The sequence below is a fragment of the Aeromonas sp. QDB34 genome (genome assembly GCF_027705405.1).
Lineage (GTDB): Bacteria > Pseudomonadota > Gammaproteobacteria > Enterobacterales > Aeromonadaceae > Aeromonas > Aeromonas hydrophila.
Window position 1 is genome coordinate 225,415 of record NZ_JAPDBT010000002.1, and the last position, 223,940, is coordinate 449,354.

At 63.0% G+C, this 223,940-nt stretch carries 212 protein-coding genes, 1 tRNA gene, 1 rRNA gene, 1 pseudogene and 2 riboswitches; of the genes and pseudogenes, 95 read left to right on the plus strand and 120 right to left on the minus strand.

Translation table 11 applies throughout. The features are described from left to right. Window positions 1–31: 31 nt before the first annotated feature. Together OKC29_RS04890 and zntB are read right to left on the minus strand one after the other, a co-directional pair. Complete coding sequence (locus OKC29_RS04890) at window positions 32–550, minus strand: mechanosensitive ion channel domain-containing protein (protein ID WP_043162330.1); 519 nt, start codon at window positions 548–550, stop codon at window positions 32–34. A gap of 9 nt (window positions 551–559) precedes the next feature. Beyond that, window positions 560–1,552, minus strand: a complete 993-nt coding sequence (gene zntB, locus OKC29_RS04895; protein WP_017408928.1) for a zinc transporter ZntB — start codon at window positions 1,550–1,552, stop codon at window positions 560–562. Between the two features lie 105 nt (window positions 1,553–1,657). On the opposite strand from zntB, the gene OKC29_RS04900 reads away from it, so the two are divergent. The 4 genes from OKC29_RS04900 (at window position 1,658) to OKC29_RS04915 (ending at window position 3,697) form a co-directional block, all read left to right on the plus strand. Continuing rightward, the gene (locus tag OKC29_RS04900; protein WP_011704516.1) at window positions 1,658–2,110 is read left to right on the plus strand and encodes a YaiI/YqxD family protein; all 453 of its coding nucleotides are present in this window, start codon (window positions 1,658–1,660) and stop codon (window positions 2,108–2,110) included. A gap of 121 nt (window positions 2,111–2,231) precedes the next feature. Continuing rightward, a complete protein-coding gene (locus tag OKC29_RS04905) occupies window positions 2,232–2,501 on the plus strand; it encodes a PepSY domain-containing protein (protein WP_011704515.1) in 270 nt (89 codons plus the stop codon). A 48-nt stretch (window positions 2,502–2,549) separates the two neighbouring features. Continuing rightward, window positions 2,550–3,104 (plus strand): cytochrome b/b6 domain-containing protein, encoded by a 555-nt coding sequence (locus tag OKC29_RS04910; protein ID WP_043125554.1) that lies wholly within the window; start codon window positions 2,550–2,552, stop codon window positions 3,102–3,104. A gap of 92 nt (window positions 3,105–3,196) precedes the next feature. After that, entirely contained in the window at window positions 3,197–3,697 is a 501-nt protein-coding gene (locus tag OKC29_RS04915; RefSeq protein WP_043127941.1) for a metal-dependent hydrolase, read from the plus strand. Window positions 3,698–3,788: 91 nt separating this feature from the next. On the opposite strand, the gene OKC29_RS04920 is transcribed toward OKC29_RS04915, so the two are convergent. Further along, on the minus strand, window positions 3,789–4,994 hold the full coding sequence (locus OKC29_RS04920) for a NupC/NupG family nucleoside CNT transporter (RefSeq protein ID WP_016349310.1): 1,206 nt from the start codon (window positions 4,992–4,994) through the stop codon (window positions 3,789–3,791). A gap of 168 nt (window positions 4,995–5,162) precedes the next feature. On the opposite strand from OKC29_RS04920, the gene OKC29_RS04925 reads away from it, so the two are divergent. The 3 genes from OKC29_RS04925 (at window position 5,163) to OKC29_RS04935 (ending at window position 7,298) form a co-directional block, all read left to right on the plus strand. Next, window positions 5,163–5,501: a hypothetical protein gene (locus tag OKC29_RS04925; protein WP_123784999.1), complete on the plus strand. Its 339-nt coding sequence runs from the start codon at window positions 5,163–5,165 to the stop codon at window positions 5,499–5,501. A gap of 57 nt (window positions 5,502–5,558) precedes the next feature. Further along, window positions 5,559–6,935, plus strand: coding sequence for an ATP-dependent RNA helicase DbpA (gene dbpA / locus OKC29_RS04930; RefSeq protein WP_073348791.1), 1,377 nt, complete (start codon window positions 5,559–5,561; stop codon window positions 6,933–6,935). 72 nt (window positions 6,936–7,007) lie between these two features. Next, window positions 7,008–7,298, plus strand: coding sequence for a YkgJ family cysteine cluster protein (locus tag OKC29_RS04935; protein ID WP_011704510.1), 291 nt, complete (start codon window positions 7,008–7,010; stop codon window positions 7,296–7,298). Between the two features lie 30 nt (window positions 7,299–7,328). Here the strand turns inward: OKC29_RS04935 and OKC29_RS04940 are convergent, their stop codons facing one another. Beyond that, window positions 7,329–7,724, minus strand: a complete 396-nt coding sequence (locus OKC29_RS04940; RefSeq protein ID WP_024943653.1) for a hypothetical protein — start codon at window positions 7,722–7,724, stop codon at window positions 7,329–7,331. Between the two features lie 273 nt (window positions 7,725–7,997). Between OKC29_RS04940 and OKC29_RS04945 the strand changes: the two genes are divergently transcribed. Then, window positions 7,998–9,395: a PepSY-associated TM helix domain-containing protein gene (locus tag OKC29_RS04945; protein ID WP_073348790.1), complete on the plus strand. Its 1,398-nt coding sequence runs from the start codon at window positions 7,998–8,000 to the stop codon at window positions 9,393–9,395. A gap of 78 nt (window positions 9,396–9,473) precedes the next feature. On the opposite strand, the gene OKC29_RS04950 is transcribed toward OKC29_RS04945, so the two are convergent. Together OKC29_RS04950 and OKC29_RS04955 are read right to left on the minus strand one after the other, a co-directional pair. Beyond that, window positions 9,474–9,689, minus strand: a complete 216-nt coding sequence (locus tag OKC29_RS04950; protein ID WP_162275592.1) for a DUF6500 family protein — start codon at window positions 9,687–9,689, stop codon at window positions 9,474–9,476. 106 nt (window positions 9,690–9,795) lie between these two features. Beyond that, window positions 9,796–10,701 (minus strand): 1,4-dihydroxy-2-naphthoate polyprenyltransferase, encoded by a 906-nt coding sequence (locus OKC29_RS04955; protein ID WP_024943656.1) that lies wholly within the window; start codon window positions 10,699–10,701, stop codon window positions 9,796–9,798. A gap of 207 nt (window positions 10,702–10,908) precedes the next feature. Here OKC29_RS04955 and OKC29_RS04960 point away from each other — a divergent pair, with 207 nt between their 5' ends. The 7 genes from OKC29_RS04960 (at window position 10,909) to OKC29_RS04990 (ending at window position 19,516) form a co-directional block, all read left to right on the plus strand. Further along, on the plus strand, window positions 10,909–12,255 hold the full coding sequence (locus OKC29_RS04960) for an isochorismate synthase (RefSeq protein ID WP_073348787.1): 1,347 nt from the start codon (window positions 10,909–10,911) through the stop codon (window positions 12,253–12,255). A 34-nt stretch (window positions 12,256–12,289) separates the two neighbouring features. Further along, window positions 12,290–14,020, plus strand: coding sequence for a 2-succinyl-5-enolpyruvyl-6-hydroxy-3-cyclohexene-1-carboxylic-acid synthase (gene menD / locus OKC29_RS04965; protein WP_073348786.1), 1,731 nt, complete (start codon window positions 12,290–12,292; stop codon window positions 14,018–14,020). Further along, window positions 14,010–14,780 carry a 2-succinyl-6-hydroxy-2,4-cyclohexadiene-1-carboxylate synthase gene (gene menH, locus OKC29_RS04970; RefSeq protein ID WP_073348785.1) on the plus strand — a complete coding sequence of 257 codons (771 nt, stop codon included), beginning with the start codon at window positions 14,010–14,012 and terminating at the stop codon, window positions 14,778–14,780. The genes menD and menH overlap by 11 nt, the downstream gene beginning before the upstream one ends. After that, window positions 14,773–15,633: a 1,4-dihydroxy-2-naphthoyl-CoA synthase gene (gene menB, locus OKC29_RS04975; protein ID WP_073348784.1), complete on the plus strand. Its 861-nt coding sequence runs from the start codon at window positions 14,773–14,775 to the stop codon at window positions 15,631–15,633. The genes menH and menB overlap by 8 nt, the downstream gene beginning before the upstream one ends. Next, the gene (gene menC, locus OKC29_RS04980) at window positions 15,633–16,562 is read left to right on the plus strand and encodes an o-succinylbenzoate synthase (protein WP_073348783.1); all 930 of its coding nucleotides are present in this window, start codon (window positions 15,633–15,635) and stop codon (window positions 16,560–16,562) included. Before menB ends, menC begins: the two co-directional genes overlap by 1 nt. Before the next feature lie 10 nt (window positions 16,563–16,572). Beyond that, window positions 16,573–17,979: a 2-succinylbenzoate--CoA ligase gene (locus tag OKC29_RS04985; protein WP_073348782.1), complete on the plus strand. Its 1,407-nt coding sequence runs from the start codon at window positions 16,573–16,575 to the stop codon at window positions 17,977–17,979. Window positions 17,980–18,280: 301 nt separating this feature from the next. Further along, window positions 18,281–19,516 carry a winged helix-turn-helix domain-containing protein gene (locus OKC29_RS04990; protein ID WP_073348781.1) on the plus strand — a complete coding sequence of 412 codons (1,236 nt, stop codon included), beginning with the start codon at window positions 18,281–18,283 and terminating at the stop codon, window positions 19,514–19,516. Between the two features lie 2 nt (window positions 19,517–19,518). Here the strand turns inward: OKC29_RS04990 and OKC29_RS04995 are convergent, their stop codons facing one another. From OKC29_RS04995 to OKC29_RS05020, 6 genes are all read right to left on the minus strand, one after another. After that, a complete protein-coding gene (locus OKC29_RS04995) occupies window positions 19,519–20,058 on the minus strand; it encodes a fimbrial protein (protein ID WP_073348780.1) in 540 nt (179 codons plus the stop codon). Window positions 20,059–20,066: 8 nt separating this feature from the next. Beyond that, window positions 20,067–21,092 (minus strand): fimbrial protein, encoded by a 1,026-nt coding sequence (locus OKC29_RS05000; protein ID WP_073348779.1) that lies wholly within the window; start codon window positions 21,090–21,092, stop codon window positions 20,067–20,069. A 2-nt stretch (window positions 21,093–21,094) separates the two neighbouring features. Then, window positions 21,095–21,826 carry a fimbrial biogenesis chaperone gene (locus OKC29_RS05005; RefSeq protein WP_073348778.1) on the minus strand — a complete coding sequence of 244 codons (732 nt, stop codon included), beginning with the start codon at window positions 21,824–21,826 and terminating at the stop codon, window positions 21,095–21,097. A 10-nt stretch (window positions 21,827–21,836) separates the two neighbouring features. After that, complete coding sequence (locus OKC29_RS05010; protein WP_044799058.1) at window positions 21,837–24,371, minus strand: fimbria/pilus outer membrane usher protein; 2,535 nt, start codon at window positions 24,369–24,371, stop codon at window positions 21,837–21,839. A gap of 67 nt (window positions 24,372–24,438) precedes the next feature. Then, window positions 24,439–24,828, minus strand: coding sequence for a hypothetical protein (locus OKC29_RS05015; protein ID WP_024943668.1), 390 nt, complete (start codon window positions 24,826–24,828; stop codon window positions 24,439–24,441). 99 nt (window positions 24,829–24,927) lie between these two features. Beyond that, window positions 24,928–25,470, minus strand: coding sequence for a fimbrial protein (locus tag OKC29_RS05020; RefSeq protein ID WP_011704492.1), 543 nt, complete (start codon window positions 25,468–25,470; stop codon window positions 24,928–24,930). 923 nt (window positions 25,471–26,393) lie between these two features. Beyond that, window positions 26,394–26,479, plus strand: a riboswitch (cyclic di-GMP riboswitch). Between the two features lie 93 nt (window positions 26,480–26,572). Here OKC29_RS05020 and OKC29_RS05025 point away from each other — a divergent pair. The 3 genes from OKC29_RS05025 (at window position 26,573) to OKC29_RS05035 (ending at window position 31,325) form a co-directional block, all read left to right on the plus strand. Beyond that, window positions 26,573–26,896: a hypothetical protein gene (locus OKC29_RS05025; protein WP_042066122.1), complete on the plus strand. Its 324-nt coding sequence runs from the start codon at window positions 26,573–26,575 to the stop codon at window positions 26,894–26,896. 492 nt (window positions 26,897–27,388) lie between these two features. After that, window positions 27,389–30,136: a collagenase gene (locus OKC29_RS05030; RefSeq protein WP_073348775.1), complete on the plus strand. Its 2,748-nt coding sequence runs from the start codon at window positions 27,389–27,391 to the stop codon at window positions 30,134–30,136. A 211-nt stretch (window positions 30,137–30,347) separates the two neighbouring features. Next, window positions 30,348–31,325 carry a SanA/YdcF family protein gene (locus OKC29_RS05035; RefSeq protein WP_162275591.1) on the plus strand — a complete coding sequence of 326 codons (978 nt, stop codon included), beginning with the start codon at window positions 30,348–30,350 and terminating at the stop codon, window positions 31,323–31,325. A gap of 53 nt (window positions 31,326–31,378) precedes the next feature. On the opposite strand, the gene OKC29_RS05040 is transcribed toward OKC29_RS05035, so the two are convergent. Continuing rightward, window positions 31,379–31,993 carry a superoxide dismutase gene (locus OKC29_RS05040; RefSeq protein ID WP_073348773.1) on the minus strand — a complete coding sequence of 205 codons (615 nt, stop codon included), beginning with the start codon at window positions 31,991–31,993 and terminating at the stop codon, window positions 31,379–31,381. 21 nt (window positions 31,994–32,014) lie between these two features. Further along, the gene (locus tag OKC29_RS05045; RefSeq protein ID WP_043125593.1) at window positions 32,015–32,440 is read right to left on the minus strand and encodes a hypothetical protein; all 426 of its coding nucleotides are present in this window, start codon (window positions 32,438–32,440) and stop codon (window positions 32,015–32,017) included. 290 nt (window positions 32,441–32,730) lie between these two features. On the opposite strand from OKC29_RS05045, the gene OKC29_RS05050 reads away from it, so the two are divergent. Next, on the plus strand, window positions 32,731–33,642 hold the full coding sequence (locus tag OKC29_RS05050) for a lipase family alpha/beta hydrolase (RefSeq protein ID WP_162275590.1): 912 nt from the start codon (window positions 32,731–32,733) through the stop codon (window positions 33,640–33,642). After that, window positions 33,639–34,394, plus strand: a complete 756-nt coding sequence (locus OKC29_RS05055) for a lipase secretion chaperone (protein WP_073348771.1) — start codon at window positions 33,639–33,641, stop codon at window positions 34,392–34,394. Before OKC29_RS05050 ends, OKC29_RS05055 begins: the two co-directional genes overlap by 4 nt. 45 nt (window positions 34,395–34,439) lie before the next feature. Here the strand turns inward: OKC29_RS05055 and OKC29_RS05060 are convergent, their stop codons facing one another. Genes OKC29_RS05060 through sgrR form a run of 3 tightly spaced genes read right to left on the minus strand, consistent with a single transcriptional unit; the run spans window position 34,440 to window position 37,349 of the window. Then, window positions 34,440–35,153, minus strand: coding sequence for a hypothetical protein (locus OKC29_RS05060; RefSeq protein ID WP_073348770.1), 714 nt, complete (start codon window positions 35,151–35,153; stop codon window positions 34,440–34,442). Window positions 35,154–35,184: 31 nt separating this feature from the next. After that, complete coding sequence (locus OKC29_RS05065) at window positions 35,185–35,580, minus strand: acyl-CoA thioesterase (RefSeq protein WP_011704482.1); 396 nt, start codon at window positions 35,578–35,580, stop codon at window positions 35,185–35,187. A 35-nt stretch (window positions 35,581–35,615) separates the two neighbouring features. Beyond that, window positions 35,616–37,349 carry an HTH-type transcriptional regulator SgrR gene (gene sgrR / locus OKC29_RS05070; protein ID WP_162275589.1) on the minus strand — a complete coding sequence of 578 codons (1,734 nt, stop codon included), beginning with the start codon at window positions 37,347–37,349 and terminating at the stop codon, window positions 35,616–35,618. A 100-nt stretch (window positions 37,350–37,449) separates the two neighbouring features. Here sgrR and OKC29_RS05075 point away from each other — a divergent pair, with 100 nt between their 5' ends. The 3 genes from OKC29_RS05075 (at window position 37,450) to OKC29_RS05085 (ending at window position 39,792) form a co-directional block, all read left to right on the plus strand. Continuing rightward, entirely contained in the window at window positions 37,450–37,626 is a 177-nt protein-coding gene (locus OKC29_RS05075) for a hypothetical protein (protein WP_073348768.1), read from the plus strand. Window positions 37,627–37,785: 159 nt separating this feature from the next. After that, a complete protein-coding gene (locus tag OKC29_RS05080; RefSeq protein ID WP_073348767.1) occupies window positions 37,786–39,054 on the plus strand; it encodes an O-acetylhomoserine aminocarboxypropyltransferase/cysteine synthase family protein in 1,269 nt (422 codons plus the stop codon). A 108-nt stretch (window positions 39,055–39,162) separates the two neighbouring features. After that, entirely contained in the window at window positions 39,163–39,792 is a 630-nt protein-coding gene (locus OKC29_RS05085; RefSeq protein ID WP_162275588.1) for a glutathione S-transferase family protein, read from the plus strand. Between the two features lie 133 nt (window positions 39,793–39,925). Here OKC29_RS05085 and OKC29_RS05090 read toward each other — a convergent pair whose 3' ends face one another. Further along, on the minus strand, window positions 39,926–41,101 hold the full coding sequence (locus OKC29_RS05090) for an iron-containing alcohol dehydrogenase (RefSeq protein ID WP_073348765.1): 1,176 nt from the start codon (window positions 41,099–41,101) through the stop codon (window positions 39,926–39,928). Window positions 41,102–41,310: 209 nt separating this feature from the next. Here OKC29_RS05090 and OKC29_RS05095 point away from each other — a divergent pair, with 209 nt between their 5' ends. Then, entirely contained in the window at window positions 41,311–41,892 is a 582-nt protein-coding gene (locus tag OKC29_RS05095) for a hypothetical protein (RefSeq protein WP_011704476.1), read from the plus strand. Window positions 41,893–42,090: 198 nt separating this feature from the next. On the opposite strand, the gene OKC29_RS05100 is transcribed toward OKC29_RS05095, so the two are convergent. After that, complete coding sequence (locus OKC29_RS05100; protein ID WP_073348764.1) at window positions 42,091–42,543, minus strand: hypothetical protein; 453 nt, start codon at window positions 42,541–42,543, stop codon at window positions 42,091–42,093. A 465-nt stretch (window positions 42,544–43,008) separates the two neighbouring features. Here OKC29_RS05100 and OKC29_RS05105 point away from each other — a divergent pair, with 465 nt between their 5' ends. Beyond that, a complete protein-coding gene (locus OKC29_RS05105) occupies window positions 43,009–44,481 on the plus strand; it encodes a C69 family dipeptidase (RefSeq protein ID WP_123784998.1) in 1,473 nt (490 codons plus the stop codon). Window positions 44,482–44,542: 61 nt separating this feature from the next. On the opposite strand, the gene OKC29_RS05110 is transcribed toward OKC29_RS05105, so the two are convergent. The 3 genes from OKC29_RS05110 to OKC29_RS05120 are packed head-to-tail and all read right to left on the minus strand — an operon-like array spanning window position 44,543 to window position 46,064. Further along, a complete protein-coding gene (locus OKC29_RS05110; protein WP_073348762.1) occupies window positions 44,543–45,289 on the minus strand; it encodes an SDR family oxidoreductase in 747 nt (248 codons plus the stop codon). Window positions 45,290–45,345: 56 nt separating this feature from the next. Further along, complete coding sequence (locus OKC29_RS05115; protein ID WP_011704472.1) at window positions 45,346–45,591, minus strand: DUF3624 domain-containing protein; 246 nt, start codon at window positions 45,589–45,591, stop codon at window positions 45,346–45,348. 14 nt (window positions 45,592–45,605) lie between these two features. Then, window positions 45,606–46,064 carry a GNAT family N-acetyltransferase gene (locus tag OKC29_RS05120; RefSeq protein WP_073348761.1) on the minus strand — a complete coding sequence of 153 codons (459 nt, stop codon included), beginning with the start codon at window positions 46,062–46,064 and terminating at the stop codon, window positions 45,606–45,608. A 186-nt stretch (window positions 46,065–46,250) separates the two neighbouring features. Between OKC29_RS05120 and OKC29_RS05125 the strand changes: the two genes are divergently transcribed. Both OKC29_RS05125 and OKC29_RS05130 read left to right on the plus strand, forming a co-directional pair. Beyond that, window positions 46,251–47,693, plus strand: coding sequence for a RimK family protein (locus OKC29_RS05125; protein ID WP_073348760.1), 1,443 nt, complete (start codon window positions 46,251–46,253; stop codon window positions 47,691–47,693). Window positions 47,694–47,717: 24 nt separating this feature from the next. After that, window positions 47,718–48,251 (plus strand): MgtC/SapB family protein, encoded by a 534-nt coding sequence (locus OKC29_RS05130; RefSeq protein WP_024946077.1) that lies wholly within the window; start codon window positions 47,718–47,720, stop codon window positions 48,249–48,251. Window positions 48,252–48,306: 55 nt separating this feature from the next. Here the strand turns inward: OKC29_RS05130 and OKC29_RS05135 are convergent, their stop codons facing one another. The 3 genes from OKC29_RS05135 to OKC29_RS05145 all read right to left on the minus strand — a co-directional run bounded on the left by OKC29_RS05135 (window position 48,307) and on the right by OKC29_RS05145 (window position 52,521). Continuing rightward, window positions 48,307–49,926: an alpha-amylase family protein gene (locus OKC29_RS05135; RefSeq protein WP_182859678.1), complete on the minus strand. Its 1,620-nt coding sequence runs from the start codon at window positions 49,924–49,926 to the stop codon at window positions 48,307–48,309. 123 nt (window positions 49,927–50,049) lie between these two features. Continuing rightward, window positions 50,050–52,017: a TonB-dependent copper receptor gene (locus OKC29_RS05140; protein WP_073348757.1), complete on the minus strand. Its 1,968-nt coding sequence runs from the start codon at window positions 52,015–52,017 to the stop codon at window positions 50,050–50,052. A gap of 246 nt (window positions 52,018–52,263) precedes the next feature. Then, complete coding sequence (locus OKC29_RS05145; RefSeq protein WP_011704466.1) at window positions 52,264–52,521, minus strand: DUF2442 domain-containing protein; 258 nt, start codon at window positions 52,519–52,521, stop codon at window positions 52,264–52,266. Between the two features lie 259 nt (window positions 52,522–52,780). Here OKC29_RS05145 and OKC29_RS05150 point away from each other — a divergent pair, with 259 nt between their 5' ends. Then, window positions 52,781–54,745, plus strand: a complete 1,965-nt coding sequence (locus OKC29_RS05150; protein ID WP_073348756.1) for an LTA synthase family protein — start codon at window positions 52,781–52,783, stop codon at window positions 54,743–54,745. Window positions 54,746–54,802: 57 nt separating this feature from the next. Here the strand turns inward: OKC29_RS05150 and OKC29_RS05155 are convergent, their stop codons facing one another. Then, window positions 54,803–55,273, minus strand: coding sequence for an Lrp/AsnC family transcriptional regulator (locus OKC29_RS05155; RefSeq protein WP_011704464.1), 471 nt, complete (start codon window positions 55,271–55,273; stop codon window positions 54,803–54,805). A gap of 158 nt (window positions 55,274–55,431) precedes the next feature. On the opposite strand from OKC29_RS05155, the gene OKC29_RS05160 reads away from it, so the two are divergent. Next, window positions 55,432–55,950: a cyclin-dependent kinase inhibitor 3 family protein gene (locus tag OKC29_RS05160; protein WP_162275586.1), complete on the plus strand. Its 519-nt coding sequence runs from the start codon at window positions 55,432–55,434 to the stop codon at window positions 55,948–55,950. Between the two features lie 8 nt (window positions 55,951–55,958). Here the strand turns inward: OKC29_RS05160 and metA are convergent, their stop codons facing one another. Then, a complete protein-coding gene (gene metA / locus OKC29_RS05165; RefSeq protein ID WP_073348754.1) occupies window positions 55,959–56,912 on the minus strand; it encodes a homoserine O-acetyltransferase MetA in 954 nt (317 codons plus the stop codon). 144 nt (window positions 56,913–57,056) lie between these two features. Between metA and OKC29_RS05170 the strand changes: the two genes are divergently transcribed. After that, complete coding sequence (locus OKC29_RS05170) at window positions 57,057–58,295, plus strand: HD-GYP domain-containing protein (RefSeq protein WP_162275585.1); 1,239 nt, start codon at window positions 57,057–57,059, stop codon at window positions 58,293–58,295. Window positions 58,296–58,353: 58 nt separating this feature from the next. Beyond that, the gene (locus tag OKC29_RS05175) at window positions 58,354–59,511 is read left to right on the plus strand and encodes a competence/damage-inducible protein A (RefSeq protein WP_073348752.1); all 1,158 of its coding nucleotides are present in this window, start codon (window positions 58,354–58,356) and stop codon (window positions 59,509–59,511) included. Between the two features lie 38 nt (window positions 59,512–59,549). On the opposite strand, the gene OKC29_RS05180 is transcribed toward OKC29_RS05175, so the two are convergent. From OKC29_RS05180 to OKC29_RS05190, 3 genes are read right to left on the minus strand one after another with little or no spacing between them, the layout of a single operon-like run. Beyond that, complete coding sequence (locus tag OKC29_RS05180; protein WP_043167247.1) at window positions 59,550–60,644, minus strand: ABC transporter permease; 1,095 nt, start codon at window positions 60,642–60,644, stop codon at window positions 59,550–59,552. Then, window positions 60,641–61,570, minus strand: coding sequence for an ABC transporter ATP-binding protein (locus tag OKC29_RS05185; RefSeq protein WP_073348751.1), 930 nt, complete (start codon window positions 61,568–61,570; stop codon window positions 60,641–60,643). The genes OKC29_RS05180 and OKC29_RS05185 overlap by 4 nt, the downstream gene beginning before the upstream one ends. Further along, the gene (locus tag OKC29_RS05190) at window positions 61,563–62,537 is read right to left on the minus strand and encodes an HlyD family secretion protein (protein WP_073348750.1); all 975 of its coding nucleotides are present in this window, start codon (window positions 62,535–62,537) and stop codon (window positions 61,563–61,565) included. The genes OKC29_RS05185 and OKC29_RS05190 overlap by 8 nt, the downstream gene beginning before the upstream one ends. Window positions 62,538–62,822: 285 nt before the next feature. Between OKC29_RS05190 and OKC29_RS05195 the strand changes: the two genes are divergently transcribed. From OKC29_RS05195 to OKC29_RS05205, 3 genes are all read left to right on the plus strand, one after another. Continuing rightward, the gene (locus tag OKC29_RS05195) at window positions 62,823–64,493 is read left to right on the plus strand and encodes a DUF342 domain-containing protein (RefSeq protein WP_316248872.1); all 1,671 of its coding nucleotides are present in this window, start codon (window positions 62,823–62,825) and stop codon (window positions 64,491–64,493) included. Window positions 64,494–64,597: 104 nt separating this feature from the next. After that, entirely contained in the window at window positions 64,598–65,407 is an 810-nt protein-coding gene (gene yidA / locus OKC29_RS05200; RefSeq protein WP_045528922.1) for a sugar-phosphatase, read from the plus strand. Between the two features lie 361 nt (window positions 65,408–65,768). Further along, a complete protein-coding gene (locus OKC29_RS05205) occupies window positions 65,769–66,539 on the plus strand; it encodes a gamma-glutamyl-gamma-aminobutyrate hydrolase family protein (protein ID WP_073348748.1) in 771 nt (256 codons plus the stop codon). Window positions 66,540–66,546: 7 nt separating this feature from the next. On the opposite strand, the gene OKC29_RS05210 is transcribed toward OKC29_RS05205, so the two are convergent. Further along, window positions 66,547–66,942, minus strand: a complete 396-nt coding sequence (locus OKC29_RS05210; protein WP_161772480.1) for a hypothetical protein — start codon at window positions 66,940–66,942, stop codon at window positions 66,547–66,549. Between the two features lie 133 nt (window positions 66,943–67,075). Here OKC29_RS05210 and OKC29_RS05215 point away from each other — a divergent pair, with 133 nt between their 5' ends. Together OKC29_RS05215 and OKC29_RS05220 are read left to right on the plus strand one after the other, a co-directional pair. Next, window positions 67,076–68,602 carry a mechanosensitive ion channel family protein gene (locus tag OKC29_RS05215; protein WP_039212899.1) on the plus strand — a complete coding sequence of 509 codons (1,527 nt, stop codon included), beginning with the start codon at window positions 67,076–67,078 and terminating at the stop codon, window positions 68,600–68,602. A gap of 41 nt (window positions 68,603–68,643) precedes the next feature. After that, a complete protein-coding gene (locus tag OKC29_RS05220; RefSeq protein ID WP_041217702.1) occupies window positions 68,644–69,045 on the plus strand; it encodes an STY0301 family protein in 402 nt (133 codons plus the stop codon). Between the two features lie 98 nt (window positions 69,046–69,143). On the opposite strand, the gene OKC29_RS05225 is transcribed toward OKC29_RS05220, so the two are convergent. The 6 genes from OKC29_RS05225 to lptM form a co-directional block, all read right to left on the minus strand. Then, window positions 69,144–69,854: an HAD-IA family hydrolase gene (locus tag OKC29_RS05225; RefSeq protein ID WP_073348746.1), complete on the minus strand. Its 711-nt coding sequence runs from the start codon at window positions 69,852–69,854 to the stop codon at window positions 69,144–69,146. A gap of 40 nt (window positions 69,855–69,894) precedes the next feature. Further along, the gene (gene xerC, locus OKC29_RS05230) at window positions 69,895–70,872 is read right to left on the minus strand and encodes a tyrosine recombinase XerC (RefSeq protein ID WP_073348745.1); all 978 of its coding nucleotides are present in this window, start codon (window positions 70,870–70,872) and stop codon (window positions 69,895–69,897) included. Then, entirely contained in the window at window positions 70,865–71,545 is a 681-nt protein-coding gene (locus OKC29_RS05235) for a DUF484 family protein (RefSeq protein WP_016349251.1), read from the minus strand. The genes xerC and OKC29_RS05235 overlap by 8 nt, the downstream gene beginning before the upstream one ends. An 80-nt stretch (window positions 71,546–71,625) precedes the next feature. After that, complete coding sequence (gene dapF, locus OKC29_RS05240; RefSeq protein ID WP_011704447.1) at window positions 71,626–72,456, minus strand: diaminopimelate epimerase; 831 nt, start codon at window positions 72,454–72,456, stop codon at window positions 71,626–71,628. Between the two features lie 65 nt (window positions 72,457–72,521). After that, complete coding sequence (lysA, locus tag OKC29_RS05245; protein ID WP_016349249.1) at window positions 72,522–73,772, minus strand: diaminopimelate decarboxylase; 1,251 nt, start codon at window positions 73,770–73,772, stop codon at window positions 72,522–72,524. A gap of 20 nt (window positions 73,773–73,792) precedes the next feature. Beyond that, the gene (lptM, locus tag OKC29_RS05250; RefSeq protein WP_017408874.1) at window positions 73,793–73,969 is read right to left on the minus strand and encodes an LPS translocon maturation chaperone LptM; all 177 of its coding nucleotides are present in this window, start codon (window positions 73,967–73,969) and stop codon (window positions 73,793–73,795) included. A 73-nt stretch (window positions 73,970–74,042) separates the two neighbouring features. On the opposite strand from lptM, the gene cyaY reads away from it, so the two are divergent. Together cyaY and OKC29_RS05260 are read left to right on the plus strand one after the other, a co-directional pair. Then, window positions 74,043–74,357, plus strand: coding sequence for an iron donor protein CyaY (gene cyaY, locus OKC29_RS05255; RefSeq protein WP_011704445.1), 315 nt, complete (start codon window positions 74,043–74,045; stop codon window positions 74,355–74,357). Between the two features lie 14 nt (window positions 74,358–74,371). Further along, entirely contained in the window at window positions 74,372–75,025 is a 654-nt protein-coding gene (locus OKC29_RS05260) for an alpha/beta hydrolase (RefSeq protein WP_162275583.1), read from the plus strand. 123 nt (window positions 75,026–75,148) lie between these two features. Here OKC29_RS05260 and OKC29_RS05265 read toward each other — a convergent pair whose 3' ends face one another. Further along, the gene (locus tag OKC29_RS05265; RefSeq protein ID WP_065479953.1) at window positions 75,149–77,683 is read right to left on the minus strand and encodes a class I adenylate cyclase; all 2,535 of its coding nucleotides are present in this window, start codon (window positions 77,681–77,683) and stop codon (window positions 75,149–75,151) included. A 323-nt stretch (window positions 77,684–78,006) separates the two neighbouring features. Between OKC29_RS05265 and hemC the strand changes: the two genes are divergently transcribed. From hemC to OKC29_RS05285, 4 genes are read left to right on the plus strand one after another with little or no spacing between them, the layout of a single operon-like run. Further along, window positions 78,007–78,936, plus strand: coding sequence for a hydroxymethylbilane synthase (gene hemC / locus OKC29_RS05270; protein ID WP_016349245.1), 930 nt, complete (start codon window positions 78,007–78,009; stop codon window positions 78,934–78,936). After that, on the plus strand, window positions 78,933–79,667 hold the full coding sequence (locus OKC29_RS05275) for a uroporphyrinogen-III synthase (protein ID WP_073348743.1): 735 nt from the start codon (window positions 78,933–78,935) through the stop codon (window positions 79,665–79,667). Before hemC ends, OKC29_RS05275 begins: the two co-directional genes overlap by 4 nt. Continuing rightward, window positions 79,664–80,737, plus strand: coding sequence for a uroporphyrinogen-III C-methyltransferase (locus OKC29_RS05280; protein ID WP_049046903.1), 1,074 nt, complete (start codon window positions 79,664–79,666; stop codon window positions 80,735–80,737). Before OKC29_RS05275 ends, OKC29_RS05280 begins: the two co-directional genes overlap by 4 nt. Before the next feature lie 10 nt (window positions 80,738–80,747). Further along, the gene (locus OKC29_RS05285; RefSeq protein ID WP_073348742.1) at window positions 80,748–81,911 is read left to right on the plus strand and encodes a heme biosynthesis HemY N-terminal domain-containing protein; all 1,164 of its coding nucleotides are present in this window, start codon (window positions 80,748–80,750) and stop codon (window positions 81,909–81,911) included. A gap of 157 nt (window positions 81,912–82,068) precedes the next feature. On the opposite strand, the gene OKC29_RS05290 is transcribed toward OKC29_RS05285, so the two are convergent. Both OKC29_RS05290 and glpX read right to left on the minus strand, forming a co-directional pair. Further along, complete coding sequence (locus OKC29_RS05290; RefSeq protein WP_060390510.1) at window positions 82,069–82,320, minus strand: YkgJ family cysteine cluster protein; 252 nt, start codon at window positions 82,318–82,320, stop codon at window positions 82,069–82,071. A gap of 157 nt (window positions 82,321–82,477) precedes the next feature. Next, window positions 82,478–83,488 carry a class II fructose-bisphosphatase gene (gene glpX, locus OKC29_RS05295; protein WP_016349240.1) on the minus strand — a complete coding sequence of 337 codons (1,011 nt, stop codon included), beginning with the start codon at window positions 83,486–83,488 and terminating at the stop codon, window positions 82,478–82,480. 219 nt (window positions 83,489–83,707) lie between these two features. Between glpX and OKC29_RS05300 the strand changes: the two genes are divergently transcribed. The 7 genes from OKC29_RS05300 (at window position 83,708) to OKC29_RS05330 (ending at window position 91,233) form a co-directional block, all read left to right on the plus strand. Next, window positions 83,708–84,772, plus strand: coding sequence for a porin (locus OKC29_RS05300; protein ID WP_016349239.1), 1,065 nt, complete (start codon window positions 83,708–83,710; stop codon window positions 84,770–84,772). Window positions 84,773–84,889: 117 nt separating this feature from the next. Next, window positions 84,890–85,765, plus strand: a complete 876-nt coding sequence (locus tag OKC29_RS05305) for an ABC transporter substrate-binding protein (RefSeq protein WP_073348741.1) — start codon at window positions 84,890–84,892, stop codon at window positions 85,763–85,765. Window positions 85,766–86,029: 264 nt separating this feature from the next. Beyond that, window positions 86,030–88,072, plus strand: coding sequence for a TonB-dependent receptor (locus OKC29_RS05310; protein WP_073348740.1), 2,043 nt, complete (start codon window positions 86,030–86,032; stop codon window positions 88,070–88,072). A gap of 65 nt (window positions 88,073–88,137) precedes the next feature. Beyond that, a complete protein-coding gene (locus OKC29_RS05315) occupies window positions 88,138–88,758 on the plus strand; it encodes a PepSY-associated TM helix domain-containing protein (RefSeq protein ID WP_162275582.1) in 621 nt (206 codons plus the stop codon). 175 nt (window positions 88,759–88,933) lie between these two features. Continuing rightward, complete coding sequence (locus tag OKC29_RS05320) at window positions 88,934–89,971, plus strand: acyltransferase (protein ID WP_073348738.1); 1,038 nt, start codon at window positions 88,934–88,936, stop codon at window positions 89,969–89,971. A 129-nt stretch (window positions 89,972–90,100) separates the two neighbouring features. After that, entirely contained in the window at window positions 90,101–90,673 is a 573-nt protein-coding gene (locus OKC29_RS05325) for a hypothetical protein (protein WP_029301822.1), read from the plus strand. Window positions 90,674–90,798: 125 nt separating this feature from the next. Continuing rightward, window positions 90,799–91,233: an N-acetyltransferase gene (locus OKC29_RS05330; RefSeq protein ID WP_049046912.1), complete on the plus strand. Its 435-nt coding sequence runs from the start codon at window positions 90,799–90,801 to the stop codon at window positions 91,231–91,233. On the opposite strand, the gene OKC29_RS05335 is transcribed toward OKC29_RS05330, so the two are convergent. Then, entirely contained in the window at window positions 91,230–91,595 is a 366-nt protein-coding gene (locus OKC29_RS05335; RefSeq protein WP_073348736.1) for a winged helix-turn-helix transcriptional regulator, read from the minus strand. The genes OKC29_RS05330 and OKC29_RS05335 overlap by 4 nt on opposite strands. A gap of 121 nt (window positions 91,596–91,716) precedes the next feature. Between OKC29_RS05335 and OKC29_RS05340 the strand changes: the two genes are divergently transcribed. Continuing rightward, window positions 91,717–92,022, plus strand: a complete 306-nt coding sequence (locus OKC29_RS05340) for a monooxygenase (RefSeq protein ID WP_073352310.1) — start codon at window positions 91,717–91,719, stop codon at window positions 92,020–92,022. On the opposite strand, the gene OKC29_RS05345 is transcribed toward OKC29_RS05340, so the two are convergent. Both OKC29_RS05345 and OKC29_RS05350 read right to left on the minus strand, forming a co-directional pair. Then, a complete protein-coding gene (locus tag OKC29_RS05345) occupies window positions 92,003–92,545 on the minus strand; it encodes a GNAT family N-acetyltransferase (protein WP_049046979.1) in 543 nt (180 codons plus the stop codon). The genes OKC29_RS05340 and OKC29_RS05345 overlap by 20 nt on opposite strands. 5 nt (window positions 92,546–92,550) lie before the next feature. After that, the gene (locus OKC29_RS05350; RefSeq protein WP_049046916.1) at window positions 92,551–93,171 is read right to left on the minus strand and encodes an outer membrane beta-barrel protein; all 621 of its coding nucleotides are present in this window, start codon (window positions 93,169–93,171) and stop codon (window positions 92,551–92,553) included. Window positions 93,172–93,421: 250 nt separating this feature from the next. On the opposite strand from OKC29_RS05350, the gene OKC29_RS05355 reads away from it, so the two are divergent. Next, window positions 93,422–94,060, plus strand: a complete 639-nt coding sequence (locus OKC29_RS05355) for an exopolysaccharide biosynthesis protein (protein WP_016349228.1) — start codon at window positions 93,422–93,424, stop codon at window positions 94,058–94,060. Window positions 94,061–94,123: 63 nt separating this feature from the next. Here the strand turns inward: OKC29_RS05355 and OKC29_RS05360 are convergent, their stop codons facing one another. Beyond that, window positions 94,124–95,398 (minus strand): amino acid permease, encoded by a 1,275-nt coding sequence (locus OKC29_RS05360; protein WP_073348733.1) that lies wholly within the window; start codon window positions 95,396–95,398, stop codon window positions 94,124–94,126. Between the two features lie 458 nt (window positions 95,399–95,856). Beyond that, window positions 95,857–96,762: a GGDEF domain-containing protein gene (locus OKC29_RS05365; protein ID WP_073348732.1), complete on the minus strand. Its 906-nt coding sequence runs from the start codon at window positions 96,760–96,762 to the stop codon at window positions 95,857–95,859. Window positions 96,763–97,096: 334 nt separating this feature from the next. On the opposite strand from OKC29_RS05365, the gene OKC29_RS05370 reads away from it, so the two are divergent. From OKC29_RS05370 to OKC29_RS05380, 3 genes are all read left to right on the plus strand, one after another. Further along, a complete protein-coding gene (locus tag OKC29_RS05370) occupies window positions 97,097–97,414 on the plus strand; it encodes a DUF6968 family protein (RefSeq protein WP_011704422.1) in 318 nt (105 codons plus the stop codon). Window positions 97,415–97,526: 112 nt separating this feature from the next. Beyond that, the gene (locus OKC29_RS05375; protein WP_073348731.1) at window positions 97,527–97,940 is read left to right on the plus strand and encodes a GNAT family N-acetyltransferase; all 414 of its coding nucleotides are present in this window, start codon (window positions 97,527–97,529) and stop codon (window positions 97,938–97,940) included. Beyond that, complete coding sequence (locus OKC29_RS05380; protein ID WP_073348730.1) at window positions 97,937–98,446, plus strand: hypothetical protein; 510 nt, start codon at window positions 97,937–97,939, stop codon at window positions 98,444–98,446. The genes OKC29_RS05375 and OKC29_RS05380 overlap by 4 nt, the downstream gene beginning before the upstream one ends. A 33-nt stretch (window positions 98,447–98,479) precedes the next feature. Here the strand turns inward: OKC29_RS05380 and OKC29_RS05385 are convergent, their stop codons facing one another. Then, window positions 98,480–99,061, minus strand: coding sequence for a penicillin-binding protein activator LpoB (locus tag OKC29_RS05385; protein ID WP_073348729.1), 582 nt, complete (start codon window positions 99,059–99,061; stop codon window positions 98,480–98,482). Window positions 99,062–99,397: 336 nt separating this feature from the next. Between OKC29_RS05385 and OKC29_RS05390 the strand changes: the two genes are divergently transcribed. Together OKC29_RS05390 and OKC29_RS05395 are read left to right on the plus strand one after the other, a co-directional pair. Then, on the plus strand, window positions 99,398–99,958 hold the full coding sequence (locus tag OKC29_RS05390; protein WP_162275581.1) for a GNAT family N-acetyltransferase: 561 nt from the start codon (window positions 99,398–99,400) through the stop codon (window positions 99,956–99,958). 72 nt (window positions 99,959–100,030) lie between these two features. Next, window positions 100,031–101,527, plus strand: a complete 1,497-nt coding sequence (locus OKC29_RS05395; RefSeq protein ID WP_123784997.1) for a P-loop ATPase, Sll1717 family — start codon at window positions 100,031–100,033, stop codon at window positions 101,525–101,527. A 450-nt stretch (window positions 101,528–101,977) separates the two neighbouring features. Here OKC29_RS05395 and thiH read toward each other — a convergent pair whose 3' ends face one another. The 7 genes from thiH to aerA all read right to left on the minus strand — a co-directional run bounded on the left by thiH (window position 101,978) and on the right by aerA (window position 110,647). Further along, window positions 101,978–103,234: a 2-iminoacetate synthase ThiH gene (thiH, locus tag OKC29_RS05400; RefSeq protein WP_162275580.1), complete on the minus strand. Its 1,257-nt coding sequence runs from the start codon at window positions 103,232–103,234 to the stop codon at window positions 101,978–101,980. A gap of 8 nt (window positions 103,235–103,242) precedes the next feature. Beyond that, window positions 103,243–104,010: a thiazole synthase gene (locus OKC29_RS05405; protein ID WP_073348727.1), complete on the minus strand. Its 768-nt coding sequence runs from the start codon at window positions 104,008–104,010 to the stop codon at window positions 103,243–103,245. 85 nt (window positions 104,011–104,095) lie between these two features. Then, window positions 104,096–104,302, minus strand: coding sequence for a sulfur carrier protein ThiS (gene thiS / locus OKC29_RS05410; RefSeq protein ID WP_064337452.1), 207 nt, complete (start codon window positions 104,300–104,302; stop codon window positions 104,096–104,098). After that, the gene (locus OKC29_RS05415) at window positions 104,299–105,075 is read right to left on the minus strand and encodes a HesA/MoeB/ThiF family protein (RefSeq protein ID WP_073348726.1); all 777 of its coding nucleotides are present in this window, start codon (window positions 105,073–105,075) and stop codon (window positions 104,299–104,301) included. The genes thiS and OKC29_RS05415 overlap by 4 nt, the downstream gene beginning before the upstream one ends. Then, a complete protein-coding gene (gene thiE / locus OKC29_RS05420) occupies window positions 105,065–106,681 on the minus strand; it encodes a thiamine phosphate synthase (protein WP_073348725.1) in 1,617 nt (538 codons plus the stop codon). The genes OKC29_RS05415 and thiE overlap by 11 nt, the downstream gene beginning before the upstream one ends. Next, entirely contained in the window at window positions 106,678–108,669 is a 1,992-nt protein-coding gene (thiC, locus tag OKC29_RS05425) for a phosphomethylpyrimidine synthase ThiC (RefSeq protein WP_073348724.1), read from the minus strand. Before thiC ends, thiE begins: the two co-directional genes overlap by 4 nt. A gap of 277 nt (window positions 108,670–108,946) precedes the next feature. Beyond that, window positions 108,947–109,060, minus strand: a riboswitch (TPP riboswitch). A gap of 105 nt (window positions 109,061–109,165) precedes the next feature. Then, window positions 109,166–110,647, minus strand: a complete 1,482-nt coding sequence (aerA, locus tag OKC29_RS05430; RefSeq protein ID WP_073348723.1) for a beta-barrel pore-forming toxin aerolysin — start codon at window positions 110,645–110,647, stop codon at window positions 109,166–109,168. 630 nt (window positions 110,648–111,277) lie between these two features. Between aerA and OKC29_RS05435 the strand changes: the two genes are divergently transcribed. Continuing rightward, entirely contained in the window at window positions 111,278–112,807 is a 1,530-nt protein-coding gene (locus OKC29_RS05435) for an aryl-sulfate sulfotransferase (protein ID WP_162275579.1), read from the plus strand. A gap of 32 nt (window positions 112,808–112,839) precedes the next feature. On the opposite strand, the gene OKC29_RS05440 is transcribed toward OKC29_RS05435, so the two are convergent. Both OKC29_RS05440 and OKC29_RS05445 read right to left on the minus strand, forming a co-directional pair. Further along, the gene (locus OKC29_RS05440; protein WP_073348722.1) at window positions 112,840–113,313 is read right to left on the minus strand and encodes a hypothetical protein; all 474 of its coding nucleotides are present in this window, start codon (window positions 113,311–113,313) and stop codon (window positions 112,840–112,842) included. Between the two features lie 85 nt (window positions 113,314–113,398). Further along, window positions 113,399–113,815: a hypothetical protein gene (locus tag OKC29_RS05445; RefSeq protein WP_010635345.1), complete on the minus strand. Its 417-nt coding sequence runs from the start codon at window positions 113,813–113,815 to the stop codon at window positions 113,399–113,401. Window positions 113,816–113,905: 90 nt separating this feature from the next. Here OKC29_RS05445 and OKC29_RS05450 point away from each other — a divergent pair, with 90 nt between their 5' ends. Together OKC29_RS05450 and OKC29_RS05455 are read left to right on the plus strand one after the other, a co-directional pair. Continuing rightward, a complete protein-coding gene (locus tag OKC29_RS05450) occupies window positions 113,906–114,574 on the plus strand; it encodes a response regulator transcription factor (RefSeq protein WP_016349215.1) in 669 nt (222 codons plus the stop codon). 43 nt (window positions 114,575–114,617) lie between these two features. Further along, the gene (locus OKC29_RS05455) at window positions 114,618–115,829 is read left to right on the plus strand and encodes a sensor histidine kinase (RefSeq protein ID WP_073348721.1); all 1,212 of its coding nucleotides are present in this window, start codon (window positions 114,618–114,620) and stop codon (window positions 115,827–115,829) included. Window positions 115,830–115,903: 74 nt separating this feature from the next. On the opposite strand, the gene brnQ is transcribed toward OKC29_RS05455, so the two are convergent. The 3 genes from brnQ to metH all read right to left on the minus strand — a co-directional run bounded on the left by brnQ (window position 115,904) and on the right by metH (window position 122,457). After that, a complete protein-coding gene (brnQ, locus tag OKC29_RS05460; protein ID WP_073348720.1) occupies window positions 115,904–117,238 on the minus strand; it encodes a branched-chain amino acid transport system II carrier protein in 1,335 nt (444 codons plus the stop codon). A 399-nt stretch (window positions 117,239–117,637) separates the two neighbouring features. Then, complete coding sequence (gene rimK / locus OKC29_RS05465; protein WP_016349212.1) at window positions 117,638–118,534, minus strand: 30S ribosomal protein S6--L-glutamate ligase; 897 nt, start codon at window positions 118,532–118,534, stop codon at window positions 117,638–117,640. Window positions 118,535–118,773: 239 nt separating this feature from the next. Continuing rightward, a complete protein-coding gene (gene metH / locus OKC29_RS05470; protein ID WP_073348719.1) occupies window positions 118,774–122,457 on the minus strand; it encodes a methionine synthase in 3,684 nt (1,227 codons plus the stop codon). A gap of 203 nt (window positions 122,458–122,660) precedes the next feature. Here metH and OKC29_RS05475 point away from each other — a divergent pair, with 203 nt between their 5' ends. Both OKC29_RS05475 and OKC29_RS05480 read left to right on the plus strand, forming a co-directional pair. Next, complete coding sequence (locus OKC29_RS05475) at window positions 122,661–123,938, plus strand: cation:proton antiporter (RefSeq protein ID WP_024945658.1); 1,278 nt, start codon at window positions 122,661–122,663, stop codon at window positions 123,936–123,938. Window positions 123,939–124,410: 472 nt separating this feature from the next. Next, complete coding sequence (locus tag OKC29_RS05480) at window positions 124,411–124,587, plus strand: hypothetical protein (protein ID WP_017408838.1); 177 nt, start codon at window positions 124,411–124,413, stop codon at window positions 124,585–124,587. 123 nt (window positions 124,588–124,710) lie between these two features. Here OKC29_RS05480 and OKC29_RS05485 read toward each other — a convergent pair whose 3' ends face one another. After that, window positions 124,711–125,232, minus strand: coding sequence for a GNAT family N-acetyltransferase (locus OKC29_RS05485; protein ID WP_073348718.1), 522 nt, complete (start codon window positions 125,230–125,232; stop codon window positions 124,711–124,713). Between the two features lie 117 nt (window positions 125,233–125,349). Further along, window positions 125,350–126,171: an HDOD domain-containing protein gene (locus OKC29_RS05490; RefSeq protein WP_162275578.1), complete on the minus strand. Its 822-nt coding sequence runs from the start codon at window positions 126,169–126,171 to the stop codon at window positions 125,350–125,352. Window positions 126,172–126,344: 173 nt separating this feature from the next. Here OKC29_RS05490 and OKC29_RS05495 point away from each other — a divergent pair, with 173 nt between their 5' ends. Both OKC29_RS05495 and ypfJ read left to right on the plus strand, forming a co-directional pair. Further along, complete coding sequence (locus OKC29_RS05495) at window positions 126,345–126,608, plus strand: hypothetical protein (protein WP_005308154.1); 264 nt, start codon at window positions 126,345–126,347, stop codon at window positions 126,606–126,608. A 107-nt stretch (window positions 126,609–126,715) separates the two neighbouring features. After that, entirely contained in the window at window positions 126,716–127,561 is an 846-nt protein-coding gene (gene ypfJ / locus OKC29_RS05500; protein WP_029301797.1) for a KPN_02809 family neutral zinc metallopeptidase, read from the plus strand. 62 nt (window positions 127,562–127,623) lie between these two features. On the opposite strand, the gene aphA is transcribed toward ypfJ, so the two are convergent. Further along, a complete protein-coding gene (gene aphA / locus OKC29_RS05505) occupies window positions 127,624–128,334 on the minus strand; it encodes an acid phosphatase AphA (RefSeq protein ID WP_162275577.1) in 711 nt (236 codons plus the stop codon). A gap of 216 nt (window positions 128,335–128,550) precedes the next feature. On the opposite strand from aphA, the gene OKC29_RS05510 reads away from it, so the two are divergent. Continuing rightward, a complete protein-coding gene (locus OKC29_RS05510) occupies window positions 128,551–128,970 on the plus strand; it encodes a hypothetical protein (RefSeq protein WP_073348716.1) in 420 nt (139 codons plus the stop codon). On the opposite strand, the gene OKC29_RS05515 is transcribed toward OKC29_RS05510, so the two are convergent. Next, the gene (locus OKC29_RS05515) at window positions 128,936–129,628 is read right to left on the minus strand and encodes an AraC family transcriptional regulator (RefSeq protein WP_073348715.1); all 693 of its coding nucleotides are present in this window, start codon (window positions 129,626–129,628) and stop codon (window positions 128,936–128,938) included. The two genes, OKC29_RS05510 and OKC29_RS05515, sit on opposite strands and share 35 nt — an antisense overlap. 141 nt (window positions 129,629–129,769) lie before the next feature. Here OKC29_RS05515 and OKC29_RS05520 point away from each other — a divergent pair, with 141 nt between their 5' ends. Genes OKC29_RS05520 through OKC29_RS05540 form a run of 5 tightly spaced genes read left to right on the plus strand, consistent with a single transcriptional unit; the run spans window position 129,770 to window position 136,259 of the window. Next, entirely contained in the window at window positions 129,770–130,990 is a 1,221-nt protein-coding gene (locus OKC29_RS05520; RefSeq protein WP_162275576.1) for a PAS domain S-box protein, read from the plus strand. Window positions 130,991–130,999: 9 nt separating this feature from the next. Continuing rightward, window positions 131,000–131,374, plus strand: a complete 375-nt coding sequence (locus OKC29_RS05525; RefSeq protein ID WP_073348713.1) for an anti-anti-sigma factor — start codon at window positions 131,000–131,002, stop codon at window positions 131,372–131,374. 6 nt (window positions 131,375–131,380) lie between these two features. Then, window positions 131,381–132,451, plus strand: a complete 1,071-nt coding sequence (locus OKC29_RS05530) for an ATP-binding SpoIIE family protein phosphatase (protein WP_073348712.1) — start codon at window positions 131,381–131,383, stop codon at window positions 132,449–132,451. Then, entirely contained in the window at window positions 132,452–135,118 is a 2,667-nt protein-coding gene (locus OKC29_RS05535; RefSeq protein WP_073348711.1) for a response regulator, read from the plus strand. It abuts the gene before it with no gap. Then, on the plus strand, window positions 135,057–136,259 hold the full coding sequence (locus OKC29_RS05540; protein ID WP_073348710.1) for an HD-GYP domain-containing protein: 1,203 nt from the start codon (window positions 135,057–135,059) through the stop codon (window positions 136,257–136,259). Before OKC29_RS05535 ends, OKC29_RS05540 begins: the two co-directional genes overlap by 62 nt. On the opposite strand, the gene OKC29_RS05545 is transcribed toward OKC29_RS05540, so the two are convergent. Next, on the minus strand, window positions 136,256–136,930 hold the full coding sequence (locus OKC29_RS05545; protein ID WP_162275574.1) for an adenine nucleotide alpha hydrolase: 675 nt from the start codon (window positions 136,928–136,930) through the stop codon (window positions 136,256–136,258). The genes OKC29_RS05540 and OKC29_RS05545 overlap by 4 nt on opposite strands. Window positions 136,931–137,175: 245 nt before the next feature. On the opposite strand from OKC29_RS05545, the gene OKC29_RS05550 reads away from it, so the two are divergent. The 7 genes from OKC29_RS05550 to OKC29_RS05580 all read left to right on the plus strand — a co-directional run bounded on the left by OKC29_RS05550 (window position 137,176) and on the right by OKC29_RS05580 (window position 144,257). Next, on the plus strand, window positions 137,176–138,492 hold the full coding sequence (locus OKC29_RS05550; protein WP_045790820.1) for an MFS transporter: 1,317 nt from the start codon (window positions 137,176–137,178) through the stop codon (window positions 138,490–138,492). Window positions 138,493–138,627: 135 nt separating this feature from the next. Continuing rightward, window positions 138,628–139,344 (plus strand): MarC family NAAT transporter, encoded by a 717-nt coding sequence (locus OKC29_RS05555; protein WP_162275809.1) that lies wholly within the window; start codon window positions 138,628–138,630, stop codon window positions 139,342–139,344. Between the two features lie 160 nt (window positions 139,345–139,504). Further along, the gene (locus tag OKC29_RS05560; protein ID WP_005308127.1) at window positions 139,505–139,708 is read left to right on the plus strand and encodes a hypothetical protein; all 204 of its coding nucleotides are present in this window, start codon (window positions 139,505–139,507) and stop codon (window positions 139,706–139,708) included. Window positions 139,709–139,979: 271 nt separating this feature from the next. Beyond that, the gene (murQ, locus tag OKC29_RS05565; protein ID WP_073348708.1) at window positions 139,980–140,876 is read left to right on the plus strand and encodes an N-acetylmuramic acid 6-phosphate etherase; all 897 of its coding nucleotides are present in this window, start codon (window positions 139,980–139,982) and stop codon (window positions 140,874–140,876) included. A 99-nt stretch (window positions 140,877–140,975) separates the two neighbouring features. After that, the gene (gene murP, locus OKC29_RS05570) at window positions 140,976–142,430 is read left to right on the plus strand and encodes a PTS N-acetylmuramic acid transporter subunit IIBC (RefSeq protein WP_011704386.1); all 1,455 of its coding nucleotides are present in this window, start codon (window positions 140,976–140,978) and stop codon (window positions 142,428–142,430) included. A gap of 101 nt (window positions 142,431–142,531) precedes the next feature. Beyond that, the gene (locus tag OKC29_RS05575) at window positions 142,532–143,605 is read left to right on the plus strand and encodes a porin (protein WP_011704385.1); all 1,074 of its coding nucleotides are present in this window, start codon (window positions 142,532–142,534) and stop codon (window positions 143,603–143,605) included. Window positions 143,606–143,654: 49 nt separating this feature from the next. Further along, window positions 143,655–144,257 carry a DUF2057 family protein gene (locus OKC29_RS05580; RefSeq protein WP_073348707.1) on the plus strand — a complete coding sequence of 201 codons (603 nt, stop codon included), beginning with the start codon at window positions 143,655–143,657 and terminating at the stop codon, window positions 144,255–144,257. An 87-nt stretch (window positions 144,258–144,344) separates the two neighbouring features. On the opposite strand, the gene OKC29_RS05585 is transcribed toward OKC29_RS05580, so the two are convergent. The 27 genes from OKC29_RS05585 to mshI all read right to left on the minus strand — a co-directional run bounded on the left by OKC29_RS05585 (window position 144,345) and on the right by mshI (window position 173,814). After that, window positions 144,345–145,205, minus strand: coding sequence for an SIS domain-containing protein (locus tag OKC29_RS05585; protein WP_011704383.1), 861 nt, complete (start codon window positions 145,203–145,205; stop codon window positions 144,345–144,347). A 32-nt stretch (window positions 145,206–145,237) separates the two neighbouring features. Next, on the minus strand, window positions 145,238–146,686 hold the full coding sequence (gene tldD / locus OKC29_RS05590) for a metalloprotease TldD (RefSeq protein ID WP_162275573.1): 1,449 nt from the start codon (window positions 146,684–146,686) through the stop codon (window positions 145,238–145,240). A 150-nt stretch (window positions 146,687–146,836) separates the two neighbouring features. After that, complete coding sequence (locus tag OKC29_RS05595) at window positions 146,837–147,643, minus strand: carbon-nitrogen hydrolase family protein (protein ID WP_073348705.1); 807 nt, start codon at window positions 147,641–147,643, stop codon at window positions 146,837–146,839. Window positions 147,644–147,671: 28 nt separating this feature from the next. Continuing rightward, window positions 147,672–147,992 (minus strand): Dabb family protein, encoded by a 321-nt coding sequence (locus OKC29_RS05600; protein ID WP_073348704.1) that lies wholly within the window; start codon window positions 147,990–147,992, stop codon window positions 147,672–147,674. Between the two features lie 34 nt (window positions 147,993–148,026). Continuing rightward, the gene (locus OKC29_RS05605) at window positions 148,027–151,926 is read right to left on the minus strand and encodes a YhdP family protein (RefSeq protein WP_162275572.1); all 3,900 of its coding nucleotides are present in this window, start codon (window positions 151,924–151,926) and stop codon (window positions 148,027–148,029) included. Further along, window positions 151,927–153,396, minus strand: coding sequence for a ribonuclease G (rng, locus tag OKC29_RS05610; protein WP_011704378.1), 1,470 nt, complete (start codon window positions 153,394–153,396; stop codon window positions 151,927–151,929). 186 nt (window positions 153,397–153,582) lie between these two features. Then, window positions 153,583–154,170, minus strand: a complete 588-nt coding sequence (locus tag OKC29_RS05615; RefSeq protein WP_043160924.1) for a Maf family protein — start codon at window positions 154,168–154,170, stop codon at window positions 153,583–153,585. Between the two features lie 51 nt (window positions 154,171–154,221). After that, the gene (gene mreD / locus OKC29_RS05620; RefSeq protein WP_005308115.1) at window positions 154,222–154,707 is read right to left on the minus strand and encodes a rod shape-determining protein MreD; all 486 of its coding nucleotides are present in this window, start codon (window positions 154,705–154,707) and stop codon (window positions 154,222–154,224) included. After that, complete coding sequence (gene mreC / locus OKC29_RS05625; RefSeq protein ID WP_011704376.1) at window positions 154,707–155,612, minus strand: rod shape-determining protein MreC; 906 nt, start codon at window positions 155,610–155,612, stop codon at window positions 154,707–154,709. Before mreC ends, mreD begins: the two co-directional genes overlap by 1 nt. Before the next feature lie 42 nt (window positions 155,613–155,654). Next, entirely contained in the window at window positions 155,655–156,695 is a 1,041-nt protein-coding gene (locus OKC29_RS05630) for a rod shape-determining protein (RefSeq protein ID WP_005308111.1), read from the minus strand. A gap of 204 nt (window positions 156,696–156,899) precedes the next feature. After that, window positions 156,900–160,577, minus strand: coding sequence for a DUF6701 domain-containing protein (locus tag OKC29_RS05635; protein ID WP_073348703.1), 3,678 nt, complete (start codon window positions 160,575–160,577; stop codon window positions 156,900–156,902). 2 nt (window positions 160,578–160,579) lie between these two features. Continuing rightward, window positions 160,580–161,047 (minus strand): MSHA biogenesis protein MshP, encoded by a 468-nt coding sequence (locus OKC29_RS05640; protein ID WP_073348702.1) that lies wholly within the window; start codon window positions 161,045–161,047, stop codon window positions 160,580–160,582. Further along, the gene (mshO, locus tag OKC29_RS05645; RefSeq protein ID WP_073348701.1) at window positions 161,037–161,858 is read right to left on the minus strand and encodes an MSHA fimbrial biogenesis protein MshO; all 822 of its coding nucleotides are present in this window, start codon (window positions 161,856–161,858) and stop codon (window positions 161,037–161,039) included. Before mshO ends, OKC29_RS05640 begins: the two co-directional genes overlap by 11 nt. Further along, window positions 161,858–162,418, minus strand: a complete 561-nt coding sequence (locus tag OKC29_RS05650) for a type IV pilus modification PilV family protein (protein ID WP_073348700.1) — start codon at window positions 162,416–162,418, stop codon at window positions 161,858–161,860. The genes mshO and OKC29_RS05650 overlap by 1 nt, the downstream gene beginning before the upstream one ends. Further along, window positions 162,405–162,896 carry a type II secretion system protein gene (locus OKC29_RS05655; protein WP_073348699.1) on the minus strand — a complete coding sequence of 164 codons (492 nt, stop codon included), beginning with the start codon at window positions 162,894–162,896 and terminating at the stop codon, window positions 162,405–162,407. Before OKC29_RS05655 ends, OKC29_RS05650 begins: the two co-directional genes overlap by 14 nt. Before the next feature lie 66 nt (window positions 162,897–162,962). Then, window positions 162,963–163,394 carry a prepilin-type N-terminal cleavage/methylation domain-containing protein gene (locus OKC29_RS05660; RefSeq protein WP_073348698.1) on the minus strand — a complete coding sequence of 144 codons (432 nt, stop codon included), beginning with the start codon at window positions 163,392–163,394 and terminating at the stop codon, window positions 162,963–162,965. 14 nt (window positions 163,395–163,408) lie between these two features. Beyond that, a complete protein-coding gene (mshB, locus tag OKC29_RS05665) occupies window positions 163,409–164,080 on the minus strand; it encodes an MSHA fimbrial major subunit MshB (protein WP_017408812.1) in 672 nt (223 codons plus the stop codon). Between the two features lie 77 nt (window positions 164,081–164,157). After that, window positions 164,158–164,619, minus strand: a complete 462-nt coding sequence (locus OKC29_RS05670) for a hypothetical protein (protein ID WP_073348697.1) — start codon at window positions 164,617–164,619, stop codon at window positions 164,158–164,160. Between the two features lie 64 nt (window positions 164,620–164,683). After that, on the minus strand, window positions 164,684–165,790 hold the full coding sequence (locus OKC29_RS05675) for a type II secretion system F family protein (RefSeq protein ID WP_270668990.1): 1,107 nt from the start codon (window positions 165,788–165,790) through the stop codon (window positions 164,684–164,686). Window positions 165,791–165,843: 53 nt separating this feature from the next. Then, window positions 165,844–167,553, minus strand: coding sequence for an MSHA fimbrial ATPase MshE (gene mshE / locus OKC29_RS05680; RefSeq protein WP_011704368.1), 1,710 nt, complete (start codon window positions 167,551–167,553; stop codon window positions 165,844–165,846). Window positions 167,554–167,585: 32 nt separating this feature from the next. Continuing rightward, window positions 167,586–168,683 carry an MSHA fimbrial biogenesis protein MshN gene (gene mshN / locus OKC29_RS05685; protein ID WP_162275570.1) on the minus strand — a complete coding sequence of 366 codons (1,098 nt, stop codon included), beginning with the start codon at window positions 168,681–168,683 and terminating at the stop codon, window positions 167,586–167,588. Further along, window positions 168,680–169,570 carry an MSHA fimbrial biogenesis protein MshM gene (gene mshM / locus OKC29_RS05690; protein WP_073348695.1) on the minus strand — a complete coding sequence of 297 codons (891 nt, stop codon included), beginning with the start codon at window positions 169,568–169,570 and terminating at the stop codon, window positions 168,680–168,682. Before mshM ends, mshN begins: the two co-directional genes overlap by 4 nt. Window positions 169,571–169,647: 77 nt before the next feature. Beyond that, window positions 169,648–171,321, minus strand: coding sequence for a pilus (MSHA type) biogenesis protein MshL (gene mshL, locus OKC29_RS05695; protein WP_073348694.1), 1,674 nt, complete (start codon window positions 171,319–171,321; stop codon window positions 169,648–169,650). Between the two features lie 70 nt (window positions 171,322–171,391). Further along, the gene (gene mshK / locus OKC29_RS05700) at window positions 171,392–171,718 is read right to left on the minus strand and encodes an MSHA fimbrial biogenesis protein MshK (RefSeq protein WP_073348693.1); all 327 of its coding nucleotides are present in this window, start codon (window positions 171,716–171,718) and stop codon (window positions 171,392–171,394) included. After that, window positions 171,711–172,358 (minus strand): MSHA fimbrial biogenesis protein MshJ, encoded by a 648-nt coding sequence (gene mshJ / locus OKC29_RS05705; protein WP_073348692.1) that lies wholly within the window; start codon window positions 172,356–172,358, stop codon window positions 171,711–171,713. The genes mshK and mshJ overlap by 8 nt, the downstream gene beginning before the upstream one ends. After that, a complete protein-coding gene (gene mshI1 / locus OKC29_RS05710) occupies window positions 172,358–172,951 on the minus strand; it encodes an MSHA fimbrial biogenesis protein MshI1 (RefSeq protein WP_045528781.1) in 594 nt (197 codons plus the stop codon). The genes mshJ and mshI1 overlap by 1 nt, the downstream gene beginning before the upstream one ends. Next, entirely contained in the window at window positions 172,951–173,814 is an 864-nt protein-coding gene (gene mshI / locus OKC29_RS05715; protein ID WP_073348691.1) for an MSHA fimbrial biogenesis protein MshI, read from the minus strand. The genes mshI1 and mshI overlap by 1 nt, the downstream gene beginning before the upstream one ends. 69 nt (window positions 173,815–173,883) lie before the next feature. Here mshI and OKC29_RS05720 point away from each other — a divergent pair, with 69 nt between their 5' ends. Next, entirely contained in the window at window positions 173,884–174,831 is a 948-nt protein-coding gene (locus tag OKC29_RS05720; RefSeq protein WP_073348690.1) for a 1-aminocyclopropane-1-carboxylate deaminase/D-cysteine desulfhydrase, read from the plus strand. A 74-nt stretch (window positions 174,832–174,905) separates the two neighbouring features. Here OKC29_RS05720 and OKC29_RS05725 read toward each other — a convergent pair whose 3' ends face one another. Continuing rightward, window positions 174,906–176,834: an RNase E specificity factor CsrD gene (locus OKC29_RS05725; protein ID WP_039212856.1), complete on the minus strand. Its 1,929-nt coding sequence runs from the start codon at window positions 176,832–176,834 to the stop codon at window positions 174,906–174,908. Window positions 176,835–177,379: 545 nt separating this feature from the next. Between OKC29_RS05725 and OKC29_RS05730 the strand changes: the two genes are divergently transcribed. Then, entirely contained in the window at window positions 177,380–178,915 is a 1,536-nt protein-coding gene (locus OKC29_RS05730) for an EAL domain-containing protein (RefSeq protein WP_162275569.1), read from the plus strand. 173 nt (window positions 178,916–179,088) lie between these two features. Next, on the plus strand, window positions 179,089–180,186 hold the full coding sequence (locus tag OKC29_RS05735; protein ID WP_017408799.1) for a calcium:proton antiporter: 1,098 nt from the start codon (window positions 179,089–179,091) through the stop codon (window positions 180,184–180,186). A 141-nt stretch (window positions 180,187–180,327) separates the two neighbouring features. On the opposite strand, the gene hutH is transcribed toward OKC29_RS05735, so the two are convergent. The 10 genes from hutH to ftsY all read right to left on the minus strand — a co-directional run bounded on the left by hutH (window position 180,328) and on the right by ftsY (window position 192,452). Further along, entirely contained in the window at window positions 180,328–181,860 is a 1,533-nt protein-coding gene (gene hutH, locus OKC29_RS05740; protein ID WP_041216117.1) for a histidine ammonia-lyase, read from the minus strand. Between the two features lie 4 nt (window positions 181,861–181,864). Further along, the gene (gene hutU / locus OKC29_RS05745; RefSeq protein WP_073348689.1) at window positions 181,865–183,574 is read right to left on the minus strand and encodes a urocanate hydratase; all 1,710 of its coding nucleotides are present in this window, start codon (window positions 183,572–183,574) and stop codon (window positions 181,865–181,867) included. Window positions 183,575–183,628: 54 nt separating this feature from the next. After that, window positions 183,629–184,573, minus strand: coding sequence for a formimidoylglutamase (gene hutG, locus OKC29_RS05750; RefSeq protein ID WP_073348688.1), 945 nt, complete (start codon window positions 184,571–184,573; stop codon window positions 183,629–183,631). Beyond that, complete coding sequence (gene hutI / locus OKC29_RS05755; RefSeq protein ID WP_162275568.1) at window positions 184,566–185,801, minus strand: imidazolonepropionase; 1,236 nt, start codon at window positions 185,799–185,801, stop codon at window positions 184,566–184,568. Before hutI ends, hutG begins: the two co-directional genes overlap by 8 nt. Before the next feature lie 156 nt (window positions 185,802–185,957). Next, entirely contained in the window at window positions 185,958–186,662 is a 705-nt protein-coding gene (gene hutC / locus OKC29_RS05760) for a histidine utilization repressor (protein WP_024945621.1), read from the minus strand. Window positions 186,663–186,673: 11 nt separating this feature from the next. Further along, window positions 186,674–187,333 carry a carbonate dehydratase gene (can, locus tag OKC29_RS05765; protein WP_005308055.1) on the minus strand — a complete coding sequence of 220 codons (660 nt, stop codon included), beginning with the start codon at window positions 187,331–187,333 and terminating at the stop codon, window positions 186,674–186,676. Window positions 187,334–187,459: 126 nt separating this feature from the next. Beyond that, window positions 187,460–188,314, minus strand: coding sequence for an RNA polymerase sigma factor RpoH (rpoH, locus tag OKC29_RS05770; RefSeq protein ID WP_016349143.1), 855 nt, complete (start codon window positions 188,312–188,314; stop codon window positions 187,460–187,462). A 452-nt stretch (window positions 188,315–188,766) separates the two neighbouring features. After that, window positions 188,767–189,720 carry a permease-like cell division protein FtsX gene (ftsX, locus tag OKC29_RS05775; RefSeq protein WP_073348686.1) on the minus strand — a complete coding sequence of 318 codons (954 nt, stop codon included), beginning with the start codon at window positions 189,718–189,720 and terminating at the stop codon, window positions 188,767–188,769. Continuing rightward, a complete protein-coding gene (ftsE, locus tag OKC29_RS05780; protein WP_011704349.1) occupies window positions 189,720–190,388 on the minus strand; it encodes a cell division ATP-binding protein FtsE in 669 nt (222 codons plus the stop codon). Before ftsE ends, ftsX begins: the two co-directional genes overlap by 1 nt. 90 nt (window positions 190,389–190,478) lie before the next feature. After that, entirely contained in the window at window positions 190,479–192,452 is a 1,974-nt protein-coding gene (ftsY, locus tag OKC29_RS05785; RefSeq protein ID WP_226031225.1) for a signal recognition particle-docking protein FtsY, read from the minus strand. Between the two features lie 110 nt (window positions 192,453–192,562). Here ftsY and rsmD point away from each other — a divergent pair, with 110 nt between their 5' ends. Together rsmD and OKC29_RS05795 are read left to right on the plus strand one after the other, a co-directional pair. After that, window positions 192,563–193,192: a 16S rRNA (guanine(966)-N(2))-methyltransferase RsmD gene (rsmD, locus tag OKC29_RS05790; RefSeq protein WP_016349138.1), complete on the plus strand. Its 630-nt coding sequence runs from the start codon at window positions 192,563–192,565 to the stop codon at window positions 193,190–193,192. Beyond that, window positions 193,176–193,487, plus strand: coding sequence for a DUF1145 domain-containing protein (locus OKC29_RS05795; RefSeq protein ID WP_073348684.1), 312 nt, complete (start codon window positions 193,176–193,178; stop codon window positions 193,485–193,487). The genes rsmD and OKC29_RS05795 overlap by 17 nt, the downstream gene beginning before the upstream one ends. Before the next feature lie 38 nt (window positions 193,488–193,525). Here the strand turns inward: OKC29_RS05795 and OKC29_RS05800 are convergent, their stop codons facing one another. Together OKC29_RS05800 and fabR are read right to left on the minus strand one after the other, a co-directional pair. Further along, on the minus strand, window positions 193,526–193,891 hold the full coding sequence (locus OKC29_RS05800; protein ID WP_113995426.1) for a YijD family membrane protein: 366 nt from the start codon (window positions 193,889–193,891) through the stop codon (window positions 193,526–193,528). A gap of 20 nt (window positions 193,892–193,911) precedes the next feature. Beyond that, complete coding sequence (fabR, locus tag OKC29_RS05805) at window positions 193,912–194,532, minus strand: HTH-type transcriptional repressor FabR (RefSeq protein ID WP_005308043.1); 621 nt, start codon at window positions 194,530–194,532, stop codon at window positions 193,912–193,914. Window positions 194,533–194,681: 149 nt separating this feature from the next. Here fabR and OKC29_RS05810 point away from each other — a divergent pair, with 149 nt between their 5' ends. Further along, window positions 194,682–195,800, plus strand: coding sequence for a fatty acid desaturase (locus OKC29_RS05810; protein ID WP_045790850.1), 1,119 nt, complete (start codon window positions 194,682–194,684; stop codon window positions 195,798–195,800). Window positions 195,801–196,279: 479 nt separating this feature from the next. Here the strand turns inward: OKC29_RS05810 and OKC29_RS05815 are convergent, their stop codons facing one another. Continuing rightward, a complete protein-coding gene (locus OKC29_RS05815; protein ID WP_073348683.1) occupies window positions 196,280–197,533 on the minus strand; it encodes a phospholipase D family protein in 1,254 nt (417 codons plus the stop codon). 77 nt (window positions 197,534–197,610) lie between these two features. Here OKC29_RS05815 and OKC29_RS05820 point away from each other — a divergent pair, with 77 nt between their 5' ends. Beyond that, window positions 197,611–197,757, plus strand: a complete 147-nt coding sequence (locus OKC29_RS05820; RefSeq protein WP_162847499.1) for a hypothetical protein — start codon at window positions 197,611–197,613, stop codon at window positions 197,755–197,757. Between the two features lie 7 nt (window positions 197,758–197,764). Here OKC29_RS05820 and OKC29_RS05825 read toward each other — a convergent pair whose 3' ends face one another. From OKC29_RS05825 to tatA, 3 genes are all read right to left on the minus strand, one after another. Next, on the minus strand, window positions 197,765–199,189 hold the full coding sequence (locus OKC29_RS05825) for a lytic transglycosylase F (RefSeq protein WP_039212845.1): 1,425 nt from the start codon (window positions 199,187–199,189) through the stop codon (window positions 197,765–197,767). A gap of 225 nt (window positions 199,190–199,414) precedes the next feature. Beyond that, window positions 199,415–199,717 (minus strand): DUF406 family protein, encoded by a 303-nt coding sequence (locus OKC29_RS05830; protein WP_011704341.1) that lies wholly within the window; start codon window positions 199,715–199,717, stop codon window positions 199,415–199,417. A gap of 14 nt (window positions 199,718–199,731) precedes the next feature. Further along, on the minus strand, window positions 199,732–199,893 hold the full coding sequence (tatA, locus tag OKC29_RS05835) for a twin-arginine translocase TatA/TatE family subunit (protein WP_073348682.1): 162 nt from the start codon (window positions 199,891–199,893) through the stop codon (window positions 199,732–199,734). Between the two features lie 274 nt (window positions 199,894–200,167). Here tatA and OKC29_RS05840 point away from each other — a divergent pair, with 274 nt between their 5' ends. After that, the gene (locus OKC29_RS05840; RefSeq protein WP_043125838.1) at window positions 200,168–201,136 is read left to right on the plus strand and encodes a LysR substrate-binding domain-containing protein; all 969 of its coding nucleotides are present in this window, start codon (window positions 200,168–200,170) and stop codon (window positions 201,134–201,136) included. A 105-nt stretch (window positions 201,137–201,241) separates the two neighbouring features. On the opposite strand, the gene OKC29_RS05845 is transcribed toward OKC29_RS05840, so the two are convergent. Continuing rightward, window positions 201,242–201,841: a YhgN family NAAT transporter gene (locus tag OKC29_RS05845; RefSeq protein ID WP_010635400.1), complete on the minus strand. Its 600-nt coding sequence runs from the start codon at window positions 201,839–201,841 to the stop codon at window positions 201,242–201,244. A 103-nt stretch (window positions 201,842–201,944) separates the two neighbouring features. Further along, the gene (locus OKC29_RS05850; RefSeq protein ID WP_016349130.1) at window positions 201,945–202,190 is read right to left on the minus strand and encodes a YecH family metal-binding protein; all 246 of its coding nucleotides are present in this window, start codon (window positions 202,188–202,190) and stop codon (window positions 201,945–201,947) included. Between the two features lie 208 nt (window positions 202,191–202,398). On the opposite strand from OKC29_RS05850, the gene OKC29_RS05855 reads away from it, so the two are divergent. Continuing rightward, the gene (locus tag OKC29_RS05855) at window positions 202,399–203,682 is read left to right on the plus strand and encodes a dicarboxylate/amino acid:cation symporter (RefSeq protein WP_026080178.1); all 1,284 of its coding nucleotides are present in this window, start codon (window positions 202,399–202,401) and stop codon (window positions 203,680–203,682) included. 14 nt (window positions 203,683–203,696) lie between these two features. Here the strand turns inward: OKC29_RS05855 and OKC29_RS05860 are convergent, their stop codons facing one another. Next, window positions 203,697–204,011, minus strand: a complete 315-nt coding sequence (locus tag OKC29_RS05860) for a putative signal transducing protein (protein WP_073348681.1) — start codon at window positions 204,009–204,011, stop codon at window positions 203,697–203,699. Between the two features lie 56 nt (window positions 204,012–204,067). Then, window positions 204,068–204,970, minus strand: a complete 903-nt coding sequence (locus OKC29_RS05865) for a LysR family transcriptional regulator (protein WP_024946229.1) — start codon at window positions 204,968–204,970, stop codon at window positions 204,068–204,070. A 96-nt stretch (window positions 204,971–205,066) separates the two neighbouring features. Here OKC29_RS05865 and OKC29_RS05870 point away from each other — a divergent pair, with 96 nt between their 5' ends. Beyond that, on the plus strand, window positions 205,067–206,119 hold the full coding sequence (locus tag OKC29_RS05870; protein WP_073348680.1) for an HlyD family secretion protein: 1,053 nt from the start codon (window positions 205,067–205,069) through the stop codon (window positions 206,117–206,119). After that, entirely contained in the window at window positions 206,119–207,672 is a 1,554-nt protein-coding gene (locus tag OKC29_RS05875) for a DHA2 family efflux MFS transporter permease subunit (RefSeq protein ID WP_011704334.1), read from the plus strand. Before OKC29_RS05870 ends, OKC29_RS05875 begins: the two co-directional genes overlap by 1 nt. A gap of 90 nt (window positions 207,673–207,762) precedes the next feature. Here OKC29_RS05875 and OKC29_RS05880 read toward each other — a convergent pair whose 3' ends face one another. Next, complete coding sequence (locus OKC29_RS05880; RefSeq protein ID WP_011704333.1) at window positions 207,763–208,389, minus strand: lysoplasmalogenase; 627 nt, start codon at window positions 208,387–208,389, stop codon at window positions 207,763–207,765. 186 nt (window positions 208,390–208,575) lie between these two features. On the opposite strand from OKC29_RS05880, the gene OKC29_RS05885 reads away from it, so the two are divergent. Next, window positions 208,576–208,716 (plus strand): hypothetical protein, encoded by a 141-nt coding sequence (locus tag OKC29_RS05885; protein ID WP_016349126.1) that lies wholly within the window; start codon window positions 208,576–208,578, stop codon window positions 208,714–208,716. A gap of 9 nt (window positions 208,717–208,725) precedes the next feature. Then, entirely contained in the window at window positions 208,726–208,848 is a 123-nt protein-coding gene (locus OKC29_RS05890; RefSeq protein ID WP_257620107.1) for a hypothetical protein, read from the plus strand. A 59-nt stretch (window positions 208,849–208,907) separates the two neighbouring features. On the opposite strand, the gene OKC29_RS05895 is transcribed toward OKC29_RS05890, so the two are convergent. From OKC29_RS05895 to OKC29_RS05920, 6 genes are all read right to left on the minus strand, one after another. Further along, window positions 208,908–211,460, minus strand: a complete 2,553-nt coding sequence (locus tag OKC29_RS05895; protein WP_270669007.1) for a TRAP transporter permease — start codon at window positions 211,458–211,460, stop codon at window positions 208,908–208,910. A gap of 102 nt (window positions 211,461–211,562) precedes the next feature. Beyond that, entirely contained in the window at window positions 211,563–212,534 is a 972-nt protein-coding gene (locus tag OKC29_RS05900; protein WP_162275567.1) for a TAXI family TRAP transporter solute-binding subunit, read from the minus strand. 415 nt (window positions 212,535–212,949) lie between these two features. Continuing rightward, a complete protein-coding gene (locus tag OKC29_RS05905; protein WP_162275566.1) occupies window positions 212,950–215,097 on the minus strand; it encodes a S9 family peptidase in 2,148 nt (715 codons plus the stop codon). 224 nt (window positions 215,098–215,321) lie between these two features. Beyond that, complete coding sequence (locus OKC29_RS05910; RefSeq protein WP_011704327.1) at window positions 215,322–215,753, minus strand: DUF411 domain-containing protein; 432 nt, start codon at window positions 215,751–215,753, stop codon at window positions 215,322–215,324. Between the two features lie 49 nt (window positions 215,754–215,802). Further along, the gene (locus OKC29_RS05915) at window positions 215,803–216,126 is read right to left on the minus strand and encodes a hypothetical protein (RefSeq protein ID WP_073348676.1); all 324 of its coding nucleotides are present in this window, start codon (window positions 216,124–216,126) and stop codon (window positions 215,803–215,805) included. A gap of 87 nt (window positions 216,127–216,213) precedes the next feature. After that, window positions 216,214–216,936 carry an SDR family oxidoreductase gene (locus tag OKC29_RS05920; protein WP_162275565.1) on the minus strand — a complete coding sequence of 241 codons (723 nt, stop codon included), beginning with the start codon at window positions 216,934–216,936 and terminating at the stop codon, window positions 216,214–216,216. Window positions 216,937–217,079: 143 nt separating this feature from the next. Here OKC29_RS05920 and OKC29_RS05925 point away from each other — a divergent pair, with 143 nt between their 5' ends. The 6 genes and pseudogenes from OKC29_RS05925 to OKC29_RS23025 form a co-directional block, all read left to right on the plus strand. After that, window positions 217,080–217,922, plus strand: a complete 843-nt coding sequence (locus OKC29_RS05925; RefSeq protein WP_043160986.1) for a LysR family transcriptional regulator — start codon at window positions 217,080–217,082, stop codon at window positions 217,920–217,922. Between the two features lie 79 nt (window positions 217,923–218,001). Next, complete coding sequence (gene kefF / locus OKC29_RS05930) at window positions 218,002–218,601, plus strand: glutathione-regulated potassium-efflux system oxidoreductase KefF (protein WP_073348673.1); 600 nt, start codon at window positions 218,002–218,004, stop codon at window positions 218,599–218,601. 70 nt (window positions 218,602–218,671) lie between these two features. Then, window positions 218,672–220,528, plus strand: a complete 1,857-nt coding sequence (locus OKC29_RS05935) for a monovalent cation:proton antiporter-2 (CPA2) family protein (protein ID WP_073348672.1) — start codon at window positions 218,672–218,674, stop codon at window positions 220,526–220,528. Then, window positions 220,525–220,911: a SirB2 family protein gene (locus tag OKC29_RS05940; protein ID WP_016349116.1), complete on the plus strand. Its 387-nt coding sequence runs from the start codon at window positions 220,525–220,527 to the stop codon at window positions 220,909–220,911. The genes OKC29_RS05935 and OKC29_RS05940 overlap by 4 nt, the downstream gene beginning before the upstream one ends. A 303-nt stretch (window positions 220,912–221,214) precedes the next feature. Then, complete coding sequence (locus tag OKC29_RS05945) at window positions 221,215–222,201, plus strand: helix-turn-helix transcriptional regulator (RefSeq protein ID WP_005308002.1); 987 nt, start codon at window positions 221,215–221,217, stop codon at window positions 222,199–222,201. A gap of 1,080 nt (window positions 222,202–223,281) precedes the next feature. After that, a pseudogene (locus OKC29_RS23025) lies at window positions 223,282–223,395 on the plus strand (cupin domain-containing protein); the annotation flags it as partial. Between the two features lie 92 nt (window positions 223,396–223,487). Here the strand turns inward: OKC29_RS23025 and OKC29_RS05950 are convergent. Together OKC29_RS05950 and rrf are read right to left on the minus strand one after the other, a co-directional pair. Next, a tRNA-Asp gene (locus tag OKC29_RS05950) sits at window positions 223,488–223,564 on the minus strand. A 98-nt stretch (window positions 223,565–223,662) separates the two neighbouring features. Beyond that, a 5S ribosomal RNA gene (gene rrf / locus OKC29_RS05955) occupies window positions 223,663–223,777 on the minus strand. Between the last annotated feature and the right edge of the window lie 163 nt (window positions 223,778–223,940).

Here is a 223,940-nt window from a genome sequence, read left to right on the forward strand (position 1 = left end):
GCTCAAAAAAGGCTCCCGCGGGAGCCTTTTCTCATTCCGGTTGCAGGGGTTCAGCCCCCTTTCCCTCCAGCCTCCTGACCGGCTTTTGCAGGATCAGGTTGGCCGGATAGGTGACCAGATCGCCGTTGTCATCGCGCACCCGCACGTAGAAGAGGCCGATCTCGGTGATGACCCCGGTGACCGAATCATCCTTGTCGAGGATCCGGATCCGGTCGCCAATCTTGTAGGGGAAGGCGAAGAAGATGGTGATGCTGGCGGTGATGTTGGAGAGGATCGACCACTGCGCCACCATGGCGACGCCCAGCACCGCGAAGAAGGAGGAGGCCAGCACCACCAGCCGCGAGAAGTCGAGCCCCCACACCCCGGCCAGGATCAGCAGGGTGGCGCAGCCGAGCAGGAAGTGGAACACGTGCTCCACGTAGAGCACCCGGTTCTCGCTCACCTGCCGGGTCTGCGCCAGCGCCAGCAGGCTCTTGTGAATGAGCCCGCGAATGAGGGTGTGGCCCAGCAGCAACAGCAGGGTCACGCCAAAAGATTCCCATGTCGTCATGTCTGCTCCCTACCACCAGCGCCGATGTTTGAGCCAGACCGCCAGCCCGGTCGCCAGCGCCACCAGGGAGCCGCAGAAGATCCAGAAGGCGGTCGGGCTCTCGGCCCCGGGAATGCCCCCCAGGTTGATGCCGAACAGGCCGGTCAGGAAGCTGGCGGGCAGGAACAGCAGCGCCATCACCGACATCTGGTAGGCGCGGCGGTTGGTCGCCTCCGCCATCAGGTTGTTGATCTCGTCCGCCAGCACGGCGGTACGCGCCACCCCGGCATCCAGATCGTCCAGCCAGCGTCTCAGCCGGTCGGCGATGTCCAGCAGGCGCCGCCGGTCATCTTCATCCAGCCAGCTGATCTTCTCGTTGGCGAGGCGCGCCACCAGATCCCGCTGCGGCGAGAGGTAGCGGCGGATCATGATGAGCTGCTTGCGGATCAGCGCCAGCCGGCCGTTGGCGGGCAGGTCGCGCATCAGCACCATCTCCTCCAGATCCAGGATCTGGTCGTGCAGCTCCTCGACGAACTCCCCGGCCCGGTCGGTCAGGGCATCGCAGATCTCCACCAGCCAGTCGGCCGGGGTATCGGCGCCGCCCCCCAGCTTGAGCTGGTTGAACACGTCCTGCTCCGACAGCAGCGGCCGGCGCCGGCTGCTGATGATGAGATCCGGGGTGATGTAGATGCGCAGCGCCACCATCTCTTCCGGTCGGTGGTCCTTGTTGTGGTTGATGCCGCGCAGGATCAGCAGCACCGTCTCCCCCATCCGGACCAGCTTGGGGCGATTGCTCTGACCGAGCAGCGACTCGCGCGCCGCATCATTGAGCAACGGGGTCTGCAGCAGCCAGCGCGCCGCCTCCGGATTGCCGTAGTCCAAATGCAGCCAGCCCGGCTGCTTGGCCGGTATCTCGCTGCCCGCCACCAGTGGCTGCATGCCACCCCTGCCATCCAGGGTCAGGCCATAAATTACGTCACTGGGCACCCGATCCATCTGCTCGTCCTTTTCGCTCATGTTCATCGGCCCAGCTTACACCAAAGCCGGGCCCGACTCAGCCCCGGGGCAGCCGCCCCGCGCCGGCCGTGTTAAGATGCGTCACTCGTTTCAGACACAGGAAGCCCTGCCATGCCCATCTGGGTCGATGCCGATGCCTGCCCCATTCCGGTCAAGGAGATCCTTTACCGCGCCGCCCACCGTGCCCAGGTGGTGACCACGCTAGTGGCCAATCAGGGGCTGCGGGTGCCCCCTTCCCCCTTCATCAAGACCCAGCAGGTGGAGAAGGGCTTCGATGTGGCAGATCATGTCATCGCCCAGCAGGTCAAACCCGGCGATCTGGTGATCACCGGCGACATCCCGCTCGCCTCCTGGGTGATCGATGCCGGCGGCGAGGCACTCAATCCTCGCGGCGAGATCTACACCCGCGAGACCATCAAGGCGCGGCTCGGCATGCGCAACTTCATGGAGGAGCTGCGCTCGGCCGGGGTGCAGACCGGCGGCCCGGCCCCCCTCAACGCGGCCGACAAGCAGCGCTTCGCCAACGCCCTCGACAAGTGGCTCATCCGGGGCAAGCTGAGTTGATTGCCCCCTCCCCGGCCGGCCGCCGGGGAGACCCATTCATTTCCCTTTTCGCTTAATTCTTTCTTAAGGCTGCTGAACTAACCTTGTGGCTGTTGACCCAACCACCCGCAAGGAGCAAGCAATGAAACTGACCCCCCTGTTGTTACTGATCCCCCTGTTGAGCGGCGCCGCCCTGGCCGATCCCCAATGTACCCAGGCCGACAAGAGCAAGTGGATGAGCGAAGCCGACGCCCAGCAGCAGATCAAGGCGATGGGCTACGACATCAAGAAGTTCAAGGTCACCAAGACCAACTGCTACGAGATTTACGGTTGGGACAAGGAGAAGCGCAAGGTCGAGATCTACTTCGACCCGACCGACCTGAAGAAAGTGAAAGAAGAGATCGACGAATAATCCGGCCATGGGCCGGTCTCCTGCCGGCCCTTTCTATGGAGCCACGCCATGACAACCTCTGAAGTGAAAGTCTGGGATCCCCTCATCCGGGTGTTTCACTGGGCCACCGTCACCCTCTGCCTGCTCAACTTCTTCGTGCTGGAAGAGGGCAGCAAGCCCCACAAATATGCCGGCTACGCAGTGGGCATCCTGTTGATCATCCGCCTGCTGTGGGGGCTGGTCGGACCCCATTACGCCCGCTTCGGCCAGTGGTGGCCGACCCCGGCCCGGGTTCGCTACTACCTGCGCCAGCTGGCCCAGGGCCGCCACCCCTACTACCTCGGCCACAACCCGGTCGGCGCCCTGATGATCTGGCTGCTGCTGCTGTCGCTGGTCGGCACCGTGGTCACCGGCTGGCTCACCACCTGGGATGCCTTCTGGGGCGAAGACTGGCTGGAGGAGTTGCACGGCATCATTGCCAACACCTTGATGGCTGCCGTCGGCGTCCATGCGGCCGTGGTGATCCTGACCGATCGCCTCACCCGCAGCGACCTGGTGCGCGCCATGGTGCTGGGCAAAAAACGGGTACCCGCCGACGCCAAGGTGGAAGATCCGCGCAGTTAATGACCGGGCGGCCCCTCGGTCCCCGGTTTTTTGCTGCAATGGCCCGCGACACTGGTAAGATGCGCCGCCATTTTCCCCATGTCGTAACCATCATGACCGCCCAAGGGCACCTGCTCTTCTCCGTTACCTGCACCCTGCTCGCCCACAAACTCCAGCTGACGCCGGCCCTGGCCGACGCCAGCCTGTGGCACACCATTCCTGCCGCACTGGCCAGCGCCCTGCTGCCGGACCTTGACCACCCCAGGTCGGTGCTGGGGCAACGCCTGCCCTGGATCTCCAAACCCTTGTCGCGGCTGTTCGGCCATCGCGGCTTCACCCACAGCCTGCTGGCGGTGGCCGCCGCCATCTGGGGGCTGGATCAGAGCCAAGCTCCCACCCTGCTGCCCACCGGCGTCAAGGATGCCCTTATCATCGGCTACCTCAGCCACCTGCTGGGAGACTGGCTCACCCCGGCCGGCATTCCGCTGCTGTGGCCCAGCAAGCGCCGCTACCGGCTGCCGGGCTGGCCGCTCAAAAGCGGCGGCGCCGTCGAGACCGGCTTTTGCACTCTCACCCTGCTGGCCGCCGGTTACTGGGCCCACTGGCCAGGCTAGCGGTCCGTCAGGCCAGCTAGCACCTGCTGTTGCCAAAAAAACAAACCCCTGCCGAGGCAGGGGTTTGTCATGGTGAGAGCGGGTGGCGCTATTACAGCATCACACCGGCAATCACGGCGGAGAGCAGGCTCACCAGGGTGGAGCCGTACACCAGCTTCAGACCGAAGCGGGAGACCATGTTGCCCTTCTCTTCGTTCAGCGCCTTCACCGCACCGGCGATGATGCCGATGGAGCTGAAGTTGGCGAACGACACCATGAAGATGGAGAGGATGCCGATGGTGCGCGGAGAGAGCTGGGCAGCGATCTTGCCCAGATCCATCATGGCCACGAACTCGTTGGTCACCAGCTTGGTCGCCATGATGGAGCCGGCTTGCAGCGCTTCACCACTCGGGATGCCCAGGATCCAGGCGATCGGGTAGAAGAGGTAGCCCATGACGAACTGGAAGTTGACGCCGAATGCCATCTCGAACAGGTAGTTGATGAGGGCAATCAGGGCGATGAAGCCGACCAGCATGGCACCCACGATGACCGCCACGGTGAAACCGGCCATGATGTACTCGCCCAGCATCTCGAAGAAGTTCTCTTTCTTCGGGCTGTGGTGCTCGTCACCTTCGGCCAGCGCCTTGGCGTCGGTCACGGTATTGTCCGGCTCGTAGGGGTTGATCAGCGACAGCACGATGAAGGTGCTGAACATGTTGAGCACCAGCGCGGCCACCACGTAACGGGGCTCGATCAGCTGCATGTAGGCACCGACGATGGACATGGAGACGGTGGACATGGCAGTGGCGGCCAGGGTGTACATCTGCTTCTCGTTCAGGTGCGGCAGGATGTTCTTGAGCGCGATGAAGTTCTCGGACTGGCCGACGATCATGGAGCTGATGGCGTTGAAGGACTCCAGCTTGCCCATGCCGTTGATCTTGGCCAGCACGGTACCGATGCCGCGGATCACCAGCGGCAGCAGACGGATGTACTGCAGGATACCGATCAGCACGGAGATGAAGACGATGGGCATCAGTACCATCAGGAAGAAGGAGAAGGCCCCTTCATTAACCAGGCCGCCGAACACGAAGTCGGTACCCTGTTTGGCAAACTCCATCAACTTGGTGAAGCCGGCCGCGAAGCCACCCACCACCGCCAGACCCACTTCGGAGTTCAGCATGAACCAGGCCAGCGCCAGTTCGACCACCAGCAGTTGGCCGATATAACGCAGTTTGATCTGTTTCCAGTTGTGGCGGTTGGCCAGCAAAGCAAGAGCGAGGACCATCACGAGTCCGAGCACAAAGTGAACGTATTCCATACCAGTAGCACCTGAGTAATTTGTAATTTTTTGACCGGCGCCATCATAGACATTTGCATATTTAAAAATCAGATAGCCATCACAATCTGCGGTAAAAATATGCATGTTGGATAATACAAACGTTTTTAAATTAATTAAACGCTCACGCAAGCATCTAATCATTGTTCAATGAACATAAAAATCATTAATAAACAGATAGTTAAAAATAAACCATTCAGTCTGAAAGGGCTATTTTTACAGCTTTCTCACATTTATTTAAAACCTGGCGAATGGCGTCATAGCGGTGAGGTTAAATTTACGGCGAATTTATTTAATCAAATCAAAGTGACAAACGTTTATCTTATTTGCGATGAATGGCCCGGCTTCTTTCAGCTAATTCCCGAAAGGCAGTGGGGTATTTTCAGACGAGCCGGACAACATGCCGCCACCGGTTTTCCCCGGCCGCAGCCCCGCCACCGTCGCCGTCCAGTCGTTCAAAAATCCGCCACACCCGGCAGCGCTTTCTGATACAATGCGCGCCCTTGCGCACGGCGCAGCCCGTTTTCTCCGATATAGAGTCTTTTTGTGAACAACGAATTTAGCAGCCTGAACCTCTCCCCCGCCCTGCAGGACAACCTCGCCAGCCTGGGTTATCTGCAGATGACCCCGATCCAGGCCCAGAGTCTGCCCCTGGTACTCGATGGCAAAGACCTGATCGCCAAGGCAAAAACCGGAAGCGGCAAGACCGCGGCCTTCGGCCTCGGCCTGCTTGCCAGCCTCGATGTCAACCGGCTCGAGGTGCAGGCGCTGGTGCTCTGTCCGACTCGCGAGCTGGCCGATCAGGTTGCCACCGAGATCCGCCGTCTTGCCCGTACCCTGCCCAACGTCAAGCTGGTCACCCTGTGCGGCGGCACCCCGACCGCACCGCAATCCGCCACCCTGAGCTTTGGCGCCCACATTGCCGTCGGCACCCCGGGCCGGATCCTCAAGCACCTGGAGCAGGGCACCCTCGAGCTGGACGGCCTCAAGACGCTGGTGCTGGACGAAGCGGATCGCATGCTGGACATGGGCTTTGGCGAAGACATCAACCGGGTCATCAGCCACGCCCCGCGCGATCGCCAGACCCTGCTGTTCTCCGCCACCTATCCGGAGGGGATCGCCCAGATGAGCCGCGGCGTGCAGCGCAACCCGGTCGAGGTGAGCGTGGAGTCCCTGCACGAAGACAGCGCCATCGAACAGAAGCTGTATGAAGTGCCGGCCGGCCAGCGCCTCGATGCCCTCGGCTGGCTGCTCAGCCACTATCAGCCGAGTTCCTGCGTGGTGTTCTGCAACACCAAGCGCGCCTGCAACGACGTGGCCGACCACCTGGCCGCCAAGGGCTTCTCGGCGCTGGCGCTGAACGGCGACCTGGAACAGCGCGAGCGGGATCAGGTGCTGGTGCGCTTCGCCAACGGCAGCGCCACCATCCTGGTGGCCACCGACGTGGCCGCCCGCGGTCTCGACATCAAGGAGCTGGGCGCCGTCATCAACTACGAGCTGACCTACGACCCCGAGGTGCACGTGCACCGGATCGGCCGTACCGGCCGCGCCGGCCAGCAGGGCCTGGCCCTGAGCCTCTACCAGCCGAACGAGGCCCAGCGCGTCAACTTCATCGAGGAGTACCAGCAGGCCCCCATTCCCCAGGGCGACCTGGCCGGGATCGGCCGTGACATCAAGCCGATTGCACCGCAGATGGTGACCCTCTCCATCGATGCGGGCCGCAAGAGCAAGGTGCGTGCCGGTGACATCCTCGGCGCCCTGACTGGCGAAGGCGGCATTGCCGGGGCCGATGTGGGCAAGATCCAGATTTCCGAGCAGTACTCCTACGTGGCGGTGAAGCGCCAGGTGGCCAGCGCCGCCCTCAAGCGGCTGCAGGAAGGCAAGATCAAGGGGCGCAGCTACCGCGCTCGCAAGCTGGGCTAAGGTTCACGACACAGGCGCCGGTTCGGCGCCTGTTTCATATTTATCCGTGCCCATGAGAACAAGGCAGATGCCATGACCCAGACAACCCGACCCGAAGTGAGCTGCCAGAACTGCGAAGCCTGCTGCTGCCGCCTCGAGGTGATGCTGTTTACCGATACCGGCGTACCGGATCGCTATGTGGAAGAACGGGAAGGTGAAGTGCCGGTGATGCACCGGCTGGAAGATGGCTGGTGCGCGGCGCTCGACCGCAACACCATGATGTGCCGCATCTACGAAGTCCGCCCCTTGATATGCCGTGAATTTGAAATGGGCGAGCCAGACTGTATCGACGAGCGGGACAAGTGGTTTATCAAGCTCAACTGAGCTGCGGGTAATGATCAGCCTGCCGTGCCGTCAGACCAGCCCGGCCAGTTGCCGTTCCAGCCACTGCAGCGCCTCGTCGGTCTGCTCGAAGTAGCGGACGCCCTGAAACGGCAAACCGCTGAACACCTGATCCGCCAGATACTGCTTGAAGCTGCCCGCCAACACCACCGCCAGAAAGGCGCAGCCGTTGCTGGCGCACCAGCCGAACTGGCGGCGAAAGCGGGCCAGCACCTCGGGGCCCGCCGCCTCAAACTCGGTCGCCACTTCGACAATGCCCCAGGGCGCGTCGCGCAGGCTGGCGATCTGCTGGCTGAACTGTGCCTCATAGGCCATGGCCCCCGCCAGATTGAAGGGGCCGCTCGGTCGGCAGATCAGCACCTGACCGCGTCGCTGCATCTCGAAATGGCCGTGTGGTTGCAACTTCACGTCTGCCTCCTTCCCTGGATTTTCGTCGCGCAAGCACCCTTTTATGTTGCAACAAGGTAAGGATTTCTCTGCAAAAAGTCCATTCTGCCAGGCGTGAGCCTGGAGCGACTGCGTCACCGGTTGACCCACTGTCAGCCTGCTCAGCACGCCCGTGTCCACCGCCTCGACCAGCCCTCATGTTCTGTTGCAGTTAACAAAACGTTGCTGCTATCATCCGCGCCGCCACCAACATTCCACCAACTGAAACCTTAACTCACGGCGCAAGGAACAGAGATGAAAAATCGGGACGCGAACCACTATCAGCGCATCTGGCGCTGGCACTTCTATGCGGGTCTCTTCGTCGCCCCCTTCCTGATCCTGCTCTCGCTGACCGGGATCGTCTATCTGTTCAAGCCCCAGCTCGACAACCTGATGTATCCCGAGCTGATGAAGGTCGCCCCCGTCAGCCAGCCGCTCAGCGCCGATCAGCTGCTGGTCAAGGCGATGGTGGCGATGCCGGATGCCAGCCTGAGCAAGTACCTGCCACCGGTCAGCCCGGAGGCCAGCGCCCAGTTCATCATCCGCCAGGGCGGCAACGAGCTGACCCTGTTCCTCGATCCCGCCAGCGGCGCCCTGCTCGGCACCCTGGACAACAAGTGGAATCTGCAGGCGGTGGCCCGCGCCCTGCACGCCGAGCTGATGATAGGCACCGTGGGGGACAGGCTGATCGAGCTGGCCGCCGGCTGGGGCATAGTGCTGCTCATTAGCGGGCTCTATCTGTGGTGGCCACGCAAGGGGCCAGGGGTTGGCGGCATCCTGTGGCCGCGCTGGAGCCAGCGCGGCCGGCTCTGGTGGCGCGATCTGCACGCCGTGGTTGGTTTCTGGGGGGCCGGCTTCCTGTTGCTGCTGCTCTTGAGCGGCATGACCTGGACCGGCTTCTGGGGCGATCAGTTTGCCGCCGTCTGGAACCGCTTCCCGGCCGCCATGTGGAATGAGGTGCCCAAGTCGGCCCCCCTGGCTCGCAGCCTCAACCATGCCCATCAACAGACAGTCCCCTGGGCGGTCGAGAACACCCCCATCCCCAGCTCGGCCGAGCCCAAGGCTCACGACCACAGCGCCATGGGTCACGGCGGCGAGCACGACGGCATGGTGATGGCGGAGCACCGCATCCCGCTGCAACAGGTGGTGGAGATCGCCGCTGCGCGCCAGGTCACGCCGGGCTACAGCATCACGCCACCGGCCGGGGCGAGCGGCGTCTACACCATCGCCATCTCGGCCGATGATCCGCGCAACGATGCCACCCTGCACATCGATCAATACAGCGGCAAGGTGCTGGCCGACGTGCGCTGGGAAGACTACGGTCCGGTCGCCAAGACGGTGGAAACCGGCGTCATGCTGCACATGGGCAAGCTCTACGGCTGGCCACACCAGCTGGCCATGCTGCTCATCTGCCTGCTGGTGTTGCTGAGCTCGGTGAGCGGGCTCTGGATCTGGTGGAGCCGCCGCCCCAGTGGTCGCCTCGCCGCCCCGCCCTTGCCGGCCAACCTGCCCCCCATGCGCGGCGCCATTGCCCTGCTGATCCTGCTAGGTATCTGCTTCCCGCTGGTGGGCGGCTCCATGCTGGTGATCTGGCTGCTGGACAGCCTGCTCTTCGCCCGCCGTCGGGCGCCCCGGCTGGCACGGGTCAGCTAGTCGCCGGCGCCGTGCGCCGCACAAGCTGCCACTCAAGGAGGGCTCCCACACGGGAGCCTTCCTGCTTTCAGCGCGCCTTTACGCTTGCTCTACCAGCTGGAGGATCTTCCTCGCCTTCTCGAAGTGATCGAGGCGCTGGATCTGGATCCACCAGGTCGCCGCCTCCATCAGCAACTCGGGGTCATCGTTGCGGTTGGCAAAAAACGCATAGAAGGAGACGCCGACCGCCTCCCCCTTCTGCGCGATTTTCTGATGGCACACCTGGATGATTTTCTGTTTGAGCGAGTCGCGCATGGCGGCGTTCCGACCTGATGAGTGATTGGCCGGCCAGCATACCTCAACCAACAAAAAGGGCCCCCATCCGGGAGCCCTTTTGCCTTGCCGATCACATGGCACTGGGTCAGGAGAGCGCCAGCCCGATGGAGAGCAGCAGGCTGTAGAGGAAGGCGCTGATGGCGGTCTTCTTGAGCGCACCGGTCAGCACCTCGCCATCGAAGCTCTGGCGCAGGGTCTTGGCGGCATCGGTGAGCGGCTTCATGGCCGGCAGGAAGATCCAGGGCCAGAAACTGGCGGGCTGGGTCAGCAGGAAGGCGATGGTGGTCAGCAACGCCGCCCCCAGCAGCACCCAGTGGTAGGCGATGGCCCGGTTGCGACCGAGCCGCACCGCCAGGGTGATCTTGCCGCTGACCGCGTCGGTCTCGATGTCGCGCACGTTGTTGATGTTGAGCACCGCGGTGGCCAGCAGGCCGCAGGCGGTGGCCGGCAGCAGCAGATCCCACTGCAGGGTCTTGGTGAACAGGTAGTAGGAGCCGAGCACCCCCAGCAGGCCGAAGAACAGGAACACCGAGATGTCGCCGAAGCCGCGATAGCCGTAAGGGGTCTTGCCCACCGTGTAGGTGATGGCGGCGACGATGGCGGCGCCGCCGAGCAGCACGAAGGTAAGGATCTGCAGCCACTGATCGCCGAAGGCGCAGCCCAGCAGGGCGAGGCCGCTGACCACTGCGGCCAGCGCGGTCAGCGCCATGGCCACGCACATCTGCCGGCGGGTGATGAGGCCGGAGACCACGGCGCGCTGGGGGCCGATCCGCTCGCCATTGTCCGCCCCGGATACCGCATCCCCATAATCGTTGGCCAGATTGGAGAGGATCTGCAGCAGTATGGCGGTCAGCAGGGAGAGCGCCATGATGGTGCCGTCGAAGGCACCGCGGCTGGCCGCCAGCCCGGAACCCAGCAAAATGGAGGAGCACGCCAGCGGCAACGTTCGCAAACGCGCCGCCAGCAACCAAATAGATAAGGTATTTGTCATATTGTGATGGCCAAACAATCAGATATTGATCGTGTTAAGGGTTATCGAACCGGATTTCGGTATACTTGGCCCCTCGGGAGGTAGCTCCCCGGGCGATTTACATGGACGAATGGGCAGATAATATATAGGAATAATCGCTCCTTTGGCATAAACCAACGGCATCCTTCTGCAGGATGGACCGTCACTATCGGCTCATAGACGAAATCCATGTTGGCTCAGACCCATATCAAGCAACAACTGGACGCCCTGCGTCACGGCAATGCCAGCGGCTTCGTGCGGCTGCGCGTGGCAATCGAGGTCAGCTCCTTTCTGGGCTGGCTCGCGGCGCAGACCCTCTATCCCCGTATCTATTGGCATGCCAGAGGACAAGAGCGTCCCGAATACGTGGCGCTGGGCTGCCTGCGCGAGCTGACCGAGCCCCAGGCGATCCGCCAGGTCTGCGAACAGACCAGCCAGCCCCATGACGACAGCCCCCGCTACTATGGCGGACTGGCGTTCGACCCCACCCAGCCCGGCTGGCAGGGGTTCGGCCCCTGCCGCTTCGTGCTGCCCCGCATCGAGCTGGTGCGCCGTGGCGAGTGCGTCACCCTCTGCCTCAACCTCTGGTTGCCGGAGCAGACCGGCAGCGACGCCTTCGAGGTCGAACTGCAGGCCGCCGCCGCCGCCCTCGACGCCCTTCGGCCGGAGGCGCCTCTCCCGCCGCTGACCCGTCATTCATGGCAACGGGAAGATTGCCCGAGCCAGCCACAGTGGCAGACCCTGGTCGAGCAGGTCACCGCTCCCGAGTTCCAGGCCCACACCCCCAAGGTGGTGCTGTCGCGCCAGAGCCGGCTCACCCATGACGGTGCGACGCTCACGGCCGACCCGCAGGCCGTCGCCCCCTGGTCGCTGCTGGCCAGCTGGGCACAGCACGGCCAGGACTGCTTTCACTTCGGCTTCCAGTTTTCACCCGAGCAGAGCTTCATCGCCTGCTCCCCCGAGCGGCTCTATCGCCGCGAACAGCAGCACCTCTTCACCGAGGCGCTGGCGGGCACCATCCGCCGCTCCGGCGACGAGGCGACCGACGCGGCGCTGGCCGCCGAACTGCTGGCCGACAGCAAGAACCGGCTGGAAAACCGGCTGGTGCATGCCGACATCCTCAGCCGGCTGGCGCCGCTTACCACAGACGCCACCCTGACCGAGCCGCGCATTCTCAAACTGCGGCTGCTGCAGCACCTCAAGTGCGACATCGAGGCCGAGCTAAAGTCCGGCGTCTGCGACTGGCAACTGCTGGAGGCGCTGCACCCCACCCCCGCGGTGGGCGGTGCCCCCCGCGAGGCGGCGCTGGCCTTCATCCGCGAGCGCGAGCCCTATGACCGCGGCTGGTATGCCGGGGCCTGCGGCATGCTGAGCCGGGAGACCTCGGAGTTCTCGGTCGCCATCCGCAGCGCCCGCATCACGGCGCAGGCTGTCACCCTGTTTGCCGGCGCCGGTATCGTCGCGGGTTCCGAGCCTGCCGCCGAGTGGGCCGAACTCGACAACAAGATCGCCAACGTGCTCTCCCTGCTGGGATAGCGTTTTCTCATCGTTTCCTCACTGCGAGAGCCTCATGTCCGCGCGCCAAGAGTTTGCCAGCCACCATGCCACCTTCAACCACGTCTGGTCTTCCCTCTTGCTGGAGGAGCTCTTTCGCCTCGGCGTGCGCGACATCGCGCTGGCCTCCGGCTCCCGCTCGGCGCCGCTCACCATGGCAGCCGCCGCCCACCCCGGCTTTCGCCGCCATCTGCACTTTGACGAGCGCGGCCTCGGCTTCATGGCGCTGGGGCTGGCCAAGGGCAGCGGTCGCCCGGTCGCGGTGATCATGACCTCAGGCACCGCGGTGGCCAACCTCTGGCCGGCGGTGGCCGAGGCGCAGCTCACCGGCGTGCCGCTCATCATCCTCTCTGCCGACAGGCCGCCCGAGCTCATCGACAACGGGGCCAACCAGGCCATCGACCAGCAGGGGATCTTCGGCCACTACCCCGTCTATCAGCAAAACCTGCCGAGCCCCACCGCCACCATCCCGGCCGCCTTCGTGCTGAGCTCGGTGGATCAGGCGCTGGCCCAGCAGGCGCGCACACCGGGGCCGGTGCACTTCAACTGCATGTACCCCGAGCCGCTCTATCCGGGCGACGCCTATCTGGACTGCTCCGCCTACCTGGCCCCCCTCGGCGACTGGCTCAGCTCGTCCGAGCCCTGGAGCCCCTGGCAACTGGCGCAGGTCCCCTGCCCATGTCAGCCCGACTGGGACGAGCTGCAGGGCAAACGCGGCCTCATCGTCGCCGGCCGCATCCAGGATCCGGTCCAGGCCAAGGCGGTCGCCGCGCTGGCCGAGCGGCTCGGCTGGCCTCTGCTGGCAGACCTGCAGAGCCAGCTGCGCTTCGATGGCCGCAACCTGGTGCACGCCGATCTCGCCCTGCAACACAGCGGCTTCGTGGCCGAACTGGCCCGGGCCGAGGTGCTGCTGCAATTTGGCGCCCGCCTCATCTCCAAGCGACTCGGCCAGTTCATCAAGCAGCAGCCCTGGCAGGCATACTGGCTCATCGACCCGCAGCCAGCCCGGCTCGACCCGGACTACCGGCTGCGCCGCCGCCTGCTGTGCGAACCCGGCGCCTTTGCCGCCGCCCATCCGGTGGCGCACCCGCACCTGCCCTGGCATCGGCTGGCGGAGCGCCAGCAGTCCGTCAGCCAGCAGGTGCGCAGCGCCTGCGAGCGTTTCTCCGAACTCGGGGTGTGCCATCGCCTGAACCAGCTGATCAGGGGCCAACTGTTTGTCGGCAACAGCATGCCGGCCCGGCTGATGGACATGCTCGGCGAGGCGGGCAAGGGCCCCAGCCGGGTGATGACCAACCGCGGCGCCTCCGGCATCGACGGTCTCATCGCCACCGCCTACGGCTTCGCGCAATCGGTCCAGCCAGGCAGCAATGAGCCCACCACCCTGCTGCTCGGCGATCTCAGCGCCCTGCACGACCTCAACAGCCTGGCGCTGCTTGGCAAATCGAGCCAGCCGCTGGTGGTGATCCTGCTCAACAACGATGGCGGCAGCATCTTTCGCATGCTGCCGGTGCCGACCCAGGACGCGCTGCTGGAGACCTACTACTGCCTGCCCCACGGCCTGCACTTCGAACACGCCGCCGCCATGTTCGGCCTCCACTACCGGGCGCCGGCCACCCTCGCCGACTTTGAACGGGATTACGCCGCCGCGCTGGAAAAGGGGGTAACGCTGATTGAAATCAAGGTCCCCAGCAGCGAAGTCGCCGAGGATCTGAAGGCACTGGGAAGCGCGATCCGTGGCAGCTAGTGCCAACCAGCCGACGCTGGTGCTGCTGCACGGCCTGCTCGGCGATGCCCACGACTGGCAACCCGTGCAGGCGGTCCTGGCCGGCCTCCCCAGCCTGGCGCTGGATCTGCCGGGCCATGGCAGCAACCAGGCAGTGCGGGTAGCGGGGTTCGAGCAGGCCCATCGCTGGCTGTGCGACGAGCTGGCCGCGCGCGGCATCGGTCGCTACCAACTGGTCGGCTATTCGCTGGGTGGGCGGCTCGCCCTCTATCACGCCAGCCAGTCGCCGGTTGGACTGCAGGCCCTGCTGCTGGAGAACTGCCACCCCGGTCTGCCACCGGCAGAGCGGCCCGCCCGCCTAGCCCACGATGAGGGCTGGGCCCGGCGCTTCGAGCAGGAGCCCCTGGCCGCCGTGCTGGCCGACTGGTATCGGCAGGGGGTGTTCGCCGATCTGGGCGAGGATGCCCGCGCCCGTCAGATAGCCCGCCGCCTTGGCAACGACGGCAAGGCCGTGGCCGCCATGCTGCGCGCCACCTCCCTGGGGCTGCAGCCGGATCTCGGCCCCTGGCTGGCGCAAGGTGCGCTGCCGGTCACCTGGGTGAGCGGCAAGCGGGATCACAAATTCCATCAGCTGGCTTGCCTCATGGCGAGTCAGCATCGCAAAATCAACCACTTGGAGCTGGATGGCGGCCACAATCTGCATGCCCACCAGCCTGAGACTTTTGCCCGGCTCCTCGCGGAGTGGGTCAACCAACAACAAGAAGAGAAGCGTCATGATTGAAGCAATGACTGAAGCGGAACTCTATGCCCCCGTCGAGTGGCGTGATTGCTCCGCCGGTTACGAGGATATCCTCTATCACAAGTCCGACGATGGCATTGCCAAGATCACCATCAACCGCCCCCAGGTACGCAACGCCTTCCGCCCCCGCACCGTCAAAGAGATGCTGCAAGCGCTGGCCGATGCCCGCTACGACGATCAGGTCGGCACCATCATCCTGACCGGCTTTGGCGAGAAGGCCTTCTGCGCCGGCGGTGACCAGAAGATCCGTGGTGACTACGGTGGCTACCGCGATGACGAGGGGACTCATCACCTCAACGTGCTCGACTTCCAGCGCGACATCCGCACCTGCCCGAAACCGGTCGTTGCCATGGTGGCCGGTTATGCGGTCGGTGGCGGCCACGTGCTGCACATGATGTGCGATCTGACCATCGCCGCCGACAACGCCAAGTTTGGCCAGACCGGTCCGAAAGTGGGCTCCTTCGACGGCGGCTGGGGTGCCTCCTACATGGCGCGCATCGTCGGCCAGAAGAAGGCCCGCGAAATCTGGTTCCTCTGCCGTATGTACGATGCCAATCAAGCCCTCGACATGGGCCTGGTCAACACCGTCGTTCCGCTGGCGGAGCTGGAGCGTGAAACCGTGCGCTGGTGCCGCGAGATGCTGCAGAACAGCCCGATGGCGCTGCGCTGCCTGAAGGCCGCCCTCAACGCCGACTGCGACGGCCAGGCCGGCTTGCAGGAGCTGGCGGGGAATGCCACCATGCTGTTCTACATGACCGAAGAGGGTCAGGAAGGGCGCAACGCGTTCAACGAGAAACGCCGTCCCGACTTCTCCAAATACAAGCGGAATCCCTGATGACACTCGCTCTCTATCGCTACCAACTGCCTTTTACCCAGCCCCTGACCTTTCACGGCAAGGTGGAGGTGGCGCGAGAGGGCCTGCTGGTCCGCGTTGACGATGGCTGGGGGGAAATCGCCCCCCTGCCCGGCTTCTCCCGCGAAAGCCTGGCCGAGGCGCAAGCCGAAGCCGTCGCCTGTCTGGAACTGCTGGCTGCGGGGCAGAAGATTGCCCCGCAGCTCCCTTCAGTGCAATTCGGGCTGGACTGCGCCCGCCGCTGCTGGCCTGCCCAGACCACCCCGCTGCCGGAGCCTTATCCGCTTATCCAGGGCTCCCCCCAGGAGCTGCTCAAGCACTGGAAGAACTGGCTGCACAAGACCCCCAGCAAAGCCAAGCTGAAAGTGGCCCGCTACCCCATGCGCGACGAGCTGGCGCTGATCCGCCTGCTGTGCGACCGCATCCCTACCCTCAAGCTGGTGCTGGACGCCAACCAGGGCTGGACCCGCGAGGAGGCCTGGGCCTTCTGCGGCCATCTGGATCCAAACCGGATCGAATACCTGGAAGACCCCTGCGCCGACTTTGCCGACATCGCCTTCGTGGCCAATCGCACCGGCATGCCGGTGGCCATCGACGAGCTGCTGGCCCAGGGCAAGCCGTGGGAGCCCATCCCCCAGCTGCGCGCCCTGGTGCTCAAGCCCACCCTGCTCGGCTCCCTGGCCCACTGCGAGGCGCTGGTTGCCCGCGCTCGCGAGCTGCGCCTCAAGGTGATCGTCTCCTCCTGCTTCGAATCCGGCCTCGGCCTGAACCAGCTGTTCCATCTGGCGGGCGAATGGGCGCCGGATCAGGCCCCCGGCCTGGATACCCGGCGCTGGCTGGCCGCCGATCTGCTGGACGCGATCGGCAAACCCGACCTGAGCCTGCTGGAGCCCCTGTTTCACCGTGATTGAAGGGGCCTGCATGCCACCGCTATCTGACCATCACCACCCTCTGCAACCCTGCCCGGTGCGTCACTGGGCGAGGTCCGCCCCGGACCGCATCGCCATTCACGCCGCCGACCCGCTCACCTACCAACAGCTGGATGCCAGACTCAACGGCCTGTGCCGACAGCTGGCGCTGGCGGGCCTGCAGGCCGGTGATCGCCTCGCCGCCGTGGTGCGCGGCGCCCTGCCCGACCTGTTGCTGGCCTGGGCCTGCGTGCGCAGCGGCATCGTCTTCTGCCCACTCAATCCCGCCTTTCCATTGGCACGACAAGCGGAGCTGGCGGCCCTACTCGCCGTCAGGGCCTGCTGGTCGGCAGGCGAGATCCCGGCCGGCAACTGGCAGCCACTGCGGCTCGATTTTGCCCATGAGCTGGCAGCGGACGAGGACGACTGCATGCTGGATCCTGCCCGGCTCAACAACATGATCCTCACCTCGGGTTCCAGCGGCACGCCCAAGGCCGTGGTACACCGGCTGGCCAATCATCTAGCCTCGGCGCGGGGTTCGGCCGCCGTGATCCCGCTCGATGCCGAGTGTGGCTGGCTGCTCTCCCTGCCGCTGTTTCATGTCGGCGGTTACGCCATCCTGTTCCGGGTCTTTCTGGCGGGTGCTGCCCTGGTGCTGGACGATCGCAGCCGCCCGCTCAGGGAGCGGCTCGAGCAGCAACCCATCACCCATCTCTCCCTGGTACCGACCCAGCTCTGGCGACTGCTGGCAGAGGGCTTCGATCCCGCCAGAACCCGGCTGCGCGAGCTGCTGCTCGGCGGCGCCGCCATTCCCCAGCCCCTGGTGAACCGGCTGAGCGCCATGGGGCTGGTACCCAAGGTGAGTTACGGCCTCTCCGAGATGGGCAGCCAGGTCTGCACCGGTCGGCCATCCACCGCTGGCGTGGTGGGCAAGGCGCTGCCGGGACGGGAGGTCTGCATCCAGCAGGGGGAGATCTGCGTGCGCGGTAACACCCTGTTTGCGGGCTATTTCAAAGCAGGTGGGCTAGAGCGCCCGCTCGATGAGGCAGGCTGGTTCCACACCCGCGACAAGGGGCATTTCACCGAGGATGGCGAACTGGTGGTGGAGGGGCGGCTCGACAACCTCTTCATCTCCGGGGGCGAAAACATCCAGCCCGAGACCATAGAACAGCGGCTGGTGGATCACCCCGCCGTGGCGCAGGCGCTGGTGGTGCCGGTGCCGAGCGATGAGTGGGGGCAGAGGCCGGCCGCCTTCATCGACTGGCATGGCGAGCCGGTCCCCCCTACCGAGCTGGCGACCTGGATCCGGCAGGCCCTGCCCGGTTTCATGGTGCCGGACCAGTGGCACCCCTGGCCCGATCTGGGCGGTCACCTCAAGCCGCAGCGCAGGCAACATCAGAATATTCTTAAGACACAATAATCACTCCTGCGACAGGACTTGGCATGAAGGAGTCATCCAAATACGCACATTATTCGAAAGAAAATGCTGGCGGTGTCAAAATCCCCCTCACAGGCCCAAGTAAGTGAGAACGATTACATAAATGGCTATTTTTTTGCACGTTTTTTGAGCTGAATTAATTACCTGTAGTACCATATCCGCCATCATGCATTTCAATGGAAAGGTAACCGTTTGATAGTTAAAGGTATTGTCAATTTTGCATTATTTGAACAAAGAGTGCATGGTGGTAAAATGCTCTCCTTGGCAGTAAGGCGAGTCACACATGAGTAACAAAAATTATAAAATTGCAGAGGAGATATTTTTCTCCGCGGCAATATTCCGACTCTCTAAGGGAGAAAAGGACATCAAGCTCAGCAACAAAGAAGCCGAGCTGCTCGAAATGCTGTGTGATGAGGCAGGCAGTGTCATTCCAAGAAGCAAACTGCAAGATGCCTTGTGGCCAAACCAGGACAATACCGATACCAACCTGAACCGGCAGATCCTCTCATTGAGAAGAAAGCTGGAATCATTCGGTTTGATGGATGCGATCGATACCATTCCACGCGTGGGATATATCTTTTGTGCCCCTATTGAGGCCGCAGGAGAGACCGAAGAAGCTGCACCAAATGAAGAAACGCAAGCGGCGAATCCTTCTCATGCGCCTCAGGCCAGACGGCAATATACTCGCCGCAAATATGACCGCTATTTCAGCCCAAAGCGTATTCTGCTGTTTGCTCTGCTGCTGGTCTCACTGACTTCGCTGGCCATCGTCATCTATAACTATGCAACGGCAAATACGCTGCGTACCATCAATCTCAGCCAGATTTCCCTCTATATGACCAGTGAGACGGAAAAAGCGCTGAATGTGAAAATCGATTCGCTGACCCCCTTGATACAGCGTATTTCGCGCAAGGCGGATGAACAGGTTTCCATTCTGGTCGGTAAAGAAGCCATCAGCTATTTTTCCATCGACAATAACAGCGGGAAATTATCCGAGAATGTCTTTCTGCTGCGCAGCGGTCATCCAGTGGCGGAAGAAGTACAATGTGTGATCACCACCATGACCCAGCAGGGAGACAATGTTTCCCACAACTATTACAACAATCCAGATACCACAGTCCGTTATCACAGCAATTGCCAGGCGCCGGACAACTGGGTGGAGATGACCAGAAAGAGCAAATTCATTGTCACCATGAACAGGGAAATAGTGGTGGCAACCGTGATCGCCACCGACAATCAGGGCAAAACACTGTTCAATCTGGATTCCGTCGGGGATCTGGAGAGGGATGATGGCGACATTTCGGTCGAGGTGAAAAATACCATCGTCAATTTCATTGATCAGCAGGCACTGACCAGCAATGGCATGGTAGCGACTCTGGTAGCGGCGTTGACGCCACCCAAACAAACGGCACAATTTGTTCAGTTGCCGGGCGGCATTTACCTCTCCAATTATCTGGGTGGCGTCATCACCTGGCCCAGCCTCGGCAATTCAAAGGTCATCCAGCGCAATGACCTCTGAGTTTATTCATAAGCAACGATGAAGTTGGCAACGGCAGAATAGTCACCGGGCTGGATGTTCTTGGCCGCCAGCGCGTCCGGGTGCCCTTCCACCCGGGCAAAGAATTGCAGCTCATTGTCTGCGCTGCCGCCCAGCAAATAACCGCGGGAGGGTGTGCCCAGATCCAGGGGTGTCTGGGTCACGTCATACAAGCGGATGCCGGCGCCCTTGGCAATACCCGCGGTAAAGGCCAGCCCGCCGCTGAGCTGGGCATCCTTCGAGCCGGTAAAGGTCACCTTGGCCATGCGGAAAATTCCCGGCTTGCAGTTGGTCAGACGGATGGAGAAAGGCACCTGTTCCCCGGTACCGTTGGCATAGAGCTGCTTGACATCGACCACTCCCATCTCGACCTCCTGCTCAAGGGATTCGGGAGCGACCACACAGGGCTGGTCGATTATCCGGCCATGGAGATTGAGCTCTCCACCAAGAAGTTCAAGGTCATCAGCCGCAGCATTGACCCACAGCGGGAAAATCAGCAACCCCAAACAGCCTAAGCGCAACATATCGACTCCTACTGGAATGACGCAACAATGGTACCGGTTGCATAGAAATCACCGGCAGCGACTTCAGCACCGGCTGGACTTATCGGGGCGGCAATAAACCCCCAGTCACCGATATTTCCCTGCATGGATACTGGATACCAGTCATTCAGATTCAGTGTCGAGCCATCCAGCTGTTTGAATTTGATGCCAAGATTATTGATAACATCACCACCTTTATATCCATCTCGAGTGGTTCTGAGATAACTCTGGCTAAATGATGTGGGTTTACCAGAAATGGCGAGGTTGATTTTCAATGGCTTATCCTTATCAAATTCCCCACCACTGCACACGAAGTTAAGTGGTACTGTTTTTTCAAAATTGTTGCCATCCAACCCTGTGCCAGGCAAATCACCGAATTCGACCTCAATCGTCTGCCCTCCATTGATAGTGCACTTTTCTGGCACATACAGCACGGAGGATTTGATAACGATCCTGGACATGACTTCATTATTGAAACCGACATCTGTTTTACCCAGACGGCCAAACATTTCGACTATTTCATGGTCAGCAATGTGCACACCATTGATAATGGGCTTGCGAACGCGAAACGTCACAATTCCCTTGCTACCACTTCTAAAACCAAAATCTGCAGAGCCCTTTCTCTTGTAGCAGGTAAACCTACCCTTATTGGATTCTTCAGTAAAAGGGGCAGTCACATATGCCTGACGACTACCTTCAATCCAGATCTCAACCTTGAGATCCAAAAACTCATTTAACTTGACAAATCCACCACCAACGCTGGGTAACCCTGCACTCATTACTGCCTTGTAATAAATAGGTTGATCGATAATATCCTGATCTGGACAGAATGCCGTCCCAGGGTAAGTACCATTCAGATCCCACTTAAATTCTTTCGTTGCATTGACCTGGTTGGCTATATCTTCCTTTGTCAGTTCAATGTCATAGATTTTTGTGGCAGCCCTAACCTCACCGTTAATAGCCAGCGCCGGCATGGACAAGAACATGATACCAAGTACACCCGTACGCAATATCATCTTCATTTCTCCTTCACGGCTTTACAGGCATTGCCTGTGCACTGGTATTTGATATCCATATATCCGCCGTAGTCATTGACATAGCTGATCACAAATTCATTGCCCAGTGCTTCCGGGATGGTGACCGTCTGCTCTGACTTGGGGGCCACCATAAAAGCGGAGAAACCCTTGATGGTGGTGCGCTCCTTGCCCTGTGGATGGCCGAGGCCCACGTAGGTGATGTAGTAAGGAGTCGGGTTGTTGACCTTGAGGGCCTTGCCCTGCTTGGTGATCAGCACCTGATCCTGCCAGATGGCGCCGCGCTCGGGCAGGATGGCCTCGGGGCGGTAGAACAGCTTGATCTTGGACTGCACGGCAATCTGCATCACGTTGCTCTTCTCGCTCTTGGGCGGGATCTCGCGCAGGTTGAAGTAGTAGATGGATTCACGATCCTTGGGCAGGCTGTCGATGGCCGGCACACTGGCGATCCGCACGATGGACTTCTGGTTGGCATCCACCCGCTGTACCGGCGGCAGCACCACGAAGGGAGAAGCGATCTTCTGGCCCTGGGCATCTTCAATCCAGGCCTGCGCCAGGTAGGGCAGCTTCTGGTTCTCGTTCTTGATGTTGAGGCTGATGGACTTGGCACCGCCCGGATAGACGACACGAGTACGGTCCAGCACGATGGCAGCGCTGACGTTGAGCGAGGTCATGCCCAGCACGGCCAGACAGGTATAAGAGAGCAGCTTTTTCATCGGTATCCCATTACTTGCAAGTGAGAGTCTTCATCGACAGATCGGTTACTTGTTGCGGTGCCACTATCTTGCACTGGCGGGCGCCGCCCCAGGAGAGTTCAAACGCTTCATTCGGTTTCACCCCGGTCAGATAGACCAGGCCATCTTCATCCACCACCGAGAGTACTCGGCCGGAATCCTTGACGACGGTGGCGCCAAACGGCGGCACTGAGCCATCGGGCAGTTTGACGTTGGCCAGCAGCTTGAACCCTTCGGCCATTTCGAAGGCATTATACCCAATTGCGCCCTCGGTCAGGGTCCCCTGCTTGATGGCGTTCATCGCATCGATATCGTCGCTCAGCTGATCCACATCCACCCGGGTGTCGCTCTTGCGATAATCGGTCATGTCGCTGATCACCGCGACGCCAAAGCGGTTGGTTACGGCGCGGCCGTTGTTGAAGGAGACGCCGGAGGTCTTGTCGGTATCCACCATCATGCGGGTACCGCCACGACGGGTCGCCTGGTGCAGGGCCGCACCGTGCTGGGTCGCCGTCAGACCGCCACGCAGGCTGGCGCCGACCGAGGTGTATTCGCTCTGCACGCTGTAGGCATTGAGGCTGACCGCCCCGATGTCGCTGTTGTGGTTGTAGTAACCCCGCGCCACGGCGTGGCCGTTGCTCTGCACGCCCGCCCCCAGCTGATAGGTATCGTCGGGCCGGCTGTAATCCTGATAGGTGGCCAGATGGGTGATCTTGCCATTGGAGGACTGCACGCTGTATCCCGCGCTCTTTCTGTCTCCGATCGGCATGCTCAGGGTCAGCATGACGCTCTTGTCATCCTCGTAGTTCTCGGTCTTGGTCTTGTAGGCCGACACATAGACGGAGACATCCTTGAAGCTGCCGATGTTCACGTTCTTGTTGATGGTGAGGCCGTAGCGATCTTCGGCATCGTGCTCCCAATAAGTTCTGTGGGTGTAATCCAGATAGACAGTCAGCGCCTTGGCCGCATCCTCCGCCCAGAAGGTCTTGTTGGCGGTGATGGTATAGAGCTCCTTGTCACCCCAGGTGTTGTAGTCATCGCTCGAGGTCGTTTCGTTCTTCTCCAGCCGCTCCTTGTTGCTCAGGAACTGCGACATGGTCATGAAGTTGTGCTGGGAGAAGCGATAACCGGCGAAGGTGATCGAGCTGTTGTATTCATCAAACTGCTTGGCGTAGTTCACCCGCACCGACTGGCCAATCTTGGTCGACAGGCCCGGCAGCTTGGCGATGGATTGAGTCAGGTCAGCCGAGATGGCGCCGAAGGCATAGAGATCGCGACCGATACCCAGCCCCATGGAGTTGTATTCACCCGCAACCAGGCTGCCACCGTACAGCGACCAGGAGTTGGCCACCCCCCAGGAGAAATCACCGGTCACGAAGGCCGGGCCGTGCACATCGTGCACCGAATCCGTCTGTTCGGAAGGTGCGCCGACCGCCAGGTTGTATCGGACGTAGCCGGGGCGAGTCAGATAGGGGACGGTCGCGGTGTCTACCTGGAACGAGTTGACACTGCCATCCTGCTCCTCTACCCGCACGTCGAGGCGGCCGCGTACCGAGCTGTCCAGCCCCTGGATACGAAACGGACCGGCCGGCACGTTGGTCTCATAGAGGATGCGGCCGGACTGGGAGATGGTGACCTTGGCGTTGGTCTTGGCGATGCCGCTCACTTCTGGCGCATAGCCCTGCAGGCTCGGCGGCAGCATGCGCTCGTCATTGGCCAGGTTGACGCCGGTATAGCGGAAGCCGTCGATCAGCTGGGAGTTGAGTTGCTGCTCACCCACCGTCAGCTTGGCAGCCATATTTGGCAGCGGACGATAGGCATAGATGCGGTTCAGCTCGGAAGTGGTCCGCTCGTTGTCACCCCAGTAGGCATTGGCCTGGTAGTCGCCCCGCAGGCGCCAGGCGCCATAGTTGAACCCCAGCGTACCGTAGCTGCTGATGTTGCGGTTGGAGTAACCATCCCCTTCGTTGACCTGGGCGTTGATGTTGTAATCCAGCATCATCCCCGGGATCCCCTCATCCCATTGTTCGGGCGGAATCCAGTTGGGATCGCTGTACTTCATCCACGCCTGGGGCACGGCGATGCGCAGTAAACCGTTACCGATGTCGTTCGCGATCACCACGCCGTCCAGCGCCAGCAGGTTGGCACACTGGCCGTCGTGCCAGGTATCGATCTTGGCGATGGCCTCGTCAGTCAGCGCCAGCTTGGGGATCACCTCTTGCGGCAGGCAGGCCACCCCACCCTTTCCCTTGCCGGTATCGGTCTCGTAGAAAGGGATCTTCTGCAGGGGCAGCTTGTTCTTGTTGACCTCGATCTCGAGGTAGTAGTCGCCGGGCAGGATGTAACCTTCGTCGGCAAACTGGGAGAGGTCGATCTTGGTCCGTTCGTCCAGATCGAGCGCATCAATATTAAACTCCGTTTCTGCCCATGCGTGATTTGCCACCGCCATCAGGCCGGGCACGCATAGCATGAAAACCATTTTTGAATAATGTTTTTTTCTCACAGAGTCTGATGTTGAAACGCTCATATTTTCACTCTAGGAATTGCATAACGGTCTCACGTAATGAGGTATCTACACTAAGCAATTGGCTTGCTTACATATAATTGAGTTCAAACAGCGTCGTACTGTCTGGAAAAAACAGCTGACTGCTGGTGAGCCCCAAATTGAATTCCAGATCACTGTTGACGATATCCGAAACAATAAAGCGTTCGCCGGATACCTTGTGATATTGGCCGTTGTTGAGAATGCCCAGCTCATCGCTCATGGCACCGCGCACGGACATGGAAATAAAAGGCAGTGATGCCTCCGTCGCTCCTTCAACCTGACAGCCGCTGATTTTCAGCGTGCCCGGTTGCCGAGCCTGCAGCGGAATGCTGCGCAGCACCTCCAGCGTACAGCCCGATTCGGCCAGTCCATCCGTGAGTTCATTGGCGTGGACTGATCCCGCCATCATCACCAGCTGCAGCACCATGGCTGCCATCATTGAAGTTTTCATGATCAAGGTTCGATGTGAGGAGACAGAAGGTGTGAGGTTGTGGTGGTTCGCACCACCACAACCCTGATCACACGTTAAGGCACTCTATTACTCGTAGGAGAGAGTAAAGTTGGTCACTGCAGTGAAAGCGCCGGCTTTCAGCGGGTTGGCGGTCTGATCGGCATAACCTTTCAGCACGGCGCTGAAGGGCAGCTCGTTGTCACCGTTGACCAGGCCGAAGGCGGCAGTCGGAGTACCCAGTACGATCGGGGCACCACCCGGAGCGGTCATCTTGATACCGGCACCCGCGGCGTCACCACCACCGATAACCAGCAGGCTGGAATCTACCGGGTCTTTGGCACCGCTGAAGGTTACCTTGACGGCATCTTCCTTGTCGGAGATTTCACAGTTCAGCAGCTTGATGCTGAACGGCTTGGAGTTGGATTCGCCACCGCTGGCCAGCTCTTTGGTGCTGATCTGACCCATTTCAACTACCTGGTCAACAGACTCAGGAGCAACGGAGCAAGGAGCGTTGATGATTTCACCATTGAAGGTGACTTTGCCTGAACCAGCGCCACCGGCAGCAACAGCGGAGCCGCACAGCAACATGGAACCAACACCCATAGCAACCAGAATCTTGTTAGCTTTCATTCGTTTATACCTACATTAACGTGTGTTGTACTGCATCACTCCAATCATGCTGGAGTCACGATCTTCAGTGATGCCGCGATATACTGCACAGCAACTGCTGGTGCTCAACCTCTCATTAAGCCGGTGAGGGGTCATGCCAATAATCAGCTGTGCCTTTTAAGGTCTATTTAAATAAGCAAAAGCAGCACACCGCATCAGGGGCAGTTCCCGCTACACCTCAACCGCACAACTACATACATCCTTGTCGTCTGTGCAGAAAGCCGTGTTCCGCTTTTGCTTGATGGACAAATTAACGACTCATATGATGCACATCAAATACATTTTGATTTTTATAAATTTAGTTATAAACACTTATAAAACAACCACTTAAAATCAGACTGGAACATTGCCGAACGCCATGAAATAAATAACGCTCATATAGCAAACACCCATTGCATAATTTGAAATCGGATATTTTTAATCACTTAACAAACATTAACAAAAACACAACAAAATAATGTTTTAGCAGTATTTTAGGCGATCCTAAAAATACCCATAAAGCAATAGTCACAACGGCTCACTCATATCGCCAGGTAATCAGGTAATCAGGTAATCAGGTAATCAGGTAATCAGGTAATCAGGTAATCAGGTAATCACTTTAACCCATTAGGCATGGAGGAAAGTTGATATCTCTGCTGTTGCCACCTTCCTGTGTGACCCTGGTTTTAATTAACCAGATGCCAGCCATGTATTTTCACCACAGAATAAGGCTTCGTCGAAAACCAGTAGCCAATAGTGATGAACAAGATTGGATATATACCGCCTAATATGGGCCAGACCATATATTTCCTGTCACGGTCATATATAAAATTTTATTTGTGACTGATATCCCATACTTTTTTATGGCGATTGATTTCTCAAAGTGGGGTGTTATCATCTAAACATAGAGTAAAGGGCAAACCGGTCGAAAGGTCGGGACGCAAAGCCACCGGTCTAAGGGTTCATAACCTAAGACAGCGGAGCTGCCATCTGAGAAGAGCGATGTCATCAGTTGTATCTGTGTCATTCTCTTTGATTGCGTTGCCCTTTTCGTACAACGACATGTGACGAAAAGGACATAAAAATGAACACTTCCACCGCTTCCGTTCGCAACAGCGCCATCCGTTTCGCTTCTTCTGCCGCCGCAGCCATGCTGCTGGGTGCTGCCTTGCTGCCTGCCACTGCCTCCGCCGCCGACGGCACCATCACCTTCACCGGTACCATCTACGAAGCTCCCTGCGACTTCGCCGACAACAGCGTGACCTGCTATTCCGGCACTCAGCGCCAGACCATGGATCTGGCCAGCCTGCAGCAAGCCGGCAGCCTCAATACCATCAGCAGCACCATGCAGTACAAGCTGTCTGCCGGTAGCAGCAACATGGCCATCGTCACTGTCAGCTACCTCTGATCGAGTCGTTCCTGCCATCTGCCCGGGGTTGTTCATTACCTCGGGTGGATCTGTTCGCCTTTTGCAGAATGAGCCACCACAGCCTCACTTAGGCTGCCATCGTTAATCACTGCTCTCCATCCACCAATCCCCCTCCCGTTTTTCTCTATTTCCATGCCAACTGCCGCCCGGCGGCTTTTCACTGCGCTACTCGGCTTTCTACGCAGGCAGATCAGCACTTTCCCTGCTTGATCCCCAGCTTGCTACTGTCGCACTCCCGCTTGGCAAAAGAACCTCAAATGAGACGTTGATCACAGTTGCCGACCTCAGACTGAGATCCCCCCCAGATGGCAGATGAGTCCTTGCTATCAACCAGGCCCCCAATGGGGCTCACTTTGTTTTGATTTAATCTAAATAAATGATTTATATGGCCTGATTGGTGGGTTGATATCCCTTTGGGGCTGACTAGATTGCACGCGTCAATCACGCAGACAATCAAGCAAAGGGATAAAAATGAACAATCTGGGTACCAGGTTGCTGCTGCTGGCAGCACCGGGCCTGTTTGCCACTTCGGCGCTGGCCAATTACTCCCCCTCCGACTGGCAACAGTATCAACTCAAAGGTGAATCCAGCCGTCAGCTGGGGGATCGTCTCACCGAAGTGACCTACGAGCTGAGCGCCCGCAGCGGCGGCGCCCCCTATCAGCAGCTGAGGGTGTATCGCCGCTTCGACTGGAGCGATGCCAACCTGGCCGCGCTGGCAGAACAGCAGTGCGGCGAGCCGCAACTCAAGATCGAGCAGGGCTGGCAGATCCGCTACCTCAGCTGTGAAGAGGTGGTACCGGCTGGCAAGGCCGTCCCGGCCAGCAGCTATGACTTTGGCTACGGCATGAAGCAGGGCCGCTGGGAGCCACTGGCAGGTACCCCGACCGCGCCGCGTCAGGATCGTCTGCCGCTGGCGGAGCGGGTCATCCTGGGTCACAGCGAGCAGGAGCTGGATCGCTGCGAGCTCAATGCCGAAGGTCGCTGCGCCGAGCAGGCATGGCAGTACCAGCCGCAAAACTGGCAGCAGTTGAAGGTGCTGGAAGAGACCCCCAATGAACGGGATGGCCGCCTCGAGCAGATCTTCTTCCGCCTGCAGCCCATCGCGGGCAGCCAGGCCGCCAAGCAGGTGAGCGAGCTGCACGTCTGGCGCCAGTACACCTGGTTGCTGGAACAGGCCAAGACCCAGCAGGAGTGCGATGAACCCCAGACCCGTCAGGAAGGGGACAAGACCATCAGCTATCGGGTGTGCCGTCAGACCCTGCCCGCCGGCAGCGAGGTGCAGGTGGTCTTGAAGGACACCGGCTATCAATACCCGGTGGGGGGCAGCGAATGGCAGACCTTGCCGGAAACAACCGAGTGGCAGGAGAGCCGGGTGCTCAACCGCCCCATCGTGCTGGCCAGCAAGGAAGAGCAACTCGACTGTCGCCGTGCCGACGGCCGCGCCTGCTCCGAGCCGGATCTGCCGGGCACCGAACAGCTGGACGCCGAAGCGGCCAAGATAGTGCAGGATGCCAGTGGCCAGCCCGCGCCGGTCTGGCAGGAGAACTATGGTCACGATGACACCAAGCTGCTGGCCGTGTCGCGCGGCATCCAGAGCCTGCTGGCGGCCAATCAGCCGGCCCATCCGGCCATGAAGCTGCTGCTGGAATACGTGCGTGCCCACAACTACCACAACTACGGCAAGCACAAGGAAGACGGCCCGGCCGCCGCCGAGGCGCTGGCCGACGCATTGACGGCGCTGGGCGCCCATCCGCTGCTCTTCCCGGAGCAGGCCAGCGACGAGGTAGGTGCCGTCATGGGTGCCTGGAGCATCGCCCTGCACGGCCAGTTCAAGAGCCCGGCAGTGCAGAGCCGCTTTGGCACCCTGCTCGGCGAGTTCAACCAGATGCTGGCCTACAGCACCCGCCATGCCAGCGAGATCAACGGTCAGCACGCCTGGGCGACCGGTCTGTTCGATCTGCTCAACTTCCTCGACTTCGCCAGCGACTACAGCGACCCCTTCGCCAACGACTTCCGCCAGCAGGATGGCGAGCTGCGCAAGCAGCTGCACGCCCTCGGCATGAGCGAGCTCGCGTTGTGGAAGGGACGGGATGGCGCCGATCTGTTCCTGCTCAACAACGTGCTGGATGCCTACACCCGCCTCTACCGGGTCGCCCGCTATACCCGCCCGGACGAGCTCGACGGCTATCGCAAACTGTTGGATGACTCCGTCATCGCACTGGTTCGCCACCACGACCTGATCCCCGGTGGCCAGCAGAGTCAGGATCTGCTGGAAGACATGTCGCTGACCCTCTCCACCTACTACCTGACCTACACGGACCGCACCAGCGAAGCCTGCATCAGCGGTGACTTCGCCGGGCTCTGCACCCCTGTCCGGGTGGAGGACGTGCTGCCGTTCGAGCACACCTGCTCGCCGACCCTGCGCCTGCGGGCCCAGGATCTGACCATGGATCAGGCCGAGGGGATCTGCCGTGAACTGGGTGCCGAAGAGCAGCAGTTCCATCAACAGATGGAAACCGGCTGGCAGCCGGTGGCGGACGATCACAACGAGGCGCTGGAACTGGTGGTCTTCAACTCCTCCGCCGACTGGAAACGCTATGGCAGTGCTCTGTTCGGCGGCGTCTCCACCGACAACGGCGGCATCTACCTCGAAGGGGATCCGGCTCGCCCCGGCAACCAGGCCCGCTTCTTCGCCTACGAGGCGGAGTGGAAGCGCCCAGCGTTCCAGGTGTGGAACCTGCGCCACGAGTACGTGCACTACCTGGACGGCCGCTTCAACCAGTACGGCAGCTTCGGCCACTACCCGCTCAACCGCACCACCTGGTGGTCGGAAGGGCTGGCGGAGTTCGTCGCCCACGGTCAGTGCTTCGCCCGCGGTCTGGACAACGTCGCCGGCCGCCCGGCCAACGATCGTCCGGCCCTGGCCGACATCCTGCATCTGGATTACGACAAGGGCGGCGAGATGGTCTACTCCTGGTCCTACACGGTGCACCGCTTCCTGAACGAGACCGGTCGCGGCGCCAGCTGGCTGGCCATGGCCCAGGCCCTGCGCAACCCGGATCAGCAGCAGGCCATGAGCGCCTTCGAAGCCGAGCTGGACCAGCTGATTGCCAATGACAGCGAGGCCTACCAGCAGTGGCTCGGCCGCGAGCTGCTGCCCTGGTGGGAAGCCAACAAGGACTCCGACGAGTGCAAGGCCAACGACTCCTCCCACTGAGGACGAGACGGGTATGACAAGGGGCGGCCATGGCCGCCCCTGCTTATGAACGATTTTAATCGGCTCAGGATCAAGCAGTTAGCCGACCTCTCCCTGCGACAACCTCTGCCCGAGTGACGTCTTCGGCGGTCATCAAGCCTGACGTACGGCGGCAACTTGTAATAGAATGACCCTCTGTCACCTCTTACTTCAGACCCGAACCGCACCGCGCATGAAGAAGTTTGCCAAGATCCTGCTCGCCTGCCTCTGCCTGTTGCTGGCCTCCGTCGCCACACTGCTGGGCTACAGCGAGTGGACCGTCTCGGACGCCCGTCACTACACCTACGACGACGTCAATGCGGTGCCCTACAACCGGGTCGCCCTGGTGCTCGGCACCTCCAAGTACCTGATTGGCGGCAGCCCGAACCACTACTTCAAATACCGGATCAAGGCCGCCGCCGAGCTCTACAACAACGGCAAGGTGGACTACATCCTGGTCTCCGGCGACAACGCCACCGTGCAGTACAACGAGCCGCGCCAGATGCGGCGAGCCCTGATCCAGGCCGGCATCCCGGCCAACGCCATCTACAGCGACTACGCCGGCTTTCGCACCCTGGACTCCATCGTGCGAGCCAAGGAGGTGTTCGGTCAGGCCCACTTCACCGTGGTCTCGCAGGCCTTTCACAACGAACGCGCCATCTTCATCGCCCGCCATTTCGGCATCGAGGCGGTCGGCTTCAACGCCGTGGATCCCAGCGCCTATCAGGGCATCAAGACCCGGGTGCGCGAGGTGTTCGCCCGCCTGATGGGGCTGCTCGACCTCTACGTGCTGGACAAGGGTCCCAAGTTCCTCGGCGAGCCCATCGTCATCGGCGGCCCGGTCCCCTGCCAGGCGTTGAGCACCATAGGGGCGAGCCAGCCCTGCCTACCCATTGCACCGCCCCCTCATAAGCCGAAGGCCAAGCCGGCAGCGGCAGTGAGCGCTGCAACCGCCACCAGTGCGGCGGCGTCAACCAGCAGTGCCCCGGCCACCAGCGCCGCCGTGCCGAGCGAGGCAACGCCCGTGGATAATCCGACTGCCGCCAGTGCGGCAACGCCAGCCAGCAGCGCCCCGGCCACCAGTGCCGCCGTGCCGAGCGAGACAACGCCCGTGGATAAACCGGCTGCCAGTGCGGCGCCGCCAACCAGCAGCGCGCTGCCCCCTCAATAGCAGAGACCCGCCAACAGGCGGGTCTCTTTCATTGGGCTCGGTATTTCCGGCGATCAGGCCAGCGCCGCCACGTAACGCCGCGCCACCTCGTTCCAGTCGATCACCTTGTAAAACGCGGCTATGTAGTCGGGACGCTTGTTCTGGTACTTGAGGTAGTAGGCGTGCTCCCACACATCCAGCCCCAAAATGGGCACCAGCCCATCCTGCAGGGGGCTGTCCTGGTTGGCGCTACTCACGACCTGCAGCTTGCCGCCCTGATCGACCACCAGCCAGGCCCAGCCGCTGCCAAAACGGCTCAGCGCCGCTTGGGTAAAGGCCTGTTTGAAGGCCTCCAACCCGCCCAGATCCCGCAGGATCGCCGCGGCCAGCTCGCCGGCCGGTTCGCCACCGCCCTGCGGGCTCATCACCTGCCAGAACAGGCTGTGGTTGGCATGACCGCCGCCGTGATTGCGCACCGCCCCCTGTACCTTGGCAGGCAGGCTGTCGAAGCGGGCAAGCAGCTCCTCCACCGGCAGCACCGCCAGCTCGGGGAGATCGGCCAGGGCAGCATTGAGGTTGTTGATATAGGTCTGATGGTGACGGCTGTGATGGATCTCCATGGTCAGCGCATCGATGTGGGGTTCCAGCGCGTCATAGGCATAGGCAAGGGCTGGCAGGGTATGGCTCATGGTCACCTCTGTTTATTGTGATTAATGCAGTTGGCGGGCGGACCCGGTCTGGCACAGGCACTGACCGAGGCAGCGGCGGATGCCGTCGTGGTTGCCGTGTTTGCGCAGGAAGGCGAGCAGCTCGGCATGGGTGCTGCGGGTGTGGCGCAGGGCAGCATCCCGCAAAGGATCGGGGCTGGCCGGCGACTGGCTGGTGGCAAGCAGGCAGTCGTGGATGTGGCACAGCAGGTCGGCAGCCCGCTCCGGCCGCGCCATGGCTACCAGCAGATCCGCCAGATTGTGGTGGGCCACCACCAGCGCGGCGACCGCCTCGTCCACGTCGGGCCAGCCGGCAAACTGCTGGCGGGCCAGCCACAGCGCCTGCTGATAGCAGGAGAGCGCCTTGCCGTGTTCACCGGCATCGAAGTGGCGATTGCCGCTCATGGTCTGCACCTTCCAGTGCACCATGCTGCTGTCGCTCTCCTCCGTCCCCACCCATCCTCTTACCCAGCTCGCCGCCATGATCCTCAACACCACAAATGATAATAATTATTATTTAACTTATGTAGGCGGCGAACACAAGGGATAGTTGTGCCGGCACCGCCAACAGCCCTGCCCATATGGGTAGGGCTTTTTTGAATCTGTCTGTTTGGTGATCATTTGCACAGATGCAAACGTCTCGCTCCGTCATGCTGGTCGGTACTGGCATGAGGCCGGTGGTTGCCGCTGCGGCAACCTTATTCACAAGGATGGACAAGATGAAAAAATGGCTATTGGTGCTGCTGTGCGCCCTGCCCATGCTGGGCCAGGCGGCAGGTTATACCCAGACCCGCTACCCCATAGTGCTGGTGCACGGCCTGTTCGGCTTCGACAAGCTGCTCGGGGTCGACTACTTCTACGGCATCCCCCAGGCACTGACCCGGGATGGCGCCCGGGTCTACGTGGCCCAGGTCTCCGCCACCCAGAGCTCGGAACTGCGCGGCGAGCAGCTGCTCAAGCAGGTGCAGCAGGTGCTGGCCATCACCGGAGCCGACAAGGTGAACCTCATCGGCCACTCCCACGGCGGCCCCACCATTCGCTACGTCGCCTCGGTCGCCCCCGAACTGGTCGCCTCCGCCACCAGTGTGGGCGGGGTCAACTACGGCTCGGAGATCGCCGATCTGGTGCGCGCCAACGTGGCACCAGGCTCGGTGGCCGAGAAGCTGGCGGTAGCCGCCGCCTCCGCCCTGTCCGGGGTCATCTCGCTGCTCTCCGGCGGTAGCCAGCTGCCGCAGGATCCCCTCGCCGCCCTCGACGCCCTCACCAGCGCCGGCGCCCAGCGCTTCAACCAGCGCTACCCGGAGGGGCTGCCCAACCAGTACTGCGGTGAAGGGCCCATGCAGGCCGCCAACGGGGTCTACTACTTCTCCTGGAGCGGGCGCGGCACCATGACAAACATCCTGGATCCGGTGGATCCGGCGCTGGCGCTGACCGGCAGCTTCTTCAAGGAGCCCAACGACGGCCTGGTCGGAGTATGCAGCAGCCACCTCGGCAAGGTGATCGGCACTGACTACCGGATGAACCACCTGGACGAGGTGAACCAGTCGTTCGGCATTCGCCACCTGTTCGAGACCGACCCGATCAGCCTCTATCGCCAGCACGCCAACCGTCTGCAGAGACTGGGGTTATGAACAAGGCATGGCTGATGGCCGCTCCGCTGGGTGCGGCCCTGCTGCTGGGCGGCTGGCAGCTGTGGCCCGCCCCGAACTCCACCCCAGCCGCTCCCCCGGTGGACGAGGCCGGGTCGAGCCCCCCCCTGGCTAGGCAGGTAACCTCCTCGCCCGATGAGAACTCACTGCAGGCCCGCTATGAAGCCTTTCTCGCCGCCGAAGGCAGCCTGACGGTGCCGACCGATCCGGGCCTGGCCAGCCTGCAGGTGCTGTTCGACGAGCGCGAGCAGTTGCGCCAGCAGAGCTTCACCCCGGCCGAGCAGGAGCAGCTGTTTGCCGAAGAGCGGCTGATGGAGCAGTGGACCCTGCGCCGCAAGGCGCTGGCGGAGGCTGGCGATGCCGACAAGCCGCTGCTGGCGAGCGAGCTCGAGCTCTGGCTGGCGGAGCAGCCCCAGTGGTTTCGGGAGGCGGAGGCCAACAGCCGCCTGCTCGGCGACCTGCAGAGTCTGGAGCGGCTGCCGGCGGCCGAGCGTGATGCCGTGCTGCGCGAGCAGCTGGGGCCGGAGGCGGCGGACCGGCTGCACCAGTTGACGCAAAGCCAGCAGGGGTTCGAGCAACAGCTGGCCGGCTATCTGGCCGAACTCAAGCCCCTGCCCGCCGAGCGGCGGGCCGAACAGCAGCCGGAGATCCTGGCGCGCTGGTTCGAGCCCGACCAGTGGCGACGGGTGGAAGCCCTCACCCGGCTCAGGCTGGGCGAGCCGTCACCGCAATAAAAAGGGGGCCCGAATCTGGGCCCCCTCGCTTTGCTACTACCGTACTTACAGCGGCTTGTTGGCCCCCGGCAGCGGCAGCCAGGTGAGGCGGGTCACCTGGGGTCCCTGCACCTCGCACTTGAGACTCAGATCCTGCCACCCCTTCTCCTGGCGCAGGGAGACTTCGCCCTCGATGCCCTCGGCGCGGGTCTTGAGCTTGGCCTGCTCGAAGGTCACCTTGTCACCCCCGGCCAGCGCCAGCAGCTTGCCGTTGCAGAGCCAGTGGGCCAGCTCCGCCCCCTTGAGCTTGACACCCCCCTTGGCCGCCTTCTGTTCGGCGGCGCTCGGTGCAAACAGCTGACCCAGCTCGGCCGCCCGTTTGGTGAGCCAGACTTCCCGCTGCTGCATGCTCATCTTGCTGACGAACTCGGCGGGCTGCCCCTTCTCGTCCAGCCACTGGGTCAGCTTGCCACTGTCGTCAAAGGCGAACTGGGCGGCGGGCTCCTTCACCCCGAACAGCTTGCCGCCCTTGAAGTAGTAGCGGCTCTCCCCTTCCAGCTTGCCCTGCTCGTTCATGATGGGCACGGCGATGATGACGGGAGCGCCATCCACCCAGGCCTTGATGTCGACGCCATCGTGGCTGAACAGACGGGTATCGAGGGCGCTCTCGGCCCCCTTTTCCATCAGGGAGAACTGCTCGGCGAGGGAGGCCGCCACGGAAGGCAGGGAGCAGAGCCCCAGTCCCAAGCCGAGGCTCAGGGCGATCACGGTATTGCGCATAAGTGTCCTGTGATTGGCCGGTGGGCCAAGGTTAGCTTTCTATCAGCCAGGCCCGCAGCCCCTCCCGGTGGCGATCGCTCAGGGGGATGGACTGGCGGGACTGGTAGTCAAAATGGATCAGGGTGGTTTCGGCGGTCACCGCCAGCTCGTCCCCCTGCCAGGCTTCCTGCCAGAGCGTGAAGGAGCTGGAGCCGATGCGGCGGACCCCGGTTTTGATCAATACCTGCTGGCCGTAGAACAGCTCCCGTTTGAACTGCACCGTGTAGCCCGCGATGATCAGATGCCAGTTGTGCACATCCAGCTCGGGGGAGAAGATGCGAAACAGCGGGTCGCGGGCCGATTCAAACCAGACCGCCGGCACCGTGTTGTTGATGTGGCCGAGGGCATCGGTCTCTTGAAAACGGGGTTGGATCTGCATTTCCAGCATGGATATCGACTCCTTGTCGTTGGACCGCGCTCAGGCTAACGCGGCCCGCCTTTGGACTCAAGCTCCCCCGTCGTGTCGCCGGCGCCGACGGCCAGCTCCGGGCGCAGCCAGGCGCTGCGAAAATCGAACCAGCCGAGCGCAGTCATCCGCACCCCGTGCACGCCGACCCGGCTCTCCAGCTCCAGCCAGTGGTGAAACAGCGGCACGAACCAGCCCTGCTGCTGCACGCTTGCCAGCAGGGCGCGCGGCCCCGGCTCCTCGCCGCTGGCACGCCACTGCGTCAGCCCCTGCCACAGACGCTGCTGGCTGCCCCACACCTTGCGCAGCAGCGGAGTGCCCTGCAACCAGGCGTAGGGGGCGAAGGCATGTTCGTGCTCCAGGTTGAGGGTGCCGAGCCAGAGATCCACATCCTCGTCCGCCCCGCTCACCCAGCGGCCGTAATCCAGGGTGCGCACCTCGAGCCGGATCCCCTGCTCTGCCAGCAGGCTGCTCATGGCGTTGGCACACTCGTTGAACTCCAGGTGCTGGTTGAAGCAGGCCAGCACCAGCTGGCGCGGCAGCTGTTTCGGCGTCGGCAGCGGGGCTGGCTGCGCCTCGCGCCAGTGGGGCAAGAGGCCAAGCGCGCTGGTCCAGCCTCGCTGCAGCTCGGGGGCGACCCGCGCCATCAGGGCGATGGGGTTGAGCAGGCCGGCCAGCCACTGGCGCAGGGTAGGATCCTGCAAGGATGTGGCTCTGTCGTCCTGCAGCAGGAAGTAGCAGCCGGATTCCAGCTCGGACTCGCCGCGCATGGTGCCGAGCTCGGGGCTGTCGCGCCCCAGCTGCAGGTGGCTCTCCAGCCGCTCCGCCAGCTCCGGCAGCATCCAGATGTCGATCTCGTCGAGCAGGGCGCGCAGGCCGAAGTAGTCGTCGAATGCCTCGAGGCACAGTTGCAGCGGGTCGTTGGCGGTCACCCGGTAGGGGCCGGTGCCCACCGGTTGCAGGGCAAAGCCCGCCTCCCCCTTGAGCTCGCGCGGCAGGATGGCCGCCACCGGCTCGGCCAGCAGGTGCGGCAGCAGCGGATCCGGACTGTCGAGATGAAGATCCAGGGTGCGCGGCCAGGGGCTCTCCAGCCGCGCCAGATGGGTGAACAGCGGGCGATCCCGCAAGGCCAGCAAGCTCTCCACCACGTCCTCCACCACCAGCTCGCGGCCGTGGTGAAAGCGCACCGCCGGCCTCAGATAGAAACGCCAGTGGCAGGGGCCCAGACACTCCCAGTGGTGGGCCAGATCCCCCTCGATTTCCCCATTTTCCTCATTTCGCCGGGTCAGGCCGTTGAAGATCTGGCGGCTCAGGTGGATTTCGGAGCGGCGCAGCGGGCCGGTGGGCAGCAGGCGCGGCAGCGGCCGGTAGTAGGGCACCCGCAGGATCTGGCGCCCCTCCCGAGTGGCCTGGCCGAGCTGCTCGATCAGCAGCGGGGTGAGCAGATCGAGGCGATCTTCGGCCAGCCGTACCGCCTGCGCCAGCTGGCCCTGGCTCAGCAGATCCCGCAGCCGGCGCCGGGTCAGGCTCTCCTGGTTGTCGAGCAGGGTGAGCCGGGAGCGCCGCCCCCGCCCGGCCTCCGCCGCCCAGCTGAGCCAACCCTGATCCTGCATGCGTCGCAGCAGCAGGCGGGCGTTACGCGGGGTGCAGCAGAGCAGATCCGCCACCTCGGCGAGGCTGATCTCCCGCTCGTCACAGCCAAGCTGCTGGGCGAGCCGTTGGAATTGCTGGTAAAGGCGGCTGGTGGGCATAAAAGAGGAAATCCTGTTGCTGAAAGTCATCAGTTTTTACTTCCGCATTTTAGCTCAATACTGCTGGCGAACGTGAGAACCACAGCAGAGGAACACCATCATGAGCCACGCCAACCCCATCAAACCGAACCGGCTCCAGCAGATCCTGCGCCGTTACTTCAAGCGGATCCTGCCCAGGCCGCTGACTCTGATCGAGGATCCCATGAGCCAGCTCAACCGCCTGATGCAGTGGGACATGCAGCAGATCGACGATCGGGAGTATCGCCGCCGCCTCTGAGCGATCCCCCTCGCCCGGATCGCGCAAGGGAGGGCGCAGTTCGCCAGCGGGCGCAATTGCTTTGCCGGATTGGGTGGTTTACATCGGCGCTGGGCCTGATAGATTGGACGTCTATCCATCTATAACTGCTACCCAGCAACATCCAACAAGGAGTGTGTGATGAAAGATGCGACCCTGGCCCTGCACCACGGCTTTGCCAGCGACCCCACCACCAAGGCCGTTGCCGTGCCCATCTACCAGACGGTGGCCTACGAGTTCGAGAGCGCCCAGCACGGGGCGGATCTGTTCAATCTGGCGGTGCCAGGCAACATCTACACCCGCATCATGAACCCCACCAACGATGTGCTGGAGCAGCGGATGGCCGCGCTGGAAGGGGGCATCGCCGGCCTGGTGGTCTCGGCGGGTTCCGCCGCCATCACCTACGCCATCCAGGCGCTGACCGCCGCCGGTGACAACATCGTCTCCACCCCTCAGCTCTATGGCGGCACCTACACCCTGTTCGCCCACATGCTGCCGAGCTTCGGGGTCGAGGTGCGCTTCGCCAAGGATGACAGCGCCGAGGCCATCGCCGCCCTCATCGACGACAAGACCAAGGCGGTTTACTGCGAGAGCATCGGCAACCCGGCGGGCAACATCGTCGATCTGGCGGTCTTCGCCAAGGTGGCCCACGCCCGCGGCGTGCCGCTCATCGTCGACAACACGGTCGCCACCCCTGTGCTGTGCAAACCCATCGAACACGGCGCCGACATCGTGGTGCACAGCCTGACCAAGTACGTCGGTGGCCACGGCAACTCGCTGGGGGGCGTCATCGTCGACTCGGGCAAGTTCCCCTGGGCGGATCACGCCGAGCGCTTCCCCCAGCTGACCAAACCCGAGCCTTCTTATCACGGGGTGGTCTACACCGAGGCCTTTGGCCCGGCCGCCTTCATCGGGCGGGCGCGCACCGTACCGCTGCGCAATACCGGCGCCGCGCTGGCACCGATGAACGCCTTCCTGCTGCTGCAGGGGCTGGAGACCCTGAGCCTGCGCATGGAGCGCCACGTCGACAACGCCCTGCGGGTCGCCAACCACCTCAAGCATCACCCCAAGGTGGCCTGGGTCAGCTACGCCGGTCTGCCGGGTCACCCCCACTATCTGCTGGCGGAGAAATACATGGCCGGCCGCCCCTCGGCCATTCTCTCGTTCGGCCTGAAGGATGGCTATGAGGCGGGGGTGCGTTTCTACGATGCACTCAAGATCTTCAAGCGGCTGGTCAACATCGGCGACGCCAAGTCGCTGGCCTGCCACCCGGCCTCCACCACCCATCGCCAGTTGAGCGAGGAAGAGCAGGGCAAGGCCGGGGTGAAACCGGAGATGATCCGGCTGTCGGTGGGGATCGAAGCCATCGAGGACATACTGGCGGACCTGGATCAAGCGCTGGAGGCATAAGTCAGGTGTTGAGCGAGCGGGCATCAAGCCCGCTCTTTTTTGGCCAGCGGTGAACCTGCCACCGCGCTGCTGCGTATCACCGCCTTCCGTCACTGCGTCGAGGTTTCCATGATAGTCCTGCACCACCTGAACAAATCCCGCTCCCAACGCATCATCTGGCTGCTCGAAGAGCTGGGCCTGCCCTATGAGATCAAGGCGTATCAGCGCGATGCCACCAGCTTTCTGGCACCGCCCGAGCTCAAGGCCATCCACCCCCTCGGCAAGTCGCCGGTCATCGAGTTCGACGGCCGGGTGCTGGCGGAATCGGGCGCCATCACAGAGTATCTGATCGCCCGCCACGCCCCGGATCGGCTGGCACCGGCTCAAGATAGCCCGGAGTATGCCGAGTACCTGCAGTGGCTCCACTTCGCCGAGAGCTCGGGCATTCTGCCGCTGCTGCTCGACATGTTCGTGCGCAAGGACGGCAGCCCGATGCGCTTTCTGCCGGACTACGCCAAGGCGGAGTGTGCCAAGGTGCTGGGCTACCTCAACGATGTGATGGAGAATCGCCACTATCTGGTGGGGGATCGCCTCTCCGGCGCCGACATCATGAACTCCTTCCTGGTGGATCTGCTGGCACAAAGCGGCCAGCTGGCCCAGTTCCCGCATCTGCAGGCCTACTGGCAGCGCCTCAACACTCACCCGGCCCGCCAGAAGGCGGCGGCGCTGGAGCGCGAACTGGACCGCAGCGCCGGATAAACGGCCGGGCCCGGCGACACCATGCAAAACGCCCCGATCATCGGGGCGTTTTTTTTCTGCTCGACAGCCAGATGATCAGGGCGTGTGGGAAAGGATCCGCGCCACTCTGATTGCGAGGCGCGAGTCCCCTGACTTAAAGCGCGTGGGACAGGATCCTGGCTACCTTGTCCGGATCTATGTCCTGCTGCTCCCCGAGCGCGGTCAGGCCGAAACGCTTGAGATTGGAGCAGATGCCGGGGATGCAGCTCTCGCTCAGACCGTAGTCGGCGAGCCGGGTGCCCACCCCCATCTGCTGGAAGAACTGCTCGGTGCGGATGATCGCCTCCTCGATGCGCAGCGCCTTGTCCTCGCGGCTGGAGTGCCATACCCGTTCCGCAAACTGGGCCAGCTTCTCCTGCTTCTGGGCCGATTGTTCCCGTAGCAGTGAGGGCAGCACTACCGCCAGACTCTGGGCATGATCCAGCCCGTGCAGGGCGGTGAGCTGGTGACCGATGGCGTGGGTGGACCAGTCCTGCGGCACGCCGCGACCGATGAGGCCGTTGAGCGCCAGGCTGGCCGCCCACATCAGGTTGGCGCGCACCTGGTAGTTGGTGGGCTCCGCCAGCGCGCGCGGGCCGTTGTCCACCAGCACCTGCAGCAGCCCTTCCGCCAGCCGGTCCTGCACCTCGCCCCCCACCGGGAAGGTGAGGTACTGCTCGATGATGTGGACGAAGGCATCCACCACCCCGTTGCCCACCTGGCGCGGCGGCAGGCTGTAGGTGGTCGTGGGATCCAGCACAGCAAACACCGGCTGCACCAGCGGGTTCATGAAGGAGAGTTTGGCCTCCCCGCGGCTCACCACGGCGGCCGGGTTGCTCTCCGAACCGGTGGCCGGCAGGGTCAGCACGCAGCCAAGCGGCAGCGCCCCTTTGATGGGGGCCTTGTGCAGCAGGATCTCCCAGGGATCCGCCCCCTCGAAGCAGGCCGCGGCGGCCACGAACTTGCTGCCATCCACCACGGAACCACCGCCGACCGCCAGCAGGAAGTCGATGCGCTCGCGCTTGACCAGGGCCACCGCCTCCATCAGCTGATCATACTGGGGGTTGGCGCCGATACCGGGAAACTCCAGCCACTTCCGTCCCGCCAGCGCCTGGGTCAACTGCTCATAGACCCCGTTCTGTTTGATGCTGCCGCCGCCGTAGAGCACCAGCAGGCGGCTACCGGTCGGGATCAGTTCGGGCAGCTTGGCGATCTGGCCTTCACCGAAACAGACGCGGGTAGGATTGGCATATTGGAAGTTGTACACGGCAGAGCCCTCGGTTGAATGCATGCAGGGGAATTGTGCGCCTGTGGCTCCGGCAGGTCAAAAAACGGGAGCCGGCTATCAGATTGCGCAGCGGGGGGCGGGGCGCCGGAAGGAAGTCGTGCGGCGCCCCCTGTTTCTTTGCCGCTCTGCTATGGTCTCTCTGGGAACCGGGTGCGCAACGCTCAGCGCCCCGCTCCCACCCTCTTCACACTTTTGCTCATAAGGTCTGACACATGAAACTCAAGCATGCATGGATTGCCGGTTTGCTTTCCCTCTCGACCTGTTTGGCGCAGGCTGCCGAGGTGGCAACCGAAGTCGCCACGGCCCCTGGCAAGGCCAACCTGGTGGAGGCCGTCTCGGCCCAGGCCACGGTCACCGCCATCGATATGGCCAGCCGCAAGGTCAGCCTGAAAAATGCCGCCGGCGAGGCGTTCGACATCGTCGCCGGCGAGCAGGTCACCAACCTGGCCAACCTCAAGGTGGGCGACGTGGTGGCACTCCGCTACCTGCAGATGCTGGATCTGGAGCTGCTCAAGGGCACCGCCGGGGTGAGAAAACGCATCGTGGAAGTGGCGGCCGGCAAGGCCGAGGCAGGCGAGAAGCCGGGCGCCGGGATCGGCAAAAAGGTCACTCTCTATGGCGACGTCATCGCGGTCGACAAGGGGCAGCAGACCATCACGGTGAAAGGGGTGGATCACACCCTGGTGCTCAAGGTACACAACCCGGCCCAGTTTGCACTGATCGCCAAGGGCGACCAGATCAAGGCCGTGCAGACCCAGGCGGTGGGAATCGGCATCCTGCCCGAGAAGAAGTAGCGACGGCCTGAGCCGATGCAGCGGCCGGACGCCGTCCGGTCACCAAGGGAGTGGCAGCCGCCCTCCCTTTTTTGCTGCAGTGGTGGCGGCGCACAGCGGCCCGTGCGGCGCCGCATCGGCAACCCGCTCATGGTGCCCGGACAGGGGCAAGTGATTGCCCCCACCGACCATGGATTGCCGTTCGAGTCATCCCGCCGCTCAGGCGCTCTTGGTCTCTTCCTTGCTGCTGCTCTTCTTGCCGGTGAGGCGGTCCATCGCATCTTGCAACATGGCGTCCCGCTGCTCGTTGAGCGGCTTGCTCTGCTCCGCCCGTTCTTCGGCAGTCAGCTGCTTGTTGTCGGCAATCGTCTTGAGCTTCTCTTCTATCTCGTTGAACTTCTTGCGATCAAAGCCGAGCGCCTTGTCCACCAGCTGCTGCATCACGCCGCCCTTGTCGGAGCCGATGTCGAGCGCCGACGGCAGCTTGCTGTTCTTGGCCAGGTGTTCATAGGTCAGCGCCTGCTGGGCCTGGCCAGTGATCCGCTGGGAGGAGAGGTTGACCAGATCTTCCCAGCCGCCACCCTGACCGCTGTCGGCACTGCTGAGGGTGGCGAGGGCGCGGTTGTTGGAGGCGCTCTGGGCAAGCTGCTGGCTGTAGGGTTTGATATCCATGGGGGCTCCAGTCTGCATGCCGATCCGGCATGACGAGGTCGCTGATTCGATGGCATGAGGCGGCAGGCCCCATCATTGGCAATAAAACCAGCAAGTTGCAGGCCAACTTGCCAGATTGGTGCAGATCCCGGCTCGCACGGGCTCGCGAGCTGATCCATGGCCATCCCGACGTCAGAATCATGACGCCACGCTGCCCAATCGGCAGCTTCTGGTGCATATCGCTGCCTTTTTCACGCTTTGCCAGACAAAGCAAAGGAACGACTCATGGATCACAAAACAAACAACCAGCGAGGCATACAATTTCGGCGCACAAAACGACCAGCAAGCAGTGTTATGGATGAAATGTTTGCGTCATCGACCATGAGCAGCACGATCCCCCGGCAGCGTATCGGCGGCCGATCGCTCTGCGGCAGACCTGCATCCCACCGCCTGGCTTTCACTCACAGTTACGCTTCGGGCAATCCCATGAAAAAACACACCTTGAGTCTTCTCTCCGCCACCCTGCTCACCCTGCTTGGCACCAGTGCCGACGCCTGTACCGGCCTCATCGTCGGCAAAGGCGCCAGTGCCGATGGCAGCGTGATGATCGCCAGAAACGAGGATTTTGGCGTCAACAACTGGAACAAGTACCTGGCCTTCCGGCCCGCCCAGCAGAACGAGGGCACAATCTGGAAACTGGGCAACGGGCTGGAAGTGCCGATGCCAAAGGCCTTCTTCGCCTACTCAGCCATTCGTGACTGGGATGCCACAACCAGCGACCCGGCCGGCAAATATTATGAAGAGCGCGGCATCAACGAGTTCAACGTCGCCATCTCGGCCACCACCAGCGCCGAGGTCAACGACAAGGCCCAGAAAGCCGATCCCCTGATCGAGAAGGGGGTCATCGAGGCCATCATCCCGACCCTGATCCTGCCGCAGGCCAAAACGGCCAAAGAGGGGGTCGCACTGCTCGGCCGTTATGTGGAGCAATATGGCGCCGGGGAAGGCAACAGCCTCTATCTGGCGGATGTGAACGAGGCCTGGCTGATGGAGATCGGCTCCGGCCACCACTGGATCGCGGTGCGGGTGCCGGACGACAGCTACGCCATGGTGGCCAACGGCCTGCGCATCCACGGCGTCAATCTCGACGGTGCCGATGTGCTGCACTCGCCCAAGCTGCTGGAGTTCGTGCGCGAGCACAAGCTGCTGGATAACGCCGACCCGAAAGAGTTCAACTTCGCCAAGGCGTTCGGGGTCATTGCCGACCCCTACAACGTGGATCGGGAGTGGCTCGGCCAGAAAATGCTGACCGCCAGCCACCCGCAGCCGACCCGGCAGGCGCAATATCCGCTCTTTATGAAGCCGGATGCTCCCATCGCCGTGCCGGACGTGGCCAGGCTGCTGAGCGCCACCTATGATGGCACGCCGCTGGCCGGCAAGGCGGAGCGGCCGATCCGCATCGACAGGCAACTCGAATCCCACGTCATCCAGTTGCGCAAGGAGATGCCCAAAGAGCTGCAGGGGCTCATCTGGCAGAGCTACGGCGTGCTGGCCGAATCCGTGATGGTGCCGCTCTACAATACTCTGGAGTCCTACCCCCTGCCCTATCGCAGCGGCAGCGACAGCTACTCCGATGACTCCGCCTACTGGCAGTTCCGCAGCCTGACCGCGCTGGCCAGCGCCGATCCGGACAAGTACCTGCCACTGCTGCGCGGCGTCTGGAGCAAGGAGAGCAGCAAGCTCTACCAGGAGGTGGCCCTGCTCGACCAGAGCCTGAAGCAGGCCTATGCCGGCGACAAGGCTACCGCCATCGGGCTGGCCGCCGACTACTCCTATGGCCAGCTGGAGCAGACCTATCAGATGGCCAAAGAGCTGCGCTACAAGCTGATGACGGATCTCACCAAGCGCACCGAGCAGAAGTACTCGCCGGAGGAGTTCAAGAAGATCATGAGCCTGTAATCGGCTCGCCAACGCAAAGAGGCTCCCTTGGGAGCCTCTTTTATTTCGTCAGCTGCAACCATCAGCGACGGCTGATATTGAGCGGGCCGAAGGTCTGCGCCACCGGCATGATCTCGATGCTGTTGATGTTGACGTGGGCCGGCTGTTGGCTCACCCAGAGCACGGTATTGGCGATGTCTTGTGGCTGGATCGCCTGCACGCCCTGATAGACGGTGGCCGCCTTGGCATCGTCACCGTGGAAGCGCACGTTGGAGAACTCGGTGCCGCCGCACAGGCCCGGCTCCACGTTGGTGACGCGGATGGCGGTGCCCGCCAGATCGGCGCGCAGGTTGAGGCTGAACTGCTTCACGAACGCCTTGGTGGCGCCGTAGACATTGCCGCCCGGATAGGGGTAGGTGCCAGCGATGGAGCCGATGTTGATGACGTGGCCGCGATTGCGCGCCACCATCCCCGGCAGCAGCAATCGGGTGAGCAGGGTCAGACCGCTGATGTTGGTGGCGATCATCTGCTCCCAGTCTTCCAGATCCGCCTTGTGGGCCGGCTCCAGCCCCAGCGCCAGCCCGGCGTTGTTGACCAGCAGATCCACCTCGCGCCACTCGGCCGGCAGCCCGTCGATGGCGGCGCGGGTGGCCGCCTTGTCCTGCACGTCGAACACCAGCGGCAGGAACTGCGCACCCAGCTCGTCGGCCAGCGCAGCCAGCCGTTCGCCGCGGCGGCCGGTACCGATCACCCGGTAGCCCGCCTGCACCAGCTGACGGCTGATGGACTCACCAAACCCGGACGAGGCGCCCGTTACCATTGCTATCATCTGAACCTCCATATCTACAGCGCTATTGTTATTTATCTGTTTGAAATCAATCTGATTCATTCATCGCTCAATTCACGTCCGGTCGCCCTGCGCCAGACAAACACCAGCAGGTGGAGCAGCAACAGGCCCGATCCCCCCAGCGCGAACAGCAGGCCGGTGAGGGCGTTGACCGAGGTGTCGGCGCCACACCACCACCAGACCAGCCAGCCGACCAGGCCGATGACGAAGGTCTGGCCGGCGCAGACCGGGCAGCGCCCCAGCTTGGCCTTGATGGCGGTGGCGAGGCAGTTGTCGCAGCTCATCCCCTCTTCCTCTCTCAGCTCTGCTTCAGCGCCAGTACCAGCCGGTGGGCGTGCTGACCGTGACCATAATAGTCCGGCAGCTTCTGTCTGGGCCGAAAACCCAGCTCGCGATAGAGGGCCTGCGCCTCTTCATTGGCATCGCCGACCTCCAGCCGGATCGCCCCCCAGCCGGCCTCTTTGCCCTCCTGGATCACCTGCTCCAGCAAGCGGCGGGCCCAGCCTTGCCGGCGGATGGTCCAGCGGATGGCGAGGGTCTGGATGATCAGCCGATCCCAGCCCCTGTGCTCCAGCAGGCAGAGGTAGCCCATCAGCTGCTCCTGCTGGTCCAGCACCAGCAGGGTACGCCCCTTGGCGTGGGTCAGCAGATAGTGCCAGCGGCTGCGGCCAAAGGCGACTTCGGGGGGAAAACAGTAGCGTTCCAGCTTAACGATGGCGCCCAGATCATCGGTCCGGGCCGCGCGCACGGTCAACACGGGGAGTCCTTGTTCGGTTATTTATCTTCATCACCAAAAATGCGACTTGTATCACAAGTTACCAAGACGGCATATTAGGCACTGTAACCTCTTGTTTCCCCTCGCGCCATTGTCGTGCTTGTCGGTGCATCGAAGCCCACTGGGGATCCTGCCATTCAAGGCAGTTTCATCTGTGGAGCCGAAAAAATGAGTACCTACGTCATCGTCGAAGAGCCGGGCGACTGGCCTTGCCATGCCGATTATCTGCTGACCGCCCGCACCTACCTGCAACACGGGGTGCCCACCACCGGCGGCCGCCCCCGCATCATCAACCTCTGCCGCAATCTGGAGCACCTCAGTGCCGGCTACTACTGCTCGCTGCTGGCCCAGGCCCGCGGCCACCACTGCCTGCCGGGTTTGCAGGCCATCAGCCAGCTGCAACCCCAGCAGCCGCCGGCCAAGCTGTGGCGCAAGCTGCAGGGCTGGCTGGCCCAGCAGAGTGAGGACCGGATCCGGGTGCGCGCCATCTTCGGCCAGTGTGAGCAGAGCGAGCTGGCGGGGCTGGCCCGCTACTACTACGGCCTGAGCCAGCTGCCGCTGCAGGAGCTGACCCTCAAGCGCGGCCGCCACGGCTGGTCGGTGCGCCAGCAGCAGAGCCTGTCACCGCTGGAACTGAGCCCAAGCGAGAAAGAGTTGATGCTGCACCACGCCCAGGCACTGGTGGGCACCGGCGACGAGGAGCAGGCGGCGCCGCTCTATCAGCTCGCCATTCTGGTCGACCCCAACGACGGCCGCGCCAGCAGCGATGCCCTGGCGCTGGAGCGCTTCATCCAGGCGGCCGCCGCGCAGGGGATCCGGGCCGAGATCCTGGCGCCGTCCGCCATCGAACGGCTGCCGGAGTTTGACACCCTCTGGCTGCGCTCCGAAACCGCGGTCGGCCACTACACCTTCGAATTTGCCCGCCGCGCCGAGCAGCTCAAGATGCCGGTGATCGACAGCTCCCGCGCCATCCTCGCCTGCAGCAACAAGCTCTACCTCTACGAGCTGATGGTACGCAGCGGCGTGCCCATGCCACCCACCATGGTGGTGACCCGCCGCGGCCGCCACCACGTGGATGAACTGGTGCAGCGGCTCGGCCTGCCGCTGATGGTGAAGGTGCCCGACGGGGCGCAGGGACGCGATCTGGCCATGGCCAGCGACGAGCTGCAACTGGCCCGCCTGCTGGATGAGGGGCTGGCCCGCTCCGCCCTGCTGCTGGTGCAGAGCCGGATCCCCGCCGAGTTCGACTGGCGCATCGGCTTTCTCGACGGCTCGCCGCTGTTTGCCTGCCGCCGTTTCCGCCCCGAGCCCGGCAACCGCATCCGCCGCCGCAAGCACCCCCTCGACATGAGCCGCATCGAGGCGCTGCCGCTCAACGAGGTGCCGGAGCGGGTGCTGCAAACCGCCCGCCGCGCCGTCCATCAGCTCGGCAACGGCCTGTTCGGGGTCGATCTGCGCCAGCAGGGGCGTGACTGCGTGCTGCTGGAAATCATCGACAATCCCTGGATACGTGGCGATATTGAGGACAGAGAGGCAAAGGACCTCTACGAGCGCCTCGCCCGGGCCTTCCGCCAGCGGCTGGAAAACCGGGGGCAGAGCGCGGCCGGATAACAAGCATCGATAGCAGAGGTGGATATGATGACGACTGATTGGTGGGACATAGCGCCCCTTGGCTGGGAGAACATCCTGGTCTGTCTGGTGTGCGGCACCCTGGTAGGGCTGGAGCGGCAACTGCGCGGCAAGCCGGTCGGCATCCGTACCTCCTCGCTCATCATCCTCGGCACCTACTGCTTTCTTGCTATCGGCGCCGCCGTCAGCCCCCAGAGCGCCGATCAGGCGCGGGTGCTGGGCCAGCTCATCACCGGCATCGGCTTTCTCGGCGCCGGGGTGATGATGACCCGGGATGGCCAGGTACTGGGGGTCACCTCCGCCGCCACCGTCTGGATGCTGGCCGCCCTCGGCGCCCTCATCGGCATGCAGATGCTGCACCAGGCACTGCTGCTCACCGGCGTCACCCTCTCCATCCTGGTGGGGGTGGACTACCTGGAGACCAGCTTCAAGAGCCTGCGCCGCGGGGTCCACAACCGGTTGGAGAGCTGGCGCCACGGCAATGGCCACGGGCAGGCCGCCCCCCATCAGGACGAGCTCGGCAGCGGCATCGAGAAGTAACTTCCCCCATGAAAAAAGGGCTCCATAACGGAGCCCTTTTTGTTGCCAGCCTCGCTTAGCGCACCAGCAGGAAGCGGCCGCTCAGCGGCGGCAAGTCCACCGTCACGCTGTTGCCACCGATGGCCAGGCTCTCGCCGCTTTGCAGATCCACCAGGGCACTGGCACTGCGCAGCTTGCCGACAGGCACCGCGTAACTCTGGGGCGTGCTTGAGACGTTGAGCAGGTAGACTACTTGCTCCGCCGCCGTCTGTTTGATGTCGCCATAGACGCTTCCCTCGGCCACCAGCTTGACCCGCTCCCCCTGATAGAGGGCGGGGTGGGCGGCGCGCAGGGCCAGCAGCTGGCTGAGCCACTGTTTCAGCTCACTCTGCTCGCTGCTCGGCACGAAGCCGGTGGCACCTGGCACCTTGCCATCGCTGCGGGCCACGTGATCGTCACAGAGCCCCTGCGCGGCGCAGTCGCCACCCATCTGCTGGGCAAAGCCCGGCACTTCGTCGCCAAACTCCTCGCCGTAGTAGAGGGTGATGGGGCCGGAGCGGGCCGCCAGGAAGCTGAAGGCTGCTTTGTGGCGCTGCCAGTAGTCCGCCGGATTGAAGTTGCCGCGCTCCAGCAGATCGCCGAAGCGCACCAGATCGTGGTTGCCCAACATCAGGTTGGGCATGGCGTGGTTCGGGTAGTTCTCCACCTTGTTCCAGCTGGCGTCGAGCACGCTGGCCCCCTGCCCGCCCTTGCCGGACTCCTCCACCGCCAGCGCCTGCACCAGGCCGTAGCGCAGCGGGAAGTCGAACGCCGAGGAGAGTGCCGGGTTGTCGCTCGGCCCATACGCTTGGGCGCGGATCTCGTCGGCGCCCTTCCACACCTCGCCCACCATGTAGCCGAGGGTACCCCACTGCTGGCCGGCGGCCTTGCGCGCCGCGCTAGCCCGCTCCACTTCGCTGCGAATGGCGCGCCAGTCGTCGAGACCGAGCTGATAGGCCTGATCGAGGCGCCAGCCGTCGATGCCGTACTGCTCGACCCAGTAGCGGGCTACCTCCTTGAAGTAGGCGAGGCTCTGGGGCTGACTGTAATCCACCAGCTGACCGGGATAACCGGCCCCGCCGCTCTTGAGGGCGGGCAACCGTCCCTCTGGCGAGGGCTTGCTCACCCCCACCTTGTTGACGTGGCCGAACACCCCGTCGAGGAAGACGTAGAGGCCGCGCTGATGTGCACCGTCCACCAGCTGCTTGAGCTGGACGTTGCTGCCGAAGTTGGGGTCCACGTTGAAGAAGTCACAGGCGAAGTAGCCGGTGGCATCCAGCTTGTCGTCACCGCCTTGCCCCGCGCAGGAGTCAAACACCGGGGTGAGCCAGATGGCGTTGACGTTGAGGCTCTTGATGTGGTCCAGGCTGTCGATGATCCCCTGCAGATCGCCGTTGTGCTGGGAGGGGCCGTAGCCGACGCCGTAGTTGGCGCTGCCGTCGCCGTCGACGAACGACTCCACCATCACCTGATAGGTGCGCAGATTGCAGGCTGGCTGATCATTGCCGTAGCAGGCGCGGCTGGCGGTGGCCGGCGGCGGGTTGGTGACCGGGGGCTGCTGGGGCTCGCTGGAGCCGCTCCCGCCTCCGCTGCCGCAAGCCGTCAATAACAGGGCGGCCCCGATGAGGCCGCCATGGCGCAACGTTCCTTGTTTCATTGTTATGTTCCCGCTGTGGTGGTATTGGCGCCCAAAGCGCCACACTGGGGCCATGATAGCGGCCCCGCCCGCACCGGTCTGTGACTGAAAACGTTACCTGGCTCAGTCGGTTGGCGCGCCGACCTAGAGCACACCGGCCGAGGCGAAACGGTAACTGACCGAGAGCCAGTAGGCGCGACCCGGCTCCGGAATCCGCCCCACCTGCTCGTAGCCCAGCCCGGCCTGACTGGCGTGCACCGACTTGGAGAGGTGCTCGTAGTAGAAGGTGTCGAACAGGTTGTCGACCCCGGCTGCCAGCTGCCAGCCCGGGTGAAACTGCCAGGCGGCGCTCAGGTTCATGGTGAAGAAGCCCGGCGTCTCCCCCTGATCCTGGCCGGCTACGGTGCCGGAGCCCACATCGACCCGATCCTGCGCGGCCACGGCGCGGCCAAGCAGAGTCAGGTTCCACGCCTCGGCCGGCTGCCAGCCCAGCGCCAGCTTGCCATCGAGCGGCGGCATCTGGGCCAGCGGCTGGTGATCGCTCTGGTTTTCGCCGTAGACCACCGCCAGACCGCCATCGAGGCGCCACTGCTCGGCAAACTGCCAGCGCCCTTCCAGCTCGCCACCGCGGGTCTGGGCGTCGATGTTGCGTACCTTGTTCGACTTGTTGTTATAGAGCAGGTAGTCCTGAATGTCGGCGCTAAAGAGGGAGAGGGTCAGATCCAGTTCGCGGCTGCGCAGGGCCAGCCCCGCATCCCACTGGCGGCTGCGCTCCGGGTTGAGGGTGAAGGGCACGCTGTCCTTGCTGCGCTCCCAGTAGTCCGGCGCCCGTTTTGCCTGGCCCCAGGCCAGGTAGCTCGACCAGGCCGGCGACCACTGGTATTCATAGCGGCCAAAGCCGCTGTCCAGGGTCAGGGTATCGCTGTAGAGGGTCTGCTCCCCCGCGCCGTAACGGGTGGTCTCGACCCTGTCCTGCCGGTAACCCCCCTTGTAGCTGTGGGCCCCCTGCTGGCGGCCCAGCTCGGCAAAGCCGCCCTGCTGCTCGAAGCGCAGGGTGCGCTGACGCGGCTGGCTAGCGTAATCCACCCCGCTGCGGGCCCTGTGCTGATCCCGGTTGGCATCGAGCCCGGCGGTCAGCAGCCAGTCGGCTGGCAGGGCGATGTCGTTGGCCCAGCGCCCGCCGGTGTTGCGCCGGTCCGGGTTGGAGAGCATCTTCATGCCGCTGTTCGGACGCAGGCTGAAGTTGTCCATGATGTGGTCGATGTCATTGTCCCACAGGGTCAGCTCGCTGCGCTGCCAGTGGAGGCTGATCTGCTCCTGCCTGAGCTTGAGGCCGAAGGATTCGCGGTCGAACATGGGGCCGTCCATGGTGCGATCCGCATAGGCGGCGCGGGCGTTGCTGCGCTCGGCGGTGAGTTCGAGCCAGGTGTGCTCACTGGGCGTCCAGCCAAGCTGGGCGGTGCCGTTCTCGCGCCGGTAGAAAGAGCGCACCTTGTCGCCGTGGCCGTCCTGATAGTCATCGCTGTCGGAGTGGGTGAACTGGCCGCGCAGATAGCCTTGCGGCGCTCCTACTGTGGCATCCAGCATCTGGTCGTCGCGCCCAAAGCTGCCATAGAGCGCCGATGCCTCGGCCTTGACGCCGGGGGCGGTGAACTCTGGCCTGTCCCGCTCGAACAGCACGGTACCCGCCAGGGTCGCCCCCTGTTCGAGGGATTGCGGCCCCTTCAGCACCCGGATCCGGTCGAAAGATTGAGGAAAAACGTAGGCGGTGGGGGGGTCCATCCGGCCGCCGCAGCCACCGGCCAGCATGCCGCCATCCATCTGCACGTTGAGGCGGGACATGCCCATCCCCCGCAGCACGGGATCACCGCCCAGCCCCCCCTTGCGCACCATGCTCATGCCGGTGACGTTCTTGAGGTAACCGGCACCGTCGGCCGCCGGCATGGGGGAGCCCGGTTTCTTGGGATCCAGGGTCACCTCGAGGGTGCTGGCGGGGCGACTGGCAACCACCACCATGGGCTCCAGTTGCTGGACCGGCTCCTGGCCGGCAGCGCCGTGACAGGCAAAACCGCCCACCAGCAGGGCGAGCGGGGTGCGCATATGACAAGCCATACTCTTTCCTTATCTCTTTGTTTATTTTGTTTTTTTTAATTTCAATCGACAAACCATTCAGTTGCTGGAAGGTTTGCCGTCAGGCTGCAAAAAAGGCCTGCGGCGCGGTGGCGGCAAGCCCTCAGAGGCGAAGCCAAGCTAGGGTTGGCAAAATGTTGCGCAGGTTTTACCCAAATTGGGTGAGGAAGGCAAACGCTCAAACATTCCCATTACAGGAATCTTGGAGTGGTTCACAAAAACAGGGAGTTAGCTGAACGCTTCCCGCTCGTCGATGGGCTTGATCAGGTGATAGACCTCGTGGGCCGACAGGATGCAGCCGGCGGGCCACTCCAGCTGGTGGTGGCGATTGATGAAGACCCGGGCGCAGCGCCGCTCCGAATCCAGCGCCGCGAACAGCGGCTGGGTGCGCCAGGGGGTCAGATCCAGCGCCCCCGTGGTACCGTCCGAGAGCACCACGAACAGGCTCCACCCTTGCAAATATTCCACATCGATAAAGACCGGCATCCCTTCGGCTCCGATTGAGAAAATTCGGCGCCATTATAGATAAGCCCCCCGCACCGCTTTGCCGGCAGGATCACAGTTTTTCCAGCCGTTTATGCTGTCTTCGATCCCTGCGCGCCCTCACATAAAAATCATAAATCGTGCCAAAACATCCTTTTAAACAGCACCTACACGCAACCTTTCCCCGGGCCCGCTGTCATAACCCTGCAATATAAAAACAATGCGCCCGTGGACGGGTGCAAACAGGCTTGTAGGAACAACAATGACCACTATCAGACGATGGCTGGGACCGTTTTGGCCCATCGCCGTTTTTTCATTGATCGCGCTAGTCTCTCTCTCCATCAGCCGGCTCGCGCTCGGCCTCTGGCAACTGGAGCGGGTCGACGCCGTCGCCGGCTGGCAGGAGATGCTGCTGCAGGGGCTGCGGGTCGACTTCGCCACCCTCTGCTGGCTGTGGGGCGTGCCCGCCGTGTTCACCCTGCTGCTGGCCGGCCCCCATACCGTGGGCCGTGCCTGGCTGCAGTTCATCCGGGTCTGGCTGACCCTGGGACTCTGGCTGCTGCTCTTCCTGGAGATCTCCACCCCCTCCTTCGTGACCGAGTACGGGGTGCGGCCCAACCGCCTCTACATCGAATACCTCATCTATCCCAAAGAGGTGTTCGCCATGCTGTGGGCCGGCCGCAAGGGCGAGCTGCTGCTGGCACTGCTGTTCAGCGGCGCCGCGCTGGCTGGCGGCTGGTGGCTGAGCGGCCGCTTGCTGCGCGGCATCAGCTTCCCGCGCTGGTACTGGCGGCCCGCCTTCGCCCTGCTGATCCTGGCCATCGGTTTTCTCGGTGCCCGCTCCAGCCTGGGTCACCGTGCCCTCAACCCGGCCATGGTGGCGTTTGCCAGCGATCCGCTGGTCAATGCGCTGACCGTCAACTCCTCCTACTCACTGTTCTTCGCCATCAAGCAGATGCGGGCCGAGGAGGATGCCGGCCAGTTCTACGGCGAGCTGCCCCGTCAGCGCATTCTGGATCTGGTTCGCCAGGAGAGCGGGCGTGAATCCCACGAATTCAGCTCTGACACCCTGCCCAGCCAGACCTTCAACGAGGCCAGCTACGGCGGCAAGCCGAAGAACCTGGTGATCCTGTTGCAGGAGAGCCTGGGCGCCCAGTTCGTCGGCTCCCTCGGCGGCCTGCCGCTCACCCCGAACATCGATGCCTTGTCGAAAGAGGGTTGGGCGTTCGAGCAGCTCTACGCCACCGGCACCCGTTCGGTGCGCGGCATCGAGGCGGTGCTGACCGGCTTCACGCCGACCCCGGCCCAGGCCGTGGTCAAGCTCGGCCGCAGCCAGACCAACTTCTTCACCATCGCCGATCTGCTCAAGCAGCGGGGCTACGACACCAGCTTCATCTACGGCGGCGAGAGCCACTTCGACAACATGCGCAGCTTCTTCCTCGGCAACGGCTTCACCACCATCGTCGAGCAGAAGGACTTCAAGAACCCGGTGTTCGAGGGCTCCTGGGGCGCCTCTGACGAAGATCTGATGGCCAAGGCCGACGAGACTTTCCGGGCGCTCAGCAAACAGGGCAAACCCTTCTTCAGCCTGGTGTTCAGCTCGAGCAACCACGATCCGTTCGAGTTTCCCGACGATCGCATCGCCCTCTATGAGCAGCCCAAGCAGACCCGCAACAACGCCGCCAAGTACGCGGACTACGCCATCGGCGAGTTCTTCAAGAAGGCGAAGCAGTCGGACTACTGGAAGGACACCCTGTTCCTGGTCATCGCCGATCACGACAGCCGGGTCAGCGGCGCCAGCCTGGTGCCCATCCCCCGCTTCCACATTCCGGGAGTCATAGTGGGTGACGGCATAGCGCCGAGACAGGATCCGCGCATCGTCAGCCAGATCGACATGGCGCCGACCCTGCTCTCCCTGATGGGGATCAGCGCCGACTACCCCATGCTCGGCAAGGATCTGACCCGCATGCCCGCCGACTGGCCGGGGCGCGCCATCATGCAGTACGACAAGAACTTCGCCCTGATGCGCGGCAAGAACGTGGTGATCCTGCAGCCGGAGCGGGCGCCAGAAGGCTTCATCTATGAGGATGCGACAGAGACGCTCACCCCGGCGCCGCAGCCGGCCACCATGAAGGATGCCGCCCTCGGCCTGGCGCTGTGGGGCAGCCTCGCCTACCAGCAGGGGCTCTACCGGACGGCGCCGGATACCCGCACCGTGCTGAACTGAGCGCAATAAAACAAAACCCGCCGATTGGCGGGTTTTTTGTAGGAGGCTGGCGGGGCGTCAGGTGTTGAGGAAGCAGGGCAGCGAGCGGCTGAACTTGTGCTCGAACACCAGCGAGGTCTCCAGGTGCACCACCTCTTCGCGGGAGGTGAAGTGATCGAACACGAAGTTGCGCAGATGCTCGGTGTCGGCGACGCACAGATGCACCAGAAAGTCATCCTTGCCGCCCATGTGGAACAGGCTGATCACCTCGGGCAGGGCCAGGATGGCGTCGCGAAACGCATCGATGATCTGGCGGCTGTGGCGGGCCAGCTGCAACGACACCATGGCCTGGATGTGACCGCCGAGGGCCTGGTAATCCACCTCGCAGTGGGCGCCCTTGAGCACCCCGTCCTGCTGCAGCTTGCGTACCCGTTCCAGACAGGTGGACGGCGCCACCCCGACCAGCGCGGCCAGATCCTTGTTGGTCATGCCCGCATCGCGAAACAGATGGGCCAGGATATCCAAATCCAGTTGATCCAGGTTTCTCATCTTTACTCCTTGAACCGCTCAATTTTTTAGACTCTGCCCGTAAACCGGGCCGAACACAACGCAGATTGACATCGGGACCGCGCCCCCTATGCTTTGGCGCACTCAAAACCGGGTCAGGCCCGGCTTGCTTCGCCGTTGCTGGCGTCATAAGGATCTTTATGCACCCGTCTCACCCCTTCTGGAGCCAGGAAGTCCCCCGCGTCGATGGCCAGCTGCTGCTGACCCCCTGCCCCGGCACCCAGCAGGTGGCGCTGCCGCTGGCAGTGGGCCAGCTCAAGCTGGCCGGGGCGCACGGCGTGCTGACCCTGATGACCGACGCCGAACTGGCCCGCCTCGAACTGGGCACGCTTGGCCAGCAGATCGAGGCCGCCGGCATGCGCTGGTTCCAGCTGCCCATCGAAGACGATCAGGCTCCCGATGCCGCCTTCGAGGCCACCTGGCGGCGGGCTCTGCCAGCCCTAATCGGATTGCTGCGGGACGGCAAGCACCTGGTCATCCACTGCAAGGGCGGCAGCGGCCGCACCGGGCTGGTGGCGGCGGCCCTGCTGATGAGTCTGGGCCAGCCCCAGCAGGAGGCGATGGCCGCCATCCAGGCCCACCGGCCCAAGGCCTTCACCCTGGCCTGCCACCGCCAGTGGCTCGACGGGCTGGCGGCACGGCTGGCCGAGGGCGACTGAGTCAGCTCCTACCTCGACGGCGAGTTCTGCTGATAGGTAAACACCTTGCCGATATCCTCGACGCGATAGCTGGTGAGCTGATAGACGTAGTAGTTGAGCCAGTTGGAAAACAGCAGGTGACCGTGGCTGCGCCAGCTGGCACGCGGGGTCCGGGTCGGGTCGTTGTCCGGGTAGTAGTTGACCGGAATGACGGGCTCAAGCCCGGCGGCCAGATCCCGCTGGAATTCGCCATCCAGGGTCAGCGCATCGTATTCCGGGTGACCGGTGACAAACACCTGACGACAATCCTTGGTGGCCGCCAGATAGACCCCGGCCTCTGCCGATTCGGCAAAGATCTGCAGATCGGTGTGGGCGCGGATGAGATCCCCGTCGAACGCCGCATAGCGGGAGTGAGGCGCCACGAACTCATCGTCGAAGCCGCGCAGCAGCGGTTCGTGCTCGTCGAGCCGGTGGTGGCGATAGACCCCGGACAGCTTCTCGCCGTGGGTCTGCTTCTCCATGCCGTACAGGGCTTTCAGCGCCGCCTGCACCGCCCAGCAGAGGAACAGAGTGGAGGTCACGTGCTGATGGGACCACTCGATGATCTCGACGATGCGTGGCCAGTAGACCACCTCCTCGAACTCCACCAGCCCGAGCGGCGCCCCCGTGATGATCATGCCGTCGTAGTTGTTGCCGCGTACCTGTTCGAAGTCGTGATAGAAGTTCTCCAGGTGCGCCTGGGGCGTGTTCTTCGACTCCCGATCGTCGATGCGCAGCAGATCCACGTCCACCTGCAACGGCGAGTTGGAGAGCATCCGCATCAGCTGGATCTCGGTTTCAATCTTCTTGGGCATCAGGTTGAGGATCAACACCCGCAGCGGGCGGATGTTCTGGGTGACGGCCCTGGATTCCGTCATCACGAAGATGTTCTCCTGCCCCAGCACTTCGGCGGCGGGTAACTGATCCGGGATCTTGATCGGCATGCTTACTCCCTGTACTGCATCGGTAAATATGTCTGGACATCCAGAAGCCTATAATAAAGCACCCACCCTGTCATCAGATACCTTTTGTATTCACCCCCACCTTTGACTAGCATACGGCTCAGTGTGTCTCTCGCATCCAAGACAATGACAGGTATCAAGATTTCAGTAGACCGGCTGCAAGTCGGCAATTACGTTTCTCTGCCACTTGGCTGGCGCGAACACCCCTTCCTGTTTTCCAGCTTCAAACTCAAGAATGAAGAGGAGATCGAGCTCATTCGCCGGCTCGGTCTCAAGCTCGTCACCATCATCCCCGACAAGAGCGATGCGCCGCCCAAACCGCTGAACCAGATCCAGGCCCAGCCGGTGGAGGCGCCGGATACCTCCCAGCGTCAGGCCGAAATGCAGTTGGAGAAGGAGCGCCGCATCGAGCAGCTGCAGCAGTATCGCCGCGATCTGCAGCAGTGCGAGAAGCAGTTCCAGCAGTCGCTGGCCCAGGTACGCAACGTGATGAGCAAGATCCAGTCCCGCCCCCTCAATGCCATCGGCGAGGCGCAGGAGCTGATCAACGCCATGACCGAGCAGCTGCTGTCGGTGGACGAGATGGTGCTGCACCTGGTCTCCGACAGCGAGGATGGCAACAACCTCTACTTCCACTCCCTCAACGTCAGTGTGCTCAGCATGCTGCTGGCCAAGGAGTGCAACATGTCGGCCGACGAGATCCGCCAGGTCGGCATGGGGGCCCTGCTCCACGACATCGGCAAGTTGAAGATCCCGAGCCAGATCCTGCGCAAGACCGAGCCGCTCACCAAGCCGGAGCAGAACCTGATGGCCCAGCACCCGCGCTACGGGCTGGATCTGCTCAATCTGGCCAAGGACTTCCCGGCCGAGGCGAAGGGCATAGTGCTGCATCACCACGAATACCTGGACGGCAGCGGGCCGGAGGGGCTCAAGAAGGGGCAGCTCGACCCGCTCACCCAGATTGTGTCGCTGATCAACGAGTACGATAACCTCTGCCACATGCAGGCCAAGGTGCCCTACTCGGCCCTGAGCGGCCTCTACAAGCAGCGCAAGGCCCAGTTCAATCCTGAGTATCTCAGCATGCTGATCCGGCTGATGGGGATCTACCCGCCCGGCAGCGTGGTGCAGCTCTCCAACGGCCAGGTGGGGCTGGTGATGTCGGTCAACGCCTCCCGCCTGCTCTACCCCTCGGTGCTGGTGTACGATCCGCGCATCCCGCGCCAGGAGGCGGCCATCATCGACCTGCAACAGGCCGAGCTCTCCATCGCCAAGGTGATCCATCCCAAGCGGCTGCCGCCGGCGGTGTTTGAGTACCTCAACCCGCGCACCCGCATCAGCTACTACTTCGAACACACCAAGCCCTGATTGTCCCGGCCACCCTGGTGGCCGCCCCAGTCCAGCCGTCAGCCCCGAGGAGCCCGCCATGCGCATCGAAATCATCAGCACCGGAGACGAGATAGTGACGGGCCTGGTGGTGGACACCAACGCCGCCTGGCTCAGCGCCTTGCTGCTGGAGCAGGGCTGGCAGGTGCGCCGCCGCGTTACCGTGGGGGACAACCTCAAGGACTTGAAGGCCGTGCTGGCAGAGAGCGCCAGCCGCGCCGAGGTGGTGCTGGTGTGCGGCGGGCTCGGCCCCACCGCCGACGATCTCACCGCCCAGGCGGCAGCCGAAGCCTTCGACCAGCCGCTCACCCTGTTCCCGGACTGGCTCGCCACCATCGAAGCGCGCTACGCCAGCCGCGGCAGGCCCATGCCCGCCAGCAACGCCAAACAGGCCTGGCTGCCACAGGGGTGCGAGATCCTCGACAACCCGGTCGGCACCGCCTGCGGCTTTGTTGTCACCCCCACAGGCCACCAGGGCCCAAGCCGGCTCTTCTTCACCCCGGGCGTGCCGTTCGAATTCAAGCAGATGGTGCACGAGCAGATCATGCCGCGCCTCAAGGTACTGGCCGGCGAGCAGACCGACACCGAACTGCGCCGTTTTTATACCTTCGGCGTCTCGGAGTCGGCCCTCAGCGACATGCTGGATGCCGCGCCCTGGCCCGCCGGCATCGAGCTCGGCTATCGCTCCTCCATGCCGCTCATCGAGCTGAAGCTTATTGGCCACGGCGCCAGCGCGGCGGACATGAACGCCGCCGAGGCGCGGCTGCTCGCCGCCATCGAGCCCTGGCTGGTAGGACGGGGCGATAAGGAGCCGGCGCGGCAGATCCTGGATCTGCTGGGGGGTAAACCGCTGACGCTGCAGGAGGGGGAGAGCCGCGGCGCCCTGCTGGCCATGTGCCACCCGCATCCCGCCCTGACGGCCGGCTTCAGCCACGCCCTGGCCCACGAGCTGGCGCAACTGGCGGCGCCTGCAGCCCCCCTCAGCCTGACCATAGGCAACTCGGGCCCGGACGGCGTGCCGTTGCTGCTCTGTGTCGACGGGCAACTGCACGGCCAGACCCTCAAGGTCAGCCATCCGGATCCCGACAGCGGTCGCAGGATCCTCGCCTTCGCCGCCCTCGACATGCTGCGCCGCCAGCTGCAGGGGCTGCCGGTGCTCGGCGACTACCGCACCCTGGCCCGCACCGCCAGCCGCTAACGGCCAGCAGCAGCCAGGTTCTCACCCCTCGCGGGGCATCAATCCAGGCTCTTCTTGAAGCGATGGGCGGCCAGGGTCAGCACCAGCAGGGTGAACCCCGCCAGCCAGAGCACGTCGGGCAGCAGCTCGGCGAGCTCGCCACCGCGCAGCACTATGCCCCGGATCAGCCGCATGAAGTGGGTGGCCGGCAACACCTCGGCAATCCACTGGGCCGGCAGCGGCATCCCCTCGTAGGGGAACATGAAGCCCGACAGCAGGATGGAGGGCAGCAGGATGAACACCGTCATCTGCATCGCCTGCAGCTGGGTCTGCGCCAGGGTGGAGATGAGCAGCCCCAGGGTCAGGCTGGCGGCGATAAACAACAAGGTCGCCAGCAGCACCTGGCTCAGAGCCCCGTTGATGGGCACGTCGAAGATGAAGTGACCGAGCCCGAGGATGATGGCCACCTGGATCAGCCCCACCCCGATATAGGGCAGGATCTTGCCCAGCATCAGCTCCATCGAGCCGACCGGGGTGGTAATGAGCAGCTCCAGATTGCCGCGTTCCCGTTCGCGTACTATGGCCGCCGAGGTGAACATGATCATGGTCATGGTGAGGATCACCCCGAGCAGGCCGGGCACTATGTTGACCGCCGAACGGCGTGCCGGGTTGAAGTAGAGCACGGTCTCGAAGGTAGGGGGGGCCGTCTTGAGGTCGGGTTTCAGATCGGAGAGCGGCATGTTGCGAAGGCCGAGCAGGGCTCCGGCGATCATGGTGTCCGAGCCATCCACCAGCCACTGCCCCGCCGTCTCGCCGGCACTGAGCCGGCGGCTCAGATCGGCGGGCAACACCAGCACGGCGCGCACCTCGCCCCGGGTCAGCGCCGCCTCGGCCTGCTGTACCCCGACGTATTGCTGCTTGATGTGCACCACCTGGCTCGCCTTCACCGCCTCCACCAGCAGCCGGCCCGGCACGCTCTGGCTCATCTCCACCAGCCCCACCGGGATCTGGCGCACATCGGTGTTGATGGCGTAGCCAAACAGCAGCAGCTGGATCAGCGGGATCATCACCACCATCCCAAACGTGAGCCTGTCCCGTGCCAGTTGCCTGAGTTCTTTCTGGGTAATGGCCCAGAGCCGTCGCAGACTGTTCATGCCCTCGGATCCTGACCGGTGCAGCTGACGAACACATCCTCCAGACTGGGTCTGACCAGCGCCAGGCTGGCCCCGGCCAGCGCCGGGCAGGCCTGCTGCAGCCAGGCCACCGGCTCCGCCAGCTCCTTGTCCACCAGCACCCGCAAGCGCTGGCCGAGCTGGGCGGCGGAGCGCACCGGCGCCAGCTGCACCAGCTGCTGTTTGAGCAGCCGCAGATCGGCGGCCAGCACCTCCACCACCCGGGTGCTCATGGCGTCCATCAGCGCCTGCGGCGCACCCTGGGCGCGCACCCGGCCCGCCTCCATGATGGCGAGCTGATGACAGCGCTCCGCCTCGTCCATGTAGTGGGTGGTCACCAGTATGGTGGTGCCCCCTTCGCTCAGATCGAACAGCTTCTCCCAGAAATCGCGCCGGTTCTGCGGATCCACCGCCGAGGTGGGTTCGTCCAGCAGCAGCAGCGCCGGCCGGTGGATCACCGCCGCCGCCAGCGCCAGCCGCTGCTTCTGGCCGCCGCTCATGGCACCGGCCCGCTGCCGGGCCAGCGGCGCCAGCTCATAGGTGGCCAGCAGCTCGTGCAGGCGGGCAGCCAGCACGGCGCCGCCCATGCCGTGGATCCGGCCCATGAACTCCAGGTTCTCCCAGGCGGTCAGCTCGTCATAGAGGGAGAACTTCTGGGTCATGTAACCGATCCGCCGGCGCAGAGTCTCGGCCTCGCGAGGGATGTGCAGCCCCAGTACCTCCACCTCCCCTGCCGAGGGGGTGAGCAGGCCGGTCAGCATGCGCAGGGTGGTGGATTTGCCGCAACCGTTGGGGCCGAGAAAGCCGTGGATCTGCCCCTTGGGCACGCAGAGATCCAGCCCGTCCACCGCCAGGAAATCGCCGAAACGGCGGCTCACCCCCAGCGCCCGGATCGCCAGCTCACTCATGGCCCTCTCCCTGCGCGGCGGGTTCGGCCTGCAGCGGCAGGCCGCTCGGCAGATCCTGCGCCCCCGCCGGCAGATCGATCTCGGCCAGATAGACCAGCCGGGCCCTGTCCTGCTCGTTGAGGGCGTAGTAGGGAGTAAAGGCGGGCTCTTTCGAGATCCAGCGCAGCCAGCCGATGAAGGGCTCCGCCACCCCGTCCACCTGCACCCGCACCGGCTGGCCGACCCGGTAACCGGCAAGGGAGGGCTCGGGCACATAGACCCGGGCGTAAGGCGCCTCGTCCGCCTGGATGGCGGCCAGCACGGCGCCGACCGCGACACGCTCGCCGAGGTGATAGGGCAGGCTGTCGAGCCGGCCGCTGCGGGTGGCGACGATGGAGAGATCCGCCAGCTCCCGCTCGGCCAGCGCTACCTCGGCGGTGGCGGCCAGCAGGGCGGCCTGTGCTTCATCGATATCTTCGCGCCGCACCCCGCGCGCCAGCTTGTCGAGCTGCTGGCGGGCACCGTCCTGCTCGGCCAGGGCGCTGTCGCGCTGGGCGCGGGCCTTGTCGAGATCCGCCGGGCTCACCAGCTTGCGGCGCACCAGCCGGTCGATCCGCTCAAAGTTGCGCTCGCTCTCCCTGACGTTGGCCTGCGCCTTGTCGAGGCTGGCGCGGGCGGCGGCGATGTCTTCCGGTCGCTCGCCATTGGTCAGCCGGGCCAAGGCGGCCCGCGCCTGTGCCTGTTGGGCCTTGGCTCGGGCCAGCACCGCCTGCTGACGCCGGTCATCGAGCCGGGCCAGCAGGGTGCCCTCTTCCACCCGGCTGCCCTCCGCCACCGGCAGAGCGCGGATGATCTCGCCGGCGGTGGCGGTCAGCAGCACCCGGTCTCGTTCCAGGGTGCCGAGGGCCGTGGTGGATGCCTGTGGCTGGCAGGCGCTAAGCAGGCCCGTCAGGGCCAGGGGCAGCAGACAATGACGCAAGGTCGACACTCCTCTCACGGTGGCGGATCCGCCCGGGGGCACTCCCTTCACCCGCCAAACGACAGCCGATAGCGGCTGGCAGACGGGCTCATGGTGCCGTCAGCATACTCCCTGTTACTTTTCATTTCCTCGTCCCAGTTCACCCATTTGTGCTTAGCTCGTTGACCAAAAAGGAGAAATGTCTGGATACTGCAGACCAGCACCATGTTGATGATTCGCATTTTTAACAAAATGCCGATTAACTGAAAACAAGCAGCCGTTCCAATTGGGATGCGGACGAAGGAAGGGATCCGGGTGTTAAGCAAAGAGTGGTTACTGTTGTCAGCCGATATGGAATACGCCTGCCTGCGCATCGTGCCCGGGCTGACCAACCCCATCTCGGAGAGCGATATCCAGACGCTGCTGCTGGCCTCCAACTGTCGCCGCTATCAACCGTTGACGGAGGGGATCAAGCAGGCCATCAGCCTGCTCAACACCCTGCTGAGCAACCCGACCGCCCCCCTGCCCGGCAACCCGGTGCCCATCGCCCAGCGCCACGATGCCAGCGTCCTGCTGGTGGTGGAGAAGGACCGGATGAGCGCCACCGCCCAGATCACCGCCGACTGGGGCGGCAAATACCTCACCAGTGAACAGCTGGAGCAGGCGATCCAGAGCAGCGAAATAAGTCAGGGGGTGCAGGCACCGCTCATCGCCGCCGCCGTGCTGGCCGCCAAGGAGGCGACGCCGGGCACCCTGCTCAGGCTGCCGGTGGCGCAGGGCAAGGCCGCCGTCAACGGTCAGGACACCCGTTTCGAGCGACTGGTGGAGACCCCGGCCGAACGGATCCTCAAGCCTCAGGAGCTGGACCACGGCCGGGTCGACATGCGCGACCTCGGCACCATCCTCACCGTCAAGGCCGGCGCCCAGCTGATGCGCCGCCACCCCGCCACCCAGGGGGTGCCCGGTTTCACCGTCACCGGCCAGGAGCTGCCCGCCAAGCATGGCAAGGACAGCCCCATGGTGGCCGGCGAGGGCACCTTCCTCTCGCCGGATGACCCCGATCTGCTGCTGGCCAGCCGCCCCGGCCTGCCGCGTCAGGAGAAAAACGGCATGAAGGTGGACGACGTGCTGAGCGTCAAGCAGGTGGATATCCGCCACGGCCACGTCATCTTCGAAGGGGCGCTGATCGTGGCGGGCGACGTCACCCCCGGCATGAAGATAAAGACCAGCGGCGACGTGGTGATCGGCGGCTTCGTCGAGGGGGGTTACATCGAATCGAGCGGCACCATCACGGTGCGCAACGGCATCATAGGGCGCAAGAGCGAACAGAGTGACGAGTTCCTCTGCCACCTCAACGCCCAGGGCGAGATCCACGCCAGCTACGCCCAGTACGCCAAGCTGGAGGCCGGCGGCGACATCCACATCCTGACCCAGCTCAGCCACTGCTACAGCCGCAGCGGCCAGGATCTCAAGGTGGGTGACAGCGGCATGCGCAAGGGCCACCTGCTGGGGGGCATCAGCATCGCCAACCGCCTCATCATGGCGCCGATCCTGGGGGCCTCGGCCCACAACCAGACCCGGCTGCAGATCCTCGGCGGCTACTTCACCCACAAGGAGCAGGAGCAGGCGCTGCGCCAGCGCAAGCAGGAGTGCCGGGAGCAGCTGGACAAGCTACAGGAGCTGCTGCTCAAGCTGCTGCAACTGCCGAGCGACAAGCGCAATCCCCAGACCCTGCAGAAGATCAAGCTGATCCGGACCCAGCGTCTCGAGGAGAGCAAGCTGCTGGATGAACAGCTGGAAGCGGCCCAGGAGGAGCTGCAGAAGCTGATGGCGGAGATGGACATCATCGCCACCCAGCACGCCTTCCCCGGGGTCGAGGTGGAGATGGCCCACCACCACTACCGGGTCGACATCGAACACGGCCCCATCCACTTTGCCATCCGTGAAGATCAGCTGCAGCTGACCCCCTACGAACCCCACAAGTGACGCAAGAGTGACCCGTCAGTCGTGATCCGGACGGCGAATTTCGCTACACTCGGCCTCCCATTGGCCCCATCGGGCGGGCCAGCCAGACCGCAGGATAGTGAGAGATGTACAAGCTGATCGCATTGGATATGGATGGCACCCTGTTGAACTCCCAGGGCCAGATTTCCCCCCGCACCCACGCGGCCATTGCCGCCGCCCGCGCCAAGGGCGTCACCGTCGTGCTGGCCTCGGGCCGGCCGCTGGAGGGGATGAGCCGCTATCTGGTGGAACTCGGCCTCACCGGTCAGGATGACTACGTCATCTGCTACAACGGTGCCCTGGTGCAGCAGGTGGCCGATCAGCACATCATCCGCAGCCAGCTGCTCACCGGCAGCGATGCCAGCGCCATCGCCGCCCTGGCCGACGAGCTGGGCGTCAACGTGCACGGCTTCTCGGTGAGCCGGGGGCTCATCAGCCCCAGGGTCAGCCCCTACACCGAGCACGAATCCCGCCTCATCGACATGCCCATCAAGCTGCTGGACTTCGCCACCCTGCCCGCCGACGAGCAGATCCTCAAGGTGATGATGATCGATCCCGAGCCGCTGCTCTCCCCCGCCATCGCCAAGCTGCCGGCCGAGCTCTACCAGCGCTATACCGTGGTGCGCAGCGCCCCCTACTTCCTCGAGTTCATGAACAAGCAGAGCAACAAGGGGACCGGCGTCGCCGCCCTGGCCGAGCACCTGGGGCTGGATGCCTCCCAGGTCATCGCGGTGGGGGATGCGGGCAACGATCACCACATGATCGAGTATGCCGGGCTGGGGGTGGCCATGGGCAATGCCACCGACGACATCAAGGCGCTGGCCCAGCACACTACGGGGCGCAACGATGAAGACGGGGTCGCCCAAGTGATCGAGCGTTTCATCCTGAACGCCTGACGCGACCAGGGGCCTGCGGGCCCCTTTTGCTATCCGGCCGTCAGCGCGGCATGTTTAATATATCCACCACACCAATGCACTTCCCTCTCCCCCCCTTCGCTACAAGCCCCTTTAAATGGGACTCAAGCCAGTCGAGCGCAGAATATATTTAACATGTTGGCATCATTTCGTTTGACATATTGAACGGCCTTGGCAGACTGGGATCAGGATCCAGGCTGTCGTTGCCCAGGCTGACCGACGATTCTGGCTGTGCAACGCACCTCCGATCCCACGACCATGCCTTGAGGCATGCCCTTGCCCCGCTGACGACGGCAAGGGCCTGCCCAAGGCGCAGGACCGCTAAGGACAGCCAAGGTGAATCATGACTCGCAGCCCCCACACCCCGCGTAAACCCGTCGTACTGATGACCACGGGCGCCCAGCCCCGCAATGGCCACGCCTATCAGGTGATGACCCACAAATACATCAAGCCGCTGGTGGAGATCAGCGGTTGCGTGCCGCTGCTGGTGCCCACCTGCTGCGGCACCGAGGATCTGGCGCAGTATCTGGATCTGGCGGATGGCGTCTATCTGAGCGGCGCCGGCTCCAACATAGATCCCACCCTCTACGGCCAGGAGAACCTCACCCCGGAGAAGCAGCAAGACAGGGACCGGGATCTGTTCGATATCCCGCTGGTGCGGGCCGCCCTCGACCGCGGCCTGCCAATCCTTGGGATCTGCCGCGGCATGCAGGAGATCAACGTAGCGCTGGGGGGAGACATCCACCAGAAGGTCTACAGCGAGCCGGGTTATGACGATCATCGGGAGGATGCTGACGATCCGGTGGACGATCAGTATGGCGAGAGCCATCAGGTCGAGCTGGTGCCGGGCAGCTGGCTGGCGGAGCTGATGGGACAACCGTCGATCCCGGTCAACTCGCTGCACGGCCAGGGGATCAAGACGCTGGCCAAGGGGCTGGAGCCGCTGGCCCATGCCGAAGATGGGCTGATCGAGGCGATCCACGCCCCCGCCCTCTCCCCCTTCCTGCTGGCGGTGCAGTGGCATCCGGAGTGGAAGGCGAGCGAGAACCCTCACTCCATCAAGATCTTCGAGGCCTTTGGCGACGCCTGCCGGGCCCGCCTGAGCGACGTCTGACAGCCGGCTAGTCGCCGAACCCGCGCGCCTTGAGCTTGGGCAGCGCACCGCGATCCGGGCGCAGGGTTCGGCACACCTCCAGCCCCTTCAGCCCGCGCTGGATGTGATCCGGCGTGTGGCCAAACACCATGCCGTTGCTGCGATAGAGGGCGCTGTCGTCCAACTCGAACAGCTCACCGCCGATCAACAGCTGCTCGCGGCCGTTGACCGTCTTGCCGCGCTTGAGCGGCAGCATCATGTCGCTCAGCACCTCGCCGGTGGCGCAGCCCTCGCGCCAGCGCGCCTCGTCGGCGAAGGGGGTGATGGCAATCTCGCGCCAGGAGCCATCACGAAACTCGACCCGATACTTGTCGGCCAGCTGATCACAGCCCGTCAGCAACCAAGCCCCGGCAATCCAGACCATCTTGTTCAGCGTGCGCACTCGTACCACTCCCTCGTCAGACCGGCGCCCAGCATAAATAAATTGCCCCCGCCCCGCACCCATTTAGCGGGTTGAAACCAACTATGCTGGAAATAACCAATGATAAGGGGCTGCTATGTTTAGCGATAACCTCGTTGCGCTACCTACCCTGCTGTGGATTGGCGAACACCCGTTCTGGACCCTGTTGACCCTGTTCTTGCTCTTCACCCATTTCCTGCGCAGCCCCGGCCGTCGGCGGGAGCTGGTGAGCGAGCTCGGCTTCGTGATGATAAGCCTGGTGGTGATCCTGCTGATCCAGTTCGAGGGGGGCTGGTTTCGCCTGCCGCTGCCCCACCACTGGCTGGTGGAGATCTCCAGCCTGCTGGCCGGGCTGGTGCTGGTGAAGATCTGGGGGATCCTGCTGTTCCAGTTTCTGCTGCCCCTGTGCCAGATCCGCATCCCGCGCATCATCGCCGACATCGTCATCACGGTCGGCTACATCGGCTGGTGCCTGTTCCGCCTCTACGCCTCCGGCATGGCCCTCGGCGAGATCGTCACCACCTCCGCCGTCATCACCGCCGTCATCGCCTTCTCCATGCAGGACACCCTGGGCAACCTGCTGGCCGGCGTCTCGATCCAGCTCGACAACTCCATCGCCATCGGCGACTGGCTGCAGGTGGAGACCACCCAGGGCCGGGTGGTGGAGATCAACTGGCGTGCCACCACCATCGAGACCCGCAACTGGGAGACGGTGGTGATCCCCAACAGCCACCTGCTCAAGCAGCGTTTCACCGTGCTCGGACGGCGGCAGAATGCCCCCCTGCAGTGGCGCCGCTGGGTCTGGTTCGACATCACCCTGGATACCCTGCCCACCCAGATCATTGCCCTGGTGGAACAGTCCCTGCGGGAGACCCGCATCCGCCACGTCTCCGCCAGCCCGCAGCCGGACTGCCTGCTGATGAACGTGGAGAACGGCATCGCCCGCTACGCGGTGCGCTACTGGCTCACCGATCTGGCGGTGGACGATCCCACCGACTCGGCGGTGCGCACCCTGATCGATGCCGCCCTGCGCCGCAACGACCGGCGCCTCACCCCGCCCATCTTCAACGTCTTCATGACCACGGATCAGGATCACAAGGATCAGCGCCACAAGCGGCATACCGCCGAGCGCACCGACACCCTGCGCCGCCTGCCGCTGTTCGCCATGCTGCAGGAGGAGGAGTTGCTGCGGCTGGCGGATCAGGTCAAGTTCGCCCCCTTCGTCAACGGCGATCGGATGCTGAGCCAGGGGGAGGTTTCCGGCTGGCTGTTCGTACTGGTGAAGGGGGATGCCCAGATGCTGGTGGAGGTGGAAGGGCGCGAGCTGCCGCTCGGCACCCTCAATGCCGGCGACTTCTTCGGCGAGCTGAGCCTGCTCACCGGCGAGCCGAGCCCGTTCACGGTGCGGGCCCTGGGGACCGTCGAAACCTATCGCATCAATCAGGCCATGTTCCAGGAGCTGGTGGCCCAGCGCGGCTCCCTGCTCGAGCCGCTCTACAAGGTGCTGAGCGCCCGTCAGCAGGAGCAGCAGGAGCTGCTGGCGCGGGAGGCGGAAGCCATGAAGCAGATCACCCCGCCACGGGATCTGCTGGACAAACTGATGGCGCTGTTTGGCGGTCGATGACGTAGCATGGCGGCTCAGGCTTTCTACCAGAGATGCATTTCATGCTGTTGACCGCACTGGCCCTGAGCGCCACCCTGCAATTTGACTGCCCCGCGACCATTGAAACCCGCCAGCAACTGCTGGGGGCCAGCCCGGGGTGGCAGGCCGTCACCCGCAACGATCTGGGGGAACAACACCAGCCCCTCAGCCACCGGCTGGACAACCTGGCCCTGTTCGACGGCGACCCCGATGAGCGAGCCCAGCTCAAGCCGGACAACGGCGACAGCGACGCGCTGCACTACTGGAGTCTGGATCGCCGCAACCCTCGCCCCTTCTATCTGGTCTGCCACTATCGGGAGACCGCCATCACCCTGCAGCAGGCGCTGCCCGCCGGCATCAGCTACTGCCGGGTCAACCAGCCCGAGCCTTACGATTTGCGCGGGCTGATCTGCCGCAACGAGTGACCACTCCGGCATGACCCAACAATGGCTGCTGCCTGCGGTGCATGATCGGCCGATATGAGATGCATGTCGGCAGTGAACCGGCGGGTGTGGAGGTCTGATCAGAGCAGCAGTTCGGCCAGCTCGCCCAGTGTCGTCAGCTCGACATCCGGCAGCAGTTGCAGCTGTCGCCAGGGCTGACCGCGCTCGTTGAGCCAGGCGGCCTTGAAGCCGTGCAGCCGGGCACCCAGCACGTCGGTCTGTGGATGATCCCCCACGTGCAGGATCTGGCCGGGCGCCAGTTTGAGAGCCGTCTGCGCCTCTACAAACATATCCGGCGCCGGCTTCATCCTGCTGCCGAGGCCAGCCTTGCAGACCAGGGTGAAGTAATCCGCGAGACCAGCCCTGCTCAGATCCAGATTGCCGTTGGTGATGACCACCAGCGGGTAGCGCTCGGCCAGCCGGGCCAGCAGGGCGTGGGTTTCACCGCTCACCTCGATCTTCGATCGCTCGGCCAGAAAACCGGCGAACACCGACGCTGCCTCACGCTCTGCCAACCCTTGTGCCATCCCCCCCGCCATCAGCGCGGCCTGAATGCCATGCCGGCGTGCCAGACTGACGTCGTGGCGCAGTGCCGGCTGTTCCAGCAGCAGGTTGTGCTTGAGCACCTGCCAGCGCGGCTTGTCCAGCATGGCGGTGGCCAGGTATTCGCTGCGCAGGTGGCTCAGCATCCACTGCTCGGCCCGCTCGATGGCCGGGCCGTTGTCATAGAGGGTGTCGTCGAGGTCAAACGAGATGGCGGCCACCGGCTGCCAGCGGCGATAGAACTGCATGGTATCTCCTCTTGTCGAGGCCGGGCATGCCCGGCTCTCTTCATTCGTCGTCCGGCGCTGCGGGATCCCGCTTCGCCCGCGGGTGGGCGCTGTCATACACCTTGGCCAGGTGCTGGAAGTCGAGGTGGGTGTAGATCTGGGTGGTGGAGAGATCGGCGTGACCCAGCAGCTCCTGCACCGCCCGCAGATCGCCGGAGGACTCCAGCATGTGGGTGGCAAAGCTGTGGCGCAGCTTGTGGGGATGGACGTGGGCGTTGAGCGCCTGCTTGTTGCCCCAGCCGTCGAGCCGCTCCTGCACCGAGCGGGCCGACAGCCGCTGCTTGCGCTTGGAGACGAACAGCGCCTCCAGCTCATCGCCGGCCAGCAGGGGGCGCAGCTTGAGCCACTTGTGCAGCCACTCCACCGCCATCCGCCCCACCGGCAGCACCCGCTCCCGCGAGCCCTTGCCGGTCACCCTGAGCTGACGCTCGTCGAGCTTCACGTCCGCCAGATTGAGCCCCACCAGCTCGGCCAGCCGCAGACCGGAGGAGTACATCAGCTCCATGATGGCGCGATCCCGCACCGCCAGCGGATCCTGCTCGTCGGTGATGTTGAGCAGCTGGTACATCTCGTCCACATCCAGGTTCTTGGGCAGCGGCCGCCCCTGCTTGGGGGTGACGATGCCGCGCGCCGGATTGGCCACCAGTCGGCCCTGACGCACTTGCCAGTCGCAGAAACTGCGCAGGGCGGAGACCTTGGTGGCCAGCGAACGGGGCGCCAGCCCCGCCTTGTGCATCCGGGTCACCAGACTGCGTACCTGACTCGCCTCGAGCCGGGCCCAGTCGTCGACCCCGAGCTTCACCAGCTCGGCGGTCATGGCTTCCAGATGGGCCTGGTAGTTGCTGCGGGTGTGCGGGCTGAGCTGGCGCTCGACCCGCAGGTATTCGATGAAGGCCGCCAGCTCGTCGGCCAATGCAGCCAGCAGTGGCTCGGCGGCTGGTGGCGCCTTGGCGGGGGATCTGGCCAGCGTCTTAGCCACGCGCCAGCTCGGGCAGACGCAGCTGCAGCAGGCGGCCGAGCTGGCCCAGCAGCAGGGTGTCGTTGTGGGGGGTAAAGTGGCTCGGATCCGAGCTGGCGAAGGCCAGCACGCCGAGATCGCCGAGCCGCATCAGGGCCACCGAGTTGACCAGCACGTCGTGGCCGAACAGCGCCTGCTTCTCGCTCTGGTTGAGCCGGCCGAAGTAGTAATCCTGACCCGGCAGGCGCTGACCCAGCAGCTGCTCGAGCTGTCGGCCCTCCGCCATGAACTTCTGCTCGGGGCCGCTCAACTGGAATTTTTTCGGGCTGAGCCAGAGCCGCAGGCCGGTCAGCCGCAGCCGCTGCACGAACGCCTTGCCCATCACGGCGCTCACCTCGAACAGGCTCTGACAGCCGTACAGCTCGCCGTAGAGATCGGCATAGACCCGGAAAATCCGCTCGTTCTCGCTGGCGATCCCCATCAGCTCGGTGATCTCCTGCTCCAGCTGCTCGATGCGCTCGCGCTGTCTGTCCAGCTGGCGCTCCACCAGCGAGACGGTGCCCTTGCGTTCGTGAGGAATGCGGATCCGGTCCAGCATGGCCGCGTGGCGCTGGAAAAACTCGGGATAACGGGCCAGGTACTCCAGCACTGTGGCTTCATCCACCAGTGGTTCCTGCCGTTTGAGTTCGCTCATAACTTGGTTGGTCCATCCGAAAAAGGGGCACAGGGCCCCGACATTAGTGCTTGGCAGAGCGGGGGCCTCCCCGCCCGTGCCTATAACTCTATCTGACCGTCAAATACGTGCTCGGCCGGCCCGGTCATGTAGACCGGCTGACCCGGCCCCTTCCAGGCGATGGTCAGCTTGCCCCCCGGCAGGGTGACGGTGACCCGCTCCTTGAGCTTGCCCTGGCTGATGCCCACCACCACGGCGGCGCAGGCGCCGGTGCCGCAGGCCAGGGTCTCGCCCACCCCGCGTTCGAACACCCGCAGCTTGATCTCGCTGGCGTTGACCATCTCCATGAAGCCGACGTTGACCCGCTCGGGAAAGCGCTCGTGTCGCTCCATGATGGGACCCAGGGTCGCCACCGGCGCATCGGCCACCGAGGGCACCTCGATGACGCAGTGAGGATTGCCCATGGAGACGGCCCCGCACATCACAGTATGCTCCTGGGCCCGCAGCAGGTAGGTTTTTTCCGCCTTCTGGGCCCGGAACGGGATCTTGCCCGGCTCGAACTGGGGCACCCCCATGTTGACCGTGACCTGGTTCTCCCCTTCCAGCTGCAGCACGATGCGGCCGCGCGCCGTGCTCACCGCGATGCGATCCCGGTTGATCAGCCCCTTGAGGCGCACGAAACGGGCGAAACAGCGGGCACCGTTGCCGCACTGCTCCACCTCGCTGCCATCGGCATTGAAGATGCGGTAGTGAAAGTCGAGCTCGGGATCATAGGGCGGCTCCACCAGCAGCAGCTGGTCGAAGCCGATGCCGAAGTGGCGATCCGCCAGCTTCTTGATGACCTCATTGCTGAAAAACACCTTCTGGGTGACGCCATCCACCACCATGAAGTCGTTCCCCAGCCCGTGCATCTTGGAAAAATCTATCAACATCGTGCGTTCCTGTACCCTTGTTCACGCTCTCACCTGGAGGAACGCTTAGAGAAATCCATTAACAATCAGGGCAGTAAATGCTCACCGCGCCAGAGATCGGCCAACTGTTCGCGCTCTCTGATGAGGAACGACTGCGCTCCATCCACCAGCACTTCGGCGGCGCGGGGACGGGTGTTGTAGTTGGAGGACATGGTAAAGCCATAGGCACCGGCGGAACGCACCGCCAGCAGGGAGCCCTCGGCGATCGCCAGGGTGCGCTCCTTGCCGAGGAAGTCACCGGTCTCGCAGACCGGGCCGACCACGTCGTACAGCGCCGGCTCGTGGGCGGTGCGGCTGTCCACCTCGATGATGTTCATCCAGGCGCCGTAGAGCGAGGGACGCAGCAGATCGTTCATGCCGGCGTCGATCAGCGCGAAGTTGCGGGTCTCGCCCGGCTTGAGGTACTCCACCCGGGTCAGCAGCACGCCAGCGTTGGCGACGATGGCGCGGCCCGGTTCGAACAACAGGGTCAGATCCCGGCCCGCCAGCTTCTGCTTGAGCGCCTCGGCATATTCGCTGGGATGGGGTGGCTGCTCGGCGCCGTAGTTGACCCCCAGGCCACCGCCTACGTCCAAGTGGTGAATGTGGATGCCTTCCGCCGCCAGGCCGTCGATCAGCCGCAGCAGCTTGTCGGCCGCCTCCATGAACGGATTGAGTTCGGTAAGCTGGGAGCCGATATGGCAGTCCACCCCGACGATCTCGATGTTGGCCATGGCCGCCGCCTTGCGGTAGATGGCGGGCGCCTGCTCGATGGGAATGCCGAACTTGTTCTGCTTGAGGCCGGTGGAGATATAGGGATGGGTACCGGCGTCGATGTCCGGGTTGACCCGCACCGACACCCGGGCCTTCTTGCCCATGCCGCCCGCCACCCGGTTCAGACGCTCCAGCTCGGCTTCCGACTCCAGGTTGAAACAGAGGATCTCTTTATCCAGCGCGAGGCGCATCTCGGCTTCGCTCTTGGCCACCCCGGAGAAGACCACCTTGGCCGGATCGCCGCCCGCCGCCAGCACCCGCGACAGCTCGCCGCCGGAGACGATGTCAAAGCCTGAGCCAAGGCGCGCCAGCAGGTTGAGCAGCGCCAGGTTGGAGTTGGCCTTGACCGCATAGCAGATGAGATGGGGGATGTCGCCCGCCGCCTTGTCGAAAGCGTGCCAGTGGCGTTCAAGGGTGGCGCGGGAGTAGACGTACAGCGGGGTGCCGTACTGCTCGGCAAGTTGTTGCAGCGAGGTGTGTTCAGCCTGAAGCTGGCCGTCGGCGTCGTAGTTAAAGTGATCCAAGGGGGCGGTTCCTTCCTAAATTATTGCGGCGCGGCCTCTGGGGCAGCCTCGGCGGTCGCAGGCGTCTGTGCTTGCGGTGTACTCTGGGTCTGGGGCTGCTCGGGGGGCGGCATGTAGAGCGGTCCCGTCAGGCCACACGCGGCCAAACCAAGAGACAGAAGAGTGGCAAGCAGACACTTGGTAAGCTGGGTAATCATAATGGTTCGCTGCGAAAAAATTTTTGGCCCTCTATAATCGCACTCACATTGTTAAAAGCAACAGGATAAACCGATGAAGGATCACGAGTATCACGCCCTGACCGACGCCTTTTTCCAATATGTGGAGGACACCGTCGACGCAGGATATCCGGATATTGACTGTGAGCGTGCCGGCGGGGTCTTGACCCTGTCGTTCGAGAACAAGACCAAGGTCATCATCAACAAGCAGGAACCCCTGCACCAGATCTGGGTCGCCACCCGCGAGAACGGCTTCCACTTCGAGCTGCAAGGGGAAAGCTGGATCGACAACCGCTTCGGTCACGAGCTCAAGACGCTGCTGAGCAAGGCCTGTACCACCCAGGCGGGCGAACCCGTCCAGTTCCCATGATGGTGCAGCCCGCCATGATCGATCTGCACCCTGAAGGCGCCCGTCACGCGGTGATCTGGCTGCATGGGCTGGGAGATTCCGGCGCCGGCCTCGCCCCGCTGGTGGATGCGCTGGCGTTGCCCGCCGACCTGCCGGTGCGTCATCTGCTGCCCGATGCGCCGGAGCGCGCCATCACCATCAACATGGGCTACAAGATGCGCGGCTGGTACGACATCAAGAGCTTCGACAACCCGGCAGATCGCGCCGTGGAATCCCACGTCAGGGAGTCCGCGGCCCGCATCGCCGCGCTGATCGAGCAGCTGGTGGCGGAGGGCTTCGCCCCCGAGCGCATCGTGCTGGCCGGCTTCTCCCAGGGGGGCGTGATTGCCTCCTTCACCGCCCTGCGCCTGTCGCAGCAACTGGCGGGCCTGCTCTGCATGTCCACCTACCTGGCGGCGCCCGACGCCCTGCTCGGCGAGATGAGCGAGGCCGCCCGCAGCCTGCCCATCTGCTACATGCACGGCATCTATGACGACGTGGTGAGCCTCTCCATGGGCTGGGACGCCAAGAACCGGCTGGAGGCGGCCGGGCTCTCCCCCGAGTGGCACGAGTACCCCATGCGCCACGAGATCTGCCGCCCGCAACTCGACGACATCCGTCAGTGGCTGCTGGCCCGCCTCGCGGGCTGAGCCAACCGCGGATAGCCAAACGGCCTGCAGATGCAGGCCGTTTTCATTCTATATGAGCGATGATCCTGTGCAGCAGGGGGCCGAGACCGGGGCGTTTGCGCGCACGCCGGATCGGCCCCTGCACTACCCCGCGCCCGCGGCGGAGCCGAGCTCGCGCCCCTGACCAGCGTCACGCAGCTGACCCTGGCTGCGGTAGGGGATCACCTCCAGCTCGCCGTTGATCTGCACTATCTCGTAGTACTGGGGCAGGTTGAAGTTGCTGAACTGGCCCGCGTCGCTGAAGCGCTCGTGGCTGGAGGTATAGAAGCGGTTCACCCCCTGCACCAGCTCATCCTTGTTGCCGGCGAAGTGCTGGTAGATCTCCACCCGGTTCGCCTCGTCCAGGATATAGATGTTGGTGCCCGCATCCCGGGTATCGAAGAAGAACTGCACCAGCCCCTCGCTGGCGTAGGCGTCGACGATGCCGGGCAGATGCTGGCTGTGGGTCTTGTCCAGACGCAGCGGCAGGTGATCCAGCTTGTTGTGGGAGATGTGGCGATAGAAGTCGACCGCGTTCTCCAGCTTCTTGACCGACACCCCGCGCCGCTCGAAGAAGATGCCGTACTTCTCCTTGCCGAGCGCCAGCGTCTTGACCAGCTGCTGCTTGTCGCGGGCCAGGCGCAGCTCGATGCATTCGGCCACCAGCTGCTGGAAACGGGTCCGCACCAGGGAGCGGAAGTGCTGGCTGTAACAGAACACCTCGATCATCTCGGGGGCGGCGGCATCCTGATGCATCTTGCCGAGTATGGTGGTGAGGGCATCCACCACCGCCTCGTCCCCCTGGAAGTGCAGGGTACGGATCTCGCTCCAGGAGTTGCGATAGACCAGGTCCACCGAGCCCACCAGACACTCCTGGTTGCGGCCGAACGAGAAGACGTCGGCGGCGTTGGCGTCGAATTCGATCACCTGGCCCACCCAGTGGCTGGTCGGGTCCGTCTCCAGGTTGAGGAAGATGGAGAGCTGACGAATCTCGCACGGCCGGCTGAGGGCCAGGTTGGTGGCGCGGGGATACTTGACCGGGAAGGTGCCGGACAGATCGCGACAGAACTGGTGCAGGTTGTCGATGTGCAGATCCGAGCCCTGGTTGAACAGGTGCACTCGGGACTGGGGCGTCAACAGACCGTTGAAATAGGCCCACGACACCAGCTTGCTGATGTAGCCGTTATATTCGAGCGGCGCCCGGCCGATGATGTCTGCCGGCTCCAGCGAATGTTTGTAGAGATACCAGCCGGCGCGGTTCAAGCGGCCGTGCGGCACCTGCACGAAGCTGAGATCCGGCTCGCTCAAGTCCGGCGCAATCTTGAGGTTGATGCGCTGTACCTTGCCCGGCAGGCTCTCGAACGCGGCATAGAGCTTGCGCGACAGGATGCCGATGTCTTCCGGGTTGATGGACTCGCTGATGTTGTTGCGCCGGGCGAACTGGATCAGGTTGCGGTAGCTCTGCATCAGGGCTTCCAGCAGCTCGGCGTGCGCCACCTTGACGTCCTCGACCTTCCACTCCTGACGATGATCCAGATGGTGCAATCGCTCCTGACTCCAGCCCCAGTAGGCCACCAGCTGGGTCATCTGCTCGCGGCGCCAGGCCGGGGAGTGCTCCTCCTTCGGGTGGCTGAGACCGTCACACACCTTCAGATAGAAGCAGCGGCGCACCAGATCGAGCCGCTGCATGTCGCCGATGGACTTGAGGTAGTTGGTCACCTTGTCCAGCATCAGGCAGTAGTTGTCGAGCCGGTAGTGCATCCCCTCGTTGTGCTGGAACCAGTCGCGGCTGGTCACCGACAGCAGACGGGTGTTGGGATACTCGTGGGAGTAGGCCTCCATCAACACCGACTTGAGCACCGCCTTGTAGGGGGAGTCGATGCCCTTGTAGAGCTGCCAGAGGGCGGAGCCGAAGTACTCCTCGGCCGGAATGCGGTTGAAGCCACCGAGATCGAGCCAGTCATCCTGGCTCAGCTTGCCGTGGGCGAACAGGCCGTTGACGTAGTCGTCGTAGTGGTCGTCATACTCGCTGGGCACCAGATACCAGAGCAGCCGCTTGCCAGCGATCAGCATGGCGCTGCGGTAGAACTCGTCGAGCAGCAGCAGGTGCTGGGCGCTGCCGCAGCTCTCACCCTGCATCTGGGCATCGTTGCGCTGGCGGAACTTGTCCTCAGGGATCAGGAAGAAGTTGAGATCGACCCCGCGCTGCTCGGCCCACTTGGAGAGTTGCTGGCACTTGAGATCCAGCAGCTCGAGCCGCTCCTGCGACAAACCGGCCACGTGGCAGACCCAGATGTCGAGATCCGAGTGGCAGCACTGGCCGATGGACGAGGTGCTGCCCATGGAGTAGAGCCCCTGGATCGACTTGTCATGGGTGGTGAGGCCGTTCAGGCAGTTGGCGTTCTGGCACAGGTCCTCGATGAAGGCCTGCTGGGCGTCATTGGCGGTGAAACTCCAGATGCCGTGCGGCACATCCCCCGCCACATAACCGGGCAACAGGGGGTGATTGAAGTGCAGCATGACAGGTAGCAGCTGAAAAACCTGCTGCCCGTAGCGACTCATGAGACCTAGCGCCCGTTGCGTCTTGAGACGATTGAGTTCGTCGTAGCGCGCCACCAGCGTGTCGAGTTTTACCAGCAATGCCCTGCCTATACCGAGGTAATAAATGACGCACCAAAACGGGGAGACGTCAAAAAAGTGTGATCATGTTAACAATGCAAACAGCGGTGGTAAACAAGCCCGCACACAATCGCCGGATTATTTATGACAAGTCACTAAACAGTATCATTCGAAAGCAATAAAGAACTGTAATTTCAACAAATTAACTGGAAAGCCAGACTTAATAAAAATCATTTTCAGCGGCCGTTTTTGAGCTTGAGCCCGCTTTTGCGGGCTGCGCCATGAAAGCCCCTGCAAAGGGTGGTAAGATCGTTTTCCTTCTAAAGATGAAACAACTGATTGATATGGCAGCCCGAACCCTGAAAATTGCCACTCGCAAGAGCCCCTTGGCCCTGTGGCAGGCCAACTTCGTCAAAGACCGGCTGGAAGCCCTGTACCCCGAGTTGCAGGTCGAGCTGGTACCCATGAGCACTCAGGGTGACAAGATCCTGGATACCCCTCTCGCCAAGGTGGGCGGCAAGGGGTTGTTCGTCAAGGAGCTGGAAACCGCCATGCTGGAGGGACGGGCCGACATCGCCGTTCATTCCATGAAAGACGTACCGGTGGAGTTCCCCGAGGGGCTCGGCCTGCACACCATCTGCGAGCGCGAAGATCCGCGCGATGCCTTTGTTTCCAACCGCTTCGGCCAGATTGATGAGCTGCCGCAGGGAGCCGTGGTCGGCACCTCCAGCCTGCGCCGCCAGTGCCAGCTGCGTGCGGCACGCCCGGATCTGGTGATCCGCGACCTGCGCGGCAACGTCAACACCCGTCTCGCCAAGCTGGACGCCGGTGAATACGACGCCATCATCCTCGCCGCCGCTGGCCTGAAACGGCTGGAAATGGCGCACCGCATCACCGCCTTCATCGAGCCGGAGCAGAGCCTGCCCGCCAACGGTCAGGGCGCGGTCGGTATCGAATGCCGCCTCGACGATCACGAGCTGCACGCCCTGCTGGCACCGCTCGAACACCCCGAGACCCGGATCCGGGTACTGACCGAGCGCGCCATGAACCGCGCCCTGCAGGGGGGCTGTCAGGTCCCCATCGGGGCCTACGCCCTGGTGCAGGGGGAAGAAGTGTGGCTGCGCGGCCTGGTGGGCAGCCCGGATGGCAGCCGCGTCATCCGCGACGAGATCCGCGGCCCGCTGGCCGACGGTGAGGCCCTCGGCCACACCCTGGCCCAGCGTCTGCTGGCCGATGGTGCCGATGTCATCCTGGCCGAGGTCTACCGGGCATGATCCCGCTGGTGGTGCGCCCGGCCGCCCAGGCCGCCGAGCTGGCGGCACTGCTGCGCCAGCACGGTCACGCACCGCTCTGCTGCCCGCTGCTGGAAACCGTGGCGGGCAGCGAACTGCACCGCCTGCCCGAACTGCTGCCCCAGGCCGACATCGTCATCGCCGTCAGCGTGCATGCGGTTCATTTCACTCATCATTTTCTGTTGCAAACTGGTCAGACCTGGCCAAATATTGACTACTTTGCGGTCGGCCAGGCCAGCGCGGATGCCTTCGCTGAGGTGGGCATCCAGGCCTTGAGCCCGGACGATCCGTGCAGCGAAGGGCTGCTGGCCCTGCCCGGCCTACAACAGGTGAACGGCAAACAGGTGCTGATCCTGCGCGGCAATGGCGGCCGGGATCTCATCGCCCGGACGCTGGCCTCACGCGGCGCACTGGTGCACTATTGTGCGGCCTATGAGCGCCACTACCCCGCACTGGACGGGGACGCATTGACTCGCCACTGGCAGGCGGCCGGGCTCGACAGCCTGCTCGTCACCAGCGGTGAACTGCTGCAACGGCTGCTGGAACTGGTCCCGGACCAACAGCTGCCCTGGTTGCACGACCGCCTGCTGGTGGTGCCCAGCCCGCGGGTGGCCGAGATGGCCGCGGCGGCGGGCTTTACCCATATCACGATTGCCCAGGGTGCATCCAACCAGGCCCTGACGGCCGCTCTGGAACTGAGGAAGATGGAATGACTGAACAGCAAGAAGTCCAGCCGAGTGCCGCGGCCTCCGTGGCCGACAACAAGCAACCCGGCCAGAAGGTCAACAACAAGAAGGGCAGCTCGGGTGCTGTGGTCGGCGGCATCGCCATCCTGCTGGCCCTCGGCCTGACCGGCGGCCTCTATCTGCACGGCCACAAGAATGCGGTGGCCCAGCAGGGCGAGCTGAACCAGCTCAAGCTGCAACTGGCCGAGGCCATGAACAAGCTTGACCAGAGCAACAGCAAGGATGGCGAGCAGCTGGCCGCCCTCGGCAAGCAGCAGCAACTGCTGCAGGACGAGCTCAAGGGGTTGCAGACCCGGGTGCTGGATCTCAACGACAAGCGCCCCAACGACTGGATGCTGGCCGAATCCGAATACCTGGTGCGGATGGCCGGTCGCAAGCTGTGGCTGGAACACGACCTCGTCTCCGCCATCACACTGCTCGGCAATGCCGACGAACGCATCAAGGCGCTCAACGATCCCAGCCTGATGCCCATCCGCAAGGCGCTGGCCGAAGACATCGCCCAGCTCAAGGGGATGCCGCGCATCGACCGCGAAGGCCTGACCCTGAAGCTGGCCGCCCTCTCCGATCAGATCGAGCTGCTGCCGCTCTCCACCGTCAGCATGCCGGAAGCCAAGAGCGAGCCCGATCAGGCCGTCAGCACCAACCCGGACGAGTGGGAGAGCAATCTCAAGAAGAACTGGGTCAAGTTCACCGAGAACTTCATCACCATCCGCCGTCGTGACGGCGCGGTGGAGGCCCTGCTCTCCCCGCAGCAGGAGATCTTCCTGCGCGAGAACCTCAAGACCAAGCTGCTGCAGGCCCAGCTCGCCGTCTACCGCGAGCAGCAGGCCCTCTATGACGACAGCCTGGACAAGGCCCAGCGCTGGCTGACCCAGTATTTCGATACCGACAACAGCGCCACCCACTACATGCAGTCAGAGCTGGACAAGCTCAAGGGGGAGCAGATCCAGTTCAACTATCCGGATCGCTTCAAGACCCAGGCCATGCTGGAAGAGGTGCTGACCGAGCGCCTGCAGCGCATTCTGGCCAGCAACTGAGGAGGGCACCATGATTCGTCTGATTGTACTGGTGGCCGCCATGGTGGCCGGCCTCATCTTCGGCCCGCAGGCTTCCGGCAACAAGGGCTATGTGCTGATCTCGCTGGGCAACTACACGGTTGAATCTTCGGTCACCAGCGCGGTGATCCTGGCGGTGCTGTTCTATGGTGCCCTGCTCATTGTCGAGTGGCTGCTGGGCCGGGTATTCGGCCTGCGCCGCAAGACCCTGGGCTGGTACGGCTCGCGCCGGCGCCGCAAGGCCAACCAGCAGACCGTGGCCGCCACCCTGGCCATGGCCGAGGGGCACTACAGCCAGGCCGAGAAGCTGATGCTCAAGGGCGCCAGCAACAGCGACACCCCGCTGCTCAACTACCTGAGCGCCGCCAAGGCAGCCCAGGCCCGTGGCGATGACGTGCGCCGGGACCAATACCTACAAAAGGCGCAAGAAGAGAACCCCAAGGCCGAGCTGGCGCTGACCCTGACCCAGACCCAGCTGCAGATCGAGCAGGGCCAGTACGACACTGCGCTGGCCATGCTGGAATCCGTCTATGCCCTCAACCCGCGCCACCCCATGGTGCTGGACCAGCTGCGCCAGGTGCACCTGGCCCGCGAGGACTGGGCTGCCCTCATCGACCTCATCCCGGTGCTGCACAAGGTGGGCAAGCTGACCCCCAAACAGGAAGAAGACCTGCTGCAGCAGGCCTGGCGTGGTCGCCTCGACGCCGCCAGCGGCGCCCTCGAGACCCTGCGCCCGATCTGGCAGGAGCTGCCGCGCAAGCTGCGCCAGGATCCGGATCTGCTGGCCGCCTATGGCGATCGCCTGCGCCAGCTGGGGGCCGACAATGAAGCCGCCGAGCTGTGGCTGGATGCGCTGCGCAAGCAGGTCTCGCCCCAGCTGCTGGCCCGTCTGCCCAAGCTCAAGCTCGACAGCTACCAGCCGATGCTGACCCTGCTGCAGAAGATCCAGGATCAACCTGGCGTCGATGCGGCGCTGGCCCAGATCTACCTGCTGGCCGGTCAGCTGGACGACGCCCAACGCCTGCTGGAGCAGGAGGTCGCGAAGGCGCCTAACGCCGCCGTCTACCACGCCCTCGGTCAGGTGATGGACAAGCGCCGCCTCACCAACAAGGCCAACGAGTACTACCGCCAGGCATTGCAGCTGGCCGACGTCTGACGCCCGTTCGTCGCGAAATAAAAAGAGGCCGCAGTTGCGGCCTCTTTTTATTGGGATTGTTCCGAATGGCTGCTCTCCCTTCTCCCCTCGTGGGAGAAGGGTCGGGGATGAAGGGGAACCAGCAGCCACCCTTTCCCCGAGGGAGAGGGTCAAGGGCTCAGGTGGTCAGCCGCTCCAGTTCACCGATGAGCCAGATGGCCTCTTCCCGGTGATAGCCGCACACGTCCTGCATGGGACGAAAGCCGCCGCACACCGCCGGCCGCTCGGGCTGGCCGAAGATCTTGCAGCCCAGCCGCGCATCGAGCTGCACGCAGGGCACGCCGGCCGGTTTGCCGTCGGGCATGCCGGGAATGGCACTGCTGATACTGGGGGCGATGCAGCAGGCACCGCAACCTTGACGACATTCCATGTAATGCTTTCCTCGGCAGGGCGAACCAGTTTAGCAAAGGGCGGGGATTTTCCTCACTGTTATCCCGGCCCCGCCATGAAATAGTGCCCTTGCCAACCGGCAACAAAAAGCCCGACAGTGTCGGGCTTTGGTCGTTCAGCAACAGCCATCTTCCTGCTTACAGGATGATGTCGCGCACCACGCTGTCTTTGCGATCCAGGAAGTGAATCGACTTGATGCGGCGAATGGTCCGCGATTTGCCACGGATCAGCAGGGTCTCGGTGGTCGCCATGACGCCGTCGCTGGTGATGCCGTCCAGCAGATCACCCTTGGTGATGCCGGTGGCCGAGAAGATGACGTTGTCATTCTTGGCCAGGTCTTCCAGCTTGAGCACCTTGCTCACGTCGATGCCGAGTGCCTCGCAGCGGGCAATTTCCTGCTCGCCCAGCGCACGCACTTCCGGGCTGTCGCCCTTGACCTGATGACGGGGCACCAGGCGGGCCTGCATGTCACCGTCCAGCGCACGGATCACCGCCGCCGAGATCACCCCTTCCGGCGCGCCACCGATGCCATACAGCATGTCCACTTCGCTGTCCGGCAGACAGGTGAGGATGGAGGCAGCCACGTCGCCGTCGGGAATGGCGAACACCCGCACACCCAGCCCCTGCATCTCCTTGATCGCCTTGTCGTGACGCGGCTTGGCCAGGGTGATCACGGTCAGACGGGAGAGCGGCTTGCCGAGCGCCTTGGCCACGGCCTTGAGGTTCAGCTCGAGCGCCTGATCGAGGTCGATGGCACCCTTGGCCTTGGGACCCACGATCAGCTTCTCCATGTACATGTCGGGAGCCTTGAGGAAGGAGCCCTTGTCGCCGACGGCCAGCACGGCCAGGGCATTGGCCTGACCCATGGCGGTCATGCGGGTACCCTCGATGGGATCGACCGCGATGTCCACCGCGTCGCCCAGACCCGTGCCCACCTTCTCGCCGATGTAGAGCATGGGGGCTTCGTCAATTTCACCTTCGCCGATCACAATCTCACCATCGATCTGGATCTGATTGAGGATATGGCGCATGGCCGCAACGGCCGCCCCATCGGCGATATTCTTGTCACCACGTCCGAGCCACTTGTAGCCAGCCAGTGCAGCCGCTTCCGTCACTCGGGAAAACTCGATTGCCAGTTCACGTCTCATCGCATATCCAACCTTTGGAGCTCGAAAACGGGCGGCATTCTACCACAAGGGCAAACCTTTGCGCGCAAAAGTGGCGGTTCGTCACACAAAACACGGCCCTTTCACCAATTTGACATCAAACCGCCACCGACACTTCACGAGAGTGTCACCCCGCTGTCATCCCCCCTGCCTAGCATGGCCCCGTCTTTTACAACAAAGCTTGCAACACAAGGGATTAAGATGAAAAAGCTGACTGTAGTGGCACTGGCTCTCACCGCGGCCTTCCAGGCTCACGCCGTTGAAGTTTACAAGAATGACACCACCACCCTGGATCTGTACGGCCGCATCTACGCCGGCCAGTTCTTCGGTGACAAGAAGGAAGGGGTCGACAGCACCCATCCGAACGGGACCCAGGAGTACAGCGACAAGCAGGGCGCCAACCAGTTCGTCCGCTTCGGCGCCAAGGTCGACAGCCAGATCAACAGCCAACTGAAGGCGCTGGCCCAGTACGAAGTGCAGATGTACATCAACGACAGCGAGAAGACCATCAGCGAGAACTCCGACAACCTGCGCACCCGTCTGGCGTTCGCCGGTGTTGGCGCGGACTGGGGCAACATCACCTTCGGTCGCCAGAAAGGGGCTCCGGGTTTCCTGGCTGACTGGACCGACGTTTCTCTCTCCGACGGTTACGGCAACGACGCGCTGGGTGCCAAGACCGACACCTTCGCCACCAACCGTGCCGGTTCCGTGCTGAAGTACTCCGGTCTGTTCAACGGCTTCCAGGTAGACACCAGCTACAAGTTCGACGGCGGTGACACCGAAGAGACCACCAGCAAAGACAGCGATGCCGCCTACGGCGCCGCCGTGGCCTACACCTTCCCGTTCAACCTGGCGCTGGGCACTGCCTACAACGTGGGGATCCGCGACAAGAACGGGGAAGAGGATGCCAAGCTGTGGCTGCTCTCCGCCAAGTACGACAACAAGGCCGTCTACGCCGCCCTGAGCTATGCGGACGGCACCGACTTCCTGGCCACCGGCAAGGATCACACCGGTTGGGAAGGAGCGCTGGGCTACAACTTCGAGAACGGCTTCGGCCTGATGGCGCTGTGGAACAAGCAGAAGGTAGAGCAGGACGGCAAGGCCGACTATGACTCCATCGACTACTACACCCTGGGCGCCCAGTACAAGTTCAACAAGAACCTGCGCGTCATCGGCGAGTACCGCATCAACAACCTCGACAGCAAAGAGAGCGGCAAGCTCAACGTCAAGGATGACTTCCAGCTGGCGGCCCGCTACGACTTCTAAGTCGGACCCCTCTGCACTGCGCGCGCCGGCTGATGCCGGCGCGCTCTTTTGCATCCGCGTCGGCGTGCCCTGCTCCCCATGATCTAGGCTCAACAGAACCACGACGAGGAGATCATCATGCCGCTACGCCTGCTCATCTGCTGCTGTCTGCTCTGTGCCCTGCCCGTCCAGGCGCTGACCATCGCCATGGTGCTGTGGCGCGGCGAGACCGATGCCGAGCGCGGCTTTCGCGACAAGCTGAACCGGCTCGGTCACCACCCCACCTTCGTCACCTTCAACGCCAATCAGGACAGAACCGTGCTGGCCACCCTGCTGCGCCAGCAACTGCTGCCCTCCCTCGCCGACTACGACTACATCTACTGCTTCGGCACCACCGCCACGGCCATGGTCAAGAGCCTGGTGGGCAACCGTAAACCGTTGATTTTCAGCATAGTGTCCGACCCCGTCGGGGCCGGATTCCTGTCCGACGACAAGACGGAAAACCAGATGGTGGCCGGCACCAGCAACATGGTACCGATGGCGCTGCAGCTCGCCAACGCCCGCCGCTATCTGCCCGCCGGCAAGGGGTTGCTGCTGCCGTTCAACCCGCGCGAGCAGAACACCCTGCTGACCGGCGAGCTGCTGCTGCGCGAAGCCCGTCGCTACCAGTGGGAGCTCACCACCTGGCGCATCGCGCCAGACAAGCGGCGGCTGGCCAGCGAACTCAAGCGGCTGCAGCACGACGCCAAAGAGAGCATCGTGTTTCTCGCCGCCGACAGCTACCTGCTCTCCATCGCCCCCGAATTGCTGGCTGCCCTCAACGAGGCGGGCATTCCCACCATCTGCAGCGCCGAGATCTATGTCGAGCACGGCTGCACCGTCGGCACCATCAGCAGCTATCGGGCCCTCGGCCAGATGGCGGCCAACATCATCCACCGCAACCTGCAGGGCACCCCGCTGCAGGATATCCCGCTGCAGACCGACCCGGTGCCGCGGCTGGTACTGGGCAAGTAGCTGGCCGAGATCACGCCCTCTGCCGCCGACCACTGAGCCCCTCATCCCCCTTTTTCCTTCCTCCCGTCACCTTGCCGACAGGGCGCCCTGTCGTCGCTGGCGAGCCATCCGATACCCAGTCCCATCGCCAAAACATGTTTCTATTGCACAGCTAATGAAAATCAATATCATTAGCATCCTCCCGAATGGGAGAAAACAAAATAATTACAAACAAATCAATAAGTTCAGACCATCAGGTCGCTTCTTCAAGAGTCAACACGCAACATGCACACACCTCACCACCCGCGCACTCTGCTGAGTGTCGCCCTGCTGGCCCTGAGCGCCGGCGCACACGCCGAAGACGAGACCATGACAGTGGTCGGCAAACGCAGCCAACATGAAGAGGTCGCCACCGCGACCCGTACCAACACCCCGGCCAAGCTGGTGCCGCAAGCCATCGACAGCGTCAAGGCGAGCGAGCTGACCGCCTTCGGCCAGCCCACCCTGAGCGAGGCGCTGACCGGCATCCCCGGCGTCAACGCCAGCGGTGACACCCGCTTCGACGGGGTCAACATCCGCGGCTTCAGCGCCAGCAACGACTTCTATCTGGACGGTTTTCGCGACGACATGCAGTACACCCGCGACCTTGGCAACACCGAGCGGGTCGAAGTGCTCAAGGGGCCGGCGGCGGTGCTCTATGGCCGTGGCAGCACCGGCGGCATCGTCAACCGGGTCAGCAAGAAACCGCAGAAGGGGCTGGAGTCCAGCGTCAGCGCCCAGGTCGGCAGCTTCGACAGCCGCCGGCTGGCCGCCGACCTCAACGGCGAAGCGGGTGAACAGGTGCAGGTGCGCCTCAACCTGGCTCAGGAAGACAAAGACAGCTTTCGCAACGGCGTGACCAGCAAGCGTACCCTGCTGGCCCCCTCCGTCAACTGGGAGATCAGTGACAAGCTGAACTGGCTGGTGCAGTACGAGCGCAACGAGCACGACCGCACCCCGGATCGCGGCATCCCCGGCGTCAACGGCCGGCCGGCCGACGTGCCGAAGGAGTATGTCTACAGCGATACCCGCCGCGACTTCATCGACGATGTGGCCCAGTCCACCCGCTCGCGCCTCACCTGGGACATCAACGATCAGTGGCAACTGCGCCAGCAGCTGGGCTATACCAGCCTCGACAGCCAGTTCGACAACACCTATGTCACCAGCGTGAAGGGGGATCAGGTGACCCGCTCCCGCTGGCAGCAGGATCTCAAGGCCAACAGCCTGATCAGCAACACCGAGGCCGAAGGCCAGCTGCAGACCGGCCCCGTCGAGCACCGTCTGCTGGTGGGCTTCGAGCAGAACTGGCAGGAGCGCACCCCCAAGCTCTACCAGAACGCCACCGCGATCCCGGCCGGCAACCTCTATGATCCGGGCACCCTGCCCACCTACGACGGCGCCATGAAGCTCTCCAGCGACGCCAACCACAAGGTGCGCGGCTACGGCCTCTATGTGCAGGATCAGCTCAGCCTGGGCGACTGGCACCTGCTGGCGGGTCTGCGCCGCGACGACTTCACCGTCACCAGCCGCCGCAACGACCTCAACAAGGAGGAGACCATCTCGGTCACCAGCCTGAGCCCGCGCCTGGGCCTGGTGTGGAACCCGATCGAGGAGCACGCCTTCTACGCCTCCTACAGCAAGACCTTCACCCCGGTGGGCGGGGAGCTGATCGGCATCACCCCGGGTGACAAGAACAACAACCTGGATCCCCAGCACACCCGGCTGTACGAGGGCGGCGTGAAGAGCGACTGGCTGGATGGCCGCCTGGCGACCACCCTCTCCATTTACCGGCTGGAGATGTACAACAAGCGCAGCAAGGATCCGCTGGATCCCACCAAGGTGATCCTCACCGGTCTGCAGCGCACCGAGGGGATCGAGCTGAGCGCCCGCGCCCAGCTGACCGACGAGCTCTACCTGCGCGGCGGCATCGCCATCCAGGATGCCGAGCAAGTCAAGGCGGACGCCGATCTGCAAGGCAAGCGGCCGATGAACGTCTCCCGCCAGAACGGCGAGCTGTTCGCCGGCTATCAGAGCGGCAAGCAGGGCTGGTTCGGCGAGACCGGGGTGACCGCGGTGGGCGATCGCTTCGCCGACAACGCCAACACCACCACCCTGCCCGGTTACGCCCGCTTCGACGCCCGTGCCGGCTACCGCTGGCAGCAGTGGGAAACCCAGCTGAGCGTGGAGAACCTGACCGATCACGACTACTTTGTCAGCGCCACCAGCGCCTCCCAGATCATGCCGGGCACACCCCGTCAGCTGCATCTGAGCGCCGCCTACCGCTTCTGATCCCCGCCTTTTCCCGATCCCTCTGGCCAGCTTCCGCTGGCCAGATTTTTATGAAGCACCGAGCGATGAAACGCAGAAAACTCCCCCTGCACAACAACAAGTGGGTGCGCCGCATCCACGCCTGGGCCGGCTTTGCCACCCTCACCCTGATGCTGCTCTACGGCCTCACCGGCCTCTGGCTGCAACACAGGGCCGTGCTGCCGCTGCCCGGCCCCCACACCGAGAAATCCAGCGAAGAGATAGTGCTGAGCGCGCCGCTGAGCAGCCCGGATGAGCTGAAAAGCCTGCTGCAACAACGCTATCCAGCAGGGTTCGAGGAGGGGCGCGTCCAGCTCACCCCGCCCCAGACCCTGCCCACCCCCGACGGCCCGCTCACCCTGCCGGCCCGCTGGGAGATGCGCGGCGTCACCCTCAGTCAGAGCGTGGCCGCCAGCTATGTGGCGGGCACATTGCTGGTGCGCACCGAACTGCAGCAGGCCAACTTCGCCGCCAGCCTCAACCGGCTGCACCGTGGCATGGGCATCGGCCTGCCGTGGCAGCTGGTGGGGGATCTGGCGGCGCTGGCCATGCTGCTGCTGGCCCTCACCAGCCTGCTGATGTGGAACAAGCTGCACGGACCGGCCGCGCGCGGCATCGCCCTGCTGCTGCTGGGCGCCCTGGTCACCGTGCTGGTGGCCCTGCTCTAGCGCGTTTACCGACGGCAAAACGGGATCTGTCTCTCGGCGGCGGTAACCTTGCCCGCACCTCGGGTAACAAAGGGTAACCGGCCGCCGATGGGGGTCACAGTTGCCGGCCTGGCGGCTGGATGAGGATCGCCTGCGGCTGCTAGGGTGCCCCTCAACCCAAGCGGCAAGAGGCAGCATGCGCATCTCCAGCATCGAATGCGGACGGGTGATGGCCATCATGGCGGTGATGGCCATTCACCTCTCCCCCTTCAGCAACCCCTTCGATCCCACCCTGTGGGACGGCACCCTCTACTTCTGGCTCGGGGGCGTCATCAACCAGCTCTGCCGCTTCGCGGTGCCGCTGTTCTTCCTCTGCGCCGGCTACTTTCTGCAACCCGCCCTCGCCGCAGGCCACCCCCTGACCGTGGCGCTGCGCTACTGCCGCCCGCTGCTGGGACTCTGGCTGGCGTGGAGCCTGCTCTACGTGCTGATACCCTTCAACCCGCTCGCGGCGGTGAGCGAGGGCTACCTGCCGGCCATGGCGAGCCAGTGGCAGATGCAGCTGGGGGATCCGCTCAACGCCTGGTGGGTAGGCGGCATGATCCACCTCTGGTTCCTGCCCGCCCTGATGCTGGCGGTGCTGATCCTGGCGCTCTGCCAGCAGGCTCGCCTGCCCCGGCTGGCCCTGCTGCTGGGCGTCCTGCTCTACGGGCTGGCCCTGCTCGGCGGCTCCTATGGCCCGCCGCTGCTGGGGGGTGAGTGGGCTCTGCTGACCCGCAACGGCCCCTTCTTCTCGCTGCTGTTCGTGGCCCTTGGCGCCGAGCTGCGCCTGCGCGCCTGGCAGCCGGATGCCAGGCACTGCGCCCTGCTGATGATGGCGGGGATGGGGCTCTACGCCCTCGAGGCCGCAGGGCTGCTGCACTTTGCCGCCGTGCCCCTCAACCGCCACGACTTCCTGCTGGGTTCGATCCCTTGGGCGCTGGGGCTGTTCGGCCTGCTGCTGGCCAATCCGGGCTGGGGCAAGGGCAGCTGGCTGGAACGCCAGGCCCCCAAGGTGCTGGGCCTCTACTGTCTGCACATGATGCTGGTGGTGTGGCTGATGATCTTCGGCCCGCAGGGCAAACAGGTGTGGTGGGAGCTGCTGAAGGTACCGGCGCTGCTGGCGCTCTCCCTGCTCGGCTACCGGCTGCTGACGCTGGGTGCAGCCAGTCGCTGGCTGCTGCGGGCCCGCTGAGGGGCACAGAGGATGGGAGGGAGGCCGATCCCTCCCCACTCAAGGCTGAATGGGGGGTTCAATTTTTATTCATCGCGGATAGATAAACTCCGGGACTCCTTAAACGCGACACCCAGGAGTCACGACCGTATGAAGTTGCTCACCAAGATGCTGTTCACCAAGCAATCCGGCCTTGTCCTCGTTCTGCTCGCCGCCAGCGGCTCCCTCAGCGCCGCTCAAATCGCCAACAACAACATCACCGAAGCCGAGATCAAGGCCGCGCAGGATGCCTGGGGCAAGGCCCTGATCCAGATCAGCGACGACTACCGCAGCGGTGGTATCGACAAGGCCAGAGCCACCGCCACCGCCGTGCTCGACGGCGCCTACGGCTACCACCATGGCCCCGTGCTGTTCAAGCCGACCCTGGCCGGCGGCGAACAGACCTTCCGCATCAATCAGGAAGGGGCACTGGCCTACTTCGTCGGCAACAATCAGGCCTATCCCGCCGACACCGGCTTCGCCCTCAAGAACTGGCAGAGCTACAACTACGACAACGCCGCCGTCTACATCAACGGCGACATGGCCCTCACCATGGGCAAGGTGCACCTGACCGACCGAGACAACAAGCAGACCACGGTCGACAAGACCTGGGGCTTCAAGAAGGGGGACGACGGCAAGGTACGCATCGTCCTGCACCACTCCTCCCTCCCCTACGCCGGCTAACGGCAACAGGCGACCTGCGGGTCGCCTGTTTTGTTATGGGGGTAGCAGTTTGGCCACTCGCCGGGTGACGACCGGGCCTGTGCTGTTACCATGCCTCCCTTGTGATGATTCCAGACGAGACACCCATGCAGATCCGCCCCTTCACCCCGGCCGACACCGAGGCCGTCCTCGCCATCTGGCTGGAGGCCTCCCTGCAGGCCCACCACTTCATCGAGCCCGCCTACTGGCACGCCAACCTGGCGCCGATGCGGGAGATCTATCTGCCCGCCGCCGACAGCCAGCTGCTCTGCCTGGGTGAGCAGGTACTGGGCTTCTACTCCCTGCACGAGGGCTCCCTGGCCGCCCTCTTCGTGGCCCCCGCGCGGCAGGGGCAAGGGCTGGGCAAGGCCCTGCTCGAGCACGCCAAACGGCAGTTGCCGACCCTGCGGCTGCAGGTCTATCAGCAGAACCGGGCCGCATGCGACTTCTATCGCGCGCAAGGGTTTCAGGTGGCGGCCGAGGGCGTGGATCCCCACACCGGCTGCGCCGAGTGGCTGATGGTCTGGCCGGCGCGGGATTAACTGGGCTCGCCGAGATGGGGTTCGTCGCGGGCCGCCCCCGCTTCGCTCTGCGCCAGCAGGTCGCCGTGGCTCAGCGCGAAGTCGTGCATCTGCTGAAGCAGGGGGAGCAGGGCGACGCCGAGCGCGCTCAGGCTGTACTCCACCCGGGGCGGCACGTCGGGGTAGAGGGTGCGGATGACGACGCCGTCGCTCTCCAGCTCCTTGAGCTGGGCGGTGAGCACCTTCTGGCTCACCTCGGGCAGGCTGCGGCGCAGGTCGCCAAAGCGCAGGGTCTGCGCGCGCAGATGAAACAGGATGGCCGGTTTCCATTTGCCGGCCAGCAGGCGCAGCACCCGGTAGGCGGGACAGGGCAGTGAGGACAAGGGATGGCTCGCGAGTGGTTACTTTGCGGTAACTATGCCACGAAAATGTGCCTTCTTGCAGCCAAGATGCCGGCTTCCTATGATGCGGGCTCCGTCATTCAACACCCACGAGAGGTTCACCATGCCCAGCCTGCTGCAGATCCATTTCAACTTCCCCACCGAGCTGATGGGGCCGGCCCTCACCGCTGCGGCCATGCCGCTGGCCGAGTCCATCACCCAGGAGCCGGGCTTCATCTCCAAGATCTGGACCGAAAACCCGCGCACCGGCGAGGCGGGCGGCATCTATCTGTTCGAGGATGAGGCGAGCGCCCTCGCCTACGCCACCATGCACCAGCAGCGGGTGCTCGCCATGGGCGCCAGCGCGGTGCAGTTCAAGCTGTTCGACGTCAACGAGCCGCTCAGCCGCCTCACCCGTGGTCTGGAGTGATCCCCTCAAGCGACAAACGGTAGCAGCTAGCCTGCTGCCAGACAAAGCCCAGCCGCCGAAACAGCCGCTGGCTGGGCAGATTGTCCGGTTCGATATCCGCCACTAGGGTGGCGATGCCGAGCTGGCGGGCATAGGCGATCAGGGCCGTCAGCGCCTCTGCCATCCATCCCGCTCCCCAGTGGCTGCGAGCCAGCATGCAGCCCACCTCTGCCTGACGCAAACCAGCCTCCCCCGCAAAGCTGTGCAGGCCGCAGGTGCCGATCAGGCGCTCGCTGTTGCGCGCCACCAGCCCCCACTCCAGCGACTCGCCGGCGGCCAGCAACCGCGCGACGCTCGCCAGCATCTGCGCCACGGTGGCGAGGGAGGGAAACGGCGGCTCGCCGACGAAACGCATGACCAGAGGATCCCCGTAAATGGCGAACAGATCGGCACTGTCTCCGGCATCCAATGCCCGCAGCAGCAGCCGCGGGGTCGACAGCGAGGGCAGTGCATGAGGCAGGGGGAACACGGCGCTGCGGTGCACCAGGCTCAAAACCGCAAGGTCAGGCCGATATTGGCCTGCCACTGGGTCACCAGCTCGCCGCGCACCTTGAACACGCACTGGTCCGGGTTGCAGAGAAACTGGCTGTTGTCGTTGACCAGCGAGCCATAGCCGCGCACCTCGGCCCGCAGTGCCAGATGCTCGGTCAGGCGCGGCTGTACCCCGAGCGCCAGCGACATGGAGGGGGCCACCTCGCTGTCGTAGGCGGCAAAGCGGGTCGCGCCGATCCCGGCGCCGATGTAGGGAGCCATCAGATTGTCCGACAGGGTGAGCGCCCCGGCGAAGTGGAGGGTGTCCACCGTCAAGCGATCCGGCTGATCGGGGGAGAGGTGGGTGGACTGGTGGCTGTAGAGCAGTTCTATCATGCCGGGGTCATCCACCTCCTTGCTGATGAACAGGCCCCAGCTGCCGGAGCGCTCTCCCTGCAAGGATTCCAGCCGGGTGGAAACGGGCGTCGGTTTGGGCTCGTCATTGGCCTCGAAGTCGATGGCCGAGCTGTAGCCGAAGAACGGCGTCACCTGCCAGCCGAGGGCGGCCTCCCCCTCGGCGCTCCAGGCCTGCCCCAGCGGCAACAACAGCCCCATCATCATGATCCCTGCTCGTTTCATCACGGCTCCTCCGTGCGCTGCATCAGTGCCCGTCAAGCATATCAGAGCCCACTGGCCCCCATCCTAAACCCGGCCTGTATCAAGCGATTTTCAGCGGGGCGATCACACTCCGTCGCCACTACTGGCGCCCTGCCGGCAAACGGCACATCCGCGCCTGCGGTTATTCATCCCGGATTAACCTGTGCCACGTATGCTGGCGCGCAATCGGCTCATGGTGAGCCGATTCAACTCACCAGAAGGACATCAGGGAATGGTTGCCGCGCAACTCAACGACCCCCAGAACAAGCTCTCCGATACCCTGCGGGCCACCGCCCACGCCATCGAGGAGAGCCATATCAGCCTGCGCCAGATGCTGGCCCTGGTCGGCGAACAGGGCATGCTGCTGTTTTGCGTGCTGCTCACCGTGCCCTTCCTGCTGCCGGTCTCCATCCCCGGCGTCAGCACCCCGTTTGGCCTGTTGATCCTGTTCATCGGCATCGGCATCACCCTCAACCGGGTGCCCTGGCTGCCCGCCATCCTGATGGAGCGCCGCTTCGCCGCCGAGCAGCTCAAGCCGACCCTGCACAAGGGGGCGGATCTGCTGGCCCGCATCGATCGCTTCATCCGCCCGCGCCTGCTGCTGTTGACCGGCAGCAGCACCATCAACCGCTGCAACGGCCTGCTGATCATGCTGGCGGCCCTGCTGCTGATGCTGCCGCTCGGGGCCATCCCCTTCACCAACGCCATGCCGGCCTGGGCCATCCTGCTGCTGGCCATCGGCATGCTGCAGCGCGACGGCCTGTTCGTCGCCAGCGGCTACCTGCTGGTGAGCGCCACCCTGGTCTGGTTCAGCGCCCTGGCCATCGGCCTGCTGATGGCCGGCCAGAGCGTCTCCACCCTGCTCGGCTAACGGCAACACCAAGAAAAAGGGCGACCCATGGGTCGCCCTTTTTGACTTGTGCGGGATCCGCCGTCACAGCAGATCGTAGATAAGGGCCGAGATGGCCAGCAGCCCGATCACCAGCACGAAGAGGGTACTCGCCCCGCGATAACGCTTGAGGGCGGGCAGACGATAGATGGAGCAGGCCGGCAGCAGGAACAGGATCACCGCGATGAGCGGCCCGCTCACCTTCTCGATGATCTCCAGCACGTTCGGGTTGAGGTAGGTAATCACCCCGGTCACCACGAACAGAATGACCGACGAGACCCGCGCTATGGTCGTTTCACGCAGCGACAGCCCCAGCCCCTGACAGGCACCGTTCACCATGCTCACCGTCCCCTCGCTCACCCCCATGGAGGTGCCGAGGAAGGATTTGGACATGGCCAGAATGGCGATGAGCGGCCCCACATAGGCGATCAGTGGATTGGAGAACTTGTTCGCCAGCGCCGACAGCACCGAAATATTGTCGATGCGGGCCTGCGCCATCTCGGCCTGACTCAGGCTCATCACGCAGCTCACCACGAAGAACAGCACGCTGCCGCAAATCAGCAGGCTGCTGCACTTGATGATGCGCTTGGCGCGCTGGTCGGCGCTCGCCTGACAACGCTTCTTCTGCGCCGCACTGAAGGAGGAGATGATGGGCGCGTGGCTGAAGGAGAACACCATCACCGGCACGATCAGCCAGAGGGATTTCCAGAACGCCGGGTCACGCCAGTCCACCCCCTGACTCTCGCTGAAGTAGGAGAGGCTCCACTGGGGCAGCAGATAGATGGAGAGGCCGATGAGGAAGGCAACCATCGGCAGGGCCAGCACGCTGATGGCCGACACCACCATCTGCTTGCCTGCCAGCAGCACCAGGTGCAGCCCCAGCATCACCCCCAGTACCAGCAGGCCGCGCGGGATCTCGGCATTGCCGAGCTGGTGCACCACAAAGCTCTGGATCGCGTTGGTGATGGAGATGCTGTAGACCAGAATGATGGGGTAGAAGGCCATCAGGTAGACCAGCATCAGCAGCTTGCCCGCCCGCGCACCGAAGTGCTCCTCCACCACGTGGGTAATATCCCCTTCCCGGTGGGAACTGGATAATACAAAACGACTCAATGCCCGATGGGAATAATAAGAAAGCGGAAATGCCATCAATAATATAAATAGCAAAATAACCGGCGAATTACTGCCAACGGTAATTGGGAGAAACAGTGTCCCGGCACCGACCGCAGTGGCATATAAGCCCATGGTCCATACCGAATCACTTTTCTCCCATTTCAACTTTGATGCGGGATTACTCTTTTCAGCAATAGCAACACTCATTGCGATATACACCTTATTAATCTGTCATCTTTTATTTTATTGGCCCGTGTAATTAGGCTGGTGATATGCAGCGGCATATCGACCGGATCGTAGAAAAAACAAGCCCGCCTGCGATCAACATGATCACCAAGAGGAAACGGGGATGCCACGCTACCATCGTTGAAATCGCCATAAAGGTCAAGGTTAATAATTCATGACTGTTTGAATCGGATTGTTTCAAAAGGAAATAAGATGTGTCATTTCGGCCTCAAGATAATCAATTCAGCTCCGTCTGGTAACATAACGACAAAACCTCGGTGAGTTGTTCAACAACTTGAATAAGGCCAGAGAGTGGCCCGTTAATATTAACAGCATCAGCCTATAAATATCAGTTAATTATGCAGCGAACAGTGCCTGCTGCGTCTGATATATCGGTGCCGGGCTGGCCGCCATATATAAGAGGGTCGCCGGCCCCGGTTTCACCTCTGATCGCCGGTTGCCACCGGGCAGTGAGCGACCCGGTTGCGGCCGGCCCGCTTGGCCCGATAGAGCCACTCGTCAGCGCGGGCCAGCGCCTGATTGATCTCCTCCCCCGGCCGCACCAGGGTGGTGCCCAGGCTGACGGTAAAGGCCGCCGGCTCTGCCGGCAGCGCCGCCACGGCCGCCCGGATCCGTTCCGCCAGCGCCAGCAGATCCGGCTCGCTCATGCCGGGCAGCAGGATCAGGAACTCTTCGCCGCCGCTGCGCACAAACAGATCGTCCGCCCGCAGCTGGGCGGCCACACAAGCGCAGAAACGCTGCAGCGCCCGGTCACCCTGCTGGTGGCCGAAGCGATCGTTGATCTGCTTGAAGTGGTCGATATCCAGCATCACCAGCGCGCAGGGCGCTTCCCCCGCCCGCCGCTGCCGGCAGTGCTCGAAGAAATAGCGGCGGTTATAGAGACCGGTCAGCTGGTCGGTTTCGCTCTGCAGCTTGAGCCGCTGCTGCAGCTCGTACTGGCGGGTGATGTTGCGGGTCACCCAGGCCACCGCCCGTTTGCCGTCGTAGCGGGAGGGCAGCGGCGCAATCTTGCCCTCGAAGTGCTGCATCCCCTGCGGCCCGACCGAGGCGTCGATCCCCTCCACCTCCACTGCCGCCAGCTCGTACTCCACCACCTGCACCTGGCCCGAATCCAGCGCCAGGGTCACCTGCTCCATCACCCAGCGGGTCATGGCGGCCGGCAGCACATCGGCCAGTCGCTTGCCCGTCAGCGGGTTGCCATCCTGATAGGATTGCTGCTCCACACCGCCGATGTATTCGATGTAGTAGCCATCCTCGCTCAGGATGAAGACGGGGTCGGGCAGCTGGGCCATCACTTCATATAGTTGCTTGACCGAAAGAGCCATGCGGTTTCCTTGGATCCGGAGGACGAGAGGCGCACACCGGGCTGGCGCCTGCCCCAATTATCGTGCCGGGAATGGCGCCGAGCCAGCGAGGGATCCCGCCATTCATGGATGCGCATCAAGCAATGCGGGAAAATAGCGCTTGCCCCGCCCATCGTAGCTCAAAAGAGCAGCGGCGCTCGGATATGCACCCTGCCTCACAGACAGCCGCTGCGCCCGTTGTCTGCGACGCCCGCATCCATTAGGCTGACCTTCCTGAGTCTGCCACTGACGGCCGACTCACCGACCATCAGCCACCGGCCAGACAGGCGCCGGCCCCCGGAAAAGGATCGTCCAGATGAAGAGAGCCATAGTGAAAGCCCGCTTCGATGCCATCAGCATCGAGGGAGAACAGCTGACCGTGAAGATTGCCATCCGCGCCCCAGAGCCGGACCCCAAGTCCGCCGGCGGTGACTGGCGCTGCAAGGTGAAGCTGGACGGCCTTGGCAACAAGACCTTTATCTATGGCGTCGATGCCCTGCAGGCCCTCAGCCTCGCCCTCAAGTTCGTGGAGAGCGAGTTGCGCGCCTTCACCGATGCGGGCTGGCACTTCTACCTGCCCGGCTGCCCCGATCACCCGGTCGACATGGCTGCCTGCTACTTCCCGCAGTTGTGATGCCGGGTTGCCCGCCCGGCCGGCTGATCGCCATTGAGGTCGGGCAACCACTTGACCGCATCGAGTCTGAACGGTTATGGATAGAGGCCCTTTACCCGGCTCTGGAGAGACCATGCACCTGACCCCACCCCAACCCCCTGCCGAGCAGGATGTCGACGCACTGCGCATCGGCCTGTCGGGTTACAACATCAGCAAGGCCGGCACCCACCTGCGCGAGCACATCGCCAGTTTTATCAAGGATGACTCGGGCAAGGTGCACGGCGGCATCACTGCCGACCTCAAGTGGGGTTGGCTGCACGTGGACTGGCTCTGGATTGACGAGCGCATCCGCCAGGATGGCTGGGGCGGCCGCCTGCTCGCCACCATGGAGCAGTACGCCCGCAGCAAGGGCATCAGCAACTTTCATCTGGAAACCACCAGCTTCCAGGCGCTGCCCTTCTACCAGAAGCAGGGTTACCAGGTCTTTGGCGAGCTGCCGGACATGCCGCCGGGGCATACCACCTATTTTCTGAAAAAGCAGGTATGAGGCCGCTGTCGCCACTCACCACCAAGGGCAAAGCCAAACCCACGCTCCTCAGCCCGGCCTTGGGTGCACTGTGTCTGTTGCTGACCACAAGCCAGAGCGCCATGGCCCTGTCATTGCACGATCTGGATCCAGCGTTTGCGCGTTGTGAGGCAAGCAAGGCCCGCCACAAACCCGCGTTGCCTCCCAAAGAGGATCGCTTCTGGTCGCAGGAAAGAGAGCAGCAGGTGACTGTGCTTGTCTACCTGCATGAGAAGAGCATGGAACGCTGCACCGCCGCAGAGGTAGAGGCACTGGCGATCAAGGCGTTCCATCAGGCAGTCGCCGGAGACCGCGCCTTGCTCGATGCCCTGATCAAGGCAAGGTCTACGACGCTCACGCCAGCTCAGCAGGCACAGTTACAGCAAGTAGGACAGACAGAGCTGGACAGGCTGGCCAAGCTGACGGGCTTTGCACACCCTTTCTCGCTGCTCGATTATCTCAACCTGCTGGCCCCGCCCAAAGCGTGAAGGGCTGACAAACCTGTCAGCCCTTCGGCATCCTCAGTGGCTGGCGGAGCGACTGCCGCTCCAGAGCAGCTCGCCGCTGCGCAGCTCCATCAGGGTCATCGACAGCCGATAGCGGCTGCCCTCGGCCACCAGATCCCCGTAGAGCATGTAGCCGGCGCCGGTCTGGCGACCGAGCCGCACCAGGGAGGCCGGGTTCATCCTGCCCTGCTGATACTCCAGCTGGCCGGTGATGGCCGCCACCTGACCTGGGCCGACAAAGCGAAAATCGCTCTTGCTCTGGATCCGCTTGCTCATGGCCGCTGCCATGGCGCGGGTATCCACCGGCTCGCCGGTGCCGTTCTGGGGCGGGGTGAGCAGCAGCACCGACTGACCGCTTTGCGCCAGCTCCCGCACCTCGGGGGCCTGCACAAAGGCATCGGCCATGGCCAGCGCCAGCCCGGTCGGCGCCACCGGTTTGGGCAGCGGCGCCCCGGCATCCGGCTTGGTCACCGACTTGTCCGGCTGGCTCATTGGCTGGTCCGGTTCACTGACAGGAGCCTGAGTGCCACCGTAGGGATTGACCGCACAACCGCCCAGCAGCAGGGCACCCACCATCAACAAGGAACGCAGCTTCATCTTTTCTCTCCGCCAAAAGTCCGTAAACGGGCATCAACCATCGCCCGCATGGCGGAGCCCCTGCCCCGCATCTTCCTTATGCTAGAGACAAACCCCGGCGGGGTCGATGTGCCCACCACCACAGGGCGACAGAGACTGGCGAAGCGGAGGGCACAAAAGGGTGGCAAGGCTCCACCCGATTCCGTTAGGGTAGGTTTGCTCAAGGTTCAACAGGATCGTGTTGCCCCCAGCTCCCAAGGTGGCCGGCTGCTTTTCTCAGGACAACCCCCGGTTTGGCCAGCGACCAAACCGCCCCTCGGGAGGGCGCCGTTACTCTCTGACAACGCAGGACAGCCAATGACATTCCAGCCCCTTGCCAACGCCACACTCGTTATTCGCCCCTTCGAGCCGGGCGATGCCGACGAGTTTGTCTGCGCGGCCCACGAATCCATCGAAACGGTCGGCAGCTGGATGAGCTGGTGCACTCCCTCGTTCAACCGGGAGCAGGCGCTGGCCTGGTTTGCTGTCTGCGATCAGGATCGCGCGGCGGGGCGCGCCTACGACATGGGCCTCTTCTGCGCCACCACCGGCCAGCTCTTGGGTGGCGCCGGTATCAACCAGCTGTCGCCCCATCATCGCTACGGCAATATCGGCTATTGGGTGCGCCAGTCCCGCCAAGGCTGCGGCATCGCCCGGCAGGCGGTCGCCCTGCTGCGTGAATTTGGCTTTAAACGGTTGGGGCTATTTCGGCTGGAGATCGTGATGGGAATCGGCAACACCGCCAGCGAAGCCGTCGCCATCGCTGCCGGGGCCACCTTTGAGTGCCGGGCAAGGAATCGCATCTTTCTTCATGGTCAGCCTATGGATGCGCATCTCTACTCTATTGCTCTCTCATCCGAGGAAGCTGTCTTCATATGAACACCAATCGACTGTATACTGACCAATAGATTACGACATATAGCCAATAGCTTAATATTCATGGAGAGATAAATGGGATCTGTAATTATAAGAAGCTTAACCCCTTCACAAATTCAGACTATTCGGCAACGTTGGCGCAACGAATCGTCATTTGTAGGCTTTCCTGATGCAGAGCGGGATACAGTTCAAGATAGTTGGTTCGATAATCTCCTTGTACAACCAGATTGGTTTTCGTCTGCAACAGCCACTTCCGTCACAGTAGCTGTTGCCAGAAAAGGTGCAGGTAAATCAGCAGTTCGGTTGACAAGTATCGAGAAACGTAAACCTGACCCCAGCATGCTAATAGTGGAAGCATCTGCGGATGAACTAGCATCGCTGCATGCAGAACGTTTGGCAAAGGCCTCAGAACGTGGGTATGGTGCAGTTTCAGATTGGATGCAAATATATGCAGACATGATATGTAGAAAACTCGCCCGTGATATGAGTGGTCAACTTCTCACTAGCGATGATGACATTGCTGTACGCGCATGGGCGAAAACTAAAGGAATAACTGAACGAGATTTCGGTGAACGTATTGTTGATGTACTGAAAACTCTAGTTCCTTGGGCAAAGCAGGTTGCGTCTGAGAATGAAAGCCAGATTAAAGAAAGTGAAGAAAGAATTTCCCGAGTGGCACAGGCTACCAGTTTTGTTCTCTACGTAGATGACTTTGATAATTTACAGGAGGAGGGTGGGGCAACCAACATCAGGTTAATTCGGGATGCCATAGAAGCCGCAGATAGAATCACTCATCACAATAAGAACTCCGAAGTTCATTTATTTATGCGGCAAGATTTATGGCTAAATATTAACCCGGGCTGGCATTACTCAGACAAAGTAAGTGGTGTTGTTCATCTCAATTGGGATGTTAGTGATTTAAAAAAATGGACAGAGCAGCGACTCCGACTAGCCATAGGGATAGCGCTGAATATTTATCCAAAAAGTATTAAAATTCCATTTGATGATATGTGGCAAGTGTTCTTCACAAAAAATGTAACCTTAAGGGATGGCTCCACCAGTGATTCCTTTAGCTACATTGTTCGCAGATCTATGTATACCCCTCGAAGCTTACGAGCTTTCATGAAGTTTTCACTTGATGGTGCAGATGAGTTACCCGTTTCTGAATCTGTGATACAAGATGCTGAATTGAACTATTCAACAGATCAACTTGAGTTTTTGAAAACAGAATTTGGCGGACTCTGTGTTGGTCTCGATATTTGTTTGCAGTCTTTCACTGGCAAGCCTCTTGAGTGGATTCCGTCAAACCTTTATAAACATCTAAGAGGCTTGATAGGAAATGGACAAGTAAAGCTACAAAAGGGAGTTTCACATGGGGAGCCAGATATTGCACTCGCACGATTTTTATACCGAATTGGTTTTTTAGAGGTCCGTTATCCACAAGATGGCCGCTATGAAGTACGTGATGTTATGCGCCATCCTGACCATTGGAAGAGCGTAAGAACTGACGACGCTGTTCGATGGGCTGTTCGTAGTGCCTTTTTCAATGGATTGAAGTCTCATGGACGATAGTATCTGCCGCTAGCTCATTAATGAAATAAATATTACTAAGGTGTTATAAACACTCTGAAGTGATGGCGGGCACAATCTTCATCACCCCATCTTATTCGCTGAGGCGAGCCCGCTTGTCCAGACCGCGAGACAGGATGTCGAGCGAGCGGGTGAGACGAAGTCGGGCGAATAAGCGGGGGTGGCCGCTCGATTGGTGACTTTTCTTTGGCCACGCAAAGAAAAGTTACTCGCCCAAGCCCGAAGGGCGGGCGAAACCCCTTCGAGGCCAGCGGCCTCGCGTCCTGCTCGGCGTAGCCGAGCCATCCATCATCACCTAAAACTGCAAAGCGGACGATTACGTCTGACGGCTAATCGACCCTACGATTGCACGGCGCAGCCGTGCCTGCTTGCCACAGGCACGGAGTCTGGCTGAACGCCGGGATGCTAGCGGTAAAGGGGCATGGGCCGCCCCTATCTCCCCAAAAACGGCTCCCAGTCCTTGAACACCGGCTGCAACCCCGCCTGTCGCACGGCGGCGGCCACTTCGCCCACCGGGCGGTCGTCGTGGATGGCGAACTGCTCCAGCTCCTCCGCATCCCCCTCGGCATAGCCCCCCGGCTGGGTGCGCGACTCGGCCGACATCTGGGTGATGCCAAGGCGCACCGCGCCGTTGCGAAAGGTGGAGGACTCGCGGGTCGAGAGGGACAACTCCAGCGTGGGCGAGAAGAGGCGCCAGGCGCAGATAAGCTGGGCCAGCTGGCGATCCGACATGATGACGGCAGGCTCCAGCCCACCGGTGCAGGGGCGCAGGCGCGGGAAGGAGAGCGAGTAGCGGCTCTGCCAGTGGTGGCGCTCAAGCCAGGCGAGGTGCTCGGCGACAAAGTAGCTGTCGGCGCGCCAGTCCGAGGAGAGACCGATCAGCGCCCCCAAGCCGATTTTGTCGATACCGGCGCGGCCCAGCCGATCCGGCGTGGCGAGGCGCCATGAGATATCCCGCTTGTTGCCGCGCAGATGGTGGCGGGCGTAGGTGGGGGCGTGGTAGGTCTCCTGATAGACCATGACGGCGTCGAGGCCGAGGCTTTTCAGTTCGGCATATTCATCCTGCGAGAGGGGCTGCACCTCCATCCCTACCGTGCTGAAGTGGCGGCGGATGATGGGCATCACCTCGCGAAAATAGGCGAGCCCCACCTTGTGCTCGTGCTCGCCGGTCACCAGCAGCACGCTGTCAAAGCCGCGCGCCTTGATGGCCAGACACTCGCGCTCAATCTCCTCTGCATTCAAGGTCTTGCGCTTGAGGCGGTTGCTCATGGAGAAGCCGCAGTAAGTGCAGTCGTTGGCGCACAGGTTCGACAGATAGAGCGGCACATAGAAGCCGATGGTGTTGCCAAAGCGCTGGCGGGTCAGCCGCTCGGCCTCGGCCGCCATCTGCGGCAGATACGCCTCGGCGGCTGGGGAGATCAGCGCCATAAAATCGGCCAGGGTACGGCGGGGTGAACCCAGCGCCCGCTCTACATCGGCGGCGGTCTTGGCGCGGATCTGCATGCCGATATCGTCCCACTCCAGCTCCTGCCAGCGATTGGCAAAATCCAACCCCCTCCCGGCCTCCCCCTTGGGAGGGGGAGGAGTGCAGGGCTCGCCCCCTTCAAGCACCGAATCTGCCTCTGCCCTCACCCCCAGCCCCTCTCCCAGAGGGAGAGGGGAGGAAGAATCTCCCCCAGTGATAGCCATTACCTGACTCATAACGCCCCCAGAAAATCGGTGAGCGGGCTGGAGGCTTGGGCCTGCAGGGCGCGGGCGCCAAGGCCTGCCTCATAGGCGCTGCGACCGGCGGTGCAGGCCAGTGCAAAGGCGCGGCCCATGGCGACCGGGTCGCCGCTCACCGCGATGGCGGTGTTGACCAGCACGGCATCGGCGCCCAGCTCAAAGGCGGCGGCGGCGTGGCTCGGCGCACCGATCCCCGCATCCACCACCACAGGCACATTGGCCTGCTCGACGATGATGGCGAGAAACTCCCGGGTCACCAGCCCTTGATTGGAACCGATGGGGGCGCCCAGCGGCATCACGGCGGCGCAGCCCACCTCTTCCAGCCGCTTGCAGAGCACGGGGTCGGCGCCGCAGTAGGGCAGCACCACAAAGCCCTCTTTCACCAGCTGCTCGGCGGCTTTCAGCGTCTCGATGGGATCGGGCAGCAGATAGCGCGGATCGGGGTGGATCTCCAGCTTCAGCCAGTTTGTTCCCAGCGCCTCGCGGGCGAGGTGGGCGGCAAACACCGCCTCGGCGGCGGTCTTGGCACCGGAGGTGTTGGGCAGCAGCTTGACCCCCAGTTGCAGCAAGGGGCTCAGGATATCGTCGTGGGCCTTGCCCGGTTCGAGCCGCTTGATGGCCATGGTGACCAGTTGGGAACCGCTCGCCTCGATGGCGGAGGCCATCAGATCCGGGCGGGCAAACTTGCCGGTGCCGGTAAAGAGGCGCGATGAGAAGGTGTGATCGGCAATTGTCAGCATGTCAGCCTCCTGCCACTGCGATAAGAAGAGATGAGGCCCCGCCGCAAAGCAGAGCGCTCGAAGATGGGACTGCGAGCATCATGGGTCAGCCTCCCGCAATGGCGGTGAAGAGGTGAAGTTCGTCCCCGTCATTGAGACGGGTCTCGGCCCAGCGGCCACGGGGCAGCACGGCGCCGTTAAGGGCCACCGCCACCCCTTGGGGGTTGACCCCCTGCGCGGCCAGCAGGTCAGCCACGCTCTGCCCTGCCGCCAGCGGCTGGGCTTTATCGTTGAGTCGAATGGTGAGGGTCATGGGGTGATCTCCTTATCGTGTGTCGAGCATCGGCGCTGCCCGCAAACCGGGCAATCGGGGTCGGGAGCCAGAGTGAGGGTCTGCCACTGATGGGTCAACGCATCGAAGCGGCGCAATGTGCCAGCGACCGGGCTCGGCATCCCGAGCAGCAGTTTCAGTGCCTCCAGCGCCTGCAAGGAGCCCATCACCCCGACCAGCGGACCGGTGACGCCGCTGGTCTCGCAGCTCTGGCTGACTTTCGTATCCTGCGGATAGAGGCAGGCGTAGCAGGCGTGATCCGTACCTGTGCGCGCCATCAGCTGCCCCTGCCAGCCGACTGCGGCGGCGGAGATCCAGGGCTTGCCCTGAGCCACGCAGGCGGCGTTGATGGCCTGGCGGGTGGCGAGGTTGTCGCAGCAGTCGATCACCAGATCCACCTCGGCCACAAACTCCGGCAGGCTGGCGGCATCGAGCAGCTGGTTGATGGCGATCAGCTCCACCAGCGGGTTGTGGGCCGCCAAGCGCTCGCGGGCCAGCTCCGCCTTGGAGTGGTTGACCGCCTCGCTATCGAACAGGATCTGGCGCGGCAAGTTGCTGGAATCGACTGTATCGCCATCGGCCAGCCACAGGGTGCCCACCCCGGCCCCGGCCAGATAGAGGGCGAGCGGCGAGCCGAGCCCGCCCAAGCCCACGATCAGCACGGACTTATCTTTCAGCCGCGCCTGACCGACCTCGCCCACTTCCGCCAGCATCAGCTGGCGGCCGTATCGCAAATACTCAGCATCAGAGAGCATGGGCCGCCTCCTGCATGTCGGTCATGAGCTGCGCCGAGCGCGGCTCATCCCCCGCCCCCACGGCCGCGAGCAGCCGCTCGGTCGCCCCCTGCCAGTCGTCGCTGGCAGTGATGGCCGAGACCAGCGCGATACTGCCGACCCCGCTCGCCTTGACCGCCGCCACCCGCTCCTCGCTGATGCCACCGATGGCCACCGTCGGCCACTCCGCCATCAGGGCGCGGTAGCGGTGCAGCCGCACCAGCCCCTGCGGGCGCGAAGGCATCGCCTTGGTGTTGGTCGGGAAGATATGGCCCAGCGCGATATAGGAGGGGGCCAGCTCGCGGGCCCGCATCAGCTCGAAGTAGCCGTGGGTGGAGATGCCAAGGCGCAACCCGGCCGCCTGAATGGCGGCGAGATCAGCCGTCTCCATATCCTCCTGCCCCAGATGCACGCCCCAAGCGCCCGCCTCGATGGCCTGCTGCCAGTAGTCGTTGATAAAGAGCCGCGCCCCATGACGGCGACCGAGCGCTACCGCATCGCGAATGGCCGGTGCTACCTGAGCGGCGGGCAGATTCTTGATCCGCAGCTGGATGGTCTTGACCCCCTGCCCCAGCAGGCGGCGCAGCCACTTGACCGAGTCCACCACCGGATAGAGACCGAGGTTGTGTTCAGTTGGCGCGAAGGGGCCCTGCGGCAGGCGGGCACTGCTTGTCTCATAAAGTCCGAAGCGGCGATCGAGGGTTGAACCCGCCAATACGGCACGGGGGAAATGGGCAAGATCGGCGGGCCAGCCGAGATGGGCGATGGGGCCGGGGCCTGCGCCCACTCCTTGCGCCGCAGCCAGCCCCTGTTGCAGGTAGGCGCGCGCTAGGGTGATGGCGTCTTCCACCGGATAATCCTGCGCCACCACGGCGGCGATGGCACTGGCGTAGCAGCAGCCGGTGCCGTGACCGTGGCGGGTATCGAGGCGCGGCGCCCCTAGCCAGAATTCGCGGGTCTCGTCCTGGTAGTAGTCCAGACACAGATCGCCGCTCCACTCAAGATGACCCCCCTTCACCAGCACGGCGCGGGCGCCGAGTTCACGCAGGCGGCGGGCGGCGAGGCGCACCAGCTCGGGGCTGCTGACCGGCAGTCCGGTCAGGGCTTCCAATTCGGGGCCGTTGGGGGTGATCAAGGAGAGGCGCGGCAACAGCTGCTCGCGCACCGCCGCCAGCATATTGGGCTCCGCCATCGGGGTGCCGGTGCTGGCGATGGCCACCGGGTCGTAGACCACGAAGGGGGCCGGGGTGGCCGCCAGTCGGCGGGCCAGCACCTCCACGTGCAGCCGGGTCGGCAACAGACCGATCTTGATGGCGGCGGGCGGCAGATCGACGCCGAGGGCGTCGATCTGGGCGGTGAAGGTCTGCATCAGCACGGGGTCAACCATCTTCACCGCCACCGAGTTCTGGGCGGTAATGGCTGAGATGACCGAGCAGCCGTGCACGCCGAGGTCGTGCAATGTGTGCAAGTCGGCCTGAATGCCGGCACCGCCGCCGGAGTCGGAACCGGCGATGGTCCAGACCACAGGTCGCGAGTCGGTCACGGGCGACAGGTCGGCGGGGCTGACAGCCCCGCGCTCGCTGCTCACGCCTCCTCCCCTGCGGCCTGTTTCAGCGCCGCCGCCTGATGGTAGATCTCGCCGCCAGTCTCCTTGAAGGTTTCGGCCATACGAGCCATGCCGCTCTCTACCTGAGCCACTACCTGCTCCTGCTGGCCATCCATGCCGACCAGTTTGATCTCCACGGCTTCAAGCTTCGCCGCGTAGTCACGCACGTCCTGAGTGATCTTCATGGAGCAGAACTTGGGGCCACACATGGAGCAGAAGTGGGCCACCTTGCCGGACTCCTGCGGCAGAGTCTCGTCGTGGTAGGCGCGGGCGATGTCGGGATCCAGCGCCAGGTTGAACTGATCCTCCCAGCGGAACTCGAAGCGCGCCTTGGACATGGCGTTGTCACGGATCTGGGCGCCCGGGTGCCCCTTGGCCAGATCGGCGGCGTGGGCGGCGATCTTGTAGGTAATCAGCCCCTGCTTCACATCTTCCTTGTTGGGTAGGCCCAGATGCTCCTTCGGGGTCACGTAGCAGAGCATGGCGCAGCCATACCAGCCGATCATGGCGGCACCGATGCCGGAGGTGAAGTGATCGTAACCCGGCGCGATGTCGGTGGTGAGCGGGCCCAGGGTGTAGAACGGCGCCTCGTGGCAGTGCTCCAGCTGCTCGGTCATGTTGCGCTCGATCATGTGCATCGGCACGTGACCCGGCCCCTCGATCATCACCTGCACGTCGTACTCCCACGCGATCTTGGTCAGCTCGCCCAGAGTGCGCAGCTCGGCGAACTGGGCCTCGTCGTTGGCGTCATAGACGGAGCCCGGACGCAGACCGTCGCCCAGCGACAGGGCCACGTCATAGGCGGCGCAGATCTCGCAGATTTCGCGGAAGTGCTGGTAGAGGAAGTTCTCCTTGTGGTGGGAGAGGCACCACTTGGCCATGATGCTGCCGCCGCGCGACACGATGCCGGTGAGGCGCTTGGCGGTCATCGGCACGAAGCGCAGCAAGACGCCGGCGTGGATAGTGAAGTAGTCCACCCCCTGCTCGGCCTGCTCCAGCAGGGTGTCGCGGAACAGCTCCCAGGTGAGGTCTTCGGCGATGCCGTTGGTCTTCTCCAGCGCCTGATAGATGGGCACGGTACCGATGGGCACCGGGCTGTTGCGCAGGATCCACTCGCGGGTCTCGTGGATGTAGCGGCCGGTGGAGAGATCCATCACGGTGTCGGCGCCCCAGCGGGTCGACCAGACCAGCTTCTCCACCTCCTCTTCGATGCTGGAGGTGACCGCCGAGTTGCCGATGTTGGCGTTGATCTTCACCAAGAAGTTGCGGCCGATGATCATCGGCTCAGCTTCCGGGTGGTTGATGTTGCTGGGGATGATGGCGCGACCGGCCGCCACCTCATCGCGCACGAATTCGGGGGTGATGTTCTGGGGCAAACGGGCACCGAAATCACGGCCCGGATGCTGGGTGCGCAGGAGCTCGGAGCGCACCCGCTCGCGCCCCATGTTCTCGCGGATAGCGATAAATTCCATCTCGGGAGTGACGATGCCGGCGCGGGCGTAGTGGAGCTGGGTGACCCGGCGGCCCGGCTTGGCGCGGCGCGGCTTGGGTAGATGTTCGAAGCGCAGGTGATCCAGTCCCTCGTCGGCCAGCCGCTCCTGAGTGAAGGTGGAGCTGAGCCCCGGCAAGGCGTCGGTATCATCGCGCTCCAGCACCCAGTGTTCCCGCAGGCGCGGCAGGCCGCGGCGCACGTCGATGGCGACCCCCTCCTCCCCGTAACGGCCCGAGGTGTCGTAGACCGGCACCGGCTCGTTGGGCTCGAACTGGGGGGCCTCTTTGGTGCCGCCGACGAAGGTATCGGCTAGCTGGATTTCCCGCAGCGGCACCCGGATATCGGCGCGGGAGCCTTCGATAAAGATGCGGCGGGAGTTGGGGTGAGCCATCCCCTTGAGGCTGTCGATAAAAGCCTGAGCGCTGGAGCGCTGCTCGCGGCGGCTGGATTTGGTGGTATCAGAAACATTGGTAGACATAGCAAAACTCACATTAACTGGTTGAAGTTATGGGTATTTGCTTGTCTGGAGTTCGAGGAGAAGATGAACTTGCGGCGGGGTGTGCTCGGGGGAGTGAGTCGGGCATGGATCTTCCCGGCTCTGCCATCCCGGTGTTTCCCTAGTCTGGAAACCCGGCGCCCTATGGACAACCGGACGGGACGGCCTCCCCCTCTGTGCGCCTGAACCATCGTGGGCGGTGCCCTTGATGGGTGGGGCCCTGCTCCTGCTGAGCGAGGGTTTGCCCCGGCGCGGTAACCCGCAAGTTACCCTTGTTTCCCTTCGCAGGTCTTAACCTGATCAGGTTCCACGGATCCCGAATTAACGGTCTCAGCTTAGCGTCGTTCGACGGTCAGCACTCCGACAAGATGGCGCCAGTATAAGTGGGGAAATGGAAAGTACAAGCCTTTAACAAGCCTGACCAGTACAAACAACAACCGGGCCAGAGGCCCGGTTCTATTGCCACAACACGCAGTCGTTATTGATTGGCAGCTGGTGTCACGCTCAGGCTGACATTGCTGAAGCCAAGCCCGGAGAGCTCTTGCGCATCGAGCGGGATCTCCAGCCTCAGGCCCTGGCCAGCGCCGTCCACGCTGCGGGTACGACGCACCTTGCTGTCTGCCGCGAGCGGCACCGGAGCACCGATCTCGATGTTGCCGGCAAACTGGCTCTCGGCACTGAAATCGCCGGTGATCCCCGCCCGCACCGGGCGCAGCACTCTGGCCAGGTTGTTCTGCATGGTAGACAGGCCGTTCTGCTGGATGGTCCAGTTCCAGTCCCACCACTTCACTTCACCCGGGATGTAGCGCTTGTCCCACTGGTAACGAATGCTGCTCGCCTTGTCCTTGTACGGCCCGATGACGAAGGTGTGGTTCCAGTTCGGGCGGTTGTCCGGATGGGTATACCAGGCATTGCCGCCCCAGCGCAGGAAGCCACTCAGCGTCAGGTCATAGCTGACATCGGCCTTGAATTCATAGGGATAGGAGATGTCAGCCTTGTAGAGCTCGATCTTCACCGGGATCTTGGAGCGGGCCGGCACCGTCGGCCGCACGGATTGCGACAGAGAGGTGGTGGTAGAGCCCCCGTTCTGGGACGCCCAGGACTGGTTGGCAGCAATCTCGATGGAGAGCTCGGTTTCCCCTACCAGTGGCCACTTGAACTTGTTCTTGGTGGTCACCTTCTCGCTCAGGCCATAGGTATTGGTCTTGGACCAGTTGGTGGCAGTATCGTAACGCAGGGTGACATCATAGCCGGATTGCGGGGTGTCGCTGTCGTTGATCGCCCAGCCCACCACCGTCTTGACCAGTTGGCGATCAGACTGGGTCACGTCACCATGTTTGAAGCTGTCAGGGTCCAGGTTGTACGCAAAATTGCTGACCTTGATGGCCGTCTTCTCGCCACAACGATACCCCTCGCAACCGCCGTCATTGTTGCCACGGATCACCCAGCCATCGCCATCACGGGTCACGTCCATGTCTTCACCGACATATTGGCTGTGATTGCCACCCACCCAGGCATAACCGAGATAATGCGCCAGATAGCTGGTTGGCTTAATGAAATTCGCACTGTCGTGTACCAGTCGCCACTGCACGTCCACCTCGTCACCGTCTGGAATATCCAGGGCTGACAAGGTTGGTATTTCTCCGGTGACAGGATTGACCGGGTAACACCAGGTATTGGACGCCGAGCCAGGTTTAATTTCACCATTATATCCCGGCCCCATTATTACCCAGCCGTTGGCCAGACCGCTTATTTGCCACTGCCCCATCATATTGATAATATTGCTTTTAACGCTCTGGGCTTCTTCTCGAGTAACAGGGCGATACTTGTCGCCACATACCTCCTGGCCCAGTGAAAACAGGCGCAGCTGGTCTGGATAGACGGGTTCTGCCGCGTGAGCCTGTGCCATCAGCAGGCCGGATATGATCAATGACAAGCCAGTTATTTTTAGTTTTTGCATAGCAACCCCAATATATTGAACATTGACATACATTCACCAGCGCTTATATATCAGCAGGTGACATGTGAGTACGACAATATCAGTCACATTGGCTTCAATATGCGATCCAGACCACATTTCAATGCATGTATAATATTAATAAAATAATAAATTGAGGGCTTTCAATATTAACGATAATAATATCAGAGCGTTCACTCTACTATTTCATTCGTCATTTATTCATCCCCATGAATATACGTAAAAATGATATTTCTAAATTAGCAATATCGATACAATGGTATTAGACGGAATGATCCTTATTCCAGTTCATCCTTCGGATTGGCGATCAGGACCCGGCCACCCGACCTGCTTCCTCACGCTTGAGTGCCAACTCGGTTACAGATCGGTGGGATTTGTCGGCAAACTGCTCTTGAGTGCAGATGATACGGAGAGGATCGAGATCTTCTGTGTCACCGGTCCCACCACTCTGGCCTGCCACCAATGTAACGGTTCAGGTTTTCCGGATTGGCGCTCTCAGCCCGGTGTCGCTAGACGGCTAGAGATGGCGCCTGCATGTAAGGCCCACTTTCCAGCCCAACCATGGATTTTTCACTACAATGGATGCAGTTCATTAACACAAGGATGATGTTTATGATGATGAAGCACGCATTTCTGTTAATCCTCATCTGCACCGGGCTATATGGTTGCAATGGTAGTGGTGGCAGCAGCAAAACACTGGCGGAACAGCTTGATTATGATCCAACGACACAAGTCATCGAAGATGATATTCATGCTTCCGTATTTATCTCCGCCTTGGATCTGACAGGCCTGGATACAAGTAAAATAAAAAACATCTCGTTTAATATAAAAACAAAAGAGGGTAATCATGCCAAGTCGGTCTCCGCAACCTATGACTGGAACTACCTGTCAAACAACAGTCTATATGACACGACAAGTAACAGGATACAAATTCCTGTATTTGGTCTTTATAGCAACTACCTCAATGAACTGACGATCAACATACAATTCACTGATAACAGTACTTACTCATTTAAGAAGACAATAGCAACGGCAGCCTATGTAGACAGCATAGGAATTTATGACGACGTAGGCATCAGCATCAAGCCGAGAGCAACACCGACCTATAGCTATTTTTATCTAAAAGGGTCAGAAAAATCTCCCATCATCATGGATATAGATGGTGAGGTTCGTTGGGATGCTGACATAAAAAGAGCTTCAGGATCATCTATTTTTTTGAACAATATCTTCCTGACTGGCAGTACAAAAAACAAAGCCGTCGATACATTATCCCTCTATGGAAAAATGGATTCATTTACTGTTGATGGAACGGCCATGGGTAGTGATGCCTATTTCCACCATAATATTGATCAAGGAAAAACAGGTGTGTTGATTGAGCTGGATGGCACGACCAGCGGAGCATTGAAAATAGAGTCATATTTAAGTGAAATAGATAGCAAGGGCAAAATAATCAAAGAATGGGATCTGGGGAAAATCTTTTCTGAGTACATGTTGCAAGAGGGAGACGACCCCAGCAACTTTGTCAGAGATGGCGTGGACTGGTTCCACATGAACGCGGCCACCTACGACCCGGCCGACGATACTCTGGTGATCTCAAGTCGGGAGAATTTTGTCGTCAAACTGGACTATGCCACCGGCAAACTGATCTGGTTGCTGGGGGACGAGACCAAACACTGGTACTCCTACCCTTCCCTGCAAAAGCTTGCGCTGTCACTCTCCTCCGGGCAGACTCCGATAGGGCAGCATGCCGTCTCCATGACCAAAGATGGCAAGCTGATGCTGTTTAACAATGGCCGCAGAAGTTTCAACAACCCTGCCGGGACACCGGCTGGCATAGACCTGGCCACCAGCCAGACGGCTATCTTTGCGATCGACAATCAGAATAAAACGGCTCAGGTAACCTGGAGTTTTGACGATGGAATTTACTCCGACATCTGTTCCAGCATTTACGAAGACAGGCTGGCAACTCAAGGGGATCTTCTTATCAACTATGCAGCTGCAGATAACAGATCCCGTGCCATCATTCAGGGAATAAACAAGGACAAGCAAAAACTCTTCGAGTTTACCTATCCAAGTACAAAGCCCTGTTATACCTCCTGGAACGCCATCCAGATCCCCCTCGAAAACATCCACTTTCAATAAACAGCAGAGCAGCGCCCCCGTGGCGCTGCTTTTTATTCATCTTCCGGATTGGCGATCAGGATCTCGGTCAGGCGGCCCTGCTCGTTACGACTGAGCACCAGCTTGCGGCCCGGTTGCAGATCGGCCGGGCTGCCATTCAGCCAGCGGGTATCGTCATCGAAGGCCAGCACGCCAAGCCCTTGTAGCCGCAGGGCGCGGCCCGTAACCGCCAGCAGCGAGGCTTCGGCCCGGCGCCACTGGCTGGTCGGCAAGAATCCGGCGAGGGCGTCGGCCATGCCGATCCGCTCGGCGACTCCGTCACGGCTGAGGATGGCCAGACGCATGCCGGGTCTGAGCTCATCACTGCCTGCCACCCCGCTCAGTGCGGCGTTGCCGAGTTCGAGTTCGGCGCCCTGAAACTGCAGGCGCAGGCCATCGTTGTGTTCCAGCTCCACCAGCCAGAGCTCGCCATCGGCGGCCAGAGCGCAGAGCGGCAGTGTCAGCAGCAGGAGGGAAGTACGTGTCATAACAAAAGGCCCATGGTCAAACCGTGCGAGGTTTAACTATGGACCCAGCTGTACCATTTTTCCGCCAGCACCACGCCGGCCTGGCTCAGTCATCCTCACGGCAGCGGCTCAGGCGCATGCCGTCAAACTTGCACTCCAGCTCCAGCCAGCGCCCTTCGAACGGGGCCAGGCTGTCGTCCGAGGTGACATAACCCCAGATCCGCCCCTGCTCCACCGGCCCTTCCAGATCCATCTCGTCATCCTCCTCCAGCTTCTCGACCTCCCGAATAAGCCGCAGCTCGCCCTCGACCACCCCTTCCAGGTCGACCCAGGTACCGCCGAGATCGTCCTCTCTCAGTCCGTCCTTGAAGCGGGTCTGTTCGTCGAGCACAAAGGGAATGCCGTTGACCATCAGCTGGCCCAGCTGCCAGGTGGTGCGGCCGGTCAATTTGAACTCCGCCGACTGCGCAGCGCCGAATGGCAGCAAGATCAGCAGCAGGAGAGTGCAGAGAGACTTCTTCATCGGGGATCCTCGGGGTTACACTGCCACACAGGATGCCTTATCCGGTGTGAGATGACCGTGAAATGCCGGTCAAGACCAGGAGATCAAAGCATGAAAATACTGGTGGTGGAAGACAATCCCCAGGTCGCGGAAACCATCATGGATTATCTGGAGCTGGCGGGCCACCGGCTGGACTGCGCCTACCACGGCCAAGCGGCCCTGCAGTTGCTGGCCGAGCAGCGCTTCGACGTCATCATCATGGACGTCATGATGCCGCGCCTCGACGGCCTCAGCACGGTGGCCCGCCTGCGGGAGCAGGGGATCCCGACTCCCGTGCTGTTTCTCACCGCCCGCGACAGCCTGGACGACAAGCTGGCGGGGTTCAAGGCCGGCGGTGACGACTATCTGGTCAAACCGTTCGCCATGGAGGAGCTGGAAGTGCGGCTGCAGGCGCTGGCCCTGCGCGGCCCGCGCAGCGATATGGGGGCGCTGTGCGTAGGCGAGCTGACCCTGGATCCCGCCAGCGGCCGCGCCACCCGGGCCGGGGTCGAACTCAAGCTCGGCAAGATCCCGTTCCAGATCCTCACCCTGCTGGCCCGCCGGGCCCCCGCCCTGGTCACTCGCCAGGAGGTGCTCGACACCGTCTGGGGCGACGAGGAACCCGACTCCGACGCCCTGCGCAGCCACATCTATGCCCTGCGCAACGCCCTCGACAAACCCTTCCCTACCCCCATGCTGGAAACCCTGCACGGCCAGGGCTATCGGCTGGTGACCCCATGATGGGCCGCCAGCGCTGCCTGGACCTGCCCGCAGGGAGGCCGTCATGAGCCTGCCCAGCCTGCGCCGTCGCCTGATCCTCACCCTGAGCGGCGCCGGCCTGCTGCTGCTGGTCATCATCAGCCTGCTGATGGTGGTGGCCGAGGACAAGATGGAGGAGCTCAGCCTGCGCCACTGGCTGGAGGCCGAGGTGACCCGCTACAGCGACGACTGGCTGCGGCTCGGCATGGCGGCCCCCGCCCCCAGCCCGCGCCAGTTTTCCAGCTACTGGACCGAGGCCGGCCGCCTGCCGGTCTGGCTCAAGCCCTACCAGAGCTCGGGCTTCTACGAACACGTGCTGGGGGATGAGGACAAGCATTTCCTGGTGCGGCCCCACCCGTCCGGTGAGGGGCTGCTCTACCTGGTCTTCAACGACGATGCCGATGACTACCTGGATCCTTACGAGGATCAGCTGCACCTGGCGACCCGGCTGATCGGGCTGGCCCTGCTGCTCGGCTGCATCGGCTTTGGCATCTGGCTGGTGCGCCACATCACCCGGCCGCTGCAGCGGCTGCAGCAGCGGGTCGCCCACCTCACCCCGGATCAGGCCGACTTCGTGCCCGATGCCCCCTGGCAGGAGCTCAGAGACATAGAGCTGGCGCTGCTGGCCGGCAAGCAGGAGGTGGCCGCCGTGTTTGCCCGCGAGCAGGAGTTCAGCCGCTTCGCCAGCCACGAGCTGCGTACCCCCAACATGGTGATCCAGGGCTCGGCCGCCCTGCTTGGCAAGGTGAGCGATCTGCCCGCACCCGCCGCCCGTGCCACCACCCGCATCCGCGCCGCCGCCGACGAGATGGCGCTGCTCACCGAGACCTTTCTGCTGCTGGGCCGCAAGGAGCCGGTGGAGCGCCCGCCCCAGCAGGTGGCGCCGCTCATTCGCCAGGAGCTGGCCCGCCTCGCCCCGCTGCTGCAGCGGGAGGAGCTGGATATCCGGTTGCAGCTGGACGATGAGAGCGAGGCGCTGGCCCCCCTCTCCCTGCTCGCCATTGCACTCGGCAACCTGCTGAAGAATGCCCTCAGCTACGCCGAGGGACACATCGACATCGAGCTGGCCGGCCCCGTGCTCACCATCAGCAACCCCACCGCCGCCGCGCCGGATCAGATCCTCGGCTACGGCTGCGGCCTCACCATCATCCAGCGCATCTGCGAGAAGCTGGGCTGGCAGATAGAGACCCGGCTGGAGGGCGGCATCTTCAGCGCCAGACTGGCGATGCGGGAGTAAAAACGACAAGGCGCCCGAGGGCGCCTTGTTCATTGTTTCAGCCACCAAAACCGGCCAAAAGGCCGGTCTTGCATTCAGGCCGCGCTCTTGCTGACAGACGCCACCTGTGGGCGACCCTGCAGACGATCCCAAAGGGCCGCCAGCAGCAGGGCACACAGCGAGGGCGGCAGCCAGGCCAGTCCCTGCTCGTTCAGGGGCAGGGCGAGGCTCCAGCCAGGCAGCAGGCCGGCCAGGGCCGAGGCCTTGAGCCCGTCGATCAGGCCGAACAGCAGGCTGATCAGCATGACAGGCCCCACCACCCGGGTGCCGTTGCCCCACCAGCGCAGGGTGAAGCTCAGCACCACCAGCACGATGCAGGGGGGATAGATGGCGGTCAGCACCGGCACCGAGAGCTGGATCAGGTGGCTCAGCCCCAGGTTCGAAACCAGCATAGAGAAGCCGCCCAGCAGCAACACCAGAGTGCGGTAGGAGAGCGGCAGGTACTGGGCGAAGAACTCGGCGCAGGCACAGGTCAGGCCGACGGCCGTCACCAGACAGGCGATGAAGATAAGCAGTGCCAGGAAGCCGCTGCCCATGTTGCCAAAGGTGTGCTGGACATAAGCGTGCAGGATCTCGGCGCCATTCTGGGCGTGGGGTACCAGTTCACCGCTCACCGAGCCCAAGCGGAACAGGCTGAGGTAAACCAGCGTCAGACCCATCCCGGCGATGAGGCCGGCCAGTACGGTGTAACGGGTCAGCAACTTGGCACTGCTCACCCCGCGCGAGCGGGCCGCATTGACGATGACGATGCCAAACACCATGGCTCCCAGCGTGTCCATGGTGAGGTAGCCATTGACGAAACCGTTGGAGAAAGGCTGATGCTGGTAGCTTTCGACGGCAGGGATGGCCGAACCGGCAGGCCACAGCAGAACGGCGAGACCCAGCGCCGCCAGCGCCAGGATCTTGATCGGCGCCAGCACGTGGCCCACGGTATCGAGCAGCCGGCCCGGATAGAGGGAGATGCCGATCACCAGGCTGAAATAGACCAGGCTGTAGATCAGCAGGGCCGAGCCATCGTCGCCAAACAGCGGCGCCAGCCCCACCTCGTATGAGACGGTCGCCGTACGCGGGGTGGCAAACAGCGGTCCCACGGCCAGATAGCAGACGGTGGCGAGCAGCAACCCGGCCTTGCGGCCGATGGGTGCACTCAGGGCATCCACACCGCCCCCAACCTTGGCCAGCGCCACCACGGTGAGCACCGGCAGGCCGACCGCCGTCAACAGGAAGCCGGCGGCGGCGCCCCACACCTGCTCGCCGGCCTGCAACCCCACCATGGGCGGGAAGATGATGTTGCCGGCACCGACGAAGAGCGCGAAGGTCATGAAGCCCAACGCGACTATGTCTCTGGATGTTAATTTTTGGTTATTCATGCTGCGTAATCTGCCTATGACAATGTCAAATCATGACGGAAGTCGGCACGAATGGTTTATTCGTGCAAAAAATCCGCAGATAGTTTTATTAAATTTTTATGTTTCGCGACCTGCGAAGGGCGACAAGTAGAGCGTTTGTGCCAACTGTAGGCAAGTGCGGCACGGCAATCCAGTCACTTCATCCAGAAAATAATTAAGCAATGGTGTTTGATATTGGTGTGGTGCAATTTTGCAACAGATGATAACGCCGCAACCAGCGTCATTTGTTACCTCTCTTGCCGTTCGCGGCATCCGCAGGTTCAAGTCCCCTACTGACCACCCGCCCAGCCGAGCGACGAGCCCAAAAGCAACAGGGCGCCCGAAGGCGCCCTGTGTGATGGAATGGCTGTATGCCCGGCGTCACTCCGCCGGCTTGTGCTTGCGGCTCGCCTTGAGCTCGAGAAACTCGATGATCTTGCCGGCCACATCCTTGCCGGAGGCCGCTTCCACCCCTTGCAGACCGGGGGAGGAGTTCACCTCCAGCACCAGCGGGCCGCGGGCACTGCGCAGGATATCCACCCCGGCCACGTCCAGCCCCATGATCTTGGCGGCCTGTACCGCGGTGGCCCGCTCTTCCGGGCTTATCTTGATCGCCTCGGCGGTGCCGCCCCGATGCAGGTTGGAGCGAAACTCTCCCGGCTGGGCCTGGCGGCGCATGGCGGCCACCACCTTGCCGTTGACCACCAGACAGCGGATGTCGGCGCCGTTGGCCTCGCGGATGTACTCCTGCACCAGGATGTTGTTGTTGGTCTGGATGAAGGCCTCGATCACGCTCTCGGCAGCCTTCTGGGTCTCGCACAGCACCACGCCGATACCCTGGGTTCCCTCCAGCAGCTTCACTACCAGCGGCGCGCCGCCCACCATGGTGATGAGGTCGGGCACGTCGTGGGTGCTGTGGGCATAGCCGGTCACCGGCAGGCCGATGCCATGGCGGGAGAGCAGCTGCATGGCCCGCAGCTTGTCGCGGGAGCGGGAGATGGCCACCGAGCTGTTGAGCGCCATGGTGTTCATCATCTCGAACTGGCGCAGCACGGCGGTGCCGTAGAAGGTGATGCTGGCCCCGATGCGCGGGATCACCGCATCATAGCTCTCCAGTTCCCGCCCTTCGTAGTGGATGGAGGGGTTGTGGGAGGCGATGTTCATGTAACAGCGCAGGGTGTCGAGCACCTCGACCTGATGACCGCGCGCCTGCGCCACCTCGACCAGACGGCGGGTGGAGTAGTTGTTGGGCTCACGGGATAAAATGGCGATCTTCATGACAATTCCGCTAGAAGGCAGTGCCTGGGCAGGATGGGGCGGGAGAGTATAAGGTGCCACAGCGGCAAGACAACGCCAATTGTTTCTCCTGACAACAAGACAAACCACACAGAAACCTGCGCTGCCATCCCGCTGTCACTAGCTTGTCAAACGGCGGCACTAGACTGGTCTGTCCCCCAGTACAGGATGCCGCCGTTGTTCATCCAGGATCAAGCGGGATTGACCCGGTTGCCACCCCTTTAATGCAGGTTCGGCCCCAGCCAGCGCTCGGCTTCGGCCAGGGTCATCCCCTTGCGCTGGGCATAATCTTCCACCTGATCCTGCTGGATCTGCGCCACCGCGAAGTACTTGCTGTCGGGGTGGGAGAAATACCAACCCGACACCGCCGCCCCCGGCCACATGGCGTAGGATTCGGTGAGCTTCATACCGATGGCCTGCTCCACCCCCAGCAGTTCCCAGATGCTGCCCTTCTCGGTGTGCTCCGGGCAGGCCGGGTAACCCGGTGCCGGGCGGATGCCGCGATAGTTCTCGCGGATCAGCTCTTCGTTGCTGAGCGATTCGTTGGGGGCATAGCCCCAGTGCACTTTGCGCACCTGCTCGTGCAAGTACTCGGCGAAGGCCTCGGCCAGGCGATCGCACACCGCCTGAATCAGGATGGCGTTGTAGTCGTCGTGCTCCGCCTTGTAGGCCTTGGCGATAGCCTCCTCGCCGATGCCGCCGGTCACCGCGAAGGCGCCGATCCAGTCGGGCTTGCCGCTCTCTTTCGGCGCCACATAGTCTGCCAGACAGTAGTTGGGGAAGCCCTGCTTCTCGCTCTGCTGGCGCAGATGATGCAACACCTTGCGTACCTCGCGGCGCGACTCGTCGGTGTAGACCTCGATGCTGTCGCCCACCGCGTTGGCGGGGAACAGGCCTATGATGCCAGCGCAGCGCACGCTCCGATCTTGCTCCAGCTGATCCAGCATGGCGTTGGCATCGGCGTAGAGGCGCGTGGCCTCCTCCCCCACCACCTCATCTTCCAGGATGCGGGGGAACTTACCCGCCAGCTCCCAGCTCAGGAAAAACGGCGTCCAGTCGATGTAGGGGCGCAGCACCGAGACCGGCACATCCTCGAAGGTCTGCACGCCGGGCTCCCGGGGCTTGGGTGGCTCATAGCCGACCCAGTCCAGCTGATGACGGTTGGCACGGGCGTGGGCCAGACTGACCGGCTTGGAACGCGGCTGCTTGCGGGCGTGCTGCTCGCGGGCAATCTCGTACTCCTTGTCGATGCGGGCCACGAAGGCGGGCTTGAGCTCAGGGCTCAGCAGACTCTGGGCCACCCCCACCGCGCGCGACGCGTTGGAGACATAGACCACCGGCTCGGAGTAGTTCTGCTCGATCTTCACCGCGGTGTGGGCCTTGGAGGTGGTGGCGCCACCGATGAGCAGCGGCAGCTTGAAGCCTTGGCGCTCCATCTCTTTCGCCACGTGCACCATCTCGTCCAGCGACGGGGTGATCAGGCCCGACAGGCCGATGATGTCGGCATTGACCTCCCGCGCCGTCTTGAGGATCGTCTCGCAAGAGACCATCACCCCGAGATCGACGATCTCGTAGTTGTTGCACTGCAGCACCACCCCGACGATGTTCTTGCCGATGTCGTGCACGTCCCCCTTCACGGTGGCCATCACGATTTTGCCGTTGCTGGAACCGCCGGACTTCTCCGCCTCGATATAGGGCTGCAGGTAGGCGACCGCCCGCTTCATCACCCGCGCCGACTTGACCACCTGAGGCAGGAACATCTTGCCGGCGCCGAACAGATCGCCCACCACGTTCATGCCGTCCATCAGCGGCCCCTCGATCACGTGCAGCGGCTTCTCGGCCTGGCTGCGCGCCTCCTCGGTATCCTCCTCGATGAAATCGGTGATCCCCTTGACCAGCGCGTGCTCCAGTCGCTTGCCCACCGGCCAGCTACGCCACGCCTGATCCCGCGGATCCTCCGCCTGGGCACCGCCACCGCGATAGCGCTCGGCGATGGCCAACAGCGCCTCGGTGGCGTCCGGATTGAGGTTCAGCACCACCGCCTCGACCTTTTCTTTCAGCTCGGCGGGAATGTCTTCGTAGATGGCCAGCTGACCGGCGTTGACGATCCCCATGTCCATCCCGTTCTGGATGGCGTGATAGAGGAACACCGCGTGGATCGCCTCGCGCACCGGCTCGTTGCCACGAAACGAAAACGAGACGTTGGAGACACCGCCGGAGATCATGGCGTGGGGCAGGTTCTGCTTGATGTCCTTCACCGCGTCGATGAAGTCCACCGCGTAGTTGTTGTGCTCATCGATGCCGGTCGCCACCGCGAAGATATTGGGGTCGAAGATGATGTCTTCCGGCTGGAAGCCCACCCGGTCCACCAGAATGCGGTAGGCGCGCTGGCAGATCTCGAACTTGCGGGCGCGGGTATCGGCCTGGCCCACCTCGTCGAACGCCATCACGATGACGGCGGCGCCGTAGCGGCGCAGCAATCTGGCCTGCTGGATAAATTTCTCCTCCCCCTCCTTCATGGAGATGGAGTTGACTACCGGCTTACCCTGCACGCACTTGAGGCCGGCCTCCAGCACCTCCCACTTGGAAGAGTCGATCATCACCGGCACCCGGGCGATATCCGGCTCGCCGGCAATCAGGTTCAGGAAGCGCACCATGGCCGCCTCGGCGTCCAGCATCCCCTCGTCCATGTTGATGTCGATGATCTGGGCGCCGCTCTCCACCTGCTGCTTGGCAACGTCGAGGGCCTCGTCGTAGAGCCCCTCCTTGATCAGCCGCTTGAACTTGGCCGAACCGGTGACGTTGGTGCGCTCCCCCACGTTCACGAACATGGATTCGGGGGTGATGATGAGGGGCTCCAGGCCCGACAGCCGGCAGGCTACCGGCAGCTCGGGCAGGGCCCGCGGCTTGATGCCCGCCACCGCGTCCGCCATGGCGCGAATATGGGTCGGGGTGGTGCCGCAGCAGCCGCCCACCAGGTTGAGAAAGCCGCTCGCAGCCCACTCGCGGATATGCTCGGCCATCTCGACGGCATCGAGGTCGTACTCGCCGAACGCATTGGGCAGGCCCGCATTGGGGTGGGCGCTGACATGGGTCTCGCTGATGCGCGACAGCTCCTCCACGTACTGGCGCAGCTCATCCGGGCCCAGCGCACAATTGAGACCGAACGAGACCGGTTTGACGTGGCGCAGCGAGTGGTAGAAGGCTTCGGTGGTCTGGCCCGAGAGGGTACGGCCCGAGGCATCCGTGATGGTGCCGGAGATCATCACCGGCAGGCTGTAGCCCAGCGCCTCGAACACCCCTTCCACCGCGAAGGCGGCGGCCTTGGCGTTGAGGGTATCGAAGATGGTCTCGATCAGAATGATGTCGGCACCGCCCTCGATCAGGGCGTGGGTCGATTCGGTATAAGCAGCCACCAGCTGGTCATAGGTGACATTGCGCTTGCCGGGATCGTTCACATCCGGCGAGATGGAGGCGGTGCGGTTGGTCGGGCCCAAGACCCCTGCCACGAAGCGCGGCTTGTGGGGCTCTTTCGCCGTCCACTCGTCTGCCACCGCGCGCGCCAGCCGGGCAGCCTCGCGGTTGATCTCGGCCGAGAACTCTTCCATCTCGTAGTCGGCCATGGCGATGCGGGTGGCGTTGAAGGTATTGGTCTCGAGGATGTCGGCGCCGGCGGCGCAGTACTGCTCGTGGATCTCGCGAATCACGGCGGGACGGGTCAGCACCAGCAGGTCATTGTTGCCCTTGATGTCGGTGTGCCAGTCGGCGAAGCGCGCGCCGCGATAATCGGCCTCACCGAGCTTGTAGCCCTGGATCATGGTGCCCATGGCGCCATCGATGATCAGGATCCGCTCCTTGAGACAGGCTTCCAGTTTGTTTGTCACATCCGACTTTTTGTTCGACACCGCTCGTTCCTCTTACATCCATGCAACTGCGTAAACAGCATCCTAACAGCAAACAAATCAAATGGAAATCTAGCCGTCTATCTGTCTATATCAGCGACCTATATACTCATAAATGGGTAATGAGTAACATGTGACCCAAGAGTACCCTATGCCCGTCCTCAATCCGGACACGTGCTTGCTGTTTACTAAAGAGAAAAATAACTATGAGCGTCTACTACACACTCTGCTTCCTGGCAGCGTTGGCGATCTTTATCGCCTTTGCCAATCAGTATGTTGTGAAGATCCAGACCACCATCGCCATCACCGCGGGCTCCATGCTGATCTCCGCGCTGCTGGTGCTGTTCGGTAAGCTGGGCTGGTTCAATCTGGAACCCCTGGCCGTCAAGACCATGGAGAGCATCGACTTCCAGAATTTCCTGCTGAAGGGGATCCTGGGCTTCCTGCTGTTCGCCGGCGGTCTCGGGATCAATCTGAAAGCCCTGCGCAGCCAGAAGTGGGAGATCACCATTCTCTCCATCGTGGCGACCCTGCTCTCCACCTTCATGGTCGGCTACGGCTTCTGGTTCATCGCCAAGCTGCTGGGCTGGGAGCTGCCGCTGGTCTATTGCATGCTGTTCGGTGCCCTGATCTCCCCCACCGACCCCATCGCCGTACTGGCCATCGTCAAGAAGATGAAGGCGCCGCCCCAGATCGCCATCCAGATCGAAGGGGAGTCGCTGTTCAACGACGGTGTCGGTCTGGTGATCTTCGCCACCGTGTTCGCCGTGGCGTTCGGCGGCGTCGAGCCCACCTTCGGCAGCGTGGCCGGCCTGTTCCTGCATGAGGCCCTCGGCGGCATCCTGTTCGGCGCCGTGCTGGGCCTCATCGCCCACGTGATGATCAGCGCCACCGACGATGGTTCGCTGGAGCTGCTGTTGACCCTCTGCATCCCCACCGCCGGCTTCGCCTTCGCCAACATGATCGGCGTCTCTGGCGCCCTGGCCATGGTGGTGACCGGCATCATGATCGGCAACTGGACCCGTCATTCCGGCTTCTCCGAGCAGAGCAGCCATCACCTGGATCACTTCTGGGAGTTGATGGACCAGTTCCTCAACGCCCTGCTGTTCCTGCTGATCGGTCTGGCGCTGGTGCTGCTGGATCTGGCCTGGCGTGACTGGATCCTGCTGGTCATCGCGGTGCCGCTCTGCCTCGCCTCCCGCTTCATCAGCGTGTCGCTGCCCTACATGGCTTTCCGCCGCTATCGCAGCTACAACAAGTTCTCGGTGCGGATCCTCACCTGGGGCGGCCTGCGCGGCGGTCTGGCCATGGCCATGGCGCTGGCGCTCCCCTCCGGCGTCATGATGCTGCCGGAACACGGCGTCGACCTGCGGGAAGTGATCCTGGTGATGACCTACTCGGTGGTGATGTTCTCCATCGTGGTACAAGGCATGACCATTACCCCGATGATCACCGCCGCCAAGAAGGCCAGCGGCCACTACTGAGTCGCCAGCTGACGTCACTTGATGATGAAAAAAGGGCTCCCTCGGGAGCCCTTTTTGTGGCCGACAGACGACCCTCAAGGAAAAACTGCAAATAATTGTTTGCTTTTTACGCATGTCGAGGAGAGAATGCGCGCCGGCTAGTTAATCAGCCCTGATTATGTTTACCCTGAAATGCTTCACCTCACGATGAATCCTGCCAGTACCCGCATAACCTTCTTCTGATTTACTCGCCTTGAGAACCGTTCAGGCTGTCTGCCTGCGTTGCCCGGCTCTCACGGTGCAGACCCGATCTGCCCACTCCCAAGTAGCATCATGCATCCGCGTGGTCCTTGGCGCATTCCTTGAAAGTGCAGACGCCCCTGAACCGGGCTGGGTATTCCTGCGCGCTCGTCCGCAATCGTGCTGACCGCGCCCATTGACCTGACATTTGCCAATACAAGGAGCAAACACCTAATTGATATAGAGAAATACCATGATGAAAGCAGTACAAACACACAAACCCCTGCGTCGCAGCAAACCCATCAACCTGCCCGTGCAAGAGCACGATGACGACGGGTTCCTGATCCAGTTCAGCACCCGCTTCAGCGGCGGTTTTGCCATCTCCTGTGACGGCATCGCTGGCGAGTTCTCCATCGAAGACCTCAACTGATCCTGCCTGCCCAACGGCAGCGCCCGATGCAGACAGGCCGCAACTCACGGCGGCCTCTTTGTCTCACTCCCGCAAATTTTCCCTGCATCACCTCGCCAGCATCCGCACTCTTGGTCGGTACTCTCAGACCCGGCAGGCCTGCGCACCTTGCGCCTCCAGCAGCAGACACTCATCCGCATCCTCGGCCAGCTTGACCAGCCTGCTCTGCACCAGCCCCAGCTTGGCCAGCAGCGCCACCGAACGCTCGTTGCCCGGGGTGACGATGGCGACGACCCGCTGGATGCCGAGCCGCTCCCGACCATCCTGCAGCGCCGCCTGCGCCGCTTCGATGCCATAACCCTGACCGCGATAGGCGGGCAGGAAAGCGTAGCCGATGTCTTCACAAGGCAGGGTATCGCGCTTGATCAAGCCGCAGATGCCGAGCTTGGCGCCGTCGCTGCGCCGGGCCACCAGATAGAGGCCGTGACCGTGGCGGGCATAGCTGACCGCCGGCCCCTGCTGGATGTAGTTTTCGGCATCCTGCAGAGTGCGGATGCCCCGATCGCCGATGTAGCGGTGAAAGTCGGGGTCGTTGAGCAATTCGACAATGAAGGGGGCATCGGCAACGGTCAGTTCGCGCAGTTCCAGGCGCTCGGAGAGGATCATGACAAGGGCTCGCATAGAAGAGACAGGCCCCAAGACTGCCCCCGCCACCGGCTATTGGCAAGGCCGTCACCATGAAAAAGGGCCGCAGCGCGGCCCCGGTCAATGAAATCAGCCGTGTCAGGCCGCCAGCAGCCCGGCGTAACCATTGCCCTGCTCGCGCAGCGCCACGAACACCGCCGCGCAGTCGGGCCAGGAGAGACCGAGCCGTTCGGCCACCTGGGCGGGCCACTCGGGCGGTGCCTCATCCCCCACGCCAGACTGCGCCGCCAGGGCGATGGCCAGATGGATGAGGGCAGCCTCGACAGAGAACTCCTTGGCCAGCAAGGGGTTGTAGTGATACTCCACCGCATGGCAGATGCTCAACGGGAATTGCCAGCGCTTGGCCATCTCGGCCCCGGTCTGGGCATAGTTGAAGCCGACCACCAGCTCCTCGGCCTTAGCGCGCCCCTTGCTGGGCTCCAGATCCTTGATGTGGTTCACCATGTTCTCCGGCAGCCCCACGTGCATGATGAGCCGCCCCATGTCGTAGAGCAGGGCGCAGGTGAACACCTCCTCCCCCTTCATGCCCTTGAGCTTGGCCAACCGTCTGGCCAGTTCGGCCACGTCGAATACCTTGCCCCAGAAATGTTTGAGATCGATGCCGGGCACCGCATTGATGGAGCCGGTCAGGCCGCAGGCGAGCACCATGTTGCGCACCACGTCGACCCCGAGCCGTACCACGGCCTCGTTGACGGTGGCGACCTGGCGACTGCCGCCAAACTTGGCGGAGTTGGCCAGCCGCAGCAGCTTGGCGGAGATCACCGGATCCTTGTTGATCTTCTTGGCAATCAGCAGGATATCCGGCTCTTTCTCGTTGAAGGTCTGCACCAGTTCGCGCATGACTTCCGGCACGTTGGGCAGGTTCTGGGGCTTGGATAACAGCGAGTCTATGGTGGGCATATTGATATCCGTCCATGCGATTTTATGATGGTTGTTGTTTGCCGACAGCAAACCCACATTAATTATGGGTAACAAAAACCGCCCCTACCGAAATGTTTTTATCGAAATATTTCAATGTGTTAATAGCTATCTCGCTATACTGGCATCCTTTATGACATGACGAGGCACAGCACATGAGCGAACCCACCGAGTTCTTCGACGAACAAACCCTGCTGGAGATGGTCGACAACCAGCTGAGCGACGGCCACCCGCTGCAGGTCAAGGCGACCCTGATGCGGTTGGTGATGAAGGGCACCCCCCGTGAAGAGGCCCTGCAATACATCGCCTGTGCCCTGGGGGCCGAGCTGATGGCGATGGAAGCGGATCAGGGACCCTTCAACCTCGAGCGTTACGGCCAGTTTCTGGACTCCCTACCCGAGATGCCCTGGGCCGAATAAACGCCCACTCCCGCCGCCGGCGACCCGGTCGCCGGCCTGCCCCCGTTAGGCAAGCCACCCCGCCAGCCATTATCATTACTGCCACCGGACAGCAGGGGAGCAAGCATATGCGCTGGCAAGATCGCCGTGAGAGCAACAATGTGGAAGACAGGCGCCAGCAGGGCGGCGGGGGCGGCATCCCCATCGGCGGCAAGGGGCGCCTGATCCTGTTGGTGGTGGTCATGGTGGCCGGCTACTACGGGGTGGACCTCTCCCCCCTGCTCAGCGAGCCGACCACCCAGAGCCAGCCCCAGCGTCAGGAGATGTCTCAGCCAGCCAAAGATCCCCTCGCCAGGTTCACCTCGGTGATGCTCGCCTCCACCGAGGATGCCTGGGGCGAAATCTTCCAGCAGAGCGGCAGCCGCTATCAGGCCCCCAAACTGGTGCTCTATCGCGGCGCAACCCGTACCGGCTGCGGCCAGGGCCAGTCGGTGATGGGCCCCTTCTACTGCCCGGCGGATCGCACCGTCTACATCGATCTCTCTTTCTATCAGGAGATGCGCGACAAGCTGGGGGCCGACGGCGACTTTGCCCAGGGCTACGTGGTGGCACACGAGGTGGGCCATCACGTGCAGAACCTGCTCGGCATCGAGCGCAAGATGCGTGAACAGCAGCAGGGATTGAGCCGGGCCGAGCAGAACAAGCTGTCGGTCAAACTCGAGTTGCAGGCTGACTGCTTTGCCGGCGTCTGGGGCCACTACATGCAGCGGGAGCAGGTGCTGGAGCATGGCGATCTGGAAGAGGCGCTCAACGCCGCCCAGGCCATTGGCGACGACCGTCTGCAGCAGCAGAGCCAGGGCCGGGTGATCCCGGACAGCTTCACCCATGGCAGTTCGGCCCAACGCTACGCCTGGTTCAAGCGCGGCTTCGACAGTGGCAAGCCCGCCAGCTGCAATACCTTCGCCGCCCGCTAGACGCCCAAAAGAAGGGCCGGATCCTGACAGGATCCGGCCCTTTTTCCATTCATGGGTGAACGTCAGTACTGGGAATTGACGATCACCTCCTCCCCCAACGCCCCAGCCAGCGGCAGCGGCCGGTAGGTGGAGTTGGCCGAGCGCAGCAGCCGGATGCCGCGAATGCCGAGCTCCTGCGCCGCCTTGATGTCGCCATCGGCATCGCCGTAGAAGATCTTCATCTGCTTCTCCTTGAGCCACTGCACCTTGGTGTTCTGGCCCGGCTGATCGCCGGCGAAGATCACCGGGTTGAGCTGGTCGGCCGGAATATTCATGGTCTGCTGCAGGGTCTGGCTGACGGTCTCGGTCTTAGTGGCCGAACGGCCGGTGACGAAATAGATGTGATCGCCGCGCTCAAGGTGCATGGCGATGAGCGCCTTGCCCACCTCCTTCGGCACACTGAACGCGTCCCAGCCGTTGTTCATCTTCTCCCAGAAGGCCGGGTTCTTCAGGTAGCTCTCGTCGTTGGGGGAGAACTCCTGCTTGCCGCGATAGAACCCCGGGCTGGAGAAGAGCAGGGTGTCGTCGATGTCGAAACCTACCGCCATCGGCGGCAACCCATCCAGGCTCCTGGCAATCTGCGTCACCGACACCCAGTGAATGGGGACCTGCTGGGCCAGGGTCACCGCAGTGACACCGGCGGGGCTGGCCGAGGCTTCGACCGCCACGGCGGGCAGGGTCAGGCTGGCGACAACCAGGGAGGCAAGCAGGGCAAAACGGGGCGATAAGGACATGATACGGCTCGTGACATGAAGGAAACAGGGGGCCGATCCTGCCCCATGCCGACACCGGAAACCGTGAAACCCGCCACAAAACAGGGCCAAGTGACACGCATCGCCACGGCAAGCCCCCATCTTGGCGCAATCGCCAAACAGGATGGCGTGGGCGCCAAGGCCGGAGCCGACCGACAGGCCCCATACTGGCCACTCCCATCCACTCAGGAGCCCATCATGGATTACAAGCAACGGCTGCAAGCCTGCCTCAACCGGGTCATCTGCGACCCCGATTTCACCCCGGCCGAACTCGATCACTGGTTCTGCCCGGACTATGTCCAGCTGGTGGATGACCAGCGGCTGGATCGCGCCGCCTTCGAGCAACATCTGCTGACCCTGCGCCAGAGCCTAGCCCGCTGCGAGATCCGCTTTGTCTCGCTGCTGGCCGAGGGAAACCGGGTCCACTCCCTGCATCGGGTGCGGGCCTGGCGTCACGACGGCGCCCAGATCGAGTGCAAGGTAAGCGCCCTGTTCACCTTTCAGGGCGAACGCCTGAGCCACACCGATGAGCTGACCTGCCTGTTGGCGGGGGAGCCGGCCGACCGGGATCTCGGCTCCCGCCTCACGGCCCCGCCGGCTCCCGCAAGAAGCGATTGAAGGCGTAAGAAAAAGCGCTGAAATCCCCGTAACCCAGTTCGAGGGCTATCCGCGACAGCGGCTGGCCCTGTTGCTGCAACTGGCGGGCCCGTCCCATCACCACCTGTTGCCGCCATTGCCGAAAGCTGCAGCCCAGCTGCTGGCTGAACAGCCGGTTGAGGGTGCGCACCGAGGCACCTGAATCGGCCGCCAGCTCCGCCAACCCATATTCAATGGAAGGGTGCCGGCAGACCCTCTCCAGCACCCGCAGCAGCCGCACGTCCAGCGCCGCGCTCAGCATGAATCCGGCCGCAACCGGCGCCTGTCGCAGCTCGGCCGCCAATACCGTCAGATAGGCATCCCTGAGCCCCGGCTCCGCCATGTCCGCCAGCCGCTCGAACAGGCCGGCCAGCAGCGGGCTCACCTGGCGGGTCGTCAGTTCACGCCCCCCATCCAGGTCATCCAGATAGATCAGACTGAGCCGGGAGTGACGCAGTACCCTGAACTCATGGGCCAGCCCGGCCGGGATCAGGCAGAGCTGGCCCGCCACCAGCAGCACGCCTGCCGCCTCACTGCTGATCACGCCACCACCCCGATGCAGATAGCAAAACTGTGAACCGCCGTGACAGTGGAGGGCGGTGAGGGCGCCTTGCGGGTAGTCGCGATACAAGAGGTTCATGACGAACTCCCCAGGCCCAAGGCCCATCTACCAGCAGGCTCTTTCGACACTTCTTGCCCCCGGCTCTCGCCCCGGTGGGCTATAACTGCTGTACGCCTTCTAATGACATTCAAATCAATTGTACCATTTATTGGAGATGCCATGGACGTGCACACCGCAGCTGCCCATTCGAACACAGTCACTCCCGCTTCACCCCAGGCCAGACTGGAGGCCGTCGACCAGCTGATGGCACGGCTCGAGCTCGCGCCAGACGGCTTGATTCTGGATGCCAACCCCCGTTTTCTCGCCATCATGGGATATCAGCTGGCCGAGCTCAAGGGCCAGCACTACAGCATGCTGCTCCCCGCTGAGGCGGAAGAATCAGCCGACGAGGCCGCCCGTTGGCAGGCGCTGCGGGCGGGGCAGGCACAGGAGGGGGAGTTTCACCGGCTCGATCGGCAGGGGCGGGACGTATGGCTGCGAGGCAGTTGCAGCCCCCAGCTGGACGAACAGGGCGCACTGGTCCAGGTCATCGAATACACCATGGATCTGACCGAACAGAAGCAGCTGAATGCCAACTTTGAGGGGCAGCTCAATGCACTGAGCCGGGTCATGGGCAAGGTGGAATTTTCACTGGATGGCATCATCCTCGATGCCAATGCCCGCTTTCTGGAAACGGTGGGCTATCAGCTGGAGGAGCTGAAGGGCCAGCACCACCGGCTGCTGGTCGATCCTGACTACGCCCAGTCGGCCGACTATCGCACCTTCTGGGAAACCCTGCGCCGCGGTGAATACCTGGCGGGAGAGTTCTGCCGAATCGGCAAACAGGGGGAAGAGATCTGGATCCAGGGCTCCTACAACCCGGTGCTGGATCTCACCGGCAAACCCAGCAAGATCGTCAAGTTTGCCACCGACATCACAGCCCAAGTAGAGCAGCATCACCAGCTCAAGCGCGCCATGGAGGAAGCCGAAGAGGCCGCCAGAGTGCGCGAGGAACTGCACAAGTCGCTGCAGGAGATGTCGACCCCTGTCACCCCCATCTGGGACGGGATCCTGCTGCTGCCGCTGGTGGGGATCATCGATTCCATGCGCACCGCCGACGTGATGAACAAGTCGCTCACCAAGATTGCCGAGACCCGGGCCCGGGTTTTCGTGCTGGACATCGCCGGGGTCGCCACCGTGGATACCGGCGTCGCCAACCAGCTGATCAAGATCACCAAGGCGACCCAGTTCATGGGGTGCGAGGCCATCATCTCCGGCGTCTCGCCGGCCATCGCCCGCACCATGGTGGAGCTGGGGGTCTCTGTCGGCGACATCCGTACCACGGCGACCCTGCGGGATGCCTTCGAGATCGCCCTCAAGCGGGTCGGATCCACCCTCTAGGAGAGATGCATGCTGCTCAACAATGATCTGGGCATCGCCGACGTGGCCGACTGCATCGTAGTCAGCATGCGTCCCGACCTCGGTGACGAGGGCATGCAGCAACTGATGCAGGCCCTTTCCCAGCGGCTGATGCTGGGCCGCCAGCACGCGGTACTGCTCGACTTCTCCGGGGTCATGCTGCTCGATCACCACGAATTCAAGCAGGTACGCAAACTGGCCGAGGTGTGCCGCCTGCTCGGTGCCATCTGCCTGCTGGTGGGGCTGAATGCGGGGATCGCTGCCTTCCTGGCGCTGGCCGATGCCGAGCCCGGGCCGCTGCGCTGCTTTCTCGACATGGACGATGCCTTCGCCCATGTTCGCACGACGCTCAAGGATGAGGAGTAGCGCATCATGCTGTTGGAACAGAGCGTGCAAGAGGCCAGCTACCCGCTGCGCCACGACATCGACCTGCACCTGACGGTGATGGCGGTACGCCGCCTCCCCTTCATCGCCAACCTGTCCGAGGTGGACCGTGCCATGCTCTCCACCGTGGTCTCCGAGCTTGGCAGCAACATCCTGAAATACGCCGAGCGGGGGGAGATCACCCTCACCCTCCACCATCCCAGAGGGCGCCCCTGCATCGACATCGTCGCCCGCGATCAGGGTCCCGGCATTGGGGACGTGCATCAGGCCATGCAGGATCACTACAGCACTTCGGGCACCCTGGGCCTGGGCCTGCCCGGCGTGCGCCGCATGATGTCGGAACTCACCATCAGCACCCCGTCGGAAGGGGGGACTCTGGTGCAGGCCCGCAAGTGGCTGGGCGCGGCGCCTCTGGTATCCAGACCAATCGCCCCCCTCGCCTGTGCCGGTCAGCTGCACGCCGGCCTGCAGCTGGGATGGGCCAGCGAGAACCGCCCCTGCTATCCGGAACGGGTCTCCGGCGATCTGGCCTTCATCCGGCCAGGGCCGGAGGGGGTGTCGCTGATCCTGATCGACGTGAGCGGCCACGGCGCCTCGGCCAACAAGCTGGTGCTGGTGCTAGAGGCGGCGCTGCAGCAGACCCGCGAGCAGGAGCCGGCCCGCCTGTTGCAACTGCTGCACCAGCACTGCATCGGCACCCGGGGCGCCGCCGCCGGCGTGGCCCTGGTCAACGGCGAACGGGGTGAGCTGAGCTATGCCGGCATCGGCAATACCCGCATCTGCCTGCGCGGCCGCGAGCCGTGGCGCGGCATCTCCCGCGATGGGGTGCTGGGAGAGCGCTTTCCCACCCCCTTGCTGCAACGCCAGCCACTCGTCGCCGGGGACGTGGTAATGCTCTATTCGGACGGTATCAGCGAATCCCTCAACCTGCGCGACGGTGCGCTGGATCTGGCCGCCGAGCCAGCCCAGCTGGCACGCCAGGTGATCGCCCACAGTGGCCGCAGCACCGACGATGCCAGCTGCATCGTGCTGCGGGTGCTGGCAGGAGAGGAGGACTAGATGCGGCAACTGATCGGCGAAACCCTGCTGTCAGGCCCGGCGGCGGCACTCACCGCCCGGCGCAAGGTGATCCAGGTACTCACCTGCCTAGACAGAAGTCCCACCTTCGTAGCACCGCTGGCAGGCGCCACCTCCGAGCTGGTACGCCAGCTGGTGGCGAACGCTGAGCCGCTGCAACTGCAGGTGTGGCTGGAGCCGCACGGGCAGGAGTTGTGGCTCTCGCTTTCGGCTGATGCCCCTATTGCCCCCGAACCGGACGGCCGCCATTCACGTGGCATCCGATTGGTAGCGCACGCGGACAACGCCATCGCCCTGGTCTACCGCCTGCCCCGCTGGCCCGATGAACCGCTGCTGCAACAGATGCAGCGGCAGTTCGCCGAACCGACCCGGGACGAGCTGTTTGCGGTGATGCAGGCCAAGAACCAGGAGCTGGAAGTGGCCTATGAGCTGGCGGAGGGCGCGACCCGGGCCAAGAGCGATTTTCTCGCCAACATGAGCCACGAGATCCGCACCCCCATGAACGCCATCCTCGGCATGTCCCATCTCGCCCTGCAGACCCGGCTCGATCCGCAGCAGTTCGACTACGTCAGCAAGATCCAGCGTTCGGCCCAGCATCTGCTCGGCATCATCAACGACATCCTCGACTTCTCCAAGATCGAGGCCGGCAGACTGGATCTGGAGCGGATCGAATTCGATCTCGACCATGTGCTGGAGAATCTGGCCACCCTGGTGGGTGAAAAGGCGGAGGCCAAGGGTATAGAACTGCTGTTCGAGGTCGACCACCAGCTCGACACCCTGCTCTATGGCGATCCCCTTCGCCTCGGCCAGATCCTGATCAACTACGCCAACAATGCGGTCAAGTTCACCGAGCAGGGGGAGATCCTGGTCAAGGTCAGCTGCCTGGAGAAACAACCCCAGGAGGTGTTGCTGCACTGCTCGGTACAGGACACCGGGATCGGCATGAGCCAGGAGCAGCAGCAGCGGCTGTTCCAGTCATTCCAGCAGGCGGACAGCTCCACCACCCGCAAGTACGGCGGCACCGGCCTCGGCCTCGCCATCTCCCGCAAACTGGCGGAGCTGATGGGCGGCGAGGTGGGGGTACAGAGCGAGCCGGGCCAGGGCAGCACCTTCTGGTTTACCGCCCGACTCGGTAGGGGCAGGCGCAGATCCCGCTATCTGCCGAGTCTGGATCTGCGCGGGCGCCGCATGCTGGTGGCCGACGACAGTGCCAGCGCCCGTACCATCATGGCCGCCCTGCTGCGCAGCATGAGCTTTGTGGTGGACACCGCCGAATCGGGCCAGCAGGCACTGCAGATGATCGCCGGCGCCGAGCAGGAGGGGCAGCCCTACGAAGTGGTATTGCTGGACTGGCACATGCCGGGGCTGGATGGCATCGAGACTGGCCGCCGCCTCATCGCCCGCGGCATGGGCCAGCGTCCCTACCGGGTCATGGTGACCGGCTACGGACGGGAGGAGGTCTTTCGCCAGGCCGATACCGCCGGCTTTGATCGGGTGCTGGTCAAGCCGGTATGCGCCTCCGTGCTGTTCGACACCGTCATCGGCCTGTTCGGCCAGCAAGCAAGCCCCCTCACCTTCAAGCCACCGCAGGCGACCCATCACTACCGCTTCGACGGGCTCAGGATCCTGCTGGCGGAAGACAACGAGCTCAATCAGCAGGTGGCGCTGGAGCTGCTGCGGGCGGTCGGCGCCGATGTCAGCATCGCCGGCAATGGTGCCATCGCGCTGGAGATGGTGGCCCAGACCCACTACGACCTGATCCTGATGGACATGCAAATGCCGGTGATGGATGGCCTGGCCGCCACCCGGCTGTTGCGCGAGCGGGAAGGCGTCGGACAACACACCCCGATCCTGGCGATGACGGCCAACGTCATGGCTGGTGACCGCGAACGCTGCCTCGCGGCCGGGATGGACGATCACATCGCCAAGCCCATCGACCCCGACAGGCTGTATGCGGCCCTGCAGCGCTGGGCCACCTCCTTCAGCCGCGAGGTCAGCAGCAGACTCACAGCCTCGCGCGCATCCCCCGCCACCGCCTTGCTGCCACAGCTGCGGGCGCTCGGGCTCAACGCCGAAACCGCCCTGCAACGATTGATGCACAACTGGGAGTGGTATCGGGATCTGCTGCAACGCTTCGCCCGCCAGGGGAGTCAGCCGATGGAAACCCTGCTGGCCGCCCTGCAGACGAATGACCGGGAAAAAGCGCATCGACAGGCCCATTCCCTCAAGGGCATAGCCGCAACGCTGGGAGCCGGGTCGCTGCAGGAGGTCTCGGCCCGGCTGGAGAGCGCCCTCGCCCGGGGAGACGACGCCGCCAGCCTGCTGCCGCTGGCCGAACTGGGGTTGCAACAGCAGCAGCAACTGGCCGCCGGCCTGCTGACGCTGCTGCCGGCCCCTGCCGCCACCGGCTTGCCGGAGGCTACCCCCGCCGAGCTGGCGCCCCTGCTGCACCAGCTGACCGGGCTGCTGCTGGAGGACGATGCGGAAGCCTTCATTCTGTTCCAGCGCAATCAGGCCAGGCTCGCCCCCCTGCTGGGCGAGGCGGCATCGGCCATGCACGATGCCATGACCCGTTTTCGCTTCGCCGATGCCCTGGCACATCTGCAACAAGTCCGGGCCCTCAGGCCCGATCTGTTCAACCAAGAGTGAGGCCACCATCATGCTCAACTTGCTGGATCCCGATACCAAACCCACCCTGCTGGTGGTCGATGACACACCGGAGAACCTCTCCCTGCTCAGCGCCCTGCTCAGCCCTCACTACCGGGTCAAGGTCGCCATCAGCGGCCAGCGGGCGCTGGAGATCCTCTCGGCCGGCACCCGGGTAGACCTGATCCTGCTCGACGTGGTGATGCCCCAGATGGATGGCTATCAGGTGATGCAGGCGCTGCAGGAGATGCCGCAGGCGCGGGAGATCCCGGTGATCTTCCTGACCGCCAAGGTGGAGGAGAGTGCGGAGGCACACGGCCTGGCGCTGGGGGCCGTCGACTACATCCACAAACCGATCACCCCCGCCATCGTGCTGGCGCGAGTCAGAAACCATCTGGAGCTGAAAGCGGCGCGGGATCTGCTGCACGATCAGAACGCCTTTCTGGAGCAGGAGGTGGAGCGGCGCACTCGGGAGAACGAACTGATCCAGAACATCACAATCCATTCCCTCGCCTCGCTTGCCGAAACCCGCGACAACGAGACCGGCAACCATATCCTGCGCACCCAGCACTATGTGCGGCTGCTGGCGGAAACCCTCTGCGATCACCCCCGCTTTCGTGCCGAGCTGACCCCCAAGACCATCGATCTGCTGTTCAAATCGGCCCCGCTGCACGACATCGGCAAGGTCGGTGTGCCGGACCGGATCCTGCTCAAACCCGGCAAGCTGGATGCGGACGAGTTTGCCCAGATGAAGCACCACTCCATTCTCGGCAAGGAGGCCATCGTCCATGCCGAGGAGGCGCTGGGAGTCGAGGTGGAGTTTCTACGGCTGGCCAAGGAGATCGCCTGCTACCACCACGAGAAGTGGGACGGCACCGGCTATCCCTATGGCCTGATCGGCGACGAGATCCCCCTCTCGGCCCGCTTGATGGCGCTGGCCGACGTGTACGACGCCCTCATCAGCAAGCGCTGCTACAAGGCCGCCATGTCCCACCAGGAAGTGGTGCCGATCATACTGGCGGGGCGGGGCAATCACTTCGACCCCGATATCACCGACGCCTTTGCCCGCATCCACCAGCAGTTCCACGAGATCGCCCTGCGCTACAACGACGACAAGGGTGATCGGGAGTCCAACCGCGACTAGGCGGTGGCGGACAGCAGGTCGGTAAAGACGAAGCCGTCCCGCTCCACCGTCTCCCCCACCCGGATGGCCAGCGGCCGCTGGAACATGGGGCCGTCCCAGGCCAGGGTATGAAACTCGCCGTTCTCGCCGCAGGGGTCCACCCCAATGGGCAGGGCCGCCAGCAGGACCGCGTCAAACTCATGCCCGCCGAGGGTGGCAGGCAGCTTGCGCGGATCCAGGGTGCTGACCCTGGCCCTGAGCCCTGCCGCCATCATCTCGCCAGCCAGCTCGTCGGTCTTGCTGCCCCACAGCGGAAACAAGGGCGTGATCCCGGTCCCCGCCAGCTGCTGCTCCCGATAGGCGCGCACGTCCTCGAGAAAGAGATCGCCAAACGCCATGTGGCGGATCCCCTGCGCCACCACGTCCGCGATGAAGTCGATCATGATGCGGGCGTAATCTTCATTGCTGCAGGGCCAGGGCAGGTCGATGGTGGTCAGCGGCAAGCCCACGCACTCAGCCTGCGCCAACAACAACTGCTTGCGCACGCCGTGCATGGCCACCCGTTCGAACGCCTGGTTGAGGGTGGTGAACAGCCCCACCACCTCGATGGCCGGATCCTGCCGCAGTGCGTGCAGCGCCCAGGCACTGTCCTTGCCGCTGCTCCAGGAGAGCAGCACCTTGGTCTTCATCATGATTTCTCCAGCTATCTTGAGTTCGGAGCCGGCAAGGCGCCGGCCATCGTCCCGATTATTCGCCCGGGCGAGGAGCCCGGCGCTTGAGCGTGTCGCGCCGTCTCACTGCACCAAAAAGCTGCAAGACAGTGTTGCGAATTGTGCGATTTACATCACGGGATGCAAAAGCATACCCTCGGTAATGAGCGTGTCCCCTGCAAGGATGGGGGAACAATAACTAAAAAAACGATGGGAAACATAAGGATATGACGACAGTCACACCAGCTTACGACCACAGCCGTCCCCTCAACCGACAGGATTACAAGACCCTGAGCCTGGCCGCCCTCGGCGGTGCCCTCGAGTTTTACGACTTTATCATCTTCGTCTTCTTCGCCGTGGTGATCGGCGAGCTGTTCTTCCCGGCCGACATTCCCGAGTGGCTGCGCCAGTTCCAGACCTTCGGCATCTTCGCCGCCGGCTATCTGGCCCGCCCGCTGGGCGGCATCATCATGGCCCACTTCGGCGATCTCATCGGCCGCAAGCGGATGTTCACCCTCAGCATACTGTTGATGGCGCTGCCGACCCTGCTGATCGGTCTGCTGCCCACCTACGCCACCCTCGGCATCGCCGCCCCCCTGCTGTTGCTGCTGTTGCGGATCCTGCAGGGGGCCGCCATCGGCGGTGAAGTACCCGGTGCCTGGGTGTTCGTGGCAGAGCACGTGCCCGCCCGCCGGGTCGGTGTCGCCTGCGGCACCCTCACCGCCGGGTTGACGGCCGGCATCCTGCTCGGCTCCCTGGTGGCCACCGCCATCAACCGCGGCATGAGCCCGGGCGAGGTGAGCGACTGGGGCTGGCGGCTGGCCTTCGTGCTCGGCGGAGCATTCGGCATTGTCGCCATGTACCTGCGCCGCTGGCTGCACGAAACCCCGGTCTTTGCCGAGATGCAGGCCAACAAGGCACTGGCTGAAGAGCTGCCGCTCAAGACGGTGCTGCGCAGCCACAAGGGCAGCGTCGTGGTCTCCATGCTGCTCACCTGGCTGCTCTCCGCCGGCATAGTGGTGGTGATCCTGATGACCCCCACCTACCTGCAGAAGGTGCACGGCATCAGCCCGGCCGATGCGCTGACCGCCAACTCGCTGGCCATTCTGGCGCTCACCTTCGGCTGCATCGTCTATGGCCGGCTGATCGACGCCCTCGGCAGCGGCCCCACCTTCATGCTGGGCTCCTTGCTGCTGGCCGGCGCCAGCTACGCCTTCTATCACGGGCTGGCGACCGACACCAGCCAGCTGGTGCCGCTCTATGCGCTGGCCGGTTTCTCGGTAGGGATCGTCGGTGCCGTGCCCTATGTCATGGTCAACGCCTTCCCGGCGGTGGTGCGCTTCTCCGGGCTGTCGTTCTCCTACAACGTGGCCTACGCCATCTTCGGTGGCCTGACGCCCATGCTGGTCACGCTCTGGATGAAGGAGGACGTGCTAGCCCCCTCCCACTACGTGGTCAGCCTGGCTGTGCTCGGCTTCGTGCTCGGCCTGCTGCTCTGGCTGCAGCAACGCAGCCAGCGCCAGAGCGCGCCGCAGGCCGCCTGAACCATTCCGAGCCCCGCCCAGTGCGGGGCTTTTTTCATATGGCTGGTGTTCAGCCCGGCCGACATAAGATAGCCTCCCTCTCGGGCCCCTCGACGGCCCGGGACACTCCTCCACCCTAGTCATCCGAGGTTCATGATGTTCTTTCAGGTCGTATTTCTCGCCTTGCTGGCGCTGCTGCCCATGGTCAACCCGCCCACCACGGCCACCCTGTTGCTGGGGCTGAGCAAGGGCATGTCGCGCGAGCACGTGCGACGCCAGATCAACCTGGCCGCCATCTATCTGTTCTGCACCCTCTGCGTCAGCTTCTTCATCGGCTCCTCCATCCTGGATCTGTTCGGGATCTCCATTCCCGGCCTGCGCCTGGCCGGCGGCCTCATCATCGCCTTCATCGGCTTTCGCATGTTGTTCCCGGCACCGAGCCAGGCGGCCGGGGTCGACATCAACCAGAGCATCGCCTTCGTGCCGCTCACCATGCCCAGCATGTGCGGGCCGGGCACCATGGCACTGGTGATCAGCGGCGCGGCCCAGATCGCCGAGCTGCCGGACGAATACAACCGCTTCACCATCTATGCCGCCATGGTCACCGCTTTCGCCCTGATGAGCCTGCTCAGCTGGGGGGTACTCAAGCTGGCAGATCCGGTCTGCAAGATCCTCGGCGCCACCGGCATCGATGCCATGACCCGGATCATGGGCTTCTTGCTGGTCTGCATGGGTATGCAGTTCTGCATCAACGGCATCAAGGAAGTGGCGCAGGATCCGGTGTTCCACGGTGCGCCGGCGGCACAAACGGCCCCCGCGTTGCCACACGTACCCGGCGCCCTTGATCAATTGCCGGACCCGCGCCAGCCCTGACTGAAAACGGTGTCATAAAAGCGCAGGAATCGTCGCTGATCTTGCGCCTGATCATGTTGTTGACACATAAATGAGTTAGTGTGTTTTTCATACAGATTCGATTCAGAGAGTGCTTGGTAAGTTTATGGATGGACACCCACTCACTTCAGGAGATGTGCAAATGGAAAAGATGCTGACCGAGATTGGAAGCTACAGCCTGTTTCATGAATATCTGAACGTGGTCGGTGCCGCCAGCCCCGCTCTGACCCGGATCAAGAGCCGGTGGGAGTACAAGCAGAGCGATCGTCTGGTTGCCCAGATCAGGGTCGATCAACAAGGCAACGCGCGCTTCTTCATCGACGCCCGCGCCATTTCGGTCAACTGACCGAGCTCCGTATCTGCAGCCCCGGCCCTTGCCGGGGCTTTTTATTGGCTGACGCTCACACCTCCCCCCCCTCGGCACAATCAGCACCACCCAGCTCCCCCCGCCTGGATGTCACCGTGTAGGAATTTTAATAACTTAAAAACAAAAATAAATGGAATAATTAATTATGCGACATTGATCTCATCATAGAAATCAAAAATCGATAATCATGCCTGTCATCAAGAGGGATGTTTTACGCCGGGAGTGGCGATGACCTTAAGCAGAGGAAACGATGACCATTGACCTATCAAGCATGATTACCGAGACCCGCAACCCGGCCAGCGTCGAGATCGACCAGTTGCCGACCCTGGAGATGCTGCGCGTCATCAATCAGGAGGATCAGCAGGTCGCACTGGCGGTCAGCCAGTTGCTGCCCGAGATCACCCGGGCGGTCGATGCCATCGCGGCAGCGTTCGGCAAGGGAGGCCGGCTGGTCTACATCGGCGCCGGCACCTCGGGCCGGCTCGGCATTCTGGATGCCAGCGAATGCCCGCCGACCTACGGCGTCTCTGCCGAGCAGGTGGTCGGCCTGATTGCCGGCGGCCACAAGGCTATCTTGCAGGCGGTCGAGAACGCCGAAGATAACGCCGAACTCGGCGCCCAGGATCTGAAAAACATCCAGTTCTGTGCCAACGACGTGCTGGTAGGCATCGCCGCCAGCGGCAGAACCCCCTACGTGCTGGGCGCCATGGCCCACGCCAGAGCGGTGGGCGCCACAGTCTGCAGCATCAGCTGCAACCCGGGCAGCCCGCTGGCCCAGGCGGCCGACATCAGCATGGTGGCGGTGGTCGGCCCCGAGATCGTCACCGGCTCCTCCCGCATGAAGGCGGGCACCGCGCAGAAGCTGATCCTCAACATGCTCTCCACCGGCGCCATGATCCGCACCGGCAAGGTTTACGGCAACCTGATGGTGGACGTGGAAGCCACCAACGCCAAGCTGGTGGAGCGGCAAAAGCGCATCGTGATGGAGGCCACCGACTGCGAGCGCGCCGTGGCGGAGCGGGCGCTGGCGCTGGCGGACAACCACTGCAAGACCGCCATCGTGATGATCCTGGCCGGACTCACGGCCGACGAAGCCCGCACCCGTCTGCAAAGCAGCAACGGCTTCATCAGCCAGTGCACCCACTGATCGGCCAACCGCACATTGGCCGGGCCAGGGACGGCAATACCACAACAAGAACGGGGTGCCCAGGCACCCTCATGACACAACAGACTGACTGGGTTCTTTATGGCAAAAATAACTGACACCATGGTTGGCCAGCTCATCCAGGCCATCGGTGGCCGCGACAACATCACCCACTGCGGCCACTGCATGACCCGGCTGCGGCTAAGCCTGGCCGACAGCCTGCATGCCGACCGGGATACCATCAAGCGCATCGCCGGGGTGATGGGGGTCATCGAGAGCGACGACCAGTTCCAGATCGTGCTGGGGCCGGGCAAGGCCCAGACCGCCTGCGAGCTGATGAACGGCATGCTGAGCGCGGGGCTCGGCGCACTGGAGGCGCCAACCGCCCAATCCGCTGATCTGGGCGAGATCGCCGCCGCCAAGAAACAGGCGCTGAAGCAGAAACAGACCAGCGCGGCCCACCGCTTCCTGGCCAAGTTTGCCACTATCTTCACTCCGCTGATCCCCGGCTTCATCGCCGCCGGCCTGCTGCTCGGCTTCGCCACCCTGATCGAGCAGACCCTGCTGCTGGAAGGCCAGCAGGCGGGCGGCATGCTGGCCGAATTTGTCGGCTACATGAAGCTGTTCAGCAAGGGCTTGTTCAGCTTCCTCAGCATCCTCATCGGCTACAACGCCCAGAAGGCGTTCGGTGGCTCCGGGGTCAATGGTGCCATCCTCGCCTCGCTGTTCGTGATGGGCTATGACCCGCAGGCCACCAGCGGCATCTATGCCGGGGTCAGCGACTTCTTCGGCCACCAGATAGATCCGCGCGGCAACATCATCGGGGTGCTGATCGCCTGCATCATCGGCGCCTCGGTGGAGCGTCAGGTACGCCGCTTCATACCCGACAGCCTCGACATGATCCTCACCTCCGGCATCACCTTGCTGATCATGGGGGCCGTCACCTTCGTCCTGATCATGCCCCTCGGCGTGCAGCTCTACAACGGCATGTCCTGGCTCTTCATCCACCTCAACGGCAATCCGTTCGGCACCGCCATCCTGGCCGGCCTGTTCCTCATCTCGGTGATGTTCGGCATCCACCAGGGGTTCGTGCCCGTCTACTTCGCGCTGATGGATGCCCAGGGCTTCAACTCCCTGTTCCCCATCCTGGCGCTGGCAGGGGCCGGTCAGGTCGGCGCCGCCCTGGCGCTCTACAGCCGTGCCGGCAAGGACTCCCTGCTGCGCACCCAGGTCAAGGGCACCATCATTCCCGGCATCCTGGGGGTGGGCGAGCCGCTCATCTACGGCGTCACCCTGCCGCGGGTCAAACCCTTCATCACCGCCTGCTGCGGCGGCGCCCTCGGCGGCTTCCTGGTCGGCCTCATCTCCTGGCTGGGCCTGCCGGTCGGTCTCAATACCGTGTTCGGCCCCTCCGGCATCGTCGCACTGCCGCTGATGACCTCGGCCCAGGGGATCTTCCCCGGCATGCTGGTCTACGCCGCCGGCCTCGCCGTCGCCTACCTCGGCGGCTACCTCATCACCCTGATGTTCGGCTGCAAGAACGTCGATCTGAGTTAATCCCTCCTCCGGATTTATCGCCAAGGTCTGGCCCCGAGCAATCGGGGTCACGGCCAAACTCACCCCGGCTCTGGCACAGAGCCCACACAGGAAAGACAACAATGAAACAGTCCATGCTTGCCCTGGCCATTCCTGCCCTGCTTGCCGTCGGTACGGCGCAGGCTGCCGTCATCTATCAGGCCGATGACGGCTCCAACGTCGATCTCTACGGTCGCCTCGGCTTCAACATCTCGGACAAGAAGAGCGGCAACGATCAGGGCGACTTCGACGGCCGCATCGGCTTCACCGCCCGCCAGACCGTCAACGAGCAGGTGGCCGTGATCGGCATGGCCCAGTACCAGGTCAATGCCGCCGAATACGCCAACAACGTGCAGAAGAACAGCAGCGATCTCACCGCCCGTTACGTCTGGGCCGGGCTCGATGGCGGCCAGTGGGGCAAGCTGACCGGTGGCCGGGTCTCCTCCGGGCTCATCATGTTCACCGACATCGGCGACGTGTTTGCCGCCTCCGATGTCTCCATGGCGCGCCAGGCCAGCAAGGTGGACTCCACCGCGGTACAGGTGTTCCGTCAGGACGGTACCCTGCAATACCAGAACACCCTCGGCAATCTGGACTTGTCGCTGGCCTACATCCTCGGCAACGGCACCTCGGATCTCGACTACGGCTACAACGGCGCCCTGCGCTACACCTTCGATCTCGGAGCTGCAGGCAAGCTGGCGCCGGTCATCGCCTACCAGCAGAGCAAGGCGGCACAGACCGGGGCCAGCAAGGTCGACCCCAATGCCGACGAGTACCGCTTCAGCGGCATCGGCACCCGCTACACCCTGGGCCCGCTGATGCTGGGCGCCCTCTATGCCAAGGATCAGGTGAGCTATCGCAACGGCCAGGCGGACAGCGAAGACAAGGTGTGGGAGCTGACCGCCGTCTACGACATCAACCAGAAGTGGGCCGCCCGCGCCGGCTACCGCCACCTCGACAACGACGGGGGAGACGGCATGAGCCTGCGCGACACCACCCTGGAGCTGCAGTACAAGCTCACTCCGCGCTCCTCCCTCTACAGCGCCTACGTGTTCCGGGGCGGTGAAGACGGGCTGGCCGGCAGCACGGTCACCAGTTTTGGCGGCAGCAGCAACAGCGAGGATTTCTACCACCTCGGCCTGCGCTACGAGTTCTGATCCCCTGCCGGCCAGTCGGCCTGCTTTTTGCATTCTGCTGGAGCACCCCATGATCCGCCTCCCACTGCTCACCACCCTGCTGCTGTTGCTGGCCTTGCCGACCCAGGCCGCCCGGCTGGAGCTGGCAGACAACCTTACCCTGCTGGCCTCATCCCGGGGCAAGGCCTCCCCCTTCGAGCGAGCCCTCACGCTGCCCGCCGGTGAAACCCGGCTGCTGGTACGCTTCGACAGCCCGCTCGATCCCGGCTCCACCAACGAGAGCCAGGGTCGTGTCCGCTCCGCCCCGCTGCTGCTGACCCTGACCCTACCGGCCAGCGGCACCCTACGGCTGATCACCCCGCCGCTGCCCACCCCGCAGGCCATTCGCCGCTTTGCGGCCAGCCCGGCACTGCAGCTGGCGACCGCTGACGGCACCCGCCCTTTGCTGACCACTGCGCTGCCGCGCAGCCAGGACAGCCTGCTGGCCGACTATCAGGCACTGCTGGCCCGTTACGACGGGTCAGCCAGCGCCACCGCCCTGCCCGCCGTCACGCCCGTGCTGCCCGAAGTCACCCCGAGCGCCGTGCCCGTCGACCCTGAACTGCAACGGCGCTACCTCGCCGCCGACGAGGCCCAGCGCAAGGCCTTCCTGCGCTGGGCCCTCGCCCTCTGAACCGGCACTGGCCCATAAAAAAACCACCCGCAGGCGGGTGGTTTTTTCTCTCGGCAGGTCTCGGCGTCTGTTGCAGCCGGGCCCGCGTCACTCCTTGTTGAGTCGGTCGATGGCACCCCGAGTGCCGTCGATCAGCGCCCAAGCCTCGTCGCGGCGCTGCACCAGGCCGAGGAACAGGATGTCGGTGATGGTGTTCTGGGCAGTGCGCGACGAGATGGAAGAGATGCGCAGCTCGTTCTCGTCGGCCACCGTGTCCAGCACCATGTCGGCCATCTGCCGCAGAGGGGTGTTGCGAAACGAGGTGACCGCGATCAGGGTGGCGCCGTTGCGCTTGGCCAGCTCGGCCGCCGCCAGCACATCCCGGCTGGCACCGGAATAGGAGACCACCAGCTGCACGTCCCCCGGTCCCAGGGTCTGGGCGATGGAGATCTGCACGTGGCTGTCCTGGGCGAACAGGGTGGTGACCCCGATCTTGAGCAGCTTGTACCAGAGATCCTTGGCGGTCAGCGCCGAGCCACCGATCCCCACCAGCTGGACCCGGCCAGCCTGGTTGATGACGTCCAGCACCCGCGCCAAAGTGGCGTTGTCGAGGGCCTGAGTGGTCTCCACGATGGAGTTGATCTTCTCCTGGGCCAGCTTCTTGGCCATGGTCTCCAGATCGTCATCGCGCCCGATGCCGTTGTAGAGATCCCCTACGTTGTCGGTCTTGATGGCGTGCTTGCGCCCCAGATCCTCGCTGACCGCCAGCTTGAAGGCGGTGAAGCCCTTGAACCCGATCTTCTGGGTGAACTTCACTATGCTCGACTGGCTGACGTCAGCCTGCTGGGCCAGCTCCTGGGAGGAGAAGTGGGTCACCTGCTCCGGGCACGCCAGGATGTAATCGGCGATCTTGAGCTCGCTGGGGGAGAGCTGACTGCGGATATTGGAAATTTTCGACAGGGTAAGCATGGGTTCTCTCTGCTGCTTGTTCTGCGGCGCCCTTACTGGGTGCCGCCCACGGTGAGCTGATCCAGCTTGAGGGTGGGCTGACCGACACCGACCGGCACGCTCTGCCCCTCCTTGCCACAGACCCCGACCCCGCGATCCAGCGCGAGATCCTTGCCCACCATGGAAACCTGGCTCATCGCCTCGGGGCCGTTGCCGATCAGGGTCGCCCCCTTGATGGGCGCGGTGATCTTGCCATCCTCGATGAGGTAGGCCTCGGAGGCGGAGAAGACGAACTTGCCGGAGGTGATGTCCACCTGACCACCGCCGAAGTTGGGGGCGTAGATCCCCTTCTTCACCGAGGCGATGATCTCGGCCGGATCATACTGACCCGCCAGCATGTAGGTGTTGGTCATGCGCGGCATCGGCAGGGCGGCGTAGGATTCGCGGCGGCCGTTGCCGGTGAGCGGCACCCCCATCAGACGGGCATTCTGCTTGTCCTGCAGATAGCCCTTGAGGATGCCGTTCTCGATCAGCATGTTGTAGCCACCCGGCGTCCCCTCGTCATCGATGGAGACGGAGCCGCGTCGACCCGGCAGGGTGCCATCATCGACGATGGTGCAGTGTTTGGAGGCCACCTGCTCACCGATACGGCCGGCAAAGGCAGAGGAGCCCTTGCGGTTGAAATCCCCCTCCAGACCGTGGCCCACCGCCTCGTGCAGCAGCACGCCGGGCCAGCCGGCGCCGAGCACCACCGGCATGGTGCCGGCCGGCGCATCGATGGCGTCGAGGTTCACCAGTGCCTGGCGCACCGCCTCGCGCACATAGCCAAACGCCCGGCTCTCCAGCCCGTCCAGCTCGAGGAAGTAGTCGTAACCGAAGCGGCCACCGCCACCGGCACTGCCGCGTTCGCGACGATCGCCCTTCTCGGCGATGACGGTCACCGAGAGGCGCACCAGCGGGCGCACATCGGCGGCCAGGGTGCCGTCGGTCGCGGCCACCAACACCTCTTCATAGACGCCGCTGATGGAGGCCATCACCTGATTGATGGCGGGATCCAGACTTCTGGCGAACTTATCCATCTGCTCCAGCAGGGCGATCTTCTGCTGCTTGTCGAGGGTCTGCAGCGGATCCAGCGCCGGGTAGAGCAGGTTTGCTTCAGTGCGAGCCCACGCCTTCACCTTGCCCTGCGCACCGGCAGCCGCGATGCCACGGGCGGCGGTCACCGACTGTTGCAGCGCCAGCAGGCTCAGCTCGTCAGAGTAGGCGAAACCGGTCTTCTCGCCGCTGACGGCGCGCACCCCCACCCCCTGATCGATGTTGTAGCTGCCATCCTTGACGATGCCGTCCTCCAACATCCAGGACTCGTGCCAGCTGCGCTGGAAATAGAGGTCGCCGAACTCCACCTGATGGCTCATCAGGCTGCCGAGCAGCTGCTGCAGCCGCCCTTCGTCGAGGTCGTGGGGGGCCAACAGGGAGGCACTAACCTGGCTCAATAGACTCAATCTTTCTCTCCACTCTCGATGCGAGATGTCGTAACGGTTAAATCCCAGACCGTGGGTTCACTTGGCGAAACGTCAGCGGACGTCCAACCCACCATCGGGTTTGCAAGCGTCCGACTCCCCCGCCACAGGGCGAATCGGACCTGCACATGTTCATAGCAGACGGGCATGGCCCAGCACCGGCATGGTGCGTTGCAGTTCGTCGACAAGACCGGGGTCCAGCGGCGCCAGCACGGTGCCGCGCCCGCTGTCCAGGCTGGCCAGCACCCGACCCCAGGGGTCGATCACCATGCTGTGGCCCCAGGTCTGGCGCCCCGTCTCGTGGGTGCCGCCCTGATTGGCGGCCACCAGGTAACACTGGTTCTCGATGGCGCGGGCCCGCAGCAGCGGTTCCCAGTGCGCCTCGCCGGTCACGGCGGTGAAGGCGGCAGGCACCAGCAGCACGCGCGCGCCGGCGCGGGCCAGCCGGCGGTACAGCTCGGGAAAGCGCAGATCATAACAGATCGAGAGGCCGAGGGGACCAAACGGGGAGTCCACCAGCACAGGCTCCTCGCCGGGACTGAAGGTTTCCGACTCCCGGTAGCGGCCATGATTGTCCGCCACGTCCACGTCGAACAGGTGGATCTTGTGGTAGTGGCCCTTGCGCTCGCCGCTGGGATCGAACACCAGGGTACTGGTGTGGATATGGTCGGAATCGGCGATGGTGGTCGGCATGGCCCCGGCCACCAGCCAGATGCCGTAGTCACGGGCCCACTCGGCCAGCTGCTGCTGGATCGGGCCCTCACCTATGGTCTCGGCCCCGTCCAGATAACCCTGCCGCTCGCCAAACAGGGCGAAGTTCTCCGGCAGCAGCACCAGCAGTGGCCGCTCACTCGGCAACAGGGCCAGCTCGGCGGCGATCTGCTCCCGGTTATCCTGCCAGCGACGGCCCGATACCAGCTGTATTGCGGCTAACCACATGAGGCGCTCCTTGTCGTTGTTGCCACCGTCAGATGCTGGCCGCATCGCCGGCCTGCAGGGTGTAATCCAGCACTATGATACGTTCCAGCACCGGGCGGAAGATGGCCTTGAGGGCATCATGATCCGGGTGGGGCAGATAGCGCTGGCGGGCCGCCTCGTCGGCAAAGGTCATCAGCACGCTGTGGGTGAAGCCCTCGGCCCGTCCCTCCGGGCTGTCATCCCGCCCCCACTCCACCGCCAGCACGCCGCTGACCTGATGGGGGATGGCGAGAAAGGCCGCGCGCACCGCGTCTATCTGTGCGGGCTGGGTGCCCGGCTTGAAGGCGATCAGCAGGATATGTCGGATCATGGCTCACTCCTTGTGATGGTGCCGGGCCGCTCGTTCAGCGCTGGGCGGGCCCCGCGTGTTTGGGGGTCAGCAGGAAGGGGGTCACCTCCTGCGTCGGCAGGTTGGGGGCCACCGCGTCGACCGCCTCCTTCTGCTGCTGGTTGAGCTTGATGCGGGCCCGATCCCGCCCCGCCTCGATCAGCTTGGGATCGTCGAGCGGGCCGGAGACCCGGAAATCGATGCGGGTGACCACGTCCACCACCGGCTCCAGCAGTTTGGAGAGCGCCAGCACATAGAGCCCGGTGATCGGGGTCAGCGAGAAAGCGGCCACCACCGGCAGGGTACCACCCAGGTTGGGGGAGAAGCTCAGCTCGTAGTCGAGCCGCCAGCGCACCAGATCGGCGATGCCCTCGCCGCGCAGGTTGCCGGCCGCCCCCTTCATGTAGAAGTCGCGGTTGTCCACCACTCCCTGCTTGATCTTGGCGGAGGCCGACATGGACTCGAAGTAGAAGCCCTTGTCGAACACGTCGCGAAAATCGAGGCGCAGCTTGCGCAGCAATGAATCCAGGCTGAGCAGGGAGAGCAGTCGCGCCCCCTTGTCGTTGACCTCGCGCAGGGTGCCGCCTTCCAGCTGATAGTCGGCGGTGCCACTCAGGGTCGGCACGTTGGGCCGGTAGGGCACATCGCGCCAGCTCAGATCCAGCGCCATCTTGCCGGGCGCATCGCCGATGGGCGAGGTGTAGCCGAGCCGCTTGAGCAGCAGTTCGCTGTTGTTGCTGCTGATGTGGGCGCGGGCGCGGGTCTGCATGCCGTCCGCTCCGGCCAGCCACTCGGCGCTGCCATTCAGCTGGCTGCCCGCCAGCCGCATCTCCAGCCCCTTGAGGCTCAGCTTGTCGGCCCCCGGGATCAGTTCCCCCTTCACCTCGCCCAGCGGCAACTCGCCGAAACGGCAATCCACGCAGCTGAAGGTGAGCCAAGGGATGGCATCCATGATGGCTCTGTCCTGTCTGGCATCGGGATCCGGGCTCAGATCCGAACTCTTGCCGGACCAGTGGATGCGGGCAAATTTGGCGTCGATGGGCTGACGCTCGGACACCGGCAGGCGCACCACCCCCATCACGTCCGGGCTGTCGATCATCACCTCGGTGGCCTGATTGACCGGCCCCACGGTGAAGTGCACCGCCTTGAGGTTGGCGCTGCCGATGTCGGCGCGGGCCAGGCGGCCGTCCACCCACCACTCCTGCGGCAAGAAAGAGGGGCCCACCACCGCATTGCCACTCGGCGCCGTGCTGGCCGGCAGCCACTGCTTGAGACGAGCCAGCCAGCCGGCCACGTCGGCCTGCTGCTGGTTGATGGCGAGCAGCATGGGCCGATCGCGCAGCACCCGGGCGCCGGGCTGCCCCACGTCCACCCGCACCCGGCTGAGGTAGGGCACACCGTCGCCGTACACCAGCCGGCTCTGCATATCCACGTCGGCCCCGAGCACGGCGCGGATGTCGGCACTGCCATCGCGGCCACGGGCGGTCACCTTGAGCGGCAGCCGGCTGCCGGCAGCCTTGGCGAGCGGCGCTGGCAGATCCAGTCCCATGCCCTGCAGGTTGGAGTCAAGCGCCAGCTGGAAGCTGAACGGCTGATCGCTCGGCAGGGTCAGCCCCAGGCTGCCGGCCCAGTTGCCGCGCCCCTTGAGGATGTCCAGCGCCGGGATGTCCTGACGCTGGCGGCGGCTGTCCCACTGTCCCTTGAACTTGAGATCGACCTGATAGCGATTGGGCTGCTGGCGGCCCTGATAGTCGAGGGTGAGCGGCTGGTTCCACAGGCTCGCCTTGAGGTTGCTGAAACGGGTCTGTTCGTTGTCATACTCGAGCCGCCCCTGCACCTGCTCCAGCGGCAGATCCAGGCTGGTGACCCGCACCTTGTTGTTGCTGAACAGGGCATCGCCGCTGGCCTTGACCTCGCTCTCGCCATCCAGCGGAATATCCAGCTTCACCGAGCCCTTCATGGGGCCGCGGATCTCCACCTCCCGCAGCGCCTGGCCGACCGAGCCGCCGAGCGGCGAGTCCTGCAGGTAGTCGCTGATGGCCTTGCCCTCGCCCTCAACCTTGGCGTCCACATAGAGGTGAGCACCCGGATAGAGGTCCGGGATCCAGGCGTGCACCGAGTCGGAGCTGGCCTTGCCGAGCTGGGTGGCGCGGCTGTTCATGTCGAGGCTGGCGTTCTGGAACAACAGATCGATCTGCAGGTCGGTAAGCGGTTGCCAACCGGGGAAGAATTCGTAGGAGGCCTGCTGCAGCGGCACCGCCACCTGGAAGATGCCCTCGCCCTTGCGGTAGGGGAAGTCGCGGAACTCGCCATACCAGAGCAGGTCAGCCCCCTTGGCCTTGCCCCCCTTGATGGCCCCGCTCAGGTAATCCACCAGGCTCTTGTCCATCACCTGCAGCGGATAGTAACGATCGGCGTTGGCCGCATTCTTGACGTCGATGCGACCGGTCAGGGCGAGGAAGGGGTGCTCGAACAGATCGAGCCGAAAGCGGCTGGCTAGGCTCAAGTCCGGGTTGTCCAGCACCAGATCCTGGCCATAGAGCACCCAGCCCTGCGCCACCTGCCACCAGTCGAGCCGCGCCGAGAAGCGATCGATGGGGATCGGCTCCTTGAAGTGGCGGGCCGGGTCTATGGCATCGTTTGCCAGTTGCAGCCGGGCGCTGCCGCCGGTCGGGGTGAGCCAGAACTCGCCGTTGAGGTCGCGTACGCCGGGCACGTCGTGCCAGGCGTTGACCCGGATGTGGGACAGCTGGCCGCTGACGGAGAGCCCCTGCCAGCCGGCATCCGCCTGCAGGATCAGATCCTGGATCTTGCCGGTCGGGCGGGTGCGCTTGAGGGTCTCGGTCAGTTCGGGATAGATCCCCGACACCAGCTGGCTCAGGTTGGCGATCTGGTCCAGATCGATGGCCGGTACATAACCCTGAATGCGATCGCCGACCCGCTCGAGCTGCAACCGGCTGTGCAGCCAGGGCTTGCCGTCGAGCTTGAAGGTGACGTCGTGGCTGGCAAACTGCCACTCCTTGCCGTCCCGGCGCAGCTGGATCTTGCCCCCCTGCAGCCCGAGCCGGTGCAGGTCACCCTGTTTTTCATCCTGCCAAATCAGATAGTTGTCGCCAAACGCCAGCAGCGAATCCCCCAGCTGACCGGCCTTGAACTCGCTCCAGAGCTGAAAATCGAGCTGGCCGCTCACCTTGGGTTCCCCTGAGTGGGTACGGGCCAGCATGGGGCTGATGTCGAGCTGGCGGGCCCCCAGATAGAGCTGGCCCTTGAGTCGATCGAGCCGCACCTGCGGGGCATCCACGTCGACGATGAGATCGAGGGTACTCTCGCCCACCCCGTTGATGAGATAGGCCTTGCCGACCCCCTGATGGCGTTTGCCGCGGTTCTGCCAGCGCAGCTGGGCGATGTCGAGGGCGCGCACCTCCCCCAGCGCCGTGGTGAGGCTGAGACGGGTGTCGTGAATATCGAAGGTGGAGAGCTGGGTCAGCAGAAAGCGCAGCAGGGCCTGCTGCTGGTCACTGCCGTTGCCGGTTTCCGGCTCCGCAGGCTGGCCCAGATCCAGCGCGATGTCGCCATCGCTCAGGATCAGCTGGCCAAACACCGGCTTGAGTTCGTTGAGGGAGCGCCAGAAGTCGAGGTGGGCCCACACCTTGCCAAGCCGCAGGGCGAAGCGACCCGAATTCGGCGCGATCACCAGTTGCTGCAGCTCGAGGGCCGGGCCGCGCCGGGTCCAGTCCAGCCCGATGCGATCGACGCTGGCCTCCAGCTTGCTGTCGGCCAGCAGGGTATTGAGCAGCGCCTGCCGGTGCTGATTGAGCAAGGGGCCGCCAAAGCGCACCAGGCTGACCAGGATGGCCAGCAGCACGAAGAAGACCCCGAGGGCCAACCAGCCCCGACTCAGCCAGCGATAGACCAATTACATCATCACCACGTCGAACTGCTCCTGCCCGCAGAGCGGCTCGCTCACCACCCTGACCTGCTTGCCGATGAACACTTCCAGTTCGGCCAGACTGTGAGACTCCTCGCCCCGCAGGTAGTCGGCCACCGCCGGGGCGGCGTAGACGGTGAACTGATCCGCGTCGTAGGCCCGGTTGACCCGGATGATCTCCCGCAGGATCTCGAAGCAGACCGACTCCACCGTCTTGACCCGACCGCGCCCCTTGCACTCGGGGCACTCGGAGCAGAGCACGTGCTCCAGGCTCTCGCGGGTGCGCTTGCGGGTCATCTCCACCAGACCGAGCTGGGAGAAGCCGTTGACGTTGGTCTTGGCGCGGTCCTTCGACAGCGCCTGCTCCAGGCTGTGCAGCACCCGCCGGCGGTGATCCTCGGACTGCATGTCGATGAAATCGATGATGATGATGCCGCCGAGGTTGCGCAGGCGCAGGTGACGGGCGATGGCCGCCGTCGCCTCCACGTTGGTGTTGAAGATGGTCTCTTCCAGGTTGCGATGGCCGACGAAGGCCCCGGTGTTGATGTCCACCGTGGTCATGGCTTCGGTCTGGTCGATGATGAGGTAGCCGCCGGATTTCAGCTCAACCTTGCGCTCCAGCGCGCGCTGGATCTCGTTCTCCACGTCATAGAGATCGAAGATGGGCGACTCGCCGGAGTAGTACTCCAGCTTGTTGGCAAGCTCAGGGACGTACTCCTCGGTAAAGCGCTTGAGCTGATCGAAGCTCTGGCGCGAGTCGACCCGGATCTTGTCGAGCTCGGCCCCGACGAAGTCGCGCACCACCCGAAAGGCCAGGCTGGGATCCTCGTAGAGGATCTTGCAGGGGGGGTACTTCTGCTTGCGCTCCAGGATTTTGCGCCACAAGCGCTTCAAGAAAGCGGCATCCTGCTCCAGCTCCTGCTCGCCCACCCCTTCGGCGGCGGTGCGGATGATGTAGCCACCCAGCTCGTCCACATAGCCGGCCACGGTGCGCTTGAGGCGCTCGCGCTCCGCCTCGGACTCGATGCGCTGGGAAACGCCGACGTGGGCACTGCCCGGCATGAACACCAGATAGCGGGACGGCAGGGTGATATCGGTGGTAAGGCGGGCGCCCTTGGTACCCAGCGGATCTTTCACCACCTGCACCATGATGTCCTGCCCCTGGCGCACCAGCTCGGCGATGTTGCCGGCCTGAAACTGCTCTTTCTCTTTCACTGCCACACACTCGGTGTGCGGCACTATGTCGGAGGCGTGCAGGAAGGCCGCCTTGTCCATGCCGATATCGACGAAAGCCGCCTGCATGCCGGGCAGCACCCGGCTGATCTTGCCTTTGTAGATGTTGCCCACGATGCCGCGCTTGGCCTGACGCTCCACGTGCACTTCCTGCAGCAGACCGTTCTCGACCAGGGCAACCCGGGTTTCGGAGGGGGTGACGTTTACCAGCAGTTCTACCGACATAAGTTACCTTGCCTTTCTAGTTTTAAATTCTGGCAGCCAAACCGGCACGTGCCCGGTGAGTAACGCAGTAAGAAACAGCCGGTGCATGTCACCGACCTATGCCTTGCCTGTGATGGCTTCAAATTCTGATCGCCTTGCTGCGAGCGGTTCGCGGAACCGGCCCTGCGCAACAAGGCAGCGGTTGGATTACCGGGATTGTTCCAGATGATGCTTGATCAGCAGGTCGGTTTCCAGCAGGGGCAGGCCGACCACGGCGCTGTAGCTCCCCTCGATGCGGCTGACGAACTTGCCGGCAATGCCTTGAATCGCATAGGCACCGGCCTTGTCACAGGGCTCACCCGTGCGCCAGTAAGCCTCGATCTCGGCCTCGTCCAGCTTGCGAAACGCCACGTTGGTGGTGACCAGCCGCACATCGCAGCGCTCCGGGGTGGCCAGCGCCACCGCCGTCATCACCTGATGTACCTTGCCGGAGAGCGCCTCCAGCATGTCCTTGGCGTCGAGCAGGTCGGACGGCTTCTCCAGCACCCGATCACCCAGCACCACTATGGTGTCGGCGCCCAGCACCGGCAGCGCCGTGGGCGCGGCGGCCACGCCGGCCGTGGCCTTGTCGCGGGCCAGCCGGCAGACATAGTCCTGGGGCTTCTCGCCCTCTTCCCGCTGTTCCGGCACATCCAGCCTGAGTACCTCGAAGCGGTAGCCCAGCTGGGTCAGCAGTTCGTGACGGCGGGGCGAGCCCGAGGCGAGATAGAGTTGCAGTTCGTTGTGCTTGTTCATAATCACTTCGCGAGCCAGGGTACGGTTACAATGAGTTGTTTTTACTCATATTCACTTGATATTGAAGCGCCGGCGCACCTTGCGCAAGACCAGGAAAACCCAGGGCCATATTAGCATCGTGCTCAGGGTCGACCAAAAGTAGGCGAAATTGAGGCTGGCGCGGCTGAACAGGTGCTCGGCCCAGAAGATGGTCACCTTGCCCACCAGCGAGAGGCAACCGATGATCAGCGCCTGTTGCCAGAGGGAGAAGTTGCGGATCTTCTGGAACTGGAACGCTGCCAGATAGGTGGTGATGGCCATCGCCATGGCCCGCACGCCGAGGGTGCTGCCCAGCAGCACGTCCAGCAGCAGGCCCGCCACCCAGGCGGTGCCGACGTTGGTCCGGTGTGGCAACGCCAGCGCCCAGTAGATGAGCACCATGGCGAGCCAGTCCGGGCGGAAGGGTTCGAGTTGGAAAGGAAGCGGCAGGATCGACAGGCTAAGGGCCAGCAGGATCGAGATCCAGATCCAGATCCTGCCGCTGGCAGGTTGCAACATCAGCGCGTCGCTCCCGCCGCCGAAGGCGCCGCAGCCGGGGCTGCCGCAGGGGTCGGCGCCTCTTCATCGTCATGCACTTCCGGTTTCTTGTCGGTCCACAGCAGCAGCAGATAGCGCAAGCGGTCCAGCGCCACCAGCGGCTTGGCCTCGACCTGGGCGAAGGGTTTGCCCTCCACGTAGTCGGAGCGGGTCACGGTCGCCACCGGATAACCTTCCGGGAAGCGGCCGCCAAGGCCCGAGGTGACCAGCAGATCGCCGACCTGGACGTCGGTGTTGCGCGGCAGGTTGCGCAGCTCCAGCTTGTCGAGCTCACCGCTGCCGGAGGCAATGGCGCGCAAGTCGTTGCGCAGCACCCGCACCGGGATGCCGTGGCTGGAGTCGGTGATCAGCAGGACGCGGCTGGTGGTGGAACCCACGTGCAGCACCTGACCGATCACCCCCTGATCGTTGATCACCGGCTGGCCGTTGTAGACACCGTCCAGCGCCCCCTTGTTGATCAGCACCTGATGGCTGAAGGGGTCGGAATCCACCGACAGCAGCTCGGCCACCATCTTGCGGGACTCCTTGTGCACCGGCGAACCCAGCAGCTCGCGCAGACGCTGGTTCTCGTGCTCCAGATGATCCATCTTGAGCAGGCGCGAGCGCAGGGTGAACAGCTGTTGTTCCTGCTGCTTGGTCTGCTCTATGAGGCCGGCCCGGGTCTGCACCTGGGTCGACATGGTATCGAGCATGATACCCGGCGCATTGGCCATGTATTGCAGCGGGCTGACGAGCGAACTGAGGTAGACACGGACGTGGCTGAACACACCGAAGCGGGAGTCCGCTACGATGGCCGCAATGGAGATGATGACGGCGAGAAACAACCGTAACTGAAGCGAAGGGCCTCTACCAAAAATGGGTTTCATGGGTCGTCAAAAAAGAGCCGGCACGCTGGCCGGCTTTGGGTCTTATTCGTAGTGGAACAGATCGCCACCGTGCATATCGATCAGCTCCAGTGCCTTGCCGCCACCACGGGCCACGCAAGTCAGCGGATCTTCGGCAACCACCACCGGGATGCCGGTCTCTTCCATCAGCAGACGGTCGATATCTTTCAGCAGGGCACCACCACCGGTCAGCACCATGCCGCGCTCGGAGATGTCGGAGGCCAGCTCGGGCGGAGACTGCTCCAGCGCCACCATGACGGCGGAGACGATGCCGGACAGCGGCTCTTGCAGCGCTTCCAGGATCTCGTTGGAGTTGAGGGTGAAGCTGCGCGGCACACCTTCAGCCAGGTTGCGACCACGCACTTCGATCTCGCGCACCTCTTCGCCAGGATAGGCGGAGCCGATCTCGTGCTTGATGCGCTCGGCGGTGGCTTCCCCGATCAGGCTGCCGTAGTTGCGGCGCACGTAGCTGATGATGGCCTCGTCGAACTTGTCGCCGCCGATACGGACGGACTGGGAGTACACCACACCGTTCAGGGAGATGATGGCCACTTCGGTAGTACCACCACCGATGTCGACTACCATGGAACCGGTCGCTTCGGAGACCGGCAGGCCGGCACCGATGGCGGCAGCCATGGGTTCATCGATCAGGTAGACCTCGCGGGCACCGGCACCCAGAGCGGATTCCTTGATGGCGCGACGTTCCACCTGGGTGGAGCCGCACGGCACGCACACCAGCACGCGCGGGCTGGGGCGGAAATAGTTGTTGTCGTGAACCTGTTTGATGAAGTGCTGCAGCATCTTCTCGGTCACGTAGAAATCGGCGATCACGCCGTCTTTCATCGGGCGAATGGCGGAGATGTTACCAGGGGTACGACCCAGCATCTGCTTGGCGGCATGACCGACGGCAGCGACCGATTTGGCGTTCCCGCGCTCTTGGCGAATGGCGACAACTGAGGGTTCGTTAAGGACGATCCCTTGATCTTTTACATAGATCAGGGTGTTGGCAGTTCCCAAGTCGATCGACAGATCGTTGGAAAAGACGCCTCTGAGCTTTTTGAACATGGCTACGGGAAATCCTAAGAATTTGGAGGTGCAGAAAACCGGCTAACTTTACCAATGCCCACCCCAATCGGCAAGCGCTCAAACTGTCGCCAACCCATCGGGCGCGACAAAAATGCGAGTCATCACTCACCCGCACAAGCCGACAAACGCTAATAAACAAGGGGATAGGGGGGCGAAGTTGACAGATCAGCCCCAACTCCCCGCTCAGTGCATCACTTCGCGCCGATAAATAATTCTGTCATTACCCCGGCTGGAGCCGAAAATGGCCTCACCTTGCAGGGTAGCCGGATCAGACAGCCAGAGCGGTTGTGACGGCTGTTTGCTCAAATCGACTCGGTAGGGAATGCGCACCGAGATATCCGGATTGGCGAACTGGAACAGGATCTCGCCATCGGTTGCCTGTGCAGAAGCCCCGCCCGGTGCCGAACTCCCCAACCCCAGCCGGATCTTGCGATTGTTCCCCAGACTCAGGTCGCGGCTGGCCGCATCAAAGACATGGCTCGGATTGAGGAAAGTGAAACCCTGATTGGCCAGAGAGAACTGGGTGCACTGGTCCAGCTTGTTCAACTGCCAGTTGCCCGCCTCGTAATACTGCAGCTGGAGAGGCACGGCCAGCGGCGCAGAGGCAAGACCCGCGCCCGTCCCCGCCAGCAGGCGACCGAAATAGACCTGCATCGGCACGCTGTCGATCAGCCGGGCATTGCAGCTGGCTCCACTGCAATTGCCAACCACCGCATCGTTGAAATCGGGGCTGGCAATCACTGTTCTGTCGCCATCGTTGTCACGCATATAGAGACCAAACAGCAGCGACTTGTAGGGGCCATCCGGCTGGGTATCGGAGAGGCGAACAAATTCGCTGCTGCCGGCCGCCAACGCCGCCCGGCCATTGAGCCATGGCAGCGACGGCAGGCTGCGCAACCGGTTAGCGAGGGATTTGCCATCCTTGTTGTTGGCAACCGAGAGATAGGCACTGCCCTTGGCAAACGAACCCGTATAGTTCCGGGTCTGGCCACCCGACACGTTGCGGGCTAGCACATCCAGCGCAACCCCGAAGGGCTGGCCCATATAGGAGAAGACATTGCAGACCGGCACTATGTCGCCGCTGGCCAGATTGAAGTCGGCGGGAATAAAGCGGCCCACCGGCACGCTGCTGGCGGGAGGGATGGTGTAGCCGAAATAACCCGTAGATACAGTGCTTCCCTCTGGCGGCGTTGCCACCGGTGACGTCGCCGTCATCCTGAACACCCCCACCTCGCTCACCGTCTGGGTGACGCTGTTGAGGCTGTTGCTCGCGGGAACATGGCTATAGGTAGCCGTTCCCACCGCTGCATTGGTGCCGGGGTTTGGCGCCACCAAAGTGCTGCCCAGAGCAATATTGGACAGGACAAAGTTGGGCGTGGTCTGGTTCCCGGCACAAATATCCCCATCGTTGGCCGATTCCCAGGCCATCGCCTTGATATCTACCTGGAAGGTGTCTCCCGCCTTCTTGAACACCGGGCAACTGCTGTCCCCTGCCGCGCAGACGCCTTGCGGGGGTGTAATGCACAAGCCGACCGGACGCGCCACAAACTGATCCGAACCGAGCATCACCAGCCCCGCTTCATTGCCCGTGCCGTCGTAGCGAGCATCCAGCTGGACCTTGCCGGCATCCGGATACTTGACCGTGATGCTCGACTGTCCCTGGGCATCGAAGTTGAGGGAAAACGCGGTGGCATTACCCTGGCTGGAGCCGATCAGGGTGTTGTTGACGCTCATTCCGCTGTTGAAGCTATTGCTGACCGGCGAAACATAGCTGCTCCAGAACTTGACGCTCTTGCTCTGATTGGCAAAACCCGGCACGCACTGCTTGGTCACGTCGCTCTTCTTGACCGCCTTGATGGCTACTGTCTGCGGCTGGTTCGAGTAGGTGTCTGGCACATCAAAGAAGAAGCCGCTATCGGCAAAACTCAGGGTGCAGGCAGCCGCACTGGGCATCCCGGCGCCAGCCTTGCACAAGGTGGTGCTGAACGGCTTGGTAGTCGGGACCGAACCGGATACCCCTATGGTGACCGCAGTGGCGGTGTTGTTGCGCAGTTGAACGGTCGTAGAACCACCACTGAAGGTCACCGTATTGCCGCCAATCCAACCATTGCTGACAGAAGTAGGGGTAAGACTCAGGGTCGCGGTCACCGGATCTTTGATAAGTGTGGTACAAGCGGCATCGGCACAGGCATTGATCGTCACCGTCTCCGGATTGCAGGTCAGCGCCTGACCCGAGTGATCGAACTGGAAGTGGTCGATCTGCACCCCCACCGGGTTGGAGCGCAGGGCGCAGATCCGCACGTTGTCTATCTCGTGGAAGTTGGTCACCGAACCGGTGGAGCCGGTCAGGGAGAGCAGGAAATTGGCCGGCACCGCCGCTTGACCGGTCTGGCTCGTCATGTTGATGGGGCCGACCAGGGTGCTGTAGCCCGCGCCGGTATCCCGCTCGACGGTGGCCAGCGAGTTGCCTGCGGAGCGGGAGTCGACCGTGATGCGATAGCGATGGGGACGATTGCTGTTGGTACCGCTGTCGACGGGCGGGTTCAGGTTGCTGGCCGTCCCCGTCAGATAACGATAACCCGAGGTGCCCGACCCCGAACCACGGATGGAGACCGCCTGCGGCCGGGAGCCCGGGCTGTTGCTCCCTCCCTCGTTGGCATAGTTGCCGTACTCGTCGAGCCCCACCCCGAGCCAGCCGCCGGCAAAGCCGCTGCTCCCGGGCTTGTAGCCGTAGCCCAGCGGGCCACCAAAGGCCCCCGGTTGCGGCGTCAGGGTGGCATCCGAGAGCACCACCGCCATGCCGTCCGCCCCGCTCGTGCCGGAAGTCTTGTAGGCGTATTGATCGAATTCGACCGTCACCAGGTTGCCGGCCCCCGGGAAGAGGCGCTGGAAGGTGGCCGAAGTGGCCTGATCGGTAATGTTCTGGGTGAGGCGCAGACGGCCGTTCTGTACCGATGGCAGGGTGCTGTTGTTGCGCTGGGCCACCACCCAGCTGTCCGGGTTGATCTGGGCGCTGTCAAAACCATCGGCAAAACAGGTCAGCATGGGCGGCAACACTGCCTCGTTGATGCTGGACTGGGCATCCATGCTCAAGTAACGGGCCGTGACACGACCATAAACAGCGGCATAGTTATTCATGGTCAATTTATTGTCGCTATAGAGATAACCGTAAAACGTGGTGCCATTATCCAGCACCATATTGCCGTAATTAACCCAGATCAGGCTGCCTTGGTTATTGCTGTTGACGCTGACCGTATTGAAAAAGGTAACGTCCTGATTGACGAAAATTCGAGTAATACCACTACCAGACAAGCGAATGGTGACGTTGTCGATATTCAGTTTGTCGATAAAATAGTCGCCACTGCCCAATATCAATGTTGCCTTGTTACGCAGGGTGAGCGTCTTTATCTGGGTTTCGCTACGACTAGGGAATGTCAGGGTGCAGTTATCTAACAACACAGTACGGTAAGCGGCGCCAGATCCAGTCTGCGAGCCAGAAGTACAAGTCAAATCATTGTTGGTAGTGATCGTCGGAAATTTATTGTTGCTGCTGCTCAAGGTAAGTCCGCGAACGTCGCTGCCGGTGACGGTACAGACCTTGTAGCCACCCGCGCCGTCGTCGCAGCGCCGCGTGTTGTTCTGATCCGGCTGGATGGAGCAGAAGTTGAGTGGCAGCCCGCCGCTGCCATTGATCTTGGCGTTGTTGAGCTGGCCCAGTTGGTAGCCGTTTATTTGGTAGCAGGCAGTACTGCTGTCACCATGGTGGCCCTGCACCACGGCCGGGAAAAGCGAGCCGGTATCGATGGGATCGAACGCCCAGACCTGGCTAGTGAAGAGGGCCAGCGCCCACAACCATTTCATCATCAGCCTCCGTCATACGCTTCGACCATCAGGGTACGGCTCACCCTGAAGTCTGGACTGGCGCCATCTAGATTGTCGTCGCCACAGCCACCGACGCTCTCGAGCCGGTAGCCGGTGCTCGTCACGCCGTTGTAGGTTGTGGTCACGGTGCGGCACTGCACCACTGCCTGGCAGTCGACCAGCCCCGGGTTGCCGGTAAAGCTGATCGTTCTGCTCGACTCACACACCGCAGGTGGCTGGGGTTGGGCCGCAGTCCGGTTGGGGAACAGCCGATAGAGCGCCACTTCCAGCCCGCTCTGGGCCGCCAACAAGGCACGCACGCTACGCACCTCCACCGTATTCTTCTCGCTGCTGTCGAGCAAAAAGCGCCCCATGGCTGCCGCCAACATGGCCATCACCACGATCACGAACAGGGCGATCATCAGGGCACTGCCCCCCATCTTCTTGCTCTGGCGCCGCTCAGGGAACATTGAAGACCCCCAGCTTGTGGTTGAAGGTGACCGCTTCGCCCTTTCGTTCGAACACCAGCCGCACGCCGAAGGCCCCTTCGGCATTGAAGGCCGAGACCTCTCGATAGAAGTTGCCGGCACGAAGCGACTCGGCCATCAGCACACCCGTTGCAACAGGGGCCCCGATCGCGGCACTGGCTCGCGTCATCGTGCTGCCTTCCACGCAGTAGCGAACCTGTTGATTGGCAAAATAAACCCGGCTGCCGGGCGAGATCCCGGCCAGGGTTTCGCCACTGGTATAGCGAACGGTCTGCGCCCCCGATACCGGCGCCAGTACCTCGGTGACTCTGGCGACACAGCGGCCATATTCACAGCCATTGACCAGTGAGCCGGCTGCTGACGTCGGCAGCGGGAAGACCACCATCAGGTCCCCTACCTTGACCGCATTGGCATCCTGACTCATGGGATCGACGGCCGAGGCAGGAGTCGCCATCACCAGTTCCAGGGTAGATGTACTGCCGGACTGGGCCCGGTTGAGAGCAAGATAGCGGCTGGAGGTGCTGATGGGCCAGAAACGCAGGCAGGGACCGCTGTCATCCCAGCTGCCATCCAGGGCTTCAATCCGCTCGGAACCCGGCAGCGCATCGCGCACCTCGCGGTTGAGCCGCTCCATGGCGAAGCGGGCATCGCTCATCAGCTGTTCGCGGCTGCTGGCATCGCCGTAGATCTGGGTACCTATGCCGATGAACTGGCTGGCGAAGGTGGCCATGATCCCCAGCAGCAGGATCACCATCACCAGTTCGATCAGGGTAAAACCGCTCGCCGTCCGCATCAGTAGTTGCCACGATAGAAGGAGAAGTCGAGCACGTTCTCGTCAGGCAGGCGCACCTGCAGATCGATACGCTTGCCCACCGAACAGGGCGACGCACAGTGCTTGAAGTTGCCATCGCTGAAATCCACCGGGCTCACCGCAATCCTGACTTGATAGTTGCGATACTCGTCACTGGCGATGATGCCGCCGCTCTGGGTGTAGAAGCTGGCAGCTTTCCAGCTGCCGGCAGTATCGAAATCGTCCACGTCGTTGAACATGTAGGGGGTGGCTTCACCGTCTGGACCATAGTTGGTCGAGCAGGCGGGGATGGTGACGCCAGCCACCGTCTCACCGCAGCGATAGCGGCCGCCATTGTGATCCGACAGCTCATCGAACGATGTTTGCTGGATCTCGCCCGCCAGGCGCTGGGCCAGCTGGGCACCACGCACCTGCTGCACCGGGTCCACCGCCTGGGGAGCCTGATTGATCAACAGCCCCAGAATGCCGGTCAGTGCCACCGCCAGCAGCACTATGCCGACGATCAGCTCAATCAGGGTAAAACCGCGCTCAGGGGCTCTCATGGATATAGCCCTCGGACTCTATCTTGAGGCGGCCGGTTTCGCGGCCATCGCTCACCAGCAGGGTACAACCCGTGGCACAGCTGCCGAGCGGCCTGCCCATCTGATCAAAACGGATCACGAAACTGCTGGCGTTATTGAGGGAAACCGCCATACCGGCGGAAGGAGTCACAAGACGGCCACGGGTGCGCTGATTGTCGCTCCAGCCGGTCATGGGGTCGGGGGCCGGACAGCCAGTGCCGGTCGCCGCCAGCGTGATATGGGCAAAACGGGAAGCCTGCACCACCAGCTGGGTACAGCGATCGGCGGGTTCATGCATGTTGATGGTCTGCACCAGCCGTAGCCTGGTCAGCAGCTCATCACGAAGGGTTTGGGTTTCAAAGCCGCCTTTGCCCAGCAATTTGGGCACGGCAAAGGCGGCCAGAATCCCCAGCAACAGGATCACGATAACCAGTTCAATCAGGGTAAAACCTCGTTGCATTCTCGTTCCCTGTTCATAAACAATGAGGCGAGGCATAAGCCTCGCCTCATTGACACTAACACTGAATCAGCATCCACCCAGAGTGGTGGTGGCGCCAGCTGTGCTGGTAGCGGGAGCATAGGTCACAGTGCACTTGGAACCGCTGGTGGCGAATACGAAAGTACCGCTAGACACGGCACCAGTCCAAGAGCCATCGATGGTAACGGCGCGCTGGATGCCAGTGCTGGTCGCTGCCGGATAACCATACACAACATCAATGCTGGCTCCATCACTGGTGCTTACCGAACCGCTTACATCACGCTCGACACCTACCAGAGCTGACTTGCTGTAAACCAGCTGAGCTGAGCTGCTGACTGCGGCCTGTACGCCCTGAGCGGCGGACTTCTTGGCATCCTCCTGCAGATTCAGGAACTTGGGAGCAGCGGTCACTGCCAGGATACCCAGAATGATGATCACGATGACCAGTTCGATCAGGGTAAAACCCGCCTGTTTTTTCATATTACTTTCCTCTGTCAATTGATATTGGTGGTCACCTGACCGGAAGCCGGACGGTAACTGAAACTCATGAATGCATCAGTACTGCCTTGCGGATCCTGATACTTGCCATCACTACCCTTACTCAAACTATTGACCAGATAGTAGCGGCAGACCGAGTCCAGGCCGTTATTGGTCACACTGACATAGTATTTCAGGTCATTGCCGCTACCACGCACCTCGCTGAAGCTGGCGGTAGCCTTGGGCGGGTTCTGCAGCAGACCCTCCCAAATCTTGAGACAGCGCGGGGCCGTCAGGTTGGCCGGATCCACGTCTATGCCGCCACCGGCCGAGGTATCCATGGGATAGCCGGGCGACAGTTCGCCGTTGCTGACCTGGGTATCGGTCGGCGTGGTCAGATAAAAGCGTGAACCGTCATAGAGCACGGTATTGAGGCTGTCCTGCTTGGCGCGCCCTTCGGCCTCCCATTGAGCCCGCACCAGCGACACGCCGGTGGCAAACCCGCCGGAAACCCCCTCCACGCTGGCTTTCTTGGCTTCGTCCGTGACATCGAGAAAACGGGGCAAGGCGGTGACCGCCAGGATCCCCAGGATGACGATGACGATCACCAGCTCGATCAACGAGAAACCCGCTGCCCGATGGGGACTCGCCACACCGGAATATCTTGGTACCAGTCGCGTTGTTGTCATGGACCCTCCGTAATAACCCGCATTATTTCATGCAGATATAAAAAAATCATTTAGCTGAATCGCAAAACAAGCCTCATTCAGGGCTTTTGGAGCACTCTGCCGTCAGAAAATTGATAAATCAGCCAATTATTCTCCCAGCCGAACTGGCACCCTTCGCCATCCAGGCTCGCCAAGGCCTGCACCGGCGGCTGGGTAGACGCCGCCGTACCGATGAGTTGCTCCCACAGCCAGCGGCAGTTTTCCGACGGCGTCATCATTGTGCCGGCACCCAGTGGCCAGCCACGTTCATCAAACTGCCAGGCCATCCCATCGGCATGCAGCACGGCGGGACGCCGCTGATCGAGCCAGAGCCCATGCAACCTTTGTGCGCGCTCGGCAAATTGCTCCCCCAGCAGGGTCAGGCTGACGGCCAGCGCCTCCTCCCGGTGGACAAGATAGCTCCGGGCCAGGGTCGCCACCATGATCAGCAACAGGATCCCCACGGCCAGCCGCCGATAGCTCCCCAGCCAGTGCTCATCCTGTTGTGACTGTCGACTCACCCATCTCGCTCCACGCTCTGCCGCTTACCCATACCGCCCACCTCATTGACCGTAGAGATACCGGTTACTTGCCGCGTACGGCCCGCATCATGTCCCACATCGGTGTGAAGATACCCAGCGCCAGGATCAATACCATGACCGCCACGATCCCGATCAGGATCGGCTCGATCCGAGCGGTGAGGCTCTTGAGGTCATAGTCCACCTCCCGCTCGTAATACTCGGCCGCCTCGTGCAGCAGATCATCGACCTGGCCAGTCTCTTCCCCCACCGCGATCATCTGCATCACCAGCGGGGTGAACAGGCCGCTGCTGCCGGCGGTGCGCAGCAGGCTCTCGCCCCGCTCGATGCCGGCCCGCATGTCGCGGATCCGGCCCGCCATCCAGGCATTGTCCACCGCATCGGCCACCAGGCTCAGCGCCGTGTTGAGCGGCACCCCGGCCTTGAGCATCATGGAGAAGCTGCGGGCGAAGCGGGCCAGCAACACGCCGAGCATCACCCACCAGTAGTGCACGAAGAAGTGGGAGGTGGCGAGCAGGATCCGGGTCGCCAGCGGCAGCTCGACGCCAAATTTGGCGAACATGCCGGCAAAGACCGGGATCACCATGATGTTGAGGATCACCATGGCGATGCCGATGGCAATCAGCACGAAGCTGGGGTAGCGCATGGCGGTCTTGATCCGCTTGCGGGTTTCCAGCTCCAGCTCGAAATAGTTGGCAAGCTGCAAGAACGCCTCTTCCAGCTGACCCGTGTTCTCCCCCACGTGGATGATGGCCACGAACAGGCTGCTGAACACCCTGGGGTGGGCCTGCATCGAGCTCGACAGCGGCCGACCGTTGCCCAGATCCTCTCCCAGCGCGTGCAGCGCCCGCTTGAGCGGCTTGCTGTGGGCGCTCTCCTCCAGCCCGGCGATGGCGCGCAGGATGGGGATGCCGGCCCGGGTCAGGGCATACATCTGGCGGCTGAACACCACCAGCTCGTCCAGCCGCACGCCCCGCTCCAGCAAGAGCGACCAGTCGAGGGCGGCCGCCTTCGCCTTGCCGGGTTTCAGCTCGGTCGGCATCACGCCGCGGCGCATCAGCTGCTCGGCCGCAGCCATCTCGTTGGCCGCGTCCACCACCCCGCTGACGGCATTGCCCTGGCTGTCGCGCCCCTTGTAGGCGAAGCTGCTCATGGAGTGCCTCGCGCCAGCCGGCCGTGTTCATTGCCGATGAAGTTGGTCATCACTTACCCCAGGTCCTCCGCCAGCCGCAGCACCTCGTCCACCGAGGTGATCCCCTGACGGGCGTAATCGAGCGCGGTCAGCGCCAGCGGCCGGTAGTGCGGGTGCTGGCGGGCCGCCTTGGCAAACCCCTCGGCGTCGTTGCGGCGCAGGGAGTCCATCATGGGCTGATCCAGCTCCAGCAGCTCGTACACCCCGATCCGGCCGGCATAGCCGGTGAAGTTGCAGCTCTGGCAGCCGCGCCCCTTGTGATAGACGTGCTGGCCCGGCGCCTCGCCGGAGAGCACGGTCAGCCAGGTGGCCTGACCTTCATCCGGCGCCTTCTCCTCGACGCAGTGTTCGCACACCCGCCGCACCAACCGCTGGGCCACCACCGCCCGCAGTGCGCTCGCCACCAGATAGCCGGGAGCCCCCATGTCGATGAGGCGCAGGGCGCTGGTGACCGCATCGTTGGTGTGCAGCGTGGTCAGCACCAGGTGACCGGTGATGGCGCCGCGCAGGCCGATCTCCACCGTTTCGTTGTCCCGCATCTCGCCCACCAGCAGGATGTCGGGGTCCTGACGCAGGGTGGAGCGCAGCACGTGGGAGAAGGTGAGCCCGATCTTGGGATTGACCTGAACCTGATTGACCCTGGGCAGCCGGTATTCCACCGGATCTTCCACCGTGATGATCTTCTGGCTGGCCTGGTTGAGCTCGGAGAGGGCGCCATAGAGGGTAGTGGTCTTGCCGCTACCGGTCGGCCCCGTCACCAGGATCATGCCGTGGGGTCGCTTGAGCTGGCGTCGGAAGCGGGTCAGGATCTCCGGCGGCATGCCGGTCTCGGTCAGCGACAGGATGCCGGAGGATTGGTCCAGCAGCCGCATCACCACGGATTCGCCGTACTGCACCGGCATGGTCGACATCCGCACATCCACGTCGCGGCCGCGCACCTTCATGTTGAAGCGGCCATCCTGCGGCAGCCGCTTCTCGGAGATGTCGAGGCCGGCCACCAGCTTGAGGCGCAGTACCAGCGCCTGGGCGATACGCACCTCGCTCAGGATGTTCTCGTGCAGGATGCCATCGATGCGCTGGCGAATGCGCAGCACCTTCTCGTCCGGCTCGATGTGAATATCGGAAGCCCCCACCTGCACCGCATCCTCGAACAGGGAGCGCAGCAGCTTGGCCACCGTCGCCTCCCCCTCGTCACCCGCCCCCAGATTGCTGGAGCCGAGCTCGAAGCCGGCGTCCTGATACTCCTCGTGTAGCTGTTCGGCGAAGCTCTCTATTTCGCGGGTGCGGCGATAGAGGCGGTCGAAATACTCCAGCAGCTGGCCTTCTCGCGCCACCGCCAGCCCCATCTCCCGCGGGCGCAGCAGCGCCGCGATGGCGTCAAGGGCGCTCAAGTCGGCCGGATCCGACATGGCCACCGTCACCTTGTTGTCGGTGAGGTTGACCGCCAGCGCACGATAGCGGCGCGCCTGCACTTCTGGCAGCAGCGGCACCGCCGACGCATCTATGGTGAGGTTGTTGAGATCGAAGAAGGGCACATCCAGCTGGCGGGCGAGGAACTGCAGCAGTTGCACCTCGCTGATGAAGCCGAGATCGATCAGGGTGGTGCCCAGCTTGCGGCCGGTCTGACGCTGCTGCTGCAGGGCGAGCTGCAGCTGATCATCCGAGATGATCTGCTCTTGTACCAGCAGGTCGCCGAGGCGCATTTTCAGTCTGGGTTGTGCCATGCAAACTCCAAAAAAGTGATCCCGGCCGCCCGTCAGGGGGCAAGCTGGGCAATCCGTTGTTCGAGCCAGCTGGTCGACGCCTCGCCCAGGTTGCCGTGCAACTGGGCATTGCGATAGGCATCCAGAGCCCGCTGGCTGTGGCCCTGGCCATCTTCGGCCACGCCGAGCCCGAGCCACCAGCGGCCCTGATCCGGCTGCTGGCGCAACAATTTCACGTAAAGATCCGCCGCCTCGGCATGCTGACCCAGCTCCTGGCTGAGCCCGGCCCAGGTGGCGTAATAATCCAGATTGCTGGCCAAATCCGGTCGATGGCCGGTCAACCAGCCGAGCGCCTTGAGCTGATCGCCACCGCTGATGGCGAGCCGCGCCAGCAGCAGCCGGAAATCGGCCTGTTCGGGATCGAATCTGAGCCCCTCTTCCAGCAACTGGCTCGCCTCGCTCAGCCGACCCTCGCCGTAGAGCAGGCCCGCCAGCTGCTCGCGAGCCCCCTGATTGCGCGGGTCGTGGGCCAGCACCTGATAGTAGTTGTCCTGGGCATCGCGCAGCTGTCCCTTGGCCATGGCGGTGGTGGCCTTGCGCTCGGCCAGGGTGGCCAGTTCGGCCTCGGAGAGGTTGACCGTCTCTATCTTGAGCACGCCGGGCTTGCGCGGCGCGGCCGCAGGGGCCTCCTGCTCCGCCGCGAGCTCGGCATAGAGGTCGGGTTGCAGCTCCTCGTCGCTCGGCCCCTCCTCATCGATGGCAGCCACGTCTGCCTCATCGGCAGCACTCTCCTGCGCCTGCTGCGGCTCGGCGGTAGGCGGAGCGGCAAGGTGACGCGGAGTCGGCAGCGCCACCACCTGATCCACCGGCTCCTGTTCTGCACTGGCCGGCACCACTGCGGGAACCGCACGGGCGATGGCGTCCGGTTTGAGCTCGCCGGCCGCCTGCAGCTGGCGGGCCTCGACGACCCGCTGGCTCTGCTGCCAGTAGATCCAGGTGCGCCAGCCCAGAATGCCGAGAGCCAGCCCGCAGATCAGGGTCAGCAGCAGCATCCACCAGCCCTGCTGGCGAACCGGTGGCACATAGACGGCCCCCTCGCCCCCCTGCTGGCGCTGTTCCAGATCCTTGAGCATCTGATTGATCACGCTCATTGCCAGACTCCATAGGCGAGGGCGCAGCCCAGCAGCAGCACGAGAGGCCACCAGCGCCGCGCCACGAAGCGGCGGGCATCGTCGGTGTCGCGCACGGCCAGCCACACCAGCCGGCTATCGATCTGGCGCGCCCCCTGGCCATAGGCCAGCATCAGGCACTTCTGCGCCAGTATGTTGATGAGTCGCGGAATGCCGCGCGAGGCGCGCCACAGCTGGCGCAGCGCCCGGCCGCCAAACAGCGGGGCCCCGCGATAACCGGAAATCTGCAATCTGTGCTCCAGGTAGGCCCGGGTTTCATCGAAACGCAGCGGCCGCAGGCAGTAGGAGAAGCCGATCCGCTGGCGCAGCTGGCGCAGATGGGGCTTGGCCAGCCTGGCGTCCAGCTCGGGCTGGCCGAACAGCACGATCTGCAGCAACTTGCTCGATTCGGTCTCCAGGTTGCCGAACAGCCGGATTGCCTCCAGCGTCTCGTCCGGCAGCGCCTGCGCCTCGTCGATCAGCACCACCACCCGGCTTCCCTGCTGATGCAGGGCGATCAGGTGGCGATGGATGCGATCGGTCAGATCCAGCTCGCTCTGATCCCGCACCGCCAGTCCCAGCTCCAGCGCCAGGGCGATGCGCAGCTCGGCTGGGTTGAGATGGGGGTTGGGCAACCAGGCCAGACGCACTGGCCGCTCCTCGGAGCCCAGTTCGCTCAGCAGCTTGCGGCAGAGCAGGGTCTTGCCGGTGCCGACCTCGCCGGTCACCTTGATGAAGCCCTCCCCCTGCGCCAGCGCCCAGTTGAGCACCTGCAGCGCCTCCTCGTGCGGGGGCAGCCCGTAATAGAAACCGGTGTTGGGGGTGAGGCCGAAGGGAGCCTCCTGCAAACCGAAGTGGTTCAGGTACATGGGCAATCACCTGCCATCTCTGCCCGGGAGCCCGTGATGGCCCCCGGCACGTGGTCAAACCGGTCCAGGATCATGACTCAGCCCTTGGGCGGATACCATTTGTCGAGCAGCTCGGAGGAGCGCTGCAGTTCGTTCTGCCAGGTGTCCTTCTCCACCACGGTCGGCTTGAGCAGGATCACCAGCTCCACCTTCTTGGCGCTTTCGCGGCGGTTGGTGAAAGCCTCGCCGACCCAGGGAATGTCCCCCAACAGCGGCACCTTGCTGACGATCTCCTGCTTGTCGGTCTTCATCAGGCCGCCGATGACGATGATGTCGCCATTGTTGGCCTGTACCACGGTATCGGACTCGCGGATCGAGCTCTTGGCCAACGGCAGGATCAAGGGGTCCGCCGTGCCGACATCGATGGTTTTCTTCTGCTCTTCGGTGTCGATGACGGAGGGGTGAATATGCAGCAGCACCTTGCCCTCTTCGTCGATCTGCGGCGTTACGTCCAGCGCGATGCCGGAGAAGAAGGGAGTCAGCTCTACATTGGGCGTGACTATCGGTGCCGATGTGCCTGAGGTTGTGGTCGTGGTGGAGGCGTTGGTGACGAAATACTCGTCGGTCCCCACCTTGATCACCGCCTTCTGGTTGTTGGTCGCCGTCACCCGCGGGCTGGAGAGGGTATTCACGTCCCCCTGGGTCTTGAGCAGGTTGACCGCCACGTTGAAGTTGCCATCGGAAATCTTGAAGCCGGCCCCGCCACCCAGGGCGCTGAAGATCTGGTTCGGGGTGTTGGCAATCGTGCTCGGTGTCAGCGAACCACCGCCGGTAATGCCCTTGTTGCCATCCCAGCTGGCGGAGAGACCGCTCCAGTCCACCCCCTGCTCGTAACCCTCGTTGAGGGACACCTCCAGGATCCGCGCCTCCAGCACCACCTGACGCTTCAAGTGGCTCTCTGACTGATTGAGGAACTCGCGCACCGCCTTGAGCTCCTTCGGATAGGCCCGGATGGTCACCAGGCCCGCCTGCGGGCTGGTGATGACGGCGCGGCCGTCGCCGCTACCGATCAGGGTCTGCAGGGTGTCGCGCAGATCGGTCCAGTAGTCGCTGTTGGTGTCGGTCTCGATGCGGGTGCCGTTGCTGTCGCTGTTCGAGTTGCCGTTGGAAGAGCGGTTGCTGGTACTGTTGTTGGTGTTGTTGTTGGCGTTATCGAAGTTGTTGTTATTGCTGCTGTTGTTGTCGTTAGAGGCCACCCCGCCGGTGCTGACCGAGGTGCGGGAGAGACCGCGCCGGGACATCATCAGGTAGTTGACCGGGATGGTCTCGGTGCGCAGCCCGGCCGGATAGACGTGGAACACGTTGCCCTTGCGCTGCACGTCGAAGCCGTACATGTCACCCACCACCGCCAGCACTTCGGTCAGGGTCACGTCCTTGAGCTCGACCGAGATCTGGCCGGCCACCCCGGGGTGTACCGCCACGCTGTAGCGGGAGCCCTTGAACAGGGAGCCGAAAAACTCCACCGCATCCACGTCGTGGGCAGCAATGCGCAGCCGCGGTTCCGGCATGCTGATGGCCTGGGGCGGACGATTGAGCTGCAGCAGTTCGCTCTGTACCGACTTGGGTACACTGGTCAGCGCCCCGCCCTTGTTCTGCTCGGTCATGGCATGCCTGAGTGCGTCCTTGGCCTGCACGGGTTCGGGGTGCCGGTAGCTGGTACAGCCTGCCGTCAGCACGGCGGCGGAGATCAGGCAGAGATGATGTTTTTTCATGTAATAAGTGCACCCTGACTTGCAATTAAACTCGACAAACCTGGCTCCGCCCATCCCGGGTGGAGCGCGTTCAGATCCGGACCTTGCTGGCAAACAGGGTCAGCGACTGGCGCTTGCCCCCCTTCTCCAGCACCACGGCATCTGCGCCTATGGCCACCACGCGATAACCGTCGACCTGCTGGCCGACCCGATAACTGCTGCCGTTGAGCACCGCCAGTGCCGGGCCGTTGCCCAGCATGATGCTCTGCAGCCTGGGCAGACCGGCCTCGCGCTGGCCGGTTGCACTGGCGCCGCTGGTCGCGCCGCTCAAAGGGGCGGTGGGGTCCTGCAACAGCTCGGGCTGCGCCTGGGCCAGCAGACTGAACAGACACACCCACAGGGGGAACCATCTAGCCACGGATAAACTCCTTGCTGGTGCTGAGGGTGTAGATCTCCATCTCTACCACTGCCTTGGGATACTCCTGCACCTGGTAGTCAAACTGCTTCCAGTAGAAGTGGCGCGGCAGCCCCTCCAGCGCCTTGAGATACTGATACACATCGAAATAGCCGCCCTCCAGCTTGAGCCGGATGCCGTGCTTGAACAGGTTGATGCGCTGCTCGCCCGCCATCAGCGGCTCCGGCGTCAGCGAAGTGAGTGCCACCATGTGCAGATTGGCGGAGCGCGACAGCAGGGCCTCCAGCACGGCCGGCATCTCGTGGGCCTGGATCAGATCCACCGTCTGGGCCTTGAGTTCGGCGTCCAGCTTGCCCAGCTCGCCATCCAGCTGCGCCAGCTGGGTACGTACATGCAGATCCGGATCTCGCGCCAGTTTGGCCTGCTTGCCCTGGTTCTCGAGATCCATGATCTCCAGATCCCGCTGGGCAGTGCTCAGCGCCAGCCGCTCCTGCTCCAGCCGCACCGCGGCCCCATCCAGCCAGCCATAGATGGCAACGGCGCCGACCACGACCACCCCGGTCAGCAGGATCAGTACCCGCTCGCGCTGGCTGAGGGCGGTGATCTTGTCGGCCCAGGCCTGCCACTGCTCTTTCAGGCTCATCAGGGCTTCTCCCGCTCGATGCCGCTGAGCTGGAAGGCCAGCCGGCCCTCCTTGTCACGGCTTAACGTCAGCTCACCAAACTGCTTGCCCGCCAGCGACGGGGTCTGCTTGAAACGGTTGACCCAGGCCGGCACATCCTGGCTGCGCCCGGCGAAGCCGGACAGGTTGACGTAGCCGTCGGCGATCTCGATCCGCTGCAAGGAGAGCTGCGGATCGCGGATACGGGAGAGATCGGCCATCAGCCCGGCATAGCCCTGGGATTTTTGCAGCGCCAGGCTGCCCAGCTGCCGCATCAGGCCCTGCTTGGCGGTCAGCTCCTCCTGCTTGGTGACAAGCTGCTGTTGCAGCAGGCCATCGGCCTGGTGACGGGCCAGCTCGGCATCCAGCCGCTGCGCCTCGCCACGCTTGATCTCCAGCGCCGCCCGCACCTGCACCAGCTCGCGCTCGACAGCGTGTTGCTGCCAAGCGATGACGCCGGCGGCGCACAGCAGCAACAGCACGCTGCCGCCCCATACCAGCGCCATCTGGTTGAGGCTGGCCCACTGTCGTCTGGGCCGAAACTCGGCGCCGTAGAGGTTGATCTGGCGTTTCATCAGGCATCCTCCCCCAGAGCGGCGGCATAAGCCGAGAGATATTCCACGCCGGACAGGATCGCCTTGTTGGCCATGGCAGAGACGGCAAAGCCGAAGGTCTGCTCCATGTGGCGCACCAGAGTACCGATGAAGGGCGAGGCGATGGCGAGCTGCATCTGGCCGAGTTCCGGCAGTTTGAGCTGGCCCACCAGATAGTCGAGAGAGCGCTGGATCTCCAGCGCCAGCGAATCGAGCAGCATGGCGTCAGGATCATGCTCGCCGGTGAGGGCGCCGAAACCGCGCAACTGGCGGGAGAAGCAGAGCCCCCCCTGATGGAACACCAGCAGTTGCAGATCCTGCCCCTTTGGCTGCCACAACAGCATGCGCACCGTCTGATCCGGCTCGTACAGCGCGGTCATCGCCAGCTCGTCGCTGACGATAGCGTCCAGGCTGGCGATGCCGTTGACCGCATCCGCCAGCTGCTGCACCCGCGCCTTGGGCACGCAGATCACGTTGATGCGCGGCCGGCCCGCCGGCGGGGTGGGCAGATCCACATAATCCATGGCGAGCTGCAGCACGGATTCACTGACGTAATCCTTGATCGCCCAAGGCAGGGCACCGGCCATTTCGGCATCGGGGACGGCGGGCTTGTCGATCTGGACCTGTTGATAAAGGCTGGCCGCGAGGGCGACTCGCACCTTAGACTTGGCGAGGCCGTGGCGGCTGAACAGCTCGGCCATGGCCTGAGGCCACTCTTGCGGGCCATTGATGGCGCGGGTGGCGAAGATAGGCGGGTTGCCGAGCGAAGCCAGCATGATCCGATCGCTGGCCAGCAGGAGTCCTACCTGACGGCTGGGGGTCGAACGTCTGAAAAGTTGTTTCATTGAAACCCGCACCTGGCTGCCCAAAACGGATTAAACCTTAGCATAAACAGAGCATTAGCCTCCAGATAAATGACCGATTACTCATTGTCACCCCACTCGCCCCCGATGGCGCTGCCGCCCCTGCAGCCCGCCCTGTTGCCCTCGCCGCTGCAAGCTGTCTCGCACCCGCTGCTGAGTGCCCATGGAGTCCAGCTCTGGTGCAAACGGGACGATCTGATCCACCCCGCCATCTCGGGCAACAAGTGGCGCAAGCTCAAGTACCACCTGCTGCATGCCAGAGAGCAGGGCAAACGCCATCTGCTCTCGTTTGGCGGCGCCTACTCCAATCACATCCATGCCCTGGCGGCGGCGGGGTGCCAATCTGGCCTGCGCATTACCGGCATCATACGCGGGGAGCCGGAAGCCGTCAGCAACTGCACTCTGAGCGCTGCAAAAGGCTGGGGCATGGATCTCGTTTTTGTCGACCGTCAAAGCTACCGGCGGCGGCAGGATCCCGCCTGGCTGGCCCAATTCGAGGATGAAGAGACCCTGATAGTGCCGGAAGGGGGCAGCAGCCCGCTGGCCATTCCCGGGGTGGCCGAGCTGGTCGATGAAGTGCCCTTCTCGCCGGATCTCTGGGTGCTGCCCTGCGCCAGCGGCGGCACCCTGGCCGGGCTCATCGCCGGCAAGCGGGCACCGCAGCAGATCCTCGCCATCGCGGTACTCAAGGGGGGGAGCTTCATTGCCGACGAGGTGCGCCGACTCCATCCCGCCGCCGCCGACACGCCCGGCTGGCGGATCGCGCTGGATCACCACGACGGCGGCTATGCCAAATTCAGTCCGGCACTCTGGCAATGGGTGCAGGCCTTCAGCGCCGAGACGGGCCTGCCGCTGGAGCCCATCTACAGCGGCAAGGCCATGTGGGGGCTGTTTCGCGAGCTGGCGGCAGGCCGCATCCCGCGCGGCAGCAAGATCGTCTTCATCCACACCGGTGGCATGCAGGGGCTGGCGGGGCTGAGGGAGCAGGGGCGCCTGTGACGGCGTGCCGGGCGCAATACCGGCGCTGAACCACAGAAAGAGAGGGTCGCCCAGGCGACCCTCTCTTGCATCCATCAGGCGCCGGCCGGCTCCAGCACCAGCCGCTCCGGCTCGGCGAACCAGGGGCCCTGCCCGGCGTGCACCCCGAGGTGACGCAGCATCTTCCACTCGTCGCCGCTCTCCACCCCCACAGCGATGACCCGGGTGCGGGTGTTGGCACAGCCTCCCACCAGGCTGCGCACCGCCATCTGGTTGACCTGGCGGGTATGGATCTCGCGCACCAGGCTGGGGTGCAGCTTGAGGAAGTTGATCTCGAACTCCTTGATGTACTGGGTGCTCACCACATCCTGGCCGGCGTGATCGATGGCCAGCTGGCAGCCCAGCATGCGCAGCGCCCGCAGCGGCCGCTTGAGCGCCTCGTAGTGGCGGGTGACCTGAGCCTCGGAGAGTTGCAGGATCAAGCGCTCGTTGGTGCTGCGCGGCAGCTGGAACAGGTCGAAGAACAGCCAGCGCTGGAACTCCCGGTGCAGCAGGCTCTGGGCGCAGAGGGTCAGGCTGATGGGGCAGCTCTGTTCGGAGCGCTGGCGCAGCAGGCCGAGGGTCTGCTCCGCCACCAACCGATCCAGCGGCAGCAACAGCCCCGCCTTCTCCGCCATCGGCATGAAGACGCCGGCCTGCAGCTCCCGCCCCTGCTCGTCGTGGATCCGGATCAGCAGATCCTGCTGCAATACCACCTGATCCCGCTCCTGCTGCACCGGTTGCACATAAAAATCGATGCCGTGCTCTTCAATGCGCCGGCCGATCAGGGTGCGCCAGCGCACCGTGCCCTTGCTGCTCTGCTCCTCGTCCAGCTGTTTCTCGTAGAGGAACCAGCCGGTGTGGCCCTGCAGCCGCGCGCTCTTGAGCGCCAGCTCCGCCTCCTCCTGCACCTTGAGCAGGGAATCCTCGGCCTGATAGCAGACGGCGCCGAGATAGACGGCGGTATCTGGATTGACCGCCTCGGGCCAGTGCAGTCGCTGCAGGCTCTTGTGCAGCTGGCCGGCGCCATCCACCATCTCGCTTTCCGACATGTTGGGCAGCAGCACGGCAAACACCTGGCCGGCATAGCGGGCCTGCAGGGCACCGTTGTGCTTGCGCACGAAGGCGGCGATGGAGGCGCTCGCCTCCATCAGCAGATCCTGGCTCTGGCGGCCGTTCAGCTCGGGATCCAGCTCCTCCAGGCCGGCCAGCTCGATCAGCAGCACGCCACCGCTCATCACGCTCGCCTCCATGATGGCGCTCTCCAGCCGGTTGTCGAAGAACAGCCGGTTACCGATGCCAGTCATCTTGTCGACGAAGGCGTTGCTGCGGATGAAGTTGTCGAAGCGGCTACGCTCCTTGCGGGCATCCGCCAGCTCGGCCAGCAGATAGTCGAGGGCCTGGCTGGCCGGCTGCGGCCACTCATCGGCCGGATCGTGGGCCAGCTTGGTGAGCTTGTTGTCGAGGATCAGCTGGGCGCGCTCGGCCAGCAGCTCGGCTCCCCGCAACTGCAATCGCAGCCAGCGAATGGAGTACCAGAGGCCGAACACCACGATGAAGACGCCAAGGGAGATGCCGGACATCGCCTTGATGGAGTACTCGAACTCCTTGAACGGCCGCTCCAGCTTGAAGTCGGCCTGCATGCCCGGCTGATGGGGCATGGGCTGGTGATAGGGGATCAGCAGGCTCTCGTCGGTCGGCTGCTGTACGTCACGAAACCAGTAAATCCGCTGCTTGTCCTGGCGGATCTCCAGCTCCACCACGTGGGCCGAGCGCAGCAGGGTCGGCAGCCAGCGGGTCAGATCCTGATGATCGTCGGCCACCTCCAGCTGCTTGTCGATGATCTCGACCAGCGAGTTGACCTTCTTCTGTTGCATCTCCATGCCCAGCTCACGAAAGCTGAACACCCCGCCAAGCAGCACCATGGCCATGGCCGCAATGACACACAGGGTAATAAACGAGACAAGCTGAGTGGTCAGTTTCATGTGCCTTTCCGTATGCCCGACAACATCCATGTGGCTTCATCGTATCAGCCAACCTCGAAGCGCGCCTATGGACGAAGATCCCGCTTCTGGAATTAAGCGGGCGAGCATACCCAAACCGGTACGAGAACACCAAGCCCCGGGCGGGGTGACGGCCAAAAAATGACGGATGACGGGAAGAAACGGGAGGAAACTCAGCGCACTGGCTGAACGGCGGGCAGAAAAATGGTCCCACAAAGGGGACCAAAAGAAACACTCATATCAAAACTAACACTCTGTGCTACTGACAAAAAACAGATACAGGAGTATTGAACACACGGTGAGTCAAACCGCACGGCTACTCTAGCCACTTCAGATAAGCTGGACAATTGTCATTTATGACAGGTCAGCGATTGAATCTTCAGCAGTCGATTTTATAAAACCATTATTTATCAGCAGATTATAAATCTGCTGCACAAGTGTGATCGCCTCCGCTCAAATCGATGCAGCTAATGCACTATGATGATGCCTCTCATATGCATCCCATTCGTTCATCAGGCAGGTATCCCTTGCGACCCATCTCCCCCCTCTGGCTCACTCTGTTGCTGTTCTGCCTGCCCCTGCTGGCCAGCCTGCCCCTCAGCCAGCTGCTCGGCAGCCCGCTGGCCCACCAGCTGCTGCAGGAGAAGAAGACGGAGATCGAAGCCGCCCTGGCGGAACGCCATCGGGCGCTGGATGAGAGCATCCGCAGCCAGCTGACCCAGTTTCGCTTCGACTGCGGTGAGCAGGACATGGCGCTGCTGCGGGATCCCCGCTTTTACAACAGCCACATCCGCATCCAGGGGATCATGCTCGCCGCCGGTGGCGGCTGCTCCAGCCTGGGGGTAGACCTGCCCTTCACCCCGGCCGAACTGCCGCCCTACCCCAGCCAGGAGCAGTTCGGGATCGCCGCCACCATGGCCCGCTTTCACACCGAGCAGGAGCTGGTCGCCTACTACCGCATCGGCGGCAACATCGTCTACTGGGTGCTGAGCAACAGCTGGAGCCACGCCCTGCTGCAGTACCCCTGCCGCAACTGCTTCTATCTGGAGTTCAGCCAGCAGCAGCCGGGAGTCGCCAGCCCGACCTTCCCTCGCGGCGACAGCGCCATCAAGCAGGAGAGCGGCAGCCAGAGCCTCAGCCTCAGTTTCCTCGACCCCAATGAGCAGATCCGGCAAACCCTGTGGGCGGGCGAGGCGCTCGAGCGCTACGCCCAGCAGCAGGCCCGCCACTACGGGCTCTGGGGCGGCGCGGCGGTCGGGGCCCTGCTGGTCGCCGCCTACTGGGGGCTGCGCAACTACCGGCGTTCGCTCAAGGGGTTGCTGCAGGCCGGGCTGGCACGACGGGAGTTCGTGCCCTTCTATCAACCCGTGGTCGACAGCCGCAGCCAGCAGGTGGTGGGCTTCGAGGCGCTGCTGCGCTGGCAGCGGGGCGGCGGCCTGATCCCGCCCGGCGCCTTCATCGACTATGCAGAGGAGCAGCAACTGATCCTGCCGATGACCAGCCAGCTGCTGGAGAAGGTGATCGCGGATCTGCCCAGACTCGCCCCCGGCCAGTGGGTCAGCGTCAACATAGTGGCCGCCCACCTCGAGCACCCGCACCTGCGCAACCTGCTGCTGCTACACGGCTGGCCCTCCCCCGCCCAGCTCACCTTCGAGCTGACCGAGCGCAAGCCCATCACCGACATCGAGACCGCGATCGCCGAAATCGGCGCCCTGCAGCAGCAGGGCTACCACTTCAAGCTGGATGACTTCGGTACCGGTTACGGCGGCTTCGCCTACCTGCAGCGGCTCGGCATCCGCCAGATCAAGATCGACAAAATGTTCGTCGACACCATAGGCACCGACGACCTCAAGCGCAGCGTGCTGGATGCCACCATCGCCTTCGGCCGCGAATCGGGCATGGAGATGATCGCCGAAGGGGTCGAGCGTCAGTCTCAAGTGGATTACCTTGGCCAACGCGGTGTGCACCTGATCCAGGGCTATGTCTATGCACAGCCCATGGCGCTGACCAAGCTGAAGATCTGGCTGCTGGCCTGGTATCAGAACCACACGGGCGAGCGGTGAGCCACACTACCGAGGCCGGCCGCTCATATCTTGCAACAAAATGAGCAACAAAATGATTTTCCCTTGAGCGGACAACTCCCTTTATCATGAACAGGCGCGCCACCTCGTGTGGCGCCGCCACCCTGTTCCTTACCCGTCGGCTCACGCCGCCCTGATGATGAGAACCATTGCCTATGAAGTCATTTATCCGGCAAGAGATTGCCCTGCCCGTTGGCCTGCTCACCCTGCTCTTTTTCAAGACGCTCGGCAGCGACCTGCTGACAGAGGCCACTCCGCTCGGGATTTATCTTCCTGTCTCGGCGGTGCTGCTTGCCATCGTCACCTGGGCCATCTTCTCGGTGGTGCGCCACTCGGATGCCCTTGCCATCAAGCTTGGCGAGCCTTTTGGCACCCTGATCCTCACCCTGTCGGTCATCTCGCTGGAAGTGGTGATGATCTCCTCGGTCATGCTGACCGGCGAACCCAATCCGGTGATGGCCCGCGACACCATGTTTGCCGTGGTGATGCTGGTGACCAACGGCCTGGTGGGCTTCACCCTGCTGTTCGGCGGCTGGCGCTACCACACCCAGAGCTTCAATCTGGACGGGGTCAAATCCTATCTGGTGGCCATCATTCCGCTGGCGCTGCTCTGCCTGGTGCTGCCCAACTTCACCGAAGGGGGCAACATCGGCAGCATGTCGAGCGCCATGTCCTGGATGCTCATCATCATCTCGGTGCTGCTCTACGGCGTCTTCCTGCTGATCCAGACCCGCAGCCACAGCCACTTCTTCATCGACAGCGATCACGAAGACTACGAAGAGCACCACGGCCCGCTGCAGAGCAACGTCTACCACACCCTGTTGCTGCTCGCCTATCTGGTGGTGGTGATCCTGCTGGCCAAGACCCTGGCCATTCCCATCAACCACGGGGTCAAGGTACTGGCGGCGCCACCGGCGCTGGGTGGCTTCATCGTCGCCTGTATCGTGCTGGCCCCCGAAGCGGTCGGCGCCATCAAGGCGGCCTTCAACAATCAGCTGCAGCGGGCCATGAACCTCTACTTCGGCTCGGTGCTGGCCACCATCGCCCTCACCGTGCCTGCGGTGCTGTTCATCGGCGCCATGCTGGGACAGGAGGTGCGCCTGGGCCTCTCCGCCGCCGACATGGTGCTGCTGTTCACCACCCTCATGGTATGCAAGGTGACCTTCAGCAGCGGCCGCACCAATGTGCTGCACGGGGCCACTCACCTGGTGCTGTTCGTGGTGTACCTGTTCCTGATGTTCGAGCACGAATAACCGCGTACCTGCGCCAGCAACGAAAAGACCGCCCGATGGGCGGTCTTTTGTTATCTGCTCCGGGATCTCACGGACGCCAAAGAAGCGGCTTCCCCCTCATCCCCTACCCTTCTCCCGCCAGGGGAGAAGGGGGAGCAAGGCTTACAGGCTCGGCAACACGCCGGCCGGGATCAGGTCGTTGTAGCTGGCCCGGCCCAGCAGGGCGGCGGCCGCCTCGATGTCCGGCGCGAAGTACCTGTCCTTGTCGTAGAAGCTGACCTCTTCCCGCAGCCGGCCCTTGGCCAGCTCGATGAGCTCGGTGCTGCGCAGGGGAGCACGAAAATCCAGCCCTTGCGCCGCCGCCAGCAGTTCCACCGCTAGAATACCGCGGGTGTTCTCCGCCATATCCGCCAGCCGGCGGCCAGCGAAGGTCGCCATGGAGACGTGATCCTCCTGGTTGGCAGACGTCGGCAGGCTGTCCACCGAGGCCGGATGGGCCAGGGTCTTGTTCTCGGAGGCGAGCGCCGCCGAGGTGACCTGGGCGATCATGAAACCGGAGTTGACGCCGCCGTTGTTGACCAGGAAGGCCGGCAGACCGGACATCCGCGAGTCGATCAGCAGTGCCATGCGCCGCTCGGACAGCGACCCGATCTCGGCGATGGCCAGCGCCAGGTTGTCGGCGGCGAAGGCCACGGGTTCTGCGTGGAAGTTGCCGCCGGAGAGGATGTCTTCATCCTCGGCAAACACCAGCGGGTTGTCGGAGACCGCGTTGGCCTCGCACACCAGCACCTCGGCGGCCTGGCGGATCTGGGTCAGGCAGGCGCCCATCACCTGTGGCTGGCAGCGCAGGGAGTAGGGATCCTGCACCTTCTCGCAATTGTGATGGGACATGCCGATCTCGCTGCCATCCACCAGCAGGTGGCGGTAGCAGGCGGCCGCGTCAATCTGGCCACGCTGACCGCGCACCGCATGGATGCGGGCATCGAACGGCCGGCGGCTGCCAAGGGCGGCCTCCACACTCATGGCGCCGATGGTGATGGCACCGGCGTAGAGATCCTCGGCGTGGAACAAGCCTTCCAGCGCAAAGGCGGTACTCGCCTGGGTGCCGTTGAGCAGGGCCAGCCCCTCTTTCGGTGCCAGCGCGATGGGCTCCAGCCCGGCAATCTTCAGCGCCGTGGCGGCATCGATCAGCTCGCCAGCGTGGCGGGCCTTGCCTTCACCAATCAGCAGGCAACTCATGTGGGCCAGCGGCGCCAGATCGCCGGAGGCGCCGACGGAGCCCTTCTTCGGCACCACCGGATAGACTTCGGCGTTGATCAGCCGCATCAGGGCCTCCAGCACCACCAGCCGGATGCCGGAGAAGCCGCGCGCCAGCGAGTTGAGCTTGAGCACCATCATCAGCCGCACGGTGGCGTCATCCATATACTCGCCAATCCCCGCCGCATGAGAGAGCACAATGGAGCGCTGCAGCTCGTCCAGCTGCTCCACCGGAATGCGGGTGTTGGCCAACAGGCCAAAGCCGGTGTTGATGCCGTACACCACCCGGTTTTGCTCGATCACCTTGGTGACCACGGCGGCGGAGGCGTGGATCCCGGCCAGAGCGGCGGGATCCAGTGAAACGTGTACCGGCTCGCGGCTGACGCGGCGCAGGGTGGCAAGATCCAGCTCGCCCGGGGTAATAGTCAATTCAAACATGGTGTTACACCTTTCCTTTGACACCGTTGGCGCCGTCAATCATCGGCAGATCCAGTTTCGCCTCGTGGGCGCAGTTGATGGCAATCTCGTAGCCGGCGTCGGCGTGACGCATCACCCCGGTGGCCGGGTCGTTGCGCAGCACCCGACCGACCCGCTTGGCGGCGTCATCCGTGCCGTCGCAGACGATCACCACACCGGAGTGCTGGGAGAAGCCCATGCCGACCCCACCGCCGTGGTGCAGGGAGACCCAGGTCGCGCCGCCGGCCGTGTTGAGCAGGGCGTTGAGCAGCGGCCAGTCGGAGACGGCATCGGAACCATCCATCATCGACTCGGTCTCGCGGTTCGGGCTCGCCACCGAGCCGGAATCCAGGTGATCACGGCCGATGACGATGGGGGCTTTCAGCTCGCCATTCTTGACCATCTCGTTGAAGGCCAGGCCGAGGCGTACCCGATCCTTGACCCCGACCCAGCAGATCCGCGCCGGCAGGCCCTGGAAGGCGATGCGCTCGCGGGCCATGTCGAGCCAGTTGTGCAGGTGAGGATCATCGGGGATCAACTCCTTCACCTTCTGGTCGGTCTTGTAGATATCTTCCGGATCGCCGGAGAGCGCCACCCAGCGGAACGGGCCAATCCCCTCGCAGAACAGCGGGCGAATGTAGGCCGGGACGAAGCCGGGGAAGTCGAAGGCGTTTTTCACCCCCTCCTCCAGCGCCATCTGGCGGATGTTGTTGCCGTAATCCAGGGTGGCGGCACCGCGGGCTTGCAGGGTCAGCATGGCTTCCACCTGACGGGCCATGGAGTGGCGGGCGGCGACGTTCACCTCCTGGGGCGCGGATTTTTGCAGCGCGCGCCACTGGGCCACGCTCCAGCCCTGGGGCAGGTAGCCGTGCACCGGGTCGTGGGCGGAGGTCTGGTCGGTCACCACGTCCGGGGTGATGCCACGGGCCACCAGCTCGGCGAACACGTCGGCGGCGTTGCCGAGCAGACCGACGGAGACGGCGCTGCCGCTCTGTTTGGCCTCTTCGATCATGGTCAGCGCCTCATCCAGGCTGTGGGCCTTCTTGTCGACGTAGCGAGTACGCAGACGAAAATCGATGCGGGTCTCGTCGCACTCCACCGCGATCATCGAGAAGCCAGCCATGGTGGCAGCCAGCGGCTGGGCGCCACCCATGCCGCCGAGCCCGCCGGTCAGGATCCAGCGCCCCTTGGGCTCGCCGTTGAAGTGCTGGTTGGCCACCGCGAAGAAGGTTTCGTAGGTGCCCTGCACGATCCCCTGAGTACCTATGTAGATCCAGGAGCCAGCGGTCATCTGGCCGTACATCATCAGGCCTTTCTTATCCAGCTCGTTGAAGTGTTCCCAGTTGGCCCAGTGGGGTACCAGGTTGGAGTTGGCGATCAGCACCCTAGGCGCATCCTTGTGGGTCTGGAACACCCCGACCGGCTTGCCGGATTGCACCAGCAGGGTCTCGTCTTCCTCGAGCCGGGTCAGCACCTCGACTATCTTGTCGTAGCAGGCCCAGTTGCGGGCGGCACGGCCGATGCCGCCATACACCACCAGCGACTGGGGATGCTCGGCCACTTCCGGATCCAGGTTGTTCATCAGCATCCGCAGCGGCGCTTCGGTGAGCCAGCTCTTGGCGGTCAGCGTGGTGCCGCGCGGGGCGCGGATCACGCGATTGGGATCATGACGGGGATCCTGGTGTTGCTGGGACATATACACTCCTTGTTTATCGATGCAGCAGGGTGGCGGCCGGCCGGTGGCAGGCCGCTACTTGGTTAACTGATGGACCAGCCGGGCAGCCACGCGGGCACTGCGGTTGTCCTGATCCAGACTCGGGTTGTATTCGGCCAGATCGGCGAGCCTGAGCTTGCCGCTGGCCCGGATATGGGCGATAAGCGGTTCGATGACCGCCAGCTCCACACCGCGGGCGGCGGGCGCGCTCACTCCCGGCATCACGGCCGCCGGCAGCACGTCGAGATCGATGGTCAGATAGAGGTGATCGCAGCGGGCGATGAAGGCATTCAGCCCGCTGAGCAAGACCGGCAGCTCGGCCGGCGTCATCGCTTCGTCCAGCACGTGCCACACTCCCAGCGCCTCGGCGCGCGCGAACAGCGCCCGGGTATTGGCGGTCTCGGCCACCCCGAGACAGGCGTAGGTAAACGGCGAGCCCTGGGCGGCGCACTGCTCGGCAATCTGGAAGAAGGGAGTGCCGGAGCTCGCCTGCTCCAGCTTCATGCGCAGGTCAAAGTGGGCGTCGAAGTTGATGATGCCGACCCGGCCACGACCAGCCAGATGACGATTGAGGCCGCTCCAGCTGCCGAAGGCCACCTCGTGGCCACCGCCCAATACCAGCGGGAAGTGCCCCTCGCCCAGCAAGTGGGCTACCCGTTCGGCTAGGCGGCCATGGGCGGCATCGAGATCGCCATCCTCGCAGTGCACGTCACCGCTGTCATAGACGGGCTGGCCCAGATGCCAGGCGCTGTTGGCCAGCCGCTTGCGGATCGCCAACGGCGCACCGGCGGCCCCTACCCGCCCCTTGTTGCGGCGCACCCCCTCGTCACAGGCAAAGCCCACCAGGGCTACGCCCGGGGCGGCGCTGCCGGCTTGCGGCCAGGGTTGTACCTTGTCGTGCCAGCGCAGGGCCAGCTCGCCATCTTCCGGATCCTGGCGCCCCTGCCAGACCGACATGTCGACCGGGTTGAACTTATCCATGGAGGGTCTCCTCGCCATTGACCACCCGGCTCACCAGCTGATCGACGCCGATGAGGTAGCTGAGCTCGGCCGGATGGCCGCAGTTCCAGACCAGAAAGTCCGCCAGCATGCCGACCCTGAGCTGCCCCAGCTGCTCCTGCTCGCCAAGCGCGCGAGCGGCGTGGCGGGTCACTCCGGCCATGGCCTCCACCGGGGTCAGGCCGAACAGGGTGCAGGCCATGTTCATGGCCATCCGCAACGAGACGATGGGAGCCGTGCCCGGGTTGATGTCGGAGGAGACCGCCATCGGCACCCCCGCCTTGCGCAGCGCGGCGACCGGCGGCAGCTTGGTCTCCTTGAGGAAGTAGAAGGCGGTGGGCAGCAGAGTGGCCACCACGCCACGATGGGCCAGCGCCTGGATCCCTTCCGGATCCAGGTACTCCAGGTGATCCACCGAGAGGGCGCCGAAGTTGGCGGCCAGGGTACTGCCACCCAGGTTGGAGAGCTGATCCATATGCCCTTTCACCGCCAGACCGTATTGATCCGCCGCCAGATAAACCTGCTCGGTCTGGGCCAGCGAGAAGCCGATGTGTTCACAGAAGACGTCCACCGCATCGGCCAGGCCCGCCTCGGCGGCGGCCGGGATGATCTCCTGGCAGATGGTCTCGACCCAGGAGTCGGGATCGTCGCGATACTCCGGCGGCACCGCATGAGCCGCCAGCAGGGTGGTCTTGACCCGGATCGGCAGCGCCTCCCCCAGTCGGCGGGCGACTCGCAGCATCTTGAGCTCGTCCGCCAGGGTGAGGCCGTAGCCGGATTTGATCTCCACCGTGGTGACCCCTTCCCGGATCAGGGATTTCACCCTCGGCAGCGCCAGCTCAAACAGCTGATCCTCGCTGGCCGCGCGGGTAGCGCGCACCGTGCTGATGATGCCGCCGCCCTTGCGGGCGATCTCCGCATAGGGCACACCCTTCTGGCGCAGTTCGAACTCTTCGGCGCGGCTGCCGGCGAAGATGAGGTGGGTGTGGCAATCGATGAGGCCGGGGGTGACCAGCTTGCCCTTCATGTCCTGCCAATGGGCGGGATAGGGGCCCTTGAGATCCTGCATCGGCACCAGGGCGTGGATCCGGCCTTCGTGAACGCCGAGGGCATGGGCCTCCAGCAGACCGTAGTCGGCCAGATCGGAGCGCAGGGTGGCGGGTGTCACGTTGAGCCAGACCCGCTCGCAGTTCAACAGTTCCTTGTTCATACCGACCTCTAAATGTATATACATTAACTTATATCCGATCTCTGACGGGAAAGAAAGGATCAAGTTCACATCTTGATAACAGCGTGTTCATTAGAGCTTAAACACAAAAAAGCCCGCCAGAGGCGGGCTTGGTCAAAAAAAAATCTGTATATACAATTAGTTGAGACTGGTCTTGGAGCTCAACTTGTAGCGGGAGCCGGGCGACAGCAAACGGGCATAGGAGACCAGATAACCATCTGACCAGGTACGCCGGTGCAGCAGCAGGCAGGGCGTGTCGACCCGCACCTGCAACAAGCCCGCCTCGCCGGCACTCGGCAGCACCGCCTCCACCACGTGCTCCATCTCGGAGAGGGGGCAGACCTCCATCAGATAACGGTTGGGGGTCTGGCTGGCAAAGTCCTGCTCGCCATACTGTGGCAGCCGCTCGGCATCGACGAAGCGCTCTTCCAGCTGCAGCGGCTCGCCATCGGCCTGGTGGACGATGAGGCTGTGGAAGATGGGGGCACCGACCCGCAGGCCCAGCTGCACCGCCACCTTCTCGTCGGCGGCCTGACGCTGCAGCCGGATCACCCGGCCACTGTACTCGCTGCCCCGCTCGGCGATCTCGTCGGCGATGTTGCGAATGGCCAGCAGCGGCGATTCGGTGCGCCTGTCCGCCACGAAGCTGCCGGAGCCGGCGGTGCGCACCAGCCACCCCTCGGCCACCAGTTCGCGCAGCGCCTTGTTGACCGTCATCCGGCTCACGGCGAACTGCTCGCACAGGGCGGCTTCGGTCGGGATCCGGTCGCCCGCCTGATAGTGGCGTTCGCGGATCCCGTCCAGGATGTGCTGCTTGATCTGCAGATAGAGGGCCGGTGCCAACGGAATGCTCCTCAGCGACGGCGATGGGGCGGACGCATGTCCGGCCAGGCGCGATAGACGTCCGGGATCTGCTCGGGCCCGCTGATGCAGAGATCGAGATCGTGCAGCAGACCGTCCTTGATGCCGTAGATCCAGCCGTGTACCGCCAGCTCCTGCCCCTTGCGCCAGGCGTTCTGGATGATGGTGGTGTGGCAGACGTTGGCCACCTGCTCGGCCACGTTCAGCTCGCACAGGTAGTCGAAGCGCTCGTGCTCATCCTCGATGGCATCCAGCTGCTCGCGATACTTGAAGTAGACATCCTTGATGTTGCGCAGCCAGTTGTCGATGAGCCCCAGCTCCTGGTTCTGCATCGCCGCCTTGACACCGCCACAACCGTAGTGGCCGCAGACGATGATGTGCTTCACCTTGAGCACCTCGACCGCGTATTGCAGCACCGAGAGGCAGTTGAAGTCGGTGTGTACCACCAGGTTGGCGACGTTGCGGTGGACGAACACGTCCCCCGGCAGCAGCCCCATCAGCTGGTTGGCGGGTACCCGGCTGTCGGAGCAGCCGATCCAGAGGTATTCGGGGGCCTGCTGGGCGGAGAGGGTAGCAAAGAATTCGGGATCCTCGGCCTTGATCCGTTCCGCCCACTCGCGGTTGTTGGTAAACAAGTCGTTCAAGAGTTTCACTATCTGCTCTCCCTACTGTGGCAGTGGCGGAAACATACCATACACAAGGGTAACCAAGGCAAGGCCGACCAGATCCCCGCCAAACAAAAACAGGGCCATCAGGCCCTGTTTTTATGGGAGGAAGCATCAGGCTTCCATGGCATCTTTCAGCTTCTTGAGCGCGTTTTTCTCAAGCTGACGCACCCGCTCGGCGGAGACGCCGTAGGTATCGGCCAGCTCCTGCAGGGTGGTCTTGCTGTCATCGTCGAGCCAGCGGGCACGGATGATGTGCTGGCTGCGCTCGTCCAGGGTAGCCAAGGCCGAGCTCAGGCGACGGGTCGCGTGATCGTCCCAGTTGTCGTTCTCGATGGTAGCGGCCAGATCGGAGGATTTGTCCTCCAGATAGTGAACCGGCGCAAAACCGCCCTCTTCTTCGTCATCGCCGACCAGATCAAACGCCTGATCGTAGTTGCTCATGCGCGCTTCCATCTCGGTAACGTCGGCGGCGGAGACGCCGAGGTCGGCGGCCACGGCCTGCACCTCTTCGTGGTTCAGCCAGCCCAGACGTTTCTTGGATTTGCGCAGATTGAAGAACAGCTTGCGCTGGGCCTTGGTGGTCGCCACCTTGACCATACGCCAGTTGCGCAGCACGTATTCGTGAATTTCGGCCTTGATCCAGTGCACGGCAAAGGAGACCAGGCGCACACCGACGCTCGGGTCGAAGCGCTTGACCGCCTTCATCAGGCCGATGTTGCCTTCCTGCACCAGGTCGGCCTGGGGCAGACCGTAGCCGGCATAACTCTTGGCGACATGAACGACAAAGCGCAGGTGCGACATAACGAGCTGACGGGCAGCCTCGAGATCGCCACCCTGCTGCAAACGCTCAGCCAGTTCACGCTCTTCCTCTGCGCTCAGCACCGGAATCGAGTTTACTGCCTGGATATAGCCTTCCAGACTACCTTGCGGAATCAGAGCCATAGTGCGCTGCAATGAAGTTCCCATGTTCTACCTCTTACTTTTCAATCGAATCAGTCTAACACCCTGAGAGGGCCTGTCTACTGACCGGACGCCATTCTGCGGCCTGCATCAAACATGCTGAACATGTTTGAACCGGGGTTATCTTAGGCCGGCAGGATGAATCATGAATGAACAGTCAAAAAAAGGGGGTCACAATAAAGGACCCCCGAAAAGTAGCATGCTAAGTCCATTGTTGCGGAGCTCGCAACCTTCACATGCTTGCCAAGTCAGACGAGCAAGGCATAGGGGCCACACCCGTATAAATTCTTCAGCATTTGTAGACTGCTTATAAATCAGAAGGTTCACAGGATCCAGAGAAGACCCCGAAGATCGGCAATGTTCAGATTACTCCCAGAACGGCGGCCGTGCCAGAAACGGCCACTCTTTTACTTGATCCAGGTCGCAAAATCCAGCGCTTTAAAACGCTGATAAATTAATCAGGACGGTTCGATGTCGCGAATGTGACGATGGACCGAAAACCAGGAGGCGATCAGCCCCAGCAAGGCGCCCAGCAGGATCAGGTTGATCCCGTCCACCGCCCCCATCCCCACCAGCCGGAAGTTGCTGTTGTAGAGGCCGGCCAGCTCCTTCACCACCCCTTCGCTCCAGATCACCATCACCTCGGTCAACCACCAGGCCAGCATGCCGCCGATGACCCCGAACCAGATGCCGGTATAAAGGAAGGGGCGATGGATGAAGGCATCGGTCGCCCCCACCAGCTTCAGCACCTCGATCTCGGAACGCTGGTTGAGAATATTCAGCCTGAGCGTGTTGCCGACGATCAGCAATACCGCGGAGAGCAGCAGCACCGCGATGCCGGTGATGGTGTGGCGCAGCAGGTTCATGATCCCCTGCAGCCGGGTCAGCCACTGCAGATCCAGCTTGCCCTGTTCCACCCCATCTTCGTTGTTGAGCTTGTTGAGCAGCTCGGCCGCCCCTTCCGGGTTCTGCCAGCGCGGATCCGGGATCACGCTCAGCACCGGTGGCAGAGGGTTGCTGTCGAGGTAGTCGAGCGCATCGCCAAACCCGGAAATCTCACGAAACTCCCGCAGTGCATCGTCGCGGCTCATATAGGTGACCGACTCCACCTCCGGGTAGAGCAGGATCCGCTGCTTCATGTCGAGGATGTTCTGCTCGGGCAGATCCTTGCGCAGATAGAGGGAGATCTGGGAGCTGGTCTGCCAGCTGCCCTCTACCACCTCGGCGTTTTTCAGCAGCACGTGGAAACAGGAGGGCAACGCCAGGCTGACCCCCAGCACCGCCAGCGTCATCAGCGAGGCGAGCGGGTTGCGCCACAGCTCCCCCAGGCTGGAAAAAGCCTGCCGGGCGTGGTCGACCCAATACATCATGAAGCGCCGTAGCGGTGGCTGTTTATGACGAACGATAGCCATCAGAGCTCCTCCCCTGCCGAATACATGCGACCCGCCTTGAGGGTCAGGGTGCGATAGCGCATGCGGGCAATCAGCCCCAGATCGTGGGTGGCAATCAGCACCGAGACGCCGAAGCGGTTGAACTCCTCGAACAGCCGCATGATGTCCATGGAGAGCTGGGGATCCAGGTTGCCGGTCGGCTCATCCGCCAGCAGCAGTGGCGGCTTGTTGACGATGGCGCGAGCGATGCCGACCCGCTGCTGTTCCCCGCCGGAGAGCATGCGCGGCTGGTAGCGTTCCTTGCCGAGCAGCCCGACCTTGTCGAGTGCCGCCGCCACCCGTTTGTTGATGTCTGCATGGCTGTAGCCGTCGATCACCAGCGGCAGCGCCACGTTGTCGAACACGGTGCGGTCCATCAGCAGCCGGTGATCCTGGAAGATCATGCCGATCTGGCGGCGCACGTAGGGGATCTCCCCCCGCTTGATATGGCTGACGTCGTCGCCATGAAAGAAAACACGGCCATCGGTCGGCCGTTCCATCACGCTGATGAGTTTGAGGAGGGTACTCTTGCCTGCACCCGAGTGCCCGGTCAGGAAGGCCATCTCCCCCTTGCGCAGGTGAAAACTGACTTTCTGCAGCGCCTGATGGCCGCCGCTGTAGACCTTGCTGACCTTGTCAAAACGGATCATAACGGTTCCCTGACAGTGACCAACCCCGACCAGGGTCGGGGCTGGGGGCGCACGACTCGCGGCACCCGAGCTTGCTCATCGCGAAGGAGATCACTCCTCGCGACTGAAAAGCGCCTCGATGAAGTCGTTGGCGACGAACGGACGCAGATCGTCGATCCCCTCGCCCACCCCGATGTAGCGGATCGGGATCTGGAACTTGTCGGCCACCGCGAAGATGACGCCGCCCTTGGCGGTGCCGTCCAGCTTGGTGAGGGTGATGCCGGTCAGGCCCACCGCCTCGCTGAACAGCTTGGCCTGGCTCAGGGCGTTCTGGCCGGTGCCGGCATCCAGAGTCAGCATGATCTCGTGGGGCGCCGCATCGTCCAGCTTCTTCATTACCCGCACCACCTTCTTGAGCTCTTCCATCAGGTTGCTCTTGTTCTGCAGGCGACCGGCGGTGTCGGCGATCAGCACGTCGGCGCCGCGGGAGCGGGCAGCCTCGATGGCGTCATAAATGACGGAGGCAGAATCCGCCCCGGTGTGCTGGGCGATCACCGGAATGTTGTTGCGCTGGCCCCACACCTGCAGTTGCTCGACGGCGGCGGCACGGAAGGTATCGCCGGCGGCCAGCATCACGCTCTTGCCTTCGGCCTGGAACTGCTTGGCCAGCTTGCCGATGGTGGTGGTCTTGCCGACACCGTTCACGCCCACCATCAGGATCACGTAAGGCTTCTTGCTGGTGTCGATCACCAGTGGCTGCTCGACCTTGGCCAGCATTTCGCCCATGTCCTGCTTGAGCAGACCGTAGAGCGCCTCGGCATCCTTGAGCTGCTTGCGATCCGCGTGCTGCACCAGCCCTTCGATGATGCGGCTGGTGGTATCGACACCAAGATCGGCGGTCAGCAGCTGGGTCTCCAGCTCCTCGAACAGCTCGTCGTCGATCTTCTTGCCACGGAACAGGCCGAAGAAACCGGAGCCGATATTCTCCCGGGTGCGCACCAGACTGCGCTTGAGGCGGGCGAAGAAGCCCTCCCGCTGCGGCTTCTCCTGGGTGTCGTCGTCCACCTTGGCGGCCAGCGGCAGGGCGGCCAGGGCAGCGGCCTCAGCCTCCATCGCGGCGACCAGGCGCAGATCTTCCGCTCGCTGGGCCTCTTTGGCGAGACGGGCTTCCTCGGCAGCCTGCGCTTCGGCGGCAATACGCGCCTCTTCCGCGGCGCGGGCTTCGGCAGCAAGACGCGCCTCTTCTGCGGCGCGGACTTCGGCAGCAATACGAGCTTCTTCTGCGGCACGGGCCTCGGCAGCAATACGCGCCTCTTCTGCAGCGCGGGCTTCAGCGGCAATACGAGCCTCTTCCGCGGCACGGGCTTCGGCAGCAATGCGAGCCTCTTCTGCAGCACGAGCCTCGGCGGCAATGCGAGCCTCTTCCGCGGCACGGGCTTCGGCAGCAAGACGAGCCTCTTTTGCGGCACGGGCCTCGGCAGCAACACGAGCTTCTTCTGCGGCGCGAGCTTCGGCGGTAATACGGGTCTCTTCTGCAGCGCGAGCCTCGGCAGCAATACGGGCCTCTTCTGCAGCGCGAGCCTCGGCAGCAATACGGGCCTCTTCTGCAGCAAGGGCTTCAGCAGCAATGCGAGCTTCTTCTGCGGCACGGGCCTCGGCGACAATACGCGCTTCTTCTACGGCGCGGGCCTCGGCGGCAAGACGAGCTTCTTCGGCTGCCTTGAGCTCGGCAGCAACACGGGCAGCCTCTTGAGCCTGCGCTTTCGCAGCGGCACGCTCCTCTTCGGCCAGCAGGGCTTCATTGACGATCACCGGCTCCAGATCGGAGGCACATTCCTCCACCACCAGCGGACCATGGTCGTCCAGCTCGGCAGGCGGGCAGCAATCATCGTGCAAAACGGAATTCTGTGCGCTGGCGGGCACTTCAGCCGCCACGGCAGGCGTAGGATCGGAAACGGGAGCGGGGGCAGCAGCGACCTCGGGCTCAGCGGTAATCGGGGTGGCTTGCGGTGTCTGTGGTTGGACAGCCTCAGCCTCTTCTTTCTTGCGGCCGAAACCCAGCCAGGAAAACAAACCTTTTGCCATCTAAAAATACTCACATCAAAGGCTGACTGCTAAGATAGCCGTCCCTCGGCGGGTCGGCATAAAAATGAACCGCCTTATACTACCACTTTATTTTCTGACGACGAAACGCGATGCCCAGAGTGAAATCCAGCCGTAACGGCCCGAGCAAGAGCCCAGCCCCGCAGGGAAAATCGGGCTTTGTAAGAATCATCAGCGGCCAGTGGCGAGGCCGCAAACTGCCGGTCAGGGATGTGGAAGGACTCAGACCCACCACGGATCGCGTCAAGGAGACCATCTTCAACTGGCTGGCTCCGCATGTCCGTGGCACCCGCTGTCTGGATCTGTTTGCCGGCAGCGGCGGCCTGGGGCTGGAGGCGCTGTCGCGCTATGCCGAGCAGGTCACCCTGATCGAGATGGACAAGGGCGCCGCCGACCAGATCAAGAAGAACCTGACCACCCTCGGCAGCAGCCAGGGTCAGGTGATCCAGTCCGATGCCGTCAGCTGGCTGCAGGGGCCGGCCACGCCGTTCGATCTGGTGTTTCTGGATCCCCCCTTTCGCCGTGAGCTGCTGCCTCAGGTGTGCGAGCTGCTGGAGCAACGCGGCTGGCTGGCACCGGATGCCCTCATCTATCTGGAGCGGGAGAAGGAGATGGCCGATCTGCCGCTGCCGGCCAGCTGGCAACTACTCAAGGACAAACAGGCAGGCCAGGTCTGCTATCAACTCTATCTGCGGGAGGTAAACGATGAAGCGGGTGTTTAATCTGTTGGCGATGGGCCTCATCCTGTTCTTCTGGTTTGGCGTGCTGGTCAGCCTGATCGCCCCGCTGCCGGGCAAGCTCAACGGCTTTCTACCGGTGTGCGGCGTGATCGTGGCCCTGATGCACTGGGTGCAGGCCAGCATGGTCAAGGCGGCCTGCAAGCCCTACTTCGCGGTGAGCCGGATCGAGTTCACCCAGGTGCTGGTGTTCGGGGTATTCGGCATGGTGGAGATCCGTGCCAGGCTGCAAGCCATCGTCGATGCCAAACAGCGCGGCACAGACAACAAAGCCGGGTGATCCCGGCTCTGTCATGGTGGTTCAGGAAGGAGTGCTGGTCACTCCTTCTCTTTTTTCCCCACGCTGATGCCGAGCTTGATGGAGAGCACGGCCAGCAGCAGCAACATCATGATGAGCGAGAAGAAGTTGCTGCCAAGCTCGGGGTACTGCACCTTGACCAGCGCCGAGTGGCCGAACACGCCGATGAAGAAGCAGAGCAGCATGCAAACGGGTGTGTTGCCCTCCAGCGAGACATGACGGTAGTGCTGGTAGAGCTGATAGGCAGCCAGTACCAGGGCGATCATCGGGAAGAAGGAGAAGGGCACCACCGACTCCGACAAGACCGTCAGGGAGGCATCACCACAGATGCCGATGAGCAGGGCCAGCAGCAGTGGTTTCTTCGGGATCGGGTTCTGATCATGCATGGAGCTGTCCATCCTTTGACTTAAGAGAGAGGTTCACGGCGCTTCTGGTTCTGGACCTCGGCGCCCATGGCGATCATGCGCAGCTGACGGATGGTGCGATCGGACAGGGCCCGGCACTCCTCGCTGGTCATGTCGAGGGCATCGGCACCGGCGCTGAAGACGATGGTCACCATGGCTTCGGCCTGGATGTAGGCCTCTTCCCGCGGCGCCCCCGTGGTGGCCTCGAGGTAATCGGTCAGCTCGGCGATGAAGTGCTGGATCTCCCGCGCCACCGCCTGCCGGAATGCCGCCGAGGTGCCGGAGCGCTCGCGCAGCAGCAGCCGGAAGATGTTCGGGTTGTTCTCGACGAACTCCATGAAGGTCTGCACCGAGGTGCTGATGACGCTGCCGCCCCCGGCGATGCGCTGGCGTGCCTGGCGCATCAGCTGACGCAGGGTCAGGCCGCCTTCATCCACCAGGGTCAGGCCCAGCTCCTCCATGTCGCGAAAGTGGCGATAGAAGGAGGTGGGCGCTATGCCGGCCTCCCGTGCCACTTCCCGCAGGCTGAGGTTGGAAAAACTGCGGTTGGCGCACAGTTGGCTGAACGCCGCCTCGATCAGAGTACGCCGGGTTTTTTCTTTTTGTTGCGCGCGAATACCCACGAAAACAGTCACCTTCAGGTTATCGAGGCCAAATGATAACCCGAAGGCTGCGCCAGGATCAGGTTTGTCTCCTACTTTTTTACCATTGACCCGAATTCTGGCTGCATGGAGAATGGCGCACAGCTGTTCGCTGAAAGGAACCGAGTGAGATGGAACGCCCCCCGATCATCATGACCAACACCCTGCTGTTTGCCCTCTCCGGGCTGACCGCACTGATCGCCGTGCCCTGGTACGGCATGACCCATGGCTATGACCTCTGGCAGTGGGGCAGCTTCCTGCTGCTGTTCTGCTATTGCGGCATCTCAATCACCGCCGGCTACCACCGGCTCTGGTCCCACAAGGCCTACAAGGCACACCCGATCCTGCAGTGGATCTTCGCCATCGGCGGCGCTCTCGCCCTGCAAAACTCGGCCCTGCACTGGTCTTCCGACCATCGTCGCCACCATCGCCACGTGGATGACAACCAGCAGGATCCCTACAGTGCGGGACGCGGTTTCTGGTACTCCCACATCGGCTGGATGCTGCGCGAATATCAGGGCGACACCTATCACGACTACAGCAATGTCCGGGATCTGCAGAACAACCCCATCGTCGTTTTCCAGCACAAGCACTATCTGGCACTGACCCTGGCCACCAACATCGGCATCCCGCTGCTGCTGGGGCTCGTCCACGGCGATCTGCTCGGCATGTTGCTGCTGGCCGGGGTGCTGCGCATGGTGATGACTCATCACACCACCTTCTTCATCAACTCGCTGGCCCACATCTGGGGCAGCCAGCCCTTCACCGACCGCAACAGCGCACGGGACAACGGCATCCTGGCCTTCTTCACCTTCGGTGAGGGTTACCACAACTTTCATCACCTGTTCGAGAACGACTATCGCAACGGCATCCACTGGTGGCAGTTCGATCCCACCAAATGGCTGATCCGCAGCGCCTCCTGGTGCGGGCTGACCCGGGATCTGCGCGCCTGTCCGGAAGAGCGGATCGAACAGGCCAGGCTGGAGATGCAGCTGAAACGGGCCCAGGCCAAGCTGCGCAAGCAGGATGACAGGGAGCTGTGGCAGGCCCTGCTGCAGGAGGAGTACGACAAGCTGAACCAGCAGTTGCAGCACTACTACGCCAGCCGCAAACGCCTGCTGGAGCAGCGCAAGCGCAAGGCGCTGGCCCGCTACGACAAACTGAAGCTGCAGCTGGAGTATCGCAACCTGCACGATGCCTTCATCGCCGCCAAACGCAACTGGAGCCGACTGCTGGCAGGCATCGCCTGATCCTGGAACGTCGGGCTTAACAAAGAAAAAGACCGCCAATCGGCGGTCTTTTTCTGGGCGCTACTCAGCCAGCGAGCCATAAAAAATGGGGTGACACTCGCATGTCACCCCCTCGCAAATAGCATGTTCCATATTGGAATCCGGTCCTGCCGGGTGCTGCTCCTGTTTCCTGAGTTTCCGCTACCCATCTGAAGCAGGTGCCTGCTGGAGCAATCCAGTCGGCCAGTTCCCTTCACGACCCTCTTCCGCACGGCGGCAAGCCACCGTGTTGTCCTTGCAGTTGAAATATTACGCAGATAAATAAAATAAAAAACCGTTTTATGCGCCCATGTATGCAAGCAGCCACCCTTCATGGAACTTCAGTCAGAAAACAATCCGATTAAAAACAATACGATAAACCAGTTCATCGCCATAGGATGGCAAACGTTATCCTCGAAGGCGCACAAGGCTTTGCGAGATCTCGCACACGCTCGGCCCGCTCACAACCAGCGCTGCAACGGCAACCAGTCACTGACCCTGGCCAGCAGGCGGCGCAGGGTGGAGGGCGGGGCCGCCACCGAGTGGGAAGAGCGTTGCTGCCAGGTCGCCAGCCACTGCTGCAACTCGGCGCACAATGCGGGACAGGCCAGATGCAGCACCAGCTCGGTGTTGAGCAGCAAAGAACGCGGATCCAGATTGAAGCTGCCGAGCAGCGCCTCCTCCTCCCCCACCAGGATCAGCTTGGCATGCAGACTGAGCGACTCCCCCTCCAGTTCCGACAGCGCGATACCCTGCCGTATCAGCCAGGGGCGGTGACGGCGGTAGGCGCCGTACACCAGCGGCACATCCGTGCTGGCCAGGGAGTTGGTCAGGATGTCAATGTTCACCCCCGCCTGCCGCTGCTGCCTGAGCCGGCGACGCAACCCCCGGGTCAGGATGAGATAAGGAGTGACCAGACTCAGCGTGCCTTGGTTGTCGGCCAGCTTGCGCCAGAGCAGGCGTGCGGTGGTGGGTCGAGACACCAGCCCCTTGCCCGGTCGATCAAACCACACTTCTGCCTCTCCGGCATGCCAGCGCAGGGGGACGGGTTCGGGATCGAACAGGCTGGCGGGCAGGTCATAAACGGCCGCCACCTGCGGCTCGTTCATCGTCAGCAGAAAGTCGTTCACCACCTGCACCTCGGCCCGTTGCAACGGGCGCCGCAGCAGACGGCGGATCGGGTGGCTCCAGCGGCTGCGCCAGAATTGATCGAAACCCTGCTCGGCCTGCTGGCAGAGCGGGCCGCGACAGGCGAGATCCAGATCGACGAACTGGGGCGCCCCACCGAGCCCGAAGTAACGGTCCCCAATGTTGCGACCACCGATCACCGCCTGACTGCCATCCACCAGCAGCAGCTTGTTGTGCATGCGGTGATTGATGCGGCGAAAGCTGAGCAGCCCTTCCAGCAGCAGGGTCAGTGGCCACCAGCCGCGCAACCAGAAGGGATTGAACAGGCGCACCTCGATACCCGGCTGATGGGCCACCATCTCCAGGAAACGGTTGTCGCCGGCATAGAGGTCATCGATGAGCAGTTGCACCCGCACCCCACGCCGGGCGGCATGCAGCAGCTCCGCCAACAACAGCTTGCCGCTGCTGTCCTCCTCCCAGCTGTAGTACTGGGCCTGGATCCGGCTTCTGGCGTCGCGGATCAGCTGGCAGCGCAACTTGAGTGCCAGCTCGGGCTGGTCTATCAGGGCGAATTCAGCGGGGATCATGGCGTCATCCGCCTGTCATGAGGAAATGGCATAACGCTGGCTAAGGGCCTCGTAGCAACAGGATGAAGGAATTTACCATGGAACTCACGGATCGCCCCGCCATCAGTCACAGACCGCAGGCCAGTGAGCCGGATCCCTCGCCAAGCGGCCAGCTGGCCCCCTGGTATCTGCAGCATCGGGATCAGGCCTGGCAGCCCTTTGCCCCGCCCGCCCAACCACACTAGCAGGACGTCAGGGCTGGGCCACCGCCTCGATGGCGGCCGCCTTGCCCTCCAGCTGGGGCAGGCTGAAACGGTAGGCCACATAGTACTTGTAGATGGTGCTGACATAGTTGATGGGCCCCTGGCCCACCTCGTTGGCCACCAGCTGCTCCACGTTGCCGAACCAGACGTTGGGATCCAGCCCGGCGGCCTCGGCTTTGGCCCTGAGCGCCTGCACCCGATTCGGGCCGGCATTGTAGGCCGCCAGCGCAAACAGATGGCGGTTGAGCACATCCAGCTTGGGATCATTGAAATAGGTGTCGAGGATCAGCCGCATATAGCGGCAGGCCGCCTCCACATTGCCCTCCAGGCTGGCAAGCCGGGCGCCGCGAATGCCCACCTCGCCGCCGGTGCTCGGCAACAGCTGCATGATCCCCACCGCCCCCCGTTCGGAACGGATATTGGCATTGAGCCCCGACTCCTTGTAAGCCAGCGCCGCCAGCATCAGCCAGTCCAGCCGGTACTTGTCGGCCTGCTGCTCCAGCACCTTGCGGATGGTCGACAGCCTGCCCAGCGGATCCGGTGCCAGTATGTTGCTCATCTGGTCGTTGCGCGCCAACAGACGGCGCAAAGCCATGTCGCTGTAAAGGGTGCGCTTGCCGGCGTCGGCCAGATAGTCGTTGACCGCCTTGAGCAGTTCGGGACTGTTGTTGCGCAGGGCCCAGGCGCTGCGGCCGTTGTCCCGCAGCGGGATCAGCTTGTGGGCTCGCAGCCCGCTGATCATGCCGAGCCAGATCCGCCCCTTGAAGCTGTCGGTCACGGTGAGTGGTATGATGCCGGCCGCCACCATCTCCAGCAGATCCCCGTCCTGCAGATATTCAGGCACCGTCTCGATATAGATGGGCGGCAGTCCCAACTCGCGAAACAACCAGTTGAGCTGGCGCAGGCTCTCGTAATAGCTGGAGCTGGCCCGCACCCAGACCCGCCGGCCGGAGAGCTGGGTGATGCGGTTGAAGGTCGGCAGGCTGTGCTGGCTCACCACCCACTCTTCGATGGGGGCGATCACCGGGTTGGAGAAGGTCACCTGTTCGCGCCGGGTCGGCGTCACCGTCATGTTGGCGGCCACCAGATCCCCCCGCCCTTCGGTGAGGTAGTCCAGCAGCTTGTCCTGACGCACCGGGATGTAGATGATCTTGAGTTTGATCTTCTCCTTGGCTAGGTAGGTCTGATTCAGCCAGCGCTCGAACCCCTGCAGCTGGTTGACCAGGATGCCGTGCTGGGCCCCCTTGTCGAAGAAGAAGAAGCCCCGCTCATAGACCACCAGGGCCCTGAGCTCTTTCTTTTGCAATATGCTGGCGAGATCCCCGGGCTGGGGCAGCCGTTGCGGCTTGAGATCCGCCGCCAGCAGCGGCAGCGCACACAGAGCGAGCAGGCCCCAGCACCAGCGCAGCCTCATGATGAGAGCGCCTGCGGTTGCTTCGCTGCGAGCGAGATCCCGTCAAACGGGTGGCAAATAAAGATGGGGAAAATGGCGAAGAGCCAGCGCTGAACCATGATGAGATCGCCTTCTGTTGGCCGACTCGCGTCGGGCAAAACCGTCTGTGGGATAACTAACTATAGAACGCGGACCCACAGCAGAAGGGTCAACACGGCAGGCAAGCCTGCCGTGTCATCAGCAGGCTCAGATAGAGCGGGCACGCATCTCGAAAATGAGTTTTTCGGCGGTGCAGGTGAATTGCAGGCGGGCTTTCAGGATCACGCCGTTGGCGCCCTGACTCAGTTCGCTGCTGCTTGTGGCTTCGGCAGTGACCTGCTTGGCCAGCGCCTCGTAGGCGGCCAGCTTGGCACGAGCGTCGGCTTCTGCAGCGGCCTCGATCACCAGCTCCATCACATCGTCACCCTCGCCGATGATGGTACCAATTTCGGCGAAGCAGCCGCAGCTGTCACAGGTCTCGTTCAATTCCACTTTCTCTTCTACGGACATCATTCAACTCCCACTTATTTCGGCTGTGATTCATCGTCACGCAAGGCTTTACGAAAATCCTTGATGGCGGTGCCCAGATCTTCCCCGGCGCCGGCAAGGCGTTTGCTACCAAACACCACGACCACGACGACGAGCAGGATCAACAAATGCCAGATATGAATTCCACCGAGTCCCATAGGGATACTCCTGACTGATAGATACCGATTGTTTGTATCAAAAGAAGGCGCAAAGATTGTTGGGCAAAATCAAGACAGGTGCAAGTTTGCAAATAAATCACTCAAAAAAATACGGCGACCCAGGGTCGCCGTATTGCTTGATGCTACTTGTCCCCTCAACCACTACATCCTGTACCAGCCGCCATCGAAGGCGAGAGACGTTTCGAGCATAAATTCGCCTAGATATGAAAACAAATGGTATAAATTCATGTAAGAATTGAAGAGGATTCATATCATGTTGCTGGAACAGTTGGGGCGTATCGACCTCAATCTATTGATTATCCTGCAAGTATTGCTGGAAGAGCGAAACGGCAGCCGGGCGGCCCGTCGGCTGCATCTGAGCCAGTCTGCCGTCAGCAAGGCGCTCGGCCGGCTGCGGGAAACCTTCGACGACCCCCTGTTCGTGCGCTCGGCCTACGGGCTGGAACCCACCGCCCGCGCCCTCAGCCTGCAGCAGCAACTGCAGCCCATCCTGCTGTCGCTCGACAACCTGATCCAGCCGCCGGATTTTGACCCGACCACCACCGAGCGGGAGTTCGTCATCGCCAGCATGGACAGCGCCTTCACCCTGTTCGCCCCGCTCTACCTGAGCGAGCTGAAACGACAGGCCCCCGGCATCCGGCTGCGCTACGAGGAGTGGACCGAGAACAGCCTGACCGAGATGAGCCAGGGCCAGGTGGACATCGCCTTCACGGTGCGGGAGAACTGCATCAACTCGGACTTTCGGCTCGACACCCTGCCCAACGCCATCTGCCAGCGACTGCTCGCCATCGACGATCTGACCTGCCTGGTGCAGCACGACCACCCCGCCCTGCACGAACCGGAGTGGGATCTCACCCGCTACCTGGCCTATCCCCACGTGCAGACCTATTGCGAGGGGCGCGATCGCTGGATGCTGGATCACAAGCTGGCGGAGCAGGATCTCTATCGCCGCATCGAGGCGACCGTGCCCTCCTTCGAGGCGGCGCTGCGGATGGGCATGCACTCGGACATGATAGTGACCCTCTCCCGGCTATACGCCCGCCACGCCACCCAGGTCTATCCGCTGGTACCGCTGCCGCTGCCCATCGCCCTCGACAGCATCTCCCACCTGCTGATCTGGCATCAGCGCCATGAAGAGGATCCGGGCCACCGCTGGCTGCGGGAAACCCTGCTGACCCTCATCATGGGCAAGCTGGAGCCCACTGCTGCTGCACCGTCCTGATTGTCGGCACAGGGCCGCAAGCACCTGACGGTCACCACGCCGGATCTCAGGCAAAAAAACGGGGCTCGTCGAGCCCCGTGTCTTTGCTGTTGGCCTGCCGGCCGGTCAGTTCTGACCAGTCACCGCCAGGTAGTGGTGCACCCCGTCGAGCAGCATCTGCACCGAGATCATCACCAGCAGCATGCCCATCAAACGCTCCACCGCGGTGAGTCCTCGCTCACCCAGCAGCTTGTTGAATACCTCGTAGAACATCAGGATCACCGCGCTGGCACCCCAGGCCATCAACAGCGCCAGCGACCAGTCCGCCATCCGGGTCGGCTCCTGGTTGGCCAGCAGCAGCAAGGACGCCAGGATCGAGGGGCCGGCAATCATGGGGATGGCCATAGGCACCAGGAAGGGCTCTTCACCCGCGGCCAGCCCGGTCACTCCGCCCTCACTCGGGAAGATCATCTTGATGGCGATGAGAAACAGGATGATGCCGCCGGCGATGCTGACCGCCTCCTGCCGCAGGTTGAGGAAATTGAGGATCTGCTGGCCGACGAACAGGAAGGCCATCATGATCACCAGTGAAAACAGCAGCTCCCGCATCATCACCTTGCGGCGCCGCTTGGGATCGATATGACGCAGGATCGACAGGAAGACCGGCAGGTTGCCCAGCGGATCCATGATCAGAAACAACATGACGGCAGCGGAGAAAGTGTCCATACAACGCCCAGGCTAAGCCTTCAACAAAAGGAGGGGGAAAGAGGGCGAAATATAACAAAGGCGGCGGGATTCGGCGAGCGCGGCGGGCGCTCGCCGGCGGGGATCATCCGTGGTTGCAGATCTTGTCGGCGTGAGTCTGGAAACCCTGCTCCGATTCGATGAACTTGCCGCGCTTGGCCAGGAAGTCGATCAGCGCCTCGGCATCCATCTCGCTGGCGCTGCAGGTGTGGAAACGGGCCTCGGCACCGAAGCGCTCGTCGATGGCCTGCTTGAGGCTGGCCCGGGTAAACTGGCCGCCTTGCGCCAGCATCATCTCCATCACTTCGTGACCGTGTACCGATTGAGTCATTGTAAACCTCTTGAATAGACATATTTGATGCCTATTAAATCCTGCCCCACTGCCGACGACCTTGATATAGGCCAACAAATTGCCGATTTCCCTGCGTCCGTGCTGGTGATGGCCGCGGCTTTGTCGATAATGTGGCAACCTGAGCAGGGGATGGCTACACTAACGCCCCTTTTTGCCACCGCAGACCGAATATAAGGACATTGGCGTCATGCTGTTCCATGGACTGGCTTTCAAGCCCTGGCGGATCTGGACCCGCCGCCCGCTCTGGTTGAAGACCCTGCTCGGCATGCTGACAGGGATCGGGCTCGGCGCCGGTTTCAGCGAGCAGGCGTTGCTGCTCAAGCCCATTGGCGTGCTGTTCGTCAACACCATCCAGATGCTGATGGTGCCTCTCATCTTCTGTTCGGTCATCGCCGGCCTCACCTCGCTGCTCAAGGGCAAGACCCTCGATCGGATCGCCGGCAAGGCCATCGGCCTCTACCTCTGTTCCACCGCGGTCGCCATCTGTATCGGCCTGATGATGGGCTGGCTGCTGGAGCCCGGCATGGGCGCCAACATGGGGCCCTATGAGCGGGTCGGCATGGCGGAATCCCCCACCCTGGCCAGCGTGCTGAGCCACCTGGTGCCGCGCAACCCGGTGCAGGCCATGGTGGACGGCAAGATCCTGCAGGTGATCGTGTTCGCGGTGGCCCTCGCCCTCGCCCTCAACGCCACCGGTCGGCGCGGCCGCCCCGCCATCCTGTTCTTCACCTCGCTGGCGGAGGGGATGTTCAAGCTGACCCAGATGGTGATGGCGCTGGCCCCATACGGCGTCTGCGCCCTGATGGCCTGGATGACCGGCAAGTACGGCATGAGCCTGCTGCTGCCGCTGCTCAAGGTGATCGGCGCCGTCTACCTCGGCTGCCTGCTGCACGTGCTCGGCGTCTACAGCAGCCTGCTGATCCTGCTGGCCCGCCTCAATCCACTGCACTACTTCAAGAGCATCGTCGACGCCCAGGCGGTGGCCTTCACCAGCAGCTCCAGCAACAGCACCCTGCCCATCAGCCTGGCCTGCGCCGAGCGCCGGCTCGGGGTCTCTCCCGCCATTACCGCCAAGGTGCTGCCCATCGGCGCCACCATCAACATGGACGGCACCGCGCTCTATCAGGGGGTAACGGCTCTTTTCGTGGCCCAGGCCTTCGGGGTGGATCTGCACATGGTGGATTACCTGACCATCATCAGCATCGCGACCCTGGCCAGCATCGGCACGGCGGGTACGCCGGGCACCGGCCTGATGCTGCTGACGCTGACGCTGACCGCGGTGGGACTGCCGCTGGAAGGGGTGGCATTGATCGCCGGGATTGACCGGATCCTCGACATGGCGCGCACCACGGTCAACGTCTCCGGCGATATTCTGGTATCCGTGTTGATTGCCCGCAGCGAGCGGGAGCTGGATCTGGCGACCTATCACGACGCCAGCGCGGGCGAGGACATCGACTTCACCCTGCGCTGAGGCAGGGCGAGCGATTAATTTTCGTGGGGATCGTGGTGGCAGCGCCAGCAGACATCGAAGTTGGCGCCGTTCTCCTCCCCGCATTGGCCACACAGCCAGCCGTTGCCCTGGCGCTGCTGATAGCGCTCGATGACCCGCCCCGCCTTGCTGCGATCCTGTTCGCGCACCATCAGGGTCACCTGCAGCAGGTCCACCGGCAATTCGCCCAGGGCGCCTGACAGCGCCTCGCCATTGAGCCGCACCGGCACCCCCTCCACTTCCAGCGCCTCTTTCAGGGCATGGGCCTCCAGCGAATGGGAAGCCCGATACAGATTGATCCAGTGATCCATGTCTTCCCCCTCAGATCCACTCACGATGCCGTGACCACGGCACCGCCTCTGACCGGCTACAGCAGGGTATCGATGCCGTAGTCGGCCCCCTTGGCCACGATGAAGTCGATGAACACCCGCAATTTTCGCGGCATCAGCCGCCGCTCCGGAAACAGCAGGTAAATCGGCACCCTGGGCTGCTGCCACTCAGGCAGCACGGACACCAGGGTCCCGCTCGCCAGCTCCTCGTGGCAGAGCATGGCGGGCAGGGAGGCGAGCCCCAGCCCGGCCTTCGCCGCCTCTCTGGCACAGGTTATATTATTAACCCGAAAGCGGGAGGGAGGGTCAACCAGCACCTCCCTGTCATCCCGCTCGAAGCACCAGTGCGACGCCAGAAAGCCGCTGGTCACCGCCACCCGCTCATGATGCACCAGATCCTCGGGATGGGTGATGGCGGGGCTGCGCGCCAGGTACGCCGGACTGGCACAGATCAGGCGGGCGTTGCTCCACAGCCGCCGCGCCGCCAGGTTCGAATCGCTCATGTCGCCGATCCGCACGATCGCATCCAGCCCCTCATTGATGGGATCCACGATGCGATTGGTCAGCTCCAGCTCCACCTGCAGACCGGGATAGGCCTGCAGAAACTCCGCCACCAGCCTGCCCACCACCAGCTGCCCTGCCTCGATGGGTACCGCCAGCTTGAGGGTGCCGGTCACCTCCTGCTGGCTGGCGCTCACCATCAGCTCGGCCTGAGCCAGCTCGTCCACCGCCTTGCTGCAGCGCAGATAGTACTGCTCGCCGGCCTCGGTCAGGGTGAGCTGACGGGTCGAACGGTAGAGCAGCCGCACGCCGAGGCGCTGCTCCAGCTCGGCGATGCGCCGGCTCACCGTCGCCTTGGTCATGCCCAGCTCCTGGGCGGCCGCCGTGAAGGAACCCTTGTCGACGATCCGCACTAGAATCAATGCAGCGTTCAGATCCATTGTTGCACCAGTGAAACTGTATATCTCATAAATGGATACTAATCGAAACAGTCGGCCAGTGTTAGCCTGCCTCTCTTAAGTTCAGGAATCCCCCACATGAGTCAACACAAGAAGATCCCCCTGCTGGCAGCCATGATCCTGGCCCTGCTGGGCCTGCTGTTTGCCGGTTACTGGTATCTGCACGGCCGCTATTTCGAGAGCACCGACAACGCCTACCTGCAGAGCGAGGTCACCGGCATCGGTTCCAAGCTGTCCGGCTACATCAGCGAAGTGCTGGTGACCGACAACCAGCCGGTGAAGGCCGGCCAGCTCATCGCCCGCCTCGACGACCGGGAGTACAAGACCAAGGTGGCCGAGGCTGAAGCCGATCTGCGCCTCAATCAGGCGACGGCGGAAAATCTCGCCGCCACCCGCACCCAGCAGCTGAGCCTCATTCGCCAGGCCGAAGCCAAGGTCAGCTCGGCCAATGCCGAACAGGTGCGGGCCCAGCAACAGGTGCGCCGCGTCAGTCAGCTCAACCAGCGCCACTACAGCTCCCAGGACAGCCTGGACGAGGTGCGGGCCGGTCTGCAGGTCAACCAGGCCCAGGAGCTGGAGGCCAAAGCGGCCCTGCAGGCCGCCCGCGAGCGGCTGCTGGTGCTGGATGCCGAGGCCAAGCAGAATCAAGCCAAGCTGGCATTGAGTGCCGCCCAGCTGGAGCAGGCCAAGCTGGAGCTGGCCTATACCGAGCTGCGGGCACCGGCCGACGGCATCATCGGCAAGCGCAGTCTGCGGGCGGGGCTCTACGTCCAGTCCGGCATGCAGGTGGCCAGCCTGGTGCCGCTGCAGCAGGTGTGGGTCGAGGCCAATTTCAAGGAGACCCAGCTGCTCCATATGCAGCCCGGCCAGAAAGTGGAGGTGATCCTGGATGCCTATCCGGATCAGCCGGTCGAGGGGATCATCGACAGCCTGGCCCCCGCCACCGGCGCCAAGTTCGCCCTGCTGCCGCCGGAGAACGCCACCGGCAACTTCACCAAGATCGTGCAGCGAGTGCCGGTGAAGATCCGCATTCCGGAGCCGGGGTCGTTGGCGGGCAAGCTGTTGCCAGGCCTCTCCACCGAGGTGATCGTCGACACCCGCAACCCTGATCCCGTGGTTGCGGCTCACTGATGGAACCCATCCCGCGTCGCAACTGGATCGCGGTCATGGGGGGCCTCATTGGCGCCTTCATGGCCATCCTCGACATCCAGATCACCAATGCCTCCCTGAAGGACATTCAGGGGGCCCTGTCGGCCACCTTGAGCGAAAGCTCCTGGATCTCCACCTCCTATCTGGTGGCGGAGATGATCGCCATCCCGCTGAGCGGCTGGCTGAGCCGGGGGCTGAGCGTGCGGCGCTACCTGTTGTGGACCACCGGCGCCTTCATCGTCGCCTCGGTGCTCTGCTCATTCAGCTGGAACCTCACCAGCATGATCGTATTCCGGGCGCTGCAGGGCTTCACCGGCGGGGCGCTGATCCCCATGGCCTTCTCCCTCATCGTCAGCCTGCTGCCGCTGCACAAGCGGGCCACCGGCATGGCGTTGTTCGGCCTGTGCGCCACCTTCGCCCCCGCCATCGGGCCGACTCTGGGCGGCTGGCTGACCGAGCAGATGTCCTGGCACTACATCTTCTACATGAACGTGCCGCCGGGACTGCTGGTGATGGCCATGCTGGCCCACGGGCTCGACAAGAAGCCGGTGGACTGGGAGGTGATCAAGCGGGTGGATCTCATCGGCATCGTCACCATGGCGGTGGGACTGGGCCTGTTGGAAGTGGTGCTGGAAGAGGGCAACCGGGAGGACTGGTTCGGTTCCAGCTTCATCGTGCGGCTCACCGTCATCTCGGTGGTGGCGCTGGTGTTTTTCGTCATCAGCCAGCTGCTGCGGCGCCACCCGCTGGTCAACCTGCGGCTGCTGCACAACCCGCGCTTCGCGCTGGCCTGCTTCGCCTATCTGGTGCTCGGCATGGCGCTGATGGGTTCCATCTATGTGCTGCCGCTCTACATGACCCAGATCCACAACTACAACGCGCTGGAAATCGGCGAGGTGTTGATGTGGATGGGGCTGCCGCAATTGCTGGTACTACCGCTGGTGCCCAGACTGACCCACAAGATAGATCCGCGCTATCTGGTGAGCTTCGGCTTTCTGGTGTTCGCCGTCAGCTGCTTCATGAACATGAACATGAGTGCCGACTACGCCGGGCCCCAGCTGATCCAGTCGCTCATCGTGCGGGCGCTGGGCCAGCCCTTCATCATGGTGCCGCTCTCCCTGGTGGCGACAGCCAGCCTGACCCACGACGAGATCCCCTCCTCCTCGACCCTGCTCAACGTGCTGCGCAACCTGGGCGGCGCCTTCGGCATCGCCATCATCGCCACCCTGATCGACAACGACACCCGCATCCATGTCAGCCAGATCAGCAGCACCCTGGCCGCCAGCAGCATAGAGGGACAGAGCTATCTGCTGCAGCTGGCCCAGACCATGATGGCGCAGGGCTCCGGCCCCGAACTGGCCCGTCAGCAGGCCCAGGCCATGCTGTCGAACACCATCAGCCGGGAGGCGGCCATCATGGCCTACAACCAGGTGTTCTTCGTGATGGGCATCTTCCTGCTGCTCGCCAGCGGCCTGATGCTGCTGCTCAAGCAGCCCGCCCCCAGGGCAGCGGATGCCGAACCGCTCGAGGCGTGAAAAACGGTGAGAATGGAATAGCAAAACGGGCCTGAGGGCCCGTTTTTTTGTCTGCACACGCCCCTTGGCGAGGAGACAACTCAGGTACAGTCATCCCGCCAGCGAGGCGGCAATCAGAAACTGGGCGGCGAAGTAGCTGGTCATCACCCAGGCGGTGGCATGGGGGAAGGGGCGGCGGAATCTGTCCAGCGCCAGCATGCTGTCGGAGAACAGGAACATTAGCGCCCCCACCAGGGCGGCGGCACTGCCGGCGGTGAGGGAGGCATGCCAGGCGCCGGCGGCCACCCAGGCCATGCCGATGATCACCAGCATGTAGCAGAACACGGGCACCTTCATCTCCCCGAGCTTGCCCCACAGCAGGCCAAACACCATGCCGGCCACCAGCAGCAACAGCAGGCCATCCACCAGATTCAGCACCAGCGGCCCCTGGGCGAAGCCGACGATGTAGCAGAGGTGCGCGACAAAAAACGCCGCCAGCCCCTGGATGAAGCGATCGCTCGGCAACATCAGCAGCACGTCGCCGGCCAGCGACAGGCAGAGACCGAGCAGGATCCAGGCGTGGGAACCGTCGTGGTCATAGCTCTGATAGCCGAAGGCCAGCGCTATGATGAGCAGCATGGTCAACGGCTTGCTGATGTAGAACTGACGGGAGTCTGAGCCATAGGCCGCACGAATGTGCCACCAGCCCGATGCGATGATCAAGAAACTCAATAACATGCCCTGCTCCTCACGTGTTGCTCGCAGTCACGGCAACATCTTCTTGCTGACAAGCAGAGTAACAAATTCCCCCGCCCAGTGGCAGAGGCGCTCAGCAAACGAGCAGTCTACGCCTAAAGTCTAATTGTCCCGTCCACCCTGTTCGGGCATAAGGGACGGGTCCGGAGGATCACCATGGAAGACGCAATGAAAAACTATCTGCCCGCTATCGATATCATGATGTGCCACCTTGGCATCAGCTTCGAGCAAGCCTGTGAACAGCTGGGCCTGAGCCAGGTGGAACAACAGACCCTGAGCCTGCTGCAGGAGCAGGATCCGCAGGAATAATCCCTCCCGGTGATGGATATCATGATGTGCCGCCTTGGCATCAGCTTCGAGCAAGCCTGCGAGCAGCTTGGCCTGAGTCAGGTGGAACAACAGACCTTGAGCCTGCTGCAGGAGCAGGATCCGCAAGAATAAGCCCCCCGGCGGGGAGCATGAAAACGGCGCCATCATGGCGCCGTTTTTATTGACCCTGGTTATGCTCGCACCACCCGGCGCCGTTGCAGCCAGACGATCAACGCAAACAGCAGGAAGCCGGGCAGCCACATCAGCTCCTTGTGCCAGCGCTCGGTGGGGGCCTTGACCACCAGGATCTCCTGGTCAAACTCCATGCCGGCTGCCGCCGCCGGACTGCCGAAGGTGACGCTGTCGATCAGGGTCTTGCCATCCTGCTCATAGAGCGCGAGCCCCAGGCTGGCGAGGCGGGCTTCCCCGTCCTCCCCTGCCGGCACCGCCAGTAGCACGGTCGACTGACGCAGCTTGCCCACCGCATCCTCACCCTGGATCCTCAGCCGCAGAGTGCTTTCCGCCTCCACCTCGCCCAGGGTCTGGGCCAGCTGGGCCGGCGGCGTCTCGCGATAGGGATCATGCACCATGTCCATCCAGAAACCGGGGCGGAACAGGGTGAAGGCCACCAGCAACAGCAGCACGCTTTCGTACCAGCGACTCTTCACCAGGAAATGGCCCTGAGTGGCGGCGGCGAAGATCAGCATGGCAACGGTGGCCACCATGAAGATCAGCACACCGTGGGCAAAGTCCACATCGATCAGCAGCAGGTCGGTGTTGAAGATGAACAGGAACGGTAGCGCCGCGGTGCGCAGGCTGTAGTAAAAGGCGGTGATGCCGGTCTTGATGGGATCGCCCTTGGAGACGGCCGCTGCCGCGAACGAGGCCAGTCCTACCGGCGGTGTCACGTCGGCCATGATGCCGAAGTAGAACACGAACAGGTGCACCGCGATGAGCGGCACGATCAGCCCGTTCTGCTGCCCGAGCTTCACCACCACCGGTGCCAGCAGGCTGGAGACGACGATGTAGTTGGCGTTGGTGGGCAGCCCCATGCCGAGGATGAGGCTCAGCAGGGCGGTCAACAGTAGCATCAGCAGCAGGTTGCCCATGGAGAGCATCTCCACCAGATCCGCCAGCACCAGACCAACCCCGGTCTGGGAGACAGCACCGACGATGATCCCCGCCGTGGCGGTGGCGATGCCGATGCCGATCATGTTGCGGGCACCGGCCACCAGCCCCTCCCGCAGATCGATCAAGCCGTCCTGCAGGGAGCCGTAATCGTGCCGGCCATCGCTGCGCAGCCAGTTGAGCAGCGGCCGCTGGGTCAGCAGTATGATCACCAGCATGACGGTGCCCCAGAAGGCCGACAGCCCAGGCGAGAGGCGCTCCACCATCAGGCACCACACCAGTACCACCACCGGCAGCAGGAAGTGCAGGCCGGAGAGCAGCACGGTACGGGTGTTGGGCAGTTCGGTCAGCGGCTTGTCAGGATCCTCCGCCGCCAGCGGCTCATTGCTGGCGGCAATCTTCAACAGCCCCAGATAGGTGGCAGCCAGCAGCAGGGCGATACCGGGCAGCGCATAGTCACCCAGCGCCGGCTTGAGCCAGCCCAGGCCGTAGTAGACCGCCATCGACAGCCCGCTGATCAGGGCCGCGCCAAAGGCAAAGCCGGTCAAGCGGCGCAGCCAGGGCTTGGGCTGATGGTCGCCGATGGGCTGCATGCCGAGCTTGAGCGCCTCCAGATGGACGATGTAGAGCAGCGCTATGTAGGAGATGGTCGCCGGCAGGAAGGCGTGCTTGATGATCTCGACGTAGGGGATGCCCACGTACTCCACCATCAGGAAGGCCGCAGCCCCCATCACCGGCGGCATGATCTGGCCGTTGACCGAGGAGGCCACTTCCACCGCCCCCGCCTTCTCCGAGCTGAAGCCCACCTTCTTCATCATGGGAATGGTAAAGGTGCCGGTGGTCACCACGTTGGCGATGGAGGAGCCGGAGATGAGGCCGGTCAGGCCGGAGGCGACTACCGCCGCCTTGGCCGGGCCGCCGCGCAGGTGACCGAGCAGGCTGAAGGCGAGCTGGATGAAGTAGTGGCCGGCACCGGCCCGCTCCAGCAGAGCACCGAACAGCACGAACAGGAACACGAAGCTGGTGGAGACGCCGAGGGCGATGCCGAACACCCCCTCGGTGGTGATCCACTGGTGGTTGGCCAGCGCGGTGAAGCTCACCCCACGGTGGGCCAGCAGGCCCGGCATCCAGGGCCCCGCCAGGCTGTAGGCGAGAAATACCAGGGCGATCACCGCCAGGGCCGGCCCCAAGGCGCGGCGGGCGGCCTCCAGCAGCAGCGGAATACCGATGCAGGCGGTCACCAGATCGGCGGTGGTGAGGTTGCCCGGCCGCTGGGCCAGCGCCTCGTACATCACGAACAGATAGGAAGCGGCGCCGGCGGCCACCAGCCCGAGCGCCAGATCGCCGAGCGGCACCCGGTCGCGCGGCGAGCGGCGAAAGGCCGGGAACACCAGATAGGCCAGCAGCAGGGCGAAGGTGAGGTGAATGGCACGGGTCTCGGTGTCATTGAGTACGCCGAAGCCCAGCATGAAGGGCAGCGGCGAAGCGATCCAGAGCTGGAACAGCGACCAGGCGAGCGCCAGGGTGGTGATGCACCCACCCATGATGCCGAGCGGCAAACGCGCCCCCACATCCTGGGCGATCAGTTCCTCGGTAGAGAGTTGTTTATCTTGCATAGGGGTTAACTTGTGCCAACGAGTACAACGACACGACACCCGCTGCCACGGGCTGCGGCAGGCGGGTGTCGAAGAGAGTGACAGCGGCCCTTGGGCCCGCTATCAGAGCCAGCCGCGCTCTTTGTAGTAGCGGGCAGCCCCTTCATGCAGCGGGGCGGAGAGACCCACCTTGATCATGTCGGCCTCTTTCAGGTCGGCGAAGGCCGGGTGCAGGCGCTTGAAACGATCCAGGTTGTCGAACACGGATTTGACCAGCTGATAGACCACTTCCGGATCCGCCTTGGCACTGGTGGAGAGCACCGCCTTGCCGCCGATGGACGGGGTTGGCTGGTCGCTGCCCTTGTAGATGCCGCCCGGGATCTCGGCCTGGCTGTAGTAGCTCTTCTCGGCCAGCAGCTTGTCGATGTCGGCGCCGGTGACCGGGACCAGCACGGCATCGGTGGTGGTGGAGGCTTCCTGGATGGCGCCATTGGGGTGACCGACGAAGTAGCTCATGGCGTCGATGTTGTTGTCGCCCAATGCCGAGGCCTGCTCGGCCGGCTTGAGCTCGGAGACCAGGCCGAAGTCGCCCTTCTTCCAGCCCTTCACCGCCATGATCTCTTCAAAGGTGTCGCGCTGGCCGGAGCCCGGGTTGCCGATGTTGACCCGCTTGCCCTTGAGATCGTCAAAGCCGGCGATCTTGGCGTCCTTGCGGGCCAGGATGGTGAACACCTCGCTCTGCAGGGAGAAGACGGCGCGCATGTCGTCCATTGCCCCCTCGGCCTGGAACGGCGGCAGCCCCTTCATCGCCTTGTACTGATGGTCGGACTGCATGATGCCGAAGTTGAATTCACCGCTGCGGATGCCGTTGACGTTGGCCACCCCGCCACCGCTGGCCGGGGCGTTGCACTTGATCTGGTGATCGGCGGCGCCGCGATTGAGGAAGCGGCAGATGGACTGGCCCGCCACGTAGTAGACACCGGTCTGACCGCCGGTGCCTATGGTCACGAAGCGCTCCTGCGCCTGCACCGGACCACCGAACGAGACGCCGGCCAGGACAGCCGACAGGGCACACGCCAGGGATAATCCTTTCATGTTGTTCATCCTTTTTGATTGATTCAGCTCGCCCGTTCCACGGGCGAATGCCGGACAAACCACCGTTCTGCGTCGGCGGTTGCCCATGACCTCGATATGAGGAATCGGGTGAACGGCGAACGTTCCCCAAAAAGCCACCAGCATCCTGTGGTGAGACAGTCGGCTTCATGCCAACCGAAGATAATTGGCCCCGAGGGGGCCAATTAAAGAGTCATAACGGCTTCGATTAAGCACACGGCGCCAACATAAATCAAACAAAAACACAAAATGATGGATATGGATGACGAGAAATTTGAAGCCGATCATTAATTTGCTGATCAGAGATTAATTGGATGTGCTACCGGTCGGCAGACAGAGTGGGAGGAGGGAGATTCTTTTGCAGCCCTTGACTGGCAAGGGCTGCAACTGTGGTGACTTATGCTTGTGGCTTGGCCAGATCCAGAATAAACGCGAACTCCAGCGCGATATCCTCGTAGGCTTTGAAGCGACCCGACTTGCCGCCGTGGCCGGCGTCCATGTCGGTGCTCAGCAACAACTTGTTATCATCCGTCTTCAGCTCGCGCAGCTTGGCCACCCACTTGGCCGGCTCCCAGTACTGCACCTGGGAATCGTGCAAACCGGTGGTCACCAGCAAGTTGGGATAGGCCTGCGCCTTGACCTGATCGTAGGGGCTGTAGGCCTTCATGTAGTCGTAGTAGCGCTTCTGGTTCGGGTTGCCCCACTCGTCGTACTCCCCGGTGGTGAGGGGAATGGACTCGTCCAGCATGGTGGTGACCACGTCGACGAACGGCACCTGGGCCACCACGCCGCGATAGAGCTGGGGCGCCTGATTGATGACGGCCCCCATCAGCAGGCCGCCGGCGCTGCCGCCCATGGCATAGACCTGATCCTTGGCGCCGTAGCCCTGCGCCACCAGCGCCTCGGTCACGTCGATAAAGTCATTGAAGGTGTTCTGTTTTTTCAGCAGCTTGCCATCTTCGTACCAGGGGCGACCCAGCTCCTCGCCGCCACGGATGTGGGCGATGGCGTAGACGAAACCGCGGTCCAGCAGGCTCAGCCGGGCACTGCTGAAGTCCGGGTCCATGCTGGCACCGTAGGAGCCGTAGCCGTAGACCAGCAGCGGATTGGTATGCGCACCCTCTTGCTTGAACTTGTCCTTGCGATAGACCAGCGACACCGGTACGGCCACGCCGTCACGGGCGGTGATCCAGAGGCGCTCGCTGGCATATTGGTCGGCCTTGAAGCCCGCCACCGGCTGCTGCTTGAGCAGGGTGCGCTTGCCGCTGTTCAGATCGAGCTCGTAGGTGGACGAGGGGGTGGTCATGGAGGAGTAGCCATAACGCAGGGCGCTGGTATCCGGCTCCGGGTTGTAGGCAAGCCAGGTGACATAGGCCGGATCGTCGAAGGCGATCTCCTTCTGCTCACCGCTCTGCCAGTTGACCTGGCGCAGCCGGGTCAGCCCCTGGCTGCGCTCCTCCAGCACCAGCCACTCCTTGAACAGGGCATAGCTCTCCAGCAGCACGTCCGGATTGGGGGCGATCACCGCCTTCCAGCGATCCACCGGGCTCTCCTTGGTCTCGTAGAGGCCGAAGTTCTTGCCGTCCTTGTTGGAGCGCACATAGAAGCGGCCGCGGTAGTGATCCAGGCTGTATTCGTGATCCACCTGGCGCGGCAGGAACAGCCGCGGCGCCTGGGTCGGCACATTGGCATCGATGAGACGCGCCTCGCCCGAGGTGGTGCTGGAGAGGGCGATGACGATGAAATCTTCCGAGGTGGTGGCGTAGAGGCTCACATAGAAGGAGTCGTCCTTCTCCTCATAGACCAGCTGATCCTTGGCCGGATCCGTACCCAGCTCGTGGCGATAGACCTGATAGGGCAGCAGCGTCTTGGGGTGCTTGCGCACGTAGAACATCGTCTTGCTGTCGTTGGCCCACACCAGATTGCCGGAGGTGTTCTCCAGCGTGTCAGTGGCCCATTTGCCGCTCTCCAGATCGAGGAACTGGATCTGGTACTGACGGCGGGAGAGGAAATCTTCCGCCACCGCCAACCAGCGGTTGTTGCGGCTCACCTCGAGCGCCCCCAGGGCGTAGAACTCGTGGCCTTCGGCACGCTGGTTACCGTCCAGCAGCAGGCTGCTTTCCGACTCACCCAGCTTGCTGCGCGAATAGATGGCGTACTCCTTGCCCGGCTCGTAGCGGGTCTGGTAGCGATAGCCGTTCTTCACGTAGGGCACCGATTCGTCCTGCTGCGGAATGCGGGCCACCATCTCCTGATAGAGCTGGTCGCGCAGTGGCTTGATCGGTTTGAGCATGGCGTCGGTGTAGGCGTTCTCCGCCTCGAGGTAGGCCAGCACCTCGGGTTTCTGGCGCTCGTCATCGCGCAGCCAGTAGTAGTTGTCGACCCGGGTATCCCCGTGTTTCTTGATGGCGTGAGGGTGTTTGGCGGCCACGGGAGGCTGGATCAGGGTGTCGCTTATGGGCATGGCGGACTCATCATTGGCATATGAACAGGGAACGGCGGCCAGACAAGCCAGCAGCAGAAGCCCTCGGGAAAAGGTGAACATGTCGCATCCTTTGCGCTGTAAAAGGGTTGGCGGACCTGAGCCTTGGCTCCTTGGACAGGGGATCAATCTGCCCCTTGTCGCCTTCAGTTGCAAGTTCTCCCGCGCCCTGATGTAAAAGGGCCGCCATCTCGCGATGGCGGCCCCCATACCTGACCGTGAGCGACACGGGCTCGCTCAGGTGTGCCTCACATGATGGAAGTGTGTCTGCTCACGGCCAGTTGTCATCAGCCGGGGTAGCTCGACCAGACCTTGGTCGCGCCCTCGTTGCTGATGCTCAGCACCTGATAGGGCTGACCCGGAATATCCATGCCTGGCGCACTCTGGGGCATGCCCGGAATGGTCAGACCGCGGATCGCCGGTTTTTCCTTGAGCAGCTTCTGCACGTCGGCGGCGGGTACATGCCCCTCCACCACATAGCCGTTCACCACCCCGGTGTGGCAGGACGCCAGCTGCGGAGTGATGCCGTACTGCTGCTTGACCGGTTCAAGCTGCTCGGTTTCGACGACCTTGACCTCAAAGCCGTTCTCTTCCATGTGCTTGATCCAGGTCTTGCAGCAGCCGCAATACTGGGACTTGTAGACGGTCATCTGCTCGGTTGCCAGAGCGGAAAAACTGACGGTACCGGCCAGCACGGCCAATAACAGGGACTTGTACATAACTCACCTCGGATAAGAAGAAATGCCCAAAAAAACAGGGGGACTCGACTCAACCGAGATGACGGGGCGGACGCTCCAGCCGGTCGGTTGGAGCATCCGGCATGAACTGGGAGGGGGAGATGAAATCCGGGGTATCGGGTTCCAGCATGGCAACCGTCAGGCTGTCGCCAGTGAGCACCGTCATGGCGAGCGCCGAGGTGAAGCTGCCGCAGGGCATGGCCTTCTCCAGGGTACGTTCGCTCTGGCTGCAATGAGGCGTCAGGGTACAAAGATCGGTCGCCGCCCGGCTGCCAAACGACATCAGCACCATCAGCAGACTCCACAGGGGGAGCCAGCGGCGGGCGCGAGCGAGTTGGCGACGGGTCAGAACCATGAGACGACTCATTGACGAAAGGTGGCCTATGGTAACCCTTGGCCCAGGGGGAGGGTCAAGCCCTCCCCCTCTGCCAGTCAGCCGCCATCAAGGTTGCTGACGGGTGGCCGCCAGCACGATCTCGCGCACGCAGACATTGGCCGGCTGGCTCCAGGCATAGAGCACGGCGTCGGCGATCACCTCAGGCGCAATGACGCCCCCCATCTGATCCTTCCAGTCGTGATAACCGGCCTTGATGCTCTCGTCCGTGGTGTGGCTGAGCAGCTCGGTTTCCACCGCGCCCGGGGCTATGGTCACCATCCGCACGCCGACATCGGCTACCTCTTCCCGGATGTTCTCGGTCAGGGCGTGCACCGCGAACTTGGTGGCGCAGTAGGCAGCATGGTTCGGGAAGGTCTTACGACCGGCGATGGAGCTGATGTTGATGATGGTGCCGCTGCGGCGCGCCTTCATGCCGGCCAGCACGGCGTGAACACCGTTCAACACCCCCATCACGTTGATGTTGAGCATCTGCTGCCACTCGGCCGGGTCCTGCACGTCGGCCTGTCCCAGCAGCATGACGCCAGCGTTGTTGACCATGCAGCCGACAGGGCCGAATTGTGCCTCGGCCTGCTGGATGGCGACCTTCATGGCGGCGGTGTCGGTCACATCGACCCCGATGCAGAGGGTATCGGGCAGCGCCAGCGCCTGCATGGGCTCGACCCGGCGGGCCAGCAGCAGCAGCGGATGGCCGGCGGCGGAGAAGGCGCGGGCGATGGCGGCACCGATCCCGGCGGAGGCACCGGTGATCACGACGAGAGGCTTGGACATGATGTTTTCCTTCTGATTCAAGAGTCGGTTTGAGCAAACAAGCGGCTGGCCAGCACGGAACGGGATCACTATAGTCACTGCATCCATCAGTGATAAATATTGTTTTCCGCTGGTTATCATCTGAAAAAACTATGGTTGGGCTTATGCTGGATCTGAGACTGCTGCGCTTCTTCATCGCCATCTATGAAGAGAAGAACATCACGGCGGCGGCTGAACGCTGCCATGTCAGCCAGCCCTCCCTCTCGGCGGGGCTGCGCCAGCTGGAAGAGACCCTGGGTGACAGCCTGTTCATCCGGGGCAAGAAGGGGGTGGCGGCCAGGGATCAGGCCCATTACCTCTATCCCCACGCGGTCAAGCTGGTGGAAGAGGCGCGCCGGCTGCCGGCTCTGTTTCGCCAGAAGGCGACGCGTGCGCGGCTCAACATGGCCATCATGCCGGACCTGAGCCGGCGGCGGGTGGCAGGATTGCTGCAGCAGGTGCAGGCGGTGCTGCCCGAGCTGGATCTCACCCTCTCCGATTACGGGACGCCTGCCGACTGTCGGCTGACTCTGGATGCCCTGCGCCGCGAAGACGAGATCTTCCTGCCGCTGTGGGAGGAGGATTATGTCTTGTGCGTGCGAAGCGACCATCCCCTCGCCAGCCGTCCGCAACTCGAGTTGGCCGAGCTGCAACATTATGATTTTATTGAGTGCCCTCCCTGCGAAGCCCATCAGCAGACCATAGGTCTGCTGGCCTGTGACCGACTGACCCTCAATCTGGTGGCCAAGGCCGAGAGCAAGGGGCTGGTGATGGCGCTGGTGCTGGCCGGGGTCGGCATCAGCTTTCTGCCGGACGGGTTGGTGGAGGACGAAGCGGGTCTGTGTACCGTGCCGGTGCGCGGGCCACGGATGTTCCGGCGCATCGGCCTCTGCTATCCCGCCCACCAGACCCTCAATCCGGCGCTGCGCGAGCTGATCCCGGAACTGGCGAGCCATGGCGCTTCTTGATAACGTCGCTGCTCAATGCATCTTTTTTTTCGCCGGTCGCTTGCACCGGTATTTGGCCCCCTCTTCAGATCAGGAACCCATGAAACGCATTCTGGTTATCTTTTCACACCCGGCGCTGCAGAGCTCCCGGGCCAACAAACAGCTGCTGCAGGCCATCGACGGCCTGGAGGGCGTCACCCTGCACGACCTCTACCAGCACTACCCCAACATGTTCATCAACGTGAAGCGGGAGCAGGCCCTGCTGTCTGAACACGACATCATCGTGTTCCAGCACCCCTTCTACTGGTACTCCTGCCCCGCCATCATGAAGGAGTGGATGGATCTGGTGCTGGAGTATGGCTACGCCTACGGCCCGGAAGCCCACGCCCTCAACGGCAAGCAGTGGCTGTCGGCCATCACCACCGGCGGCGCCCCCGAGTCTTATTGCAGCGAGGGTTACAACCAGCGCCCGCTGATCGACTTTCTGCTGCCGTTCCGGCAGACGGCCCAGTTGTGCGGCATGAGCTGGTTACCGCCATTCGTGCTGCACTCCTTTCACAAGATCCGGGATCAGGAGGCGCTGCGCCGCTGCGGCCAGGACTATCGCCAGTTGCTGTGCGCCCTGCGCGACGAACAACTGACCCCGGCCCAGCTTGCCGGCAGCCCCTATCTGCGCGATCTGCTGGAGGTACTCTCATGACCCACTCTCGATCCGGGCAGCGGCCCGGCCTGCCGACATCGGCCTCCACCACAGTGCGGAGGATCCGCTGATGGGACATGGTTTGCTGTTCGATGCCTTCATCTACCTCGCCGCCGCGGTGATCGCGGTGCCGCTGGCCAAGCGCTGGGGGCTGGGCTCCGTGCTCGGTTACCTGCTGGCGGGCATCATCATAGGTCCCTTCCTGCTGGGGCTGGTGGGTGAACAGAAGGATGTGATGCACTTCGCCGAGTTCGGGGTGGTGCTGATGCTGTTTCTGGTCGGGCTGGAGCTCAGGCCGGCGCTGCTGTGGCAGCTGAAGGGACCGATCCTCGGCACCGGCGGGCTGCAGGTGCTGCTGACCACGGCCGCCCTGACCGGCGTGGCCCACCTCATCGGCCTGCCGTGGCAACAGGGGCTGGCCATCGGCCTCATCCTGGCGCTCTCCTCCACCGCCATCGTGCTGCAGAGCCTGCAGGAGCGCAAACTGATGCAGAGCGAGAGCGGCCGCTCCGCCTTCGCCGTGCTGCTGTTCCAGGACATCGCCGTCATCCCCATCCTGGCGATCCTGCCGCTGCTGGCCATCGCGCCGGTAGCCAGCAGCGGCAGCTCGGAGCTGGCCGGCTGGCAACACGGCCTGCTGGTAGTGGCCGCCATCTCCGGCATAGTGCTGGGTGGTCATTACCTGATGCGACCGGTGTTTCGCGCCATCGCCCAGTCCCACATGCGGGAGATCTTCGTCGCCGCCGCCCTGCTGCTGGTGATCGCCATCGCCGTGCTGATGGAGTCGGTCGGCCTCTCCCCCGCCCTTGGCTCCTTCCTCGCCGGCGTGGTGCTGGCGGATAGCGAATATCGCCACGAGCTGGAGGCAGACATAGAGCCGTTCAAGGGGCTGCTGCTCGGCCTCTTCTTCATGTCGGTCGGCGCCGGCATCAACTTCGGGCTGTTTGCCGAACACCCGCTGCTGATCCCGGCCCTGGTGGTCGGCCTGATGGTGCTCAAGTGGCTGGTACTGATGGCACTCGGCTTTGCCATTCGCATCTCGCCGAGTCAGCGCTGGACCTTCGGGCTGGCGCTGGCCCAGGGCGGGGAGTTCGCCTTCGTGCTGTTCTCGTTCGCCGCCCAGAACAAGGTGCTGCCGGGGGATACCATCGCCCTGCTGACCCTGGTGGTGGCGCTCTCCATGGCGCTGACGCCGCTGCTGCTGATCCTCAACGATCGGGTGATCCAGCCCTGGTTCGACTATCGCAACCAGAGTGAATTGCCGCAGCACGAGCAGCCGGAGCTGGTGGAGCATCCGGTCATCATCGCCGGCTTCGGCCGTTTCGGTCAGATCGTGGGCCGTCTGCTGCATGGCCACGGCATCGGCACCACCATCCTCGAGCAGGATGCCAGCCAGATCGAGATGCTGCGCAAGTATGGCTATCAGGTGTTCTATGGCGATGCCAGCCGGCTTGACCTGCTGCACGCCGCCGGCGCCCACAAGGCCAAGCTGCTGGTGCTCTCCATCAACGATCCGGCCACGTCACTCGAAGTGATTGAAATGGTGAAGAAACACTTCCCGCACCTTAAGATACTGGCGCGAGCCCAGGATCGTCCCCACGCTCACGAGATCCTGCGCCAGGGCGTGGGCAGCGTGTACCGGGAAACTCTGGGTTCTGCCGTGGATCTGGGGGTGGAAGCCCTGACCCAGCTCGGCTTTCGGGCCAACCAGGCCTGGCGGGCCGGCCAGACCTTCAAGCAGCACGACAACTGGCTGCTGCGGGAACAGGTCAACTACCTGGACGACGAACACACCTATATCAACAAGAGCCTGCAATACCGGGACATCCTCTCCGATCTGCTGCAAGACGATCAGGAAGGACAGGAGCGCATTCACGCTCACAACTGGAACAGCGGTCTGCCCGACAACGACAAGGAAGCAATATGATTGCCTATTACCCCATGCTCAAACATCTGCACATGACGCTGGCGCTGGTCAGCGTGCTGCTGTTCCTCTATCGCTGGCTGCTGGCCCTGGGTGGCAGTGCCCGCCTGCAGCAGAAGTGGCTGAAGATCCTGCCCCATGTCAACGACACCTTCCTGCTGCTGTTCGGGGTGCTGCTGGCGGTGACCCTGCAAATGAGCCCGGGCCAACAACCCTGGCTGATGGCCAAGCTGATCGCACTGGTGGTTTACATCGGCCTCGGCGTCATGGCGCTCAAGCGCCCTGCGCGCAGCCAGAAGCTGGTGGCCGGCCTCGCAGCCCTGGCGGTATTTGGCTACATGGTGGGCGCCGCCATCACCAAATCCGCCTTGTCCTGGCTGGCCTGATCCAGCCAAAAAATACCTGCCTGATGGAGGGGAGCCATCCCCTCCACATCATATTCTGCGTTTCCCCGTCATTTCTGTTTTTTCCTCTCCCCCAAATCCGTAAGGCAGCACTTTCATTTGGTGAATTTTCATCATTTTTAAGCCTCGATTGCTGCCCAAAATGATAGCAATTATGTTTAGGATCATGTGGTTAGCTTGGTTTGTATGAAAATGGCGACAGTTGTCGCAGCAAAACTTGCGACATAGACTGTCGCAAGGCATGGCTAGGATACACTCAACGCTAAACCAGTGAAGGCATGCACCATGAGTAAGAAGCTGTTACGACAACTGACCTTGGCGCGTTGCATCCCGCACCGCCCTTACAAGCTGACCGCCAGCCAACTCCAGGTAAAACTGGAAGAAGAAGGCATCCACGTCAGTCTGCGTACCGTGCAACGGGACCTGGAAGAGATGTCCGGCATGGGGTTGTTCGATCTCACCTCGGATGAACGCAGCAAACCACACGGCTGGTGCTTCGAGCGCCATGGCCTCAACGATTTTGCCAACATCATGCCGCTCTCCTTGGCAGTGGCGCTGAAAACCTGGAGCGATCAGGCCAGCCAACTGTTGCCGGCCAGCGTACTGACCGAACTGAACCCCTTGGTCGACAAGGCCAGCCAGGTGATCCGCGACAGCCAGAGCGAACTGGCTGAACGTTGGCTCGAGAGCGTGCACCAGTCACCGCGTCCGTTTGCCGGTAACCCGGAGATCCGCCGCAGTACCCTGATCCGCGATGCATTGTGGCGTGGCCGCAAGTTCAGTGCCGAGATCCAGCGTGTCATCAAGGAGCGCACCGTATGGCTCTGCTACGACCGCATCAATCCGCTCGGTATCCTGAACCAGGCGGAAGGGCCGACCCTGCTCTGCACCCTGTCCGAGCTGGATCCCAAGGTCTACGGCATCCCGTTCGATCACATCAAGAACGTGGAGCTGACCAACTTCAGCGCGACCCAGCCGAAGGATTTCAACATCCAGAAACTGATCCGCGATCAGGGCTATCAGGATGTCAGCGGGCCGATCCGCTTCGTCGGTCGCATCGATGCCAACTGCCCGACCCTGGTCGACGGACAGATCCCCGGCCACAACCCCCGCATGACCCGCTATGACAAGCGCAGCGTGGTGGTGGAAACCGAGGTACAGGACACCCCCGAGTTCCGTACCTGGCTCAACAACATGAGCGGGAACCTCGAAGTGCTGGCGCCTGAATCCTTGCGCAAGGCATATCCGACACCGGGTAGCCGCGTCAGCTGACCACCGCAGAAAAAGCCGGGCTTGGCCCGGCTTTTTGTATTCTTTTTGAGCATATTTATTCAACTAATTTTTAAGTCTTACCCACCGAATTGAACCTGCTTGTACCATCGTTTTCGCCCCGTTTTTGCGTGTAAGAGATCCGCCATGGCAGCTGTAAGAGGCCACTGTGTCGAACCGTACGCGAAGCCATCTTTGAATCCACATGCTTTCCAATGAAACAAACTAATGCAATGATTTATATGACTTTATCTATATAGCATTGGTCATTAATCCGTTATCGCCACGCCAACAACGCCGGATCCTCCCTTGTTCCGCCCTCTGGTTCCCTTAATATGGGTCTCACAAGGACGGAGCTGATTCGGCAGGATGCGGAAACAGCGCATAATCAGGGAATAAACCACAGGGTGTGGGCAAGGAACACCTCAGGATGAGGCCGGTAACCAGGACGGTTATCAAACGGATTGCAGGACACCACGGGACGTGGTTGCGGACACCTCGGGATGAGGCAGAGCAAACAGGATGATTGCTCTTCAGGAAGTATATGGACCTCGCCGGAAGCGAGCAGGATAGCTTCAGGATGAAGCGAGGCAACCCGGATGGTTGTCTGTCAGGATGACGCAAGGAACACCACGGGATGTGGTAACGGACACCTCCAGGATGGAGAGAGTGCAGCAATCAGGAGCGATTGCCAGGCTAGGATGGCCACAGGACACCTCAACGGATTGGGAAGGGGATATTCCGAAGGATCAGGATAAAGTCAGGGATTGCAGGGAGCGTTGCAGTTCATGGACTGGACTAGATGACTTGAGGGGACGGCAGCCGCCGTCCCCTTTTCTTTATGTGCATTTTGTAGCAGAACAGGTCAATGTCATGGGACTCTATTCGCTGCCACAGCACATCCTGTCTGCTCTAGAGCCCCTCCTCAATCTGGGTGCCCATTGTCAGCCTCCCCCTCTCTCTCACCTCGTACACTTCGTGAGCGCTGTTGCTCTGGGTTAACTGCAGCCACCCACAAAGCTCCCCGGCATTCGCTCAGACCTCCTTAAGAGGGCTTCAACCAAGGAAGGCTCCCAGTTCAAGTCATGTGTACAGCTGGTCCGTGGCGACCACATCAACATTCCCGCCCGCCAGAAACACAGGGTGGAATGGACCCATCCCGACATGACCACCGTCTGGCTTTGCGTGTTTTACTGAGCCGCGTGAGGAAAAAAAGAGACTATTCGGGGACATGAGTGCGGTATCGGAAACGAAAAAAAGCCCAGTCTTTCGACTGGGCTTCTTGTTAGTGGCGGAGCGGACGGGACTCGAACCCGCGACCCCCGGCGTGACAGGCCGGTATTCTAACCGACTGAACTACCGCTCCGCTGTCTGGTTAGCTTTTTGCTAAATTGTCTGCCGCTTCATTGAGGTGTCATCCTCGCAGCCGGCTATGTGATTCTTCACATCACCGTTTAATTGGGTGCCTGGCAGTGTCCTACTCTCGCATGGCGAATGCCACACTACCATCGGCGCTACCGCGTTTCACTTCTGAGTTCGGCATGGGATCAGGTGGTTCCACGGCGCTATGGCCGCCAGGCAAATTCTTCAATCTGAGAAAGCTGACGTGAATAACGACCTGGTCATTATCACTGAATTAGTAGTTCGTTCATTCGCTACAAGGCCCAGAACACTTCTTGGGTGTTGTATGGTTAAGCCTCACGGGTAATTAGTATGGGTTAGCTCAACACGTCGCCGCGCTT

Coding starts and splice junctions, on each gene's coding strand:
- OKC29_RS04890 (WP_043162330.1), bottom strand. CDS start 550: ATGACGACATGGGAATCTTTTGGCGTGACCCTGCTGTTGCTGCTGGGC.
- zntB (WP_017408928.1), bottom strand. CDS start 1,552: ATGAACATGAGCGAAAAGGACGAGCAGATGGATCGGGTGCCCAGTGAC.
- OKC29_RS04900 (WP_011704516.1), top strand. CDS start 1,658: ATGCCCATCTGGGTCGATGCCGATGCCTGCCCCATTCCGGTCAAGGAG.
- OKC29_RS04905 (WP_011704515.1), top strand. CDS start 2,232: ATGAAACTGACCCCCCTGTTGTTACTGATCCCCCTGTTGAGCGGCGCC.
- OKC29_RS04910 (WP_043125554.1), top strand. CDS start 2,550: ATGACAACCTCTGAAGTGAAAGTCTGGGATCCCCTCATCCGGGTGTTT.
- OKC29_RS04915 (WP_043127941.1), top strand. CDS start 3,197: ATGACCGCCCAAGGGCACCTGCTCTTCTCCGTTACCTGCACCCTGCTC.
- OKC29_RS04920 (WP_016349310.1), bottom strand. CDS start 4,994: ATGGAATACGTTCACTTTGTGCTCGGACTCGTGATGGTCCTCGCTCTT.
- OKC29_RS04925 (WP_123784999.1), top strand. CDS start 5,163: ATGAACATAAAAATCATTAATAAACAGATAGTTAAAAATAAACCATTC.
- OKC29_RS04935 (WP_011704510.1), top strand. CDS start 7,008: ATGACCCAGACAACCCGACCCGAAGTGAGCTGCCAGAACTGCGAAGCC.
- OKC29_RS04945 (WP_073348790.1), top strand. CDS start 7,998: ATGAAAAATCGGGACGCGAACCACTATCAGCGCATCTGGCGCTGGCAC.
- OKC29_RS04950 (WP_162275592.1), bottom strand. CDS start 9,689: ATGCGCGACTCGCTCAAACAGAAAATCATCCAGGTGTGCCATCAGAAA.
- OKC29_RS04955 (WP_024943656.1), bottom strand. CDS start 10,701: ATGACAAATACCTTATCTATTTGGTTGCTGGCGGCGCGTTTGCGAACG.
- OKC29_RS04960 (WP_073348787.1), top strand. CDS start 10,909: ATGTTGGCTCAGACCCATATCAAGCAACAACTGGACGCCCTGCGTCAC.
- menD (WP_073348786.1), top strand. CDS start 12,290: ATGTCCGCGCGCCAAGAGTTTGCCAGCCACCATGCCACCTTCAACCAC.
- menB (WP_073348784.1), top strand. CDS start 14,773: ATGATTGAAGCAATGACTGAAGCGGAACTCTATGCCCCCGTCGAGTGG.
- menC (WP_073348783.1), top strand. CDS start 15,633: ATGACACTCGCTCTCTATCGCTACCAACTGCCTTTTACCCAGCCCCTG.
- OKC29_RS04985 (WP_073348782.1), top strand. CDS start 16,573: ATGCCACCGCTATCTGACCATCACCACCCTCTGCAACCCTGCCCGGTG.
- OKC29_RS04990 (WP_073348781.1), top strand. CDS start 18,281: ATGAGTAACAAAAATTATAAAATTGCAGAGGAGATATTTTTCTCCGCG.
- OKC29_RS04995 (WP_073348780.1), bottom strand. CDS start 20,058: ATGTTGCGCTTAGGCTGTTTGGGGTTGCTGATTTTCCCGCTGTGGGTC.
- OKC29_RS05000 (WP_073348779.1), bottom strand. CDS start 21,092: ATGATATTGCGTACGGGTGTACTTGGTATCATGTTCTTGTCCATGCCG.
- OKC29_RS05005 (WP_073348778.1), bottom strand. CDS start 21,826: ATGAAAAAGCTGCTCTCTTATACCTGTCTGGCCGTGCTGGGCATGACC.
- OKC29_RS05010 (WP_044799058.1), bottom strand. CDS start 24,371: ATGAGCGTTTCAACATCAGACTCTGTGAGAAAAAAACATTATTCAAAA.
- OKC29_RS05015 (WP_024943668.1), bottom strand. CDS start 24,828: ATGATGGCAGCCATGGTGCTGCAGCTGGTGATGATGGCGGGATCAGTC.
- OKC29_RS05020 (WP_011704492.1), bottom strand. CDS start 25,470: ATGAAAGCTAACAAGATTCTGGTTGCTATGGGTGTTGGTTCCATGTTG.
- OKC29_RS05025 (WP_042066122.1), top strand. CDS start 26,573: ATGAACACTTCCACCGCTTCCGTTCGCAACAGCGCCATCCGTTTCGCT.
- OKC29_RS05030 (WP_073348775.1), top strand. CDS start 27,389: ATGAACAATCTGGGTACCAGGTTGCTGCTGCTGGCAGCACCGGGCCTG.
- OKC29_RS05035 (WP_162275591.1), top strand. CDS start 30,348: ATGAAGAAGTTTGCCAAGATCCTGCTCGCCTGCCTCTGCCTGTTGCTG.
- OKC29_RS05040 (WP_073348773.1), bottom strand. CDS start 31,993: ATGAGCCATACCCTGCCAGCCCTTGCCTATGCCTATGACGCGCTGGAA.
- OKC29_RS05045 (WP_043125593.1), bottom strand. CDS start 32,440: ATGGTGCACTGGAAGGTGCAGACCATGAGCGGCAATCGCCACTTCGAT.
- OKC29_RS05050 (WP_162275590.1), top strand. CDS start 32,731: ATGAAAAAATGGCTATTGGTGCTGCTGTGCGCCCTGCCCATGCTGGGC.
- OKC29_RS05055 (WP_073348771.1), top strand. CDS start 33,639: ATGAACAAGGCATGGCTGATGGCCGCTCCGCTGGGTGCGGCCCTGCTG.
- OKC29_RS05060 (WP_073348770.1), bottom strand. CDS start 35,153: ATGCGCAATACCGTGATCGCCCTGAGCCTCGGCTTGGGACTGGGGCTC.
- OKC29_RS05065 (WP_011704482.1), bottom strand. CDS start 35,580: ATGCTGGAAATGCAGATCCAACCCCGTTTTCAAGAGACCGATGCCCTC.
- sgrR (WP_162275589.1), bottom strand. CDS start 37,349: ATGCCCACCAGCCGCCTTTACCAGCAATTCCAACGGCTCGCCCAGCAG.
- OKC29_RS05075 (WP_073348768.1), top strand. CDS start 37,450: ATGAGCCACGCCAACCCCATCAAACCGAACCGGCTCCAGCAGATCCTG.
- OKC29_RS05080 (WP_073348767.1), top strand. CDS start 37,786: ATGAAAGATGCGACCCTGGCCCTGCACCACGGCTTTGCCAGCGACCCC.
- OKC29_RS05085 (WP_162275588.1), top strand. CDS start 39,163: ATGATAGTCCTGCACCACCTGAACAAATCCCGCTCCCAACGCATCATC.
- OKC29_RS05090 (WP_073348765.1), bottom strand. CDS start 41,101: ATGCATTCAACCGAGGGCTCTGCCGTGTACAACTTCCAATATGCCAAT.
- OKC29_RS05095 (WP_011704476.1), top strand. CDS start 41,311: ATGAAACTCAAGCATGCATGGATTGCCGGTTTGCTTTCCCTCTCGACC.
- OKC29_RS05100 (WP_073348764.1), bottom strand. CDS start 42,543: ATGGATATCAAACCCTACAGCCAGCAGCTTGCCCAGAGCGCCTCCAAC.
- OKC29_RS05105 (WP_123784998.1), top strand. CDS start 43,009: ATGAAAAAACACACCTTGAGTCTTCTCTCCGCCACCCTGCTCACCCTG.
- OKC29_RS05110 (WP_073348762.1), bottom strand. CDS start 45,289: ATGATAGCAATGGTAACGGGCGCCTCGTCCGGGTTTGGTGAGTCCATC.
- OKC29_RS05115 (WP_011704472.1), bottom strand. CDS start 45,591: ATGAGCTGCGACAACTGCCTCGCCACCGCCATCAAGGCCAAGCTGGGG.
- OKC29_RS05125 (WP_073348760.1), top strand. CDS start 46,251: ATGAGTACCTACGTCATCGTCGAAGAGCCGGGCGACTGGCCTTGCCAT.
- OKC29_RS05130 (WP_024946077.1), top strand. CDS start 47,718: ATGATGACGACTGATTGGTGGGACATAGCGCCCCTTGGCTGGGAGAAC.
- OKC29_RS05135 (WP_182859678.1), bottom strand. CDS start 49,926: ATGAAACAAGGAACGTTGCGCCATGGCGGCCTCATCGGGGCCGCCCTG.
- OKC29_RS05140 (WP_073348757.1), bottom strand. CDS start 52,017: ATGGCTTGTCATATGCGCACCCCGCTCGCCCTGCTGGTGGGCGGTTTT.
- OKC29_RS05145 (WP_011704466.1), bottom strand. CDS start 52,521: ATGCCGGTCTTTATCGATGTGGAATATTTGCAAGGGTGGAGCCTGTTC.
- OKC29_RS05150 (WP_073348756.1), top strand. CDS start 52,781: ATGACCACTATCAGACGATGGCTGGGACCGTTTTGGCCCATCGCCGTT.
- OKC29_RS05155 (WP_011704464.1), bottom strand. CDS start 55,273: ATGAGAAACCTGGATCAACTGGATTTGGATATCCTGGCCCATCTGTTT.
- OKC29_RS05160 (WP_162275586.1), top strand. CDS start 55,432: ATGCACCCGTCTCACCCCTTCTGGAGCCAGGAAGTCCCCCGCGTCGAT.
- metA (WP_073348754.1), bottom strand. CDS start 56,912: ATGCCGATCAAGATCCCGGATCAGTTACCCGCCGCCGAAGTGCTGGGG.
- OKC29_RS05170 (WP_162275585.1), top strand. CDS start 57,057: ATGACAGGTATCAAGATTTCAGTAGACCGGCTGCAAGTCGGCAATTAC.
- OKC29_RS05175 (WP_073348752.1), top strand. CDS start 58,354: ATGCGCATCGAAATCATCAGCACCGGAGACGAGATAGTGACGGGCCTG.
- OKC29_RS05180 (WP_043167247.1), bottom strand. CDS start 60,644: ATGAACAGTCTGCGACGGCTCTGGGCCATTACCCAGAAAGAACTCAGG.
- OKC29_RS05185 (WP_073348751.1), bottom strand. CDS start 61,570: ATGAGTGAGCTGGCGATCCGGGCGCTGGGGGTGAGCCGCCGTTTCGGC.
- yidA (WP_045528922.1), top strand. CDS start 64,598: ATGTACAAGCTGATCGCATTGGATATGGATGGCACCCTGTTGAACTCC.
- OKC29_RS05205 (WP_073348748.1), top strand. CDS start 65,769: ATGACTCGCAGCCCCCACACCCCGCGTAAACCCGTCGTACTGATGACC.
- OKC29_RS05210 (WP_161772480.1), bottom strand. CDS start 66,942: ATGGTCTGGATTGCCGGGGCTTGGTTGCTGACGGGCTGTGATCAGCTG.
- OKC29_RS05215 (WP_039212899.1), top strand. CDS start 67,076: ATGTTTAGCGATAACCTCGTTGCGCTACCTACCCTGCTGTGGATTGGC.
- OKC29_RS05220 (WP_041217702.1), top strand. CDS start 68,644: ATGCTGTTGACCGCACTGGCCCTGAGCGCCACCCTGCAATTTGACTGC.
- OKC29_RS05225 (WP_073348746.1), bottom strand. CDS start 69,854: ATGCAGTTCTATCGCCGCTGGCAGCCGGTGGCCGCCATCTCGTTTGAC.
- OKC29_RS05235 (WP_016349251.1), bottom strand. CDS start 71,545: ATGAGCGAACTCAAACGGCAGGAACCACTGGTGGATGAAGCCACAGTG.
- dapF (WP_011704447.1), bottom strand. CDS start 72,456: ATGTTGATAGATTTTTCCAAGATGCACGGGCTGGGGAACGACTTCATG.
- lptM (WP_017408874.1), bottom strand. CDS start 73,969: ATGATTACCCAGCTTACCAAGTGTCTGCTTGCCACTCTTCTGTCTCTT.
- cyaY (WP_011704445.1), top strand. CDS start 74,043: ATGAAGGATCACGAGTATCACGCCCTGACCGACGCCTTTTTCCAATAT.
- OKC29_RS05260 (WP_162275583.1), top strand. CDS start 74,372: ATGATCGATCTGCACCCTGAAGGCGCCCGTCACGCGGTGATCTGGCTG.
- hemC (WP_016349245.1), top strand. CDS start 78,007: ATGGCAGCCCGAACCCTGAAAATTGCCACTCGCAAGAGCCCCTTGGCC.
- OKC29_RS05275 (WP_073348743.1), top strand. CDS start 78,933: ATGATCCCGCTGGTGGTGCGCCCGGCCGCCCAGGCCGCCGAGCTGGCG.
- OKC29_RS05280 (WP_049046903.1), top strand. CDS start 79,664: ATGACTGAACAGCAAGAAGTCCAGCCGAGTGCCGCGGCCTCCGTGGCC.
- OKC29_RS05285 (WP_073348742.1), top strand. CDS start 80,748: ATGATTCGTCTGATTGTACTGGTGGCCGCCATGGTGGCCGGCCTCATC.
- OKC29_RS05290 (WP_060390510.1), bottom strand. CDS start 82,320: ATGGAATGTCGTCAAGGTTGCGGTGCCTGCTGCATCGCCCCCAGTATC.
- glpX (WP_016349240.1), bottom strand. CDS start 83,488: ATGAGACGTGAACTGGCAATCGAGTTTTCCCGAGTGACGGAAGCGGCT.
- OKC29_RS05300 (WP_016349239.1), top strand. CDS start 83,708: ATGAAAAAGCTGACTGTAGTGGCACTGGCTCTCACCGCGGCCTTCCAG.
- OKC29_RS05305 (WP_073348741.1), top strand. CDS start 84,890: ATGCCGCTACGCCTGCTCATCTGCTGCTGTCTGCTCTGTGCCCTGCCC.
- OKC29_RS05310 (WP_073348740.1), top strand. CDS start 86,030: ATGCACACACCTCACCACCCGCGCACTCTGCTGAGTGTCGCCCTGCTG.
- OKC29_RS05315 (WP_162275582.1), top strand. CDS start 88,138: ATGAAACGCAGAAAACTCCCCCTGCACAACAACAAGTGGGTGCGCCGC.
- OKC29_RS05320 (WP_073348738.1), top strand. CDS start 88,934: ATGCGCATCTCCAGCATCGAATGCGGACGGGTGATGGCCATCATGGCG.
- OKC29_RS05325 (WP_029301822.1), top strand. CDS start 90,101: ATGAAGTTGCTCACCAAGATGCTGTTCACCAAGCAATCCGGCCTTGTC.
- OKC29_RS05330 (WP_049046912.1), top strand. CDS start 90,799: ATGCAGATCCGCCCCTTCACCCCGGCCGACACCGAGGCCGTCCTCGCC.
- OKC29_RS05340 (WP_073352310.1), top strand. CDS start 91,717: ATGCCCAGCCTGCTGCAGATCCATTTCAACTTCCCCACCGAGCTGATG.
- OKC29_RS05350 (WP_049046916.1), bottom strand. CDS start 93,171: ATGAAACGAGCAGGGATCATGATGATGGGGCTGTTGTTGCCGCTGGGG.
- OKC29_RS05355 (WP_016349228.1), top strand. CDS start 93,422: ATGGTTGCCGCGCAACTCAACGACCCCCAGAACAAGCTCTCCGATACC.
- OKC29_RS05360 (WP_073348733.1), bottom strand. CDS start 95,398: ATGAGTGTTGCTATTGCTGAAAAGAGTAATCCCGCATCAAAGTTGAAA.
- OKC29_RS05365 (WP_073348732.1), bottom strand. CDS start 96,762: ATGGCTCTTTCGGTCAAGCAACTATATGAAGTGATGGCCCAGCTGCCC.
- OKC29_RS05370 (WP_011704422.1), top strand. CDS start 97,097: ATGAAGAGAGCCATAGTGAAAGCCCGCTTCGATGCCATCAGCATCGAG.
- OKC29_RS05375 (WP_073348731.1), top strand. CDS start 97,527: ATGCACCTGACCCCACCCCAACCCCCTGCCGAGCAGGATGTCGACGCA.
- OKC29_RS05380 (WP_073348730.1), top strand. CDS start 97,937: ATGAGGCCGCTGTCGCCACTCACCACCAAGGGCAAAGCCAAACCCACG.
- OKC29_RS05385 (WP_073348729.1), bottom strand. CDS start 99,061: ATGAAGCTGCGTTCCTTGTTGATGGTGGGTGCCCTGCTGCTGGGCGGT.
- OKC29_RS05390 (WP_162275581.1), top strand. CDS start 99,398: ATGACATTCCAGCCCCTTGCCAACGCCACACTCGTTATTCGCCCCTTC.
- OKC29_RS05395 (WP_123784997.1), top strand. CDS start 100,031: ATGGGATCTGTAATTATAAGAAGCTTAACCCCTTCACAAATTCAGACT.
- thiH (WP_162275580.1), bottom strand. CDS start 103,234: ATGGCTATCACTGGGGGAGATTCTTCCTCCCCTCTCCCTCTGGGAGAG.
- OKC29_RS05405 (WP_073348727.1), bottom strand. CDS start 104,010: ATGCTGACAATTGCCGATCACACCTTCTCATCGCGCCTCTTTACCGGC.
- thiS (WP_064337452.1), bottom strand. CDS start 104,302: ATGACCCTCACCATTCGACTCAACGATAAAGCCCAGCCGCTGGCGGCA.
- OKC29_RS05415 (WP_073348726.1), bottom strand. CDS start 105,075: ATGCTCTCTGATGCTGAGTATTTGCGATACGGCCGCCAGCTGATGCTG.
- thiC (WP_073348724.1), bottom strand. CDS start 108,669: ATGTCTACCAATGTTTCTGATACCACCAAATCCAGCCGCCGCGAGCAG.
- aerA (WP_073348723.1), bottom strand. CDS start 110,647: ATGCAAAAACTAAAAATAACTGGCTTGTCATTGATCATATCCGGCCTG.
- OKC29_RS05435 (WP_162275579.1), top strand. CDS start 111,278: ATGATGATGAAGCACGCATTTCTGTTAATCCTCATCTGCACCGGGCTA.
- OKC29_RS05440 (WP_073348722.1), bottom strand. CDS start 113,313: ATGACACGTACTTCCCTCCTGCTGCTGACACTGCCGCTCTGCGCTCTG.
- OKC29_RS05445 (WP_010635345.1), bottom strand. CDS start 113,815: ATGAAGAAGTCTCTCTGCACTCTCCTGCTGCTGATCTTGCTGCCATTC.
- OKC29_RS05450 (WP_016349215.1), top strand. CDS start 113,906: ATGAAAATACTGGTGGTGGAAGACAATCCCCAGGTCGCGGAAACCATC.
- OKC29_RS05455 (WP_073348721.1), top strand. CDS start 114,618: ATGAGCCTGCCCAGCCTGCGCCGTCGCCTGATCCTCACCCTGAGCGGC.
- brnQ (WP_073348720.1), bottom strand. CDS start 117,238: ATGAATAACCAAAAATTAACATCCAGAGACATAGTCGCGTTGGGCTTC.
- rimK (WP_016349212.1), bottom strand. CDS start 118,534: ATGAAGATCGCCATTTTATCCCGTGAGCCCAACAACTACTCCACCCGC.
- OKC29_RS05475 (WP_024945658.1), top strand. CDS start 122,661: ATGAGCGTCTACTACACACTCTGCTTCCTGGCAGCGTTGGCGATCTTT.
- OKC29_RS05480 (WP_017408838.1), top strand. CDS start 124,411: ATGATGAAAGCAGTACAAACACACAAACCCCTGCGTCGCAGCAAACCC.
- OKC29_RS05485 (WP_073348718.1), bottom strand. CDS start 125,232: ATGATCCTCTCCGAGCGCCTGGAACTGCGCGAACTGACCGTTGCCGAT.
- OKC29_RS05490 (WP_162275578.1), bottom strand. CDS start 126,171: ATGCCCACCATAGACTCGCTGTTATCCAAGCCCCAGAACCTGCCCAAC.
- OKC29_RS05495 (WP_005308154.1), top strand. CDS start 126,345: ATGAGCGAACCCACCGAGTTCTTCGACGAACAAACCCTGCTGGAGATG.
- ypfJ (WP_029301797.1), top strand. CDS start 126,716: ATGCGCTGGCAAGATCGCCGTGAGAGCAACAATGTGGAAGACAGGCGC.
- aphA (WP_162275577.1), bottom strand. CDS start 128,334: ATGTCCTTATCGCCCCGTTTTGCCCTGCTTGCCTCCCTGGTTGTCGCC.
- OKC29_RS05510 (WP_073348716.1), top strand. CDS start 128,551: ATGGATTACAAGCAACGGCTGCAAGCCTGCCTCAACCGGGTCATCTGC.
- OKC29_RS05515 (WP_073348715.1), bottom strand. CDS start 129,628: ATGAACCTCTTGTATCGCGACTACCCGCAAGGCGCCCTCACCGCCCTC.
- OKC29_RS05520 (WP_162275576.1), top strand. CDS start 129,770: ATGGACGTGCACACCGCAGCTGCCCATTCGAACACAGTCACTCCCGCT.
- OKC29_RS05525 (WP_073348713.1), top strand. CDS start 131,000: ATGCTGCTCAACAATGATCTGGGCATCGCCGACGTGGCCGACTGCATC.
- OKC29_RS05530 (WP_073348712.1), top strand. CDS start 131,381: ATGCTGTTGGAACAGAGCGTGCAAGAGGCCAGCTACCCGCTGCGCCAC.
- OKC29_RS05535 (WP_073348711.1), top strand. CDS start 132,452: ATGCGGCAACTGATCGGCGAAACCCTGCTGTCAGGCCCGGCGGCGGCA.
- OKC29_RS05540 (WP_073348710.1), top strand. CDS start 135,057: ATGCCCTGGCACATCTGCAACAAGTCCGGGCCCTCAGGCCCGATCTGT.
- OKC29_RS05545 (WP_162275574.1), bottom strand. CDS start 136,930: ATGATGAAGACCAAGGTGCTGCTCTCCTGGAGCAGCGGCAAGGACAGT.
- OKC29_RS05550 (WP_045790820.1), top strand. CDS start 137,176: ATGACGACAGTCACACCAGCTTACGACCACAGCCGTCCCCTCAACCGA.
- OKC29_RS05555 (WP_162275809.1), top strand. CDS start 138,628: ATGTTCTTTCAGGTCGTATTTCTCGCCTTGCTGGCGCTGCTGCCCATG.
- OKC29_RS05560 (WP_005308127.1), top strand. CDS start 139,505: ATGGAAAAGATGCTGACCGAGATTGGAAGCTACAGCCTGTTTCATGAA.
- murQ (WP_073348708.1), top strand. CDS start 139,980: ATGACCATTGACCTATCAAGCATGATTACCGAGACCCGCAACCCGGCC.
- murP (WP_011704386.1), top strand. CDS start 140,976: ATGGCAAAAATAACTGACACCATGGTTGGCCAGCTCATCCAGGCCATC.
- OKC29_RS05575 (WP_011704385.1), top strand. CDS start 142,532: ATGAAACAGTCCATGCTTGCCCTGGCCATTCCTGCCCTGCTTGCCGTC.
- OKC29_RS05580 (WP_073348707.1), top strand. CDS start 143,655: ATGATCCGCCTCCCACTGCTCACCACCCTGCTGCTGTTGCTGGCCTTG.
- OKC29_RS05585 (WP_011704383.1), bottom strand. CDS start 145,205: ATGCTTACCCTGTCGAAAATTTCCAATATCCGCAGTCAGCTCTCCCCC.
- OKC29_RS05595 (WP_073348705.1), bottom strand. CDS start 147,643: ATGTGGTTAGCCGCAATACAGCTGGTATCGGGCCGTCGCTGGCAGGAT.
- OKC29_RS05600 (WP_073348704.1), bottom strand. CDS start 147,992: ATGATCCGACATATCCTGCTGATCGCCTTCAAGCCGGGCACCCAGCCC.
- rng (WP_011704378.1), bottom strand. CDS start 153,396: ATGTCGGTAGAACTGCTGGTAAACGTCACCCCCTCCGAAACCCGGGTT.
- OKC29_RS05615 (WP_043160924.1), bottom strand. CDS start 154,170: ATGAACAAGCACAACGAACTGCAACTCTATCTCGCCTCGGGCTCGCCC.
- mreD (WP_005308115.1), bottom strand. CDS start 154,707: ATGTTGCAACCTGCCAGCGGCAGGATCTGGATCTGGATCTCGATCCTG.
- mreC (WP_011704376.1), bottom strand. CDS start 155,612: ATGAAACCCATTTTTGGTAGAGGCCCTTCGCTTCAGTTACGGTTGTTT.
- OKC29_RS05630 (WP_005308111.1), bottom strand. CDS start 156,695: ATGTTCAAAAAGCTCAGAGGCGTCTTTTCCAACGATCTGTCGATCGAC.
- OKC29_RS05635 (WP_073348703.1), bottom strand. CDS start 160,577: ATGAAATGGTTGTGGGCGCTGGCCCTCTTCACTAGCCAGGTCTGGGCG.
- OKC29_RS05640 (WP_073348702.1), bottom strand. CDS start 161,047: ATGTTCCCTGAGCGGCGCCAGAGCAAGAAGATGGGGGGCAGTGCCCTG.
- mshO (WP_073348701.1), bottom strand. CDS start 161,858: ATGCGGACGGCGAGCGGTTTTACCCTGATCGAACTGGTGATGGTGATC.
- OKC29_RS05650 (WP_073348700.1), bottom strand. CDS start 162,418: ATGAGAGCCCCTGAGCGCGGTTTTACCCTGATTGAGCTGATCGTCGGC.
- OKC29_RS05655 (WP_073348699.1), bottom strand. CDS start 162,896: ATGCAACGAGGTTTTACCCTGATTGAACTGGTTATCGTGATCCTGTTG.
- OKC29_RS05660 (WP_073348698.1), bottom strand. CDS start 163,394: ATGAAAAAACAGGCGGGTTTTACCCTGATCGAACTGGTCATCGTGATC.
- mshB (WP_017408812.1), bottom strand. CDS start 164,080: ATGACAACAACGCGACTGGTACCAAGATATTCCGGTGTGGCGAGTCCC.
- OKC29_RS05675 (WP_270668990.1), bottom strand. CDS start 165,790: ATGAGCAGCTTCGCCTACAAGGGGCGCGACAGCCAGGGCAATGCCGTC.
- mshE (WP_011704368.1), bottom strand. CDS start 167,553: ATGGCACAACCCAGACTGAAAATGCGCCTCGGCGACCTGCTGGTACAA.
- mshN (WP_162275570.1), bottom strand. CDS start 168,683: ATGAGCGTGATCAATCAGATGCTCAAGGATCTGGAACAGCGCCAGCAG.
- mshM (WP_073348695.1), bottom strand. CDS start 169,570: ATGTACCTGAACCACTTCGGTTTGCAGGAGGCTCCCTTCGGCCTCACC.
- mshL (WP_073348694.1), bottom strand. CDS start 171,321: ATGAAAAAACATCATCTCTGCCTGATCTCCGCCGCCGTGCTGACGGCA.
- mshJ (WP_073348692.1), bottom strand. CDS start 172,358: ATGAGCCTGAAAGAGCAGTGGCAGGCCTGGGCCGACAAGATCACCGCC.
- mshI1 (WP_045528781.1), bottom strand. CDS start 172,951: ATGAAACGCCAGATCAACCTCTACGGCGCCGAGTTTCGGCCCAGACGA.
- mshI (WP_073348691.1), bottom strand. CDS start 173,814: ATGAAACAACTTTTCAGACGTTCGACCCCCAGCCGTCAGGTAGGACTC.
- OKC29_RS05720 (WP_073348690.1), top strand. CDS start 173,884: ATGACCGATTACTCATTGTCACCCCACTCGCCCCCGATGGCGCTGCCG.
- OKC29_RS05725 (WP_039212856.1), bottom strand. CDS start 176,834: ATGAAACTGACCACTCAGCTTGTCTCGTTTATTACCCTGTGTGTCATT.
- OKC29_RS05735 (WP_017408799.1), top strand. CDS start 179,089: ATGAAGTCATTTATCCGGCAAGAGATTGCCCTGCCCGTTGGCCTGCTC.
- hutH (WP_041216117.1), bottom strand. CDS start 181,860: ATGTTTGAATTGACTATTACCCCGGGCGAGCTGGATCTTGCCACCCTG.
- hutU (WP_073348689.1), bottom strand. CDS start 183,574: ATGTCCCAGCAACACCAGGATCCCCGTCATGATCCCAATCGCGTGATC.
- hutG (WP_073348688.1), bottom strand. CDS start 184,573: ATGGATAAGTTCAACCCGGTCGACATGTCGGTCTGGCAGGGGCGCCAG.
- hutI (WP_162275568.1), bottom strand. CDS start 185,801: ATGAACAAGGAACTGTTGAACTGCGAGCGGGTCTGGCTCAACGTGACA.
- rpoH (WP_016349143.1), bottom strand. CDS start 188,314: ATGGGAACTTCATTGCAGCGCACTATGGCTCTGATTCCGCAAGGTAGT.
- ftsX (WP_073348686.1), bottom strand. CDS start 189,720: ATGGCTATCGTTCGTCATAAACAGCCACCGCTACGGCGCTTCATGATG.
- ftsE (WP_011704349.1), bottom strand. CDS start 190,388: ATGATCCGTTTTGACAAGGTCAGCAAGGTCTACAGCGGCGGCCATCAG.
- ftsY (WP_226031225.1), bottom strand. CDS start 192,452: ATGGCAAAAGGTTTGTTTTCCTGGCTGGGTTTCGGCCGCAAGAAAGAA.
- rsmD (WP_016349138.1), top strand. CDS start 192,563: ATGCCCAGAGTGAAATCCAGCCGTAACGGCCCGAGCAAGAGCCCAGCC.
- OKC29_RS05795 (WP_073348684.1), top strand. CDS start 193,176: ATGAAGCGGGTGTTTAATCTGTTGGCGATGGGCCTCATCCTGTTCTTC.
- OKC29_RS05800 (WP_113995426.1), bottom strand. CDS start 193,891: ATGCATGATCAGAACCCGATCCCGAAGAAACCACTGCTGCTGGCCCTG.
- OKC29_RS05810 (WP_045790850.1), top strand. CDS start 194,682: ATGGAACGCCCCCCGATCATCATGACCAACACCCTGCTGTTTGCCCTC.
- OKC29_RS05815 (WP_073348683.1), bottom strand. CDS start 197,533: ATGATCCCCGCTGAATTCGCCCTGATAGACCAGCCCGAGCTGGCACTC.
- OKC29_RS05820 (WP_162847499.1), top strand. CDS start 197,611: ATGGAACTCACGGATCGCCCCGCCATCAGTCACAGACCGCAGGCCAGT.
- OKC29_RS05825 (WP_039212845.1), bottom strand. CDS start 199,189: ATGAGGCTGCGCTGGTGCTGGGGCCTGCTCGCTCTGTGTGCGCTGCCG.
- OKC29_RS05830 (WP_011704341.1), bottom strand. CDS start 199,717: ATGTCCGTAGAAGAGAAAGTGGAATTGAACGAGACCTGTGACAGCTGC.
- tatA (WP_073348682.1), bottom strand. CDS start 199,893: ATGGGACTCGGTGGAATTCATATCTGGCATTTGTTGATCCTGCTCGTC.
- OKC29_RS05840 (WP_043125838.1), top strand. CDS start 200,168: ATGTTGCTGGAACAGTTGGGGCGTATCGACCTCAATCTATTGATTATC.
- OKC29_RS05845 (WP_010635400.1), bottom strand. CDS start 201,841: ATGGACACTTTCTCCGCTGCCGTCATGTTGTTTCTGATCATGGATCCG.
- OKC29_RS05850 (WP_016349130.1), bottom strand. CDS start 202,190: ATGACTCAATCGGTACACGGTCACGAAGTGATGGAGATGATGCTGGCG.
- OKC29_RS05855 (WP_026080178.1), top strand. CDS start 202,399: ATGCTGTTCCATGGACTGGCTTTCAAGCCCTGGCGGATCTGGACCCGC.
- OKC29_RS05860 (WP_073348681.1), bottom strand. CDS start 204,011: ATGGATCACTGGATCAATCTGTATCGGGCTTCCCATTCGCTGGAGGCC.
- OKC29_RS05865 (WP_024946229.1), bottom strand. CDS start 204,970: ATGGATCTGAACGCTGCATTGATTCTAGTGCGGATCGTCGACAAGGGT.
- OKC29_RS05870 (WP_073348680.1), top strand. CDS start 205,067: ATGAGTCAACACAAGAAGATCCCCCTGCTGGCAGCCATGATCCTGGCC.
- OKC29_RS05875 (WP_011704334.1), top strand. CDS start 206,119: ATGGAACCCATCCCGCGTCGCAACTGGATCGCGGTCATGGGGGGCCTC.
- OKC29_RS05880 (WP_011704333.1), bottom strand. CDS start 208,389: ATGTTATTGAGTTTCTTGATCATCGCATCGGGCTGGTGGCACATTCGT.
- OKC29_RS05885 (WP_016349126.1), top strand. CDS start 208,576: ATGAAAAACTATCTGCCCGCTATCGATATCATGATGTGCCACCTTGGC.
- OKC29_RS05895 (WP_270669007.1), bottom strand. CDS start 211,460: ATGCAAGATAAACAACTCTCTACCGAGGAACTGATCGCCCAGGATGTG.
- OKC29_RS05900 (WP_162275567.1), bottom strand. CDS start 212,534: ATGAAAGGATTATCCCTGGCGTGTGCCCTGTCGGCTGTCCTGGCCGGC.
- OKC29_RS05905 (WP_162275566.1), bottom strand. CDS start 215,097: ATGTTCACCTTTTCCCGAGGGCTTCTGCTGCTGGCTTGTCTGGCCGCC.
- OKC29_RS05910 (WP_011704327.1), bottom strand. CDS start 215,753: ATGTACAAGTCCCTGTTATTGGCCGTGCTGGCCGGTACCGTCAGTTTT.
- OKC29_RS05915 (WP_073348676.1), bottom strand. CDS start 216,126: ATGGTTCTGACCCGTCGCCAACTCGCTCGCGCCCGCCGCTGGCTCCCC.
- OKC29_RS05920 (WP_162275565.1), bottom strand. CDS start 216,936: ATGTCCAAGCCTCTCGTCGTGATCACCGGTGCCTCCGCCGGGATCGGT.
- OKC29_RS05925 (WP_043160986.1), top strand. CDS start 217,080: ATGCTGGATCTGAGACTGCTGCGCTTCTTCATCGCCATCTATGAAGAG.
- kefF (WP_073348673.1), top strand. CDS start 218,002: ATGAAACGCATTCTGGTTATCTTTTCACACCCGGCGCTGCAGAGCTCC.
- OKC29_RS05935 (WP_073348672.1), top strand. CDS start 218,672: ATGGGACATGGTTTGCTGTTCGATGCCTTCATCTACCTCGCCGCCGCG.
- OKC29_RS05940 (WP_016349116.1), top strand. CDS start 220,525: ATGATTGCCTATTACCCCATGCTCAAACATCTGCACATGACGCTGGCG.
- OKC29_RS05945 (WP_005308002.1), top strand. CDS start 221,215: ATGAGTAAGAAGCTGTTACGACAACTGACCTTGGCGCGTTGCATCCCG.